This window comes from Granulicella arctica (assembly GCF_025685605.1).
Lineage (GTDB): Bacteria > Acidobacteriota > Terriglobia > Terriglobales > Acidobacteriaceae > Edaphobacter > Edaphobacter arcticus.
On the sequence record NZ_JAGTUT010000001.1, the window covers coordinates 2,190,670 to 2,419,840 of the forward strand.

Annotated in this window: 211 protein-coding genes and 2 tRNA genes (2 of these 213 running past the window's edge); 104 read left to right on the forward strand and 109 right to left on the reverse strand. The window is 58.2% G+C overall.

Annotation, left to right across the window (positions count from 1 at the left end):
- Positions 1-232, forward strand: partial view of a S9 family peptidase gene (locus OHL20_RS09075; protein ID WP_263382871.1) — the 3' portion only. It extends 2,162 nt beyond the left edge of the window; 232 of the gene's 2,394 nt are visible here — the last part of the coding sequence; the start codon falls outside the window, past its left edge; its stop codon occupies positions 230-232.
- Positions 233-298: 66 nt separating this feature from the next.
- Here OHL20_RS09075 and OHL20_RS09080 read toward each other — a convergent pair whose 3' ends face one another.
- The 6 genes from OHL20_RS09080 to OHL20_RS09105 form a co-directional block, all read right to left on the reverse strand.
- Positions 299-961 (reverse strand): hypothetical protein, encoded by a 663-nt coding sequence (locus OHL20_RS09080; protein WP_263382872.1) that lies wholly within the window; start codon positions 959-961, stop codon positions 299-301.
- 86 nt (positions 962-1,047) lie between these two features.
- Complete coding sequence (locus OHL20_RS09085) at positions 1,048-1,659, reverse strand: response regulator transcription factor (protein WP_263382873.1); 612 nt, start codon at positions 1,657-1,659, stop codon at positions 1,048-1,050.
- Positions 1,656-2,792, reverse strand: coding sequence for a sensor histidine kinase (locus tag OHL20_RS09090; RefSeq protein WP_263382874.1), 1,137 nt, complete (start codon positions 2,790-2,792; stop codon positions 1,656-1,658). Before OHL20_RS09090 ends, OHL20_RS09085 begins: the two co-directional genes overlap by 4 nt.
- A gap of 66 nt (positions 2,793-2,858) precedes the next feature.
- The gene (locus OHL20_RS09095; RefSeq protein ID WP_263382875.1) at positions 2,859-3,650 is read right to left on the reverse strand and encodes an ABC transporter permease; all 792 of its coding nucleotides are present in this window, start codon (positions 3,648-3,650) and stop codon (positions 2,859-2,861) included.
- A 26-nt stretch (positions 3,651-3,676) separates the two neighbouring features.
- Positions 3,677-4,624 carry an ABC transporter ATP-binding protein gene (locus OHL20_RS09100; RefSeq protein ID WP_263382876.1) on the reverse strand — a complete coding sequence of 316 codons (948 nt, stop codon included), beginning with the start codon at positions 4,622-4,624 and terminating at the stop codon, positions 3,677-3,679.
- Between the two features lie 101 nt (positions 4,625-4,725).
- A complete protein-coding gene (locus OHL20_RS09105; RefSeq protein WP_263382877.1) occupies positions 4,726-6,045 on the reverse strand; it encodes a Y-family DNA polymerase in 1,320 nt (439 codons plus the stop codon).
- Positions 6,046-6,247: 202 nt separating this feature from the next.
- On the opposite strand from OHL20_RS09105, the gene OHL20_RS09110 reads away from it, so the two are divergent.
- A complete protein-coding gene (locus OHL20_RS09110; protein WP_263382878.1) occupies positions 6,248-7,369 on the forward strand; it encodes an acyltransferase family protein in 1,122 nt (373 codons plus the stop codon).
- Here the strand turns inward: OHL20_RS09110 and OHL20_RS09115 are convergent.
- Together OHL20_RS09115 and OHL20_RS09120 are read right to left on the reverse strand one after the other, a co-directional pair.
- The gene (locus tag OHL20_RS09115; protein ID WP_317890945.1) at positions 7,366-7,935 is read right to left on the reverse strand and encodes a DNA-3-methyladenine glycosylase I; all 570 of its coding nucleotides are present in this window, start codon (positions 7,933-7,935) and stop codon (positions 7,366-7,368) included. The two genes, OHL20_RS09110 and OHL20_RS09115, sit on opposite strands and share 4 nt — an antisense overlap.
- 9 nt (positions 7,936-7,944) lie before the next feature.
- Positions 7,945-8,427: a DinB family protein gene (locus OHL20_RS09120; RefSeq protein ID WP_263382879.1), complete on the reverse strand. Its 483-nt coding sequence runs from the start codon at positions 8,425-8,427 to the stop codon at positions 7,945-7,947.
- Between the two features lie 268 nt (positions 8,428-8,695).
- On the opposite strand from OHL20_RS09120, the gene OHL20_RS09125 reads away from it, so the two are divergent.
- Positions 8,696-9,247, forward strand: coding sequence for a hypothetical protein (locus tag OHL20_RS09125; protein WP_263382880.1), 552 nt, complete (start codon positions 8,696-8,698; stop codon positions 9,245-9,247).
- Positions 9,248-9,318: 71 nt separating this feature from the next.
- Here OHL20_RS09125 and OHL20_RS09130 read toward each other — a convergent pair whose 3' ends face one another.
- The 3 genes from OHL20_RS09130 to OHL20_RS09140 all read right to left on the reverse strand — a co-directional run bounded on the left by OHL20_RS09130 (position 9,319) and on the right by OHL20_RS09140 (position 11,097).
- Positions 9,319-10,302 carry a DUF1259 domain-containing protein gene (locus OHL20_RS09130; RefSeq protein ID WP_263382881.1) on the reverse strand — a complete coding sequence of 328 codons (984 nt, stop codon included), beginning with the start codon at positions 10,300-10,302 and terminating at the stop codon, positions 9,319-9,321.
- A 159-nt stretch (positions 10,303-10,461) separates the two neighbouring features.
- Positions 10,462-10,881, reverse strand: a complete 420-nt coding sequence (locus OHL20_RS09135; protein WP_263382882.1) for a carboxypeptidase-like regulatory domain-containing protein — start codon at positions 10,879-10,881, stop codon at positions 10,462-10,464.
- A 15-nt stretch (positions 10,882-10,896) separates the two neighbouring features.
- Complete coding sequence (locus OHL20_RS09140; protein ID WP_263382883.1) at positions 10,897-11,097, reverse strand: hypothetical protein; 201 nt, start codon at positions 11,095-11,097, stop codon at positions 10,897-10,899.
- Between the two features lie 159 nt (positions 11,098-11,256).
- Between OHL20_RS09140 and OHL20_RS09145 the strand changes: the two genes are divergently transcribed.
- Positions 11,257-12,807: a M20/M25/M40 family metallo-hydrolase gene (locus tag OHL20_RS09145; RefSeq protein WP_396271858.1), complete on the forward strand. Its 1,551-nt coding sequence runs from the start codon at positions 11,257-11,259 to the stop codon at positions 12,805-12,807.
- 192 nt (positions 12,808-12,999) lie between these two features.
- Here the strand turns inward: OHL20_RS09145 and OHL20_RS09150 are convergent, their stop codons facing one another.
- From OHL20_RS09150 to alr, 4 genes are all read right to left on the reverse strand, one after another.
- Complete coding sequence (locus OHL20_RS09150; protein ID WP_263382885.1) at positions 13,000-13,578, reverse strand: HD domain-containing protein; 579 nt, start codon at positions 13,576-13,578, stop codon at positions 13,000-13,002.
- 205 nt (positions 13,579-13,783) lie between these two features.
- Entirely contained in the window at positions 13,784-14,812 is a 1,029-nt protein-coding gene (locus tag OHL20_RS09155) for a Gfo/Idh/MocA family protein (protein WP_263382886.1), read from the reverse strand.
- Positions 14,812-15,027: a hypothetical protein gene (locus tag OHL20_RS09160; RefSeq protein WP_263382888.1), complete on the reverse strand. Its 216-nt coding sequence runs from the start codon at positions 15,025-15,027 to the stop codon at positions 14,812-14,814. The genes OHL20_RS09155 and OHL20_RS09160 overlap by 1 nt, the downstream gene beginning before the upstream one ends.
- A 69-nt stretch (positions 15,028-15,096) precedes the next feature.
- Positions 15,097-16,296 carry an alanine racemase gene (gene alr / locus OHL20_RS09165; protein WP_263382889.1) on the reverse strand — a complete coding sequence of 400 codons (1,200 nt, stop codon included), beginning with the start codon at positions 16,294-16,296 and terminating at the stop codon, positions 15,097-15,099.
- 155 nt (positions 16,297-16,451) lie between these two features.
- On the opposite strand from alr, the gene OHL20_RS09170 reads away from it, so the two are divergent.
- The gene (locus tag OHL20_RS09170) at positions 16,452-17,783 is read left to right on the forward strand and encodes an SGNH/GDSL hydrolase family protein (RefSeq protein WP_263382890.1); all 1,332 of its coding nucleotides are present in this window, start codon (positions 16,452-16,454) and stop codon (positions 17,781-17,783) included.
- A gap of 3 nt (positions 17,784-17,786) precedes the next feature.
- Here the strand turns inward: OHL20_RS09170 and OHL20_RS09175 are convergent, their stop codons facing one another.
- From OHL20_RS09175 to dnaB, 3 genes are all read right to left on the reverse strand, one after another.
- The gene (locus tag OHL20_RS09175; protein WP_263382891.1) at positions 17,787-18,488 is read right to left on the reverse strand and encodes a helix-turn-helix transcriptional regulator; all 702 of its coding nucleotides are present in this window, start codon (positions 18,486-18,488) and stop codon (positions 17,787-17,789) included.
- A 31-nt stretch (positions 18,489-18,519) separates the two neighbouring features.
- Positions 18,520-18,903 carry a VOC family protein gene (locus OHL20_RS09180; protein ID WP_263382892.1) on the reverse strand — a complete coding sequence of 128 codons (384 nt, stop codon included), beginning with the start codon at positions 18,901-18,903 and terminating at the stop codon, positions 18,520-18,522.
- A gap of 99 nt (positions 18,904-19,002) precedes the next feature.
- Positions 19,003-20,379, reverse strand: coding sequence for a replicative DNA helicase (gene dnaB / locus OHL20_RS09185; RefSeq protein ID WP_263382893.1), 1,377 nt, complete (start codon positions 20,377-20,379; stop codon positions 19,003-19,005).
- Between the two features lie 118 nt (positions 20,380-20,497).
- Here dnaB and OHL20_RS09190 point away from each other — a divergent pair, with 118 nt between their 5' ends.
- Positions 20,498-20,797 (forward strand): DUF5076 domain-containing protein, encoded by a 300-nt coding sequence (locus OHL20_RS09190; RefSeq protein WP_263382894.1) that lies wholly within the window; start codon positions 20,498-20,500, stop codon positions 20,795-20,797.
- Here the strand turns inward: OHL20_RS09190 and msrA are convergent, their stop codons facing one another.
- Together msrA and mnmG are read right to left on the reverse strand one after the other, a co-directional pair.
- Positions 20,798-21,373, reverse strand: coding sequence for a peptide-methionine (S)-S-oxide reductase MsrA (gene msrA, locus OHL20_RS09195; RefSeq protein WP_263384982.1), 576 nt, complete (start codon positions 21,371-21,373; stop codon positions 20,798-20,800). It lies immediately after the preceding gene.
- A 186-nt stretch (positions 21,374-21,559) separates the two neighbouring features.
- On the reverse strand, positions 21,560-23,539 hold the full coding sequence (gene mnmG, locus OHL20_RS09200) for a tRNA uridine-5-carboxymethylaminomethyl(34) synthesis enzyme MnmG (RefSeq protein ID WP_263382895.1): 1,980 nt from the start codon (positions 23,537-23,539) through the stop codon (positions 21,560-21,562).
- 82 nt (positions 23,540-23,621) lie between these two features.
- Between mnmG and mnmE the strand changes: the two genes are divergently transcribed.
- The 4 genes from mnmE to OHL20_RS09220 all read left to right on the forward strand — a co-directional run bounded on the left by mnmE (position 23,622) and on the right by OHL20_RS09220 (position 29,114).
- Positions 23,622-25,022, forward strand: a complete 1,401-nt coding sequence (gene mnmE, locus OHL20_RS09205) for a tRNA uridine-5-carboxymethylaminomethyl(34) synthesis GTPase MnmE (protein WP_263382896.1) — start codon at positions 23,622-23,624, stop codon at positions 25,020-25,022.
- A 70-nt stretch (positions 25,023-25,092) separates the two neighbouring features.
- The gene (locus OHL20_RS09210) at positions 25,093-26,115 is read left to right on the forward strand and encodes a LacI family DNA-binding transcriptional regulator (RefSeq protein WP_263382897.1); all 1,023 of its coding nucleotides are present in this window, start codon (positions 25,093-25,095) and stop codon (positions 26,113-26,115) included.
- A 100-nt stretch (positions 26,116-26,215) separates the two neighbouring features.
- Positions 26,216-27,358: a cellulase family glycosylhydrolase gene (locus OHL20_RS09215; RefSeq protein WP_263382898.1), complete on the forward strand. Its 1,143-nt coding sequence runs from the start codon at positions 26,216-26,218 to the stop codon at positions 27,356-27,358.
- 94 nt (positions 27,359-27,452) lie between these two features.
- Positions 27,453-29,114 (forward strand): CRTAC1 family protein, encoded by a 1,662-nt coding sequence (locus OHL20_RS09220; RefSeq protein ID WP_263382899.1) that lies wholly within the window; start codon positions 27,453-27,455, stop codon positions 29,112-29,114.
- A 294-nt stretch (positions 29,115-29,408) separates the two neighbouring features.
- Here the strand turns inward: OHL20_RS09220 and panC are convergent, their stop codons facing one another.
- From panC to coaBC, 3 genes are all read right to left on the reverse strand, one after another.
- The gene (panC, locus tag OHL20_RS09225) at positions 29,409-30,242 is read right to left on the reverse strand and encodes a pantoate--beta-alanine ligase (protein ID WP_263382900.1); all 834 of its coding nucleotides are present in this window, start codon (positions 30,240-30,242) and stop codon (positions 29,409-29,411) included.
- A 168-nt stretch (positions 30,243-30,410) separates the two neighbouring features.
- Positions 30,411-31,301: a 3-methyl-2-oxobutanoate hydroxymethyltransferase gene (panB, locus tag OHL20_RS09230; protein WP_263382901.1), complete on the reverse strand. Its 891-nt coding sequence runs from the start codon at positions 31,299-31,301 to the stop codon at positions 30,411-30,413.
- A 122-nt stretch (positions 31,302-31,423) separates the two neighbouring features.
- Positions 31,424-32,650: a bifunctional phosphopantothenoylcysteine decarboxylase/phosphopantothenate--cysteine ligase CoaBC gene (gene coaBC / locus OHL20_RS09235; RefSeq protein ID WP_263382902.1), complete on the reverse strand. Its 1,227-nt coding sequence runs from the start codon at positions 32,648-32,650 to the stop codon at positions 31,424-31,426.
- A 404-nt stretch (positions 32,651-33,054) separates the two neighbouring features.
- Between coaBC and ruvA the strand changes: the two genes are divergently transcribed.
- Positions 33,055-33,648, forward strand: a complete 594-nt coding sequence (gene ruvA / locus OHL20_RS09240) for a Holliday junction branch migration protein RuvA (RefSeq protein WP_263382903.1) — start codon at positions 33,055-33,057, stop codon at positions 33,646-33,648.
- 14 nt (positions 33,649-33,662) lie between these two features.
- Here the strand turns inward: ruvA and OHL20_RS09245 are convergent, their stop codons facing one another.
- A complete protein-coding gene (locus OHL20_RS09245; protein ID WP_263382904.1) occupies positions 33,663-34,499 on the reverse strand; it encodes a hypothetical protein in 837 nt (278 codons plus the stop codon).
- A gap of 19 nt (positions 34,500-34,518) precedes the next feature.
- Between OHL20_RS09245 and OHL20_RS09250 the strand changes: the two genes are divergently transcribed.
- A complete protein-coding gene (locus tag OHL20_RS09250) occupies positions 34,519-34,836 on the forward strand; it encodes a hypothetical protein (RefSeq protein WP_263382905.1) in 318 nt (105 codons plus the stop codon).
- A 69-nt stretch (positions 34,837-34,905) separates the two neighbouring features.
- Here OHL20_RS09250 and OHL20_RS09255 read toward each other — a convergent pair whose 3' ends face one another.
- On the reverse strand, positions 34,906-35,517 hold the full coding sequence (locus OHL20_RS09255) for an FMN-dependent NADH-azoreductase (protein ID WP_263382906.1): 612 nt from the start codon (positions 35,515-35,517) through the stop codon (positions 34,906-34,908).
- A 330-nt stretch (positions 35,518-35,847) separates the two neighbouring features.
- On the opposite strand from OHL20_RS09255, the gene thrS reads away from it, so the two are divergent.
- The 4 genes from thrS to OHL20_RS09275 are packed head-to-tail and all read left to right on the forward strand — an operon-like array spanning position 35,848 to position 39,725.
- Positions 35,848-37,875 (forward strand): threonine--tRNA ligase, encoded by a 2,028-nt coding sequence (gene thrS / locus OHL20_RS09260; protein WP_263382907.1) that lies wholly within the window; start codon positions 35,848-35,850, stop codon positions 37,873-37,875.
- An 8-nt stretch (positions 37,876-37,883) separates the two neighbouring features.
- Positions 37,884-38,249, forward strand: a complete 366-nt coding sequence (locus tag OHL20_RS09265; protein WP_263382908.1) for an HNH endonuclease — start codon at positions 37,884-37,886, stop codon at positions 38,247-38,249.
- A gap of 54 nt (positions 38,250-38,303) precedes the next feature.
- On the forward strand, positions 38,304-38,771 hold the full coding sequence (locus OHL20_RS09270) for an SRPBCC family protein (protein ID WP_263382909.1): 468 nt from the start codon (positions 38,304-38,306) through the stop codon (positions 38,769-38,771).
- Between the two features lie 45 nt (positions 38,772-38,816).
- Positions 38,817-39,725, forward strand: a complete 909-nt coding sequence (locus tag OHL20_RS09275; RefSeq protein WP_263382910.1) for an NADP-dependent oxidoreductase — start codon at positions 38,817-38,819, stop codon at positions 39,723-39,725.
- Between the two features lie 296 nt (positions 39,726-40,021).
- Here OHL20_RS09275 and OHL20_RS09280 read toward each other — a convergent pair whose 3' ends face one another.
- Positions 40,022-40,564 carry a Jag family protein gene (locus tag OHL20_RS09280; protein ID WP_263382911.1) on the reverse strand — a complete coding sequence of 181 codons (543 nt, stop codon included), beginning with the start codon at positions 40,562-40,564 and terminating at the stop codon, positions 40,022-40,024.
- Between the two features lie 134 nt (positions 40,565-40,698).
- On the opposite strand from OHL20_RS09280, the gene hisS reads away from it, so the two are divergent.
- The 6 genes from hisS (at position 40,699) to OHL20_RS09310 (ending at position 47,886) form a co-directional block, all read left to right on the forward strand.
- Positions 40,699-41,994 carry a histidine--tRNA ligase gene (gene hisS / locus OHL20_RS09285; protein ID WP_263382912.1) on the forward strand — a complete coding sequence of 432 codons (1,296 nt, stop codon included), beginning with the start codon at positions 40,699-40,701 and terminating at the stop codon, positions 41,992-41,994.
- Between the two features lie 43 nt (positions 41,995-42,037).
- Entirely contained in the window at positions 42,038-42,319 is a 282-nt protein-coding gene (locus tag OHL20_RS09290) for a DUF1778 domain-containing protein (protein WP_263382913.1), read from the forward strand.
- Positions 42,312-42,695 (forward strand): PIN domain-containing protein, encoded by a 384-nt coding sequence (locus tag OHL20_RS09295; protein ID WP_263382914.1) that lies wholly within the window; start codon positions 42,312-42,314, stop codon positions 42,693-42,695. The genes OHL20_RS09290 and OHL20_RS09295 overlap by 8 nt, the downstream gene beginning before the upstream one ends.
- Positions 42,696-42,777: 82 nt before the next feature.
- On the forward strand, positions 42,778-44,583 hold the full coding sequence (gene aspS, locus OHL20_RS09300; RefSeq protein WP_396272550.1) for an aspartate--tRNA ligase: 1,806 nt from the start codon (positions 42,778-42,780) through the stop codon (positions 44,581-44,583).
- A gap of 191 nt (positions 44,584-44,774) precedes the next feature.
- Positions 44,775-46,679 (forward strand): hypothetical protein, encoded by a 1,905-nt coding sequence (locus tag OHL20_RS09305; RefSeq protein ID WP_263382915.1) that lies wholly within the window; start codon positions 44,775-44,777, stop codon positions 46,677-46,679.
- Entirely contained in the window at positions 46,657-47,886 is a 1,230-nt protein-coding gene (locus OHL20_RS09310) for a hypothetical protein (RefSeq protein ID WP_263382916.1), read from the forward strand. Before OHL20_RS09305 ends, OHL20_RS09310 begins: the two co-directional genes overlap by 23 nt.
- A gap of 163 nt (positions 47,887-48,049) precedes the next feature.
- Here the strand turns inward: OHL20_RS09310 and OHL20_RS09315 are convergent, their stop codons facing one another.
- From OHL20_RS09315 to mltG, 4 genes are all read right to left on the reverse strand, one after another.
- Positions 48,050-49,000, reverse strand: a complete 951-nt coding sequence (locus OHL20_RS09315) for an aldo/keto reductase (protein ID WP_263382917.1) — start codon at positions 48,998-49,000, stop codon at positions 48,050-48,052.
- A gap of 209 nt (positions 49,001-49,209) precedes the next feature.
- On the reverse strand, positions 49,210-50,037 hold the full coding sequence (locus tag OHL20_RS09320; protein ID WP_263382918.1) for a rhomboid family intramembrane serine protease: 828 nt from the start codon (positions 50,035-50,037) through the stop codon (positions 49,210-49,212).
- Positions 50,038-50,183: 146 nt separating this feature from the next.
- Positions 50,184-51,077 carry an outer membrane lipoprotein-sorting protein gene (locus OHL20_RS09325; RefSeq protein ID WP_263384984.1) on the reverse strand — a complete coding sequence of 298 codons (894 nt, stop codon included), beginning with the start codon at positions 51,075-51,077 and terminating at the stop codon, positions 50,184-50,186.
- Positions 51,078-51,213: 136 nt separating this feature from the next.
- Positions 51,214-52,197 carry an endolytic transglycosylase MltG gene (gene mltG / locus OHL20_RS09330; protein WP_263382919.1) on the reverse strand — a complete coding sequence of 328 codons (984 nt, stop codon included), beginning with the start codon at positions 52,195-52,197 and terminating at the stop codon, positions 51,214-51,216.
- A 175-nt stretch (positions 52,198-52,372) separates the two neighbouring features.
- On the opposite strand from mltG, the gene OHL20_RS09335 reads away from it, so the two are divergent.
- From OHL20_RS09335 to OHL20_RS09360, 6 genes are all read left to right on the forward strand, one after another.
- Positions 52,373-52,852: a GreA/GreB family elongation factor gene (locus tag OHL20_RS09335; protein WP_263382920.1), complete on the forward strand. Its 480-nt coding sequence runs from the start codon at positions 52,373-52,375 to the stop codon at positions 52,850-52,852.
- A gap of 63 nt (positions 52,853-52,915) precedes the next feature.
- Complete coding sequence (locus tag OHL20_RS09340; RefSeq protein WP_263382921.1) at positions 52,916-53,548, forward strand: CDP-alcohol phosphatidyltransferase family protein; 633 nt, start codon at positions 52,916-52,918, stop codon at positions 53,546-53,548.
- A 251-nt stretch (positions 53,549-53,799) separates the two neighbouring features.
- Complete coding sequence (locus OHL20_RS09345; protein ID WP_263382922.1) at positions 53,800-54,921, forward strand: hypothetical protein; 1,122 nt, start codon at positions 53,800-53,802, stop codon at positions 54,919-54,921.
- Positions 54,897-55,427, forward strand: coding sequence for an OB-fold putative lipoprotein (locus OHL20_RS09350; protein ID WP_263382923.1), 531 nt, complete (start codon positions 54,897-54,899; stop codon positions 55,425-55,427). The genes OHL20_RS09345 and OHL20_RS09350 overlap by 25 nt, the downstream gene beginning before the upstream one ends.
- Before the next feature lie 36 nt (positions 55,428-55,463).
- A complete protein-coding gene (locus OHL20_RS09355; protein WP_263382924.1) occupies positions 55,464-56,384 on the forward strand; it encodes an isoaspartyl peptidase/L-asparaginase in 921 nt (306 codons plus the stop codon).
- 2 nt (positions 56,385-56,386) lie between these two features.
- Positions 56,387-57,085, forward strand: a complete 699-nt coding sequence (locus tag OHL20_RS09360) for an endonuclease III domain-containing protein (protein ID WP_263382925.1) — start codon at positions 56,387-56,389, stop codon at positions 57,083-57,085.
- Here the strand turns inward: OHL20_RS09360 and OHL20_RS09365 are convergent.
- Positions 57,075-57,737, reverse strand: a complete 663-nt coding sequence (locus tag OHL20_RS09365) for an HAD family hydrolase (RefSeq protein ID WP_263382926.1) — start codon at positions 57,735-57,737, stop codon at positions 57,075-57,077. The two genes, OHL20_RS09360 and OHL20_RS09365, sit on opposite strands and share 11 nt — an antisense overlap.
- Positions 57,738-57,916: 179 nt before the next feature.
- On the opposite strand from OHL20_RS09365, the gene OHL20_RS09370 reads away from it, so the two are divergent.
- From OHL20_RS09370 to OHL20_RS09385, 4 genes are all read left to right on the forward strand, one after another.
- Positions 57,917-61,609, forward strand: a complete 3,693-nt coding sequence (locus OHL20_RS09370; RefSeq protein ID WP_263382927.1) for a TonB-dependent receptor — start codon at positions 57,917-57,919, stop codon at positions 61,607-61,609.
- 35 nt (positions 61,610-61,644) lie between these two features.
- The gene (locus tag OHL20_RS09375; RefSeq protein WP_263382928.1) at positions 61,645-62,025 is read left to right on the forward strand and encodes a YidH family protein; all 381 of its coding nucleotides are present in this window, start codon (positions 61,645-61,647) and stop codon (positions 62,023-62,025) included.
- Between the two features lie 74 nt (positions 62,026-62,099).
- A complete protein-coding gene (locus OHL20_RS09380; RefSeq protein ID WP_263382929.1) occupies positions 62,100-63,008 on the forward strand; it encodes a D-hexose-6-phosphate mutarotase in 909 nt (302 codons plus the stop codon).
- Complete coding sequence (locus OHL20_RS09385; RefSeq protein WP_263382930.1) at positions 63,009-63,569, forward strand: Maf family protein; 561 nt, start codon at positions 63,009-63,011, stop codon at positions 63,567-63,569. It abuts the gene before it with no gap.
- Position 63,570: 1 nt separating this feature from the next.
- On the opposite strand, the gene OHL20_RS09390 is transcribed toward OHL20_RS09385, so the two are convergent.
- A complete protein-coding gene (locus OHL20_RS09390) occupies positions 63,571-64,704 on the reverse strand; it encodes a M20 family metallopeptidase (protein WP_263382931.1) in 1,134 nt (377 codons plus the stop codon).
- Between the two features lie 148 nt (positions 64,705-64,852).
- On the opposite strand from OHL20_RS09390, the gene lpxC reads away from it, so the two are divergent.
- The 3 genes from lpxC to OHL20_RS09405 all read left to right on the forward strand — a co-directional run bounded on the left by lpxC (position 64,853) and on the right by OHL20_RS09405 (position 67,054).
- Positions 64,853-65,776, forward strand: a complete 924-nt coding sequence (gene lpxC / locus OHL20_RS09395; protein ID WP_263382932.1) for a UDP-3-O-acyl-N-acetylglucosamine deacetylase — start codon at positions 64,853-64,855, stop codon at positions 65,774-65,776.
- Positions 65,777-65,788: 12 nt separating this feature from the next.
- Positions 65,789-66,262, forward strand: coding sequence for a 2-amino-4-hydroxy-6-hydroxymethyldihydropteridine diphosphokinase (gene folK / locus OHL20_RS09400; protein ID WP_263382933.1), 474 nt, complete (start codon positions 65,789-65,791; stop codon positions 66,260-66,262).
- A 96-nt stretch (positions 66,263-66,358) separates the two neighbouring features.
- A complete protein-coding gene (locus OHL20_RS09405; RefSeq protein ID WP_263382934.1) occupies positions 66,359-67,054 on the forward strand; it encodes a CADD family putative folate metabolism protein in 696 nt (231 codons plus the stop codon).
- 57 nt (positions 67,055-67,111) lie between these two features.
- Here the strand turns inward: OHL20_RS09405 and OHL20_RS09410 are convergent, their stop codons facing one another.
- Positions 67,112-68,221 (reverse strand): tetratricopeptide repeat protein, encoded by a 1,110-nt coding sequence (locus OHL20_RS09410; protein WP_263382935.1) that lies wholly within the window; start codon positions 68,219-68,221, stop codon positions 67,112-67,114.
- A 94-nt stretch (positions 68,222-68,315) separates the two neighbouring features.
- Between OHL20_RS09410 and OHL20_RS09415 the strand changes: the two genes are divergently transcribed.
- Positions 68,316-69,209, forward strand: a complete 894-nt coding sequence (locus OHL20_RS09415) for a hypothetical protein (protein WP_263382936.1) — start codon at positions 68,316-68,318, stop codon at positions 69,207-69,209.
- Between the two features lie 3 nt (positions 69,210-69,212).
- Here OHL20_RS09415 and OHL20_RS09420 read toward each other — a convergent pair whose 3' ends face one another.
- The 3 genes from OHL20_RS09420 to OHL20_RS09430 form a co-directional block, all read right to left on the reverse strand.
- Positions 69,213-70,256 carry an alpha/beta hydrolase gene (locus tag OHL20_RS09420; RefSeq protein ID WP_263382937.1) on the reverse strand — a complete coding sequence of 348 codons (1,044 nt, stop codon included), beginning with the start codon at positions 70,254-70,256 and terminating at the stop codon, positions 69,213-69,215.
- Positions 70,257-70,282: 26 nt separating this feature from the next.
- Entirely contained in the window at positions 70,283-70,723 is a 441-nt protein-coding gene (locus tag OHL20_RS09425; RefSeq protein ID WP_263382938.1) for a hypothetical protein, read from the reverse strand.
- Positions 70,724-70,802: 79 nt separating this feature from the next.
- Positions 70,803-71,144, reverse strand: coding sequence for a hypothetical protein (locus tag OHL20_RS09430; RefSeq protein ID WP_263382939.1), 342 nt, complete (start codon positions 71,142-71,144; stop codon positions 70,803-70,805).
- Positions 71,145-71,267: 123 nt separating this feature from the next.
- On the opposite strand from OHL20_RS09430, the gene tgt reads away from it, so the two are divergent.
- The gene (tgt, locus tag OHL20_RS09435) at positions 71,268-72,383 is read left to right on the forward strand and encodes a tRNA guanosine(34) transglycosylase Tgt (protein WP_263382940.1); all 1,116 of its coding nucleotides are present in this window, start codon (positions 71,268-71,270) and stop codon (positions 72,381-72,383) included.
- 39 nt (positions 72,384-72,422) lie between these two features.
- On the opposite strand, the gene OHL20_RS09440 is transcribed toward tgt, so the two are convergent.
- The 5 genes from OHL20_RS09440 to OHL20_RS09460 all read right to left on the reverse strand — a co-directional run bounded on the left by OHL20_RS09440 (position 72,423) and on the right by OHL20_RS09460 (position 76,069).
- Positions 72,423-73,163 carry a secretin N-terminal domain-containing protein gene (locus OHL20_RS09440; RefSeq protein WP_263382941.1) on the reverse strand — a complete coding sequence of 247 codons (741 nt, stop codon included), beginning with the start codon at positions 73,161-73,163 and terminating at the stop codon, positions 72,423-72,425.
- A 35-nt stretch (positions 73,164-73,198) separates the two neighbouring features.
- The gene (locus OHL20_RS09445; RefSeq protein ID WP_263382942.1) at positions 73,199-73,795 is read right to left on the reverse strand and encodes a hypothetical protein; all 597 of its coding nucleotides are present in this window, start codon (positions 73,793-73,795) and stop codon (positions 73,199-73,201) included.
- The gene (locus OHL20_RS09450) at positions 73,792-74,346 is read right to left on the reverse strand and encodes an RNA polymerase sigma factor (protein ID WP_263382943.1); all 555 of its coding nucleotides are present in this window, start codon (positions 74,344-74,346) and stop codon (positions 73,792-73,794) included. Before OHL20_RS09450 ends, OHL20_RS09445 begins: the two co-directional genes overlap by 4 nt.
- 494 nt (positions 74,347-74,840) lie before the next feature.
- On the reverse strand, positions 74,841-75,518 hold the full coding sequence (locus OHL20_RS09455) for a YukJ family protein (protein WP_263382944.1): 678 nt from the start codon (positions 75,516-75,518) through the stop codon (positions 74,841-74,843).
- Between the two features lie 35 nt (positions 75,519-75,553).
- Entirely contained in the window at positions 75,554-76,069 is a 516-nt protein-coding gene (locus OHL20_RS09460) for a heme-degrading domain-containing protein (RefSeq protein ID WP_263382945.1), read from the reverse strand.
- 27 nt (positions 76,070-76,096) lie between these two features.
- On the opposite strand from OHL20_RS09460, the gene OHL20_RS09465 reads away from it, so the two are divergent.
- Positions 76,097-76,564: a GNAT family N-acetyltransferase gene (locus OHL20_RS09465; protein ID WP_263382946.1), complete on the forward strand. Its 468-nt coding sequence runs from the start codon at positions 76,097-76,099 to the stop codon at positions 76,562-76,564.
- Between the two features lie 23 nt (positions 76,565-76,587).
- Positions 76,588-76,773 carry a hypothetical protein gene (locus OHL20_RS09470; protein ID WP_263382947.1) on the forward strand — a complete coding sequence of 62 codons (186 nt, stop codon included), beginning with the start codon at positions 76,588-76,590 and terminating at the stop codon, positions 76,771-76,773.
- Positions 76,774-76,834: 61 nt separating this feature from the next.
- Here OHL20_RS09470 and bglX read toward each other — a convergent pair whose 3' ends face one another.
- A complete protein-coding gene (bglX, locus tag OHL20_RS09475) occupies positions 76,835-79,144 on the reverse strand; it encodes a beta-glucosidase BglX (protein WP_263382948.1) in 2,310 nt (769 codons plus the stop codon).
- Between the two features lie 286 nt (positions 79,145-79,430).
- On the opposite strand from bglX, the gene yajC reads away from it, so the two are divergent.
- The 9 genes from yajC to OHL20_RS09520 all read left to right on the forward strand — a co-directional run bounded on the left by yajC (position 79,431) and on the right by OHL20_RS09520 (position 87,465).
- Positions 79,431-79,715 (forward strand): preprotein translocase subunit YajC, encoded by a 285-nt coding sequence (gene yajC, locus OHL20_RS09480; protein WP_263382949.1) that lies wholly within the window; start codon positions 79,431-79,433, stop codon positions 79,713-79,715.
- Positions 79,716-79,832: 117 nt separating this feature from the next.
- Positions 79,833-81,431: a protein translocase subunit SecD gene (secD, locus tag OHL20_RS09485; RefSeq protein WP_263382950.1), complete on the forward strand. Its 1,599-nt coding sequence runs from the start codon at positions 79,833-79,835 to the stop codon at positions 81,429-81,431.
- Between the two features lie 48 nt (positions 81,432-81,479).
- Positions 81,480-82,442, forward strand: a complete 963-nt coding sequence (gene secF, locus OHL20_RS09490) for a protein translocase subunit SecF (RefSeq protein WP_263382951.1) — start codon at positions 81,480-81,482, stop codon at positions 82,440-82,442.
- Between the two features lie 137 nt (positions 82,443-82,579).
- Positions 82,580-83,314, forward strand: a complete 735-nt coding sequence (locus OHL20_RS09495) for an energy transducer TonB (RefSeq protein ID WP_263382952.1) — start codon at positions 82,580-82,582, stop codon at positions 83,312-83,314.
- A gap of 120 nt (positions 83,315-83,434) precedes the next feature.
- Positions 83,435-84,178 (forward strand): MotA/TolQ/ExbB proton channel family protein, encoded by a 744-nt coding sequence (locus tag OHL20_RS09500; RefSeq protein ID WP_263382953.1) that lies wholly within the window; start codon positions 83,435-83,437, stop codon positions 84,176-84,178.
- 139 nt (positions 84,179-84,317) lie between these two features.
- Positions 84,318-84,740 carry an ExbD/TolR family protein gene (locus OHL20_RS09505; protein ID WP_263382954.1) on the forward strand — a complete coding sequence of 141 codons (423 nt, stop codon included), beginning with the start codon at positions 84,318-84,320 and terminating at the stop codon, positions 84,738-84,740.
- Between the two features lie 59 nt (positions 84,741-84,799).
- Entirely contained in the window at positions 84,800-85,234 is a 435-nt protein-coding gene (locus OHL20_RS09510; protein ID WP_263382955.1) for an ExbD/TolR family protein, read from the forward strand.
- A 395-nt stretch (positions 85,235-85,629) separates the two neighbouring features.
- Positions 85,630-86,448, forward strand: coding sequence for a tetratricopeptide repeat protein (locus OHL20_RS09515; RefSeq protein ID WP_263382956.1), 819 nt, complete (start codon positions 85,630-85,632; stop codon positions 86,446-86,448).
- A 261-nt stretch (positions 86,449-86,709) separates the two neighbouring features.
- Positions 86,710-87,465 carry a YIP1 family protein gene (locus OHL20_RS09520; RefSeq protein WP_263382957.1) on the forward strand — a complete coding sequence of 252 codons (756 nt, stop codon included), beginning with the start codon at positions 86,710-86,712 and terminating at the stop codon, positions 87,463-87,465.
- 68 nt (positions 87,466-87,533) lie between these two features.
- Here OHL20_RS09520 and fabF read toward each other — a convergent pair whose 3' ends face one another.
- From fabF to folP, 5 genes are all read right to left on the reverse strand, one after another.
- Positions 87,534-88,799 (reverse strand): beta-ketoacyl-ACP synthase II, encoded by a 1,266-nt coding sequence (gene fabF, locus OHL20_RS09525; protein WP_263382958.1) that lies wholly within the window; start codon positions 88,797-88,799, stop codon positions 87,534-87,536.
- A gap of 2 nt (positions 88,800-88,801) precedes the next feature.
- Complete coding sequence (locus OHL20_RS09530) at positions 88,802-89,047, reverse strand: acyl carrier protein (RefSeq protein WP_020715918.1); 246 nt, start codon at positions 89,045-89,047, stop codon at positions 88,802-88,804.
- A 170-nt stretch (positions 89,048-89,217) separates the two neighbouring features.
- A complete protein-coding gene (locus OHL20_RS09535) occupies positions 89,218-90,738 on the reverse strand; it encodes a glycoside hydrolase family 32 protein (RefSeq protein ID WP_263382959.1) in 1,521 nt (506 codons plus the stop codon).
- A 59-nt stretch (positions 90,739-90,797) separates the two neighbouring features.
- Positions 90,798-92,291, reverse strand: a complete 1,494-nt coding sequence (rmuC, locus tag OHL20_RS09540; protein ID WP_263382960.1) for a DNA recombination protein RmuC — start codon at positions 92,289-92,291, stop codon at positions 90,798-90,800.
- A 50-nt stretch (positions 92,292-92,341) separates the two neighbouring features.
- A complete protein-coding gene (gene folP / locus OHL20_RS09545; RefSeq protein WP_263382961.1) occupies positions 92,342-93,295 on the reverse strand; it encodes a dihydropteroate synthase in 954 nt (317 codons plus the stop codon).
- A gap of 36 nt (positions 93,296-93,331) precedes the next feature.
- Between folP and dacB the strand changes: the two genes are divergently transcribed.
- The 9 genes from dacB to OHL20_RS09590 all read left to right on the forward strand — a co-directional run bounded on the left by dacB (position 93,332) and on the right by OHL20_RS09590 (position 99,892).
- Entirely contained in the window at positions 93,332-94,900 is a 1,569-nt protein-coding gene (dacB, locus tag OHL20_RS09550; protein ID WP_263382962.1) for a D-alanyl-D-alanine carboxypeptidase/D-alanyl-D-alanine endopeptidase, read from the forward strand.
- A 52-nt stretch (positions 94,901-94,952) separates the two neighbouring features.
- Positions 94,953-95,294, forward strand: a complete 342-nt coding sequence (locus tag OHL20_RS09555) for a c-type cytochrome (protein ID WP_263382963.1) — start codon at positions 94,953-94,955, stop codon at positions 95,292-95,294.
- A 118-nt stretch (positions 95,295-95,412) separates the two neighbouring features.
- The gene (locus OHL20_RS09560) at positions 95,413-95,775 is read left to right on the forward strand and encodes a hypothetical protein (protein ID WP_263382964.1); all 363 of its coding nucleotides are present in this window, start codon (positions 95,413-95,415) and stop codon (positions 95,773-95,775) included.
- Positions 95,772-96,266, forward strand: coding sequence for a DUF4442 domain-containing protein (locus OHL20_RS09565; RefSeq protein ID WP_263382965.1), 495 nt, complete (start codon positions 95,772-95,774; stop codon positions 96,264-96,266). Before OHL20_RS09560 ends, OHL20_RS09565 begins: the two co-directional genes overlap by 4 nt.
- Before the next feature lie 34 nt (positions 96,267-96,300).
- Positions 96,301-97,239, forward strand: a complete 939-nt coding sequence (gene lipA / locus OHL20_RS09570; protein WP_263382966.1) for a lipoyl synthase — start codon at positions 96,301-96,303, stop codon at positions 97,237-97,239.
- A 170-nt stretch (positions 97,240-97,409) separates the two neighbouring features.
- Positions 97,410-97,685: a hypothetical protein gene (locus OHL20_RS09575; protein ID WP_263382967.1), complete on the forward strand. Its 276-nt coding sequence runs from the start codon at positions 97,410-97,412 to the stop codon at positions 97,683-97,685.
- A 69-nt stretch (positions 97,686-97,754) separates the two neighbouring features.
- Complete coding sequence (gene frr, locus OHL20_RS09580; protein WP_263382968.1) at positions 97,755-98,339, forward strand: ribosome recycling factor; 585 nt, start codon at positions 97,755-97,757, stop codon at positions 98,337-98,339.
- Positions 98,340-98,443: 104 nt separating this feature from the next.
- Positions 98,444-99,424 (forward strand): cytochrome D1 domain-containing protein, encoded by a 981-nt coding sequence (locus OHL20_RS09585; RefSeq protein WP_263382969.1) that lies wholly within the window; start codon positions 98,444-98,446, stop codon positions 99,422-99,424.
- A 69-nt stretch (positions 99,425-99,493) separates the two neighbouring features.
- Positions 99,494-99,892, forward strand: a complete 399-nt coding sequence (locus tag OHL20_RS09590) for a PilZ domain-containing protein (RefSeq protein WP_263382970.1) — start codon at positions 99,494-99,496, stop codon at positions 99,890-99,892.
- Between the two features lie 34 nt (positions 99,893-99,926).
- On the opposite strand, the gene OHL20_RS09595 is transcribed toward OHL20_RS09590, so the two are convergent.
- The gene (locus OHL20_RS09595) at positions 99,927-100,403 is read right to left on the reverse strand and encodes a YybH family protein (RefSeq protein WP_263382971.1); all 477 of its coding nucleotides are present in this window, start codon (positions 100,401-100,403) and stop codon (positions 99,927-99,929) included.
- 35 nt (positions 100,404-100,438) lie between these two features.
- Positions 100,439-101,047 carry a TMEM175 family protein gene (locus tag OHL20_RS09600; protein ID WP_263382972.1) on the reverse strand — a complete coding sequence of 203 codons (609 nt, stop codon included), beginning with the start codon at positions 101,045-101,047 and terminating at the stop codon, positions 100,439-100,441.
- A gap of 76 nt (positions 101,048-101,123) precedes the next feature.
- Between OHL20_RS09600 and OHL20_RS09605 the strand changes: the two genes are divergently transcribed.
- The 4 genes from OHL20_RS09605 (at position 101,124) to bamA (ending at position 107,564) form a co-directional block, all read left to right on the forward strand.
- Complete coding sequence (locus OHL20_RS09605) at positions 101,124-103,238, forward strand: molybdopterin-containing oxidoreductase family protein (RefSeq protein WP_263382973.1); 2,115 nt, start codon at positions 101,124-101,126, stop codon at positions 103,236-103,238.
- Entirely contained in the window at positions 103,235-104,218 is a 984-nt protein-coding gene (locus tag OHL20_RS09610; protein WP_263382974.1) for a threonine dehydratase, read from the forward strand. Before OHL20_RS09605 ends, OHL20_RS09610 begins: the two co-directional genes overlap by 4 nt.
- A gap of 6 nt (positions 104,219-104,224) precedes the next feature.
- Positions 104,225-104,410 (forward strand): CPXCG motif-containing cysteine-rich protein, encoded by a 186-nt coding sequence (locus tag OHL20_RS09615; RefSeq protein ID WP_263382975.1) that lies wholly within the window; start codon positions 104,225-104,227, stop codon positions 104,408-104,410.
- Between the two features lie 226 nt (positions 104,411-104,636).
- Positions 104,637-107,564, forward strand: a complete 2,928-nt coding sequence (gene bamA, locus OHL20_RS09620; protein WP_263382976.1) for an outer membrane protein assembly factor BamA — start codon at positions 104,637-104,639, stop codon at positions 107,562-107,564.
- 392 nt (positions 107,565-107,956) lie between these two features.
- Here the strand turns inward: bamA and OHL20_RS09625 are convergent, their stop codons facing one another.
- Entirely contained in the window at positions 107,957-109,270 is a 1,314-nt protein-coding gene (locus tag OHL20_RS09625) for an RDD family protein (protein ID WP_263384985.1), read from the reverse strand.
- Positions 109,271-109,526: 256 nt separating this feature from the next.
- Between OHL20_RS09625 and OHL20_RS09630 the strand changes: the two genes are divergently transcribed.
- Genes OHL20_RS09630 through OHL20_RS09645 form a run of 4 tightly spaced genes read left to right on the forward strand, consistent with a single transcriptional unit; the run spans position 109,527 to position 115,103 of the window.
- Positions 109,527-111,962, forward strand: coding sequence for an LPS-assembly protein LptD (locus OHL20_RS09630; RefSeq protein WP_263382977.1), 2,436 nt, complete (start codon positions 109,527-109,529; stop codon positions 111,960-111,962).
- 46 nt (positions 111,963-112,008) lie between these two features.
- Positions 112,009-112,968 carry a DsbA family protein gene (locus OHL20_RS09635; RefSeq protein WP_263382978.1) on the forward strand — a complete coding sequence of 320 codons (960 nt, stop codon included), beginning with the start codon at positions 112,009-112,011 and terminating at the stop codon, positions 112,966-112,968.
- Between the two features lie 26 nt (positions 112,969-112,994).
- On the forward strand, positions 112,995-114,077 hold the full coding sequence (locus OHL20_RS09640) for a SurA N-terminal domain-containing protein (RefSeq protein WP_263384986.1): 1,083 nt from the start codon (positions 112,995-112,997) through the stop codon (positions 114,075-114,077).
- Positions 114,078-114,107: 30 nt separating this feature from the next.
- On the forward strand, positions 114,108-115,103 hold the full coding sequence (locus OHL20_RS09645) for a Gfo/Idh/MocA family protein (protein ID WP_263382979.1): 996 nt from the start codon (positions 114,108-114,110) through the stop codon (positions 115,101-115,103).
- A 12-nt stretch (positions 115,104-115,115) separates the two neighbouring features.
- Here OHL20_RS09645 and OHL20_RS09650 read toward each other — a convergent pair whose 3' ends face one another.
- Positions 115,116-116,150, reverse strand: coding sequence for a DUF5715 family protein (locus OHL20_RS09650; protein ID WP_263382980.1), 1,035 nt, complete (start codon positions 116,148-116,150; stop codon positions 115,116-115,118).
- 221 nt (positions 116,151-116,371) lie between these two features.
- On the opposite strand from OHL20_RS09650, the gene OHL20_RS09655 reads away from it, so the two are divergent.
- Positions 116,372-116,752 carry a c-type cytochrome domain-containing protein gene (locus OHL20_RS09655; RefSeq protein WP_263382981.1) on the forward strand — a complete coding sequence of 127 codons (381 nt, stop codon included), beginning with the start codon at positions 116,372-116,374 and terminating at the stop codon, positions 116,750-116,752.
- Positions 116,753-116,793: 41 nt separating this feature from the next.
- Here OHL20_RS09655 and OHL20_RS09660 read toward each other — a convergent pair whose 3' ends face one another.
- The 11 genes from OHL20_RS09660 to gyrA all read right to left on the reverse strand — a co-directional run bounded on the left by OHL20_RS09660 (position 116,794) and on the right by gyrA (position 126,506).
- Positions 116,794-117,201, reverse strand: coding sequence for a hypothetical protein (locus OHL20_RS09660; RefSeq protein ID WP_263382982.1), 408 nt, complete (start codon positions 117,199-117,201; stop codon positions 116,794-116,796).
- Positions 117,202-117,244: 43 nt separating this feature from the next.
- A complete protein-coding gene (locus OHL20_RS09665) occupies positions 117,245-117,619 on the reverse strand; it encodes a hypothetical protein (RefSeq protein ID WP_263382983.1) in 375 nt (124 codons plus the stop codon).
- Between the two features lie 66 nt (positions 117,620-117,685).
- Entirely contained in the window at positions 117,686-118,588 is a 903-nt protein-coding gene (locus tag OHL20_RS09670; RefSeq protein ID WP_263382984.1) for a hypothetical protein, read from the reverse strand.
- A 125-nt stretch (positions 118,589-118,713) separates the two neighbouring features.
- Positions 118,714-119,082 (reverse strand): hypothetical protein, encoded by a 369-nt coding sequence (locus OHL20_RS09675; protein WP_263382985.1) that lies wholly within the window; start codon positions 119,080-119,082, stop codon positions 118,714-118,716.
- Positions 119,083-119,188: 106 nt separating this feature from the next.
- Positions 119,189-119,554 (reverse strand): hypothetical protein, encoded by a 366-nt coding sequence (locus OHL20_RS09680; RefSeq protein WP_263382986.1) that lies wholly within the window; start codon positions 119,552-119,554, stop codon positions 119,189-119,191.
- A 17-nt stretch (positions 119,555-119,571) separates the two neighbouring features.
- Positions 119,572-121,008, reverse strand: a complete 1,437-nt coding sequence (locus OHL20_RS09685) for an SIR2 family protein (RefSeq protein ID WP_263382987.1) — start codon at positions 121,006-121,008, stop codon at positions 119,572-119,574.
- Positions 121,009-121,018: 10 nt separating this feature from the next.
- Positions 121,019-121,519, reverse strand: a complete 501-nt coding sequence (locus OHL20_RS09690) for a TIR domain-containing protein (protein ID WP_263382988.1) — start codon at positions 121,517-121,519, stop codon at positions 121,019-121,021.
- Between the two features lie 13 nt (positions 121,520-121,532).
- A complete protein-coding gene (locus OHL20_RS09695; protein ID WP_263382989.1) occupies positions 121,533-122,369 on the reverse strand; it encodes a hypothetical protein in 837 nt (278 codons plus the stop codon).
- A gap of 674 nt (positions 122,370-123,043) precedes the next feature.
- Positions 123,044-123,211, reverse strand: coding sequence for a hypothetical protein (locus OHL20_RS09700; RefSeq protein ID WP_263382990.1), 168 nt, complete (start codon positions 123,209-123,211; stop codon positions 123,044-123,046).
- A 9-nt stretch (positions 123,212-123,220) separates the two neighbouring features.
- A complete protein-coding gene (locus OHL20_RS09705; protein ID WP_263382991.1) occupies positions 123,221-123,463 on the reverse strand; it encodes a hypothetical protein in 243 nt (80 codons plus the stop codon).
- Positions 123,464-123,596: 133 nt separating this feature from the next.
- Positions 123,597-126,506, reverse strand: a complete 2,910-nt coding sequence (gene gyrA, locus OHL20_RS09710; protein WP_263382992.1) for a DNA gyrase subunit A — start codon at positions 126,504-126,506, stop codon at positions 123,597-123,599.
- Positions 126,507-127,046: 540 nt separating this feature from the next.
- Between gyrA and OHL20_RS09715 the strand changes: the two genes are divergently transcribed.
- From OHL20_RS09715 to OHL20_RS09740, 6 genes are all read left to right on the forward strand, one after another.
- Positions 127,047-130,589 carry a TonB-dependent receptor gene (locus OHL20_RS09715; protein ID WP_263382993.1) on the forward strand — a complete coding sequence of 1,181 codons (3,543 nt, stop codon included), beginning with the start codon at positions 127,047-127,049 and terminating at the stop codon, positions 130,587-130,589.
- Positions 130,590-131,016: 427 nt separating this feature from the next.
- Positions 131,017-134,586 (forward strand): TonB-dependent receptor, encoded by a 3,570-nt coding sequence (locus tag OHL20_RS09720; protein ID WP_263382994.1) that lies wholly within the window; start codon positions 131,017-131,019, stop codon positions 134,584-134,586.
- A 386-nt stretch (positions 134,587-134,972) separates the two neighbouring features.
- Complete coding sequence (locus tag OHL20_RS09725; protein ID WP_263382995.1) at positions 134,973-137,588, forward strand: TonB-dependent receptor; 2,616 nt, start codon at positions 134,973-134,975, stop codon at positions 137,586-137,588.
- 89 nt (positions 137,589-137,677) lie between these two features.
- The gene (locus tag OHL20_RS09730) at positions 137,678-138,358 is read left to right on the forward strand and encodes a Fe2+-dependent dioxygenase (protein WP_263382996.1); all 681 of its coding nucleotides are present in this window, start codon (positions 137,678-137,680) and stop codon (positions 138,356-138,358) included.
- Positions 138,359-138,570: 212 nt separating this feature from the next.
- Entirely contained in the window at positions 138,571-138,711 is a 141-nt protein-coding gene (locus OHL20_RS09735; protein ID WP_263382997.1) for a hypothetical protein, read from the forward strand.
- A 147-nt stretch (positions 138,712-138,858) separates the two neighbouring features.
- A complete protein-coding gene (locus tag OHL20_RS09740) occupies positions 138,859-139,209 on the forward strand; it encodes a carboxypeptidase-like regulatory domain-containing protein (RefSeq protein WP_263382998.1) in 351 nt (116 codons plus the stop codon).
- 20 nt (positions 139,210-139,229) lie between these two features.
- On the opposite strand, the gene OHL20_RS09745 is transcribed toward OHL20_RS09740, so the two are convergent.
- Together OHL20_RS09745 and OHL20_RS09750 are read right to left on the reverse strand one after the other, a co-directional pair.
- Positions 139,230-142,208, reverse strand: coding sequence for a PAS domain-containing protein (locus OHL20_RS09745; protein WP_263382999.1), 2,979 nt, complete (start codon positions 142,206-142,208; stop codon positions 139,230-139,232).
- A gap of 21 nt (positions 142,209-142,229) precedes the next feature.
- Positions 142,230-142,916 carry a YceH family protein gene (locus OHL20_RS09750; protein ID WP_263383000.1) on the reverse strand — a complete coding sequence of 229 codons (687 nt, stop codon included), beginning with the start codon at positions 142,914-142,916 and terminating at the stop codon, positions 142,230-142,232.
- A gap of 138 nt (positions 142,917-143,054) precedes the next feature.
- Between OHL20_RS09750 and OHL20_RS09755 the strand changes: the two genes are divergently transcribed.
- On the forward strand, positions 143,055-143,810 hold the full coding sequence (locus tag OHL20_RS09755) for a DUF882 domain-containing protein (protein WP_263383001.1): 756 nt from the start codon (positions 143,055-143,057) through the stop codon (positions 143,808-143,810).
- 111 nt (positions 143,811-143,921) lie between these two features.
- Positions 143,922-146,219, forward strand: a complete 2,298-nt coding sequence (locus tag OHL20_RS09760; protein WP_263383002.1) for a GH92 family glycosyl hydrolase — start codon at positions 143,922-143,924, stop codon at positions 146,217-146,219.
- Between the two features lie 64 nt (positions 146,220-146,283).
- Here the strand turns inward: OHL20_RS09760 and OHL20_RS09765 are convergent, their stop codons facing one another.
- From OHL20_RS09765 to OHL20_RS09775, 3 genes are all read right to left on the reverse strand, one after another.
- Complete coding sequence (locus tag OHL20_RS09765; protein WP_263383003.1) at positions 146,284-148,401, reverse strand: radical SAM protein; 2,118 nt, start codon at positions 148,399-148,401, stop codon at positions 146,284-146,286.
- Between the two features lie 244 nt (positions 148,402-148,645).
- Complete coding sequence (locus OHL20_RS09770) at positions 148,646-149,524, reverse strand: hypothetical protein (protein WP_263383004.1); 879 nt, start codon at positions 149,522-149,524, stop codon at positions 148,646-148,648.
- A gap of 50 nt (positions 149,525-149,574) precedes the next feature.
- Positions 149,575-150,501, reverse strand: a complete 927-nt coding sequence (locus tag OHL20_RS09775; RefSeq protein WP_263383005.1) for a hypothetical protein — start codon at positions 150,499-150,501, stop codon at positions 149,575-149,577.
- Positions 150,502-150,774: 273 nt separating this feature from the next.
- Between OHL20_RS09775 and OHL20_RS09780 the strand changes: the two genes are divergently transcribed.
- Together OHL20_RS09780 and OHL20_RS09785 are read left to right on the forward strand one after the other, a co-directional pair.
- Positions 150,775-151,017, forward strand: a complete 243-nt coding sequence (locus tag OHL20_RS09780) for a hypothetical protein (RefSeq protein WP_263383006.1) — start codon at positions 150,775-150,777, stop codon at positions 151,015-151,017.
- Positions 151,014-151,769, forward strand: a complete 756-nt coding sequence (locus OHL20_RS09785; RefSeq protein WP_263383007.1) for a septal ring lytic transglycosylase RlpA family protein — start codon at positions 151,014-151,016, stop codon at positions 151,767-151,769. Before OHL20_RS09780 ends, OHL20_RS09785 begins: the two co-directional genes overlap by 4 nt.
- A gap of 16 nt (positions 151,770-151,785) precedes the next feature.
- On the opposite strand, the gene OHL20_RS09790 is transcribed toward OHL20_RS09785, so the two are convergent.
- From OHL20_RS09790 to OHL20_RS09805, 4 genes are all read right to left on the reverse strand, one after another.
- Positions 151,786-152,205, reverse strand: a complete 420-nt coding sequence (locus OHL20_RS09790) for a GNAT family N-acetyltransferase (RefSeq protein WP_263383008.1) — start codon at positions 152,203-152,205, stop codon at positions 151,786-151,788.
- Between the two features lie 62 nt (positions 152,206-152,267).
- On the reverse strand, positions 152,268-152,774 hold the full coding sequence (locus tag OHL20_RS09795) for a hypothetical protein (RefSeq protein WP_263383009.1): 507 nt from the start codon (positions 152,772-152,774) through the stop codon (positions 152,268-152,270).
- Positions 152,775-152,777: 3 nt separating this feature from the next.
- Positions 152,778-154,478, reverse strand: a complete 1,701-nt coding sequence (locus OHL20_RS09800; protein WP_263383010.1) for a metallopeptidase TldD-related protein — start codon at positions 154,476-154,478, stop codon at positions 152,778-152,780.
- A complete protein-coding gene (locus OHL20_RS09805) occupies positions 154,475-156,223 on the reverse strand; it encodes a metallopeptidase TldD-related protein (RefSeq protein WP_263383011.1) in 1,749 nt (582 codons plus the stop codon). Before OHL20_RS09805 ends, OHL20_RS09800 begins: the two co-directional genes overlap by 4 nt.
- 152 nt (positions 156,224-156,375) lie before the next feature.
- On the opposite strand from OHL20_RS09805, the gene OHL20_RS09810 reads away from it, so the two are divergent.
- Both OHL20_RS09810 and OHL20_RS09815 read left to right on the forward strand, forming a co-directional pair.
- Positions 156,376-157,686: a M48 family metallopeptidase gene (locus OHL20_RS09810; protein WP_263383012.1), complete on the forward strand. Its 1,311-nt coding sequence runs from the start codon at positions 156,376-156,378 to the stop codon at positions 157,684-157,686.
- An 80-nt stretch (positions 157,687-157,766) separates the two neighbouring features.
- The gene (locus OHL20_RS09815; RefSeq protein WP_263383013.1) at positions 157,767-158,108 is read left to right on the forward strand and encodes a histidine triad nucleotide-binding protein; all 342 of its coding nucleotides are present in this window, start codon (positions 157,767-157,769) and stop codon (positions 158,106-158,108) included.
- Between the two features lie 214 nt (positions 158,109-158,322).
- On the opposite strand, the gene OHL20_RS09820 is transcribed toward OHL20_RS09815, so the two are convergent.
- Entirely contained in the window at positions 158,323-159,474 is a 1,152-nt protein-coding gene (locus OHL20_RS09820; protein ID WP_263383014.1) for a response regulator, read from the reverse strand.
- Positions 159,475-160,525: 1,051 nt separating this feature from the next.
- On the opposite strand from OHL20_RS09820, the gene OHL20_RS09825 reads away from it, so the two are divergent.
- Positions 160,526-161,194: an OmpH family outer membrane protein gene (locus OHL20_RS09825; RefSeq protein ID WP_263383015.1), complete on the forward strand. Its 669-nt coding sequence runs from the start codon at positions 160,526-160,528 to the stop codon at positions 161,192-161,194.
- 319 nt (positions 161,195-161,513) lie between these two features.
- On the opposite strand, the gene lepA is transcribed toward OHL20_RS09825, so the two are convergent.
- On the reverse strand, positions 161,514-163,316 hold the full coding sequence (lepA, locus tag OHL20_RS09830) for a translation elongation factor 4 (RefSeq protein ID WP_263383016.1): 1,803 nt from the start codon (positions 163,314-163,316) through the stop codon (positions 161,514-161,516).
- 148 nt (positions 163,317-163,464) lie between these two features.
- On the opposite strand from lepA, the gene OHL20_RS09835 reads away from it, so the two are divergent.
- The 3 genes from OHL20_RS09835 to OHL20_RS09845 all read left to right on the forward strand — a co-directional run bounded on the left by OHL20_RS09835 (position 163,465) and on the right by OHL20_RS09845 (position 167,081).
- On the forward strand, positions 163,465-163,953 hold the full coding sequence (locus OHL20_RS09835) for a nuclear transport factor 2 family protein (protein WP_263383017.1): 489 nt from the start codon (positions 163,465-163,467) through the stop codon (positions 163,951-163,953).
- 113 nt (positions 163,954-164,066) lie between these two features.
- Positions 164,067-165,914 carry a lytic transglycosylase domain-containing protein gene (locus OHL20_RS09840; RefSeq protein WP_263383018.1) on the forward strand — a complete coding sequence of 616 codons (1,848 nt, stop codon included), beginning with the start codon at positions 164,067-164,069 and terminating at the stop codon, positions 165,912-165,914.
- Positions 165,915-166,070: 156 nt separating this feature from the next.
- Positions 166,071-167,081 (forward strand): hypothetical protein, encoded by a 1,011-nt coding sequence (locus OHL20_RS09845; RefSeq protein WP_263383019.1) that lies wholly within the window; start codon positions 166,071-166,073, stop codon positions 167,079-167,081.
- 88 nt (positions 167,082-167,169) lie between these two features.
- On the opposite strand, the gene OHL20_RS09850 is transcribed toward OHL20_RS09845, so the two are convergent.
- From OHL20_RS09850 to OHL20_RS09885, 8 genes are all read right to left on the reverse strand, one after another.
- Positions 167,170-167,712 carry a peroxiredoxin gene (locus OHL20_RS09850; protein WP_263383020.1) on the reverse strand — a complete coding sequence of 181 codons (543 nt, stop codon included), beginning with the start codon at positions 167,710-167,712 and terminating at the stop codon, positions 167,170-167,172.
- A gap of 102 nt (positions 167,713-167,814) precedes the next feature.
- Positions 167,815-168,681 carry an LpxI family protein gene (locus tag OHL20_RS09855; RefSeq protein WP_263383021.1) on the reverse strand — a complete coding sequence of 289 codons (867 nt, stop codon included), beginning with the start codon at positions 168,679-168,681 and terminating at the stop codon, positions 167,815-167,817.
- Positions 168,682-168,685: 4 nt separating this feature from the next.
- Positions 168,686-169,477, reverse strand: a complete 792-nt coding sequence (gene lpxA, locus OHL20_RS09860; protein ID WP_263383022.1) for an acyl-ACP--UDP-N-acetylglucosamine O-acyltransferase — start codon at positions 169,475-169,477, stop codon at positions 168,686-168,688.
- 3 nt (positions 169,478-169,480) lie between these two features.
- On the reverse strand, positions 169,481-170,044 hold the full coding sequence (fabZ, locus tag OHL20_RS09865) for a 3-hydroxyacyl-ACP dehydratase FabZ (protein WP_396271892.1): 564 nt from the start codon (positions 170,042-170,044) through the stop codon (positions 169,481-169,483).
- Between the two features lie 32 nt (positions 170,045-170,076).
- Complete coding sequence (locus OHL20_RS09870) at positions 170,077-170,913, reverse strand: hypothetical protein (protein WP_263383023.1); 837 nt, start codon at positions 170,911-170,913, stop codon at positions 170,077-170,079.
- Positions 170,914-170,923: 10 nt separating this feature from the next.
- Positions 170,924-171,727 carry an SDR family NAD(P)-dependent oxidoreductase gene (locus tag OHL20_RS09875; protein ID WP_263383024.1) on the reverse strand — a complete coding sequence of 268 codons (804 nt, stop codon included), beginning with the start codon at positions 171,725-171,727 and terminating at the stop codon, positions 170,924-170,926.
- 55 nt (positions 171,728-171,782) lie between these two features.
- Positions 171,783-172,217, reverse strand: coding sequence for an MmcQ/YjbR family DNA-binding protein (locus tag OHL20_RS09880; protein ID WP_263383025.1), 435 nt, complete (start codon positions 172,215-172,217; stop codon positions 171,783-171,785).
- Positions 172,218-172,785: 568 nt separating this feature from the next.
- The gene (locus OHL20_RS09885) at positions 172,786-173,196 is read right to left on the reverse strand and encodes a DUF2256 and DUF3253 domain-containing protein (protein WP_263383026.1); all 411 of its coding nucleotides are present in this window, start codon (positions 173,194-173,196) and stop codon (positions 172,786-172,788) included.
- 41 nt (positions 173,197-173,237) lie between these two features.
- Here OHL20_RS09885 and tyrS point away from each other — a divergent pair, with 41 nt between their 5' ends.
- The 6 genes from tyrS (at position 173,238) to OHL20_RS09915 (ending at position 179,693) form a co-directional block, all read left to right on the forward strand.
- Positions 173,238-174,488, forward strand: a complete 1,251-nt coding sequence (gene tyrS, locus OHL20_RS09890; RefSeq protein WP_263383027.1) for a tyrosine--tRNA ligase — start codon at positions 173,238-173,240, stop codon at positions 174,486-174,488.
- 3 nt (positions 174,489-174,491) lie between these two features.
- Positions 174,492-175,367, forward strand: a complete 876-nt coding sequence (locus OHL20_RS09895) for a hypothetical protein (RefSeq protein WP_263383028.1) — start codon at positions 174,492-174,494, stop codon at positions 175,365-175,367.
- Positions 175,368-175,409: 42 nt separating this feature from the next.
- A complete protein-coding gene (locus OHL20_RS09900; RefSeq protein WP_263383029.1) occupies positions 175,410-178,103 on the forward strand; it encodes a ribonuclease R family protein in 2,694 nt (897 codons plus the stop codon).
- 46 nt (positions 178,104-178,149) lie between these two features.
- Entirely contained in the window at positions 178,150-178,428 is a 279-nt protein-coding gene (locus OHL20_RS09905) for an oxidative damage protection protein (protein WP_263383030.1), read from the forward strand.
- Positions 178,429-178,505: 77 nt separating this feature from the next.
- Positions 178,506-178,582, forward strand: a tRNA-Pro gene (locus OHL20_RS09910).
- Positions 178,583-178,808: 226 nt separating this feature from the next.
- Positions 178,809-179,693, forward strand: a complete 885-nt coding sequence (locus OHL20_RS09915; RefSeq protein WP_396271895.1) for an acyl-CoA desaturase — start codon at positions 178,809-178,811, stop codon at positions 179,691-179,693.
- Positions 179,694-179,872: 179 nt separating this feature from the next.
- On the opposite strand, the gene OHL20_RS09920 is transcribed toward OHL20_RS09915, so the two are convergent.
- Positions 179,873-180,253, reverse strand: coding sequence for an RNA-binding S4 domain-containing protein (locus tag OHL20_RS09920; protein WP_263383031.1), 381 nt, complete (start codon positions 180,251-180,253; stop codon positions 179,873-179,875).
- A 116-nt stretch (positions 180,254-180,369) separates the two neighbouring features.
- Between OHL20_RS09920 and OHL20_RS09925 the strand changes: the two genes are divergently transcribed.
- Together OHL20_RS09925 and glmS are read left to right on the forward strand one after the other, a co-directional pair.
- Positions 180,370-180,588, forward strand: coding sequence for a DNA gyrase inhibitor YacG (locus tag OHL20_RS09925; protein ID WP_263383032.1), 219 nt, complete (start codon positions 180,370-180,372; stop codon positions 180,586-180,588).
- A gap of 39 nt (positions 180,589-180,627) precedes the next feature.
- Entirely contained in the window at positions 180,628-182,568 is a 1,941-nt protein-coding gene (glmS, locus tag OHL20_RS09930; protein ID WP_263383033.1) for a glutamine--fructose-6-phosphate transaminase (isomerizing), read from the forward strand.
- A 1,088-nt stretch (positions 182,569-183,656) separates the two neighbouring features.
- On the opposite strand, the gene OHL20_RS09935 is transcribed toward glmS, so the two are convergent.
- The 4 genes from OHL20_RS09935 to OHL20_RS09950 are packed head-to-tail and all read right to left on the reverse strand — an operon-like array spanning position 183,657 to position 186,069.
- A complete protein-coding gene (locus OHL20_RS09935) occupies positions 183,657-184,457 on the reverse strand; it encodes a LytR/AlgR family response regulator transcription factor (RefSeq protein ID WP_263383034.1) in 801 nt (266 codons plus the stop codon).
- A 36-nt stretch (positions 184,458-184,493) separates the two neighbouring features.
- Entirely contained in the window at positions 184,494-185,033 is a 540-nt protein-coding gene (locus OHL20_RS09940) for a zinc ribbon domain-containing protein (RefSeq protein WP_263383035.1), read from the reverse strand.
- Positions 185,030-185,437 carry a hypothetical protein gene (locus OHL20_RS09945; RefSeq protein ID WP_263383036.1) on the reverse strand — a complete coding sequence of 136 codons (408 nt, stop codon included), beginning with the start codon at positions 185,435-185,437 and terminating at the stop codon, positions 185,030-185,032. The genes OHL20_RS09940 and OHL20_RS09945 overlap by 4 nt, the downstream gene beginning before the upstream one ends.
- Positions 185,434-186,069: an RNA polymerase sigma factor gene (locus OHL20_RS09950; protein ID WP_263384989.1), complete on the reverse strand. Its 636-nt coding sequence runs from the start codon at positions 186,067-186,069 to the stop codon at positions 185,434-185,436. Before OHL20_RS09950 ends, OHL20_RS09945 begins: the two co-directional genes overlap by 4 nt.
- Before the next feature lie 175 nt (positions 186,070-186,244).
- Between OHL20_RS09950 and rlmB the strand changes: the two genes are divergently transcribed.
- Entirely contained in the window at positions 186,245-187,030 is a 786-nt protein-coding gene (gene rlmB / locus OHL20_RS09955) for a 23S rRNA (guanosine(2251)-2'-O)-methyltransferase RlmB (RefSeq protein ID WP_263383037.1), read from the forward strand.
- The gene (locus OHL20_RS09960; RefSeq protein WP_263383038.1) at positions 187,027-188,895 is read left to right on the forward strand and encodes a M1 family aminopeptidase; all 1,869 of its coding nucleotides are present in this window, start codon (positions 187,027-187,029) and stop codon (positions 188,893-188,895) included. Before rlmB ends, OHL20_RS09960 begins: the two co-directional genes overlap by 4 nt.
- A gap of 2 nt (positions 188,896-188,897) precedes the next feature.
- Here the strand turns inward: OHL20_RS09960 and OHL20_RS09965 are convergent, their stop codons facing one another.
- From OHL20_RS09965 to OHL20_RS09995, 7 genes are all read right to left on the reverse strand, one after another.
- Positions 188,898-190,553 carry an AsmA family protein gene (locus OHL20_RS09965; protein WP_263383039.1) on the reverse strand — a complete coding sequence of 552 codons (1,656 nt, stop codon included), beginning with the start codon at positions 190,551-190,553 and terminating at the stop codon, positions 188,898-188,900.
- Between the two features lie 33 nt (positions 190,554-190,586).
- On the reverse strand, positions 190,587-191,384 hold the full coding sequence (lepB, locus tag OHL20_RS09970; RefSeq protein ID WP_263384990.1) for a signal peptidase I: 798 nt from the start codon (positions 191,382-191,384) through the stop codon (positions 190,587-190,589).
- 66 nt (positions 191,385-191,450) lie between these two features.
- Entirely contained in the window at positions 191,451-192,227 is a 777-nt protein-coding gene (gene lepB, locus OHL20_RS09975; protein ID WP_263383040.1) for a signal peptidase I, read from the reverse strand.
- Complete coding sequence (gene rnc / locus OHL20_RS09980) at positions 192,224-193,018, reverse strand: ribonuclease III (RefSeq protein ID WP_263383041.1); 795 nt, start codon at positions 193,016-193,018, stop codon at positions 192,224-192,226. The genes lepB (OHL20_RS09975) and rnc overlap by 4 nt, the downstream gene beginning before the upstream one ends.
- Positions 193,019-193,238: 220 nt before the next feature.
- Positions 193,239-195,116: a tetratricopeptide repeat protein gene (locus tag OHL20_RS09985; RefSeq protein ID WP_263383042.1), complete on the reverse strand. Its 1,878-nt coding sequence runs from the start codon at positions 195,114-195,116 to the stop codon at positions 193,239-193,241.
- Positions 195,117-195,174: 58 nt separating this feature from the next.
- Positions 195,175-195,861: an anti-sigma factor family protein gene (locus OHL20_RS09990; RefSeq protein ID WP_263383043.1), complete on the reverse strand. Its 687-nt coding sequence runs from the start codon at positions 195,859-195,861 to the stop codon at positions 195,175-195,177.
- Positions 195,861-196,562: a sigma-70 family RNA polymerase sigma factor gene (locus OHL20_RS09995; RefSeq protein WP_263383044.1), complete on the reverse strand. Its 702-nt coding sequence runs from the start codon at positions 196,560-196,562 to the stop codon at positions 195,861-195,863. The genes OHL20_RS09990 and OHL20_RS09995 overlap by 1 nt, the downstream gene beginning before the upstream one ends.
- A gap of 187 nt (positions 196,563-196,749) precedes the next feature.
- On the opposite strand from OHL20_RS09995, the gene OHL20_RS10000 reads away from it, so the two are divergent.
- Positions 196,750-196,825 (forward strand) — tRNA-Ala (locus tag OHL20_RS10000).
- A gap of 1 nt (position 196,826) precedes the next feature.
- On the opposite strand, the gene OHL20_RS10005 is transcribed toward OHL20_RS10000, so the two are convergent.
- From OHL20_RS10005 to OHL20_RS10020, 4 genes are all read right to left on the reverse strand, one after another.
- A complete protein-coding gene (locus tag OHL20_RS10005) occupies positions 196,827-198,038 on the reverse strand; it encodes a site-specific integrase (protein WP_263383045.1) in 1,212 nt (403 codons plus the stop codon).
- A gap of 12 nt (positions 198,039-198,050) precedes the next feature.
- On the reverse strand, positions 198,051-198,962 hold the full coding sequence (locus OHL20_RS10010) for a nucleotidyl transferase AbiEii/AbiGii toxin family protein (RefSeq protein ID WP_263383046.1): 912 nt from the start codon (positions 198,960-198,962) through the stop codon (positions 198,051-198,053).
- Positions 198,952-199,821 carry a type IV toxin-antitoxin system AbiEi family antitoxin domain-containing protein gene (locus tag OHL20_RS10015; RefSeq protein ID WP_317890947.1) on the reverse strand — a complete coding sequence of 290 codons (870 nt, stop codon included), beginning with the start codon at positions 199,819-199,821 and terminating at the stop codon, positions 198,952-198,954. The genes OHL20_RS10010 and OHL20_RS10015 overlap by 11 nt, the downstream gene beginning before the upstream one ends.
- A 402-nt stretch (positions 199,822-200,223) precedes the next feature.
- Positions 200,224-200,469 (reverse strand): tyrosine-type recombinase/integrase, encoded by a 246-nt coding sequence (locus tag OHL20_RS10020; protein WP_317890983.1) that lies wholly within the window; start codon positions 200,467-200,469, stop codon positions 200,224-200,226.
- Positions 200,470-200,534: 65 nt separating this feature from the next.
- Here OHL20_RS10020 and OHL20_RS10025 point away from each other — a divergent pair, with 65 nt between their 5' ends.
- The 3 genes from OHL20_RS10025 (at position 200,535) to OHL20_RS10035 (ending at position 204,851) form a co-directional block, all read left to right on the forward strand.
- A complete protein-coding gene (locus OHL20_RS10025) occupies positions 200,535-201,995 on the forward strand; it encodes a hypothetical protein (RefSeq protein ID WP_449555757.1) in 1,461 nt (486 codons plus the stop codon).
- A gap of 239 nt (positions 201,996-202,234) precedes the next feature.
- On the forward strand, positions 202,235-203,977 hold the full coding sequence (locus tag OHL20_RS10030) for a tetratricopeptide repeat protein (RefSeq protein ID WP_263383049.1): 1,743 nt from the start codon (positions 202,235-202,237) through the stop codon (positions 203,975-203,977).
- A 178-nt stretch (positions 203,978-204,155) separates the two neighbouring features.
- Positions 204,156-204,851 carry a hypothetical protein gene (locus OHL20_RS10035; RefSeq protein ID WP_263383050.1) on the forward strand — a complete coding sequence of 232 codons (696 nt, stop codon included), beginning with the start codon at positions 204,156-204,158 and terminating at the stop codon, positions 204,849-204,851.
- Between the two features lie 72 nt (positions 204,852-204,923).
- Here OHL20_RS10035 and OHL20_RS10040 read toward each other — a convergent pair whose 3' ends face one another.
- On the reverse strand, positions 204,924-205,850 hold the full coding sequence (locus OHL20_RS10040) for a LysR family transcriptional regulator (RefSeq protein ID WP_263383051.1): 927 nt from the start codon (positions 205,848-205,850) through the stop codon (positions 204,924-204,926).
- A 129-nt stretch (positions 205,851-205,979) separates the two neighbouring features.
- Here OHL20_RS10040 and OHL20_RS10045 point away from each other — a divergent pair, with 129 nt between their 5' ends.
- The 3 genes from OHL20_RS10045 (at position 205,980) to OHL20_RS10055 (ending at position 208,169) form a co-directional block, all read left to right on the forward strand.
- On the forward strand, positions 205,980-206,723 hold the full coding sequence (locus tag OHL20_RS10045; protein ID WP_263383052.1) for a 3-oxoacyl-ACP reductase family protein: 744 nt from the start codon (positions 205,980-205,982) through the stop codon (positions 206,721-206,723).
- Positions 206,716-207,492 carry an SDR family NAD(P)-dependent oxidoreductase gene (locus OHL20_RS10050; protein WP_263383053.1) on the forward strand — a complete coding sequence of 259 codons (777 nt, stop codon included), beginning with the start codon at positions 206,716-206,718 and terminating at the stop codon, positions 207,490-207,492. The genes OHL20_RS10045 and OHL20_RS10050 overlap by 8 nt, the downstream gene beginning before the upstream one ends.
- 302 nt (positions 207,493-207,794) lie before the next feature.
- Positions 207,795-208,169 (forward strand): hypothetical protein, encoded by a 375-nt coding sequence (locus OHL20_RS10055; RefSeq protein ID WP_263383054.1) that lies wholly within the window; start codon positions 207,795-207,797, stop codon positions 208,167-208,169.
- A 237-nt stretch (positions 208,170-208,406) separates the two neighbouring features.
- On the opposite strand, the gene OHL20_RS10060 is transcribed toward OHL20_RS10055, so the two are convergent.
- From OHL20_RS10060 to OHL20_RS10085, 6 genes are all read right to left on the reverse strand, one after another.
- Positions 208,407-208,859, reverse strand: a complete 453-nt coding sequence (locus OHL20_RS10060; RefSeq protein ID WP_263383055.1) for a DMT family transporter — start codon at positions 208,857-208,859, stop codon at positions 208,407-208,409.
- A gap of 17 nt (positions 208,860-208,876) precedes the next feature.
- Positions 208,877-210,181 carry an arsenic transporter gene (locus tag OHL20_RS10065; RefSeq protein ID WP_263383056.1) on the reverse strand — a complete coding sequence of 435 codons (1,305 nt, stop codon included), beginning with the start codon at positions 210,179-210,181 and terminating at the stop codon, positions 208,877-208,879.
- Positions 210,181-211,323: a metallophosphoesterase family protein gene (locus OHL20_RS10070; RefSeq protein ID WP_263383057.1), complete on the reverse strand. Its 1,143-nt coding sequence runs from the start codon at positions 211,321-211,323 to the stop codon at positions 210,181-210,183. The genes OHL20_RS10065 and OHL20_RS10070 overlap by 1 nt, the downstream gene beginning before the upstream one ends.
- A complete protein-coding gene (locus OHL20_RS10075) occupies positions 211,320-212,603 on the reverse strand; it encodes an MFS transporter (protein WP_263383058.1) in 1,284 nt (427 codons plus the stop codon). Before OHL20_RS10075 ends, OHL20_RS10070 begins: the two co-directional genes overlap by 4 nt.
- Before the next feature lie 20 nt (positions 212,604-212,623).
- Positions 212,624-213,211 carry a hypothetical protein gene (locus tag OHL20_RS10080; protein WP_263383059.1) on the reverse strand — a complete coding sequence of 196 codons (588 nt, stop codon included), beginning with the start codon at positions 213,209-213,211 and terminating at the stop codon, positions 212,624-212,626.
- Between the two features lie 173 nt (positions 213,212-213,384).
- On the reverse strand, positions 213,385-214,047 hold the full coding sequence (locus OHL20_RS10085; RefSeq protein WP_263383060.1) for a hypothetical protein: 663 nt from the start codon (positions 214,045-214,047) through the stop codon (positions 213,385-213,387).
- 298 nt (positions 214,048-214,345) lie between these two features.
- Between OHL20_RS10085 and OHL20_RS10090 the strand changes: the two genes are divergently transcribed.
- Positions 214,346-216,016 carry a sensor histidine kinase gene (locus tag OHL20_RS10090; RefSeq protein WP_263383061.1) on the forward strand — a complete coding sequence of 557 codons (1,671 nt, stop codon included), beginning with the start codon at positions 214,346-214,348 and terminating at the stop codon, positions 216,014-216,016.
- On the forward strand, positions 216,009-217,430 hold the full coding sequence (locus OHL20_RS10095) for a sigma-54-dependent transcriptional regulator (RefSeq protein WP_263383062.1): 1,422 nt from the start codon (positions 216,009-216,011) through the stop codon (positions 217,428-217,430). The genes OHL20_RS10090 and OHL20_RS10095 overlap by 8 nt, the downstream gene beginning before the upstream one ends.
- Positions 217,431-217,727: 297 nt before the next feature.
- On the opposite strand, the gene OHL20_RS10100 is transcribed toward OHL20_RS10095, so the two are convergent.
- The 5 genes from OHL20_RS10100 to OHL20_RS10120 form a co-directional block, all read right to left on the reverse strand.
- Entirely contained in the window at positions 217,728-219,443 is a 1,716-nt protein-coding gene (locus tag OHL20_RS10100) for a M20/M25/M40 family metallo-hydrolase (protein WP_263383063.1), read from the reverse strand.
- Positions 219,444-219,585: 142 nt separating this feature from the next.
- The gene (locus OHL20_RS10105; protein WP_263383064.1) at positions 219,586-220,254 is read right to left on the reverse strand and encodes an SOS response-associated peptidase; all 669 of its coding nucleotides are present in this window, start codon (positions 220,252-220,254) and stop codon (positions 219,586-219,588) included.
- A gap of 64 nt (positions 220,255-220,318) precedes the next feature.
- A complete protein-coding gene (gene ku / locus OHL20_RS10110; RefSeq protein ID WP_263383065.1) occupies positions 220,319-221,074 on the reverse strand; it encodes a non-homologous end joining protein Ku in 756 nt (251 codons plus the stop codon).
- 147 nt (positions 221,075-221,221) lie between these two features.
- Positions 221,222-221,422, reverse strand: coding sequence for a hypothetical protein (locus tag OHL20_RS10115; protein WP_263383066.1), 201 nt, complete (start codon positions 221,420-221,422; stop codon positions 221,222-221,224).
- A gap of 146 nt (positions 221,423-221,568) precedes the next feature.
- Positions 221,569-223,962, reverse strand: a complete 2,394-nt coding sequence (locus tag OHL20_RS10120; protein WP_263383067.1) for a glycoside hydrolase family 95 protein — start codon at positions 223,960-223,962, stop codon at positions 221,569-221,571.
- A gap of 148 nt (positions 223,963-224,110) precedes the next feature.
- Here OHL20_RS10120 and OHL20_RS10125 point away from each other — a divergent pair, with 148 nt between their 5' ends.
- The 3 genes from OHL20_RS10125 to OHL20_RS10135 form a co-directional block, all read left to right on the forward strand.
- Positions 224,111-227,503: a DUF5107 domain-containing protein gene (locus OHL20_RS10125; protein ID WP_263383068.1), complete on the forward strand. Its 3,393-nt coding sequence runs from the start codon at positions 224,111-224,113 to the stop codon at positions 227,501-227,503.
- 4 nt (positions 227,504-227,507) lie between these two features.
- Complete coding sequence (locus OHL20_RS10130; protein ID WP_263383069.1) at positions 227,508-228,947, forward strand: sugar porter family MFS transporter; 1,440 nt, start codon at positions 227,508-227,510, stop codon at positions 228,945-228,947.
- A gap of 159 nt (positions 228,948-229,106) precedes the next feature.
- Positions 229,107-229,171, forward strand: partial view of an alpha-galactosidase D gene (locus tag OHL20_RS10135; RefSeq protein WP_263383070.1) — the beginning only. The gene runs 2,440 nt beyond the window's last position; the window shows 65 of its 2,505 coding nt (coding positions 1-65); it begins with the start codon at positions 229,107-229,109; its stop codon lies off the right edge, out of view.

Genomic DNA, 229,171 nt, shown 5'->3' on the forward strand with positions numbered 1-229,171 from the left:
CAATACCCTCATCGTTGTGGACGCGCTGATCAAGGCCAACAAGGACTTTGACCTGCTGATGATTCCAAACTCTGCGCACGGCTACGGGGAGGCATCGCAGTACATGACTCGCCGCCGCTGGGACTACTTCACCCGCTACCTCGCCGGCAATACGCCGCCGTACGAGTACGAGATGAAGAGCTTCGCCGCGGCCATGGCCGCAGCAACGGGCCCCGAGGATGACTCACAGTAATCACAAACCTCAACAAGCAAGATGGCCGGGAGAATATCTCCCGGCCATCTTTGTTTCCAAAGAGCGTTACTGAACGACCTTGCCGTCTGCCGCCGTTGCAGGCGCCGAGTGGTGGCCGCTATCGGGAGTGCTCGAAACCTGCCATCCGTTCGTCGTGTTCGCGAGCGTAGCCTGCCCCGTCTGCGGACCGGCGAGATCGGTATGAAGCTGCGGAAATGCGTTCTGCGTCTCGGCGGCAGAGGCCCAGCCCGGCGCGTCCGAGAAGGTGAATTGGTAGCTGATCTGCGTCGTCGCACCCGGCTGATCGGTCGTCGGCGTACTGCTGACGATGTTGCTCACCTTGCGATGGCCGTAGCAGAAGTTGCCGAAGCCCGGCTGCGAGGCATCGGCGGTCCAGGCCGAGCGACCCTTGTCTGAAAGATCGTAGTTATTTGCCTGCTGGCTCAGCACGATCAGCTTCTTCTTCTCAACGGTCGTACGGGCGAGTAGCCCCTGATCGACGAGCGCGTCGTAAGGCGCCGTCTTGCTTGCATCCGATGTCGCAACCTGCAGCGGGAACTTGATCTCATCGTTCCACAGGCACGCCGGGTGGGCGTTGTAGTACGTGTTGATAGCACTTGTGAAGTTTGAAGTATTGTCGGCCTTCTTGTTGCAGCCGAGCGCAGTAAGCATGAAAACTCCGCATAGGGCGGAGGCACGAACGATGGATCGATGGGCCAGGATGTGCATGGGGTAAATCTCCTCCTGCAGTGGGATGCAGGATGGACGATCATCGAACAGGAATTTCCTTCGTTTTCATGTAGTGCAGTTAATGCTTAGAGCCACCCCTTGGCCCGGGCGATCCGAGCTGCATCCACACGGTTCGCCGCGCCAAGTTTGGCAATGATCTCCGACAGGTAGTTCCGGATTGTCCCCTCCGAGAGGTGAAGTTCCACGGCGATCTCGGTGCTCGTGCGGCCATCGCCTGCGCGCTGCAGGATCTGACGCTCCCTGTTCGTTAGCGGGTCCGCTTCAACGCTCCATGCTTCGGCAGCCAGCGCCGGATCGACGACACGCAACCCCTGGTGAACGCGCCGCACCGCATCCGCAAGCTCCGCCGAAGGCCGATCCTTCAGGAGGTAACCACGTGCTCCGGCATCCATGGCACGCCGAAGATATCCCGGTCGCGCAAAGGTCGTCAGGATGATTGTCCGCGTCTTCGGATGACTGCGGCAAAGCTCCGCTGCAAGCTCCAGGCCAGTCATCTTCGGCATTTCGATATCTGTGACCAGCACATCTGGCGCGTGGGAGCGCACAAACTCAAGCGCCTCGCGACCGTTCGCTGCACGTGCGACGACCGTGATGTCGGCCTCCAGATCGAGCAGCGCCGCTAACGCTCCAAGCACCATGGCCTGATCCTCCGCGAGGACAACACGAATGGCACTCATGCTTCTTCACCTGCACTCACTGGCACCGCAATGCGCAACTTCGTTCCTCGACTTGTATCGAGCAGAAAGCTTCCGCCGATCCGCTGCACACGCTCCCGCATGCCACGCAGGCCATTCCCTTCGCGCGGCGCAGTATGCGTTCCATCGTCTTCGATGACGAGAGCATGCTGGCCATCGGCCGTGGTAAAGCTGACCCGGCAATGTGTCGCATGAGCATGGCGCACGATGTTCGTCACCGCCTCGCGCAACGTGAGTGAGAGGACCGTTTGCAACTCCTCGCCAAGCGTCGGGGCCGTCTGAGAAGCCTCAATCGCCTCGAGCGTCAGGACCACGCCCGCCGCATCGAGCGTACGCCGCGCTATGCCCATCTCCGCCGCAAGTCCCTGCGTCCGGTAGCCGCCAATCGCTTCGCGGACCTCGGTCAATGCGGTCCGCGCCGTGCGTTCCACGTCGGCAATCTCCGCTGCGGCACGTTGCGGATCGCGCTCCATCAAACGCCCTGCGAGCTCTGCTTTCAGTACGATCACGGACAGCGTATGACCCAGCACATCGTGCAGATCGCGTGCGATTCGTTCCCGTTCGGCGACAGCAGCAAGCTGCACGATCTCACGCTCGGCACGGCGTAATTTGTCATCTGCGCGCTTCTGCTGCGCCACGACAAAGTTGCTGATACCGACGACGAGAACAAAGAACGCACTGATCGCCAGATTGATCGGACGACTTAGATCACTGTGGCTATGGTAGCGATAGATGAGCCACACGCTCTCGCCACAGAGCGCCGCGCAATCGGCAAGCACCAGGCCCACAACCCAGGACAATGAAGTTAGAAAGAAAGGCAGAAATCCAGCGACATAGATAAAGAAGCTTGAGGCTCCTTCATTTCGCGGATAATCAACAACGCCAAGTACGAAGAGGACCGCAACCATGGCGAGTTGCTTGCGAAGCCCGACCGCCTTGTTGATTCCTACGTAGATCGCGAGAAACACACTATAGATACATAGCGTCTCGATCCAGTATCGAAGGTCGCGGCGAAGGACCGGCTCGATGAAGTAGAAGCCGGAGTAGGCGAGCCAGATGTAGTTCCACGTCCGGCTGTTCTCGCTCCGGCTATTCTTGTTCCGATCGTCCGGCATGCAGACATCGCTCGATTTGGTAGCGTCTCGATTCATAGCGTGAGGATGCAAGTGTACCGCGCCCGTTCAGTCATTCTCCATACGATGGAAGACGGCCCAACTTGCCCCCAGCATGACGAAGACAAACCCGGCGAGCCCACTCCAGTGGGTAGCCAGCGACATCTGGTCGCGATAGCCGAAGACGCTCAGCATTAATTGCGACAGATGATACGTCGGAAGAAAGGGCGCAATCTTCTGTACAAAGTGCGGCAGAAATTGCAGCGGGATCCAAAGTCCACTGGCGAACGACATCGGCAAATAGATCAGGTTGACCACGCCGGGTGCGGCATTAGCAGGAACGATCAGTGCGAGCAGAAGTCCCATGCTCGCGAAGACCGTGGAGCCGGCTACGGTTATCCCGAGCATCTTCGCCACCTCGACGGGGGTCAGCGTTACACTCGCGAAGAGCGTTCCGATGGCGATCAGAATCGTAACGATGATCAGCCCAAATGCAATGGCCGTCAGGCACTTTGCAAGAAGATACGCCATGGGCGGCATGGGACTCGCACGCTTCAGTTCAAGCCAGCCCTGAGACCGTTCGAACGCCAGGCCAACGCCCACTCCAAACAGCGCCGCTCCGACCATGCCGAAGCACGCATAGCCGCCGAGCATGAGCTTGGCGATGCTTACGCTTCCTTCATACGCATGCTTGTTTGCCACGCCGAAGAGCACGTAAAACATCACGGGAAATCCAATGACAGACAACGAGAAGGAGCGGGTCCGTAGCAGCTTCAGAAATTCATACTTCGTCTCTTTCCAATAGATCGGAAACGCTGAAGCCGTCCGCTGAGCGGGAACAATCGTAGATGCTGTAGCCATGAAAAGCCTCCTTGGTGCTGGTAGTTTTAGTTCGCCGAACGATCCGAATGGGTAAGCGCCAGGAAGGCATCTTCGAGTGCCGGACTCGTTATCTCAAGGCCGCTCAACGATTCATCCCGCAGCAGCATCTCGCGAACAACGATCTCCGCCTGCATCGCTGTCACCTGCGTTACACCGTTGCGCAAGACCACTGCGGTCACGCTCGGCAGCGTCCGTAGCATCTCCTCAGACAGCGCTGTCGTGCAGCGGATCGTTCGCCCCGCTCCACGACTCTTGATCTCCGCCGGCGTACCCTCCGCCACGATGCGCCCCTTGTCGATGACCACGATTCGGCTTGCCAGCGCGTCCGCCTCTTCGAGGTAGTGTGTCGTCAGCAGGACCGTCTTGCCACGCTCCGCGAGCAGCCGTATCTGGACCCACAAGCCGCGTCGCGCTTCGATATCCATCCCGACAGTAGGCTCGTCGAGAAACACCAGGTCGGGGTCACCACACAGTGCAAGCCCGAACAGCAATCGCTGCCGCTGACCGCCGCTGAGCTGCTCGAACATACGCTCCTCAATCCCCTGAAGCTGTGCGATGCGCACCACCTCCGCATACGCGAGCGGCGCAGGATAGTAGCTGCGGAAGAGGTCGATATGCTCCCGCACCTTCAGCGACTTCGGCACGCTCGCCACCTGCAGCATTGCGCCCACGCGCATGCGGGTCGTCGCCGTCTGCGGGTCGCAGCCAAAGATTCGCACCGTGCCCTCGGTCGGCGCAGTAAGCCCCAGCATCAACCGCACTGCTGTTGACTTGCCCGCGCCATTCGGGCCGAGTAGCGCCACGACCTCGCCAGCCCGAAGACTGAGTTCAAGATGATCGAGCGCAACGCTGGCGTCATATCGTTTGGTGACTCCGGCCAGTACCGCCACCGCTGCGGGCACTGCCTGCGTCTGCGCCATAATTCGTTCCTGCATCAGTACCGTTGTAGCCATCGCATGCTCCTCTGAAGTAGATCTGCTGCTTACATTCAGAAGCATGCGCCGCTCGCGCTACTGGCGGCAGTGCAGCCTGTCATCAATCGAAGTGACGAGTGTCACATATAGTCAACGCCGTACTGCACCGGGATCTGCGTGAACGCGATCCGTGTCGGTGCCGAGTCCCGTGCGGGCAACATCCCCGCAAAGTGCAGCGTCGTGTGACCGTACTTCAGATTGAGCTTGTCCATCGTGGCCGACAACTCGCCGCGATTGCCTTCGTCGCCGAACAGCGACTCCTGAAACTCACTCTCCGGGATCAGGTTCCGCAGCGTGACGCCAACGAAAAATGGCCGCTCAAACTCCGGGCCCTGCGGGCTTTGCTGCCACACGCTCCGCAGCACCGAGAGCAGCGTCAGCGTGTCCTGGCAGTCGCGAAAACGCGCCTCCATGCCCCAGCTCGAATGCTTGATGCCGGAGAAGTGCTTCTTCGACTTCATCCGCGCTGCCTGCTCCCGCGTCAGTTGATAGCGGATCGTCACGCCCATTGACCCCGCGTAGAACTTCTCCATCCGCAGTCGCATTGACGCCTTGTGGAGCAGCTTGTGCGCCACTGCCCACGATCCGCCCTGGCTGCGGTGCTCCGGCCCCAGCACATGCGAGTGGCCCAGCGACTTCTGCACGCCCGAGTCAACCGGCGCGCCATCGTCGCCCGTATCCGCACCACGCAGCCAGTGATAGAGCCGGTCGCCCCAGACGCTGTCCCAAAGCTTGTGCATGCCCGGCCGATCGAGTGCCAGCAGGCTCTCCATCGTCGTGATGCCCTTCGCGTTCAGCCGAACCTCGGTCTTCGCGCCGACGCCCGGCAGGTCACGCAGCTCCAGGTGAGCGACCGCCCTCGGCAACTGCGAGGGCAGCAGGCCAATCAGCCCGTCCGGCTTTTGCATGTCACTGGCAATCTTGGCGAGGTAGCGATTCGGCGCCATGCCGATGGAGCACCGCAGGGTCTGCCCCACGTCGTCCTTGATCGCCTGCTTGATCTCAAGCGCGATCTTGCGAGCCCGTGGAGGTTCCTGCTCGCGCCCAATCAACTGGCACACCATCTCGTCGATCGACGGCGTGTGGGCTACCGGGCAGCAGCGCTCCACCGCCGCCGCAATCTTGTGCGAGAACTCCGCATAGACATTGTGGTTTCCCTGCACCAGGATGATCTCCGGGCACAGCCGCTTCGCCTCACCGACCTGTGTTCCGGTCTTGATCGTCAACGCCTTCGCCTCGTAGCTCGCGGCGATGCAGCACGTCGTATCGCCCAGTGTCGGCACCACCGCCAGCGGACGGTTGCGATACTCCGGGTGCAACTCCTGCTCGACCGACGCGAAGAAACTGTTCAGGTCGATATGCAGGAAGGTGAAGCGGTCGGATTGGTCTAGGGTCTGCACTGAGGCCGCTTCTTTATTGTATTCGCCATCTGTTCGTCCATTCAGTCGTCGGAGTGTCGATTTTAGTTACGAATAGGTGACCAAAGGTGATATATCTTGCTCGATGGGCCGCTGTTTGAGGCGAGAATCCTTCTTCGGCTTATCTCTTCCGGGCTTCATGCAATCCTTCCGACGAAGCAAATTGTCCCAATGGAGCACTTCCATGGCGTCCCTGCCCAAGATCCGCACCCTTCAATCTCTTCGCGCGCTCGCTGCGCTCCTTGTCGTCTTCGACCATGCTGCGCTCGTCTCCGCCCACCACGGCCTCACGGACAAGCTTCCTTCCCTCGGCCTCTTTCTCGGCGTTCAGGGCGTAGCTATATTCTTCATCATCAGCGGTTTCATCATGACCTACACCGCAGACGCGACGGAAGACTCCTCAGCGAGACGTGCACTCGATTTTGCCATCCGCCGCATCGTCCGCGTCGTTCCTCTGTATTGGATTTTCACCATCGTGATCGGCCTCGCGGCCTCACTCATCGGTATGGGCAAGTTGCTTGAGATTACGCCGGGCCATCTCATCAAGTCCTTGTTCTTTGTTCCCTACGTCAACTCGCACACGAACCTGCTGCCCGTTCTGCCCATGGGCTGGACGCTGAACTACGAGATGATCTTCTACGCGCTCTTTACTGCGACTGTGCTGCTTCCACATCGCTTCCGCGTACTGGCCCTGCTGGGCACACTTGGAGCGGCTGTCGGCGTCGGCTCGATCTTCTTCCCGATCCTCTCCGGCAGCAATCCCCGCTCGGTGGGCGAGTTCCTCACGTATCCGGTCATCCTGCTGTTTGGCCTGGGTGCTGTGCTGGGCTCATTGCGTCTCAGGCACCTGGATTTCACGCTGAAGTTTCCCGGACTGCCCTTTGCATTGCCGCTGCTCGCGCTCAGTTCCTTCCTCGCCTTCGTCGCGCACCAGGTCACGCTTCCTCTTATGTGGAACGCCTGCTTCTGGCTCATCGACGGCGTCATTGTCGCGCTCTGCATCTTCGGAAGCCCGCTCAGCATGCCAAGGCTGGAAGCCGTCGGCAACGCCTCGTACAGCCTCTACCTCGTCCACCTGCTACCGCTCTTTGCCTGTTTCATAATTTGGAAGCAGCTTCACTTTGCAGCGCCGAGTGTCTTCATCATCGCAGCCCTGGCAACCTCGGCTGGCACGGCGCTCGCCTCCTACCGCTGGCTGGAAAAACCGCTCACCCGCAAACTCGCCAGCATTCTCGAACGCCCGCGCACCGCAGCAATCGCACCTGTGCCTGCACTCGAACCCGTGCCGCTCCTCCAGCAGGCCTAGCGTTTCGCCTTGTGCCGGAAGCAATCTGCAGCGTGGTCATCGACGATGCCCACCGCCTGCATCCACGCATAGACGATCACCGGCCCGACAAACTTGAAGCCGCGCTTCTTCAGCACAGCCGAGATCTCCTCGGACAGCTCTGTCTTCGCCGGCACAGGCTCCCCAGCCTTACGACGAATGACCTTGCCGCCCGCAAGCTTCCACACGAACTCCGAAAAATCCTCACCCGCAGCCTGCATTTCAAGATAGATCTGTGCGCCTTTGATCGTAGCGTTGATCTTTGCGCGCGCTCGAACGATCCCTGCATCCTGCATCAGGCGCTCAATGTCGTCTTCGCCAAACTTCGCCACAACCTTCGGCTTGAAGCCCCGAAACGCCGCACGGAAGGCCTCGCGCTTGCGCAAGATAGTGATCCACGAGAGCCCCGCCTGGAAGCCTTCGAGCATCAGCATCTCCCAGAGCGCACGGCTGTCGTGCTCCGGCACGCCCCATTCTTCGTCGTGGTATTTGCTGTAGAGCGGATCGTTCTCCGCCCAGTTGCAGCGCTTCAGTTCTTTCTTCGGCATCGGGCGCCCTTAGTTCGTCGCCAGAATGACCTGGCCCAGGTGAAAAGACGTGTGGTTCGTCCGGCTCAGCAGAACGCTGAGGCGATTGCGCAGCGGATCCTTCGCGTAGTCCTCATCCGACATCGACATATGCCGCTTCAGCCAATCCTCGGCCGAAAGCCGGTTGAACTCCACATACAGCCTGGTGTTGATCTCGTCCCAATAACCCTTAAGCACCGCTCCCGAAGGCACCATGTCAACCGTCTTGTCCGAAGCCGTAACGAAGATTGCATCAAGCTCCGGGTGCAGCCGCTCGCCCAACCCGAGTATCGTCAACAGCGCATCGTGTACTGCCGTGATGTGACCCCAGATGTAGATCGGCCGATTCCTTCCGCGAACAATCTCTTTGAAGAGCTGCTCCTCGCTCAACTTCGAGAACGTCCTGTCAGCGCGTCCTGTAACCAGCTTCCAGGAACTAAGTGCAGAATCGATTGCCAGCTGCTCGGTCGTCATCGGGATACCATCTCTTTCTTGCTTTGAGCCATTTCATTTCATTCGATGAGCCACAAAGACGGAAGAACCATAATCCCACGACGCATCGGTAACCACTGTGTGCCCGCACTGCTCCAGGAACCTCCATCCCCAACATGACAGCTCCACGCGCGAGTACCCGCCGCGGGCCTACGGCAACATTCCTCTGCAATTCATCGTCATCTGCCTGCATTGCAGCCTATGATGGCTGTTGGATCGCCCACCTTTTCGGCAAAAGGACTCAGGCACGATGGCCGCAGCAAGCACGGTAGAACTGAATCAATCCCTCCGTTTTGATCAACTATCCTCGGAGGAGCGCGGCAGCTTCACCGTGCGGCCAACTCCTATCCACATTCGTCTGGAAAAAGGCACACAGCTCTATAAGTGGACGCAGTACGGGCTCTTTAACCCACACACCGGCATCGCCTCGTCCTTCTGGTCGCCGTGGGCTGCGATGACCATCGGCGGCATGAATGTTCCCGGCTTCTCCGACCTCCGCAAGCGCTATCGCAACATCAATGGCGGCGTCGGTCGTCCGCAGGAGTTTATGCGCGTTCGCAGCGCCGTAACCGACTACTGGAACACCATGTCCTCGATCACCAAGGCTGAGCTGGTCACGCCCGTCTGGGGCTTCCTTGGCGTCTGCGGCCCGAAGCCCCCAACGAAACACGATGAGCAGCTCCACAACATGAGCGCACAGGATCGAGCGAAGATTCCGCCGACCGCCGACGTCCTCTTCATCGGAGGAGCCTACCAACTCGTGCTCCCCAACATGGACGCTCAGCACATCTTCAAGCTGTAGTCTGCACAAAAGAAAACGCAGACCCGGTCACCCAGGTCTGCGTTGCAAGCCAAAGTCCGCTCACAAACCGTTTACTTCAGGAGATTCAGCGCCTTACCCAGCGCCTTGCCCTGACGCTCGAAGGTGGCGGCATCCCCTGCCATCACAATGGCATGCAGGAAGGTGAGTCGCTTTGAATCATCGACGAAGTAGTCGCTCTGCGCCGAAAGCGTGAAGCCGGCATCAATCAGGATCCTCGACACCTTCGCCACTTCGTTCGCACGCAACGCCAACTCCGCATTCATCACGCTGTAGCCGTTACCCGAGATGAAAATAGACTGCCCGACGCCAAGCGACGGAATCGCAGGGATACCGTTGCCAATCGTGATCGGCACAGCATCCGTACGCGGAAGGTTGAACAGGAAGGTATTCCCGTCGAGCAGCGTAAACTGCCCGTCGCCGATCAGGTCCACAAACTTCGCCGGAATCGAATTAGGGTCGAAGGGAGAGGGAAATGGCAGCACGAGGACATTCGCCTGCGGGCTATGAATCGTCAACAGGACACCCGCAAGATTCGCCGCCAGTACAGCGTCGCTCTCCGTCATCGTTGCTTCCACATGGACCGTCACGACGGGCTGCGAGAGACCTGCCGTCGCATTAACGATCGCAGTGACGGGCAACTTACTGGCCTGCAAAGCCGACTCAAGCAGAGGCAGTTCGGACGCCAGCGCAGGAAACGCTCCAGTAACAAAGTACACACCAGCGGAGCTGCCAACCTGCTGCAGACCGATATAGCCATTCGCCACCGACTCCGGCATCGCCGGGCTCGAGGTTGAACCATCAAGCGAAATGGTCAGCTGCGACAGATCCCGCCGGAACAGAGGAAATGAGATCGCCCCACCATCCGGCGATAGGGTGCCTGCGGCTCCAAGCGTCGCCTGGAAGGCCGCGTAACTGGGTGTCTGTGCCTGGGCAGCTACGGAGCCGAAGCAAAGAGCGGCGCCCGTCGACAAGCTGAACAGAAGCGCAGGAAGTTTCTTGACGGCTGGGAAGAGAGAAAGAACATTGCTGCGCATGAGGATAAAGCTCCACGGGTGGTGCTATTTAAATGCCGGTGGGGCGATTGTTCCATCTACGTGCAAATTCTTTCGTTTCAATCACTTGATCTTTGGTAACGGCTCCCAGAAGGGGAACTGCCATCGACCATCAAACTGCTCGACGGACGTTACCAGCAGTTACTTGCCGGTGTCGATCTTCAAATTCATCTGGAACGAATTCTTGCTGTCGAACGAGCTGATCGTCTTGGTCGGGCTCTTCTTGCCATTCATTTCTGCCCAGAGCTCATAGTCCGTATTTGCCGAGAGCTGGCCAAAGCGATAGCCGCCATCCGATTCCGAGATAAAGCTTTTGACCGACAACGTGTGGTCGTCCTTCAAATAAACTACCGCGCCATTCAGGCCCGCTTCGCCCTTATCGGTCACTTTACCCTGAACCGTTCGCTGGACAGGGCCGCGCTGCGCAGCCGCACTGCTCCCACTGACAGCATCTACGGTGAACACCAGGGAGCAGCCAAGAATGGCCAGGTTTCCAGCAAGTCGGCAGAAAGAAGAGACACGCATCATGAGTACAAGTATAAAGCTTGGCGGACATTGCATGGATGCCGCCTGCTCTTACTCCTCATCCTCGTCGTCGATGCGCGTGTGATCCTCATCGTCATAGCCACCTACATCGACCGGCACCAGTTCCAGCGGATCGACCGATACGATCTCGAGCTCCGTTCCGCACTCATCGCACTGAACCGTCTCGCCCTCTTCCACATCGTCCGTATTCACAACAATCGGGTTATCGCACTCGGGACACACAACAGCCATATTCCCTCCTCAGGAACTTTAGTCTAAACGGCCCCTATGGGATGATAGCCGCAGGTCGCTCGTAGCCTCGAAACTTGTTAGGGAATCTGCCCGTCCATTGAAGATACGACCTACACCCAAGTCTTACGATCCGTAGCTCCATTTGGTTTCACCATAAGGATGAACAACGTGACCTTCAGGACTCATAGTTTTACTTCGTTTGCGGCAGCCCTTTTTCTTGCCGCTCCATTGGCAGCTCAACAGCCTGCTCAACCACCTGCACCACTGCCATCTCACCCCGTCCAGACCGCTCCCGCCGACCCTGCCATCGCCGCTGCTCTCCAGCAGGTCTCGGCCGATCGTATCAAGGCCACCATCACCAAGCTCGTCAGCTTCAACAATCGCAGCACCCTCTCCAGCATGGATAAGGACCTGCCTCCCGGCACCGGCATCAACGCCGCTGCCGACTGGATCTTCTCCGAGTTTCAGAGCTATTCCGATGCCTGCGGCGGCTGCCTCGAGGTCAAGCGCGACGACTTCGCCGAGCCCGGCCGTCCCAACTCCCGCATCGTCAAGGACACCCGCCTCCAGAACATCTACGCCGTCCTCAAGGGCACCGATCCGTCGCAGGCCGCCCGCCGCGTCCTCATCACCGGCCACTACGACTCCCGTAACTCCTCGAACGAGGACACCCACGCCGCCGCGCCCGGAGCCAATGACGATGCCAGCGGCACCGCCGTATCCATCGAGTGCGCCCGCGTCCTCTCGAAGCTCAAATTCCCCAGCACCATCATCTTCGTAGCCGTCGCCGGTGAGGAACAAGGCCTGAACGGCAGCCGCCACCTCGCCAAACTGGCCAAATCTGAAGGCTGGGACCTCGAAGCCGTCCTCAACAACGACATCGTCGGCGGCGACACCACACCCGGCGTCACCGGTGCCGATAAGTCCGCCGTCCGGGTCTTCTCCGAAGGCGTTCCCGGCCCTGCCACCCTGGAGCAGCTTCGCCAGATTCAGACCATCGGCGCAGAAAATGACGCACCCGCCCGCGAGCTCGCCCGCGCCATCGTCGACGTCGACGCCACGTACTTCCTGCCCACCGACCACCACGCCGCCGCCATCCCCGGTCGCGCCCACAGCATGGCCATCCGCCACGACGAGGCCTTCCACCCCGTCATGATCTTCCGCCGCGACCGCTTCGGCCGTGGAGGCGATCACACCAGCTTCTCGACCGAAGGCTTCGCCGCCGTCCGCTTTACCGAGTGGCTCGAGAACTTCAACCACCAGCACCAGAACCTCCGCATGGAAAATGGTATCCAGTACGGCGACCTCATCCAGTACGACGACTTCGACTACATGGCCAACGTCGCTCGCCTCAACGCTGCCGCTCTCGCCACCTTCGCCTCCGCCCCCGGCATCCCCCAGAAGGTTGCTGTCCTCAACCCGCCCTACGACACCAATACCGTCCTCCGCTGGGAGAAGCCAGCCGGTATGCCCGCCAGCGCCACCTTTGAGGTCGTCTATCGCGACACCATCCAGCCCGATTGGACCACCGTCATACCCGTCGGCAACGTCACCAACATCAGCATCCCTATCTCGAAGGACAATGTGATCTTTGGCGTCCGCTCCGTTGACGCCGCAGGCCACCGCAGCATGGCCGTTTATCCCATTCCTCCACCCAGCAACCGCCCTCCCGTTCCGGGAACTGAACCTCCACCTCCACCCAGGCCCTAACGCTATTTGTGATGTTCATCGAGTTATCGTTCTGTAACAAGGGCACTAACGACACGGTCATGAGTGCCCTTTTCGATTCAGGCGAAACCTGAATGATCCTTCGAAGATTGGTCTACGCTGCATCCATCCAGGAAGTGTCATCCCGAGCGGTTTGCGTCAGGAGCAAACTAGCTCTAAAGATCTCAACACACCCTAACTGCCAAACAGACCCAACGGCTTAGCATCCTCAAGCCGAGCTTCGAGATACACCCACAAGGCTGGACAGCCTGCTTTGATGGGTGGCCCGTTGCGCTTCACCACCTGAGCGTGATTGATGTTGTTCTCTCGCCAGCTTTGTCCGTTGTTTGAGAGGTTGAGCAGGATGGGCATGGATCTGTCCAGCGCATGGGCAAATTTCGCCTCGGCAGTCTCCGCGTCTTCGAACTCCTGCCACAGCGCCAGGCACTCCGCTCCCACCCCTGCCGGAAGCAGGCCGAACACCCGCTGAACCCCTGCGAGTTCGCGGGCCTTCCGCTCTTCCCACCCGTCCTGCACATAGACCAGCGTGTCGCCAGCGTCGATCTCCCCGATATCGTGCACCAGCACCATGCGGATCACCCTGTTCACGTCGACAGGTGACTCTGCAAACCGCACCAGCGAGATAGCCATCAAGGCCAGCTGCCAGCTGTGCTCCGCAGAGTTTTCGTACCGCTCCAGGCCGAGTGGACGCACCTTGCGCGTCACGCCCTTCAGCTTGTCCAGCTCCAGAATAAAGTCGATTGTCGCTTGCATAGATACATGCAGGATACGCTGCAGATACGAGCCGAACTATTTGACAATTCTGCTCTTCCCGGCACTGCCTTGGTCGTCACGAGCAACGCACCAGCATACCCGGAGCTAACGAAGTACCCACCTAAAGTATCTCCTTTGAAGACTTTACGCACTCAGGTACGGGGGGGGAGGGGTACTTCCACAAACGCCCGTGATCCGGAAATAGCTACAAGCCGGTTCGTGCCGCATGACTGGCGATCGCCGCATTAATTTCAAGCGCAAGCGCTAAAGCTGCCCGTCCATCTTCACCTGAAACTACTGGCCTTGTTCGGCCACGAACCGCATCGAGAAACGACGTAATCTCCAACCGCAGCGGCTCCCCTTCGACGACAGGCACCTTCCGAAGCGACAGTCCCGCCGAAGGATGCTCACCTGCAGCCTGCGCGAGAGCAGCCAATTGCGCCGGATCCATTCCCGCAGCAGCCGTCACGTCAATCATCAGCAGATCCTGCCGGGCAAAGTCGAGCGATAGATACTGATGCGGCTGGAAGAAGCGCAGCTTGCGGACGCGCTCCGTGCTGACGCGGCTCGCCGTAAAGTTGGCGACGCAGCCGTTCTCGAACTCAACCCGAACGTTCGCAATATCGACCTTGTGCGAAAGCACCGGCAAACCGACAGCGCGCACCTCGCGCACCGGCGAATCAACCAGGCTCAACACAATGTCAAGATCGTGGATCATCAGATCAAGCACCACATCGACATCAAGCGAACGAGGCGTGAAGATGCTGAGCCGATGCGCCTCGAAGAACATCGGTCGGCGCAACTCGTCACGCGCCGCTGTAACCGCAGGATTGAAACGCTCCAGATGGCCAACCTGCACGATGCGGCGATGCTCTCGCGACAGAGCAAGAATCGCATCTGCATCGGCCAGATTCGCCGCCAGCGGCTTCTCAATCAGTAGGTCGATGCCTGCCGCCAGCAACGGAAGAGCAGCCGCCGCGTGAAGCACCGTCGGCACGCAGACCGAAACCGCATCTACAGCGATTCCAGCTTTCAGGAAAGCCTCTACCGACTCAAAACCAGAGATTCCGTAGCTGGCTGCAGCCTGAGCGGCCACAGCAAGGTCATGATCGACGACTGCCACCAGTTCGACTGGATAACCGGACTTTTGCAGCTCGCTGTACACACGAAGATGGTTGCGCCCGAAGGCTCCAGCCCCGACGACAGCGACGCGCAGGGCCGAAGAAGCAGCCACTACTTCTTGGCGCCTGGTGCCTCAACCGCCTCGCGGCAGCGGCCATAAAGCTCGAGGAGATGAGCGACCTGATCGTCCGACTTGGCAGCCGAAGGAACGCCAAAGCCTACGCTGGAACCGGCAGCCTTCGCGCCTACGTTTGCAGTTGCCGCAACAAACTTCAAGAGATCAAGCGCAATATCTTCTGTCCGTCGCGCCGTGGTGTTCGATTCCATGAGTGATGTCCTCTTGTTCTTTCCGCTTCTGATGCTACCGTCCGCTCGGGATCGAAGCAAATAGAGGCTTCACACCAGCACAACGGGAGTTCGCATCCCACAGAGAATCTCATATGAGATTGTGCCGGCAAGCGCCGCATGATCTTCCGCCGTAGAGCCCTCGCCAAGCACCACAACCTCGTCACCGACGGCCAAATCCGGCAGATCTGTGACATCCACGGTGATCAGGTTCATCGAGACGCGACCTACGATCAGCGCACGCTTTCCAGCGATCATCACCCAGCCCCCGACATCGCCGGAGGAGGAGGACAGCTCCCGGCGCAGACCATCTGCATAGCCGACTGGCAGCAGAGCGAGCCGCATTCTGTGCTCGGCCACAAAGGTTCCGCCATAGCCGATTCGCGCGCCTGCTTCAAACTCGCTCAGACTCACGATGCGCGTCTTCCACGTCATCACTGGATTGATGGCAGGCTGCAACCGCGCCGTGCTTTGACCATCGCTCGCGACAAGACCTTGAAGCGGCAGACTATAGCCGTAGAGCCCGAGGCCAGCTCGCGCCATCGGGCGTGCTCCGAAGCTCTCCGCAAGTCGAGCGAGCCACGTCAGCGTGCCTCCATCCGCTCCATTGTCGACGGCTGAGGTATTCCCGACGTGAATCCAGGCTGGCGTAAATCCCTCCGCGGCAACAGTCTGTAGAGCGGCCTCGAACTGCTTCCGCTGTAGCGCCGTCTGCTCCGATCCGGCGACTTCGGCTGAGGCAAAGTGGGTCATCACGCCGTCAAGCCGTAGCTGCGGTGTAGCGGCAAGCAAATTGAGAAGCAGTTGCAACTCCGCAATCTGTACGCCCTGGCGAGACATGCCGGTGTCGATCTCGAGGTGGACCGCGATTGTTTCACGGCTGGCAACGATAGCAAGAGCCTGTATCTGCTCCTGCTGCCAAACCACCGGCGTCAGACCATGCCGAACGATCGCCGCGGCATCCTCGGGGAGGCAGCCGCACATCACAAGTATTCTCGGCTGCAACTCAATGCCTGCTTCTGTGAGGGCTGACCGGACGGCTGTACCTTCAGCGGCATCGGTCACACCCAGCCACGCCGCTCCTGCGCGGGCCAGAACCGGTGCGCAGATCACTGCACCGTGCCCATAGGCATTAGCCTTGATCACCGCAAGCAAGGCCGTATCTTGACTTGACTCCTGTTGCGCCACAGCCAACGTTGTCCGGTAGTTCTCCGTCAGCCGCCGCTCTGATACCTCAATCCAACTCTTCACGCCGATCCATCCCAGCAACCATGGTATCGTCCGCAGCTTATCCACCTTCCACAAGGCATCGCGGCTGTGGTACAACTTCGCGTCGGAAGAATCAGGCTGCCTGCGTGGCGATTCTGCTCTTCCCGATGGAAGGTCTCCGGAGCTTTGCCATGAAAATGAATAGTCGTTCACTCAGACTTCTCAGCCTGTGCCTCCCTGCCGTCGTTGTTGGTTGCTCCGGCGGCGGTAACAGCGGAAACCCTCTGGCTGCCATTCAAGCGGCTCAAGCGAAGAACGCTGGCAACTTTACCAATACGATCTTCCTGGGCGATTCGCTTACTGCTGGATATCAGAGCTCTTCGTTGCTGGACACCCAACAGGTTCATGGATGGGCACCGGTCGTGGCTACGCAGGCCGGCTTCAGCATCGTTCAGCCACTGATCGCCTTTCCCGGCGCTCCCAACGTCCTGCAACTCGTCTCTGTTGGACCGCCTCCTGTCGTCATCACGGCTCCGGGAACAACGACGGGACGCGACAATTTCGCGATTCAACCGACGGACCTTGCGGTGCCCGGAGCCTTTGTCAACGACGTGATGAACACCGTCCCGCTTGCAAACCCGACCGCCGGGCAGCAGCAGATCAATCAGCTTGTTCTCGGCTTTCCGGGGCTGGGTTACGGCGAGGCATACTCGCAGGCGACCTTCGCGGTGAAGGCGCAGCCCACTACGATCTTTCTCTGGATCGGAAATAACGACGCCTTGATTGCTGATCTCACCGGCTCGCCAGCCAGTATGACTTCGGTGGCTAATTTCACTACTCAATACCAGGCGCTGATGACGATGCTCACCACGCAAACCAGCGCCCATCTTGTGATCGGCAACATTCCTGACGTGACGCAGGTGCCGTATCTGACTCCAGCCGCAACCATTCTTGCCCTTTACTCGCAGGCGACCGGAGTTCCTGCGGCGAATCTCAGTGCACTCCTCGGCATCGTTCCCGGCGACTACGTGACACCTGCGGGAACGGCCCAGATCGCCGCTATCCTGACCGGAACTCAGAAGCCGCCACTGAGCGATGCTGGTGTGCTGACCGCTGCTGAGGTTGTCACGGTCAAGGCGCAGGTGACCGCCTTCAACCAGGTGATCTCGCAAGCTGCTACGGCTGCTGGGGCCACGTTAGTCGACATCAACGCGCTCTTTGCGCAGGTGACTGCTTCCGGCCTTCAGGTCAACGGCTATACAGGAACGAGCACCTTTCTTGGTGGCTTCTTTTCTCTCGATGGCATCCACCCGACGAACACCGGTTATGCTGTGGTCGCGAACAAGTTCATTGACAGCATGAACACCGCCTTCAAGACCACAATTCCGGATGTTGCCCTGGGACCGATTGCGGCAGCGGACCCGCTCTGGCCTCCGAACCTCGCTAAGACAACTGGGCATGTAGCCATTCCAGCTACTGCGGGGCTTGCGGTCAATGAAGTGCTCATCGGAGATCGGCAGACACACTGACGCTCAGAGCAGCTTGTTGCGCTCTGCCGGAGTGATGGCCTTTTTCAGGAAGTCTTCGAGCCCCTGGCCGCGTCTTGGAACAAAGGCTTCCTCGAAGACAACGACGTGGTCCATGCGGTCGAGGCGGAAGGACCTGAACTCCGCTCGCAGCTCGCACCACGCGGCCAGGGTCCAGACACCGCTCCAGAAAGCAAGCGCGAGAGGACGGGCCTCACGCTCACTCGCGGCTCCATCCTCGCGTGTGTAGCGGAACCGAATGGCGCGTTTCGCCAGGCACGCTGCGTGGAGCGCATCCAGCCGTTCGCGTAGAGCCTGACGCATCTGGAATTCCGGAGCGTAGAGCAGGATGGCGTCGAGCTCGTCGCGCATCTCTGCCGGAACGACAGCTTCAATGCGCTGCAGCGCCTGGCTGGCTGCAACGACGTTCTCTGCGCCACCCCATGCGCGAACCAGCCGCGCACCGAGGACCAGTGCGGTGAGTTCGCTACGGGTAAACATGAGGGATGGCAGATCGAAGTCGCGCCTGAGCGTGTAGCCGACACCCGCCTCGCCCTCGATCGGCATTCCTGAGAGCTGCAGGTCCTGAATGTCGCGGTAGATCGTCCGCTGTGAGACCTGCAGCTTCGCAGCCAGCTTCTGCGCCGTCAGCAAGCGGCCGAGGCGCAGAAATTGAACAATCCGGAAGAGGCGGTCCGCACGTCGCATGTTCGTAATCCTAACGGCTACATCGTGCAGCCTAGAGCGAATGCAGGCCTACGTGGTTGCCTTCGGAGTCCCGCATGCAGGCAAAGTAACCGAAGCCGCCGACGATCTCCGTCTTTGGCTGCAGGATGAGACCGCCAGCCGCAGGAACGCGCGCTATCGCCTCGTCAAGCTGCCCGTTGCAGTTGAGATAGATCATCGTTCCCATGGGGCCGGGGCGCTGCATCGACCGCTTGACCAGTGTTCCACCGGTGCCGCCGCTGTCGTATGGAAAGATCGCCATTGGATCACCGAAGGTCTCGCGCTTTAACTTGGTACCGAGTAACGTCTCGTAAAAAGTCGTGGCGCGGTCGAGGTCTGCACATTGAATTTCGAACCAGTGGATCGCTGTCCTGGGCGCTGCTGTCGTGTTGCTCATGTCACTCTCCTGGAGTTTGGCTTCAACTACAAGATGGAGCATAGCGATAGCCTGCTGACAGCATTGTGTCAGTAGCCTTTGCGCATTAACAGACCTGGATTACTGACCGTCGCCGCCACTCGAAAGATTCTCGAAGCGCGTGTAGTCCGCCAGATACGCGAGGTGGACGCTACCGGTCGGGCCGTTTCTCTGTTTGGCGATGATGATCTCTGCCTTACCCTTCAGGTCTTCATTCTCGCGATCGTAGTACTCCTCGCGATGGATGAAGCAGACCACGTCAGCATCCTGCTCGATCGAACCCGATTCGCGCAGATCGCTCAAGAGAGGCTTCTTGTCACCGCCGCGTTGTTCGCTTGCACGCGAAAGCTGGGAGAGCGCTACGACGGGCACGCGCATCTCCTTCGCGAGAGACTTCAGCCCGCGCGAGATGGCAGAGACCTCTTGCGTCCGGTTCTCAAAGCCCTTCTGGCTTCCGCCCGCAGAGCCAGTCATAAGCTGCAGATAGTCGATCACGATCAGGTCAAGCTGGCCGTGCTGCTGCTTCAAGCGACGTGCCTTTGCGCGCATCTCCGCCAGCGCGATGCCTGGTGTGTCATCAATGAATAATTTGGACTCCATCAGGCGTTCGAGTGCGGCGACGAGCTTGGAGCGGTCATCGCGCATCAGCATGCCTGTCTGGATCGCCTTTGAGTTTACGAGCGCCTGCGATGCGAGCATTCTGCGCAGCAGGCTCGCCTTGGACATTTCGAGCGAGAAGACGGCGACAACCTTGCCACCGCGTACGGCGGCATTCTCGGCGATGTTGATCGCCCAGGCCGTCTTGCCCATCGACGGTCGTGCCGCAATGATCGTCAGCTCTGATTCCTGCAAGCCGCTGGTCATACGGTCGAACTCAATGTAATGCGTGGCCAGCCCAGTGACCTCGCGGCCCTGTTCGTAGAGTGCGTCGATCGAGCCGAAAGAATCTTTGACGATCGCTGCGATGTCAGAGAAGCCGCCTCGGACTGCATGATCGGAGATTTCCATTAGCCGCATGCTGACGTTGTTGAGGACCTGTAATGCCTCTTCGCTCTGGTCCGCCGCGGACGCCATGCCGACGTCGCATACCGTCATCAACTGCCGCATCAGGCTCTTGTCCAAAACGATACGGACATAGCTTTCGACGCTCAGCTTGCGGGGGAGTCCTTCGCTTAGGGAGGCGAGATACGCAACGCTGCCAACCGAGTCGAGTTCCTTGCGCTTCCGCAACTCTTCGCTGACGGTTACGATGTCGACGGCGTGACCTGCCTCCGAGAGCGCCATCATCGCGGTGTAGATCTTGCGGTGGGAGTCGAGGGCGAAGTCGTCTGCCTTCAACACCATCGACGCATCCGTGATAGCAACTGGCTCGACCATCATCGCGCCTAGGATTGTCATCTCGGCGTGGATGGAAGACGGTCGGCCCTGATCCTGCATGATTTGGGGGTATGTTGCCATGAGCCTCCTACGTTAGGCGAGCAGCCTGTGGACAGGGTTGTGGAAGCCTGTGAAGAACAGGTCACTTCGAGTTTACGCCGCCACCGGTTACGCTAATGCATACATAGGAGAGCAGATCATGGGTGTAGACAAGGCATTGACGATTCCGCCAGCAGCGCAGCGGGATAAGGCGTCATTTGAGGTGATGCGGGTGTGGATCGCTGAGAAGGGCCAGCATGTCAGCATCCAGGCGGGCGCCTGGGACGATCCATTTGCCTGGGGAATCGTTCTCGCTGACCTCGCGCGTCACATTGCCAACGCTGATCAGCTACAGAATAAGAAGGCAGATCCTGACGCCTTCCTGGCGCGGCTGCTGGAAGGCTTTCAGGCCGAGATTGATGACCCCACCGATGAGCCGGACGGTGAGGTCACCCAGTAGCTATTTGTGTTTGTAGTCCTGAAAAAGCTCCGGGAACTGGACCTTCAGGGCTGCGGTCTTCGGTACGTCGCAGATCTGAATATACGGGTTGTTCGGGTTCTTCTCTGCGTAATCCTGGTGATAATCCTCGCCGTTATAGAACGCTTTGAGGGGTACCAACTGGGTCACAATTTTCTTCGGAAATGCGTGTGCACCATCCAGTTGAGCAATGTATGCCTCGGCAACCTTCTGCTGCTCAGGCGTTGTGTAGAAGATCGCAGACCGATACGAGGTGCCTACATCGGGACCTTGCCGATTCAGCTCGGTCGGATCGTGCACGACGGAAAAGAAGACGCGCAGCAGGGTGCCGTAGCTGATCTTTGCCGGATCGAAGACGATCTTCACAGCCTCAGCGTGGCCTGTCCCCTCAGACGATACCTGCTCGTAGGTTGCCGTGTTCGCAGCGCCGCCAGAGTAGCCCGCGGTCGTTGCGGTAACTCCTTTTACACGTTGGAAGACTGTCTGAACGCCCCAGAAGCAGCCGCCGGCGAACACAGCTGTCTCGTGCGCAGCCGTTGCGTGCGGTTCGTCGATCATGGGTGCCGGTAGCGGCTCTTTCCGTGTCTCAGCTCCAAATGCCATCTTCTTCACCCCAATCAGTAACGTTCCTACAAGTACTAAACCAAGAATCGCTAAACTCGTCTTCGTTCCGGTCGCCATTTGCCTTCTCCTGCACTCAACATTTAGACGCCAATATCTGCAGGTTGGATACAGGCTAAGGTCTTAGGCAATCTGCCGCTGGCCTTGCAGCCTTATAAATACATGCAGCAGGCTCACAGCCGCAGGCGTCACTCCGGCAATACGGCTCGCCTGTCCCAGCGTCTGCGGTCGCACCCGCTTCAGCGTCTCCTGCATCTCGCGCGACAAGCCACTGATGACGCCGTAGTCGAACCACTCAGGAATTCTCATGCCCTCGGCCTTTTTAAGCTTCGCCATTGACCGCCGCTGCTGGTCGAGGTATCCGGCATATTTGATCTCCGTCTCGACTGTCTTCATCTCGTTCCGCACCCACGCGGGAAGCCGTTCACCCCCGGCAGCGTCAATCGCAGCAACCCATTCGGAGAAGATCTCGCCGCCTTCCGCGAGCCGCGCCCGCAGGCCGACAGCAAGCTCGTCGACAGGCACCTCAGGCCGCTTCAGCAGATGGGCGAAGGTCTGCCCCGTCACCCCGGCAGCATCTCCATCGAGGCGCGCAACCAGGTCTGCCGGAAGCTCTGCGACCTGCACCCTTGCAGACTCCAGCAGGCTCTCGAAGGACCGCGCTCGCGCCTGTTTAGCCTCGTAGTCGGCCCAGGCAGTGTCGTCGATGAGCCCAAGCCGTCGCCCATAGGGCGTCAGACGAAGGTCCGCGTTATCGATCCGCAGGTGCAGCCGAAACTCTGCGCGCGAGGTAAACATTCGGTACGGCTCGTCTGTCCCCTTGCTGATCAAATCATCGATCAGAATGCCCGTATAGGCCTCGGTGCGATCGAGCGTGAAGCCCGGCTCACCCCTCGCCGCGAGTGCAGCGTTGATGCCAGCCATGATGCCCTGACAGGCAGCCTCTTCGTAGCCGCTTGTCCCATTGATCTGTCCGGCGAGATAGAGTCCGGCGAACCGCTTGACCCGCAGGGTGCGATCAAGCTCGGTCGGATCGATCGCGTCATACTCGATCGCGTATCCGGGGCGGAGCATCTCCGCTTTGTCGAGCCCCGGGATCGACGCGACCATTGCGGCCTGAATCTCCATCGGCAGGCTCGTACTCATGCCGTTGATGTAGACCTCGTGGGTATTCAATCCCTCCGGCTCGAGGAAGAACTGGTGCTGCGTCTTCTCCGGAAAGCGCACGATCTTGTCTTCGATTGAAGGACAGTATCGAGGCCCGATCGCCTCAATCTGGCCTGTGTACATCGGCGACCGATGCACGTTGTCCCGAATCAACTGGAGCGTCTCAGGCGTCGTCCGCGCCACGTGACATATGACCTGTCGCAGCGGTGGCTTCCCGCCGCGCGAGAAGCTTGATCGGAAGCTGAACGGCGTAGGGTCAGCGTCACCCGGCTGCTCTTCAAATCTTGTCCAATCAATCGTTCGGCCATCCAGCCTGGGCGGAGTTCCTGTCTTCAATCGGCACTCGCGCAGGCCAAGCCGCTTCAGGGACTCGCCAAGCAGCACGCTCGCCGGCTCACCGCTGCGCCCGGCGGTATATTGCTGCTCGCCACAGTGGATGAGGCCATTCAGGAACGTTCCTGTCGTCACCACGGTCGACGCAGCCAGAATCGTTCGTCCATCTCGCAACTTCAGGCCTCGCACGATCTGAGCGCCGTCGACATCGTCAAGAACAAGGTCGACCACTTCAGCCTGCTTGATGAAAAGGTTGGCTTGACCTTCCAACATCTCACGCATCTTTACCCGATAGAGCGCCTTATCGCACTGTGCACGGGGCGACCAGACCGCAGGACCTCGCGAGGTGTTCAACAGGCGAAACTGAATGCCGGTCGCATCCGCCACCTCACCCATCACCCCGCCGAGCGCATCGACCTCGCGAACCAGGTGGCCCTTGGCGATGCCGCCAATCGCTGGATTGCAGCTCATCTGCGCGATGAGATCAAGATTGAGCGTGAAGATGGCCGTTCGCAGTCCCATGCGTGCCGAAGCCATGGCGGCCTCGCAGCCGGCATGTCCCGCACCGACGACCACGACATCGTACTGTTCCGTGTAGGCCATGCTTATATTCTAATTTCTCTGAGCAAGCCTCGTTATTTAGGGTTGTCGGCGGTCCCTGCCTGCTGGCGACTAGGATTGCAGAATGGATTTTGAGCAGGACACGATTGTCGCGGTGGCAACGCCCCCGGGGCGAGGCGGTATTGGGATTGTACGGCTATCCGGTCCAGCGGCATCGACGATTGTGGCTCCCCTGCTACGCCTTCGCCGTCCCCTGGCAGCCGGTCGTGCCCGGTTTGCAGAGATCCTGGAGGTGGCAACGGGAGAGCCGCTCGATGAGGCCGTAGTGACCTTCTTCGCCGCGCCGCGATCGTATACGGGTGAAGACGTAGTCGAGATTGCGGCGCATGGATCGCCGGTGTTGATGGACTATCTCCTGCGGCAATGCGCGGCGACGGGAGCGCGGCTAGCCGAGGCGGGCGAATTTACGCAGCGGGCCTTTCTAGCCGGGAGACTCGACCTGACCCAGGCAGAAGCGGTTGCTGACCTGATCGATAGCAGCACCCTGGAGCAGGCCAGAGTGGCGGCGCGGCAGTTGGGCGGAGGACTTGCTCGGCAGATCCAGCCAGCCAAGGAAGCGCTCGTACTGCTGATTGCCGGGCTTGAAGCCGGGATCGATTTTGCAGAGGATGACATCGAGTTGATGGCAGCAAGTGTTGTCGTCGAGCAGATCTCTGCGATCATGCCATCGCTTGCGGCTCTGGAGCGAAGCTTCGCCTATGGACGCATCCTCCGCGAAGGCTTTCGCATGGCCCTCGTCGGGCGGCCAAATGCGGGTAAGTCAAGTCTGTTCAACCGGCTTCTGGAACAGGATCGTTCCATCGTTACAGCCATGCCCGGAACGACCCGTGATGTAGTCGCAGAGCGCATGTCGTTAGGCGGGATTCCGGTTGAACTAATGGATACCGCAGGCTTGCGGACGGCTCATCAATCAGGCTATGAGACGGCTCAGATCGACGAAGCGGAGGGACTGGGAATCACCCGCTCACGACAGGCGATGGCGGAAGCCGAAGTTCTGCTGCTTGTGATCGATGCGACCCTTCCGCTTGATTCGGAGGATGAGGCAGTACTTCGACAGGCCGAAGCGAGGACACTGCTGGTCGTGCTGAACAAGATTGACCTTTCGTCTCGACCCACTGAGAACCAACTGCCTTTAGAGATAGAGCCGAGCCTGCGAGTGGTGCACACCTCGGCGCTGACTGGCGATGGCATAGACACGCTCCGACAGGCAATCTCGGATGTACTTCATGCGACTGCGCCGTCGGAAAACTCCAACCTGCTGACGAACCTGCGTCAGCACCAGGCGATCTCCCAGACACTTGCATCGCTGGAACGCGCAAAGGAAGCTGCCCGAGGCGGTCTTCCCCACGAGATGTTGCTTCTCGATCTCTACGAGGCCCTGCACTCACTCGACGGGCTGACAGGCGCCACGACAAGCGACGACATCCTTCACCTGATCTTCGGAAGGTTCTGCATCGGCAAATAATGCGAGACGTTACGAATGCGGTGATTCGCAATCCTGCTGGATTTCCGTACACTCGGGGTGACCGAATTCTATGAATATAAAAGCGGTAGCGCGAAGAGCCGGGGTTTCAACTGCAACAGTATCCCGAACGATCAACGGCTCTGACAAGGTAAGTCCGAAGACGGCAGAGAAGGTTCAGAAGGCGATCGCTGCACTCAACTTCTACCCGAACACAAACGCCCGCGCCCTCGGTTCGGGGCGAAGCAGTCTGTACGGCCTGATCATCTCGGACATCACCAATCCGTTCTTCCCCGAACTAGTGAAGGCGTTTGAAGATATTGCGGTAGAGCATGGTCAGGAGGTGCTCGTCGCAAATACCAACTACGATCCGCAACGCATGGAGATGTGTGTGACGCGGATGCTGCAGCGCAAGGTGGATGGCCTGGCGATCATGACGTCGGAGATGGACGACCGCCTGCTCGACGTGGTGAGTCAACGAGAGATTCCCCTTGTTTCGCTCGATACCATAACGCCGGCGCTCGGCTGGAGCAGCGTTCGGATGGACTACGCTGCGGGAATCCGAATGGGCCTGGAACACCTGACCGCGCTTGGACACACGCGCGTTGGGTTTCTGAGCGGACCGATGCGACTCAGTTCAGCACGGGAACGTGTCGAAGCGTATCGAAACTTCATGGACGAACATGGATTTGCCGTGCCGCCGGAGATGGTTCAGGAGGGAAATCACCGCATTGATGGAGGACGAGCGGCCATGCAGCGGGTCCTCGACGCAGCGGCCCTCTCAGGAGTTCTTCCGACGGCGATGATGGCCTCGAATGACCTGACGGCGATTGGCGCTCTGGGCGCCATTCACGATGCGGGGTTGCGCGTTCCGCAGGATATCTCGCTAATCGGCTATGACGACATTCAATTGAGCGCATATATCCAGCCGCCGCTGACAACGCTGCGGCTCTCGCGGGTGGAGATTGCGACGGCCGCATTTCGCGCGCTGTTCAATGCGCGAAGAAGAAGCGCGGGCGAACGGGCGGATAGTGAGGATCATATCGTGCAGCCAATCATGATCCTGCGAAGATCGACAGGACCTGCAAAAGACTAAGCTTCAGCAATCAAACGGCTTGGCCGCTCAAAATGTAAGCGATTGCAAAGTGGTGTATCTTGGACTTCGATCCATGTTCCCGCGGGTCCACCGGAGATTGATGATGCGATTACGCACAGTTTTGATGACGTTACCCTTATGTATGGCACAGGTGATGTTCGCGGCTGCACTAGGCACAAACGGCAGGTGGACCCCGGAGCAGGCAAAGACCTGGTATGCGCAGCAGCCGTGGCTGGTCGGTGCCAACTATGTGCCCTCGGATGCGATCAACCAGTTCGAGATGTTTCAAGCCGAGACCTTCAATCCCGCGCTGAACGATAAGGAACTCGGGATGGCCGAAGCCATCGGCATGAACACGATGCGGGTCTTCCTGCAGGATCAACTCTGGGAGCAGGATCCGGAGGGTTTCAAGAAGCGGCTTGACGCCTTCCTCACCATCGCCGCGAAGCATCACATCAAGCCGCTGCTAGTGCTCTTCGATTCCTGCTGGGACCCGCTGCCAAAGCTGGGACCGCAGCACCCGCCAATTCCCGGAATCCATAACTCGGGGTGGGTGCAAAGCCCGGGCGCAGTGGAGCTTGCCGATCCGGCCTATGAGCCGAAGCTGAAGGCTTATGTCGAAGGCGTTGTAGGGGCGTTTGCCAAGGATGACCGTATCCTCGGCTGGGACATCTGGAACGAGCCGGACAATGGCGATGCTTCCCGATTCCCCGCCGAGGCCGTGCACAAGACGAAGCTGATCGAAGTGATGCTACCGAAGGCCTTCGCGTGGGCACGCGCCGCGCATCCGACGCAGCCGCTGACGAGTGGTGTGTGGAACGGAAACTGGAGCGATCCAGCGAAGGAGAGCCCGATGACGAAGATCCAGCTTGCGGAATCGGACGTGATCACCTTTCATAACTACGATTGGCCGGAGGGCTTCGAGGCGCGCATCAAGGAGCTGATGCCGCTTGGGCGTCCGATCATCTGCACGGAGTACATGGCGCGCGGTGCTGGAAGTACCTTCGACAACAGCCTCCCGATCGCCAAGAAGTACAACGTGGGGGCGATCAACTGGGGCCTCGTCGCTGGAAAGACGCAGACTTACTTCCCCTGGGACTCGTGGCAGAAGCCGTATGTGCTTTCCCAGCCGACGGTTTGGTTTCACGAGGTGTTTCGCCAGGACGACAAGCCATATCGGCAGCATGAAGTGGATTTGATCCGGCAGCTGACAGGTCGCGGAACAGCGATGGCTGGAAACTAGCGGTCCGGTTCACGGGTTAGACTTTTACATGCATTTGCTGGTGGGTATCGGTCGTCGAAGTTGCTGCAAGACAGTTCGTAACGAGTTGCGTTTGTTGTCGCTGCTTGCGACCCTTCTGTTCTGCTGCTCGCAGGCACATTCGCAAGCTGCGGAGGCCGTGCCGGGCAACTTCATCGACACAGCGGCGGCGAGCGGGATCAAATTCAAGGATGTCGCGTCGCATACCTCGAAGAAGTACCTGCTCGAGACGATGGGCTCGGGCGTGGCGACCTTCGACTACGACAATGATGGTCTGCTCGATATCTTCTTTGTGAACGGTGCGCCGCTTATTGATCCTTCGCCGAAGGGTACGATTCCGCAGAAGAAGAGCGAGGCGGATTGGAACCGGCTCTTTCATCAGAAGAAAGACGGGACGTTTGAAGATGTGACCGTGAAAGCCGGGCTGCAGGGCGTCGGCTACGGCATGGGCGTTGCCGTTGGGGACTTTGACAACGACGGTTTTGAGGATCTGTACGTTACGGCGTTTGGCGGAAACAAGCTTTACCGAAACAATGGCAACGGTACATTTACGGACGTGACGGAGAGCTCGGGCACGGCCGGCAGCGGGTGGTCGACGAGTGCGGCGTGGGTCGATCTCGATAACGACGGGCTGCTTGATCTGGTCGTGCTGCGCTACGTGCAGTGGGACTGGGAAGACGTCTTTTGCGGCGAGCATCGCGAGGGATTCCGCGCCTACTGCCATCCGGATATCTTTCCGGCCGTTCCGGCGCTGGTGTATCACAACGATGGCAAGGGCCACTTTACCGAAGTCGCCCAGAAGATCGGTATGGCGCTGCCAGGTAAAGGCTTAGGCATTGCAATTGCTGACTTCGATCGGGACGGCAAGGTCGACGTTGCGGTGGCGAACGACTCGATGCTGGAGTTTCTGTACCACAATAAAGGTAATGGAACGTTCGAAGAAACCGGGCTGACGGCGGAGATGGCCGTCGATGGCGATGGCCGAACCTATGCCGGCATGGGTATCGACTTTCAGGACTATAACAACGATGGTCTTCCTGACCTGGTGATTACAAATCTTGCGAACCAGAAGTACGCGCTGTATCGAAATAACGGTGATGGCAGCTTTACGTACGACACGTATGTCTCTGGAATGGCGCGGATGACGCTGCTGCACTCCGGGTGGGGCATCCGTTTTCTGGACTATGACAACGACGGGCTGAAGGACATCCTGATCGCTCAGGGACATGACCTTGATACGGTGGAACTGAGTTCGCCGCAGATTCATTACCGGGAGCCGATGCTGCTGGCGCGCAACACGGGCAAAGGCTTTGTCGATGTATCGGGCGTTTCCGGCGCGGTGTTTCAGCAGCCGTGGGTGAGCCGCGGTCTGGCCGTTGGCGATCTCGACAACGACGGGCGGATTGACGCGGTGGTGAACACGAACGATGGTGAAGCGCATGTTCTGCACAACGAGACGGTGACCAAGAACCACTGGCTGATCCTGAATCTTGTCGGGCACAAAAGCAACCGCGATGGAATCGGGGCGGAGATCAAAGTCACGACTTCCAAGGGAACGCAGCTCGTGATGGTGACGACGGCTGGAAGCTATCTCTCTTCCAACGACAAGCGCGCTCACTTTGGGCTTGGACTGGATGCGGCGGCGAAATCAGTCGAGATCAAGTGGCCCAGCGGCATCGTTCAAAAGCTGATTGATGTGAAAGGCGATCGCATCCTTGTTGTGGACGAGACTCGATAGATTTTTTTGAAAAGCCATACCCGCTAAAGCCTCTCGAATGAAGCAGTTGCGTGGTTAGGTCGAGGCAAAGTATTCATTCGAAATGACTTGAACGCAACATACACATTCGAAGAGACTTAGCTTCACGATTGGGTCAAGCGAAGATACTTTAATTTTGCTCTATATCTCAAGTATACAAGAGTCGGTGTAACTCGCCCGCCACTTTGTCAAAATGTAAGTCTCTTCGATTGTTATACATGCAAGGTATTTTCGTCCGAAAGCCTTGACAACTTCCGAGTGATCGCTGGGAATCGTCTATGGGGCCAGCAGGTTGTCGATCAGCCGTGTGGTTCCAACACTTGCAGCAATGGCGATGAGGGTCCCGGGTGTGGCGCTGGCTACGGGGACCAGCGTGTCGGGATCGACGATGGCGAGGTAATCGAGGGTGACTGTGGGATCGGCTTTGAGGAGTTCGTGAGCTTCGGCGAAGAGGACTCCGGAGCTGCGGACGCCTTCGTCGAGGCGGGCTTCGATGTGGCGCAGGGTGCGCGACAGGAGGAGGGCGTGGCTGCGCTCTTCGAGTGTGAGATAGCGGTTGCGGGAGCTTAGGGCGAGACCATCGGGATCGCGAATGGTGGGACAGGCGATCAGCTCAAGGTTGAAGTTGAGGTCGCGGACCATCTGGCGGAGGACGGCCAGCTGGGCGGCGTCCTTCTGGCCGAAGAAGGCGTGGGTAGGGGCAATGAGGTTGAAGAGCTTGGCGACGACCGTGGCTACTCCGGCGAAGTGGCCGGGACGGGAAGCTCCGTCGAGGCGATCTTCGACCTCCCTCACGTGAAGTATGGTGGTGTTTCCCGCCGGGTACATCTCGGCTGGGGTGGGGGCGAAGAGGAGGTCGACTCCTTCGGCTTCGAGCATGTAGCAGTCCGCTTCGAAGGTGCGGGGGTAGCGGGCGAGATCTTCGGTCGGGGCGAATTGGAGAGGGTTGACAAAGATGGTCGCGGCTACAGCGGCGCACTCTTTACGGGCGCGGTGGAGTAGGGAGCGATGGCCTTCGTGGAGGGCTCCCATGGTGGGAACGAGGGCTAGTTCCGGGCCGAGGGTGGGGCGGATGTGGCGGAGTTCGGCGATGGTGTGAATGATTTGCATGGGTTTATTGGAGGTCTATAGCGGTTGCTTATGGCAACGGAAGCACAGGTTCCCTTCGGGAATGACAACCAGAAAAGCAACGGCAACCGCAGGTCCTTCGACTGCGCTCAGGATGACGGGGTTTTGGGTGAGTGTAGCGGCGGGAAACGGACAGCTAGAAGGCGGGTCTCAATCGGTTGGGCGTAGGGATTCAAGGACCTGGCGGGCGTCTTCCGGGAGGTGGTAGCTTTCGGCTTCGGAGGGGAAGGTGCGAGCTTCGACGTCGCGTTTGTAGTCGGTGAGGGCGGTGCGCATGGCGGCGCCGAGGTCAGCGTAGCGGCGGACAAACTTTGCCGGTGGCGCGAAGGTGAGGGTAAGCATGTCGTGGAGGACGAGGATCTGGCCGTCGCAGTCAGGCCCTGCACCGATGCCGATGGTGGGGATGGTGAGTTCGTCGGTAATGAGGCGAGCGGCCTCGCGAGGGATACCTTCGAGGACGAGAGCAAAGCAGCCAGCAGCAGCGAGGGCGAGGGCGTCTTCACGGAGGGCGTCAATCGCGGCCATGGTCTTGCCCTGGACCTTGAAGCCGCCCATGCGGTGGATAGATTGCGGGGTGAGACCAAGGTGTCCCATGACGGGAATTTCAGCGTCAACGAGGCGGGCTACAAGTTCGGCGCGGGCTCCTTCGATCTTGACAGCCTCGGCGCCTGCCTCCTTGACGAAGCGAATGGCGTTGGAGACGGCTTCGTCCTGGCTGGCGTGGTAGCTGCCAAAGGGCATATCTGCGACGAGGAGGGCGCGGCGGACGGCGCGGCGCACACCGCGGGTGTAGAGGAGCATCTCGTCCACGGTGATCGCCAAGGTATTTTCCTGCCCCTGCATGACCATGGCGAGGGAGTCGCCGACGAGGATGAAGTCGAGGCCTGCCTCATCGACGAGGCGCGCGCTGGCGTAGTCGTATGCCGTGACGGCCGTGATGGGGATTCCGGTGTGCTTCTTCTGCTGGAGGGAGACGGTGGTAACTTTGGCGGGCTCGTGCGTGGAAAGACGTTCCGCCGGACGGAAGGTGGTGAGGCTCATTGCAGTAGACTCCAGTGCAGTTCTGCCTTTTCGCCCCGGTAGATTGGTGCGTTTGGCTGGATACCGCCTCTATCTGGTGTCAGGGTACGCTTTTCGGCGCGTGGCGTGCAAGGTGCGAAGAGCTAACGAGGCGTAAGAGGGCTGGTGGCGCGAAGGAGGGTGATCTGCTTGAGGATTTCGTTGGCCATGGTGAGTTTGGTCATGGGGGCGAGGTCGACCTGGTGGGCGGGGGTCAGGAGGGTGGCGGCGTTGTGGTCGGCGTCGAAGCCGAGGCCGGGCCGGGAGACGTCGTTGATGACGATGGCATTGGCACCTTTGCGGAGCAGCTTGGCGCGGCCGTTTTCGAGGGCGGCAGCGGAGTCTGTTTCCGCGGCGAAGGCAATGATGAGGGTGTCGGGCGCGCGATGGATGGCGGCTTCGGCGAGGATGTCGGGGGTGGGTTCGAGGGTGAGGGTGAGCGGGCCGGTGCGGCGGAGCTTTTCGGCGGAGACGGTTGCGGGGCGGAAGTCGGCTACGGCGGCTGCCCCGATGACGACAGTGGCGCGAGTAAGATTTTTGAGGACTGCGGTGTGCATTTCGGCGGCGGTGGTTACGGGTAGGAACTCGCAGTTGGGCGGCGGGTTGAGGGACGTCGAAGCGGAGACGAGGAGGACGCGGGCCCCCCGGGCCAAGGCTGCGGTGGCGAGGGCGTATCCCATCTTGCCGCTGGAGCGGTTGCCGAGGAAGCGGACGGGATCAAGGGGTTCGCGGGTGCCGCCGGCGGTGATGAGGATGGTTTCGGCAGCGAGATCCTGTGTGGGCGTTAAGGCCTGGAGGACGGCTTCCACGATGATTGGGGTGTCGGCGAGGCGGCCGCTACCGACCATGCCGCAGGCGAGATAGCCGTTGTCGGGCTCGATGATATGGACGCCGCGCGTGCGCAGGACTTCGAGGTTGGCCTGGGTGGCGGGATGGGTCCACATGTTGACGTTCATGGCGGGGGCGACGAGGACGGGGGCTTTTGTGGCGAGATAGAGGGTGCTGAGGAAGTCTTCGGCGAGGCCGTGGGCGAATTTCGCGAGGATGTCGGCGGTCGCGGGAGCGACGATGAGGGCGTGGGTGGTCTGGGCCTCGTCGATGTGGTCGATGGCGGAGTTGAGGTTGGACTCGCTATCGTCATTCGCCCAGAGGGTGGTGATGACGCGGTGGCCGGTGATGGCGGCGAAGGTGAGCGGCGTGACGAACTGCTGGGCGGCGCGGGTCATGACGACGTGGGGGTCGAGGCCGGCGGTCTGGAGGGCGCGGACGAGTTCGACGGCTTTGTAGGCGGCGATGCCTCCGGTGACGCCTACGGTGATCTTGACGGACATTGCGTGCTCCTTGGTGCTGGCTCAAGGATATGCCGAAGTGAAGTTGCTGACTTCCGTGTGTCCTCACGAAGACGAAAGGGGTATAGTGTCGGCTATGTTCAGCAGGGGCACTGGTTTGTCGACTATTGCTAGGTACGCTGGCTTTGCGGCCTTTCTGGTCACAGTGCTGCTCTTTGCTCAGCTCAGTCTGAAGCTCATTGAGACGACAGGGCATCATTTCTCCTTGTACAGTTTTTTGGCTCTTGCACTCATGAGTATTTGCCTCAGTTTTGCGTTGGGCTTTATGGCCATGTGCGCGATAATTTTTGCGGTCCGTGGAGGAAAGCTGCCGCCGCGGGGTCAGCGGATCATCATCAACTTCCGTCGTCTGACATGGGCGCTCTGGTAGCCGCTACAATCAGCGGATGATTGCGCATCTTCGAGGGCGACTGTTTACCAAGTCGCCGAACCAGACGATAGTGGAGTGCGGCGGCGTGGGGTATGACGTTGCGATCAGTGTGACGACCTTCTCGGCGCTGCCGAGTGAGGGCGCGGAGGTGTCGCTGCACGTGTTTACGCATGTGCGGGAGGACCAGATCGCGCTGTTCGGCTTTGCGGAGTTGCAGGAGAAGCGGCTGTTCGAACGGCTGCTGACCATCACGGGAATTGGGCCGAAGCTGGCGATTACCGTCCTGAGCGGGATTGCGGCGGAACGGCTTGTAACGGCGATCCGAGGGCAGGATCACGCGACGCTGACGAGGATTCCGGGCATCGGGAAGAAGACAGCGGAGCGGGTAGTGCTGGAGCTGAAGGACAAGCTGGACGATCTGGCGGTGGCTCCGGCCTCGGCGGGACGGCCGATTGGGGCGGCGGGGGATGATGCGCTTTCGGCGCTCGTCAACCTGGGGTATGGGCGGCCTGCTGCGCAGAAGGCGATTGAGTCGGCCATTGAGAAGCACCCCGAGGTTGCGGGGGATTTCGAGATGCTGTTCCGAGCGGCTATGGCGGCGATTCGGTAGTGGAGTGGCTGTGCTTAGGCGCGGCGGCGGTAACGGATGGCGAACTCGTAGCCGGGGTTTGGGGGGAAGAGGCGGGCGGCGAGGCGGAGACGCTCGGCGAGGGGCTGGGGGGCGAGGAGGGGGTACTCGCGCTCGCGGAGTTCGGAGTAGTTGAAGTCGACGGAGAGGGAGAGCTGGTAGATCGCTACGGCATCGGCGAAGGCGGCTTCGAGGTACTCAGACTTGGCCTTCTCGTCGACGCTGGGTCGGGTGGTGGTGTTGTCGCCGGTGAGCGGACCCATGTGGGGCTTCACGAGGGATTGGCTGCGACTCTCCCAGGCGTCCTGGCTGGTTTCACCGCGGACGTCTTTGAGGGCCTGATCCCAGACGAGTTTGTTGAAGGCCTCGGGGACGCCTGCGGTCTCGACAAAGGCGTGGCCTACGTTGATGAAGAACTCGAACGCGAGGGCGAAGCGGTCATTGAGGAGGCGCGTGGAGATGAAGACGCCGTCGTCGGAGCCGATCGGCACGTTGCGGTGGCAGATGGCCTGATCGCCGAGTTCGGGGGTGTAGGCGGTGGCGATCATCGTCTCTTCGGTGCCGCCGCGGTGCTCACGGCCCTCTGCGCTGCCGCTCAGGGCGAGTGGGACGAAGTAGTAGACCTTGCTGTTGAGGGCGGCGGCGACGGTGGCGGGAACGGCCTGGACGATGCGCTCCAGTTCTCCGGCGGCGAGATTGTTCTGGCCGTAATTCGCATAACGGATACCGTTGGGTGCCTGGGCTGCCGGGGTAAGCTGCGCCACCTGTGCGGCGGGTACTATGCCGCTGCTGCCATCAACAACCTGCGGACCGTCCTGAACTCCATCTGCCATAAGGCGTTATTCTATCTCTATGACGCTCCCGGCCACTACTTCGCCCCACGCCTCGCCACGCACGATCGGTGGTGGCTACCTGTTTGGCGTGCCGCTGGGTGACCTTGGCTGGTTCACGACATTGCTCATGAGCGTTGCGTCCGGCTTTCTTGCGTTCTTCGCGGCGACGTTTCTTGGGATCATCAGCATCCTGTTTGCCGATACGGTGATGCACAAGGGTCTGGACTACGCGAACAGCTATCGGTTGGTCGGCCTGCCGGTTGGCCTGCTCGTGCTGGTTGTGGCACTGATCTATCTTGGCTCGCTCTGGATTAAGCGGATACTTCGGAAGGCCTAGGAACTGCGATTTCCATGTAAAAGCCTACATTCCTGATCCGGAATGTAGGCTTTGCTGCTTGCAATGAAACTACTTTGCGGCTTCGGCGACTGACTCGCTGAACGACGCAATGAAGTCTTCGCTTGAGATCTTGCCTTGGTTGACGTCATTCGTCCCGCCTGCAAGAACGAAGGTGATGTCCGTCAGTCCGATGAATCCAAGAATCTGCCTGAGGTAGCTGGACTCAACGTTGTAGGACTCCAAGTGGGAGCCGGGCGTGTAGACGCCGCCACTTGCGATGATGATGGTGACCTTCTTACCCTTCACCAGGCCTTCGTAGCTCGGGCTGTAGGTTCTGCCGACGCGGACGATGTGGTCGATGTAGGCCTTGAGGATTGCCGGGATGCTGAAGTTGTACATGGGCGTCCCGATGACGATGTGGTCTACGGCGAAGAGCTCATCAATGAGATCGTTCGAGACCTTCATTGCGCCCTTCTGCTCGGGGGTGTGTTGATCTGGAGTCGAGTAGGCTCCGGCGATCCAAGGCAGATCGACGAAGGGCAGGTTGGTCTTGACAAGGTCGCGGTCGACAATGGTGCCGTTATGAGCCTTCTGCCAGTCGCTCGCGAACTGCTTTGTGAGTTGGCGCGAGACGGAGTAGTCGCCACGAGGGCTGACATCGATTTTAAGAAGGGTGGGCATGAAATCTCCTGAGAGCATTACCTGCTCTGACGAGTAGACGTGGGCTCTGGAGGGAGGGACGCAGTTTTTGTGCGATGTTCATGCAGCCGCAACATCGTGGAAAGGAACGAGCAGAGGGGAGGGCCCTGCTCGTGCGGATGCGTGATGGTGCTGAGTCATTCCGTGTACAAGGGTACGCTTAGGGAGACGTTGATCTACGCTAAATAGATCTACGGCGCCAGCAGAAGAGTCGTTCTGAAAGTGGTGTGTCGCCCGCAAAGGCAATATGCTGGTCATTACAGATTTAACCGGGTAGTGGTTCAAATCTGGTGAGACATGGATAAGGGTTCAATGACGATTCGAGTACAGCTTCCAGATGGTTCGGTGCGTGAGGTTCCGCAGGGTACGACAGCGTATGACGTGGCGATGAGCATCTCGCCGCGACTGGCGGCGGTAGTGGTTGTAGCGCGGATTCGGCCGCTCGCGGCCACGTCTGACGCGATCTCTGCGGAAGCGGATGATGCGACCTCTGAGGACGCGATGTATGGCGGCAGCGAGATGGGGGAGCGGATTGTCGACCTGTCGGCTCCTCTGACCGAGGATGTCGCGCTTGAATTATTGAAGGAGAATGACGAGGCGTCGCTGAAGGTGGTTCGTCACTCGGCTGCGCATGTGATGGCGACGGCGATCCTGGAGCTGTTTCCGGAGACGAAGCTCGGGCATGGACCGGCGACGGATGCTGGTTTCTTCTACGACGTGTATCGCGAGACGCCGTTCTCGGAGGCCGACCTGGCAGCGATCGAGGCGCGGATGGCGGAGGTCGTCGCGCGGGACGAACCGTTCGTTCGGGAAGAAAAGTCGCGCGACAGGGGTCTGACGGACTACGCGGCGCAGGGCGAATTCATGAAGGTCCACTTCATCGAGAAGTTTACGAAGATTGGCGATGAGATTTCGCTGTACAAGAACGGTGGGTTTACGGACTTTTGTCGCGGACCGCATGTGCCGTCAACCGGGCGCGTGAAGGCGTTCAAGGTGACGAGTGTCGCTGGCGCGTACTGGCTGGGAGATGAGAAGAACCAGCAGTTGCAACGGATCTATGGAACGGCTTTTTTCAACGCGAAGGATCTTGACGCGCACTTCAAGCGGCTGGAGGAGATCAAGGCGCGCGATCATCGGGTGCTGGGCAAGCAGCTTGACCTTTTCTCGATCCAGGAGGTGGCGGGTGCGGGGCTGATCTTCTGGCACCCGAAGGGCGGCCTGATCCGCCGGACGATGGAAGAGTGGATGCGCGAGGAGTGCGTGCGCCGCGGCTACGACATCGTCTATACGCCGCATATCATGCGGCGGGAGCTTTGGAAGATCAGCGGGCACGAGGGCTTCTACGGCGAGAACATGTATCCGCCGATGGAGCTGGACGATGCGGAGTACCGGCTGAAGCCGATGAACTGCCCGGGCCACATCCTGATCTACAAGAGCAGTCCTCGGAGCTATCGCGACCTGCCGGTGCGCTACGCAGAGCTTGGGAACGTGTACCGGTATGAGCGCTCGGGGACGATGCATGGACTGTTGCGGGTGCGTGGCTTTACACAGGATGATGCGCACATCTTCTGCACGCCAGCCCAGATTGAGGATGAGGTCGTGGCATGTATCGACTTCGCCCAGAACGTGCTGAATACCTTTGGCTTCTCGGAGTTCAAGGTGGAGCTTTCGACGTGGGACCCGAAGAACCGAGAGAAGTATGCGGGCTCCGATGAGAACTGGGAGCTGGCAATCAGTTCGCTGCGAAATGCGCTGGACCGCAAAGGGATTCCGTTCAAGACGATACCCGGGGAGGCGGCGTTCTACGGACCAAAGATCGACGTGAAGCTGGTCGATATTCTTGGACGGCTGTGGCAGCTTTCGACGGTGCAGTTCGACTTCAACCTGCCAGCTCGTTTTGACCTTGAGTACACGGGTGAGGATGGCGAGAAGCATCAGCCGGTGATGGTCCATCGTGCATTGTTTGGTTCGGTGGAACGCTTCTTCGGCGTGCTGATTGAGCACTATGCCGGGGCGTTTCCGCTGTGGCTGGCTCCGACCCAGGTCGGGATTGTGCCGATCAGTGAAAAGCACCTGGAGTATGCGCAGAAGGTGAAGGCTCAGTTGGAAGCTGCGGGTCTGCGGGTCGAACTGGATGCGCGCAACGAGAAGATGAATGCGAAGATCCGGGAGTTTACGCTGCAGAAGGTACCGTTCGTGCTGATCATGGGCGATAAGGAAGCTGCAAGTGATGCGGTGAGTGTGCGGACGCGGGGCAAGGGCGACGAAGGTAGCGTTGCGCTCGACGCATTTGTGGCGAGGACACGGGAGCTGCTCGCGAGCAAGTCCGCGGTGCTGTAGGAGACGATATGCCGGAGCTTTCGCCAGAGGATCGCGCCAGGGCTCTGGCTATTCTCGCGCAGGTGCGGGCGGAGATCCTCGCTGTGGCTGGGGAGGATCGCGAGTTGAGCTTCCAGATGAAGCGGTACATCGCAAAGAGGCTGGAGTTCGACGAACGCGGCACGCCAACGCAGCGCAAGAAGTTGAAGGAGCAGATGCTGAAGAAGCAGGGTGGCCTCTGCGCGCTTTGCCGGGAGAAGCTGCCGCAGCGGGGTGCGGAGCTTGATCGGTTCAAAGCGATCGATGGCTATACGGTCGAGAATACCCAGCTTGTTTGTCCGGCATGCCACCGGAAGGCTCAGCGGACCAGGGACGTGGCTTCGCAGCCGATTTGAGACCGCGCATCTTATTGCAAGGCGTGGAACTGGCTCGCCAGTTTGAAAGGATCTATGTACATCGTCAAGGATAGTGTTCACATCAATGCGCCGATTGAACGGGTTTTTCTGCTCTCCACGAATATTGAGTTGGTGCGGCAGACGTTGGGGATGCGGCCTGTGGCGGGGCGGACGACTGGACTGGTGGTCGCGGGCGATACGGTGAAGTGGCGCGGTTGGAAGTTTGGGCTGCCACAGATGCATACGAGCGTGATCAGCGGGTATGAGGCACCGACGTTCTTTCAGGACACGCAGCTTCGCGGGCGGTTTGCGCGCTTCCAGCACGATCATCATCTGGAGTGGGTGGATGGCTACACGCTGGCGTACGACAAGGTGAAGTTCTCGCTGCCGTTTGGCGCGCTGGGCAAGCTGGTCGCCAGGAAGATTATGGTGCCGCATATTGCAGGTCTGCTCGCGAACCGATTCGCGCTGTTGAAGCACCTTGCCGAGGGTGAGGGGTGGCGGGAGTACCTGCCCGAGTAGACGGGCCCGCCGGTCGACGCATCTGAACTGCAACGAGGTGATTCGATGAAGGCTGTGGTGCTGCATGAGTATGGTGGTCCGGACAAGCTGAAGTGGGAGGACGTGGACGACCCGAAGATTGGCGAGAACGACCTGCTGGTGCGCCTTTCGGCGTCGAGCGTCAATCCAGTCGACTACAAGATGCGGAGCGGTGCGGCGAAGGAGCGGTTTCCGGTGGAGTTCCCGGGGATTATTGGGCGCGATGTGTCAGGGATCGTGCGCGAGGTGGGGTCGAAGGTGACCGGGTTCGAGCCGGGAGACAAGGTGATGGCGCTGGCGAACCATACCTACGCGGAGTTGGTGGTAGTTCCGGCTGCTGAGGCTGCGCACGTGCCGGAAGGGCTTGACGTCGTTGAGGCGGCTGCGTTGCCGCTGGTTACGCTGACGGGTGAGCGGTTGATCACGCTGGGGACGAAGATTCAGGCTGGGCAGACGGTTCTGGTCGCGGGAGCGACTGGCGGCGTGGGGCGATCTGCGGTGTGGACGGCGAAGAAGGCGGGAGCCACGGTGATCGCCGGGGTCCGCAAGAAGCAGTTGAAGGAGGCGGCGGAGATTGGGGCCGATGAGGTGCTGGCGCTGGACGATGACGAGGCGATGGAGAAGCTTGGTTTCATCGACGCCGTGGCTGACGCTGTTGGGGGTGAGACGGCCGAGATGTTGATCGGGAAGGTGAAGCAGGGCGGGATCTTCGCCTCGGTCGTTGGGCTTCCGAGCAATGCCAAGATGCACCCGACCGTTCACGTCGAACTGGTGCGGGCCAAGCCGGATGTGGCGGCACTCGAGACGCTTGCGGCAGATGTGCTGGCTGGCAAGTTCAAGATTCCGATCGACCGGATGATTCCTCTGGAGGACGCTGGGGAGGGTCAGGCGGCGGCGGAAAAAGGTGGAATTGGGAAGGTTCTACTGGTCGGCTAATCTGTTTGCGTAAGGGCGGAACTCTTGAAAGAGTTTCGCCCTTTGTGTTTTGGGAAGAAACTGCTGAGTGGACTTTAACTTTTTTTCCAAAGTCCTAAAGTCTACAAAACAGATGGTTTAAGTCTGGACTAGTCCAAGGTCAATCTCGTCCTGGAGCGTGGTTTGCCGCTTGAGAGGCGTCTCTGAGGGCCACATCTGTCAAGTTTCTGCACTTAGAAATGACGCCGGGCATACAGCAGCTACAGATGCACATTCCCCTCGGGAATGACAAATAATGGAGCGAACGGAGCGGACGGTTAGCGGCGGCGAAAGCTGTTACGGATTTGGTGGGTGCGGTCCGGGGTTACGGCTGGCGCTTGCGGAGCGGGCTCGTGGCCTTCCGGATAAAGGACGACGAAGCGCCGGGGACCCTCACCGCTCGAAGCCGTGGGAAGACCTGACTCCTTGAGGACGAGGTGAAGCATGCGGCGCTCGCGGGAGGTCATGGCATTGAAGGCGAAGGGTTCGCCGGTCTGACGCACGCGTACGATGGCGGCCTCGGCGGAGAGGCGCAACTGATCGTCGCGGTCGGCTTTGAAGCGGTCGGCGTCGAAGGAGAGGCGGTCATGCTCCTCGGGCTCGAGCCGCAGGATCTTGGCGGCAATGTGCTCGATGGCGTGGAGGAGTTCGCCGTTGCGATCGGTGAGGAGGGCGGTGTCGGGCCCACTGAGTTCGACGGTCATCTCGGGTGTGGAACCTGGATGCGAGGCGATTTCAAAGCGAAGGTCCAAACTGCCGCTGACCGTGATGAGGCGCAGGAGGTCTTCCAAGGGTTCGACGGCCAGGGCCTGGGGAGTCACGATAGTGCCTTTAGTCGAGATGAGTGAGTTTAGCTTAATTCGAAGGGCGCGAGTGCGTTTGTTCGGCGTGGTGCCGCGAAGAGCTTTGGAGCGAGGTACTGCTCCCCGCTCATGGCACAGTAAACTGAATGCTTATGTCAGGGACTTTGAAGGCTGTCCGGGGTACGCGCGATCTGCTGCCGCCGGAGACGGAACTATGGAACCGGGTTGAGGCAGTCGCCCGTGGTGTCTTTGCGCGTTATGGCTTTGGCGAGATTCGGACGCCGATCTTCGAGACGACGGAGCTGTTTGTGCGTGGCGTCGGTGAAGAGACGGATGTGGTCTCGAAGGAGATGTACACATGGGAGGACCGGGCGCGCGCGGCATCCGAGAAAGCTCAACAACTGACCCTGCGGCCTGAGAATACGGCCGGGGTCGTGCGGGCCTATATCGAGCACAAGCTTGGCGATACTGGAAATCTACAGAAGCTCTTCTATATTGGACCGCAGTTCCGGCGGGAGCGGCCGCAGCGGGGTAGGTATCGCCAGTTCTGGCAGATCGGCGCCGAGGTGCTTGGGCCGGTGTCGTCGGGCGCAGAGAGCGCGATACGCGACGCCGAGGTGCTGGAGATGCTGGCCTCGCTACTCGACGAACTCGGCGTGACGGGCTGGCGGCTCGAGGTGAATTCTGTTGGATCGTCGACCGATCGGCCTCGCTATGTCGCTGCTCTTCGCGAGGCGCTTGGCCCGGTCAAGCACCTGATGTGTGAGGACAACCAACGGCGTGCCGAGACGAATCCGCTGCGCGTGCTGGACTCAAAGGACCTGAACGATCAGGAGATCATTAACAAGCTTCCGAAGATCGCCGACTTCCTCGATGCGGAGTCAACCGATCACTTCAAGCAGGTACTTGCCGCGCTCGATGCATGTGGCGTGGCCTACCATGTCAATCCGCGACTGGTGCGCGGGCTGGACTACTACACACGTACGACGTTCGAGTTCACGGTGCCCGATGGCAGCGGACTCGGGACCCAGAATGCGCTGCTGGGTGGTGGCCGGTACGACGGACTGAGTGAGATGCTCGGCGGCCCGAAGGCTCCGGGGATAGGGTTTGCGATCGGCGAAGATCGCCTCATTTTGACTTTGCAGGCACAGGCAGCGGAGACGGTGGCGAAGAAGCTGGATGCCTTTATCGCGCCGATGGGTGTGGGGCAGAATGCGGCGGCGCTGAAGCTGGCTCGCGAGTTGCGGCGTGCGGGACTGAGTGTCGAAGTAGGCGATGGGAGCTTCCGGCTGAAGAAGAGCTTTGACGCAGCGGATAGGGTGGCTCGACGGATCGTGATTCTCGGTGAGGATGAGGTTAACTCTGGCACTTTGACAGTAAAGAGCTTCGGTTCCGGGGAACAGGTGAAGGTGGCACGACACGATCTTGTTGATGCGCTTCGATCTTGACTTGTAAACACAATGTAGACACACTGTTGTCATGAGCCTTTCAATGCCAACTCGCAAGCCGCTCGGCGTTCGTGCCACGCCGGAGCAGCACCGCCTGCTTTCGGAGGCCGCCGCTCGGGAACACCGTTCCTTGAGCGGCTTTGTTCTACGGGCTGCGCTGCAGGTTGCGGAAAGTCAGCGGTCGGCCAAGCCAAGACGCAGCCGCGAAGAGATCATGGCTATCGTCAAAGCAGCCCAGGACGAGGTGCGTAAGGCTAATCCAGACGACCGAGACATTCTTGAAGAGTTGATCCAGGAACGTCGCAGGGAAGCTGCGAGTGAGTGAAGCGGTACTTGACTCCTCCGTCCTTATCGCAATGATCAATGGAGAGCGGATTGATCCTCTCGTTTTTAGTCTTGTTGAGGACGGAGTTATGAGCGCTGTGAACTTCGGCGAGGTGCTCTCAACGTTGTTTGATCTTCGCGAAGCTGACTATCCGAAATCTAACGCACTTCTCGCTCTGCTCAACCGTATCGAACCATTTACTGAAAATCAGGCGCGGATGTGCGGTGTGCTCAGGGCATCCACGAAACACCTCGGTTTGTCGATGGGAGATCGTGCGTGTTTTGCACTTGCTTTGGAGCTTGGTGCGGAGGTCTATACAGCGGATCGGGCCTGGGCGCAGGTGGCAGTTGGATGCAAGGTCCATTTGGTTCGCTGATCATGCGCTGGTTTGCCGTTCAAGTTCGTACAATAGGAAGATTGTGACTTTAGACTTTTTAGGTAGCTTGCAGCGTACGCAGATGTGTGGCGAACTTCGCCCCGAAGACTCAGGCGCAGATGTCGTCCTGATGGGATGGGTCAACCGGCGCCGGGATCACGGCAATTTGATCTTCCTCGACGTGCGCGACCGCTCGGGGATCACGCAGGTGGTGCTCGATAAAGAGGTCAGCGGCGAGGCGCACGCGAAGGCGGAGGCAGCACGTTCGGAGTACGTGGTCGCGGTAAAGGGCAAGGTTCGGCTGCGCGGTGCGGGGCTCGATAACCCCAATATGGCGACGGGCCTGATCGAGGTTGTTGCCGCAGAGTTGCTGCTGTTGAATGAGTCGAAGACGCCGCCGTTCTCGCCTGCGGAAGACGCGATTGCGAACGAAGAGGTGCGGCTGAAGTATCGGTATCTCGACCTGCGCCGGGTGGACATGCAGAAGAACTTCAAGCTGCGGCACGATGTTGCGCGGGCGATCCGGAACTACCTTTCGGACGCGGGATTTCTTGAGATCGAGACGCCGTTCATGACGCGCTCGACCCCTGAAGGTGCGCGCGATTATCTTGTGCCGAGCCGTGTGCACGGTGGCAGCTTCTATGCGCTGCCGCAGTCACCCCAGATCTTCAAGCAGATCCTGATGATCTCGGGCTTCGATAAATACTTCCAGATTGCGCGGTGCTTCCGCGACGAGGATCTGCGGGCCGATCGGCAGCCGGAGTTTACCCAGATCGACCTTGAGATGACTTTTCCGCAGCAGGGATTGATCTTCAAGACGGTGGAAGGCTTTCTGGCGGCGGCTTTTGCTACGGCAGGGATTACGCTGCCGACTGAGTTTGTGCAGATGACCTATGACGAGGCGATCCGTAGCTACGGGATCGACAAGCCGGATATGCGGTTGCCCGCGATGGTTGATCTGAGCGGCGAACTGACTGCTGAGCTGCGCGAGACGTTGAAGATTGAACAGGGTCTGCCGGTGCTGGGGTTTGTGATTCCGGGTGTCGGGGTGTTGAGCGGAACTGCTCGGAAGGCGTTGCTCAGCGAGGTTCGCAGCGGCTTCGGCGAATCTGGTCTGGACCTGCTTGATGTGGCACGGCTTGGGACGAACCCGGACTTTGCACCGCTCGCGTCAGCTATCGATGCGAAGCTGGTGAGTGGTGCGGATGCTCCGCCCGCGTCGCCGGACAACCTGGTTATTGTGGTGACGCCGAAGCTTGGCACGCCTGCGATGTGGAACTACGATCCGCAGTGGATCTACAAGCGGGTTGGCGCGTTGCGGCTGCAGCTTGGGACGAAGTACGCCGCGCAGCACGGACGCTTTACGAAGACCGGCACTGCGGGGGACTACAAGTTTCTCTGGGTCACGGACTTTCCGATGTACGAGTGGGACGAGGAGGCGAAGGTCTGGAATGCGGCGCATCATCCGTTCACCTCGCCGCATGAAGAGGACATCAAGGCTGGGCGGCTGACGAGCGACAAGGGTGCGGTTCGCGCGCTGGCGTACGACATTGTGCTGAACGGGACTGAGCTTGGGTCGGGGTCGATCCGTATCCATCGGCAGGACGTGCAGGCTGAGATCTTCCGGTCGCTCGGCATGTCGGATGCAGAGGCGCATGAGCGATTCGGCTTTTTCCTCGACGCACTTGAATATGGCACGCCGCCGCACGGAGGCATCGCACTTGGACTGGATCGGATCGTCATGATCCTTGCCGGGGCGACGAGCCTGCGCGAGGTGATTGCCTTCCCGAAGACTGCTAAGGCGATTGATCTGATGGTGGATGCGCCGACGCCGGTGAGTGAGCAGCAGCTTAAAGAATTGAGCCTGCGGACGGTGATTCGCAGCTAAGTTTCAGACCTTTACCAGGGATAATGCGGATGACACAGATCGAGAGCTTTTCTTGATCGGTGTCCTCCGCTTTTTGCTGTGTTAGGCCTTTTGCGGTGCAAATTCATGATGGATCTTTGGCGAATTGGTGTATCTATAGGTACGACTCGGGCCAACCTGCATTGTTATTCACTCTTTTTGGGAGTATGCCCATGCACCTCTTTCGACTTGCCTTGGTTTCTCTCCTCTCCACTGCCGCCCTTGGGCAGGCCTCGACGATGCAGCCCGTACTGACGCGCTCGGGTGATAACCAGCGCTCCGGATCGTTTCTGGATTCGGTACTGACGGTCGCCAAGGTGCAGGCACAAGGTATCCGTCGCGTCACTACGATCCCGGTCTCGGGTGACGCGCGGGGCATGGAGGCGCAGCCGCTTGTGCTGCCAGGCGTGAAGGTTGCGGATGGTTCGACGCATGATGTGATGGTGCTGCCTTCGATGGCGAACATCGTTCGCGGTGTCGATGCGACTACGGGAGCGGGGATCTGGAGCACGACTCTGGGAACGCCGATCCAGGGTGGGGCGGCGATCGATGCGCACCTGATCAATGACAAGTGGGGCGTGCTGTCGACGGGCGTGATCGATCCTGACGCAAAGCTTGCGTACATGGTTGCGTGGATTTCGCCGGACGGGACGCCGCAGCGTGGGGTTCACTCGATCTTCTCGCTGAATGTGGCGACTGGTGCGATCGTTGGCGCGCCGGTCTCGCTTGCGGGCCTGCGAAATGGGACGCAGGGTTACAACGACACGATGCGCAAACAGCGGTCGTCGCTGGTGATGACGACTGTTGGCGGGCGCAAGATGGTGTTCTTCGCCTATGGAACGGTGAGCGAGACAGGTAAGGCTGCGGCGGGGGCGGTCGTTGCGTACGACGTGGCGATGAAGAAGGTGACTGCGTTCCTGCCCTTATCGCAGGGGCTGGGCGGGGGCATCTGGATGGGGGGACAAGGGCTTGCTGCTGATAGCGCGGGGGCGCTTTACGGTGTTACGGGAAACGGCAGCTTCAATGGGGTGAACGATTTCGGCGAGTCGATCTTCAAGGTGGTGTATACGCCGGGCGCGACTGCCAGCCTGAAGGTGGTTACGTGGTTTTCGCCGTACAGCGATGCCGGGCGCGTCGGTCTCGATCCGGCGGCGTCCGGGCCGGCTGCTCCGATGACGGATAAGCTTGCCGGCGTCAGTGCGCCGAGCGAAGAGGTGGCGATGCCGGTGGGCGGCGGGATGAAGCCTTCGCTGGTGGGGACGCGGACGGTGATCTCGCGTGATGTGAATACGGGCCGCGTGGTGCCGCTGGTCTATCCGGCGAACGCTACCGATCCGGCGTGGTCGGATGAGGATCTTGGGTCGGGTGGCTGCACGCTCATCCAGAGCTACGGCAAGCTGCTCTGCGGTGGGAAGGATGGGCTTGGCTACGTCGTGAATACCGCGTCGATGGGCAATACGATGCCTGCTGATTTCCGCAATGCGAAGGCAAACTGCCTGAAGCTGGCGACACCGCCGGTGTGGATGACGGCGTCGCCGGGTCCGGTCGATCCTTGCCCGCAGGATACGACGACGCTCAACTTTATGCCCTACGGCAAGACGCGCCATCTGCACATGACGCCGGTGCAGTACATGAGCCCGACGCGGGGGATGACGATCTTTGTGGGCGGGGAGAACAGCACGATTCATGCGTGGTCGATGGCTCCGAGTGGAGCGATGACGTACCTTGCGGAGAGCCGCGAGGTTGCATCGATTGCGAACACGCAGAGTCCGGGCGGGATGCCGGGGAGCTTCTGCGCGCTTTCGAGTAATCATGGTGCGGCGGGGACGGCAATCCTGTGGTGCAGTCTGCCGTACGGGAATGCGAATGCACAGCTTACGACCGGGCGGCTGATTGCTTACGACGCGGAGAACTTTACGACCGACTCCGACGGCAAACACCTGCTGAAGTTATGGGACAGTCAGGATTGGAACCTTCAGTACAGCTTCAACAAATTCATGCCGCCGACGATCTCCGGCGGGCAGATCTACCTGCCGAACTATAACGGTGGTGTCGATGTTTACGGGCTGGCGCCGTAGATTGCTTGATTCAGGCTATGCTTTCGGCATGGTGCGATGGCTTGGTTTGGCGTGTCTGCTTCTCGTATCGGCCGCTGGTGTTGCAGAGCAGGGTTGTGATGCCGGCGTCGCTGCGTTGCGAATGCGGCAGGGTGAGTTGCAGCGGGTGAAGGTGGAGGAGATGACCTCCGAGGTTTCTCCGGCGTTGCGCCCGTTGATCTCCGGGATGAAAGAGGCTTTGGCAGGAGCGGTGGATGCCGGAGTTCGGTGCGCTCCTGCGGGTGAACATGCGGCGGCGATGCAGGCGCGGCTGGTAAAGCTTCTGGACGCGAACCAGCCGGGGAAGCCGTTTACTCCCTCGTCCGGACCGGCTGCAACGGCGAGCGACGGGGTGTACGGCACGGATCTTCATGTGGCGGTTTCGGCACCTGCGAATGCACCGCAGATGCGGGCGGTTGTGGTGAGCTTTGGGATTGAGTGCGGCGACGACTCGATGCTGCTGCTCTACGAGCCGACTGCGGCTGGTTGGCGGCTGGCGCTGCGATGGCAGAGTCCGGAGTACGCGGAGATTTCGGGAGCGTTTGGTGGGTTCTTCCAGTTCGTGGTGATTCCGGGTTCGCCTTGGAAGATTGCCGTGGCGCATGGGACGGATTGGTGTACGTCGCGGTGGAGTGGGTTTGAGATTGATGTTTTGACGGCTGGGATGAAGGCGGCGAGTCCGCGTGTGGTCTGGCATCAGCGGCATGGCTTTGTGATCGAGTCTGATCCGCGAATGATGGCGCGGCCGGATGGGTTTGAGTTGCGACTGGATGTGGGGACGATCGAGGGAGATCAGTTGGTGCGGAAGGGTGTCTTTCGCTATCGAGTCTCTGGAGACACGGTGGAACGGGTTCAGCCAATTGCGGTGGATGGTCGAGGCTTTGTGGACGAATGGCTTCAGGCTCCGTGGAGCGAGTCGCGGCGGTGGAGTGTCGCTGAAGGCGCTGCGACGCTTCAGAAGGTTCATGAGGCGTTTGCAAACGGCCGGAAGGATGCTTCCGTTACGTACACCTACGGGCCGGTGCGGGCTTGTTCGGTGAAGGGGCAGTACGAGGTGGAGATGGACCGGGAGCCGGGTGGGCCAGAATTTTTCGCGATCAAAGAGGAGCCGTCAGGCTATCTTCTGGCCAACGTTGGAACGACAGCGGATGAGCGGTGTAGTGGACGTGATCTGATGCCCGTGAAGTGAAAAAACGAGTTTCGACTCGTAACCCGTTTGCTTTGTGGCAGATAGCGAAAACGATTGTCCGTAACTATCGCATACTAAAGGGCTTACGGGCAAATATAAAATTCTAAATGCTTTATATGGACCAGGCGGGCCGCCTGCCGTTCAGGTAGCCCGCCCGGGCGGATTAGTACGCGCTGGCGCGGGTAAGTTTGTCGAGGGCTGCGGGGTCGAGTTTCAGGTCAACTGCTTCGAAGAGTGCGTCCAGTTGGCTGAGTGATGTCGCCGAGGCGATGGGCGCGAGAATGGTGGGCTGGGCGAGGAGCCAGGCGAGCGAGATGGCGGCTGGTTTGGCGCCGGTCTCCTTTGAGACTTCGTCGAGCGCTTTGAGGATCTTCTCGCCGCGTTCGTCGAAGTAGCGGGCGACGCGGGACTCGCGGTTGGCTCCCCTGGTGTCGTCGATCGACTTGTACTTGCCGGTGAGGAAGCCACTGGCTAGCGAGAAGTAGGGGACGACATCGAGGCCAAACTTTTTGGCTACCAGTTGCAGGTTCGTTTCGAAGTCTTCGCGGGTGTGGAGGTTGTACTCAGGCTGGAGGGTCTGGTAGGCGGGGAGGCCTTTCTTCTCGCTTAGCTCCATCGCCTCGGTGAGGCGGGGTCCGGTGTAGTTGGATGCGCCGATGAGGGTGACCTTTCCCTGTTGGATGAGCTGCTGATAGGCCTCAAGGGTGTCGTCGATGGGGGTGGATTCGTCGTCCTTGTGGGACTGGTAGAGGTCGATGTGGTCGGTCTGGAGACGTTTGAGGGAGGCTTCGACCTCGTCGAGGATGTACTGCCTGCCGAGACCCTCTTTGCCGTCGCCCATTTTCATGCCGACCTTGGTGGCGAGGATCACCTTGTCGCGCTTGCCGGATTGCTTGAACCATTGGCCGAGGATGGTCTCGGACTCGCCGCCCTGGTGGCCGGGGACCCAGACGGAGTAGACGTTGGCGGTGTCGATGAAGTTGAAGCCGCGGTCGACGAAGGCGTCGAGGATGGCGAAGGAGGTGGGGGCGTCGATGGTCCAGCCGAAGACGTTGCCGCCGAGCATCAGGGGCACGATGTGGAGGCTGGAGGTGCCGAGGGTTCTGGTTTGCATTAGTTCTCCTGGGGATTGGATGGGGAGATGCGGAAGGGGATGCTCGGGAGTTTTGATGGGGAGGAAGTGCAAGGACGAGATGCTATGGGTACTCGCTGTGCTCAGACCACTACGCAGGACGAGCAACCGCAGGTCCTTCGACTACGCTCAGGATCACAGAGTTTTGAGGTGATGCAGGAGGGTGACAGTTTCTTTGCGGGACGGGGATGCTAGTTCATCCAGGATTTATCTTTAGGGTTCTTTTTGAGCTGGTCGGGGTCGATGTAGCGGCCGTCTTTGTCGAAGTGGACTTCGCGGCCTTGCTTGCCCATGTAGACCTCGAACTTGCGGGCGGCGCGGCGTCGCTTCCAGCGGTAGTAGTCGTTGCGGAGGCCGTAGTAGCGTTCGCTTGAGCCGAGAAGGAAGCCCTTGCGGGGGGCGAACTGGACGTAGAGGAAGCCGCAGAAGGCTCCGGAGAGCTGGAGGAGGGCTCCGAAGGCGTTGCCGCCTTTGAGGAGGATGGCGATGGCGATCAGGATGTAGATCGCGACCATGTATTTGGCCTTGATGCGGATGAAGAACCAGAGGAGGAACTCCTGGTCGCCGAAGCGCATAGCGATGGCCATGAGGAGACCGAAGACGCCGGCCCAGGCTCCGAGGGCGGGTACGTCGGGGCGGAGGCCGAAGACGTGGGTGAAGGAGATGGCTGAGGCGACGATGGCGCCGCCGATGACGGAGCTGAAGTAAAGCTCGCCGACCCATTGGCTGCCGAAGACGCTCTCGAGGAGCGAGCCGGTGAACCAGAGGGTGAGCATCCCGAAGAGCATGTCGAGGATGCCGCCGTTGAGAAAGGCGTAGGTGACGAGCTGCCAGAGTTCGCCGCGGACTACGTCGAGAGGCTCGAGAAAAAGATGGAAGAGCAGGAAGGCAGAGAGGCCGGGAGAGACCCAGCGAAGGATCAGGAGGCCGAAGAAGACGGCGACGTTCGCGAGGACGAGCTTCCGCACGATGCCGGTGAAGGGCGGGAAGGTCATCGTGATCGGGCTGGAACGGGCCATGGCTGGTTCTATTTCACCACAGGAGCGGTGCTGGATGTGTGAGCGGAGACACCGAGTGTGGGCGGTGTAGCGAATTGGGAAGAAGCTTGTGTCCGGCGCGTTGGAGAGATGTGAGGATACGGGTCATTCGGCGAAAGCTCTGTGGGTTATTCCATCTTCTGTACGGGGACACCCTCCGGGGTGGGCATGTCGAACTGATCGTCCTCAAGCTTCTGATTGAACTGCAGCTTGGTGATGTTCAGGTTGAGGCCGTAGTGGTCCAATGGCCGCTCGATCTGGATGCGGGTGGGGTACTGGATGTCGCCAAACATCTGGAAGTTGCTGTAGAGCGAGCGGGTGACGATCTGACCGCTGTCGTCGTAGATCTCCTGTTTGTAGGGCAGAAGGTTGGCGCGATCGATGTGGATGACGCGGAGGGTGTGGACCTCTGTGCCCTTGGGCTTGGCGAGGATGGAGAGCTGGTATTCCGGCTCTTCGATGAGATCGCCCTTCTTGACGGCGCTGTTATCGACGACGTGGGTGTCGAGGGTCATGGAGACGAGTTCATCGTCGCCCACACCGTGGATCAGCAGTGAATCGAAGAAGACGTCGGGCCTGAGATTCTCCAGACCATTTTTGGAGGGGGTGGTGACCTGGTTGGTGCCGACGACGAACTTGTGTTTCGAGGGGATGTAGAGCTTGAAGTTCTTGCCATCGCTCGTCATATCCATGGCGAGTGAGCTGACGAAGGGAACTTTGAGGTAGATGCGGATGTCTTCGGGTTTGCGGATGAAGAGGTAACCGCCGAAGGAGACCGACTCCTTGACCTCTCCCTGGAGGGCGCCGCCGGAGATGCCGGAGATCTCGATGAGGGCGTTCATGGTCTGAATGGCGTTGTAGCGGGTGTCGATCTGCTTGACGAGCTGATCGAGGCTTGCACCCATGACGACCGAGGCGACGCGGGTCTTAGGGACTACACGGGTATGGCCGAGACAGCCGCCCAGCATGGGGGTCAACGCTAAAAGTAGCGTAGAAAACGCCTGTCCTAAGTTTCTCTGCACAATCTGCAAGTATATCTACCTTCACACGCGCGTTCGACGAGCAGAACGTCATGGACCATTATTCAGAAGCTTGGCGTAGGGATTGGATGTATCGAGATGCAGGTACGCTTCGCGGAGTTTTGATGCCGGGTGAGGTTCAGCGTTGGCCGCCTGCGTGGATCGCTTCCCGGTAGGCGGCCACCTGTTGTTCATGCTCCTTCAAGTCGACGGAGAAGCGGGTGTGACCGGCGGCGTCGCTGACGAAGTAGATGAAGTCGGTCTGGGTGGGATGAAGCGCCGCCTGAAATGCCGCTATTCCAGGGTTGCAGATCGGCCCGGGGGGCAACCCGGGATGCTTATAGGTGTTGTATGGCGAGGGGGAGCGGAGGTCGGAGAGATAGATGGTGCCGCGGTAGCGGTCTTCGAGAAGAGCGGCGTAGACGACGGCGGGGTCAGTTTCGAGGGCCATATTCTTGACAAGCCGGTTTTGGAAGACTCCCGCTACGATCGGCCGCTCTGTGTCCTGGCTTACCTCCTTTTCGATCAAGGAGGCCATGATGACGGTGCGGGCGACGTTATCCTGCAGGCCGAGTTTTGCGGCTGCCTGACGAAAGCGATGGACCATGGCGGTCAACATCTGGACCGGGGCGGCATGGGGCGAGAAGCTGTACGTGGCAGGAAAGAGGTAGCCTTCGAGCGATGTGGCATGAGGAGCGAGATCGGCGATCAGCTCGGTATGCTGGCGCTCGGCCGCAAGAAAGTCCGCGCGGGAGCCAAGGCCGGCCTTCTCCACAGCCTGGGCGATGTCGAAGATGTTGTATCCCTCGGGGATGACGAGGGCGCGGGTATAGATGTCGCCGCGCGCGATGCGGGCGTAGACCTGCGCCAGTGGGGCTTTGTGGTCGAAACGGTATTCGCCGGGGTGGAGGGTGCCGCCCTTGATCAGCCGGAGGAGTTCGAAGGCATAGCGACTGCGGATCATGCCGGTCTGTTTGAGCTGGGCAGCGATGCGTGGGGTGCCCGAGTGTGCGGGGATATCGACGAAGGTCTCGGTGGATGGGCCGTAGGGAGCCAGGAAGATATAGACGAGGAGTCCGCCTGCGATGAGGAGCACAAGAAGCAGGCCAGTCAGAAACTTCACGTTGGGGATCTCCTCTCAGGCGCGCTGCGGGTATTTTACGGTGTTTGCGATGCAAATCGGGGAGAGCCACGGGCGGTGTAGGCTGATGCTTCATGAGTTTCGTATAATCATGGTTTCATGCTCACACACAGCTGCATGAGGTATGCGGTTTGTGTTTATAGCGTCTGGATGGTCCATGCCCGAAAAAGTTAAGAAGAAGCTCGAAGAAGAAATCAAATTGTTGGAACATGAGCTCACGACGGAGTTGCCGGCGGAGATCAAGAAGGCTGTGGCGCTTGGCGACCTGAGCGAAAACGCTGAATACCACATGGCGAAGCAGCGACAGGTCTTCGTAAATGCCCGGCTCGGCCAACTCAAGAAGCGCATGGGTGAGCTTGCGATGGTCAACCTGACGAATATCCCGCACGACCGGGTCGGGTTCGGCGCGACGATCGTGGTCTTCGACTCCAGCAAGAATGAAGAGATCAAGTACAAGCTCGTCACCAGCGAAGAGTCAGATGTGTCGCAAGGGTTGATCTCGACGACATCACCGATTGGGCGCGCCCTGCTGGGTAAGCGGGTCGGTGAGGTAACGATCGTCGACACTCCGAATGGCAAGCGCGAGCTGGAGGTCCTGAAGCTTACGACCATCCACGATACGGCGGAAGAACAATAAGTGCCTGAACGGCCGGGACCTCGAAGGGTCCGGCCGTTGCGGCACGTGTGAGGGCATCACGGTTTGACCTGGACAAGCGCATTCGGCAAAGGCAGCGGCTGGTTGCTGCAAAAGATCGTTGACGGTCTTGCCCTGACACGCATTTCGCCCAATGCCCTGACCTTCATCGGACTACTGATCAATATTGTGGCCGCAATCTTCTTTGGCTTTGCCCGAGGCGATCATGCGGTGCGCTACTTTCTTTATGCCGGACTCGTAATCATCGGGGCGGGCATCTTTGACATGGTGGATGGGCGGGTCGCTCGCCAGACGAAACAAGTGTCTGTGTTCGGCGCGTTCTTCGACTCGGTGATGGATCGCTACTCGGATGTGGCTTTATTCTTCGGCCTGCTGGTGTACTACGCGCGCGGCAACCGCTTCTTTTATGTGGTGCTGGTCGCTTTCTGTATGACGGCGGCTTTGATGGTGAGCTACACGCGTGCCCGCGCGGAGGCACTCATTGGCAGCTGCAAGGTAGGTTTTATGGAGCGCCCTGAACGCATTGTTCTCGTGATTCTTGGCGCGCTATGCAATCGGTGGGGCGTGATGGCGCCTGCGCTCTGGGTTTTAGCGACCTTATCAACAATTACGGTGATTCATCGTATTCGGTACACCTACCTTGAGACAGAGCGGCGCAAGCTACTTCCGGCACGATAAAACGTAAGTATCGTAAGACCAAACTAGTTAGTTTACTTTTAGTTACCAAAGTGTTGCCTAAGTAACTGAGTTATTTGGATATAACGGATTATGCGCTCATCTGCACAGTCACATCGTCGATGAAGCAGTCAGCTTAGTATAAAAATTCCGTATTGGACAATCCCGAAAGGGTTCTCCAGCGTATTGTGAGCACCCCTATGTCGTCGTCCTTAGTTGCTAGTTCTTCTATGCTATCTGTTGATACCTTAAAGATGACGAAGGCTCCAACGATCTCAATGGGAACGCAACTGGTCACCGGTCGCGAAAAAATTCTCGCGCAGAAAAGCTTCTTAGTCGAGTTGAGCAATCGCTATGGCCAAAAGGGGGCGATGGATCATCTTGAGTATTTTTTGAGTTCAGAAGACTCTCTCAAGAAGAATCCGCACCTTCTATTGATTGGCAACAAGGAGCAGGGTCAGCGACATATTATTGCTCAGGATGCGATTGGTGCCTTGCTGATCTATGAGTACCGATTTCTCGGGATCGGGACCGGGATCTTCAGCACGGACGATACAACCGGTCGCAGAACGCTGATTGCACCGCCTGAATCGAGAATTCTGATTGCCCGCCTGGCGGCAGAGGCGCTGATGAAGCGAGGCGCCCGGGTGGTGATGAAGACACTGCTGGAGCTTGCGTCAGAGGACCAGGTTGAGGTTCCGAATGCCTCGACGGTGCGAAAGGACTGGATCTACGCTACGCGTCATCGGCCCATTCCAAGCTATCTTCAGCTTGAGACGTCGATGGATGCGACCCTCGCAAAGATCGGACAGCGGACCCGGAGCAATATGCGCTATTATCGGCGCCGCGCCGAGGCCCAGCTTGGATGCTTCTTTGTCGCGAAGGCTGAGATCAGCCATGATGACTTCAAGGCGTTCAACCTTGAGTGTGCCTACGCTGTTCCCGATGAACGTGCTGCATGGCGCTACGAAGTCGTGGCACAGGTTCCGGGAATGTTTCTCTGTGGCATCAAGGGTTCTGATGGCCGCTGGTTGAGCATCATCGGAGGTCGGCGGTATCACGATATGGTGGAGATCGACTGGCAGATGAATCGTGCCGATCTGCCTGCGTACTCTCTCAGTACAGTCATGCGCTCGTATTTTATTGAGCACGAGATCTCGCTTGGAACCAAGAAGATGTATATCGAAGGCGGCACACCGCACGCGATGCAATTTTCGTTTGCGATGGAGGACGTTCGCGATATCGTTGTCGTCAGAGGTTCATGGTTATTGCCCATATTGCGCGTACTCAGCAAGCGCCTTCTGCCGGAGACCAATTTCCTCTCGCAGATCCTTGCCGAGCCCGAGATGAGTTGGCAGCCCTGGCGTTCCGTTTAGGGCAGCCGCAGAATCAACTCAGCGCCTTGGAACGATGCCGGTTTCGACTGGGGCTTATTCTTCTTGTGTGTTTGATGACAGGCGCGCTCTTCGGCTGTAATGATTCTCCGCGTGAGCGAGTTGTCTCAATTCCTGCAAGGAGTGCCAGCCTGCAGGAGCCGACTCCGTCAGCGCTTGATACTGCGGTAGCGAAGCATGTAACTGCGGATGAGCTCTACACGATCTACAGTCAGGACCTGACCATCGGGGCCACTCCTGATCAACGATTCGATACCCAGTTGCTGATCGTAACGGGCATTGTGAATGGCGTGAACAGACGCCTTGAGCCAGCGGTGTACCTTGAACTGCGGACGCACGACAAGGACTCGTTTGTCTACGCCGAGTTCAACCCGGACCTGAGCTACGTTCCTCAAACACTCCTGCCGGGGGCTGAGGTTCACCTTCTTTGCCGGGGGGATAGCATGATCGGCGGTAATCCGATCGTTCGCGCCTGCCGCCCCATCTGAACGACGCTCCGCATCTACTTCGATAGACTGAAGGCTATGCTTTCTGTTCCTACGCTTCTGATCCACGGTGGTGCGTGGGCTATGCCGGATGACGGTATCGCCGCACATGAAAACGGCATTGCGAATGCGCTTGCTGCCGGTTATGCGCTGCTTGAGCGGGGTGCAACGGCTGTCGATGCGGTGCAGGCGGCGGTCGCCGTGATGGAAGATGATGAGACGTTTGACGCTGGTCGCGGATCGTTCCTGACGCGCGACGGCAAGGTGCAACTTGACGCCCTGCTGATGGATGGCGCTACCCTGCGGACGGGCGGCGTGGCGTGTGTCGAACGACTGCGGAACCCGATCCATGCGGCGCGGCTAGTGCTCGATGAGTCGCCGCATGTGTACTTTGTGGGAGCCGGGGCGGAACGCTTCGCACGGCAACATGGCATGGCGCTGTGCGACAACATGGACCTGGTGATTCCGCGCGAGCAGGAGCGGCTTTACAAAGCGCAGGAGGCGGAGCTGGCTGGTCTGGGCGATACGACCTTCTCCGGTCCGGTGGACTCGCACGATACGGTTGGGGCGGTGGCGCGGGATGTTCACGGCAACCTTGCTGCCGCGACAAGCACGGGTGGAACCTTGAACAAGGCTCCCGGGCGAGTAGGGGATTCTTCCCTGATCGGTTGCGGATGCTATGCGGATAATCTCTCGGCGGCTGTGTCGCTGACGGGATGGGGTGAGCCGATCATGAAGCTGGTGCTGGGCAAGTGGGCGGTCGATCGCGTTGCTGCGGGAGCTTCGCCGGAAGATGCTGCGGCTGAGGCGATCAAGTATCTCTTCGACCGGCTCGGCGGGCACGGCGGCATCATCCTGCTTGGACCGGATGGCCGGATCGGGATCGCTCACAACACGCCGCGCATGGCCTGGGGATTGCAAACGCCGGAGGGTCGACAACTGGGTATAACGCGAAACTAGGGATGAGCGGACTCTTTCAGGATCATCGGTTAGAAGAGGTGCATGAGCGGCTGCTGGCGTTCTATGGGCCTCAGCCTCGCCTTGAGGTATGGGACCCGCTCACACAATTCATCTACTCGGTGCTGTCGTCGCAGACGTATACCGAGGTCTCGCACGAGGTGCTTCGGAATCTCCGCGCGACCTTTGGGACGTGGGAGCGGCTGCGGGATGCGCCCGTGGCCGAGATTGAAGATGCGATTCGCGCGGCTAACCATCCCGAGCCAAAGGCCGTGTGGCTGAAGGCGGATCTTGAGGAGATTACGGCACGGTGCGGATCGTTGACGCTTGACTGGATGGCGACGTACCAGACGGACAAGATCCGCCGATGGCTAGAGAAGCTGGGCGGCTGCGGCGTGAAGACGAGTGCCGCCGTGGTGAACTTCAGCACGCTGCGGCGGCGGGCGATGTGTGTGGACAGCCATCATCTGCGGGTGGCGCGACGACTCGGCTTCGTTGCGGCGAACGCTGACCCGGCCGCCACAGAGAAACGGCTGATGGAGATGGCCCCGGCCAGTTGGCCTGCTGAGACGCTGGACGAACACCATAGCCTGATCAAGCTGCATGGTCAGAAGACTTGTCTGAGCAAGACCGCACCTGCATGCTGGCGGTGTCCTTTGCGCGAGATGTGCCCGACTGGCGCTGCCGCGCCACCTAGCGCATGAGCGCTGAGGTGTCGAAGCGTTCCAGCAGATCGGTTACATCGCGGTAGACCTCGATACATCCGGCCTTCTTCAACTCCTCCGCAGACCAGCCGCCGCAGGTGACACCGATCGTGCGAAGGCCACATTTGCCGGCAGCCTCCGCGTCGTAGGGCGTGTCGCCGAGCGCCATGGCTTGATCTGCCGGGATGCCCAGCTTCTTGAGTGTGGCGGAGAAGATATCCGGGTGCGGCTTGCTACGTTTTGCATCGTCTGCGGAGGAGCTTTGCTCGATCAGGTCGTCCATGTTGGCGATCTTCTTGTAGGTCTTCAGATCCTCCGTGCTTGCTGAGGAGGCCAGCGACAGGCGGATGCCTGCTTCTTTGAGGCGGAGCAGGAGGTCGCGGACGTTCGGAAACGGTTTGACCTGCGCAAGATAGTCGGTCTGGAAGATGAACTTGCGGTAGGCCTCGAGCGGTTCCTGGACGGCCTCCACCTTGTATTTCGGCACGAACACGGGGATGAGTTGATCGCCGCCCTTGCCGATCTGCGCGAGCGCGTCTTCAAAGCTGACGTCCAGATTCATCCCGGCGAAGGCGTCCTGCCAGGCTTTGGCATGGAGATGATTGCTGTCGACTAGCGTACCGTCGATGTCGCACAGAATTGCTTTTACCACGATGGGTGCCTCATTCCTGACTCATTGTCCTGAGGCTTGGATGCGAACGCATGGTCGCTGTCGCCGGGATATTCACTTGCACAATGAATACCCATTCATGTAGAACTTCGCGGCACATCGATTGCCGCTCACGACAGTTCTGAATACGTGGTCCGTGGTCGTACACAAGGAGCTTCACCATGGCTGTTCGCACGCCCTTCAGCATCGTCCGTCGGGCCCTGTTTTCTTTCCTTAGCGGCGCTCTTCTTCTCACACCTGCCCTGCGCGGGCAGAACATCTCGACTGCACAACTGAATGGCACCGTGCGTGACGGGTCGGGAGCGGTGATTCCCGGCGCTGCGGTCTCGATCACGGACGCTTCGAAGGGCTTTGATCGTGAGGTGATGACCGATGCACAGGGCGCGTACCAGGCGCTTTTGTTGCCGCCGGGGGTGTACACCATCACGGCCACGGCGAATGGATTTGCGAAGCTGATTGACCAGAATGTGGTGCTGACAACGGGTCAGCAGGCAGATCTCTCGTTGACGCTTTCGGTGGGGAGCACGGCTACGGTGAACGTGACCTCAGGGGCAGAGATCATCGAAACGCAGCGCAGTTCGCAGTCCACAACGGTCGATCAATTGCGCATCACCAACCTGCCGACCAATGGGCGCAACTACATCAACTTCACGCTCACAAATTCGCAGATCGCCCGGGATGCGGCTCCGTCGGTGGGAGCGATTCCGACGTCGGGGCTGAACTTCGGCGGTGTGCGTGCGCGCTCGAACTCCATCAACGTGGATGGCGCGGATGCGGGCGATTATGTGTCAGGCGGCACACGTGCCACTGTCTCGCAGGATGCGGTGCAGGAGTTCCAGATCATCACGAACGGCTTCGCGGCGGAGTATGGGAGAGCGTCCGGCGGTGTCGTCAACATCATCACGAAATCCGGCACCAACAAGACGCACGGCAGCGCGTTCGGCTTTCTGCGCAACCGTTATATCCAGGCGACGAATCCGTTTTCGACGGTCTATCAACCGGCTTACACCCGCGTGCAGGCGGGCTTTACCGTGGGCGGTGCGATCGTTCCGGATAAGACCTTTTACTTCTTTTCCACGGAGATCACACGTCGGCAGGAGACGGGCTTCTCAGACATTGGCGCGGGCGGCTTTGGCCTGACGGGTGTCGATGTCAGCAAGTTTTATGGGCTTCCAAGTGGGTCGCTTTCGATCCAGGGAACTGCCCAGCAGGCGGCGTTTCTGGCCGCCGCACCGGCCGCTACACCGGGCATCCAGCAGTATGTCGCGCTGGTTGGTTCGAGTTCGGCGCTGGCGTTGACCGGCAAGAATCCGGCGTTCCTGCAGTCGTCGATCGGGGCAAGCAACTTCGTTACCTCGGGTCAGGCGACGCCGCAGAGCTTTACACCGCTGAACTCACTGATCGGCAACTTTCCCATCTCAGAGAAGACGGAGATCTATAGCCTGCGACTCGACCACAAACTGACCGGCAATCAGCAACTGCTGCTGCGCGGCAATGTGAGTCCGAGTTTTGTGAGCGGCATCCAGGAGAATGCGGCCAATCAGAACTTTGGGGAGAATGCGTTCTCGCGGACGGCGACGCAGTCGTTTCACGACTACTCGATTGTTGGGCAGCACACGATGCTGCTAGGCAATAACAAGGTCAACGAACTACGCATTCAGTTCAGCCGTCACCCTGTGCTTTTCTCGAATTCGAACTCTGCAGGGGGCAATGGGGTCGCGGTAAATATTCCGGGCTTCGCCTACTTCGGCAAGACGCCGTTTTCGGTCGTCGATCGGGTGGAGGACCAGACGCAGTTGCAGGATAATTTCACCTACACGCGGGGCCGCCATACGGCGAAGGCGGGCATCGACCTGCGGTACATTCCGATCAATCTGAAGCAGGGACAGCTCTATGGTGGCGGCGACTATACCTTTGCCGCGCTCAACGCAACCGACGTCTCGCCGCTGCTGGCGGGACTGCCGGGCTTCTCACCGATCCAGGCCTATGGGCTTGGGATTCCGCAGTCCTTCGCGCAGGGGATCGGCGTGACGCAGTACAAGTACGACCTCAAGACGTTGGGAGCGTTTCTGCAGGATAGCTGGCGCATTACGAACCGTATGACGCTGAACTACGGCGTGCGGTATGACGTCGAAGCGTTCCCGACACAGGGTGCGCTGAATGGCATGACGCAGTCGGCCGAGAGGATCTACGGCATTCGCCAGGGCATCCGTTTGCAGGCGGCGAATGTAGCGCCGCGGGTTGGTGTGGCCTACGACCTTACCGGCCAGGGCAGGACTGTCGTTCGTGCGAACTATGGCCTCTTCTACGATCGCGCACCCGGTAATCTGGAGTCTCAATCGAACAGCTACAACTCTACGAAGGTGCCGCTGGTCATCCTTGCAGGTGGTTCGCCCTGCAACGCGGCCAGTACGGTAAGCCCGCTCAACCTGAATGCCACCAATACGTTTCAGGGTTCGCTGAGCAATGCGAATTGTCTTCCGCTGGCCAGCCTGAACTATCAGCCGACGCAGCAGCGTTTCGATCCGAATAACTCCGCGTCGCTATTCGTGAATCAGAACTATCTGACCTCCGGATTTCCACTGGCGATCCTGCCCTCGGGGCTTCCTGCGGACCTGAACTACAAGACACCGTATGTGCAGCAGATCTCGTTCGGTGTTGAGCAGGATCTGGGTCGCGGGCTGTCTCTGAATGTAGCCTTCAACTCAACAGGCGGTCGGCACCTCAACCGTCCGATCAATGTGAACCCTGTCAATCCTGCGCTGCTGGTAGCTAACTGGCGCAACGCTGTTGCCGCGGTGAAGGCGGGTACCGCAACGGTCTTCCCGGGAACGCCCCAGTCGCAGGTTGCCGGACCAACTTCGAATCCGCTTACGGTCGCGACGGCGAGTGGGACGGTCCCGTGCGGCGTCGGCCCGACTGGTCCGTATGTTGCACCACCGCTGCTGAACTTCTTCCGTCGCTCCGGCCTGAATACCTCGCTCGCGAACTTCCTTGTCGCGCAGGGAGCAGGCCAGTGTGTGGCGTTGGCCAGCGAGGTTGCGTCGGTCGATGGGTTGGGCGTCGGGCAGCCAGTTCCCTTCGGCGATATGACGCCCAATCTGACGACCGGAACTTCGAGCTATAACGCGCTCAGCGTGAACTTGAAGAAGAGCTTTTCGACGACGTACGAGTTCCTTGTGAGCTACACCTGGTCACATGCGATTGATGATTCCACCGACGTCGTCTCGACTTCGGACGCACCGCAGAATAACTTCAACCCAAATGCTGAGCGGGCAATCTCCAGCTTCGATCAGCGGCATCGCCTTGTGCTTAGCGGCGTCTATAACAGCGGAAAGAGGAAGGGCTCAGGATTTCTGCCGGGAGTTTTTTCGGGCTTTACCGTTGCTCCAATCATCGAGATCTCCTCCGGTCGACCGTTCAATGTACTTACGGGAACGGATACCAACTTCGACTTTGACCCGCTCACGGACCGTCCTAACGCGGTTGCGATCGGGTCTGGCCCGACGAGCTGCGGCACCTCGCCGGTTCTCTCGAAGTATTCGCCGACTGGAGCGTTCAACCTTCCCTGCTATAGCGATGCACCGGTTGGAGCGGGCCCCAATGACAGCGCGTTCAACGGTTCACTCAGCCGCAATACTGGCATCAAGCCGTACGTGGTCTTTACTGACCTGCGCCTTGCCCGGGCCTTTACGCTTCCGCATGAGATTGCTCTGCAGGTGACGGCGGATGGCTTCAACCTGATCAACAAGAACAACGTCTTTGACGTGAATCTTTTGTACACGGCGGCGGGAGTACCCACTGCATCGTCGGACCCGCGGCAGTTCCAGTTTGGTGCGCGGCTATCGTTCTGAGTGCGGGAGTCCTTCGGCTCGCTACAATCTGGGACATGGACGGATCAGCAGAGAAAGACCCACGCGTGTACTTCGCTGCCGAGCGCACCTTTCTGGCTTGGATCAGGACGGGCCTCGGTCTGATGGGCATTGGCTTCGCGGTCAGCCGCTTCGGTCTCTTTCTACGCGAACTTCGGGCGAGTGAGACTCACCTTTCGCCGCATGCTACGGGATTGTCGCTCTGGTCGGGCGTTGCGCTGGTTTGCCTAGGTGTCCTCGTCAACGTCAGCGCGGTAGTGGAACACATGCGGCTCGTTCGCTCCTTGCGCGAGGGAACGTGGATTCCCGGCCAGGTCTCGAGGGGCGCCATCCTGCTTGCCCTCGTACTGGCTGCGGTGGGAATCGGCATGGCGTTCTACCTTGTTCTCGTTCGCTAACTCTCGTGAAGAGCCGCCGCTACCATACACGGCGCAACCTGCATACACTGGTGCTTGCGGTACGGAGATGCAGCGTGACCCTTAAGGAACTTCAAGAACAATTCGGAATGCCTGGTGTGCTCAGCTTTCATGAGACGCCTACTGGCATGATCTATGTCGAGGTTAAGACACCCGCAGCGACGGCCACCGTCTATCTACAGGGTGCGCACCTGACGCACTGGCAGCCTGCCCGACAGGAGTCGGTTCTATTCATGAGCCGTAAGTCCGACTTCGCCCCGGGCAAACCGATCCGTGGTGGCGTGCCGATTGCCTTCCCATGGTTCGCAACGGATTCGAAGGCCGATCGCGTCGATGGCAAGCCTGGACCATCGCATGGCTTCGCTCGCATTCAGGATTGGACGCTGGCCTTCGCCGCGTTATCGGGCGAGGAGATGCACCTGACATTTACTCTTGCGCCAAACGCGCTCAGCAAGTCGATGGGGTTCGATCAGTTTCGCGTCGCGTATGTCCTGACGATTGGACACGCGTTGACGATGAAGTTGACCGTTGCCAATGACGCGGACAAGCCGCTGGTCTTCGAAGAGGCGCTGCATACCTACTTTGCCGTCGGCGATGTGCATGAGACGACGCTGACCGGCCTCGAGCCAACGCCGTACCTCGACAAGATTGAGAGTTTCGCTGCGAAGCCTGCTGCCAAAGCTCCGTTGGCCTTCGCGGCTGCCACAGACCGCATCTACAACCACACCGCGGCTACCTGCGTGTTGCACGATGGCTTGAACAAGCGCCGCATCGTGGTCGCGAAGACGAACTCCGATACGACGGTCGTCTTCAATCCTTGGAAAGCGATGGCCGATCTTGGGGAAGACGAGTGGCATGAATTTCTCTGCGTCGAAACGGTGAACGCGTCTGAAAGTCCTGTGACATTGCAGCGCGGTGAAAGCCACACCATGCAGGCGCATATCTCTTTGGAGGCGGGTGCGTAGATGTTTGTACTGGCCTCCGCCTCTCCCCGTCGCCGCGAGTTGCTGACCCAGATCGGGCTGACCTTCGACGTGGAGACGGCTGACATCGATGAGACTCCACAGCTCGGCGAGGACGCGATCGTCTATGTAAAACGGCTTGCTGAGCACAAGGCTGCTGCCGTCTTCGCTCGCCATAGCAACCAGTCGCGATTGATTGTGCTGGGCGCGGATACGACTGTGCTTTGCGAGGGCAGGATTTTAGGAAAACCGTTCGATGACGCGGATGCCGTGCGGATGCTGCGGCTGCTCTCCGGCAAGAAGCACCAGGTGATCACCGGGGTTGCGCTCGTTTCCGCGACGTCACGGCAGGTCGCTGCCGAGGTGACGGACGTGGAGGTGATCGCCTTGAGCGAGAGGCAGATTGCCGACTACGTCGCCTCTGGTGAACCGATGGGCAAGGCGGGAGCGTATGCGATCCAGGGACGGGCGGCGCGCTTCATTCCGCGGATTGAAGGCTGCTACTTCAACGTGGTCGGGCTGCCGCTAGCGCGCGTCTCGGCGATGCTGGAGACGGTTCGCTAGGCTAATTTGCCGCCAACATCGCTGCAAGCAGCGCGGTGCGCGGGACCAGGTGTTCGATCACTACTGACTCGTGGGCGGCGTGCGCTCCTTCACCCACGGCTCCCATGCCATCGAGGGTAGGCACGCCAAGAGCGGCCGTAAAGTTGCCGTCCGAGGCACCGCCGGTAGCGGCCTCGTCGAGCAAGAAGCCAAGCTCCCGGGCGATCGTTCGTGCCTGCTTGAACAGCGCGATCGTTCCCGCCTTCCGCTCCATCGGTGGCCGGTTGATTCCGCCCGAGATGGTCAGCTTGCAATGCTGATTGGTGGGCTTGAGCCTGTGGAACAGGCGTTCGACCATGGCAGCATCGCTGGCTTTGGCAATGCGCACATCGACCTCGACGGTCGCGAAGGCGGCGATTACGTTCGAGCGCGTTCCCCCGGAGATGACGCCGCAGTTTACGGTTCGCCCTGTGCTTAGGTCCGTGAAGCTCGAAACCGTCTGAATGATCCTGGCGAGTTCCAGAATGGCCGAGTGGCCGCGCTCGAAGTCGACGCCACTATGGGCTGCCACGCCCTCGACCTGCAGCGTGTATAGGCCTACCCCTTTTCGGGCCGTCTTATAGGCGAGCCCCTGCGCTGGTTCGAGCACGAAAACGGCGGAGGACTTGAGCGCCAGCTTCTCGGTGATGGCTCGCGAGACGGGACTGCCGACCTCCTCCTCGCTATTGAGCAGGAGCGTGATGGGCCGCTTGACGCCAAGTTCCCGCAACACGCCGACTGCAGCCAAGGCCATCACGACGCCTGCCTTCATGTCGAGGACGCCGGGTCCCCAGTACCGCCCCTCGGCCACGCGCCACGGCATCGTAGTCAACGTGCCGAGCGGCCATACCGTATCCAGATGTCCCAGAAGGAGAATTGGTTTGACGTTTGAGCGAGGAGAGCCAAAGCGGATTTCGGCAATATTACCGAACTGCTTTTGTTTGTGGAGTCTGGTTCGTCCGCCGAGTGGTTTGGCGACCTCCGCTACGAAGTTGACTGCCCCATTGACCGCCGCCGGATTTCCTGTGGGCGATTCAATCGACACCAATTGGCGCAATGTCTCGTCTATCCATCGAGACCTGTCCGCGGCGAGTTTTGCGAATTTCTGCACGTCCATGTGCGCATCTTATAGCAGCAACGTTCGTTAGACCGGCTCAGGGATGAATCTGGAGAGTCAATAGCGGGTGCTAAGTGTGTCCAATTTGACACAATCCATTTGATGTATACCCTTGTAATCTGCACTCTGTAGTCGAAGGCACGATAACGTGGCAATAGGCGCTCACTTTGAGCAGACAATTCGGTCGGAAGTGGAGTTTAGCGGGGTTGGCCTGCACAGCGGGGCATTTGTCTCCATGCGGCTTATACCGGCGCCTGCTGGCTCAGGAATCGTCTTCCGCCGCACCGATCTCGACAACTTTGAAATTCCGGCTAACGGGCGCAATGTCGCCAAGGTGAGCTATGCCACCAGCCTGATGCGGCAGAGCGTGCTAATCTCGACTACCGAGCACCTGCTTTCAGCCCTTATCGGCTACGGCGTCGATAACGTGATTGTTGAAGTGGATAACCTTGAGGTGCCGATCCTCGATGGTAGCGCCCTGCCCTATGTGCAGGCTTTCGAGACCGTCGGGCTGAAGGTGCAGCGCCGCCGCCGCGAGTACCTCCGCATCTTGAAGGAGGTCGAAGTTCGGGATGGGAGCAAATTTATCGGCGTCTATCCGGGCTCTGGCTACAGCATTCAATACACGATCGACTTCCCTGCACCCATCGGCTTCGGAACCTTCAAGGGCGATCTGGCGGTGGGGGATTATGTACGGCAGATTGCCCCGGCACGGACCTTCGGCTTCAAGCGTGACGAGGCCATGCTGCGTAACATGGGGCTCATCCGTGGGGTTTCGGACGACTGCGCCATCCTTGTCGGTGAAAAGGGTGTTGAGAACGGGCCGCTTCGTTTTTCAGACGAGTTTGTTCGGCATAAGGTACTGGACTTGATCGGTGACCTTGCGCTTGCGGGGAAACGCATCGAGGGCCATGTGGTCGCTGAACGGGCCGGCCATGCGATGCATACGGCACTTGTCCAGCGGCTGTTGCGTGACCGTTCGGCATGGGAGCTGGTCCATGGATACGATCATCTGCCCGCACATGTCGCTGAGCGCAAGCCTGCTCCCCGGCTACAAACCGCGCTCGCGTAGGCATCGCAAACCATGAAGCAGCTTGCGGCGATCGCACTCGGTTCGAACCTACAATCGCAATGGGGCGACCGGGCTGAGACCCTCCACGAAGCGATTGTGCGCGTCCGTGAGCTAGGCGACGTGGAGCGCATCTCCAGCTTTTACGAGACTGACCCCGTCGGCTATCTTGAGCAGCCGGAGTTCCTGAATGCTGCGCTTCTGCTCGAGACGGAGCTTGATCCCGTGGAACTGCTGCGCGCCCTGTTGGGCATTGAGAAGAGTATGGGGCGTGATCGTTCGCACTCTGTCGCCAAGGGGCCGCGGGTGATTGATCTCGACCTGATCCTGTTCGGCGACGTAATGATGCAGACGGCGGAGTTGACTCTGCCGCATCCGGCGCTGGCGGAGCGGCGATTTGTTCTTGAACCGCTGGCCGAAATTGCGCCTTCCCTTCGTCACCCCGTGCTCGATCAGACGATTGCGGAGCTCCTTCTGCAGCTTCCGTGACTATCGTTCATCCTCAACTGTCGGTAGACTTTCAGCATCACCGCGAGCCCACATCAGGGCAGTGGAGAAATCTGCAAGAGAGTTTGAGAAGACCAAATGAACGCTGAGTTCTGGATTCGTTTCGAAGAGCGTGTTGCCCCCTTCAACCTGCTGCAGCACCCGTTTTACCAGGCATGGTCCAGGGGCGAGCTGACTCGTACCGACCTGCGTGAGTATGCCGCGGAGTACTGGCACCACGTCTCGGCCTTTCCGACTTACCTCAGTGCGCTGCACTCGCGTCTGCCGGATGGCGAGCTTCGGCGTGAGGTACTGCGTAACCTGATCGAAGAAGAAGGCGTTGAGGCGGCGACAGCACGTCCGCACAGCGACCTGTGGATGGACTTCGCGGCGGGAATGGATGCGACACGAGCTGATGTCGAAGCTCGTGCGGTCCAGCCAGAGATGGCTGCCCTGCAGGCGACCTATCGTGAGCTCATGCTGAACGGCTCTCCCGTCGCGGCTCTCGCTGCTCTCTATGCGTACGAGTCCAAGGTGCCGGCGATTGCGGCAACCAAGGCTGCCGGGCTAGCGGAGCACTACGGTACCGAAGGAGCGGCTGCCCGGTACTTTACGCTCCACCGCACGGCGGATGTTCATCATGCGGCGGTCTGGCGTGGCCTTATCGATGCACAGCTTGCGATAGATCCTGCCGCAGCCGAGGCTGCGCTCGATGCAGCGGAACAGGCCGCGAAGGCGCTCTGGATGGCTCTTGATGGGGTAGAGCGCGAACGGATGAAGGCGAACGCCAACTAGCATTGCGGATATGGTGAAAGCCTCATGCGTTGAAGAGCGCTTGGGGCTTTTTCTTTGCTAGCTGAGGCGCTTCAGGTCCTTCTTCGCGTCTTCGAGAGAGCCATCTTCGTGGACCGCGTCACGCAGTTCCTGCACCGCGTCGTTCTTGCGCCCTTGCTTCTCGAGGATCAGGCCCAGCCGCCAATGGGCCGCGGCATGGCTCGGCTCCTCACCCTCCGCTGGCTGCGCGAGATACGCCCGAAGATACTGCTCGGCATGTCCAAGCTGCGCGGCTGCGTTGTTCGTCAGGATGATCCGCGCAGCGTGGTAGTCGGGACTCAGGTTGTCCGGAACGGCAGTATGGGCCTGCTTCAAGAGCTTCTCGAGATCATCCCACCGGCCTGCCGTGGCGTAGATCACGGCGAGCTGACGATAGGGCGCAATGCGAGTCGGCTTAAGCGCGATGGCACGGCGATCTGCGGCCTCCGCCTGCGGCAGCTTGCCCTCCTCGAACAAGGCGGCACCGAGGCCGGCATGGGCGTCCGCGCTGTCGGGCTGCGCGGCTACGGCTGTTCTCCAGATGGATTCTGTGGCGGCGTCGCGCTTTGCTTTGTCCTTCTCGTCTGCCGCAAATCCAGCCTTCAAGGCTGCGCCGCGGGTGGGGTCAAGATGCGTGAGCCGGTCGGCAAGCTGCTGCGCCTTCGATCGATCGCCTCCGACGACACTCGGTGCATTCCAGTAGAAGCGGGCCGAATCTTCGATCGCGTCGAAGCTCTTCGGGTCGAGCTCAAGGCTAAGGTCGGCCTCCTTGCGGAAGCGACGAGCGAGGCTCATCTTCTCGAAGGTTCCAGCCGAGCTGCTCACCAGCTTCGCCCCGAGAGCATTGGTCAGCTGGGTGTGTGCGTCGGCACTCCTATCGGCGAGCGCCACTGCCTTTTCGGCCTTTGTGATCGCTTCGTCGAAGTGGAAGAAGGCCCACGAGAGAATTGAACTCTGGATGATCGCGTGGACGTCATCGGGGCTCTTCTGCAGTGTCGCCTGCGTGAGGGGACGAGCCCGGAGATAGTGCGCGTCCGCGATCAGGGCATCGGCCGCGGTGGTCTGCTGGGCCGTCACCGTCACCGTCACCGGCGTAGCGGCGCACAGGAGGGTGAGCACTACAGGAATGAACGTGCGGCCAAGAGGCATGGGTTCTTCTCCTCGAATCGAATCGATCAGGATTCAACCCCGTTCTCATTATCGATGAGAGGATCAGATGTGACGTTAAGGATTGGTCTCTCGAATGACGATTGACCTTCATCGGAACAAAACGCCTGACTCTCGTAATTACATCTTCAGCGAATCTTCATTCCACATGCATCAGACTGTAGGGCGGGAGTTCTTTGTGAAGATTTGGGGTTTGCTGTTACTGCTATCGATCTGCGTATCTCTTGAAGGTCAGAGTTCGGCGAAGGAACTGGTAGCGAAGATGGTGGCCAATGAGAGCGCCGCTGAGCAGCATCGCGGCCATTACCTCTATGTGTCAAAGGAGCGATCCGATCGTACTGGCGGGCACCTCTGGACGGAACGTGTTGCAGAGACCAACGCGGGCAAGGTACGGATGCTGATTGCAGAGGACGAGAAGCCGCTGTCCACGGATCGCGCCTCTGCCGAACGCGCCCGTCTTGCTGACATCGCTGCGCATCCCGACGTGTTTCAGAAGCACGAGCAGGCGCTTAGAAATGATGAGCACCACGCGAAGCAGATGCTCGATCTACTGCCGCAAGCATTTCTCTTCGATCCTCCAACGATGGAGGGGAACTTCGCGCATATCCACTTCAGGCCTGACCCGGCATACAGCCCCAAGTCGATGGAGGAGCGGGTGCTGCATGCGATGTCAGGATCGGTGCAGATCGATCCGGCAATCCGGCTGCACGCGATCGAAGGACGCATGCCGGAGGACGTGAACATCGGCTTTGGACTGGTCGCCACGATCAAGGCAGGGAGCAACTTCGCGACCACTCGCGACCGCGTCGCAGGCGATGAATGGAAGACAGCGATTCTCGATACCGACATCGATGGACGCGCCATCTTCTTCAAAGCGATCGGTAAAAAGGAGCACGCCGAACACAGCGCCTTCAAGCTGCTCCCAATCGATATGACTGTTCCACAGGCAGTAGCCCTGCTGGAGCAGTAGCCGCTACTTCGCCTCGCGATTCGCAATCGACACGCGGAACGGCGGTTTGCTCGCCTCGGCAGGATCCTGCGTGTAGGTCTGCTCCGTCTTTGCAGGGTCGTAGTCGCGCCAGAGCCAGGTCATCTCCTCGGGGAACTCGGCGGCACCTTCGACTGCGCTGTGCGGCCCTTGCCCGAAGCTGAAACGGAAATCATATCCCTTCAGCTTCAACGCGTTTGCCATGCGGATATTGGCGAGCGGCCAACTTCCATACTTCGGGTTCTCCTGGTCGTTCGAGCCATCCTGGATCCACACACGCAGGTTGCGCTGCGGCTCGTGCAAAATCTTTTCAGGGTAATCCTGCCCACCGGCATGAACCTCAGGATCTTCGTGCCACTGGATACTGGTGAAGCTGCCAATCCATGTAATTACACGGCTGAACTGTTCCGGCTGCTGCCACGCTGCGTTGAAGGAGCAGGTCCCGCCTGACGAGAGCCCGGTGATGGCGCGGCTATAGGCATCCTTGCGCAGGTTGTACTTCTTCGCAACCTCTGCGATGAGTTCATCGCGGAGGAAGCGTGGATAGCGGTCCGAGACCGTGTCGTACTCCGTTGAGCGCATGGAGTCCTTCAGGGTACGCGACCACTTCTTGCCATACGCATCGACGAACTTATACGTCGGTGTATTCGGCGATGCTGCGATGTCGCCGGGATCGGTAAAGATGGCGATCATCACCGGAATCTTGTGTTGCGCGATCAGGTTATCGACCACATTCAATGCAGGATGATCGCCGTCGCGCTTTGCATAGCCGGAGCCATCCTGAAAGACCATCAACGCCGCTGGAACCTTCGGATCGTACTGCGCCGGAACATAGATCCAGTAGTTCGAAACCATGCCGTCGTAGATCTTGCTGATGTGTGTCAGCTTCTCCGAGAGCTTGCCCGTTGGCACGCCTGGCTGCTGCATCGAGTCCGCTGTGAGCGGCGGACCTTTCGGTGCAGGACCGGAGTTGTTCTGAGCGGCGGCGGGAAGCGCAAGGATCAAGGCGAGCGAAAGTGCTTTCATCATGGCGAGTCCACTATAACGCCCACGCGTTAGAGATGACCCAGGGCTGCCATGCGCATACTGTCTGTAGGCTCATCGATCTGTGTCACGACCTGTGGGCAGCGTTGGCACGCACTGCGGCCAGCCTGCTGAAACCACCTGCAGTCGATGCGGATCAGGCACGGTGGGAGCGCCTCGGTAACTGCCGGTAAGATCTGTACGATGCGCGTCACAAGACCGCAATCTTTACCGTCGAAGTGCGAGCAGAGCTTCTCCTGGCAGGGAGCCGCAAAGCGCATCACCTGCGTTGGTTTGGCTGGCTGCGTCATCTCCAGCAACTCATCCGTAACCGGCAGAAACTGATTAAGATACGCAAGAGCGGGAGCTTCAAGCGTACCGCCAACCACCCCGAGAACGCGACTGTTCATCATCTCAGGCTGAGCGCTGGGACACATCAAATGTTGTTCTTCAACGTGACGATCCGAGGTCATCGCATACTCCTGCTTTTGAAGCGCGAAGGCAGGGACGTGCCTTCGCGCCATCGATGTAGTGATGCCGCTGAGAGGAGAGCTAAAGTTCGAAGCTTATGAACGTGTTCGGCTCCGGCTTGTATCCCATGATGATGTGGTTTGGTCGGAATGCATCCGCTCCATGCGCTGCGGCAGTTGCCTGCTGAACGACGGGTGCCACAGGAGTTCCGATATGGGTGGAGACCTGTTTGGCGATGGTAGCGGCTATTTGTTCTGCCTGGCGCAACTCTGCGAGCTCTTCAGCAATAAGGATTCCACAGATGATGCCGGGGTTGATGATGACGTACGGACCTGTGTTGGAAGGTAATTTGAGGTGGGCGACTGCCGATCGAACTGCGCCGGAGAGGTCGCCAAGGGTGAGGGTTTTTGGAGCGGTTGCCATTGAATCCTCCTGATAACGGCATGTTTCGGAGGCCCGGGTGCTTCGAGCGGAAACTCTACGCGCGGCGCTTTGGACCGTCAAGCAAAAATGTCGAGTGATCCGCAAGCTTCTACAATCAGAGGAATGTCCCTGGAATTTGAAGTAAGCAACACGGCTGAGAGTGGAGGCCGGCGCGGTGAGTTGACCCTGCCCCACGGAGTCGTTCAGACCCCGGTCTTTATGCCCGTCGGTACAGCAGCCACCGTCAAGGCCGTCCCGCAGAGCCTGCTTGAGGAGATTGGCGCAGGCGGTAAGGGCGCACAGATCATCCTCGCAAACACTTACCATCTGTATCTCCGACCGGGCCATGAGCTGGTGCGGCGCATGGGTGGCGTTCACCGCTTTATGAGCTGGGATCGCCCGATGCTGACCGACTCAGGCGGCTTCCAGGTCTTCAGCCTGAGTTCGCTTCGCAAGGTTACGACAGAGGGCGTCGAGTTTCGCTCACACCTCGACGGCAGCAAACATTTCTTCTCGCCCGAGCACTCGATGGATGTGCAGATAGCGCTAGGTGCTGACATCGCGATGGTCTTCGATGAGTGCGTGGAGACGCCCGCGACGTGGGAGCGGACTCGCGAGTCCATGGGCCTTACCCACGCCTGGGCGCAGCGCTCCAAGGATCACTTCGACGCGCATCAACATCTGCGCCCCTGGGGGCCGGAGTTCGACGGCAAGACGCAGGCCCAGTTCGGCATCGTGCAGGGCGGTATGTACGCTGATCTGCGGCAGGAGTCCGCAGAGCGGCTGGTCGCGATGGACTTTCCCGGCTACGCGATCGGTGGTCTTGCCGTGGGCGAGCCGCGCGACGTGACGCGAGAGATGATCGCGCGCACTCTGGAGCATCTCCCCAAAGACAAGCCGCGTTACGTGATGGGCGTCGGCTACCCGGACGAGATTGAAGAGTACGCCCGCATGGGCGTCGACATGATGGACTGCGTGCTGCCCACGCGTGCCGGGCGTCATGGTCTGCTCTTCACGTCTGAGGGCCGGCTGAACATCAAGAAGAAGGATTACGCCGAGGACCAAGGGCCGATTGATGCAACCTGCTCCTGCATGGTCTGCGGACGCTATACGCGGGCCTACCTGCGGCATCTTTTCGCGTCAGGAGAGCCTTTGAGCGCGGTGCTCAACTCCATTCATAACCTTGCTTTTTATCTGGACACGATGGAGCGGGTTCGCAACACGCTTGCTCTTACCTAGTCCGGGCCTCAGCGGATATTCTGGCTGAGGCCCTCCTGGCTATCGTGCAACGTCTACGACCACCTCAACATCGTGGTGCCGCGTGCTTCCCGGAACGTCGACCGATCCAAGCACCAGCGGTTTACCTGGTGCCAGAATGGACGTGCCTTCGAGCACGGTCTGCCGGACAATCGGGTCGTTCGCCAGGGCTAAGTTTGGAGATTTCTCCTCTGCAATTCCTGACTGCTCTACCTTGGTTCGCAGACGTACTCCGTTTGCGGATTCATCAAGCGTTGCGTCGAAGTTCATGCCGACATCCAGATACGTGAATTGGCTCTGTGATGAGGAGGTTCCGGGATTGTACGTTCCGGTCACGACAGGCACCTTGCTGCCTTCCTTCAAGGTCGTTCTCTGGCCTGAGACAACGACCATCGTGAAGTGCTGGACGCCGATCCGCTTGCCGTTATCCATCTCGGTGATCGTATAGGTCAGGCGATAAGTCTTTCGCGGTCGGTCAAGGGCTTCGATGACCTTGCGCGTACTCGCAAGCATTTCGGGGGTTCCGCTCACGAGAATCGCGTTCTGGTTCGGGACCAGGTACACCCGTGCGTTGGGCGGAATCAGATTGCGCACGGCGGTGACGATCTCCATAGCGTCATCCTTCTGGCTGATGTTGACCAGGTAGAAGGTCTCCATGACATCCGTCGACTTCGGGAGAGAGGGGTCGGCCTGTGCGACCGCGGCTGGTGTGCCAAGTGCCATGGCGAGTGTAAGTCCTAAGATGCCTGCTGCGAGTTTCATCGAGTGTGTCTCCCTGCGCTGCGTTGGTGGAGTGGTTAGTTTTTCTTCGTCGTGGAGGTATCGAAGAATTTCTGAAAATTGTCCCTATCCTCAGCCTCTCGGCGGGAACGTAAGTCTGGATTGAGCAGGGCAATCTCGACTGGGTCGTTCTTGTGGATGATCTGAAGCAGCAACTTTTCCTGTTCGGTCAGCGGCATCGGCGGTGCAGGATAGCTGACAAGCTGAGGCTGACGACTCGTCACCCGGGCTCGATCGCGGACAGGCTGCACGCTGCGCACGAGCCTCGGTCGTGCATCGTTGACAGGCACTGGTGAGGAGACTGGAGACACGGTCACAGGTAGCTTTGGACTTAGTCTCGCCTGCGACGATGGGGGCGCGATGGGACGGCTATTCATCGCGAACAAGGCAATGACAACGATCGTTGCGACTGCCGCACTTGCGAGTAGACCAGTTGCGAGTGAGCGAGAAGGCCAGGCAAAGCCCAATCGATACCAGGGCGAACTTGACTGGACTGAGGCGCGCTCTCGCGCAGCGGTGAGGATGCGGCGGTTCATTCCAGGTGATGGATCGACGTCGCGTAATCCCGCGAGGACCTTGTCAATTGCTTCGTCGTGTTCGTTGCGCTCTCTCATCTCGTTCCTCCTCTTGCGAGCCGTTCTCGAAGCCTTGCTCGTGCGCGGAACAGCAGCGCACGGACGGCAGACTCGCTTCTGCCCAGCACTGCGGCGATCTCCGGTGTTCCCAGCTCTTCTACCGCCGAGAGCAGCAGCGCGTGACGTTCGCCCTTGGGCAATCGCTCCATCTCGAGCAGGACGATCTTCATCCGCTGCCTTTCGTCCATCGACTGATCCGCTGGGATCGTGCTCGCGACCAATCCGTCGGCAAAGCTTTCATCGAACTGCTGCGGCTTGATGCGCCGTCTTCGATCGATGGCGAGATTCCAGGCGATGCGCACCAGCCAGACTCGCATTTCGCGGACGACCGGTAGAGTTCCACGATGCTGGAGTACGCGCACGAAGACATCCTGCACAACGTCTTCGGCCTCTGGCTTGCTCCGCAGGATCGAGTGGGCGACTCGAAAGAGGAGTGCGGCATACGTCTCTACGAGGGCGACGAGGTCGGTATCGGCTCGCTCGCTCTCAAGGGACAACATGGCCAGGGTGCATTCCTCAATCGAAGTCATAAGTCCCTTCTATTGAGACTGACGGGTGGAGGGGAGTTTCGCTCGACTTTCTTTTTGGGGGACTCTTGTTTTTTCTTTCCAAGTCAAAGGTCTAACAAAACAATGGACTTAGGGGTCGACTTGCACGTAGGTCCAAAAGGCTATGCCGCCCAAGAGCGGCAATGGACCCTGGTGGGGCCCCTCGTTTGTCAAGCAGGGCACTTTAATTGCGGATGAGCAGCTCTTAGCCCTGGGCGATTTGAAAGTTTCAGGAGCCTCGGTGAGGGGCCAGACGGAAGCGTACCTCAGCGGCTCAAGCCGCATCGCGGAAGTTGAGTTGATGGCACGGCTGAAGCCGTGCCCTTAACGGTGCGGGCGTATGCGTAACGGTCCGGGCGTATGGTAACGGTGCAGGCGTATGCGTAACGAGGCGGGCATATGCGTAACGGGGCGGGTATGCAGGCTTGTCCGAGGGCACCTGCAGTGTGGCGGCTACACCCGACCCGTTTGGGGCTTTAGCCCTCAAGATGGTGGTGCTTGCCGCCAGCCTCGTGAGCTGCCAGAGGATTTCCGGAGCTGTCTGTGGTCCAGGATTCTGTCTGGAAGGCGATGAAGACTGCGGTCCAGGTCTTTGGCGTGGGTAGGTAGAGGAAGAGCGCTCCATCCTGCCAGACGCCGTTGTCTTTTCCGAAGCTCGCCAGCGGATTGCCCTGGTTCATGTGGATGTCATGGATTCCGTCGACTTTGCCGCTGTCGGAGTATGCGCTGCCAAAGGCAAAGATGGTTCCCTTGTCCGCAATCGTCTGATCGAGCAGTTTGTCGACGGCGTTCTTGAGTGGCGTTGCGTGGTCGCCTGCAACGAGCGCCTTGGGGAGAAGCGTCATCTCCGCAAGCGTGACCATCGGCTTACCGGCAATCTGCTCCCGCACAAAGTCGAGGGCCAGACCACCGGCTTTGCTTGGGAGGCTGTGCATTCCCGTCGCCAGTGCAAGCAGCGCCGCAGGCTCCGGTGGGGTGAACTTGTTGAGGATGGCGTAAAGAACGAGCGAGCCATCGGATGATTCCGTATTCACCGCAACGGTGAACGGACCGCCGGTGGCCTGCATCGTGATCTGGTAATGGGTGCTGGAACCGGTGACGACTTTGCCAGCAGTTGGCTGGCCGCGGAGAACACTGTAGCTGGTGATGGGCATGAAGACTCCTCTTGCTGCATTCCTATCAGACCGATCTAAACTTCAGATGAAAGTCGATAGCTGCTGTACTCGCGACCGGTGTGGAGGCAAAGCGCTTCCACTGCAAGCTCATGATCGGCGCGCTGTACAAGGCCGGAGATCGTGAGGCTGCCGATGACGCCAGCTCCGATGACGTGGAGCGGAAAGCTTCCACCGTGCGTCGCATAGTCTGCATCCGGTAGTGAATATTTCTCTGCAAACGTTACGCCGCTCCGTTGCAGGTGCAAGCCGACCTGGTAGGAGCTGCGGTGGAAGCGCGCGACGACGTTCGATTTGCGCTGGACCCAGCGAGCGTTATCCGGGGTTGTGCCGGGCAGAGCGGTGTAGAACAGCTGCTGATGCGGCTGGCCGAAGCGACGAATGTCGATCACGATGCCGTAGTTGCGCTCGACCGCGATGTCGTGGAGCAGGGCGCCGAGCTTCCAGGCGTCGTTGAGGTTGAAGGTTGCGAGCGTCAACTCGGCTTCCTGGCGAACGATCGCCGTAAGGTCTTCCTGAAGATTGAGAGGCATTAACGCTCCTTGTCCGTATAGTGAAGCATGTTTATTACACGCATGGCAGGACCGGACGATGCAGGGATTATCTCAAGCCATCGACACCGGATGTTTGTGGATTCCGGTCAGGCGGACGACGATCGCATGGCCACCGTCATTCGCGAGTTTGAGCCCTGGGTGCATGCGCGTCTCACCAGTGGTGTTTACGTTGGATGGCTGACCGCTCCTGAGGCTGAACCGGAGAAGGTCGTCGCTGGCGCAGGTCTGCTGCTGATGGACTTTCCGCCCCACTTTCTGGATGCCGGGTCGATCCGCGCCTATCTGCTGAACTTCTACGTCGACCCGGAGTGGCGCGGACACGGACTGGCGTATCGGCTGCTCCGCACGGCGGTCGAGGAGACGCAAAAGCGTGGCATTGGCGTGGTCAGCCTGCATGCCTCGGTCTTCGGCAAGCCGCTGTATGAGCGGAACGGCTTCAAGGAGTCGAACGAGATGTTGCTGCGAAACCGGTAGCGTAGCTCTTGTAGACTGGAGCAATGGTAGATATCGATCTTCTCGTTGCAGCTCTCCGCGCTAAGAACTACGTTGTTGAGAACGTCACCTCCGTACCCGAGAACGCAGGTGGCTACGAGATGACGGTGGATGGTGTCGTGATCGACCTCGAAGAGGCTCGTGCCTTGCTAGAAGCAGACGAAGCGGACGAAGTCGATACAACCGAATAGCATCCGTCTTCGCGATGATCCACGCGCCCGCGCCTCTTCGGAGAACGCGGGTTTTTCGCTGCTATCTGGTGCGCGTGAAGGTAGTGTGGAGTTCGGCTGCTGAGCTGTTTCCTGACCACAGGTCGAATGTGCTGGCGTCTTCTGTCCAGGTCCTACTGGCTGGGCTCCAATAGCTGAGATCGGCTGGCGTTACGGTGAAGTCTACCGTGGTCTTCGCATGGGGCGCGAGGTTGACGCGGCGGAAGCCTTTCAGTTCGCGGACCGGGCGCGAGGCGTTTCCGTATTGCTGGTGGACGTAAAGCTGGGCTACTTCGTCGGCGGCGACTGAGCCTGTGTTTTCGACATCGATGGTGACGTGGATTGGCTGACCCACTTTATTCTGAGGCTCGGCGACCTTCAGGTTCGAAAAGGCGAAGGTGCTGTAGCTGAGGCCGTAGCCGAAGGGGTAGAGCGGCGTGCTCGGCTCGTTCCAGTAGCGTTTCGCCTGTGCGGTGTAATCCTGCGTGAGGTTGTGAGAGTAGTTGATGGGGATCTGACCGACGTCGCGTGGCCAGCTCAACGGGAGCTTTCCGCCGGGGACGACATCGCCGAAGAGCAGGTTGGCAACGGCATTGCCGCCTTGTGTGCCCGGGTACCAGGCTTCGAGGATCGCTGGAACGTGTTCCGAGGCCCAGGTGATGTTGAGCGGACGACCGTTAAGCAGGACGAGCACGGTTGGCTTGCCGAGCGCCGTCACCGCTTCGAGAAGCTTCTGCTGCTCGCCGGGGAGGTCGAGCGAGGAGCGTGAGGCTGCTTCGCCGGACATATCCTGCTTTTCGCCCAGCGTGAGAACCACCAGGTCTGCGCTGCGGGCGAGCGACAGAGCCTTGTCGTACTCAGACTTAGCCTGATCGGCGGTCCAGTCGGCCTCCTTCGGCTCCTTGAAGATGGCGTCGAAGAAGGAGGGGTAGAGGCGTTTGACCTGCACGCCTTGTGCGTAGTCGACCTTTGCCGACTGGCCTACCTTGGTCCGGAGGCCTTCGAGCAGGGTTACGGCTTCGTTGGCGTCTTCCTGAAAGGCCCAGGAACCGATGGTGTCGTGCTTGTTATCGGCCACAGGACCGATGACGGCGATATGTTTGTAGGCTGTCTTCGAGAGCGGCAGGAGTGCATTTTCGTTGCGAAGGAGGACGGCGGAGCGTTCGGCGGCATGCAGGGCTTCCGTCCGATGAGCCGGATCGTTGAGGACCTGTTGCGAATGCGGCACATCGTTGTAGGGGTGCTCGAAGAGGCCAAGCTGGATCTTCGCTTCGAGGATTGGCTTCACGGCGGCGTCAATCTGGGCGAGGGTGATCTGCTTGGCCTGAAAGGCGGCGGGCAAGGTGCTGTAGGCGGTCTGGTCGATCGCCATCTCCATGTTTACGCCTGCGTTGAAGGCTCGGAGCGCAGCATCGGCTGGATCTTTCGCAAAGCCATGCTTCTCGAGACTTTTGACGGCATCGGCGTCTGAGACCACGAAGCCCTGAAAGTGCCAATCGTCGCGAAGGACCTCGGTCTGGAGCATGTGGTTGCCGGTTGCGGGTACGTCGTTGAGGTCCATGTACGCGGACATGACGGAGCCGACACCGGCCTCGACGGCAGCGTGGAAGGGCTGCAGGTAGACGTTGTGCAACTGGGCGTCAGAGATATAGGAGGCGTCGTAGTCGCGGCCACCCTCGGCTGCTCCATAACCGGCGAAGTGCTTCATGCAGGCGAGGACGTGGTCTGGGGTGCCGATGGCCGGTCCCTGGAAGCCACGAACCTGGGCGCGGGCGATAGCTGAACCTAGATAAGGATCTTCTCCGGCGCCCTCCATGATGCGGCCCCAGCGTGGGTCGCGGGCGATATCCAGCATCGGTGCGAAGGCCCAGTCGATACCGACGGAGCGGGCTTCGGCGGCGGCTACTGTCTGGGCGCGGGTGACGGTTTCGGGGTCCCAGGAGGAGGCCATGGCGAGCGGGACGGGGAAGATCGTGCGAAAGCCGTGGATGACGTCGAAGCCGAAGATGAGGGGGATGTGGAGGCGTGAGTTCTCCACGGCCAGGTGCTGAAGGCGGTTGATCTCGGTGGGATCGGTGACGAAGAGGAGTGAGCCGACCTGACCCTTGGTGACGGCTGCATCAATCTTCGGGTCGGCAGCGAAGAGGAAGAGCTGGTTGAGCTGCGCGAGCTTTTCTTCGGGGGTCATCTGCTTGATGAGGGCGTCGGCTCGTTTGATGGTGGCGGGGGAGAAGATCTCCGGTCGTGGCCCGTCGAGCGGGGTGTTGCGCGAGTTCATCTGGGCTGCGAGCGGAAGGCAGGTGGTGATGAGGATGAGGTTCAGAAAGAGCGGGCGAAGGGGGGTCGATTTCATGGTGATCCTCGAAGAAAGCGGTGCAGGCTCGGTGGCGACGGAAGGGCGAGCGCACGAGAGGCTGCAATTCTACGCGAAGTGTCGGACAGCTGACATTTGGTTTGTTAAGTGAAATCGACGGCCCCGCATATGCGCGGTTCCTTGACACTGGCGGGCGCTTACGCGATGCTTAGGGGCTAGGCACACTTTCTGTGTAGATAGCGGTGGTGCGCCTCTTGCGCCAGTCGGACTCAGCTTAATCGATACGCAGGTTGTTCTGGAACGGAGTTTTACAGTGCAGGGTTTGATGGGCAGTTTTGGAAGCGTAGGTCAACTGGCGTTGCCAGTTCTCTTCTTCGTAGTGCTTTACTTTTTGATGATCGCACCCAACCAGAAGAAGCAGAAGAAGTGGCAGGAGATGTTGACGCAGTTGAAGTCCGGCGACAAGGTCACCACAAACGGTGGGATTCGCGGAACGGTTCTCTCTGTGAAAGAAGAGATCGTGGTGCTTCGCATCCAGCCGGATGGCGTCAAGCTCGAGTTTGTGAAGAGCGCTATCGCAAGTGTTACGACGCCGGATGAAGCAGCATAGTTACGAATCAACGCAGTACAAGATCTGAGATGGCACCGTCATGGACGGGCGAGGACATTATAGGAAGAGCGGCGGGGCCTGGAAGCAGGTGATGCGGCTGGACCTTCGATAACGATCATGGGTAAGAATCTGGCCGGCAAGACGGCATTCATCATTGCGATTTTAGTTGTGTTCTGCTTCGGCTTCGTGGGCATTCCTCACGGCAGTTTGAAGGAGTCCATTGGGAAGCAGATTCACCTCGGCCTCGACCTCAAGGGCGGAACTCACCTCGTGCTGCAGGTGAAGGTCGCGGAGGCAGTGTCGGCGCAATCCGACAACGACGTCGCGCGACTTGAGGAAGATCTGCAGAAGGCCGGAATCACTGGAGCTTCTGTCGGTAAGCTCGATCCGGCCCACATGGATACGATTACGATCTCCGGAACGCCGATTGCCAAATCGAGCGATGTGCGCGGCGTGTTGACCGGCGGTACCTACCCGAACTATGACGTGGGAAGCAATCCGGATGGAAGCTGGAAGCTGACCATGAAGCCTGCCGCCGTCAAGGAACTCGACGCGCGTACGCTTTCGACGTCCATTGAGACGATCCGTGAGCGTATCGATAAGCTCGGCGTTACGGAGCCGGTTATCCAGCAGTATGGTCTGGGCGAGAACGAGATCCTGATCGAACTGCCGGGTGAGACCGATCCGGCGCGCGTTCAGAATATTATCCAGTCGACCGCTCGGCTTGAGATTCATCAGGTGGTTGGCGGTCCGTTCAACAGCGATCAGGATGCATTGCAGGCAAATGGTGGGGTCATTCCTCCGGATTCCGTGCTGATCAAGGGTAGCGGCACGAACGGTGGAGGCGACCAGATCTGGCTGCTGAAGCGTGTGAGCGAGGTTGCCGGAAACGACTTCCGTGATGCGCAGCCTTCGACCGATGAAAATGGCCGACCGGATATCACCTTCAATCTGACGACCGACGCTGGTGAGCGCTTCTATAAATACACGGACGCCCACAAGGGTACCGGCTCGATGGCAATCGTCCTCGATAATCGCGTTAAGGAAGTAGCAGGGATTCAGTCGGCAATTCGCGACTCCGGGCGTATCTCAGGTGGCGGCTTTACGAAGGAGTCCGCGGCGGATCTTTCACTGATGCTCCGCACCGGCGCTCTGCCGGCCTCGCTTGAATTCCTCGAGACGCGCACCGTTGGACCCAGCCTTGGAGCAGCCTCGATCAAGCAGGGTGTCGTTGCAGCGGTCGCCGGCATGCTCGCCGTGATGGCGTTTATGCTGATCTACTATCGCGGCGCGGGCATCAACGCGGATCTGGCGCTGGTCCTGAACCTGGTGCTCCTATTGGGTTTCATGGGGTATTCGGGGTCGGTACTGACGCTGCCGGGAATTGCGGGTGTGATCCTGACGATCGGTATGGGCGTCGACTCGAACGTGCTGATCTTCGAGCGCATTCGCGAGGAACTGCGATCCGGCAAGACGTCGGCCGCAGCCGTGCAGCAAGGCTTCGCGCATGCCTGGATCACCATCATCGATACACATGTAACGACGATTGTTTCGGCGTTGATCCTGTTCCTCTTTGGAACCGGGCCAGTGCGTGGCTTCGCGGTGACGCTGGCTGTCGGTCTGTGCGCCAACCTGTTTACCGCAGTCTTCGTATCGCGGGTGATCTTCGATGCAGGGCTGGCGAAGAAGGAACGCGGCGCGGCTCTGTCGATTTAGAAATTCAGATATTGCGAGTTGCCCAAGAGGCCTCGCCGAGGATGGAACGTGGAACTGTTTCGTAGTACGAATATCGATTGGCTTGGGAAGAAGTGGTACTTCCTTGGATTCTCACTGATCTTCTCAGTTGCCGGCGTGTTGAGCATGCTGTTCTGGCATGGCGTGCCCCGCGGCGTGGACTTCAAGGGCGGCACGCTGATCTACGTCAAGTTTGATACGACGCCGAACGAAGACCATCTGCGGCAGGCGCTCGATGCCGGTGGCATCCGCGAGCCGACGATTCAACGGATCAGCGGTTCGCTCGGGCAGACTGCCAATGAAGAGATGATCTCCTTGCCGCAGTCTTCTGCTACCGATGCGGCTCATGATGCTGGTCGTGCCAGCGTGGTAAGTGCCCTGACGGCTAACTATCACGACTCGGCCTTCGAGGTGCAGCAGGTCGAGATTGTAGGACCGACGGCTGGCAAACAGTTGCAGAAGCAGGCGTGGCTGGCGACGCTTTACTCGCTCATCGGAATGCTGATCTACCTATGGTTCCGCTTCGAATTGATCTATGGCGTGGCGGCGGTCGTCGCAGTGTTTCACGACACCCTGATTACGGTTGGCGCATTCAGCTTGACGAACCAGGAGATTACTCTTACCGTAATCGCAGCGATCCTGACGCTTATCGGCTATTCGATGAACGATACGATCGTGGTCTTTGACCGAATTCGGGAGAATCTTGCACTGTCGCGGCGAGAGTCACTTGCAGACGTGGTCAACCGCAGCATCAATCAGACTCTGACACGAACGGTTATCTCTTCGGGCCTTACGTTCCTGACGGTGTTGTCGCTGTACCTGTTCGGCGGCGAGGTGCTGCATGGCTTCTCGTTTGCGCTGGTTGTAGGTATTTTGATCGGAACGTACTCTTCCATCGCTGTAGCGGCACCGATGTTGGTGGCCTATCAGGATTGGCGCGCGTCCCACGGCAAAGCAGCCACGCTGCCAGCCGGTAAGCGCTCGAAGGTCTAACCCGGAATTGGCTCATCATCATTATTTTTCAGACGTGGCAAGTTAAAGTTTGCGTAACGTACCAGATCGGGAACAAAACAAACCGGTCTGGTGTCTAAGCACAATAGCTCTTCTCTTCAGATGGAACGAGGCTGCCTATGTTTGAAACTTCACTGATGGAATCCGGCGGACAGCTCAAGACCAAGTCAAAGTATTGGATGATTGGAACCTTCGTGTTCAACATCTCAGTCCTGACCATTTTGATCCTGATCCCGCTGCTTTATCCAGAGGCCCTGCCGAAGACCGCTATGACGGCGATGCTTACGGCTCCACCTCCGCCTCCACCCCCACCTCCGCCCCCTCCGCCTGCACAGGTAGTCAAGCCAATCAAGATGGTGTCCGAGATTGATGCAGGCCTTCATGCGCCGACGAAAATCCCGAAGGACATCAAGATGTTGAAGGAAGATGCTGCTCCGCCACCGCAGGTAGCGGGTGTGGCAGGCATGTCCGGAATGGGTAGCGCCGGTGGTGTACCCGGTGGCGTCATGGGCGGAATCGGTAGTGCGCCCGCGCCAGTCGTCAAGGTTGCTCCTCCCAAGGGACCTGCCCGCGTTTCGGGTGGCGTCATGGCCGGTAGCGTGCTTTCGAAGACCAATCCTGTTTACCCGCCGATTGCCAAGGCAGCTCACGTTTCCGGTGCAGTTGTACTCCATGCGGTCATCTCAAAGACTGGTTCGATCGAGCATCTTGAGGTGGTAAGTGGTCCTGAGATGTTGCGTTCGAGTGCTCTCGACGCCGTCAAGACCTGGAAGTACAAGCCATATCTTCTCAATGGTGATCCAACCGAGGTCGATACAACAGTAACCGTCAACTTCAGCTTCGGTGGCGGCTAGTCAATAGTTTTGTGTGACCGATGTGGCCTTCGCGCCCGTCTCGGCCGTTGCTGAGGCGGGATAGGCCGAAGAGTTCCAAGGTAGTACAACGACAAAGTTCTATCAGGAGGAAAGATTCCAGTGATTCTCGCTCATCTCACCAACTTCGCTCACGTTCCCGCCGCCCTCGCCCTGTACTTCCAGGAAGCTGCCGGCCCAAGCTTCAGCATCGCCGGCCTCCTCCAGAACATGGGCTGGCCCGCACGCATAATCGCCCTGATCCTTTTCGTTATGTCGATCTGGTCGCTGGCCGTCATGATTGATCGTTACCTCTACTTCGCGGCAGCCCGTAAGCAGTCGCGCGAGTTCGCTCCCAAGGTTGCCGGCGCTCTCAAGGACGGCCGTCTGGACGAGGCGATCAAGATTGCCGATCGCAGCAAGAAGTCGCACCTCGCCGAGGTTGTTACCGCTGGCCTGCAAGAGTTTCGCAGCTTCGGTTCCGGTGGCAGCATCACCGAGGCCCAGGTTGAAAGCTCCAAGCGCGCTCTCGAGCGCTCTGAGGCAATCGTTCATGCCAAGCTGAAGCGTGGTCTTGGTGGTCTCGCGACCATCGGCTCAACGGCTCCCTTTATCGGCCTGCTCGGAACCGTCATCGGAATTCTGAACGCTTTCCAGGCAATTGCAACCCAGAAGACCTCCGGTATCGGCGCAGTAGCCGGTGGTATCTCGGAAGCTCTGGTTACGACTGCATTCGGTCTCTTCGTCGCAATCCCGGCCGTTATGACCTTCAACTTCTTCACGAACAAGGTCGAAGCGTTCGACGTCGAGATGGACAACAGCTCGAGCGAACTGGTTGACTACTTCATCAAGCAGAGCCACCGCTAGAACTCTGTCCCGGTTTGCGCCGGACAGGTATGCGATCTGCGAGTCATTGGAACACTCCGAACAGCGCCAGCGAACGCTGTTCGGAGAATCCTCCTCAGCAGCCTTATGAAGCAGTTGAACATTGGATGGAGTGTGCATTATGGCTATTAACAAGCGGGACGAAGGCAAGAAGGTAAACTCCAATATCAACGTCACGCCGATGGTTGACGTGATGCTGGTACTGCTGATCATCTTCATGGTCATCACGCCCATGCTCAACAACAAGGTCAACGTGGATCTGCCGAAGGCGGACGCCGCGGTCGTCATGGAAGACGCCAACAAAGAAGATGCTGTCACGGTGGCTGTAACTCGCGATGGCAGGACCTTCCTCGGCGGCGACCAGGTCACCGTAGATGATCTCGGCCCGAAAATTTCAGCAAAGCTCGAGAACAAGACAAGTAAGGAAGTATTCATGCGCGCGGATGCTCGCGCGAACTACGGCAAGGTCATGGATGCCGTCGACGGGATTCGATCCGCTGGCGTCAGCCAACTTGGACTGCTCACCGAGCGTAACGAGAAGTAAGGAATTCAGGTACACACCAAGTCTTCATGACTGAAGATGGTTAGAACGAGGAGATTGCTATGGGAATGGGTGGTGGAGGTACAGGCGGCGCGGTTTCGGAGATCAACGTAACCCCGCTCATCGACGTTCTGCTGGTGCTGCTGATCATCTTCATGGTCATCGTTCCGGTCGTTCCCCACGGGCTTGACGCGCTGGTTCCTCAGCCGCCGAAGAGCAAATCGCCACCGCCTGACAACGACCGGACGATTGTCGTCCAGGTGCTGTCGAATGGCGCGGGAGAACCGGCTTACAAGATCAACGACAACTCTTTTAACAAGTCGGCGATTGAAGGTAAGCTTGCTGAGATCTTTGCGACTCGTCAAGAGAAGGTCATGTTCGTCAAGGGCGATCCTGATCTTGACTTCAGCAAGGTCGCAGACGTTATCGATTTCGGTCACCAGGCTGGTGTCGACAACATTGGCCTCATTACCCCACGAGTGGCTGCAGGTCAGTAGCTGGGTTGAGCTCTTGAAGCGGTGCGGCCTTATAGCCCACCGCTTTTTACTTTTCGGGCCCTTTCTGAAGTCGCTAGGAAGACGTTTACCTGTGCGTCAAAGTTTCCGAATCAAAGGGACTTGCCAGAATCTTCTTACCATGTAAACTCACTCCTATTGTTGAGGTTCCGAGTTGAGAAATCTGACACTAACCCGGAACAAGTCTATGAAGACGCACGACCGCTTGAAATGTCACGTTCCGAGCAGTAACTATAAGTAATTGCAGCTATGATGACGGTAGGTGCTCTAGTCACGCTGAGGCATCTACCATTACAATCAAGCGGCAAGCAGAAAACCAGATGCACCGATTTACCGTCCGACATTTCACGCCCTTGTTGAAGGAGATACCCCGCCCCATGAAACTCTCTGCACGGATTCCGGTTACGGCCGCTCTGCTGGCGCTGATGCTTGGTACTGTCACCGGATGTAACAAGCTGAAGTCGCGCGACCAGCTTAATAAGGGCGTGCAGGCGTTCAAGAATGCTCGCTATGAAGAAGCGGTTGATCACTTCCAGACGGCGATCAGTCTCGATCCTGAGTCCGAGGATGCGAAGCTTTATCTGGCTACGGCGTATTCTTACCAGGTTGTTCCGAACCTTGACACTCCTGAGAACCTGAAGCTTGCGCAAAAGGCGCTTGATGGCTTCAACACCGTTCTCGCAAAAGATCCGAACGATCTCACGGCTCTCAAGCAGATTGCTTCGATTGACCGGAATATCAAGAAGTTTGACCAGGCGAAGGAATACGAGAAGAAGGTTATCTCCATCGCGCCCAACGATCCCGAAGCCTACTACACGGTTGGTTTCGTGAACTGGGTTCTTGCCTACAAGAATGCAACGACGATTCTCGCTGCTGACGGTCTGACCGATGCCGGCGATGGTAACCCGAAGAAGAGCAAGGGTGCTTGCCAGAAGCTTCAGGCCGCTAACACGCAGCTTGTGAACGAGGGTATTCAGTACCTCACCAAGGCTGTGGAGCTGAACCCAACCTATGATGACGCCATGTCGTATCTCCAGCTGACCTATCGCCGCAAGGCTGATCTTGAATGCGGAGACGAGGCAGCACGCAAGGCGGACATGGCTCTGGTGGATCAGTGGATCCAAAAGGGTATGGGCGCTCGGAAGGCCAACGAAGAGAAGAAGGAAAAGAAGAATGCCGGCGGCGTACAGATGTAGTCCGGTTTTCGCTTCGAATGATGAAGGCCTCTCCTCAAAGGAGAGGCCTTTGTCATGCTTGCGACACTGAAAATTGAACTCCTATATGGGCTATCGGCGTTGTGGGAATCGTCTGAATGCGGAACGCTTCGCGATGGTGAGCGACCCGGTACCGTGGAGGAGGCAAAGGATCTTCGGCGCGAAGAATTCTGTAGGGCGGACTACGGCGGCAGGCTACAATCCGGGAACAGTTTTTATTGCAATTTTGCACTCGGGAGAGAGATGATGTCTGGCGACACGACAATCGATAGTGTGACGGGAACAACAACTGGATTAAGCCAGTTAGAGCGCGTCGTCGATGCGTTCATCGCGCCATCGAAGACCTTTACTGATATTTTGAGGAGCACTGCGTGGTGGCTTCCCTTCCTGCTCTCAGTGCTGATGACGGTGCTTGGCGCCTTCGTGATCGACAAGCAGGTAGGCTACGACACGGTGGTCCAAAACTCGCTGCATGACAGCCCCAAGCAGGAGCAGGCACTGGCTGAGACAGAGCCAAAGCAGCGAGCGGTACAACTGCGCCTTATGACGATGAGCTATCGCTACACCGCGTATGCATCACCGATCTTCATCATCCTGATCGCCGCAGTCAGCGCGCTGGCCCTTTGGGGAAGCTTCAATTTCGGGTTCGGTGCGCAGACGACCTACGGGCAGATGCTTGCCGTGTGGATGTATGCCTCGCTGCCGCGGCTTCTCAGTAGCATCCTGATGATTGCAACGCTCTATGGCGGAAACGCAGAGGCGTTCAACCTGAAGAATCCGGTCGGCACTAACCTCGGCTTCTATCTACCGGATGCGGCACCATGGGTGAAGGTTCTACTGAGCTTTGTGGATGTGATCGGTCTATGGTCTCTGGCCTTGCTGGTGATCGGTACGGCAATCGTGGCCAAGGTGAGCCGTGGCAAGGCAGCGGTGGTCGTAGTGGGTTGGTGGGTACTTATCCTGATCGTAAGTGTTGGCGTTGCGGTAGCTACCAGCTAAGTTCGGCTGTTCAACGTAAAACGGCGGGATCTGGGTGACAGATCCCGCCGTCTTTGTGTACGCGTGCTTTATTCCGTCCAGCGCTTGAAGACGAGCGAGCCGTTCGTTCCGCCAAAGCCGAAAGAGTTCGACAGCGCATAGTCGATCCTGGCCTTCTGCGGGGTGTTGGGAACGTAGTTGAGGCGGCACTGTGGATCAAGCTCAACGATGTTGGTTGTCGGGGGCGCCGTCTGCTCGAGCATTGCCATGATGGTGATACCGGCTTCCAGGCCGCCTGCGCCGCCGAGAAGATGGCCTGTCATGGATTTGGTGGAGCTGACCAGCAGCGTGTGATTGAGGGCGCGTTCGCCGAAGACATTCTCGATCGCCTTGGACTCAAGCGCATCGCCCAGTGGGGTCGACGTGGCGTGGGCGTTGACGTAGTCGATCTGATCGGGTGAGATCCCCGCTACCTTGAGCGCTGCGGACATAGCCCGGAAGCAGCCTTCGCCCTCGGGAGCCATGCCGGTCATGTGGAAGGCGTCGGCAGACATGCCGTAGCCAATCACTTCGGCGAGAATCGTTGCGCCGCGAGCCTTCGCGAACTCCAACTCCTCAAGAATGAGGATGCCTGCGCCTTCACCGCAGACAAATCCATCGCGATCCTTGTCAAAGGGGCGGCAGGCATGTTCGGGATCATCGTTGCGGGTGGAGAGAGCTTTCATCGCCGCGAAACCGCCAACTCCCATAGGAGTGATGGCAGCTTCCGTGCCGCCAGCGATCATGGCGTCGGCATCACCGCGCTGAATAATGCGGAAGGCATCGCCGATAGAGTGCGCGCTCGAGGTGCAGGCGGTCGCCGTGGCCTCGTTCGGTCCGCGGGCGTTGTACTTGATGGATACGTGCCCGGCAGCGAGGTTGACGATGGAGCCCGGGATGAAGAAGGGCGAGATCTTGCGCGGTCCACCCGCCAGCATGGCCGAGTGTTCCCGCTCGATCACATCGAATCCGCCGATGCCTGAGCCAATGTGGACGCCGAAGCGGTCGCGATTGCTGGCATCGATCACCAGGCCGGAGTGCGCCATCGCCTCCGCCGATGCTGCGAGGGCGAAGTGGATGAAGCGTCCCATCTTACGGGACTCCTTCTTCTCGATGAAGAGAAGCGGATCAAAATCCTTTACCTCGGCAGCGAACCGGACGGGGTGCCCGGTGAGATCGAAGGCCTTGATCTCAGCCATGCCGCTCCGGCCTGCGAGGAGACCCTCCCAGACCTCCGGCACGGTCTTGCCGACTCCACAGATAAGACCGATGCCGGTTACAACGACACGACGCTGCTCCACAAGCTGCTGGGCCATTGTTACTTGGCCGCCTTCTGATTCTTCTCGATGTAATCGACAGCATCCTTGACGGTCTTGATCTTCTCGGCATCTTCGTCGGGGATCTGGATGTCAAATGCTTCTTCGAATTGCATGACGAGCTCGACTACGTCGAGGGAGTCCGCGCCGAGATCTTCCTGGAAGCTGGCGCCGGGGGTCACTTCAGCTTCATCCACCTGAAGCTGCTCTACGATAATCTGCTTAACTTTTTCGTCTACTGCCGCCATGTGTTTCTCCTAGTTTCTGCCTGAAGCAAAGATAAATTCGTTCGTTACCGATTTCGTACAAGTAACAAGATCCGTTGGCATTCCAGCCGGGCTACGCCAAGCTCAAGGATACTGAGTGCCTTGTCGAGTGTAAAGCAAAGTAGGACATGGAGTGTGAAGGCCGCTACCCGCTATGTGGGCCAGATGGGGTGGAGCCCGTGGGTCTGGGAGCTCGCAACGCTATAGCTCCCGGCTACGGTGATGGTAGCGAGAGGCTCCCCTGCCTGCTGGCTGTAGAAGCGATGAGTGAGGCAGAAGCGACCGTCGATGAAGATTTCGAGGACGGAGTTGTCGATGAAAGCATGCAGGCTTGCCCGTTTGCCGAGTGGCGATGGGAGCGGGATCATGATGGGAGGGATGCCGTTGCTGAAGCTGAGGTGGAGCGTATTGGGGTCCTGGGTGGGGTCGGAGCGCAGGCTGAGCAGGCCGCCGAGCACGTTCGCGGTGGAATGTGCCGCTGGCTTAGTGTCGGCGGTCTCGATGGTGGCGATTATCTCGTTGATCCGTGTTGGCTTCGAGGCTGGTTCGCGCAGCCGAACTGTTTGAGAGGCGGGCTGAATGTGGAGTTCGCCGTGCTGGAGGGTGAGCAGGCGCGGCAGGCTCATCAGGCCTGACCAGCCGGCGCGCACGCACTCCGCATCAGGCCGGGTTTCGCCGATCCAGCCCCAGAGGATGCGATTCCCTTTCGCGTCGAGCTGCGTCTTGGGAGCGTAGAAGGTGACGCGATTGGTGCCGACGCGGCCATAGTCGAGCTGGCCGGTCTTCTCCGCAGTGAACCGCATCGTGTCGCGGTCGAGGGTGCCGGAGTTCCACAGCACCTTGCCTTCAGTGGAGTAGATGAGGATGTGTTTCTCGACTTTGGTCGCCGTGTCGACGAGCGGGAAGAACTCGGGACACTCCCACATCTCTCCGGAATCGACCGAGTCAGAGGTAATCTTGCCTGTCCATGTGCCCTCGTAGAGCGGGTGCAGGTACTCCCACGTGCGCAGGTCGGTGGAGCGATAAAGCAGCACCATGCCGCCCTTCTTCGCGATGCCCGAACCAACGATCGTGTACCAGCTGTCGCCGTCTTTCCAGGGCGAAGGGTCGCGAAAGCCCGTGACCTTCATCCCGGCTGGTGGTACCGGGATGACCGCTGCGGGCACCTTCTTCCAGGTCTCGAGCGTGTCGTCGGTCGCGACGGCAAGGCACTGCGATTCGCGAAGCGGATTCTTCGGGTCGGCCAGCGTGGCCTCGGCGAGTGGTGACGTCTGGACCCCGGTATAGAGGAAGGTGGGTCGGCCATCGTGGACGACGGCGGTGCCGGTGAAGCAGCCCTGTGCGTCGGGGCCGTCGGGAGTCGGGGCAAGGGCGACCGGTAGGCGCTTCCAATGAATCATGTCGGGCGAGACGGCGTGGGCCCAGTGCATGTCTCCCCAGAGCGGGCCATGCGGATTGTATTGGTGGAAGAGGTGGTACTGACCGTGAAAGTAGATGGGGCCGCAGGGATCATTCATCCAGTTGCGGGCTGGCTGGTAGTGAAAGGACGGCCGGAGCGGGTCGGTGATTGGAACATCGACGTCCGCCTGCGCTCCAGCGGCCCGGAGATTGACGAGGCTTGCGGCTGAAGCGAGGGCGATCGATTTAAGGGCGCTGCGTCGGCTGGTCTTCATGAAGCTCCGATCCTGGTACTCTGCGACGCCAAGTATAAGTTGTCGGGATGCTCGTTGATTTAGTCGTCCTCGCCAGCGGCGGCAAGCAGAGGTGCGACCCCGGCTATCTCATCGAAGCCGATGAGGTTCGAGACGGGCGCGCCTGTGTCGATGCTGGAGACGTTCTTGAGAGCTTTATTGATGGCGCGGGTGCGTACGCCAAGCTTCTGGATGGTGTTCTGCACCGTGCCGACCTGATCTTCGACCTTCTGCATCAGGCCGCCGTAGGTCTCGAACTCCTTCTTGGCGCTTGAGAGGACATGCCAGACTTCGTCGCCTTTCTTTTGGATGGCGAGCGTGTGGAAGCCCATCTGGAAGCTGGTAAGGATGGCCATGAAGGTGGATGGGCCGGCGATCGTGACCCGGCAGGCCGACTGGATCTCCGACTGCAGGCCGGGGCGGCGGACGACTTCGGCATAAAGGTTTTCAGTCGGTAGGAACATGATGGCGTGCGGCATCGTCGTCGGCGGATCGATGTACTTCTCACAGATTCGCTTGCCCTCGGCGCGGATGCCGCGTTCGAACGCCTTACCGGCAGTGGCGATCTCTTCTACGGTGCCGTGATCGTAGGCGTGTTCGAGGCGCTCCCAATCTTCCTTGGGGAACTTGGCGTCGATGGCAAGGAGGGTGTGGCTGTCGCCATCGCCGTTCGGGAATTTGAGCGCGTACTCGACCGACTCGAGGGTGTTCGGCTTGATGCGGGCGTTCTTTATGTATTGGTCGGGCGAGAACATCTGCTCGAGCTGCATGCCAAGCTGGAACTCGCCGACGACGCCGCGCGACTTGACATTCGAGAGCACCTTCTTGAGGTCGCCGACGCCGGTGGCTAGCTCCTTCATCTCGCCGAGGCCCTTCTGGACTGCGCCGAGATGGGTCGTGACCTGGCCGAAGGATTCCGTAAGGCGGGATTGCAGGGTGGCGTGAAGCTTCTCGTCGACGGTGACGCGCATCTCTTCGAGCTTGGCCGCGTTGGTGGTGTTGAGCTTGTCGAGGCGCTCTTCGACCGTGCCACGGAGTTTGTCCTGCTGCTGGGCGTTGCTGTCGGCGAGTCCGGTCAGGCGCGTGTGGAGAGCGTCGCGGGCTTCGAGCTGATTGCGGGCGGCTTCCGCAGTAAAGGCGGCGAGGCGCTGGCCGATCGCGTCCATCTGCTGTTGGACGGCTTGTCGGAGCTTATCGGCGGAGATGGCGTTGTCGCTTCGGAATTCGCCAAGACCGGTTTGAAGTGTTGCTCCTAAAGTCGTGATGCTGGCGGTGATCTCGGTGCGGAGAGCGCCGAAGTCGGTGCTACTGGCGTCGCGGGTGCGGCGGGCTTCGGCGGCGATATCCTCGCGCATCTGGGCGAAGGCGGCCCGGGCGTTCGCCTCGGAGGCTTCGCTCCGAACATCGAGGCGGGCAATCTGGTCAGGAAGCTGCGCGGTGCGCGGGTCAGTTGTGGCCACAACCTGCTTGCGAAGCAGAAGCGCGATCAGTGTTACGAAAATGAGGAACTGGAGGACGAGCAGCGCGATGAGCATTCGTGTTTCCTTCGCCTCCAGAGTACACCCGGAGTTGTGGAGAGCTGTGATTATTGTGGTGTCGCCGGGGTGTTGCGGGTGAAGGTGGCGATTGCGCCTCCGACCAAGGTTCCTGCGGCGAGGATAGCGTCGGCGATGGCTGCGGCTTCGGCGGCGGGGCGAACATCGTGGACGCGGAGGATGTGAGCGCCGGCGAGGATTGCGGCTACGGTCGAGGCGCTGGTGGCGCGGAGGCTTGCCTCGGAGTTGGCGGCAGGCGGTGATCCGGCGTGGAACGGCGCGATGGTCGTTCGGAGGAAGCCCTTGCGCGAGGTTCCTGAGAGAATCGGCAGGCCGAACTGGTGGAGCTGCGGCAGGAGCGCGTGGATGATGTAGTTCTCAGCGCCTCGTTTGCCGAAGCCGAAGCCCGGATCGAGGACGATGCGGTCGCTGGGAACGCCAGCGGTGCGGGCGGCGAGGATCGAATCGCGCAGGCCGGTGAGGATGATGGGCATCACGCCGATGGGTGGGATGGGTGATTGCGTGGCCCATTCATTGGGTTTTCCGCGCGTATGCATCAGGACGACTCCGCAGTTCAGGCTGGCGCAGGTTGCGGGCATGGCGGCGTCCCACGTGAAGCCGCTGACGTCGTTGACGATCTCCGCTCCAGCTTCGACGGCGAGGCGAGCGGTCGCGGCGTGGAAGGTGTCGATGCTGAGGATCGCCTCGGGTCGGGCTTTCAGGATCGCGGCGATGACCGGTAGGACGCGGGTCTGTTCTTCTTCGGGCGCGAGCGGCGTGGCGCCGGGGCGGGTGGACTCGCCGCCGACGTCGAGGATGTCGGCTCCTTCGTCGAGAAGTCGAAGGGCTTGATCGCGAGCGGCTTCGGTTGAGGCGAAGTCGCCGCCGTCGGAGAAGGAGTCGGGCGTGACGTTGAGGATGCCCATCAGGAGCGTGCGCGGGCCGAGCGTCAGGGTTCGGGTGCGAAGTCGCCAATCGAACGCGGTGCGTGGAGCGAAAGACATAGGTGCGATTCTAGCGGGCGGTGCTAGACTGCGCGGATGCGACCGTTCTCCTTAGGTGTGGCTTTTCTGGCCTTCAGTGCGACCGCTGTGGCTCAGAGCTCACTTGCGGCTCAGATTGGGGCGATGGTCGCGGAGCCTGCGGTGATCCGGGCACATTGGGGCGTGATGGTGACGGCACTTGATGGGACTTCGATCTTTGCGCTGAACGAGGGGCAGTTGTTTCAGCCGGCGAGTAACGCGAAGCTGTTTACGACGACTGCCGCGGTTCACCTGTTGGGTGAGAATCGTCGGTTCACTACGTCGGTTGAAGGGGCAGCCGGTGCGACGATGCAGGGCGACCTGACGCTGCGGGGCGGTGGCGATGCCAATTTCTCCGGTTCCGACGTGCCGTATGTTGAACCTGCCGATAGACCTAAGGGCGCGGCGAAGGCTGACCCGCTTCGCGATCTGGCGGAGATGGCAGATCGGGTTGCAGCGACAGGTTTGAAGCATGTGACGGGCGACGTGGTCGGCGACGACACCTTCTTTCCCTGGGAGCCGTATGCGCCGGACTGGGCGGCTGACGATCTCGTCTGGGGTTACGGAGCGCCGGTCTCTGCGCTGACGGTGATGGATAGTCAGCTTCAGCTCAAGGTGGTTGCGGGTGCGAGGGCTGGAGCGGCGGCTGCAGTGATGCTTGATCCGGCGGTCGGCTTCTATACGCTGCAGACCTCTGTTGCTACCGTTCCGGCGAAGACGGCAGACGCGGTGCAGGTCGATCGAGCGCTCGGCTCGAAGGTGCTGACCGTCTCCGGGACGATTGCGGCGGACTCGAAGGTCTTTGTCGAGGAGGTGGCGATCGACGATCCGGCGGCCTACTCGGCGGCTGCCTTCAAGTCGCTGCTTGAGGCTCGCGGCGTGACTGTCGATGGTGTGGCGCGGGCGGCGCATCGAACGCCGCTTGAGACGGCTGGTTTTCTAAAGCAGACGCGTGAGCCTCTGCCGAATCTGCCAACGGCTGCGCTCGGACCGGTCAGCAAGTTCATTACCGGGCAGAGTGTCTGCATGGATGCCTGCCCGCTGCGGGTGGAGCATGTTTCGCCTACGTTGATCGAGGACGTTGTGGCGACGAATAAGGAGAGCCAGAATCTTCATGCGGAGCTGTTGCTGCGGCAGCTTGGCAAGGCTTATGGGAGCGACGGCTCGATCGCGCAGGGGGCGCGGGTGGTGCGGCAGTTTCTGCTGAATGCCGGTTTGGATAAGGACGACTTCGTCTTCTACGACGGGTCGGGCTTGAGCGGGCATGATCTTGTGACCCCGCGAGCAGTGGCGCGGCTATTGCAGTTTGCGACGACGCAGCCCTGGTTCGCTGACTGGCGGAGGAGTCTGCCGGTTGGCGGGGTCGATGGGTCGCTGACAGGGCGGTTTCCTAAGGAGCCTTTGAAGGGGCATGTCTTTGCGAAGACGGGCACGCTGGGTGAGGCGCGGGCGCTGTCGGGCTATGTCGATTGCGCGAGTGGGCGAACGGTAATCTTCTCGATCCTGGTGGGCAATCATGTTCCGGGAACGAGCGCGGACCGCGACGTGATGGACCGAATAGTGGCGGCGATTGCAGCCGCCAACTAGGCCGATCCTGCATCGCTCGCTGCATGAGGCTCTATCATTGAGGAAGATGAGAATGATTCTGGTTGGGGTGAGTTTGAGTGTACTGGTGCTGGCCGGGTGCAAGCCGATCCCGCCACCGACGCCGTTAGCTCAACTGAATGAGCAGCAGGCGCATGGGCATGACGTCTTTCAATCGCACTGCGGGTCATGCCACAATGATCGCCGCAACGGCGCTCTGAATGGACCTTCGCTGCGAGGGACGTTCAAGAAGGAGTACCTGCCGAGCGGTGCTCCGGCGAACGATGAGCGGGTGGTGTCGACGATTCGGTTTGGGCGCGGCATGATGCCACCGATGGCGGGGACGATGGATTCCGGGGACCTGGATGATTTGATGGCGTATCTGCATACGCTTTGATAGAACCTCTCGCGGATCAACGCGGAGGGACGCGGATGAAAGCCAGTGATTAGTCTTGTCTCTTATCCGTGCTGGTTCCGCGTTGATCCGCGGTAGGGTTTTTTTGGTGAGTGAGGCTATGGACGAGCGGCAGGAAAATAAGGTGGGACAGATGCTGCCGGGAATCGCGGGCATCTGCATGTTCATGATCTTCATCACGATGTTGAACGTGTATGCGGGTTTGCAGGGAATGTTTGGCGGCGGCGTGACGAAGTACGGCATCCTCACGCTGTGTACGCTGCTGGCGATTGGGATCTTCGGGCTGCTGCGGCTGCGGAAGTGGGGCTGGTCGCTGGTAATTGCAGGGTGCTTGCTGCTGGCGGCGGGAGACTTCTATTTCTTTACAAAGGCGCACCAGGCGTTCTTTTTAGTGCGCGGCTTGTTTGTGATGGTCTTCTTCCTGTACCTGGCGCGGCAGGAGACGCGGTCACGGCTGCGATGACGGTGCAGACAAGTGGCTGGCGGCTTCGGGTGATGCGTCGCCTGCACTGGTGGCCGCCGCTGCTGGGAGCGGGCATCCGGGTTAAGCGAATGGACGCGGACCTTCGGGCGATTGACGTGGAGATGCGGCTGACGTGGCGGAACCGGAATGTGATGGGTGTCCACTTTGGCGGCAGCCTGTATGCCATGACGGACCCGTTCTACATGCTGATGCTGATGGAGAATCTGGGCCGCGAATACGTGGTGTGGGACAAGGCGGCGACGATCCGGTACAAGCGGCCGGGCCGCGGGACGGTTCGGGTGGAGTTTCGGCTGACGGAGGATCAGTTGGCGGACATCCGCGCGACGCTTGAGACGCAGGATAAGGTAGAGCCGGTGTTTCTGATCGAGGTCAAGGACGATGCGGGAGCGGTGGTCGCCGAGGTAGATAAAACGATCTATTGCGCGAAGAAAAGTGTCCATGCGGCACGTATGGCGGAACGGGCTCAGTAGGATCGAACCTAGTGGCGATTTACAATAAAAGACGATGACGCCGCCGGTTGCTGAAGTACTGAATTCGGAGCTTGTGCAGATCGACCTCTCAGCGCGCAAACCGGTGAAGAAGCCGGAGTGGCTGAAGGCAAAGGCTCCGATGGGCGAGACCTTCCATAATCTGAAGAAGATGGCGCGCGATCTAAACCTGCATACGGTGTGCGAGAGCGCGCAGTGCCCGAATATCGGGGAATGCTGGAACCAGAAGTCCGCGACCTTCATGATGCTGGGAAATCTGTGCACGCGGCGATGCGGCTTTTGCGCCGTGCCGAAGGGCAAGCCGGAGCCGATTGATTTTGATGAGCCGCGACGAGTGGCGTATGCCGTGGGGCAGCTCGGGCTGAAGCACGCGGTGATTACAAGTGTGAACCGCGATGACGACAATATGGGCGCGGCGCGGGCGTTTGTGAGTGTGATTGAAGAGATCCGTCTGCAGGCTCCGGGATGCCGGGTTGAGGTGCTGACGCCGGACTTTCAAGGAGTTGAAGCGGCGTTGCGGCTGGTGGTGGCGGCGCGGCCGGAGATTCTAAACCACAATATTGAGACGGTGCCGCGGCTCTACCGGGTGGCGAAGAGCGGTGGCAAATATCCTCGGTCGCTGGAGTTTCTGGCAAAGGCGAAGGCGGTTGCGGCAGAGACCGGCGAGACGATTGTGACCAAGACAGGGATCATCGTTGGGATGGGCGAGGAGATGCACGAGCTGTTGGGCGTGTTTCGAGACCTTGCGGATCGCAAGGTGGATATTCTGACGATCGGGCAATACCTGCGGCCCAGCCGCGATCACCTGACGATGTCGCGGTATTACACGCCGGATGAGTTCGCGTTTCTGAAGCATGAGGCGCTGGGGATGGGCTTCCGGCACGTGGAAAGCGGACCACTGGTGCGCAGCAGCTACCATGCGCAGGAGCAGGCTGAAAGTACTGGGCTGGCTTAACCCTCTAAACACGGATCGAATGGGATTGAACGGATTTCAGTTCAGTGCTCGATCCGCCTTTATCCGTCTCATCACTCTAATCCGTGTTGAGCCTTTTGTTTAGAAGTCACGGAAGTCCAGCCAAAGCTATGGATACGCGATACTAAGGTGTCGAGTGGATTTGAGGGTGTATGCCGCAGGTATCTGAGGTGGCGCGGGTGGAAGCCGCGATCAAGAATAAGGGTGTGAAGGAGCTGGAGTGGTCGCTCTGGTATTGCCGGATGCGGCAGTCGGTGGCGAGTGCGCGCCCGGCGGATGTGCGCTATTGGCGGGCGGTGGAGGAGCAGGTACAGTCGATTCTTGTGCCTCCGGTCGAGACGACGGTGTATCCGACGCGGAAGAAGAAGGCGAATCGGGGGCTGGGGTCGGGTCGTGTTCTGGGTGAGGACGTTCCGGAGCAGGGTTAGAAATTGTGGCTGGTGTCGCGTGGGAGCGGCTGTCTCTGTAAACTAGCGACTGCGGTAGAGGAGAGATTCATGGCATCGGCAATGGCAAACATCGAGGCGTTGAAGGGCATTCATGGCGAGTTGAAGTCGCGGATGGAGAAGTCGGTGGACGACTTCCGGGCGCACCTGCTTTCGACGCGGACAGGACGGGCGAATGTGCACATGCTCGACCAGATCAAGGTGGACTACTACGGCACGGATACGCCGGTGGCCCAGATGGGGCAGATCAGTACGCCCGAGCCGACGCTGATTCTGGTATCGCCGTACGACATGGCGATGGTATCGGCGATTGAGAAGGCGATTCGGACGTCGAGCGCGGGACTGAACCCCATGACGGATGGCAAAGTGATCCGCGTGCCGGTGCCTCCCATGACGGAGGAGCGGCGCAAGGATGTCGTGAAGCAGTTGAACAAGACGCTTGAGGATCACAAGACAGCGCTGCGGAATATCCGGCGCGATGGGAACGAGCAGATCAAGAAGGCGGCGAAGGACAAGCTGATCTCCGCCGACGATGAGAAGCGGGCCAGCGACGAGGTGCAGCAGTTGACGGACGCTGAGGTTCGCCGGGTTGAGGATCTCTTCAAGGCAAAAGAGAAAGAGATCCTGACCGTCTGAGTGCTGCGCGCACGGCGGAAAGCGCCTTTGGCGCCGAGACAACTACGGGGTGGTGGCGAGGGTTCGCTGCCACCTGGTTTCGTTTTGGGTATACTTTGGGGCCTATGGGAAAGTCTCTCTGGTTGTGTGGCCTGATGTTGTCGGCGAGTATGGGTGGGCAGACGCTGTTGGTGGTGAACCAGGGCGATAGCGATGTCGGGCTGGTCGATCCGGCGACGGGCACGCAGGTGACGACTGTCGCAGAGGGCATCGCCGGGGTGCATGGGCATGAGATCGCGGTGTCTCCGGATGGACACACGGCGTACCTGCCAATCTATGGCAGCTCTGGCGTGGGCAAGCCGGGCATCAGTGGGCATGAGATGCAGGTGATTGATCTGCCCTCGCGGAAGATCATTGGCGATCTTGATTTCGGGCATGAGGTGCGGCCGCACATGCCGGTGCTGGATCGGCGGCGCGGGCTGCTGTATGTGACGACGGAGTTGGACAAGTCCGTGTCGATCATTGACCCGAAGACGTTGAAGATAGTGGGAGCGATTCCGACGGGGCAGGAGCAGTCGCATATGTTTGTGCTGTCCCATGACGGAAAGCGCGGGTATACGGCGAACGTCGGTCCGGGAACGGTTTCGGTGCTGGACATCGCGGGGCGGAAGCTGATCGGGGTGATTCCGGTATCCGGAAATGTGCAGCGAATTTCGATCTCGCAGGATGACAAGCTGGTGTTTACATCAGACCAGACGAAGCCGCAGCTCGCAGTGATCGACACGGCGACGGGCAAGGTGAAGACGTGGGTGCCGCTGCCGGGTATGGGGTACGGAACCGCAGCTACGGCGGACGGACGTTGGTTGCTGGTGGCTGTTCCTTCGACAAAGCAGGTGGCGGTGGTGGACCTGCAGAAGATGTCGGTGGCGAAGCTGATTGAGGTGCCGAGTGCGCCACAGGAGGTGCTGATCCGGCCGGATGGCAAGGCCGCCTATGTGTCTTGCAATGCCAGCGGGAAGGTCGCCGCGATCGACCTCACTGCCTGGAATGTAACGAAGATCATTACGGCTGGGAAGCTTGCGGACGGATTGGCGTGGGCTAATTAGCGGGGTGCTGCAGCGGCGTTAAGGGTTTGCGATATCTGCCGATGAGCTAGAGCAGCGGGCCCACGTCTTATGAGTCTTGACATAGTAGAAGCAGATGCAGCGGAGGTGGCGGATCACTCCAGCGAGGCATTGCAATCGCAGGCGGAGCGGGATCGTCGAGAGAATCAGCGCTTTCCGGTCGAAGGCTGGGCGGAGGTGATGACCATGGATGGGACGATGATGCTTCGCGGCCAGATCACGGATATCAGCGCAACGGGCTGCTTTATTGAGAGCCACGGCTCGTTCGACCTGCCGATGAATTCGGCGGTGGAGATGACGTTTCGGATCCAGGGGAAGGAGTTCCGGCCGGAGGGGGTGACGCGGGTGGTGAAGTCGGGAGAGGGCGCGGGGTTTTCGTTCCTGAAGATGAACTCGAAGTTGGAGTTGCAGATCGAGGCTTTGATCAAGGTGCTCAATGCGCGGGCTTAGCGGGCGCTCAGACTAACGACAGAACAAGGGCCTGCTACGTGGTGTGGTCGACGACGATCTTCCAGCCTTCCGCAGTTTTCTCGAAGACGAGGGAGAAGAGGCCTTCGGCGTTGCCGCCGTCTTTCTTGCCCCGCTCCAAGTGATACTTGCCGATGCAGACGGCAAAGTTGTCGTCGAGGCGGTGAACTTCGAGTTCGGAGAAGGAGAGCGTGCCCATCGAGGCGCGGGTGGGATAGTTCTGGTGGTACTCGGCGATCATGCCGGTGTAGCCGCGGGAGAGCGTGCGCGAGATAAAAAGAGTATCGGGCGAATCCTTGTAGGCTTCGGTGAACTTATTGATGTCGCCTTTATTCCAGGCATTTTCCTGCTTGATGAGGACCTTGACGACATCGAGTTCCTGCTGGGTCGCAGTGTGGAGCGGCGCCTGTGGCGGTAGCTGGGCTTGGAGGCTTGCGGGGACAGTATGCAGGAAAACGCTGAGAGCCAGGGCGGGAACGATGCGACGCAGCATAGGAGACCTCGTGGACAAGCAGTTTGCGGCGAACTTCAGGTGTTTCGTGGATAGGTGTCCGCGTGTGGCTTGACGCCTGCAGTGGGCGTGATCCAGATGACGGTGACGAGAGCGATCATGCCGAGCGTGAAGTGAGGATAGTGGAACGCCGTAGGGATGGCCACCACGTAGATAAACATCGAGAGCCAGTGCTTGATGGCGACGGCGGTGTCTTCGTACTCCAGCTTTCCGGCTTGCTTGAGACGGCGGCCGATAGCGAGTCGGAGGCCCATGAAGGTGATGGCGTTGGCGATCATGGAGCCTGCGTAGATGGCTACGGAGAGCGAGTCCATCTTCTTGTCGAGGACGTAGGAGGTAAAGAAAGGTAGTAAGGACAAAGAGAAAAGAAAAGCGAGGTTGGCGTAGAGGATGAGGGTGTCGGCCTCGTCGGTGCGGTGGACGAGGTGGTGATGATTGATCCAGTAGATGGAGGTGAAGGTGAAGGAGAGCAGATAGATGGCAAGGGTGGGCAGCACGGAGTAGAGGCCGGCGAGGCCGTCCTGATGGGGAACCTTGAGCTCGAGCACCATGATGGTGATGATGACGGCGATGACGCCATCCGAAAAGGCTTCGAGGCGAGCTGGGGATGCGACATGTCGGGACATTGTGGGTGTGAGTTCTTGACGAGCAGGATACACGGTGCTGTTCTGAGTCGGCTTCAGGAAGGAATAGAATTTCAATATGGCACAGCTTCTGGCGGAATCGCGGGTGGTTCATGCGGTGTGCTCGCATGACTGCCCTGACTCGTGCGGCGTGCTCGTAACGGTGAACCCCAGCGGCCGCGCGGTGAAGGTGCAGGGCGACCCGGCGCATCCGGTCACGCGGGGCTTTCTATGCGGCAAGGTGGCGAAGTATCTGGACCGGGTGTACTCGCCCGATCGTCTGCTCTACCCCATGCGGCGGAAGGCCGGCATTGCGAAGGGGCCGCTGGCGAAGGGTCGCGAGGCTGAGGCATTTGAGCGAATCACCTGGGACGAGGCGCTGGATGAGATTGCGGCGCGGCTGACAGGGATTGCAGCGGAGTTCGGGCCGGAGAGCGTGCTGCCGTACAGCTATGCGGGCACGATTGGTCAGCTCGGGTATGGCTCGATGGACCGGCGATTCTTTCATCGGCTTGGCGCTTCGCAGCTTGACCGAACAATCTGTGCATCGGCTGGTGGCGCCGCGTTGATGAGCGTCTATGGGGTGAAGCTTGGAACGCCGCCGGAGGACTTTGCACGTGCTCGGCTGATCATCGCGTGGGGCGCGAACATCCATGGCAACAATATCCACCTGTGGCCATTTATCGAAGAGGCTCGGCGAGCCGGTGCGCGGCTGGTGGTGATCGATCCGTATAGGACACGCACAGCGGCCTTGGCGGATGAGCATCTGGCGATTCGTCCCGGAACGGACGGGCTGCTGGCTTTGGGGCTGATGCACGTGATCCTGCGCGAAGGGCTCGAAGATCGAGCGTACGTCGAAGCAGCTACGCATGGATTTGCGGAACTGCGGGAGTTTGCGCTGCGGGCAGAGCATGCGCCGGATGCTGTTGCTGCAGTCACAGGCATCGCTGCAGATACGATCGTCCGCCTTGCACGGGAGTACGCCCAGACCAGCCCCGCAGTCATCCGGCTCAACTACGGCATTCAGCGGAGTGAGAATGGCGGGACCTCGGCCAGAGCAGTCTGCATGTTGCCGCTGCTGACGGGTGCGTGGACGAAGCGCGGGGGCGGATTGCAGCTTTCTACCTCGGGTTCGTTTCCGTTCAACGGCAATGCCTTGCAGATGCCGGAGCTGATGAAGGCGAGTCCGCTGGGGCGCGCCGCGCGGGTGGTGAATATGAGCCAGCTCGGCCTGGCGTTGACGACCTTAAATGATCCACCAGTGAAGGCACTGTTTGTCTATAACTCGAATGCAGCTGCCGTGGCTCCGAATCAGAATGACGTGTTGCATGGCTTGAGGCGGGATGACCTGTTTACCGTGGTGCATGAGCAGTTCTTTACGGACACGGTGGACTACGCAGACATCGTGCTTCCCGCGCCTACATTTCTTGAGGTCAAGGATGTGCAGGGCGCGTATGGGCACCTGTTCGCGCAAGTGTCGGAGCGGGCGATCGCGCCGCTTGGCGAGGCGCGGAGCAACGTGGCACTGTTCGGCGAGTTGGGTAGGCGGATGGGGTTTGAAGAGGCCTGCTTCGACGATACGGACGACGACCTGATTGACCAGGCGCTGACGACGAACGATCCGTGGTTTGCGGGGATCGATCGTGCGCGGCTGGAGCAGGAGGGTCATGTGCCGCTGCAGCTTCCAACGAATGCAGATGGGTTATCCCTGCCGTTCAGCACAGCGGAGTGGTTTCGGACACCGAGTGGGCGGGGCGAGTTGACGCCTGTGCCGGTGTTCGTTGCGCCGCAGGAGTCTCGCAGCCATGCGGCGGAGTATCCGCTGGAGTTTCTGCCGCGCAAGGCGGACAACTACATGAACTCGACGTTTGCGAACCTGCCGGGACATCGGAAGATGGAGGCGCGGACGGCGGGCGTGCTGGAGATGCATGCGGCGGATGCGGCGACGCGTGGAATCGCGACGGGCAATGTGGTTGAGGTCTACAACGGGCGCGGACGGATTACGCTGGTCGCGATGGTAGGGGCGCAGGTGCCTGCAGGTGTCGTGGCGGCGCGGCTGGACTGGAACAAGCTCTCGGTCGATGGCGCGAATGTGAACGCGCTGACGTCGGAGACGCTCACGGATATTGGCGGTGGAGCAACGTTCTACTCGACGCTGGTCGAGGTGCGTAAGGCAAAGGTGAGGGATCGATGAGCGTGATGGCTGCGGGTGAGGATGTACTTCCGGGATTGATGGAGATTGAGGCTGCGGCGACGCTCGTGTACGCACACATGCCCCCGACTCCGCAATATAGCTGGCCACTGATCAACGAGCGCGCGGGCACAGAGGTGTGGGTGAAGCATGAGAACCACACGCCGGTCGGCGCCTTCAAGATTCGCGGCGGCATCGTCTACATGGACTGGCTACGAAGCGAGCGCCCTGAAGTGACGACGGTGGTCTCGGCGACGCGTGGAAATCATGGGCAGTCGATTGCGTATGCCGGAGCACGAATGGGCATCCGCGTGGTGATCGTCGTGCCGCACGGCAACAGCTTTGAGAAGAATCGGGCGATGCGGATGCTTGGAGCGGAGCTGATTGAGCATGGCGGCGACTTCCAGGAGGCGAGCGAGCATGCTGGCGCGCTGGCGGCTGAGCATGGCTGGCACCGTGTTCCTAGTTACGATCGGGAGCTTGTAACGGGTGTGGCTACGTATGCGCTGGAGATGTTTCGCGGCTGCCCTGCGCTCGATACGGTCTATGTCCCCATTGGGATGGGCTCGGGTGTAAGCGGGATGATTGCGGCCCGGAATGCCCTTGGGCTTGCGACGAAGGTCGTTGGCGTGGTGTCGAGTAAGGCGCCTGCGTTCGCGATGTCGTTTGCGGCAGGCGAGATTGTGGAGCACGAGGTCGCAACACGGATCGCTGATGGCGTGGCGTGCCGACGGCCTGATCCGCAGGCGTTTGCGGTGGGGCTGGCCGGGATTGATCGCATCATCGCTGTGGACGACGACGCGGTGGAAGAGGCGATGCGGATCTACTTCGCCGATACGCATAATGTCGCCGAGGGTGCCGGAGCAATTGGGTTGGCGGCGCTGTTAAAGGATAGGAAGTCCGGCGGCGCTCGCGTGGGCACGGTCCTGTGTGGCGGCAATGTGGATAGCGATGTCTTTGCTCGGGTTCTGGGAAGAGGTTAGAGGCGAATGTTTGCAGCGGGTTTTCAGTGTGCCGGATGTGGGGAATGGATTGAGACGACGGTGGATGAGTCGGGCGGATCGAAGCAGCAATATGTCGAAGATTGCCAGGTTTGCTGCCAGCCCAACGTGCTGACGGTGCGCTGGGATGCCAGTGATAAGGAGTTTACGATCACGGCGGAGCTTGAAAGTTGAGCCCCCAAACTCAGCACGAAACGCATCGGGAATGGTGCAATGCGTTGGCGAGAACGGGCGCGCAAGGCGGGAACCTTGGATGCGACTCGCGTAGAGCAGGGCCGCTCACCTATAATCGAGCTTTCCGAGGAACCCGTCTCGGTGTGATTTTGAGAGCAGTGAGGGTGTGCGTATCTTTACCGTAAACCGAGAGAGCGGAAGCTCCCTGATAAGTTCGACCAAGTCTATGCGCACGCGCCTTAGCCGCTTCCGTATTGTGAGTGCTCCATCCGCGTTTGCTGTGATCGCGTTTGCTCTCGTTGCAGTGATTCCGATGCTGTCGGCCCAGACGTCGCCGACGCTTCCTGCGACTGACCAGACCGGAGCCGGCGCGCAGACGCTTTGCCAGCCCCAGGTCATCGGCAATCGCCGTATTCCGAAGGAGTCCGTGCTGGCACGGCTGTTCTCGCACCAGGGTGACCTGTACGACCCAGCCGTCGTGGAGCGGGACTTCAACTCGCTCTGGAACACGAGCTACTTCGAAAACATCCGTATCGAGCGCGTCGACTCGCCCAAGTGCATTCAACTGGTGATCTATGTCCAGGAGAAGCCAACGATTCGCGAGATCAACTACAAGGGCTTGAACGCCGTCACCCAGTCCGACGTGCTGGAGCGCTTCAAGAAAGCGAAGGTTGGTCTCACCGTCGAGAGTCAGTATGACCCGACCAAGATCAAGCGCGCCGAAGTGGTGTTGAAGGACCTCCTCGCTGAGCATGGTCACCAGTTTGCAACGATCAAGACCGAAGTGAAGACGATTCCGCCGGCGGCTGTGTCGCTGACCTTCACGATCAAGGAGGGCGCGACGGTCAAGGTCGGTAAGATCGTCTTCGAGGGCAACAACAGCATCAACGACCGCACGCTGCGCGCTGCGATGAAGAACCTCCGGCCGGTCGGTATTCCGCACTCTTATATAGCGGAGAACATCTTCGCCCGTACCTTCGACGCTAGCAAGCTCGACGAAGACTCGGAACGGGTACGCGCGGCGTATCAGGATAAGGGCTACTTCAAGGCGCAGACTGCTGAACCGCAGACCAAGGTTCGCGATGCAGGCGGGATCAATCCGTTCACACTGCGGCCTTCAACGGGTAAGCGCATCGACATCCTGATGCCGGTGGAAGAGGGTGGGCGCTACCGTCTCGGCGGCATTACCTTCAAGGGCAACAAGGCTGTCACCAATCTGAAGGTGCTGCGCGCGCAGTTCGCCGTCAAGGATGGCGACTACTTCAACCGGACGCTCTTCAGCAAGGGTAACGACCAGTTGCGCAAGGCCTATGGCGAGCTTGGCTACATCAACTTCGTCGGAACGCCGGTACCGCGTATCGACGAGGCGAAGAAGCTGATCTACCTCGATATCGACATCGATGAGGGTAAGCCCTTCTACGTTTCGCGCATCGAGTTCCAGGGCAATTCCATCACGCGTGACAAGGTCATCCGTCGCGAACTGCTACTGGAAGAAGGTCAGGTCTACAACAGCCGCCTCTGGGATCTCTCGATTCTTCGCCTGAATCAGCTCAACTACTTCGAAGCCTTGAAGGCTGACCAGGACTCTGAGAGCCGTCAAAATGCAGACGATGGCACGGTTGACCTCCTCTTGAAGCTGAAGGAGAAGGGCAAGAACTCGATCGGCCTCAATGGCGGTCTCAGCGGCCTTTCAGGATCGTTCATCGGTCTCAACTACGAAACGAACAACTTTCTTGGACTCGGCGAGACCCTTTCGGTCGAAGCAAACATTGGCGACCTTTCGCGTAAGCTGAGCTTCGGATTTACCGAGCCTTATCTCCGGAACAAGCCCATCTCGGTCGGTGTCCAGGTGTTCACGCAGAAGTACGACTACAACCCTGCGAAGAGCTATGCCGCTACGGGCGCAACGCCGGGAAATCTGACCAATGCACAGCAGTCACTGCTGACGAACTACAACCAGTCGACGACGGGCTTTACGCTCTCGGCGAGCGAACCGCTGCGGCATCTCTTCTCGCGGACGGGCGTAACACGTGTCGGTATCTCCTACCAGCTTTCACGCGCAGGCATTACGACGTTCAACGACAATACGCGAAACGTCTTCCAGTCGCTCGCATTCCGTTCGGGCGTTGCTGGACAGAATCAGTTGAGCGGCATTATTACCTCGCTGATTTCGCCGAGCTTTACGTTCTCCAGTCTTGACCGTGCAGTTGGTCCACACGGTGGACGCGACTTCAATCTCGCGGTGCAGATTGCAGGCGCCGGCGGCAATGTGAAGTACATCTCGCCGGTCGCCAGCTTCCGGCAGTTCTATCCGATGAAGGGTCTTCGCATCAATCGCGAGGGACATAACGTTCTCGGCATGCGTGTTCAGCTTGCCCACGTCACTGGATTTGGCGGAGAGGTTGCGCCGCCGACGAATCGCCTCTATGGCGGTGGTGAGAACGATGTGCGTGGCTTTGATATTCGCGCCTCGTCGCCGTATACGTTCATTCCGAACAAGATCCTGTTCAATCTCACGAACCCCGACGGCTCAACGGTGCCGCGTGATCCGACGCAGCCGAACCTTGGCAACGTGCAGATTCCGCTTCCGATCTATCGATTGGTCACGATCGGCGGCGACACGCAGTTCACGTCGAATATTGAATACCGTATTCCGATCGTGAACCAGGTGACGTTTGCGTTCTTTACCGACTTTGGCCTGACGGGCGATCTGCAAAAGGGTCAGCTCCGGCAGAGTGTTGCTGGCCAGTCGACCACTTCAAGTCCTTCGTATGGCTGCCCGACCTTCGTAAACGGCGCCTGCTTCGGCGGACAGACGGTAGCCTTCCCGCTGATCCTGAAGACAGTCCCGGGTACGAACTTCGTGCCGCGTATGTCGAACGGTGCGGAACTCCAGGTGATCCTGCCGATCGTCAATGCACCCTTCCGGATCTACTACGCCTACAACCCGCTTCGCCTGTACAAGGATCTTCCGCAACAGTTGGCTGTACCGAACAACTGCGCGCCAGGGTCGACGCTTTGCTTCCGCAACTTCTTCCCGAACTCCGGTGCAGGACAATACAGCTATCAACAGGCCGTCCAGTTTTATGGATCCGACTACGTCCTGCGCGAACCGCGTAAGACCTTCCGGTTGACGGTCAGCACAACCTTCTAGCGAGAACTCAACACGAGACAAAGGCCGGCTAACTCGCCGGCCTTTGTCTCGTAGCGTAGTCGAAGGCCCTGCGGTTTGCGTCAGGAGCAGGCCTCTTACGCAGACTCGCGGAAGCATTTCGTGTCCGAGACACAATCACCCTGAAACTCTGCACGCGTGCCGACTCAGTCGTCCTGCACAATGCTGATCTAAGTAGCATCGAATGAATACTTTACCTATAAGCTGCCTAGAATGAACACTATGCATGGTCTTGCGCTCGTGAGCCAAATAGAATGAGTCACTTAGGACCTTGGACTAAACTGCATTTTCCAAGGTAGCTTTAGGTCTACGACTTGCTCTTGCTGAAGACACCGCAGACGCGCACACCCAGACCGTTGGACTTAGAAAAAATCCTAATAGCTGCGCTGATACATACGGGAGATACGGTCGTGCCAACCAAGACGATCGTCATCGAGCCAGGCCCAGACGAATCCGAGACCTGCGGGACAGGCGGCCAGTAGGATCGCGACGATGCGCCGACGCATGGCAGAGCGGGTCGGATTGTCATCCGAGAAGGTGCAAAGCCCGATGCGGGCGTAGCGCATGCCGGGAGTGGCGTCTGAGAAGGTAAAGAAGAGGAGTTGGTAGGCGAGCGCGAACACGGCGAGTATTCCTACGGCACCAAGCACTGCAGCTTGGCCCGTTGGGACGCTTCCCGCGGTGTAGACCGCCATTGCAGTGAATGCAAGGAACGAGGCGGAAATGAGGCAGCCGTCCACAATGGCGGACATGACGCGAAGGCCGAGAGGAGCCGTGAGGAACGTGGGCGCGAAGCTGACCAGGTCGGTCTGCAGGTCGGCCGCCTCAGAGGGCAGGCAAGCGCTGAGACGGATCGAGGACCACTCGGGCAGGGCGGATTCGGGCTGGGTCAGGAATTGCGTTGAAATCTGGTCGGGCTCGACCTCGAAGATGCGAAGCTGTGCGTTCTCGGGAGCGATCTCCGCATCGTCACGGAGCGGACCTTCAGCGAGGCGCGGTCGAGCGCGGCGAGGGGCGACGAGCTGACGGGGAAACTCGATCAGGTTCGCAGGAAGCGGTACGGCTGGCTCAAGAAACTCCTGAAAGCTCGGAGACTGGCGGAAGGCGATCTCCTCGTCGAGGGCAAGGCGGTCGTCCTCGTAGAGATGCTCATGGGGAACGGCGTTCGCTGTCCCAGCCTCGACGCTGCGGCCAACGTCTTCGTAGAGCTTTACGGTCAGTCCAGCCGTGGAGCGGACGACCGCTGCCGGTGCTGATTCCTCAATCTCATACGCTGGAGGCTTAATGGGCGTTGGCTCCACCGCTGGCGTTGGCGCCCAGAGTTCCAGTTCGCTGAGCAGTTGCTGCTGCGTGGCGACAACAGCCTTGGCAGTGCGCACGGCGACTTCGGCTGCTGCTTCGGCCTGGTGAATGGCCTTCTCGGCTTCGGCTGCGAGAAAGGCATGGTAAGTCTGCGACTGGGCGTAGCGCTCGGCTACCGCGGCGGCAATGCGGGAGGCACGGCTTTCGGAGGGCGCGGAGGCAAGTTCGATCCCAGGTAGTTGCGGCGTGGCGTTTCGATGGCGACGGGCGCGATGGGCCGCCAGCCGTTCGGCTGCCTGGAGCTTGAGTGCGGAGGCTGGTGCAGGAGCATCACCGTCTTCGTGAAGTGCCTCCCGCGGGTCCAACTCATACTGCGCGGCGCTCATTGTGCTCAAATCGAAGCTCGCTTCCTGTGAAATCGTTTAGCCTGAAGGTGTGGTGGTGCGTCTGACAAGTATGGGGCCGTGTAATCCGAGCAATGCAGTAGGGAACGAAGCTACTGCGGGTTCCACAAACAGCCGAGTGCGTCTCCCTCGTGCCTGGAAAACTGTTTACCTACTCATAACTATCATGGTGTCCGGGGCAAGTCATCCGCATCTCGCTGGACAGGAGTTAACGCCGAAGGCACCTCCCGTAAAGATTGTGTCTCTTCCTTTGGCAGCCATAACGGGAGATCTGCCGGAGGAGCCCGGAGAGCACCACTATCCGACTGCGGTGCCTCTCCCCGCGAAGGATGACGGAACGAGAACAGAGATCGTCTCCGATACGCAAAGCGAGAAGAATGGACATTACATTCTGGACGGTCAGGTCGTCATTACCTACGGCGACCGAGTCCTCCAGGCCGACCACATTGAATACGATGAGCCAAGTGGTGATGTCACCGCGACCGGTCATCTTGTAGCGACGGGCGGAGCGAACAGCGAACGGATCGTCGCCAGCCACGGTACGGCAAATCTGAAGCAGCAGACAGGCCGCTTCTACGATGTGAGCGGTTCGGTGGGCATGAAGACGACGGGCAAGGGTCTTGTCTATGTGAGCGGCAATCCGTTCCTCTTCACGGGCCGCCTCGTGGTGCGGAGCGGGCCAAGCGAGTACCAGATCTTCGACGGCACGGTGACCTCGTGCCAGCTGCCTCACCCGGACTGGCTACTGTACGCAGGGGAGTTCGAGATCGACAGCAAGAAGGCGAAGGCGCGCAACAGCGTGTTCAAGCTGTTGAATGTGCCATTGCTCTTCCTGCCGTATGTGACGCATCCTGTGGACTCGGAGGATCGGCAGAGCGGCATCCTGATTCCCGATATCTCTCGTTCGTCGAGCAAGGGATACATCCTGGGTGAGGAGTTTTACCTGGCCATCAACCGGAGCATGGACCTGACCGTGGCGCTGGTCTATTACTCGCTGCGCGGCTGGGAGCAGACGGCCACCTTCCGGTACAAAGGAAAGGGCTATGACTTCGCAACGGGCCACTATAGCGGTTTGCAGGATCGTGGATACATCCCGCCGGGCGGCGTGTATACGAATCAGGGTGGCGAGGACGTAACCTTCAAGGCGCGTCACGATCTTGGATCGCAGGCACGGGTTGGGGCGGATCTGGAGTACCTGAGTTCCTATCCGTATCGGGAGGCGTTCTCGAACAGCTTCAACCAGGCAGTGTCGAGTGACATTCTCTCGATCGCTTACGGGGTGCGGGAGGTGGATGGCTTCGAGGCCTCGGCGCGCTCGGATCGCTACCAGGGTTTGAAGCGTGCCGCGACCATTGCGGAACCGGCAACGGCAACAACGGCAGCCATCGTCGCAACTCCAGAGCAGCAAATTCGCATCTTCCATGCGCCATCCCTCGACCTGAATGCGACGGACCATCGGCTCGGCGCAACACACCTGTTATGGAACCTTGAGAGTTCGGCTTCGGGTTTGAAGCGGGTGCAGCCCAACTTTGTGAGCGGCGGTATCACGGAGAGGCTCGACCTGCATCCACAGATTGCGCTTCCGCTCTCCGGCGGTGGATGGAACCTGTTTTCGTCCGTGGGGGTGCGGGATACGTACTACTCGCGCAGTCGCGAGACCCCTACCGCGACAGTGCCCGGCAATTTGGAGCGCACGGCCGACCTGAATCGCGCAGATGCCGAGTTTCAGGTGGAGCTGCGACCGCCTGTGCTTGAGAGGACGTTCAGCGGCGGATGGGTGAACAGGCTCTTCGGCGACATGGATGTCCGGCACACGATTGAGCCAGTGGCAACGTATCGCTATGTGACGGGCGTCGGAAACTTTCTCAACGTGCTGCGCTTCGACGACAAGGATGTCGTCAGCAATACGAACGAAGTGGAGTACGGCGTCATGCAGCGGTTCTTCGTGAAGCGGCTTGCTGGTAAGGAATGCAGTGAGCGTGATGTGGCAGTGTTGTCGCAGGCATCCACGAACGATGAGGATACGGCGAAGCTGGCGACCTGCTCGACGAGCCAGCGCATCCAGTGGCGCGTGACTCAGAAGTATTTTCTCAATCCAACGTTCGGGGGAGCCATACAGGCTGGCCGGCGCAATATCTTCGACACAACGCTATCGCTCTCAGGCGTGGCGTTCCTGACGGAAGCGCGTGAGATCTCACCGCTGATCTCGCGGTTGCGAGTGCAGACCTCAGCCAAGACGGACGTCGAATGGGACTTCGACTATGACACCGGCGCGAAGAAGTTTACGTCGGACAACATCTTTGTCGACTACCACGAGGGTAAGAGCTTCGCCGGGTTGAGCTATGCGCGGCTGAATGCGCCGGGTCGCTTCTACACGGAGGGAACGAGTTCGCTGGTGTCGAACTTTAGCCAGCTTCGAGTGCTGCTGGGGTATGGCTCGCCAACCAAGCCAGGATTTGGAGTTGCGGCAAATGGTGGATTCGACCTCAACCTCGTATCGCTGCAGTATGCGGCACTGCAGACCTCGTATAACTGGAACTGCTGCGGGTTGAGCGTTGAGTACCGGAAGTTCGAGCTGGGTTCCGTTCGAAATGAGAGCGCGTATCGGTTCAACTTTACGCTTGCGAATATCGGAACGGCGGGCAATCTGCGACGCGCAGAACAGCTCTTCTAGGCTGGCTTATACCGTTCTGTGTGCCTCTGCGTGAGATAATGGCCGAGTGTCGATTGCTGTCAAGCCACTCCGTTCGCTCATCTTTGCCCTTGGCTTTCTAGCTCTGGGCTGCCACGCTCAGACTCCAGCAACCTCGGGAAACCTGTCACCAGATCTGGCGCGCCGGGTCGAGATCCTGATCCGATCAAAGTCCAACGTTCCCCCGGACTACCAGGTGAAGATCGGCGCTCGGACCAAGAGCGAGGTTCCGGGGTATGACGCGATCAGCGTTGTGTTCACGGCAGATACGAAGGCGAGCAAGCCGATCACGTTCCTGCTCTCACAGGATGGCAAGACGCTGGCGCAGTTCAACCAGTACGACATCAGCAAAGATCCCAAGGAACTTGTCTCCACGATGGAGCGCCCGGCCCGCGGTGGCCCCGCGAATGCGCCCGTGGTGATCGTCGAGTTTGACGACCTCGAATGCCCTTTCTGCGCCAAGATGCATCAGCAGATCTTCCCGGCAATCACGGATCGCTATAAGAACCAGGTCCATATTGTGTATCGGGATTTCCCGCTCGACCAGCATCCCTGGGCGATGCGCGCGGCAATTGATACAAGCTGCGTCGGCGCGCAGAGCTCGAAGGGATATTGGAATCTCGTGGACTACATCCATGGGCATGCGGCCGATATGGGTGGTGCAGAGAAGAGCATTGCCAAGGCCAACGAGACGCTGGATACGCTCTCCTTCGATGAGGGCAAGCGTCAGAATGTCAAGGCCGCCGAACTGAAAGCATGTATCGCGAAGCAGGACGATACGGTTGTAAAGGCTACGATTAAAGAGGCTGAGGCGTTGGGCGTCGATTCGACTCCGGCACTCTTTATCAATGGCGAAAAGATTGAAGGCGCGGTGCCACTCGAGTACGTCTACAGGATGATCGATGGTGCCCTTGTGGCTGCCGGTCAGACTCCCCCTCCGGCACCTCCAACGGCCACGCCCGCACCAGCGGCAAAGCCCGGCAACTAGCAGATCGTGCAGGAGATTTCGACGTGATGATGAAGACAGTGATGAATTGGAAGCAAGACGACTCTGGCGGCGTGCACGTTCTCCGCGCAGCGATGCTTCCCGTAGCGCTTCTGGCGATGGCAGGATGCCATCGGGGCCACAACGCAGGTGTTGTTGCGACGGTCAACGGTCATGCGATAACGCGGACCGACATGGACAAAGCGTACAAGGACCAGCTTGGTGACACTCAACAGGAGCCTTCTCAGGAGCAGGCGGATTCACTTCGCTTGAACCTGCTGCGCGGGCTGATCGATGAAGAGATGGTTGAGCAGCGTGCCGCCAAGATGAACCTGACCGCAACGAACGAAGAGGTCGATGCGAAGCTCGCTGAGATGAAAGCTCCTTACACCGAGGAGGAGTTCAATGCGCGGCTGAAGTCCAGTAACCACACGCTCGAGGATGTGAAGCACGATCTGCGCCGCTCCTTGACGGATAATAAGCTGCTGAACAAGGAGATCAACTCCAAGATCACCGTCTCCGATACCGATGTCAGTTCGTACTACAACGCGCACAAGTCTGAGTTCAATCTGCGCGAGATGCAGTACCACCTGGCGGGGATTCGCGTGACGAGCGTGGCCTCCGCGCAGCCGGGAAATCTGCAGAACAGCAAGGCAACAAACGACGACGAGGCACGGAAGAAGATCCAGACCCTGAAGAACAGGCTCGACAGTGGTGAGGATTTCGGCTCGATCGCGTCGAACTTTTCTGAGTGGCCCGAGACGGCTCCGAATGGTGGCGACATGGGCTTCGTGCCTGAGTCGCAACTGCAGGCGACAGGGCAGATTTACAGTGCCGTGACGAAGCTGAAGGCTGGCGATTCTACGGATATCATTCCGCTGCTGGATGCCACGAGCAAGAAACCTGTGGGCTACTCGATCTACAAGCTGCTCTCGCGTGATCCTGCCGGTCAGCGCGAACTGAATGATCCGCGCGTGCAGCAGGCGATTCGCCAGCAGCTTCGTGACGGACGATCACAGCTCCTTAAGAACGCCTTCTACGAGATGATGCGCGATCAGACGAAGATCGAGAACTTCTTCGCCGAAGAGATCTTCAAAAACGACGCACACTAACAGGCAGCGATGGTGGCTGGTGGGGAATCTATGACGCGTCCTGTACGGTTTGCGATCCTTGGCTTTGGTCTTCACGCTGTTCGGCGTCTGCTTCCTGCATTCGCGAAGAGCGAGCAGGTGGTGCTGACGGGTATGTGGCGTCGCGATCAGGCTGCCGCGGCGAAGAACTGCGCGGATCTCGGTATTGCCAATTGCTTTCCAACAACAGAGGCATTGTGTTCCTCGGATGAGGTTGATGTTGTCTTCATCACATCCCCCGATGCCATGCACCTGGAGGACACGCTCCTCGCGCTAAAACATGGGAAGGCGGTGTTGTGCGAGAAGCCGCTCTCCATGCATGCAAGCGAAGCTGAGACGATGCTTGCTGCTGCTGATGCTGCGGGCCTTCTTCTTGGGGTGGCTCAGAACTTCCGCTACAACCATAGCCTGGACACGATGCGGGAGCAGATTCTTGCAGGCCGTATCGGCGAGCCACAATCGGCTTTTGCACAGTTCAACTACCCGGCGGATCGTGCGCCTCGCAAGTGGATCGCAGACCCGGCGCTGGCCTGCGGTGGTCCCATTGCCGATGTGGGCGTGCATTGCATCGACTCCCTCCGCTATGTGCTGGGCCAGGATGTTCTCAGTCTGTCCACGCTGGCAGAGGCGATCGCTGGAAGCCCTGTTGAGGCACACGCCACACTCCAGATCGCTATGAGCGGCGGCGTTTTCGCAACGGTCGCTGTGAGTGCGCGATCGCCGTATCGGACGTTGATCGAGGTGACGGGGAGCGAAGGCGTGATCCGTGCGGAGAGCGCCCTTAGTGTCGACAGGCCTGTCGATGTGGTGCTGCGCCGATCAGGCGAGCCAGATCAGACGCATACGGTCGACAACGGTGATGGATACACCCGCATGCTGGATAACTTCGCTGAAGCGTACCGGGGGACTGGAACATTCCTCGCGACGGCGCCTGATGGGCTGCACAACATGCGTGCTCTTGATGCTGCCTACAAGAGCTGGAAGACAGGCAATCGCGAGGCTATCTAGCCGTCGCCATTCTTAGGGAATGGCGATCGCAAGGGCTGCAGGGCTGTCGCGGTGCGTTGTTGCGATGGTGCGGCGCGGACTCGACGTATACGGCAGATACTTTTTATAAACGCTGACATGGAAGCAGGACTGCTGAAACTCCTCCTCCACGTCGATCTTGCCTTCCTGCACGAGGGGAAGAAGGTAGCCGCGCATCCAGGCGATCTCGCTGAGGGACAAGCCCCGCTTGGCCAGATCGACTGCCTGCCCGGTGAGATGTGGCGAGGCTGTTTCGCCTTCGGCCGGGGCAGCGTTGCCGTTCGTGCGGATGAGCTTCTGCTGAAAGGCCACCGTGCGAACGGCTGAGTTGACCTGCAACGGTGTGTGGAAGCGAGCATAGTGGGCGCGGGCCAGCGTCGTTAGAAACTGCGCCGTCCATGGGCGGCAATAGCGACGGTTGAGCGGGAGGCGCTCGTCGACCTGCATGCCGGCATTAATCGGTACGGCTACGAGCATCATGCGACGTCGCATGGATTCGAGATCATCGTCATCCTGAACGCGTTCGAGGCCGTCCCGGTCGGCGACCTCGTTCTGATGGAGCAGTATCTCGCGGGAGCCTTTGAGCGCGGGAGGCATGACGAGGCGTCCTCGCTTGTTGTAGAGCGAGGGAAGAATCTCAGGGTTGGCGGCTGCTTCCTCAATCGAGGGAAGTTGCGGCTTCTCGGCTGTCGGGCGAATGATGCTGACGACGGGGGCCGGGTTCGACGGGGACGATGAGATAGGTGCCGTGGCGGCGTCGCTGAAGTCAGGTGGGTGGGATACCCCTGTCTCCCGGGTCTCCGGAGCAGGTCTTGCGGCGATCATCAGCGGTGCCGGAATGAGCTTGACCAGCTTTGGCTCGGCGATCAATCGATCTCTCACAACAGCGTGACGGGCATGCCCCTTGGTGCGCCGGAGAGGCTTGGGGTCTGACTCGTGCTTGCGAAAACGGTGCTCGGTGGGACGATCCGCGTTGCGTGAAGGATGGCGGTCGCGAGGACGCGGCGCAGTGTGAACTCTCGTGAGCACTGGTCGCTTCGCTGCGACGCCGCGGCTTTTTGAACGAGCGAAGGCACAGGAGGGCAGCAGGCAGATAAAGGCTAGCGCAAGGAGAACGATACTTAGGGAGGGTCGACGCGTGATCATCAGAAAGCGCGGAGACGCCAGAGCAATTTCGACTTTAGTGACTGAATCGTGTTCATGTAAGTGCCCATGTTGATTCCGTATACTGAGAAGTAACGGGGGAAAGCATGGGAAAGGTGTTTTGGACGGCGATCTTGTTCAGTGGGCTAGGCGTCGTCTCGGCAGTCGCACAAGATGACCCGAAGAGCGCGGACTTCTTCACCCATAAGGTTCAGCCGATCTTCCAGAAGAACTGCTACCGATGTCATGGTGGGATGAACCATCGGGGCGCATTGAATATTCAGACGCGGGCAGGCATGTTGAAGGGTGGGCACGATGGAACGGTACTTGTACCCGGCGATGCCTCCAAATCTTTGCTGGTAAGGCTGATTCGGCACGAAGGACCGGCGAACGATCCGATGCCGATGCCATCGAAGGGTGCAAAGCTCTCCGATGAAGATATCGCGGTAGTGACGAAGTGGGTCAACGCTGGCGCGCTGATGCCCTGACGGAAGTGACTCTCAGTAGCCACTTCCGCTGCAAACCGCACTTACTTTGTGGCTGGAGCCTTGGTGCCGGTCATGCGGACAGATTTATCGACAATGGCATAAAGAAGCTGATCATGGTCAGCCCTTGCCTGCTTTTTGATGTAGGCACCGGCTTTCTGGCCCGCTTCCGGGCTGTCGGGAAGAGTAAGGTCGCGGTTCTTTGCCGAGATCTCGGCGAGTTCTTTAATGATCTCGAAGAAGTTTGCCTCGTTCTTATCGCTCAGAAGCCATGCCTGATGGACGGTCGCGGTGATGATCTGGTCTGTTGTCCAATTGTGCGTCGTGGCTGCGTCGGTGGTGGCGCGAGTCATCGAACCAGGTGTGGCTTGATCAGGTGTGGTTTGAGCGGCGGCTCCAAGGGTCAAGGAGGCAGCGGCTACCAGGGTAAGGGCGGCGGTGCGAATATTCATGGTCGATCCTTTCGTGCAAAAGCTCATAGATTGATCTAACTGGCTAGTAGTAGTCGCGGCGCTGGCTGTTCTGATGAGCCTTTCCGGCGATGGCACCCACGCCGGCTCCTACGCCGCCGCCGATTACTGCTCCTTTGAGGCCGCCGCCGAAGAGTGCTCCGAGCACTGCTCCGCCACCCGCCCCGATGAGGGCTCCCTTGCCAGGACCAATTCCGCCGCGGCTTCTGTCGTTGTACCGATCGTCGTAATGATTATCATGTTGATGACGGCGATCATCGTTGTAGTTCCCGCCGCGGCCGCCATTCTGCACGCCGTTGTAGTAGTTCTGATTGCCGCGCTGTGCAAAGACGGGAGTCACGGCAGTTCCGAGCAGCAATGGTGCAACGATAAGACTTTTAATGAGTGCTTTTCTAAGCATGGCGTCTCCTTGCGACTTCCATTAGATGCCGTGGAGAGAGAGTCGAGCCATAAAAGGACCGCTTACTTAGGTGATCATATAGAGTGGGGCGAACTGCGGGATGCCAGCCGTCTGGCCCGCTATCCAGCGCAGAACGTAGACTTCGGTCGGGTCGGTAAGGCTGTGCGTCAAGGCGTTGGGGATCACTTCGTAGATGGCATGGGCGCCGAGGTCTTTGTAGTAGTCGATATCCGGCTCAACCATCACGCAATTGACGCCGTCGATGACGAGCTTATCGTTCTCATGGAAGGTGAGCTGGACGTTGGCCTCGCCGAACTGAATCTGCTTCCATGAAGATGTGGAGCCGGGATGGAAGAGGCCGGGGTTGTTCTCGACGGCGAACTTTCCCGCGGCTGCAGCAATCTTGACCTGATCGATGAGCGCAACGTCGCACCAGCCGAAGAAGCGGTCCTGCGCGGGCGCATAAGGAGCGTCCCAGCGAACCTGCTTGATGTAGTCGAGCGGCGTGCCCTGGGAGAGATTGATCTGGCTCATCGCCTCGCCGAGGTTGAGGAGCGAGGCGAGTGGTTTCTCCTGCTCGACGAGAGCGTCGTAACGCGCTTCGCCAGTCGCATTATCGGCTCCAGCGGCGATGTAGGGATACGCTGCGCTGGCGGCGGAAAATCGGGCGTTGACGAAGCTGAAGCCAGGATTGTTCGAGATCAGCATAATGTCGAGGGTGGTGAGATAGCTGTTCGAGAGCTTCACCGGCGTGTAACCGGCTTGTTTATACCCGTCCGCGTAGACGACGACGGTGTAGTTATCGCCGAAGTTGTCGTAGAAGGGGAGATCGAAGGTTGTGTCGTTGTTGGGGAAGAAGTCGCGGACCTGCTGGGTGAAGTTGCCGTCGGTGATGGTGACGAGGAACTTGGCGGGCGCGGCGAAGGGCTGACGAGTTCCGTCGTAGATGCGAAGGCGAAGCTTGCTCATGGGTATACCAATCCTCTGATTTCTGGGTCGGCTAAGGCTAACAGCGAAGCATGTGGAGTCAAGTAAATTGTGGATCGCGGGCTGCCCGCGTTTGTGCGAACAACCCGGGGCTTCATTGTGAGGGATTATTTCTGGGCAAGGGTTTGGACGCAGGCGTTTGCGCCCTCGGTGAAGCGGGCTTTGTCCTCATCGTTGACGGCGACGGAGGTTCCTTTGTCGCGGGCGATCAGCTCTGCGTCAGTGTACTTTGACATCGCCTTGGTGATCGCACAGGAGCAGTAGTTATCGATCGTGGAGTCGGACAGCTTAGAGCCGTTCGGATCGTCGTGGAGCCTCTTGGCGCAGGAGGATGCCGCGCCCTTCGTGATGAGCTGGCGAATGTGGGCAGGGTTTGACGCCGGTTTGTGCAGGGTGACGACCACGCCGAGGGCGATCGTTCCGAGGAAGAGGACGGCGACGCAGAAGAGGATGTTGCGAAGGTTGAAGAGTTGCATGACAGATCTCCGGGAGATTTTAGGATGGGCTGTAAGCCCGCTTCCTAATGGTGTCGACCGGTGAATTTCGTTTCATGCTGGAATGTTTTTTGGTGCGACCGCTCGGCTACTTGTGCGGAAGGTATTGGGCGCTGCACTGGCTGGCGGCGGCGGTAAAGCGTGCCTTGTCCGTAGGGGACATACCTCCACCCTGCTTGGTGGCCGCGACGATCTCGTCGTCGGAATACTGCGCCAGCCCCTTGGTAGAGACGCAGGAGCAGTAGTCGCCAAGCTGCTGGTCGGAGAGGCCGACAGCCCGGGGATTGCTCCGCGCGCTCTTGGTGCAGGCCGTGATGGAGCTTGCCATGGCGTTCTTGCGGATCTGCGCCGGGTCACTCGACCGGCGTCGCGCCAGATAGAAGGCATACGCAAAGGTAAGCACGAGCAGGATGGCAATAACGGGAAGGCTGAAGCGGGCAGGGAGTTTTTGCATTTGCAGTTGAGCCACCGCTAAACTGGACGCACTTTGCCAATGATCTTGAAGATAGCTTCTATATAGCCGTCGACACCTGAGGCAGAGTCATTCAATACGTCAAGTTCCCGAGCGACATCAGCGTCGCCGTAGTATCGCTTCAAATCAGCCCTCACCGTATCCCAAAGTTTAGATGCTGCCGATCCAGATGCTCCAACTGGTATCGGAGGGCGACCTATTTTGGTGAGCAGCGCGAACTCCTCCATCACTCCAGGAGATTGCTCCAGATTGCCATTGACAAGCCGATTGCCACAAACAAAGATTCCCCAACCTGCGGCTCGAACGAGATGCTCACGATGTTCCTTGTAGTACAAAACTTGATCAATGCCTAGTGGTAAATCCTGAGCAAATGGCATAAGTCTTATTTGATCAAGCGACTTCAGGGTTGCGCGAGCCTCGTGCAGTGCGCCATAGGCAACGGAACTTCCAATTCCGAGACCGTAGCCGGAGACGAGCCGGAAACCTCTCCTAATTATTTCGGCACCTAACTTGCGAAGAAGTTCCTCAATCATGGTCTGACCAAGTGGAGAATAGTCTACAGCACTGCCGGATACGAGGATATCTTGCCGGTGTGACAGTCGATTCAAAGACTCTAATATGTCAGTAATTTCGGCATAACTATCTACAATAACTGCTTGTATGCCGTAGCGTTTGAGATCGTCGATTCTTAGTTCAAGTCTTCGTTTGTCGTAGTGAAATTGAGCAAGTTCTTTTGGCCCTGCTCCGCGAGGGATTTCAAGACTCTTCATTATGCAAAAGTGGTCTCGTTGTTCACCTCCGAGGAGTTCCCTTACCCGCGCCAAAATGTAGTCGATATTGGGATCAGTGAAGCTAAAGCCAATGAAAACAAACGTCCGCTCGATTAACTCTGCCTTTAATATTGTCGAGAAAGCAGACCTTTTCTCGTTATAGGTTTCGTAGTCTCCTTTGGTCAGAACGGCATCCTGAGGTTGAGACTTGTCGCCATGCATTTTATACAAGACTGCATCTCGGCCCCGGAGAGTTTGAGAAAGGTTGGAAACCGTTGTTTTTACGTCGAGCATTTTTCTAGCTTTGATATAAGCTGCTTCGATCAAACTATCGTAGTTAGTTGTCCAAAGAGAGTGAAGTCCAAGTGAAGCAATGAGAGCGTGATTAATTGTTTCTTCAGCATGTTTGTTAAATTCTTCGATTAGAACCTCGTTTATTCGGGCACGGCTCCCTCTACTGTTCTGATGGAATTGAGCCACTGCTAACAAGTCCGACTCTCTAGTGATATCTAAGTCGATTTCGGTGGCTATTTCCGTCAGCAGGCCACGCCAGTCGACAAAGCCTGCCTTCCGCGACATCCCTGCTCCGACGAACATGGAAGCACTGCCTTCAACTAGCGCTTTGCTATAGCGCTCTAGAAATTCAGCTTTATCAATTGTTGGCAAAGATCACCTGTTAGTGCTGTGCGCGAATCTGGATGGCTTGTTCAACCCAGTCTGCAATGTTTGATTTTATAGTTGAGTAAGTCTCGGTGCTACCCCAAAGCGACGTAGGATCTTTCAGTTCTACAATCGTTGATAAGAGAGCCTTTGACTGGCCTAGCTCTATATAATCGAACGGGTTTGCACCGGCAGAAGAGACATAGCCTTTACTGTCCTTCAGCCCGTGGACTCTGATACCAACTACTCCCTTACGATCATCCCAAGCTTTGATAATTTCGTGATTGATCCACTTACGGTTTGCTGTTCCAGCACCGACAAGAACAACTGCGCAACTTCGTCCTAACATTTGGCCAGCGATCCATTTTGTTATTGCGTTGTCGCCGCCCCTTTTTATCTGCTCCCATTCATTGTCCGAAACTGGAGGATTGTCCTCTAGGGCATGCATGTTTCGTACCTGTGCAGCACGCCAATTGTCTGCATCGAAATGAAAGCTGAAAAATGCTTTGCGTAACATACATTGCTCCTGACTACTGGATATTCTTTGTACCTCTCCCTACGACTGCCTCGATACGACTTTGCAGTCTTTTCCTTAGGTCAACAGCATTGGAGTAGTCAATGAAATTATATTGCCTGGCATCAAAGTGAATGTTTGCAAGGTCTTTCTGATCACAAATCCACAATACGGGCCTGCCAAGTCCTAGCATGAATCCTGACTCAAAGTAGACGCCATTGTTCTGCTCTGTGAAGTCGGCAATGAGGAATTTCGCACGTCGGAGTTGCGCGATTATCTCGTCATCAATTCGGTTTGCATGCTCCACTAGGTCCATGTATACAGGCTCATAGCCTGCCGCCCGAACCGCTGAGGTAATCGGTTCTTTTATGAATCTCCTGGCTTCAGCGAATGACATCGCAATGAAAGTCGCATTTGAGTTTGATCCAGCCTCTTTCCGCCTTGAAAGCTCGGCCCAGCCGGCAGCTGTAAGACAGCAGGGTACTGCAGAAGCTTCAAATGTTTGTTCACTAGTCAAAAAACCATACTTCTCTAGTGCTTCTATTAAGAAAAAGGCTTCGTCCATGTCCCGCGCACAAATCAAGGTGAAGTCATCTTCCAGGTAAAATGTTGTTGACTTGCCAGGTCCTTTCGAGGTCTTGCCAATCCATTGGAGCAATATTCCTAACTTCTCTTCGACTGCGGGCTCCGGACTATTGAGCATCGGAAGTATTTCACTTCGTTGGTGCATTGGAAGCTCGCGTAAGTCTTGAAATCCTTCTGATGCAGTCCTGAAAGCCCAGCTTACCTTATGAAGTTCCTCGAAAAGAGGGTTGCCCTCAGTAGGAATTTCCCATTTGAACTCAGTACTCACGCTGTAAGCGCCACACCGCCGACATATATAGTCTTGTCCCGATCCCAAAACTGTAGATAGGGTCGCGGCAGGTGCATTACAGATCAGACAAAGCCCATTAACATTCTCTTCGTGAAAACGGCTATACATAGCGACCTATTGCAGTAGCGTTCCTTCTTCGGCTGGGTCTTGACTTATTCAGTGGATGACCAAGGCGGCGGCTATCTTCCTGATCTTCGAGGTCGAATAGCTTGACGCCCATTTGCTGCGATTGTTGGCGTAGATGCGTTGGTTCCAGTCCAACGCATCTTGCCACGCTAACTAGTTCTACCAGAAATTAGCAGTAAAGCCCTGCGCGGTGAACTGTTCCAGCGCTCCGGCTAGATAATGGGCAGCACAAACTTGACAAACAAGCCCTCCACAGAGGGAGTAGCTACGTTAGGGCGCCAAGGTACGTTGGACCAAGTCCAAGCCTAAGTCCATTGTTTTGTTAGACCTTGGACTTCAGAGAAAAAATAAAAGGTACAAGACTCCTCTACGTAGGCAGAGGAGTCTGTTGAACGTTACTGCAGCAGCGTCCTCTCTTCGGGCTGAGTTTTGGCCTCTTCGGGGGATGACTACGGCGGCGGCTACCTTGTCCTGATCTTCGAGGTCGAGTAGCTTGACCCCCATGGTGATGCTGCAGGTCCGGGAAGCTAGGCGTAGAGGAGGTGGAGCTTCGCCTGATAGTCGGCTTCCACTTCGCGCTCTTCGACGGTGTGGCCTTCGGGGAGAACGGGGGTGACGGTGGATCCGTCGGGCGCCGTGGATTCGTAGGTGGCGATAGCTTTTCCACTTCCATTCTTGATGACGTTGATCTTCATAAAACTCTCCTAAACTGCGTTGCTGATGAACTGGAAGGCGATTGCCTGGGAACCTACCGTGGTGACGGTGCAGTTGTAGCGGGTGGGGTTGATGTAAGCGGTCACGTTCGAGATGAGTACGCCGGTCAGGTTGTTGGGGAAGGTGCTGTTGAGCTGGCAGACAACGGCTTCGTGGTTGGTCATGCCACCGCCGGAAAAGGCATAGGTGATGGTCGCGTTGCCGTTCTGGGTGATTACAGATGATGTTGCCATGTGTCCTCCGTGCATAGGTGGCGATGCACTCGTCGAGATGGTGCGATGGGAGGGTAATCCGTTTCGCAAGGGCAACGAGAAAAGGCGCGAGGTGATGCCCTCGCGCCCTTCATATACGAATTGAACTACATATCTACTGCAGCAGCGTCCCCTCTTCAGGCTGGGTCTTGGCCTCTTCAGGGGGGATGACTACGGCGGCGGCTACCTTGTCCTGATCTTCGAGGTCGAGTAGCTTGACCCCCATGGTGCTGCGGCCGGCGGCGCGGATGGACTTGGTGTCGATCCGGATGATCTTGCCGAACTGGCTGATGACCATGAGTTCGCTGGTCTCGTCCACGAGGTTGATGCCGGTGACCTTGCCGTTCTTCGCCGTGGTCTTGACGTTGATGACGCCCTTGCCGCCGCGGGTCTGGAGGCGGTACATGTCCACGTCGGTGCGTTTGCCGAAGCCGTTGTCGGTGACGGAGAGGATGAGGCAGGGGGTGAGGCCGAGCTGCTTGTCGAGCTTTTCGAGCTTGGCGGCGGTCTCATTGGAGGTCGCGGGTGCGGCCAGTTCTCCGGGCTCGGCGAGTTCGAGGGGCTGGGCGGCAGTGGTCGAGGTGGCCTCGTCGATGACGGCGGCAACCTGGTCGGTGAGGCCCTTTTCGGCGGCGCGCTCGAGGCGAACCTTGTTGCGGGCCTCGGCAGAGGGGGTAACGGCGGCTCCAATGACGTAGTCGCCCTTCTTCAGCGTGATGCCGCGGTTGCCAGTCGCAGGCCGACCCATGGGGCGGAGGTCCTGCTCGTTGAAGCGGATGGCCATGCCGTCGTGGGTCGCGAGGAAGATGACCTGCTGGCCGTCGGTGATGCGGGCGGTGATCAACTCGTCGTCCTTGTCGATGCCGATGGCGATGATGCCGCGGGACATGACGTTCGAGAAGTCCTTGAGGGGGGTCTTCTTGACAGTGCCGTTGCGGGTGGCGAAGAGGATGTTCATGCCGGCTTCGGAGAGGTCGCGGACGGGGAGGATGGTGACGACCTTCTCGCCGGGCTGGAGGTCGATGAGCGAGGCCATCGCCTTGCCCTTGCCGACGGTACCGGAGTCAGGAATCTCGTAGACCTTGAGCCAGTAGACGCGGCCGGTGTTGGTGAAGCAGAGCAGGAAGGCGTGGGTGGAGTTGACGATAAGCTGGGCGACGAAGTCCTCGTCGCGGGTCTTCATGCCGATGCGCCCGGTGCCGCCGCGACGCTGCTGGCGGTAGGTGGAGATAGGCGTTCGCTTGAGATAACCGGTGTTCGAGACGGTGACGGCGACCTGCTCATCCATGATGAGATCTTCGAGACCGAGCTCGGCGGTCTCATCGAGGATGATGGTGCGGCGGGCGTCGCCGTACTTGTCGCGAATCTCGGTAAGCTCCTTGACGATGACGGCGCGGAGCTTCTCGGGCGAGGCCAGGATGGACTCGAACTCGGCAATGTTGTCGCGGACGGCGCGAAGCTCGTTGAGGAGCTCGTCGATGGAGAGCTGCGTAAGGCGATAGAGCTGCAACTCGAGGATGGCATCAATCTGCCGGTAGCTGAGGATCAGGGTGCCGGTGGTCGAGAAGGTAAGGTCGACGTTGTAGCGAGCGGGGTCGAGCGTAACTCCGGCGAGCTCGGTGCCGCGGAGATTGATGGTCTTGCCGGAGAAGTAGGAGTAGAGGCGCTCGCGAGCTTCGGGGCGGGAACCAGACTGGCGGATGATCTTGATGACGTTATCGAGATGATCGAGCGCGATCTGGTAGCCGAGCAGGATATGCTCGCGGTCGCGGGCCTTCGCGAGGAGGAAAGCAGTGCGGCGGCGGACGACTTCGACGCGGTGGTCGAGGAAGGCGCGGATGGCCTTGTCGAGCGGAAGTTCCTTCGGCTGGCCGTTGTGGACAGCCAGGAAGATCATCGAGAAAGACTCCTGCATCTGGGTGTGCTTGTGGAGCTGGTTGAGGACGATCTGGTGCTCGGCTCCGCGCTTGAGGCCGATGACGATACGCATGCCGTCGCGGTCGGATTCGTCGCGAAACTCGTCGCGGGCAATGTCAGTGATAATGCCCTCGTTGACAAGCTCGGCGATGCGCTCGATCAGCTTGGACTTGTTGACCTGGTACGGAATCTCGGTGACGATGATCGCCTGGCGGCCGCCGGATATGTTCTCAATCGCACACTTGGCGCGCATCATAAAGCGGCCACGGCCAGTCGCGTAGGCGGTGGGAATATTGGTGCGTCCGAAGAGGAAGCCGCCAGTGGGGAAGTCGGGGCCGAGGACATGCTCGAGGACGAGGGCGAGGTCCGAGCGGTGGTCCTGCGGGGACTTCGAGATGAGCGAGATCGCGGCGTTGATGACCTCGGTGAGGTTATGCGGCGGGATGTTGGTCGCCATGCCGACGGCAATGCCTGAAGACCCGTTGACGATGAGGTTCGGGATGCGCGCGGGCAGGACGGTGGGCTCGAGGGTCGACTCGTCGTAGTTGGGGGTGAAGTCTACGGTGTCGGAGTCAATATCCGAGAGCATCTCGCCGGCGATGCGGGTGAGGCGGGACTCGGTGTAGCGCATGGCGGCAGGTGGGTCACCGTCGACTGAGCCGAAGTTTCCCTGGCCGTCGACCATGGGGTAGCGCAGGCTGAAGGGCTGGGCGAGGCGGACCATGGTGTCGTAGATCGCGGAGTCGCCGTGGGGATGGTAGTTGCCCATGACGTGGCCGACCACCTTGGCCGACTTCGTGTACTTCTTGTTGAACTGGAGGCCCATCTCCTGCATGCCGTAGAGAATGCGGCGATGAACAGGCTTAAGACCGTCGCGTACGTCGGGAAGTGCACGCCCGATGATGACGGACATGGAGTAGTCGAGGTACGACCGGCGCATCTCGTCCTCTATATTAATAGAGAGCATGATGGCGGCGCCGCGGCCTTGGACGGTGTTTGGTCCATCAGGCGGCGAGCCGGCGGGCGGCGGTGTGTTGGAGTTTGCGTCCTGCGGAGAAGGTACGTCGGGCGGGCCTAGCGGGAGTTCTGGATTCTGATCGTCAGCCATGGTTTATCTCTCTATTATAGAGGGTTTTGCAGGGCAGAGACAGGGTTGATGCCCCTTCGTGCGGAGTATCTCGGGACATCCCTAGGGTGTTCCGGGTGTCAGCCTAAAGGATCATTCGCTTGCACAAAAAGCTTACTTGCCTTCATAGAAAAATCAATGCTATCTATGAAAATTCATTAGCAGGTAACATTTGCAGCCGCGGGTAAGTGCAGGCTGTCAGAACCGGTCTCCAGCCCTCAATCCTGACTATTTGATCGTTTATTGTGATGCGCAAATAATTTTACGCAACTTCACAATATTTGACGGGTTTTAGGCAACCTTTCAGAGAGTGGGGCAAATCGCGGCCGAAGACCGTCTCATAAGTTGTTACTTTAGTTTAATTCTTCGCTGTGATTAATCCCCTGTAAACCTTTTATTATCTTGTTCTTAGACGATATATCCTGAGCAGGCGTCATTGGGTGATCAGATTGCAGTGACATCTGCATGACTAGGACATTTTGGCATTCCACGCTTCTTACGCTCGGACTTTTATCGAGTTTGATGTCCTCCTCATCAAATTTGTCCCCAACTCTCCAGGCGCAAGAGACGACCGGAGCGATTGTCGGAGCAATCAAGGATGCCAGCGGCGCTGTAATCCCTCATGCGCATGTGCATGTTGATACGGCCTCTTTGCCGGGCGGGAAAACCACAGACACAGACGCGAAAGGCAACTATCATTTTGCCAATCTGCCGCCGGGATCTTATGTGATCACGGTAAGTTCAAAAGGCTTCTCGGAGTTGAGGCGCGAGGGTTTGATGCTTGAGGTGGGTCACTCGCCGAGCGTCGACCTGACGCTGACGGTCGGATCTGAGAGCACCGTTGTTGAGGTGAGCGCCGAGTCGCCGGCGATCGATGTGACGACTGTGACGACGCTGACCAACGTGACGCAGGATGTGATCAACTATGTGCCGCGCGGCCGGTCGTATCAATCCGTGATCCAGTTTGCGCCTTCGGCCCGTAATGAGCCGCTGATGGGCAATACGACTACGAACGGAAGCGGCAGTGTATCGCCGGGCAACGGGAGCAATGGCAATTCCTACGGCTACTCGGTTGCGGGCGGATCGGATTCGGAGAACTCATACCTCGTCGAGGGCCAGGAAACGGCTAACCTGATTGGCGGCTACTCGCACACCAATGTGCCGTTTGACTTCATCCAGGAGGTTCAGGTTAAGAGCTCCGGCATCGAGGCGGAGCATGGCGGAGCACTCGGCGGCGTGGTGAATGTGATTATGCAGAAGGGTAGTCCGAAGTTTCACGGATCGGCCTTCATCCAATTTGAGAACCAGTCGCTCGACGCTGGCCCAAGTCCGTTCTCGCACTACGATGCGACCAGCGCCCCGACGGCGACAAACTGGCAGGGTGCAGCCGGTTACAGTGGACTCGCGGACGCAGCCTATCAGAGCTATCAGCCGATTAAGCCCAATCACAGCGATGTCTTTCCGGGCTTCACGCTGGGTGGTCCACTGGCGATGTTGCTTGCAAGGGCCCTGCCGCTTTCACCCAAATGGAACGATAAACTTTTCTTCTTCGTTGGCTTCAACCCGGAGCTGGCACGCTACTCCGAGCGCCTGAACTTTGGCTCTGCCAATGGCGGCGTTATCCCATTCAGCCAGAATACGAACACGTACTACACAACAGCGCGCATCGATGCGAGGGTGACAGAGCGGGTTCGTGTCTTTGCATCCTGGCTCTACCAGTTGCAGCGTGCAAATGGCGAGAACCTGCCACAGGCTGACTCCAAAAATGGTGCGTTGAATCCTGTGACCGGCTGCTTCGGTGCTGCAGCCACGCCATGCACGGGTTCATTCACCGATCCGTCTGTCTACGCTCACACCCTCGGCTACGACGCTCCGAATACGACGTTCAACACCGGCGCTGATATTACGGTGACTCACAATATCGTAGCGACGACACGATTTGGCTACTATTTCGAGAACTATCACGACTTTGGCTATCCTCAGGGAGGGGTGCTGTACCAGTTCCAGAACAACGGCGTTGGTGCAACTGATGCCAGCGGAACGAATCCACTGCCAGCATCACTTTCCCAGGGTCCGGGCTCCGTAAACGCAGCTCTCGACGCCAACTTCACGGGGTATAACTCCAACAAGGCGATCCAGTTTGATCAGGATGCTGCCTGGTACAAAAGCACGAAATTTGGAACACACAACTTCAAATTCGGATATCAGCTGGTTCGCAATTCGAACTATATCTTCCAGGGTTACAACGAGCCATATGTCCAGGTGAACGTTGGCCAGAGCGCGTCATATGTGCCCGGAAGTCCAACAGGTAAGGCGAACTGCGCTGCTCTGCAAGCGACAACGCAGGCCGCCAACCCGGGTACACCGCCGGCAAACATCGGCTGCGAAGGACAGTATGGCTATGTGACCGTCTACGACTTCGGCACAGGCGGGAAAGCGACCAGCTACGATCATGGTCTCTTTGCGCAGGACTCCTGGACGGTTGGGCATGGAGTGACGCTGGATGTGGGCGTTCGTCTGGATAAGGAGTTTCTACCGGGAGAAGGTCAGGGTGCTGGAGCACCGCCGAAGCCAATCGACTTCAGCTGGGGTGACAAAGTTGCTCCTCGTCTTGGCGCTGCGTGGGATGTTTTCCGGGATGGACGGATGAAGGTGTTTGGTAGCTATGGTGTGTTCTACGACACCATGAAGCTGAACCTGGCGATCAGCTCATTTGGCGGGCAGTACTGGCAAAATTGTGTGTACGGCTTGAACACGTCGAGCCTCACTTCGATCGTTCCTGCCTATGACAGCAATCATCGCTATTGCAGTGGACCAGATGCAACGAACCAGGCAAACTTTACGGGTGGAACGACGCCGGCCGGTTTGACCTTTATCGAAAACCTCAACAATCGCGCCTTTCCGACGACCTGCGCTACGTGCAGTTCGAGCCAGGAAGGTGTTGCTCCCGGGCTCAAGCCGTATCGCCAGCATGAGGCTGTGGCCGGTGTGGACTATCAGCTTGCCCGGAATGTGGCGTTCGAGGCTCGATACGATCGGCGGAGGCTGGATCATGTGATTGAGGACTCGGCGATCGTCAACCCAGAAGTGGGAGAAACCTTTGTCGTGGTCAATCCGGGGCAGGGCGTCAATGCTACTTTTTCAGGATTTTGTAACTTCATCTATGGAACAGGGAGTGCTGGTTGCGTTTCCTCAAACGGCCAGACACCTCCGGATACGACTATTCCTGCGGCCCGCAGCTATGACGGCCTCGAGTTCCGTCTGAACAAGGCGCTGAGCAGCCACTGGTCTGGCCTGTTCTCCTACACGTATAGCCACTTTCGGGGTAACTATACGGGTTTGACCAGTTCAGATATTGCGGATGGAGGCTCGGGCGGACGCAACGCTCCGAACAACAGCCGCGCATTCGACGAGCCATACTTCTCCTATAACGCGCTCGGTGGCTCATCGAGCGGGCTGCTGCCGACGGATCGTCCGAATACGCTGAAGGGCTATGCGTACTATCAGCTTGGCTATTTGAAGCGGTTCACGACGGATCTTGGTGTATTCCAGACCGCCTATCAGGGTTCGCCAAACACGTCGTACGCGAATGTGGGACAGAGTTTCAATGCATTTCCAGTGGACATCTTCAACCGCGGTGTCTGGGCTGATTTCTCGCAGAATCCAACGACAGGTGCGATTACGGTCGGAACTCCGCATACGTATCGCAATCCCTGGTATGTTCAGTCCGACCTGAACGTGACCGAATCGTACAAGCTAACCGAAGATAGGGCGGTGAGCTTCACGGCCACGTTCTCGAACGTCCTCAATCAGCATGTCGTCACCTCGGTCAATGAGCAGGTTGATTCCAGTTATTTTGGCAATCAGTTTATTACCCCGGGCGGATTTACCTACTCGGCTGGACCTGCGTTCTACGCCGCGGCAGAACGAGCCTACAACGTGAGTACTGGACTGAACAGCAACAATGATCTGGGTGGGCCTGAGACGATCAACAGTCAGTATGGCAAGCCTCTCTCATACCAACTGCCACGAACGATTCGGCTCCAGGCGAGATTTAACTTCTAGACTGAATAGACTGAATTTGGCGCTCGTATGTAGGCGGAGAGCTTAGCTCTCCGCCTATGCTTTTTGGGATGTGACGGATCAACCCGGTAAGGCACCTGGAAACACTTTTTGCGTGAAGGATATGCTGCCTTTTATAGGAAAAACACTCACATTATGAAGCAACATGAGTGCAATGAGCTACTTAGCCTATATATGATTTTGCGGAAATCAATTCCTAAATCTATATGGACAAGCCAGACTTCTACGCGAAGGTTGTATTGACTAAATTGCAAATGGTTGTATCTGAAGCACTAACGTGACCATGAACCCGTACGTTCACAATGGCCCGTGAGATGCACTACTCTCCCGCAGTCAACCTCAATGTCTGTCTGTTTATTGAAGCAAAGCATGCGTGGGGATTGATGACCATTTTAGGGAGAACAGCCGGATGAAGAAGTTACTAGGACTTGGCTTGCTTGCAGTTGCATCTGCGGCGGTCAGCTATGGGCAGGCGATATCTGTAAACGGCGGATCGATCGCCGGTACGATCACCGATTCGAGCGGAGCAGTGCTTCCTAACGCGAACATCACTGTCACGGGCACAGATACAGGTTTCAAGAAGGACCTGACCAGCGACTCGGCAGGCTTCTACAGTGTAGGACCCCTAAATCCGGGCAACTACACGGTAACGATTGTTGGAGCAGGCTTTCAGACACTGTCCACAAAGACAGTCGTTCGGACCGGTACAGTCACGAGCGGTAACTTCAAGCTGACCGTAGGTCAGTCCTCCGAGACGATCGAAGTGAACGCGGGCCAGGTTTCGGTAAACACTGAGCAGGCTGGTGTCAGTGACGTCATCACCAATCAGCAAATTCAGTCCTTACCAATCAACGGGCGCAACTTTCTAGATGTGGCTCAGATTGAGCCGGGCGTCATTCTGCAGTCTGGTCAGAGCTTCGATCCAACCAAGGCAGGATATTCAGCGATTTCGGTCTCGGGTGTCTCGGGCCGTACGACCCGCATTCTTCTCGATGGTCAGGACATTACTGATGAGACGGTCGGGACGACTATTTTCAACGTGTCGCAGGGCTCGATCAATGAGTTTCAGTTGAATCGCTCCACTCAGGACGTATCGGGCGATGTAACGTCGACAGGCCAGGTGCTTGTATCGACGACTTCGGGTACGAACAAATTTCACGGTCAGGGTTTTTATAATTTTCAGGATAACCGTGCCGGCTTCGCGACTGTAGAAGGCGTGGATGCGCCATTTCAGCGCAACCAGTTCGGCGGAAGCGTTGGCGGCCCGATCCTGCGAGACAAGCTGTTCTTCTTCGGCAACATCGAGCGAATTAAGCAGGACCAATCTGCTTCTGCGCCAATCGGCTCCATCTTCCCCCAGTATCAGGGGCTGACGGTACCTTCACCCTATCGCGAGACCTATTCGGTCGTCCGGTTGGACTACAACGGTCCGCTGGGTGGCCACTATTTCGTGCGCGGCAACTATAACGTCAACTCGGTCTCCGGTAACTTTGGCGATGGCTTTGAGACCTATGCAAATCGCGATAACACGCCGGGCATCTCAGGTGGCGGCGATTTCTCGACGGGTAAGTTCACTCACTCCTTCCGCGTCAGCTACGAAAAGTTCCACAACCTCATTGCCGACACGTCCGGCAGTGCAGTCACGACCATCAATCCTCTACCGGGAATTACGTTCCAAAACGTTGCAGCTAATCTCTTCACTGGTCCGAACGATAATGCGCCGCAGGGCACGTTTCAATCGGACAAGCAGGTCCGCTATGACGGCACCTGGACCAAGGGTGCGCACAACGTTCGCTATGGTTACAGTTTGAATCGTATTCAGGGCGGCGGTTTCGCTGCATTCTTCGGGCTCGGCGCACGTGTTCGCGAGACAGCTTCGACCATTCTTCCTGGTCACAGCGGAAGCGATCCGCTGAACGATTATTTCGCAAGCTCGATCGTCCTCGGCAACGGGCTCGGCTTCTTTACTGAGCGTCCTGGCTTCGGTCTGCAGGGCGGCGGCGTCGCAGACTGGCGCGAAGGCGCCTACGTCTCTGATTCCTGGCGGATCAAGCCAAGCTTTACCTTCACGGCCGGCCTCCGGTGGAGTGTCGATACGGATCGCGCCAACCAGGATCTTGCAACTCCTCTCTGCTCCGATGTCGATCCAAGTCTTGGGTTCACCGGCTGCTCTGGCGCAACGCCTCTCTTCTCGCAGTTCAGGTCAGATCTAGGCGCAAAGGTCCACCAGCCTTACGCAAATTTTGCTCCGCAAATCGGATTTGCATATGCTCCGGGTAACGCCAAGACGGTGCTTCGTGGTGCTGCGGGTATCTTCTTCGAAGGCGACGTCTTCAACAACACGACGAACGCTCGCGGCAGCCTGTTGAAGTCCGGACCATTTTTCAATGACGTCTCGGTCTGCGGAAGTGGTGTTCTGGATCAACCAGATGGAACGATTGTCTCCAGCGTCACGGTTGGTGGAGTTTCCCAGACCATCGCACAGATCTGCTCTTCGTCGATCGCTTCAGCCGCTCCTTACATCAAGGCTTTGAACACTCTCTACCAAACCAACTCGGCGGCAAACTCCAATGCGGTCAACGGTGGTTATGTCGGGCAAAACCTGACTGTCAACGGCGTTTATGGTGCTCCCTACAAGACGCCGTACTCTGAGCAGTTCAATTTCGGTATTGAGCGCGAGATCTTCAGGGGTGCAACGCTCAAAGCTGACTATGTTCATAACGCTACGCTGAAGATTGGGCAGACACAGGATGTGAACCATGTTGGAGCGGCGCGCTTCCTGAACACGACTGCCGCTCAGGCAGCTATTACGAAGACGCTCGCTGCCTGCGGCGCAACCTCGATTACCGGAGCTCTTGCCGCTTGCCAGACGCACCCCGGCGGCGCGGGTGCCGCAAACGGACCAGTTACCATCGAAGACTTCGCTGCCAACGGTCTTGACTCGGGCGTAACGTACCTTGGAGGCTTTCCTTCCTCGTTTGGCCTGGGTGTAGGTCCGAATCAGGGTGCTGCTTTCGCGGGTCAGAATGCCAACCTCGGAACCGGGGCCTTCATTCTCCCGATCGGACGCTCCGGCTATGATGCTCTGCAGATGGTGTATCACCAGGTGAAGGAGCATCCGCTTCCTGGCATTGTGAGCAGCAACCTGCAGGTTTCATATAGCCTTTCGCGCATCGTTACGACGAATGGCCTTGGAACCTCGGATGGACTGTTCAACAATGCTTCGTACGATAACGACAACCCAACTGGAACCATCGGTCGCGCGTCGCTCGATCACAAACACGAGGTGTCCTTCGGTGGTTCTGCGAAGCTGAAGTATGGCCCGCAGGTCGGTATGATCGGTCACTTCTACTCGGCCAGCCCGACCTCGCTGACTCTGGACGCTGGATTGATTCATGGCAATATCTTCCAGTCGGATCTGACAGGTGATGGAACCACGGGCGATCTCGCTCCCGGCACAGTGCAGGGTGACTACATGCACCGCGTCAAGCCCGGCACCCTTAATAGCTACATCAGCAACTTCAACAACACCAAGGCTGGATCGTTGACTCCTGCCGGTCAGGCCCTTGTGACTGCCGGTCTGTTTACGCAACAGCAGCTAGTACTAGCCGGTGGTGCTGTGCAGCCAATCGCCAGTGTTCCTTCCGCTCGTGCTCTCTCGAATCCGATGACGCGCCTGTTGGACGTCAACGTCTCCTACCCAATTCAGCTTGCACGGTATCGGGAAGGTCTCTCGCTTGAGCCAGCGGTTGCAGTTTACAACGTTGGCAACTTCTCGAATTTCGGTGGAACAAGCCTTGCATCAGGTGTCCTGCTGAACCAGTCAGATGCTGGTGGTCCGGTGAATACCTCGACCGGCTACCTCAACGGACCGAACACCTATGATGCGCAAAACCAGTTCCGTACGATTCGCGGAACGGGTACGTTCAATCAAGGTGCACCGCGCACGATCGAGTACCAACTCAAGCTGAACTTCTAACCCTCTGGCAACAGAGTCTTGAGCGGCGGAGAGCTTCGGCTCTCCGCCGTTTTGCGTTGGTGTGACAGCCTGGCGGACTTGGATGCAGTACGAGGGATCGTGTAGCCCGCATGTGAGGATCAATCAGCCATAGGTATAGCGGACCGTTGTCCCCGATGTTCATGGGTTGTAGGACGGACGCAGTCGACGCACTGCGGAGAGCGTCTGGAATGCTCCCTGGCAACCGCGTTGGAAAGATGTTTATTGATTAACATTTCAAGGCTGGTAAATCTCGGACCGATGTGGTCTTATATCTTTATAAGACTGACTTGGTCCGAGATCAATTTTCGCTTCCTGTGAGCTCCGGGAAGCTCTCGGCAAAAGAGCGGCTTCAGGAGATTTCAACAGTGAAGAAGACAAAGTTGCGCACAATTGCGGAGGGTAACAAGAAGGCTGTTGCTGGCGGGAGCCGTGGTGGCTTTACTGGATCGCGTGGCTGGCTGGCCGCTGGAACACTGGTTGCGGCTGCAATTGGAAGCAGCACCCCGGCAATGGCTTTTGTGACCAAGGATGGTGGCAAGACCGGGCAGGCGTTAAGCCCAGAGGCGAACCTGCCGGTGAAGCGGTTCAGCATTGCCGCTGGAACTCTCGAGGACGGACTGCATGCCTTCCAGGTGGCATCAGGTCTGACGATCAAGCAGTCATTGCCAGCAGGGACGATGGCAGGCTTCCAGACGCAGGGTGTGACTGGCCTGATGCCGTCGGGCGAGGCGTTAACGAAGCTGTTGGAGGGGACAGGGCTTTCGTTCCGGCTGGACGGTACGAGCACCCTAGTGGTTGGGCTACGCGCGTCGGCGGATGTGTCCGTGACGGCGCAGACCACTATGCCGCTATCGCAGTTCACGGAAGCGCTGACGGATACGCCGCAATCAATCACGGTAGTTCCCCAGTACATCATGAAGGAGCAGGGTATCTCCACGCTGCGGGACACGCTGCGCAACGTTCCCGGCATAAGTCTGGCGGCCGGTGAGGGTGGAGCGCAGGGCGATAGTCTGACGATCCGCGGCTTTACGGCGCGCAACGACATCTTCATGGACGGTATCCGCGACTTCGGTAGCTACTACCGCGATTCCTTCAACTATGAGCAGGTTGAGGTGCTCGAAGGACCGGCCGGCATCGAGTTCGGACGTGGATCGACAGGCGGCGTCATCAACCAGGAGAGCAAGCGACCGACGGACAGCAAGTTTGTAACGGGAACGCTGCAGCTTGGAACGGATCTGACGCGGCGTATCACGGTCGACGTAAACCGTCCGCTGGGCCATCTGCCGAATGGTGGCGGCGTCGCCTTCCGCATGAACGTGATGGGTGACGAGGCGAATATCGCCGGGCGCGACGTGGTCGAGAATAAGCGCTTCGGCGTCGCGCCATCGCTAGCCTTTGGCCTGGGCACGACGACGCGGGCGACCGTGTCGTGGGTTCACCTTGGCGAGAACGATATTCCGGACTACGGTATTCCGTGGTTGCTGAATAAGCCTGCGGCGTCGAAGCGATCGGCCTACTACGGCTTCCGTCACTCCAACTTCCTCAACACCCATGACGACATTCTGACTGCGAAGATTGAGCACGATCTGGATGAGCATGTGAGTCTGCGTAGCGTGACGCGCTTTGCAAACTATCCGCGCAATACACAGATCACGGAGCCGCAGGTCTGCTCGAACGGCGCTATCTCAACGGCACCAGCCACATACGGGCAGATCCTGGCGCCAACAAACATTTTCAATTCGGCACTCCTCTGCTCATACAACAATGCGGCGAACCCAACGGCAACGGATCCGGCGACGATCATGGTCAATCGCAACCAGATTACGGTGAAGAGCGTCGAGAGCGATCTATGGCAGCAGGACTCCGCGATCCTGCACTTCAACATTGGACACGTCGCACAGTCGATGGTGCTGGGGATTGAGGGCGGCCGTGAGATGTCTAACCCGACACGCTTTACCTTCACTGGGGTTCCGCCTGCTACGCTGCTGAATCCGAATGAGGACCTGGTCTTCTCAGGCACGAAGGCACTGAATACCATCACGCATGTGGCTGCTGACTCGGGTGGCGTCTACTTCGTCGACACGATGCACCTGGGACGGTACATCGATGTGACAGGCGGAATTCGATACGACTACTTCTACACGCAGCAGCGGCAGTATACGGCGAGCACGACGCAGAATGTCTTTGCGTCACGCACGGATAAGAAGCCATCATATCGAGCAGCGTTCGTGGTGAAGCCGACCCAGCATGGCAGCGTGTACTTCGACTATGGAACGAGCTTCAATCCCTCGGCTGAGTCGCTGTCGTTATCAGCTTCAACGTCAGTGCTGCCACCTGAAGAGAACGAGACGTACGAGGTCGGAACGAAGTGGGACTTCCTGCAGGAGCACTTGACTGTGGCAGGCGCGGCATTTCGAACGGTGAAGGACAATGCGCGTGAGACCTCGCCGTCGAATGCGCTGGTGACGGTACTGGCGGGCAACCAGGAGGTGAAGGGCATGCAGGTCTCGGTGACGGGACGGATGCCGCATGACTTCAACATCCTTTCCGGGTACGCCTATCTTGACAGTAAGGTGATTGCATCCCAGTTCTTCCCGAATGCAATCGGCGCACCGCTGGCGAACGTGCCGAAGCAGACGTTCAACGCATGGTTAACGCGCGGGCTGCTTTATCGGTTCGTAGGCGGTCTGGGTGGGAACTATGTGGCATCCCGGACGGCTAGCTCGACGATCCCGTATGTAGCTACCGCGTGGACAGGAACGACTCCGGCAAATGCGGTGGTGACGGCGATCGGACTGAAGCAGGTTCCGGGATACTGGGCGTTCAACGCCGAGGTGCACCGGCCAATCAATGAGCGGTTCGAGCTGCAGGCGAATGTGTACAACCTGCTCAATCGAGCTTTCATCGATGAGCCACACCCGAGCCATCTGGTTCCGGGAGCGGGACGTAGTGCACTGTTTGGTGTGAACTATAAGTTTTAGTTCCGGTGGGCTTATCCGGAAGGGCAAGCCCGCTCTCTTTTCGTGGCACGGCTGAGGCCGTGCCTCTGTAGGGATGTGAGGATGTAGTTATGTTGATTTCGATTCCGAATGTGTTGACGGCGGAGCAGGTTGCAAAGGCACGTCAGGCGCTCGATGCAGCAGAGTGGATCGACGGACGCGTGACGGCAGGACACCAGTCAGCGCGAACGAAGGATAACGTGCAGTTGCCGGAGGGTCATCCGGTGTCGCGCGAGCTGGGTGAGGTGATCCTGACGGCCTTGGCCCAGAGCACGCTATTCGTCTCGGCTGCACTGCCGCTCAAGGTGTTTCCCCCACTGTTTAATCGATACGCCGGTGGGCAGTCGTTTGGGACGCATGTGGACAATGCGATCAGGCAGGACCCTCGCACAGGCGGTCGGATCAGGACAGATCTGTCGGCGACGCTGTTTCTTTCAAGCCCGGAAGAGTACGACGGCGGTGAGTTGCTGGTGGAGGATACCTACGGGGCGCACTCGGTAAAGCTGCCGGCAGGCAGCATGGTTCTGTATCCGTCGACGAGCCTGCATCGCGTGACGCCGGTGACGCGAGGAGCCCGGGTCAGCAGCTTTTTCTGGCTGCAGAGCATGATCCGCAGCGATGGCGATCGGACATTGCTCTTCGATATGGACCAGGCGATTCAGAAGGTCGAGCGCGAGTCGCCGGGGAGTAGTGCAGCCGTGTCGCTGACCGGGGTTTATCACAATCTGCTGAGGCGCTGGGCAGAGATGTAGGACTGGATCGGTCGCCTCCTGAAAGGCCTATGCGACTCCTATGGTCGCCATTTACAAGGGTTTTATGCACTTGTAGATTGAGAGGCAGGACAACCGCAGGCGGGTTTGCGGAGTCGTATTAGGAGTACAAGGGGGATGCACCGATGCAAGCTATTCATGATGGGCAATGTGGAATCTGTGGACATTTCGGCGAGCACAATGCGAAAAGTGACGTGCTTGTAACGATTCTCTCAAGCAAGAAGGCCGATGAGTCGTTCCTCGATGAGTGCGGTCATCCTAAGCATGCTGCGCTTCACCTGAAGGTGACGGCGATAAGCGGTTGCGACGGTTTTGTGCCTGCAGCCGAAGCGTAAGTTACTTACTAAAATCTTGACTTGGCCTATCGCACATAGTTGCGGCAGGCCATTTCTGTTTCTCGCCAGAGGAACTTCCGCGTGGCGGATCACGTACTATCACTCAAACACCTATGCATCCCTGTTATGTGGTTTTGAGGAGAGTTCATGTCGTCTACATTCCGTCCCATCGTTCTGAAGGCTGCTTTAGTTCTAATTCTTTCTTTGATCTCTGTGCCGACCATGATGCTCGCGCAGGAAGGCACAGGCGCCATCACCGGTGCTGCTGATGCTGGTGCGCAGATCGTTCTAACAAATCTCGACACTCACCAGGTAATCGGCGTCATGGCAAAGTGCGATGGAACGTATCGCGCGACCCAGTTAAAGCCGGGGCGGTATCAGATCATCGAGGGCGGAAAGAACCACGTCGCGCGCTCACTCTCCGTTACTGCCGGGCAAGACTCTCACGTGGATCTGGCGCCGGCATCATCTCTACACAAGGATTGCACCGCATCCTAGCGGCGCCGTCGCTTCCTGGTTTACGCTTCTCGTTGCCCCGATGTCGGCAGAAAGAGACTGAAGACCGTGCCGTGATGGGTCGAATCCTGACTACTGCGGACGGTAAGACGTCCCTCGTGATGGGTGACGATGCCGGATGAGATCCAGAGGCCGAGGCCGGTGCCGTTAAGATCTTTGGTCGTGTAGAAGGGCTCAAAGATACGTGCCCGTACACCTTCTGGCATGCCATGGCCGGTATCGGCGATGGTGATACGTACGCCGCTTCTTGGCGCTGAAGTGCCATCCCCGTAGGAGATGGCATCATGAGCGCGAACAACCAGGCGACCTCCGTTACGCATGGCATCGATTGCGTTCGCGATGAGGTTATTGAGAACCTGACGGATGTCGTTTTCAAAGCACCGGATGCGCGTGCTGCTCACATACTTAGCCTCGACACGGATACCAGAGTTAGTGAGCCTGCCCTGGTAAAGATTGAGGACGGCGTTGACAAGCTCGGCTCCAGTGACCTCAGTCGGTCGGACGGCCTGTCGATGGAAGCGCAAAGTCTGGGTAACGATCTGTGAGACCCGACCGAGTTCGCTCTGGGCCATGTGAACGTATGGCTTGATTGCCTCAGGGAGACTCTCGTCCATAGCGACGAGGTACAGCAGGTTGGTAATCGCCTCTAGGGGGTTGTTGATCTCGTGCGAGATGGAGCTGGCGAGGCGGCCGACGGCGGCAAGCTTCTCGCTCTGGATCAGGGCCTGTTCGGACTTCTTTTGATGGGTGATGTCGAGCGTAGCCGTGGCAATGGCTTGGATTGAGCCATCCAAGGCGAAGACGGGCGCGTAGTTGACATTGAAATAGTGAAGGTCGCCCGGAGAATTGGGGAACTCGCCTTCGATCAGACGATGTTGCGTCTGCCTTTCAGCGACAACCTGTTCGAGAATCTGGCGGGCCGCTGGTGGCGCGATCTCCGAGATGGTGCGTCCGAGAATCTGATTGATCGGTAAGCCGATCATTTCAGCCAGCCGGTCGTTGACGCGAAGATAGCGGAAGTCGACGGGGTCGAAAAGAGCGAGGCCGATCGGCGCTGTGCGGTAGACCGTCTCGAGTTCGGCACGCTGTCGCTCAGTCTCCATATGTTTTTCAAGGAGAGTATCCGCCGTCGTTCTGAGATCGTGGATGTCATAGGCGACACCAAGCCACTGCTGAATGGCGCCCGCCTCGTTGCGGACGGGAAGTGCGCGCAGGCTCCACCAGCGAGGTTTTTGATCAACGGCGCGGGTCAGGTGAGCATCGATGCGGTACTCCTCGCCCGTGGCAACGGAATACATCCAGGCTGCCAGGACGCTGGGACGATCCGCTTCGTCAAAGGCATCATGCCACCCCTGGTTGCCAATGGTCTCGAGTGTCTTGCCGATGTAGTCAAGGAAACCTTGATTGGCGTAGACGATTCGGCCCTCGGGCGAGCCTATCCAAAGGGCCTGCGGGTTGAGGTCGGCAAGAACGCGGTAGCGGGCCTCGCTGTCCAGGAGCTCCGCTTCGTTCTGCTTGCGGGCAGTGATGTCGGTCGTCATCCCGCGAAGGTGCTTTGCCTCACCATTCGCGTCGTAGAGAACAGTGCCGCGGCTTTCAACCCAGATCGTACCGCCGTCCGCAGCAATGACGGGATAATCGGAACTTGTCACCACGTGGGTGTCGATTGCCTCGCGAATGCAGGTATCGATTGCCTCAACGTATGGCGGATCGACCACATCCTTAACAGCTCCGAGGTTCTTGAGGGTTGAGAGGGGGTGTCCAAAGACTTCGAAGGAGCCGTCGCTGAAGGTCATCGCCTCTGTGGTCAGGTCGATGTCCCACGTCGCCACACGCGCGGTCTGCTGAACGAAGGAGAGCGCAGCCTGCTGGTCAAGGAGAATCTGTTTGGCGGCGCGCTCCGCCGTGACATCGCGAAAGAAAACGACGATGCCGTCATTAGAGGGGCGGCACTGGATAGCGAACCAGACGTTCAATGGCTCGGGATAGAACGCCTCGAACTCGCAGGGCGTTCGTCGCTCCATGGTCTCGTGAGAGCGGTCGTAGAACTCCGTGTCGACGGCAAGCGGGAATTCATCCCAGAGACATTTGCCCGTGAGATCCTCACGTCCAAGCACGGTGGCAGCCTGCTGGTTGAGGAAGGTAATCGTCCAATCCCAGTGCAGGCTGACGACGCCGTCCGTAGTGGCTTCGAAGACTTGCTGGAGGCGACGAGCCGTGGCATCGCGGGCCGCTTCGGTATGTTTGCGATCCGTAATGTCCGTCGCGAAGATGATGATGCCATCTTCAATCGGGCGTGCACTGACCTTGAACCAGAGGTTGAGAGGTTCCGGATAGTGAGCTTCAAACTCTGTGGGTATCCGCTGCTCCATGGTGGTCCGATAGGAGGAGGCGTATGGCTCCTCAAAGTTGACGGGAAAACGGGTCCAGAGGTTCGAGCCGATTAGATCGTCTGCCTTGAAGAGAGCTTTGGCGATGTCGTTTGCGAGAGTAAACGTCCAGCTTCGGTCGAGGCAGACAATAGCGTCTGGAACGCCTTGAAAGACCTGGGCGAGCTGACGGCTGGAGATATTGTGCTTTGATTCAGGTCGTTTACCGCTCGAGATATCGCGATAGTAAAGGGCGATGCCCCCGTCAATGGGAGTGATGTGGATGTCGAGCCAGAGATCGAAGGGCGCGTAGTGGAACTCTGTATCGCGCGCGACTCGATTGGCCATAACATCGCGGTAGACCGTCTCCAGTTCAGTACCGACAGTCTCTGGGTATAACTCCCAATGCGTCCTGTGGTGCAGGTCGACAGAGTTGATGCGACTGACTCGCCGTGCCTCTGCATTAGCGAAGGTGATTCGCCAATTGTGGTCAAGCGTGACGAGAGCGTCGGGCAATTCCTCAACGATGCTGGCAAGGTTGGCCGCGCTCACGAAGGCGCGGCCTTGCTGCGGTGACGTCGGGTTGAGGATTGTCGATCGTGTCTCTGCCATCTTCGGCCGTATCTAGTAGTCTCAGTTTTTGAGCGAGTCGTTGCCTAACTTCTCACCATTTGATTCCAATTTGGCGACGCGCGTCTCCAGCGAGGCAATTTGGGTGCGAAGTTCGCCGAGACTGGCTTCAAGTTCGGCTAAACGGCTCGGCTGAGCCGTAGGCGTACTGATCGCAAGAACCTCGGCGCTCGGTGGGCCGCCGAGAAGGTGCATGTAACGCGATTCGCGTGCACCGGGCTGACGCGGGAGGAGGAAGGAGAGCGGCCCCGTAACATTGTCGACGGCGTCGGCGCCTGAAAGTTCGCGGCGGCCGAGGCGATCGAGCGTGGACTGGACGGCAGCGAGGTCGTCGAAGGTAAAGAGGCGATCGGCGCGGCTGCGTAGCTCGCCCGGTGTCTGTGGGCCACGCAGCAGGAGCAGGCAGAGAACGGCAGTCTCGTCACGGCGAAGATTGAATACGGTACGGGCGCGATGCTCGTACTTGGGAACGCGGGCATCACGAGCAGCGGTCGCAAGCTCGAGATCTTCAAGGGTGTGCAGAGCCTGACGGACCTGCTCTTCGTCGAGATCGAGAACGGGATCACGGCTCGAGCGCTGATTGCAGGCGTTGATAAGGGCATTCAGCGATAGTGGGTAAGACTCCGGCGTGGTGATCTCTTTTTCGATCAGAGCACCGAGGACGCGGAGTGGAACAAGGCCGAGGATCATAGATATAAGGGTGCCACAGCAGAGATTCTGCAGGGTGCACCGTAGATGGTGCAGAGTGCCGAATATGACAACTTGAGGACGAAAAGGTTACAAACTGACCTTGTTCAGGCAACGCAGGGGAGTAAACTATATCTGTGAATGGCCGATGAGACTTCTCATACGGGTACGGTCATTCCGGGTGAGAATCTTTCGGGCTCAGGAGCGTGGATGCGGATTTTACAAGGTCGAATCATCGCGGCAGTGGCAGCAGCAGCGCTTGCGTTCGCTACAAGCGGAGTAGCAAAGGCGGCTGAGCTCGACGAGACGTCCTTCATGACGTCATCGTTGCTTAGCTCGGCGCACGTCTATCACCTCAAGCTGCATCATCTGCACACCGGCGAGAGCATCGACGTCGTCTACCGGGTCGGGAATATGTACATCCCCACCGCAATGGACACGCTGAACCACTTTTTGCGCGATCACCGCACGGACACCGTCAGCGAGTATGATCCCCGCGAGTTCGACCTGTTGAACAATCTGATGGCCAAGCTGGGGCGCCCCAATGGCGTGATTGACATCGTTTGCGGCTACCGGACACCCTGGAGCAATGCCTTCCTGCGACGGGCAGGTGCAGAGAGCGGTGTGGCCGAGCACAGTCAACACATGGCTGCGAAGGCAATTGATATTCGTGTCCCCGGTGTGACTACGGCTAAGTTGCGGGACACCGCACTTTCGCTTGATGCGGGCGGCGTCGGCTACTATCCGAAGTCCCAGTTTGTGCACGTGGATGTTGGCCCGGTGCGGACCTGGTCCTTTGGCGAGTCGCATCGGCGAGGCCGTGCATCCCTACGGACGGCGAAGTACAGCCGTCATCGGCACGGCCGACGCGGTGTTATCCGGCAGGTTGGCAACTAGCTTTCCGTTTCGTAACTCTTAGAAGGCCCCCAGGTGGGGCCTTTCTCTTGCCCTCTACCCGATGTGTTTTCGGCAATGTATTGTCCTCTGATGGGTATTTATGAAGCGGGAATGTCTCTGAAGTTGCGCGCAGGTCGTCTGTCCGCTCTGGTTTGCTGCACATTGTTTGCTGCATCGGGTCTGATGGCCCAGGTCGAACCGATTGCCGCTGTTGATCCGATGATCGGCACCTCGAATGGCGGCAATACCTATCCCGGTGCGACGGTTCCCTTCGGCATGATCCAGTGGAGCCCCGACACAAGCCAGAACTTCTACACCTACGAGGACAAGAGCATCCGCGGCTTCAGCGTCACCCACCTCAGCGGCGTAGGCTGCCCGGTGTTTGGCGACATGCCGATGCTGCCGATGAGTGTCCGTCCGGGAGCCCAACGCGATCTAAAACACCCTGAGACGGTGCCGCTTGATCACACCCACGAGACGGCGCAGCCCGGCTACTATGCGATTACGCTGACCGACGGTACGCGTGTCGAACTGACCACGTCTGACCGCAGCGGTATGGCGCGACTGACGTTTCCTAAGGGGCAGCATGCAGGCGTGCTCATCAACGGAGCAGGCAGCGCATCGACGGATGTGCACATGGCCTTTCTTCCTCCGGTTGGCAGGGAGCATGACGGAGAGAGCCTGTCGTTCGGTGAAGATGGCACTCTGACCGGAACCGGGACCGCAGGTGGGTTCTGCGGATCGCCGACCAAATACACGCTCCACGTGGCTTTCGCCTTCCAGAAGACGCCTGTTGTCCATGCGTTGTGGCGCGATGGAGCGTTGCAGGATGCAGCCGGAACGGTCTCCGGCAAGCAGGCTGCGGCATGGGTCGACTTGGGCAATGAGCAAACACAGGTGATTAAGGTTGGCCTCTCCTATGTCAGCGAGGAGAAAGCGCGCGCAAACCTGCAGGCAGAGCTGCCGGGATGGGACTTCGATAAGACCCGTCAGCAGGCACAGGCCCGATGGGTCAAAGCGCTAGCCACGATCCAGATCGACGGAGCAAACGCTACGGATCGTCGGATCTTCTACACGGGGCTGTATCACGAGCTGATCGGGCAGACGCTCTTCAGCGATGTCGACGGCGAGTACATGGGCTTCGATGAAAAAGTTCATCACCTGCATGCCGGACAGAAAGGCCAGTACACCAACATCTCGGACTGGGATATCTACCGGAACACGGTGCAGATGCAGGCTTTGCTGTTCCCGCAGGAGGCGAGCGATCTGGCTCAATCGTTAACAAACGACGCGGAACAGCTTGGGTCGTACCCTCGGTGGGCCACCGCGAACGATGGATCGTACGTCATGGGAGGTGACTCACCGCCAATCATCTTGGCCTCGGTTTACGCGTTTGGAGCAAAGAATTTTGACGCCAAAACAGCGCTCTCTTATGCAGTAAAGGCGGCGACTGCTCCGGGACTCGGGCAACATGGCAAGACGGAGCGGGACAATCTTGCGGACTATCTGAGGTTTGGCTACATTCCCGCCAGCAACTTAATCTCGGTCTCCGAGACCCTTGAATTGACTAACGCCGATTTTGCGACGGCGCAACTGGCGAAGGCGCTTGGGGACAAACCCTCAGAGAAGCTCCTCCTGAAGCACGCGGAAAACTGGCGCAACCTGCTCGACCCGTCGACGCGGTGGATGCGGCCTCGGCTTGCAGATGGAAGCTGGCTCCCGGGTTTCGATGCGGAGAAGTCCCTGCCACATCGGCCAGATGCCTCTGTATCGACTGATCAACTCGGATTCGAAGAAGGCAACACCTACCAGTACACGTTCATGCTGCCCTTTGACTACGCCGGGCTGTTCACGGCAATCGGCGACAAAGCAGTTGTCGAGAAGCGGCTTGATCGCTTCTTCGAGAAGCTCGTCTGCTGGGGCGAGCCCTGCTTCAACATGGCCAACGAGCCTGACTTTGTGACGCCCTACGTGTACACGTTCCTCGGCAAGCCATGGAAGACAGCAGAGGTGATTACGCGCATCGAGAACGAGACCTTCAACACGACGCCAGGCGGTATCCCCGGCAACGACGATCTGGGAGCGACGTCAGGCGTCTATCTCTGGAACACGCTCGGGATGTATCCCGCGATCCCAGGTCTCGGTGGGGTCGTGCTCGGGACTCCAAGATTTATCTCTGCGATGGTCCATACAGGCGCAGGCGGAACGCTGACGATCACCCGGCACGGTGATGGAAAATACGTGCAATCAGTAATGCTGAATGGAGTTAATCATCCGGGTTCTTGGGTCCCGGTTGAAGACCTGCTGCACCATGAGGCGCACCTCGACTTTCAGATGGGCGAGACGCCAGGCAGCCCGTGGGCTACTGGAGTCAGTGATCTACCACCATCACAATCGACGGCGAAATAGCATCACGCTAAAGCAGAAAGGCCGCCATCGCTGGCGGCCTTTCTAGTCTGCTGCATGTAATTGCTTAGTCGCCTGAAACGGTCTCTTCGATGTTTTGGACCACTTCGACGCGCGGAGCCGGTGCACTGGCTGGCTTGATATCTCCAAGGGAGATGAAGCCAGGCTGCTCCTGCTCGCCGAGCACTTCCTTGCGGTAGAGCTTGGCCATCTTGGCGTTCTCTGCATCCTGCTTGATCTTCGCATCGCGTGCGCGGATCTTTTCTTCGCGGGAGTTCTTGGCGATACCGGACTTGTCGAAGGTATCGTTGGCAGCAGCGTTGACGTGTGCCTCGTTGAGAACGAGATCGTAGGTCGCTTCCTTCTCGAGTCCAACCTTTTTACCACCGGCGAAGATCTCGTGACGACCATGCTCCTCGTACCACTTGGTAAGGGTGGAGGTCATGTGCATCTTCTCGATGATGTTGCGCCAGCCAACGCCCGTGTTATAGGCGCAGAAGCTGATCTCCCCCTCTTGTGTGGCATAGGGGATGATGCACTGCTCGGTGCGGCGGAAGTCGTAGTTGAAGAGATCCTGGAACCACATGCCGGCGATGAAGAGGAAGTTCCAGCGATCGGCGCGGCGCATGTTGATGTCCGCCATCGTGCGATCGGCGGTGACCTTGCCGTAGCTGCGTCCGGTCGCGCCGAAGCACTTGTCGAACTTCGCGAGCAGATCCTTGATTTTGAAGTGGGTAGGCGCATTGACCGGCTCGTAGTTGCGGAGCAGGGCGAGCGAAACGCCGATGATCGAGAGCCACTTGCCGCGAGCCGCATCATTGATGCGAGCAACGTCCTTGGCCAGACGATCAGCGTTCAGGAAGGCAGTTACGGGAACGGCTTCCTTCGTTTCCTTGTCGATCATCAGCGCCATGCCGATACCGCAATTCGGGTGGCAACCGCAGGAGAGTTGACCCCACTCGTGATCCGGTCCGTGTACAAGGTCGGCCCAGTCAGAGAAGGTAGACATAAAGGAGATCGGGAACCAGTCGCGGATGGGCTCGCCGAGGCCGGTCTGATTCTTGACGTCATGCGCGAGATGCGACAGGGTATAGCGCTGCGCCATACGACGCTCGTCCGAGACGGCTTCATCGCGGCCAGTAAAGCTGACGGGCTGGAAGGAGAGGAAGTTGATCTTCTTCGGGTTGTCGAGCGCGAACTCGATGATGTGGCCAACCTGCTCGTTGTTAATACCGTTGATGATGCAGGTGACGGGAACGATGTCGACGCCGGCCTCATGCAGGTTGTGAATGGCCTGGAGCTTCACATCAAATGCGTTGCCAACCTTGCGATGCGAGTTGGCGGCATTGCCGACGCCATCGAACTGCAGGTAAGCGTAGCGAAGACCGGCTTCAGCGGCAGCCTTCGAGAACTCCTTCGACTTGGCAAACTCGATGCCGTTGGTCGCAGCCTGTACGGAGGTGTAACCAACCTTGCGCGCATAAGCGACCGCATCAAGGAAGTAGGGGCTGAGCGTGGGCTCGCCACCTGAGAACTGAACCGACATCTGGCGCTTGGGCTTGATCGTGACCGCATTGTCCAGCATGGTCTTGATCTCGTCCCACGTCAGTTCGTGCACGAAGCCAACCTGGTTCGCGTCCATGAAGCAGGGATCGCACATCATGTTGCAGCGGTTCGTCAGATCGATCGTGAGGACCGAGCCACGGCCGTGAGTCACAGTCGAGGTGCCGTGATTGTGGAGCTTCTCGTCGTTGTGCGCCTTGATGTCGCGACCAGGGAACACCTCTTCAAGGTGCTTGAAGAAGGCGGTGTCAATCGACATAACGTCTTCAAAGTGACCGTGGATCGGGCAATCCTTGACCATCAGGATCTGACCGTCACGCTCGATGATCTGAGCCTTGATCTCGCCGACCTTCTCGTTGAGCAGGATCTCATGGGGAAGCTTGCCGTCTACGATCTGCTGGCGGATCTCGGGGATACAACGCGGGCAGAGAGAATCGGTCGTGCGGGGCCAGCCAAGGGGCGGCTTTTCCTTCTGGTAGCTCTTGAGAAGCGGCTTGTCGCTCCACTTGGGGGTAAAGCTTGCGTTCGGGCTGAAGGAGTTCAGCTTGTTGAAGACCGCCCAGCCTGCCTTTGCCGCGATAACGATCGCCTTCTCTGCTATCTTTGCCGGTTTCTTAGCCATGTGTGTCTCTGTCTCCTGGAGTAGGTACGGATGCCGCTCGGTCATGTCGATGGTCTGACGTCAATCACTTACTAGAAGTTACTTGATCCACGAAGGGGTGCTAAGTGCACAACCGGATTCGCGTAGATGACCATTGGATGAAAGGTTACCGCTCCAAGGTCCATTTCTGAAGCCACTTAGGTCGAACGGCAGAATCCTGCATTGAACGGTCTATTTTGAGGTCAAACGGCGGGCGTTATTCGGCTTAGGATCCAGGCCGCTGCGATACGTTGTTCAAAATCTGCTGAACGAAGACGATGCGGATGTGGACACGCTTGGCGAAGTCGGGGAGAAATTCGGTAATCAGATTGTCAATTGGATCGGAGGCGAGGCCTGTGGCAATACGCGCGACCGTTGAGGGGCCGTTGCCGTGGACGCCCGGGACATACAGGTTGGCGATCTCAGCGCTGATCGGGTAGGTAAGCAGGGTGCTGTAGTTGGGCATGGGGGTTCCGTCGTCGTGCTGCGAGATCACCGTATGCCGGACGGCATGGAGAAAGCGCCGCGGAACGGAGGCTTGCGGCGAGCGATGGTAGTGCGGGTCCTCATGGAAGAGTGAGTCGAGCACAAAGGTGGAGACGAATTCGCCGGTGGCATCCTGGACAAGCGAATAGCCAATATCGCGACCAAAGCCTTTCAAGCCCGGTCCGTAAGCAGTATGAGAATCGATACCAACCGTGAAGCCGGCGTTCGCCGTAATTGTGAAGAGATTACCCGGATCGGTTAGGTCACGAATCGCGAGCAGACCCTTCTGCCTCGGGGTCAGCGCTAAAGCTCCGGGATAGTTCAGGAAGCGCTGGTAGGGATTACGGTCCAGTGGCGGCGTGCAGGGCGGCACAACTGCAGTTGGATCGGTATTGGTGGTGACAATGTTCGGGGTGCGCGGATCATTCACCTTGCACGGCTGAGATCCGGGCGTACTTACGGAGGCGCTTTGGTGATACGTCCTTGCAGCCCCGGGCGAATCGGGGAGTTGCACCGTCTGGGGAGAGGTTTCGACACGCGGTGTCGGCGAGGGGGTCTGATCCTGAGCGCAGAGGACCGCTGCCGCTTGTAAGAGGGCGAGTAAAAATAGCCAACGCATCGCCGAATCTCCCTGGCCCAAGTCTAGAACGCGAGCGCCCCCGCTGTACGCTACTCTTTCCCTTGCTTTAAGTGGACGGCTTCAAGGGCACCACTCAGGAACTCTGCGGCCACGAAGCTGAAAGCCGATCCGTACATCGCACTCCCAAAGGTTCGTGCCGTCTGACCAAAGCCGCGGTTTACATCGGGGTAATACGCATTGGTAAGAGCAGCACCGACAAGATTGCCGCTGACGAGAGAGTAGTTCGGAGCGAGGCGGCCATCGTCATTGCGAGTCACCAGGATGCGGGAGACGGAGTAGCCTGCCCGGACGAAGGCATTATGCGCAGGCCCCATCTTGTAGTACCGCGGATCCTGGTGAAAGGCGTTTGCCATCACAGAGTCTTTAAGGAGTTCTGTGGAGTAACCGCGTAAGGCAGCGGCGCCGAGGCGCTCTCCATAGGCTCCCTTGTCGGTGCCATAGTTTGGATCGCCGTTGATGATGTGCGAGTACCCGGAGGAGACAAACCAGCCCAGCACGCCATACGCGGAGACACCATGGATGAAGCCAAGTTCAATCTTGTCGCCGGTATCGAGCTTCGGCGCAAGTTGACCCGGAAGAATATATTTGTCAGTCCGCGAAGCCATGTGGCTCGCTCGCAGCGCATCGCCACTCCCCAGCCCGAAGATCCGCTGTTCAATGGTCGGTGATTTGACGGACTTGGAAGGCTGGCCCGGTTGGGTCGGAGCCGTGGGCTGGGACTGCTGATCTTGCGAGCCCGCGCTCGACGAATAGAGAACAGCGCCTGGAGCATCCGGAAGATTCACGAAAGCCGTGGAATCAGAGGATTCAATCGAGGTGGAAGCTGGAACTGCAACCGATGCAGTTGGTACTTCCTGCGCACGAGCAAGGGGAGCAACGACTGAGAACATCAGGAGTGCTATGGCTGAATGGAACTTGGGAGAGAGAAGAACCTGGGTGCTGCGTGCCGTGCTCAAAGAGAATACCTCGTACCGTCTGGCTGTGGTCACCACTTCATCTGGAAGTGAGTGCAACTTGGTTGACGTATATAGAATGCGACCACTGTGCTATCAACAAGCGCTCGGAATTTTGTACCTATATACAACGGATGAGTCAGGGAGCAGGTAAGTTGTATCGCTCGGTCCACTGCGAACCCGGTTACCACTCCAATACGCAACCGTAAATACATTCTGCACTTATTTGACCCTAGTTTTTCATTGGACGTCTAATGAAGGATAACGAGGTGCGGCATGGCAGAGACAACATCGAAGCGTCCGTGGGAGCAAAAGCTGCATGAGGCAGCGCTGACGGTCGAGGAGGAGTTGCGCCGGGTCGTAACCTACATTAACGACGAGGTCGTGCCTGAGGTTCGGCAGAATAGCTCGATCGCATTGCGGGCCGCGGCTGTTGAGCTTGAGAAACTTGCCCGCAAGATGGACGAGCGGGCCGGACCGCGGACCCCTCCACCCGCCGGAGAGCCGACGCGCTCGTGAGCAGGCTGCGCACGCTGTCTGCGGTTGCCCTTTCTGGGCTCGCGTGGGGAGTGGTCGGCTGCCACAAGCAGAGTAGGCAGGTGTATGCACCGCCTCCTCCATCGCTTACTCCAGCAGAACGACCTCCGGTTACGCGCACTCCACCAAAGAGCACGACTGCGGATGTACCGGCGGCGCGACCTCCTGAGATGAAAGGCAGGCCGGACGAGGTAGAGGTCGGGTTGGCGAGCTGGTACGGGCCGCCGTATCACAACCGCAAAGGCGCCGATGGGACTGTATACGACCAGAACGCCATGACGGCGGCACACAAGACGCTGCCCATGGGTTCGATGGTGCGGGTGACGAATCTGAGCAACGACCAATCAGTAGTGGTGAGGATCACCGACCGCGGACCTTTCGTGGGCGGGCGAATTATCGATCTATCGCTTGCTGCGGCAAAGGCTGCTGGCGTCTACCAGGCGGGTGTCGCGAAGGTGCGAGTCGAGGCGTACGTTCCTGCGCTACGCCCGGGCGCAGATCCGGGTGGCCGGTGGTGCGTGCAGATCGGCGCATTCCTGACAGCGGACGACGCTGTGTCTCTCAAGAATGACCTGCTGCGGCGTTATACGACGGCGAAGGTGATTGAGTTTTCTGGACCCACAGGATTCTGGGTCCGCATCAACCCGAAGTTCCCCGACAAAGGAACCGCGGACAAGATCGCAGCGGGCATTCACGTGCCTGATGCCGAGCCATATCTGATCCGCACGGACTAGCGTCGTGCGTAAATTGCTACTCGACTACGAACGCCATGCCGACGGATGCGGGCGCCGTCGGCACGAAGCCGAACTTTTCATAGAGATGCTTAGCGTCGCCGTCGGCCAGCAGGCTAACATGCGCCCCGGTCGAAGCGGATTTGCGCACATAGTCGACCAGGCTGCGAACGATCGTCTTGCCCAGCCCGCGCCGTTGATGCTCAGGCTCCACGGCAATATCGACCAACTGGAACGATAAACCGCCATCGCCGACAACGCGACCCATGCCGACGAGACGGCCACGACAGTGAATCACGACGCCAAAGATCGTGTTGGGAAGACCTGCTTCTGCGGCATCTGCACTTCGGGGGCTGAGACCCGCAGCGACGCGGAGTTGCCGGTACTCCTTCGCGGAGGGTGTGCCAATAACGAGGTCGTACTCTTTGTCGAGCATCATTCCAGTCTGAAACGTACGTGCAGCGTTGAACAACAATCGATCAGATTCCCCGTCGCTAGATCCTAAACAATGGCGCGCTTGCCAGTGCGACGTTCCATCTCGGCACGGAACTCAACAGCACCCGCATGGTTCGTCGAATGGCGAATGCGAACACGGTTGTCGCCGAGCACAAGAATCGTCCGTCCAGCCTGCATCGCCTGGAGACCCATCACCTCACCATAGAGAATCGTCTTCGAGGGCTGCAGCCAGAAGGTCTGCGTCACCGCCATCGGCGTGAGCGTGATGGTGCCCGGAAGCTGGATCAACCCGATGACCACAGCGATCAGGCAGAGAAAGATGATGGGCCACGGCATGACGTGGTTCTGGTGCCACGCGACCCAGAGAAAGAAGCCCATATAAGCCGGAAGCAGCACAATGCGTGACCAGTTATAGATCGGCTTGAGGCGGAAGACGAGGCCCTCGGACGTCTCGACAGGCTTGCCAGGAGAGATGCGGCTGCCGTAGATCATCACTACGAGCATCACTGCAATCAGCGGGCCAACAAGGTGTTGGGGATTGAAGCCGTTCATCGGTTAGCGTCCTTCTTTCGGATTGAGCGCGGGTGGCTCATAGTACGGAAGCTTCTGCTGCTCGTCGGTCGCGCGCTTGACCTCGATATCGCCGAACAGGATGCTGGGCGCAATCGTAGTCTGCGGGATAGCTCCAAGGATATTCGAGACATAAGCATCGCTGCCGACGGCGACGATGCCGGACCGCAGGCTGCGGGCATCCAGTTCGTCAAAGGTAGCACCGCGCACCAGCTCGCGCTTGCCATCCGCGTGCACGACATAGAGCAAGCGCGGTACGAGTTCCCCGCCGAGAGTCTCCACCGCATACACATCGCGACCCTGCTTCTTGGCCAGGTCGACAAGCTGCTGGTTCAGTTGCGCAGCGGAGACCGGCTGCGTCGACTTGAAGATAGTCACGGCAGCGCGCGAGTGTGCAGGTTGCCCCGGCCCGGCGCGCCCATGACCGTTCGAATCCGGGAAGTCCTTAACCGGCTCCCGCCCAATAACGAAGTTCATCAGCTTGCCTGCCTGCACGATGTCGATCGACTGCGCGGGCACGCCCTCATCGTCAACATCATACGAACCTAGAAGCTTCTGCCCCGCAAAGGTGGTCAAGAGCGGATCATCCTTCACATCCAGCAGCGCCGAGAGCACAGGGGTTCGCAAGCTGGAGCTATAGGCTCCCTGCGTGCGTGCCGTAGTGCCAACATCAGGCCGATCAGCCTCGATGTTTGGAATGAAAAGGCGGCTGAGTGTATCTGCCGCCGCATCGCCGCTAAAGAGGACTGGCCCGTGATAGTCTTCCGCGCCAACCACCGGCGCATTCCGCAACTCCTCAAAGCTCTTCAAGTCATCAAGAGTGCGCTGGTGGAACGCCGCGCCTGACTCAAGATCCTTCGCAAGCGCTGCAGTAGTACCGTTAGCACGCGCAAGCTGCATACCATCGGGAGCCTGCCCGCCAACGCTGATCGTCGCGTTGTAGCCGGTATATCCGTGGCGAACAACCGTGCCCTCGGTATTCAGCAGGTAACGATTGACCGCGATGCCGCGAAGGTTCGCTGTAGAGAACTGGACATGGCTCGCCGAGGGTTCCTTGGCGTAAAGTCCACTGGCCTCGACAAGGCGGCGCTTCCACTCATTGCGATCGAGGTCGAGGGTGACGAGAGGCTCGATCGTCGTAACAGGCTTCGCAGGAGCAAAGTCATCCGCTGTAGGCGCGGACTGGAAGCGCTTGAGCGCAGCCTGCTTGGTCGAATAGGCACGCAGAGCGTTCTTGTACGCCTCGTCGGTAGCAGTCCAAAGGGCATAGCGAAGCGCCGCTGGATCGTTATCCTCCGGCGCAAGCTGCACCGAGCCGTCACCGCGGCTGCTGCTGCTATCCGCCTGGTAGCTGCCAATCCGAACGGTCACACGCACAACGCGCTGATGGCTCGTCTCCTCACGGGTAAGCGCGCCGTAGTTGGCGACGGCCTCGTAGCTCGTCTGCTCGTCGAGCCGGTACTCCATAAAGTAGGGCCGCTGCATGCCCGGCAGAATCAGAAGCGACTTCTCGCGATCCAGCTCAGCCTGCATGGCCGTGAGCATAGGGTCTTGCTTCTGCTGAGCTACAGCACTATTTGTAAGACCGAACGTCACAAACATCGCTGCGAGAGCCAGGCATGAGGAAAGCCGTTCACAGCTCCAACCATCGCGGTGGGCTGTCTTTTTCGATTTCGTAAGCTTCATTTGGCCTCCGTGAGAGAGGCCGTTACATCAGGTGGCGGAATGATCGGCGGCCGCGTCGTCCCTTGCGCCTGCCGCTGCGTCTCGATGCTGGTGACAAGCATGGCAGGAGCCACAGCACTCACCGGAATGGACCCCGATTCCGCTCCGCAGATACCGTTGAAGATGTCCTGCTTGTTGCCCGTCGCAATGATGCTGTTGAGCGCCGCCTGTGGAGTGCCAACGATGCTCACTCCCCGGACCAACTCGTCCGGACGCCCATCCACAAAGACGCGATACACCACCAGCGGAATCACCTGAAAGGCCTGTGGCGATCGCCGATTCGTCACAGCAAAACCTGAAGAGATGTCCTCGAAGTAAAGCCCGTACGGCTTGCCCTGCTTCTTTGCCTCGGCGATCAGTAGCTGGCGAAGTTCGGCATCACTAACAGTCTTGGACGAGGTCACAATCAAATTTCCCTGGCGGCCCGTTGGCATGCGACCTGTCTGGGCGCGACCATGGCCGTTGCTCGTGGAGAAGCTGGCCACTGGCAGCCGCGACATCAGAAAGGTCTGCAGCACGCCGTCGCGGACGAGATCAACCCGCCGCGCCTGCTGGCCTTCGTCGTCAAAGCTGTAGTGGCCGCTTAGCGGTGTGCCTTCAAAGTTGCTGAGCGTCGGGTCATCGGAAACCGACAGGAAGCTCGGCAGAATCGGCTTGCCAAGAAGCTTGGTGAAGGTCTGCCCTTCCTCATCGCCGCGCTGCCGCTGCCCTTCAAGCCGATGTCCCAGCACCTCGTGGAAGAAAACCGCGGCGGCACGACCGCTGAGGATCGCCGGCCCGTTGAATGGCTCGGTGATCGGTGCCACGCGCAGGGCTTCGAGGTTCTTGGCCATCGCTTCAGTCTTCGCGGTCAGGGTCTTCTGGTCAGGCAGATTGCCGAGCTTATCGGCCTCAAAGGTCTCCACACGGAAGAGGTCCATGCCATCGGCCGCGCGTGTGCGAGCCACCACAACGAGCCGAGCCACGTGGTTGGGAGTCGACACGTGCGCGCCCTCCGAGGAGACGAAGTAGTCCGTCTCATTCTCCGCATCAAGCGCGACCGTGTTGTAGAAGATATCCGGATACTGCTTAAAGAGGCCGGAGAGATCGCGCAGACGGGTCTCCCAGGCAGCCTTGTCGATCACCAGTTCGGGTGCGGGCGGCAGCACCTCGGCTTTTGCGGTCTCACTGGAAAAGTCGGCAGAGACGTCCTCTTCCTTGGCCCGGACCTGCTGCTCCGTCTTGACCTTCAGGAAGCTGTCGAGCGCCTTACCATAGCCCCGGTTGGTCGCAAACCAGAGAGTGCGCGCAAGGGCGGCACGATCGTTCGTCAGAGGCAGTGGAATCGTTGTGAGCGCGCTGTTGCGATGGTCGCCATGCGTGTTGTCGAGCGCCGGCGTACCGAGCCGAATCTGTACATCCGCCGTGCGACGATGGCTCTGGTTTGAGTTAGTGATAGCGCCGTACTGGGCGGAGATGCTGACGGTTTCGTCGTCGGCCACTGCGTAGCTTAGAAAGTAGGGCTTAGGCTGGGCACTCTCCGCATTCGCTGCCGGGGCCGTGCCGAGTGAGGCAAGGGCGCGATGCAGTTCGGCCTCCATCGCCTGCATCAGGATCGGGTCCTGAGAGGTCGCGGCGAAGACCTGCTGCTTCGGAGTCATCAGGGCTACGGTTAACGCGCCAGCTATGCCGACTCCACCTGCTACCAACAAACACTGCTTTTTCAAAAGATCGATCCCCGCTTCGCTGACGCACTCGCTCAAGCCGAGTGTATCGAATTCGACTCATACGATGTGCGAAGGTCGTCATTGGGCGTTGGCAATGCAGCCAGTTTGCGCGGGGTCGTGCAGTCGTGCACACTGCACGAGAGGCCTTGAGCATGCGCCGTTGCATCCTGCTGCTACTCCTGCTGGCGTTCGCTCCACTCAGCCAGTCCACTCTGAACGCCCAGACCGCGACACCGGTCGTCGTAGATCGGCAGGCGGACCCGGGTCATGCCGCATATACACTCCCACCGGAGAAGATGAAGCTGGCTGTCGGCCTGTTTCGAACGCGGACGCTGCTGCACTTTGCCGGTGCGGGCTGGGGAATTCTGCAGCTTGTGCTGCTGCTGGCGTTTGCAGTTCCCGCGCGTCTTCGAGATCTTGCGTTGAGGGCGACGCAAAGCAGGTGGGGACAAGGCTTCCTGTTTACGCTTCTGCTATTGCTCCTGCTGACGGTGCTCGACCTGCCGCTCGGAATCTACGGGCATCACCTCGGGTTGGCATATGGCTTATCGGTCCAGGGTTGGGCGAGTTGGTTTGCCGATCTCGCGAAGGGCTTTGGCATTGAATGGGGCAGTACGGGTCTCGCGGTTATGCTGCTGTTCTGGGTCATTCGCAAATCGCCACGACATTGGTGGTTCTGGTTCTGGATTCCAGCCATGCTAGCGGTGATCTTCGGTGTCTTTATCTCGCCTGTATTGATTGATCCTCTCTTTGATCACTTCGAGTTGCTGTCTGCGCACGATCCGACGCTGGTGGCGCGGTTGGAGCAGGTGGTGGCACGCGGACCCCTCCATATTCCGCCGGATCGCATGTTCCTCATGCGGGCGAGCGCGAAGTACACCGGTCTGAACGCCTACGTCACCGGCATCGGACCATCGAAGCGCGTTGTGGTCTGGGACACAAGCATTGCGAAGGGCACACCCGAGGAGATTCAATTCATCTTCGGACACGAGATGGGGCATTACGTCCTGAACCATATCTATCTCGGCCTGCTCTTTGCCGGGGCGCTGGTGCTGGCGGGTTTCTGGGTTGGCTTTCACATCGTGCAATGGCTGCTGCGGACGTACGGAGCCCGATGGCAGCTCGAATCGCAGAACGATTGGGCAGCTCTCGTGGTCTTCATGCTGGTTCTGTCCGCGCTCACCTTTGTGACCGAGCCGATTGCGAATGGCTTCAGCCGTTGGGAGGAGCACGCCGCCGACGTGTACGGGCAGGAGGCAATGCACGGTATCCTCGCGGATCCGCAGGCAGTCGGCGTAAGAAGCTTTCAGGTCTTAGGCGAGAACAGCCTGGAGGACCCGCGAAGACATCCTTTCGTCGAGTGGTGGAGTTACAGCCATCCGGCTATCTGGGAGCGGTCTGCCTTTGCAGCCTCCTATAATCCGTGGGCGCCCGGGCAGAAGCCGAAATACTTTACGCACTAGAGCGTCTTACGCGAAGCGTCCAATACACCACGAAGTGGCGCCCGACCGGCGCTAGGGCGCTCTGGCACTAGAATGCGGCTATGAGCGATTGCCTTTTTTGCAGGATCGTCGCCGGCGAGATTCCGGCGAAGCGTTTGTATGAGGATGAGCGATGCCTCGCCTTTGCGGACATCAACCCGCAGGCACCCGTGCATCTGCTGGTTATTCCAAAACAGCATCTCGCCTCAACGGCACACACCACAGCCGAGCATGCAGGATTGCTCGGCGACCTGCTCGCCGCAGCGGCGAAGATCGCGGTCGAACAGAAGCTCGCTAACGGCTATCGCATCGTCATCAATACGGGACCCGACGGCGGTCAGACCGTGGATCATCTCCACCTCCACCTACTGGGCGGACGACACATGGGCTGGCCGCCGGGCTGATTTCCGTCAGCGGAAACTTGACAATCATTCGCCGCGCAGACCCACTTAGCGGCTGAAGCGAGACTAGCCCGCGTACTCGACGCACAAGTACCCCATATCTATCTCCTTTGTTTTGAATACTTTCATACTTCAGGTACGGGGGGAGGGGTACCTGTCCTAGAGCAGAAAATGGCCCCTGAGAGACTCAGGAGCCATTTCGTAAAAGGACTAAATCCTACTGATTGAAGTTCTGCTCTTCTTCGTCAACAATGCCGTAACGACGCAGAAGATTCGGCAGGTTCTGGCTGAACGCTGCGCGAGGCATCACGGTATCGCAACCTGCTTCGACCGCTTTAGCCTTCAGGTCGCCCTGAAGATGCGAGAGGAAGCCGACAATCGAGGTGCTCTTCTTCAGCTTGGCCTTGAGCTTGGGAATCAGCGTCATCGGCTTTGCAGAGGTGTTGTTGAGATCGAAAACGATTAGCCCAGGAAGATCGGCCTCTTCGCCGCCAACGAGCGCTGCAATCGACTCCTTATCGTTCTTGATGAAGGCGACCTTCACGCCGAGCTTGCGCGCAGTCTCCTGGATCTTGGCGATGAAGAAGAGATCCTCGATGAAGAAGTAGATCTTCGTCGGAGCGTCTTCGGCGATCGGAATGGTTCGTCCCTGCGAGTAATCAACTGGCTGCGAGTCGCTCTGATAGCCACCGCGACCTCCGCCACCGTGACTGCGACCCTGATAGTTGCCATTGCCATGCGTTTCGATGGTCGAAGGCGGAGTGTCGGCGAAGTTGCCGTTGGTCACGCGATAGCTGTGATCCATCGGTCCAACGAAGCTGCGAGGACCGCGCTGCTGTCGTCCGCCACCGTTGCTGCCGCTGCTAGTCTTACGCTTGAAGCCGTTGTTGCCCGGTTGGTGACTATTGCTGTCGCGGAATCCATTGCTGCCGCCATTGTTCTGGAAGCCGCCGGAGTTCTGCTGGCTGCCAGCGCCTGCAGCGATGTTGCCCGGGTTTTCGGGGCGTTGGCGATCACGGTCGCGGAACTTCTTCTTCCAGCGCTTTCCTGTGGCCGCTGCCTGCGAGCCGTTCTGGAATCCGTTCTGCTGGGGAGCTTGTGACTGAGCTGCGCCCTGGAGGGAAGGGACCGCTTGAGCGGGCGCGGCGGCATCGCCAGCTACAGAGCCTTGCTGGGCCATGTCGCCAGGACTTTCAGGTCCTTTGTTCTTGCGCTTACGTCGCCGCCGGCGGCTGCTTTTGGACTGGCCCATACCCGGCGAGATGGATTGACCATCTTGTGAGGACTGCTCGCTTTGACCTTGATTGTCGGACAACGGTAGCTGTGCCTGGTGCGACTGCACATCGGACACGGTAAGTTCTGAAGTCATGCTTCCACTTCCTATTGCATTTGTACGCAATTAGCGTCTTGTCCCCACGCCCGAGGCGTCTCGACCCTTGCCTGATGAGGCAGGGAGCGCAGAAGACCGGAAATGCAGCGTCGGTAAAAACGATCTCAAGTTGTACTCAAACGGACGTTATCGATTGCTATCGGTTGTGAGCCTGCGATTCGGTAGACCGTCGCTGCGCAACCGGGATTCGCTTTTTACAGCAGATCCTTCACCCTAAGTACATGTATGTAAATGATCCGACAGGACGATTCAATCTACTTCATGGCCACTATACATAGAAGTAGCCTTTGCGGAAAGAGATAACCCACAGTCGGTTCATACAACAGGCTTGATTGTACGTCCGAAATTGCTTTCTCGCAAGGAATCATCGTCCGTCGTGTGAAGCCGGTGCAGACAGGCAACACCTGAACTGCACCATAATTGGGTTTGAAACGAATGGCCAGTCACGGCCTCCTGAAGCGGCCTTCTCGGTGGAAGGCCTTTGTCTCTGCGGCAAGCAGCACCATACGTGGGTGCAAGCTCTACCAGGTCAGAGAATCCTGCGATCGCATCTCGGTCTGACGGAGGCACGTGCACACTTGATGGAGCAATTTCACGACCAAAGCAGAATAGGCCATTTGCAAGGGATTATGACGGGCTCCCTATGGCAATCTCTCTAAAACCATAGGTGGCGTTCGTGACTCTTCGGCTTTTAGAAGGGGCATCAGTGTTCAGCCGTATTTCGGGGAATGATGTTCTCGACGATCTAATCGAAAGAGAAGTAGATTTACAGAAAGGTGGCTTTGTTTGACCCCGTATGCGCAGGGTCCTATAATCAGAGGCGTTCTGGCAGCTCTCCAGCTCCTGTCTGCTTTCCGGTCTGCTTTACGGGCGAGACTCAAGAAATGGATCGGCTACAACGTGTTCACGCAGCCTGCTCTGCGTGTTCCCGGGGTGGAGTGGACTGCGGAGCATGGCCCGGGGCGCAAGCGATTGTGTTCCGATGGCCGAAACGATGGATGAAAGAATTCCAAGGAGCTTTACACACTACATGAATCGCACTCTTACTCTCCTCTCCGCGCTTGGCGCAGGCCTGATGACTGCTGCCGGGACTGCCCAGACCGCCACGCCTCCTGCCGCACCTGCGGCTCAGCAAGCACCTGTCGCTCCACAGGCAGTGCCGGCCAAGATTGCGTTGATCTCCTTTGAACAAGCTGTCTTCGCCACGAACGAGGGCCAGCGCGCCGTCGAAGATGTGAAGAAGAAGTACGAGCCGAAGAAGGCGCAGATCGACGCATTGGCACAAGAGGTCGACACGCTGAAGAAGCAGAATGCTGCTGCACCAGCAACCACAACGGATGAGCAGCGCGCCGCGCAGCTCCGAGCCATTGACTCCAAGGAGAAGGTCCTGAACCGCGACGCAGAGGACGCTTCGCAGGCATATCAGGCTGATCTACAGGAGGCCTATGGCAAGGTCGCTCAGAAGGTGAACGTCACGATGCGCACGTATGTCGCACAGGGTGGCTTTACGCTGCTTCTCGACGTAAGCGGCCAGCAGAGCCCGGTAATGTGGGCTACACCGAACACGGACGTAACGCAGGCCGTCATCGATGCGTACAACACGAGTTCTGGTGTTGCAGCTCCGCCACCAGCCGCGCCTTCCGCTGCACGTCCCCGTGCAACAACGCCGCGTCCTCCGACGACCACCCCGAGGCAGTAACTTGCCGTAAGAATGGTGAGGAGAAGATCGGATGGGATCTTCTCCTCATCACTTCGCTTGACTAGCAATTGTGGATAATTGTGTGGATTTCCTAAGGTGGCTCGTAGGTCCCTTCCATCAAGTTATGGCTCTGAGCACCTCGAGTTCGGGAGTGCGTTGACTAAGTCCAGGCTGGTGAACGATTTACATCCGAACGCGGCTCCGCAGAACCATCTTCAGCGAAGTAACTGGCAAAGATAGTACTTTCGGTTGTTTCCACAGGTAAAGGTTACTGATCTGTTACGGATGAGAGTTCGCTGCGTTCCCTGGGCAGGACTCTTTAGTCTTCGCCGACCTTCAAGACAGCTAAGAAGGCCTCTTGCGGGATATCAACCTTGCCGATGCGCTTCATGCGCTTCTTGCCTTCTTTTTGCTTATCGAGCAATTTCTTTTTGCGACTGATATCGCCGCCGTAGCACTTCGCGATTACGTTCTTGCGGATAGCAGTGACAGTTTCGCGAGCAATTACCTTGGAACCAATTGCAGCCTGAATGGCTACCTCGAACATCTGCCGGGGAATCAGTTCACGCATCTTCGAGACAAGTGCCTTACCGCGTTGCTGTGCGAAGTCTTTATGGACGATGATGGAGAGCGCATCAACCGGGTCACCGCCGATCAAAATGTCCATCTTCACCATCGGCGAGATCCACATGCCTGCGAGGACGTAGTCCAGCGAGGCGTATCCGCGAGATACTGTTTTCAGGCGATCATAGAAGTCAAGAACGATCTCGTTGAGTGGTAGCTCGTAGGTGATCATAACGCGGGTGTCGGAGACATACTCCATATTTTGCTGACGGCCGCGCTTCTCTTCGACCAGCTTAAGAATGCCACCAACATACTCTTCGTTGGTCAGGATCTTTGCGATGATGACCGGCTCTTCGATCTGTTCGATGTTAGAGGGGTCTGGCCAGCGCGACGGATTGTCAACCTCAATGGTGGTGCCATCCGTGAGAGCGATCTTGTAGCGAACGCCAGGCGCTGTCGTAATAAGGTCGAGGTCGAACTCGCGCTCAAGGCGTTCCTGAATAATTTCAAGGTGCAGCAACCCTAGGAAGCCGCAGCGAAAGCCGAAGCCAAGAGCGACTGAGGATTCGGGCTCGAACGAAAAGCTGGCATCGTTGAGGCGAAGCTTCTCGAGAGCGTCGCGGAGCATGGCGTGCTCGTGCGAGTCGACGGTGTAAAGACCGGCGAAGACCATGCTCTTGATATCTTCAAAGCCGGGAAGAGCTTCAGCGCAGGGTCGTGCGACCTCGGTGATGGTGTCGCCTACCTTGGTGTCGGCTACGTTCTTGATAGTGGCGACGAAGAATCCTACCTCGCCGGCGCTGAGTTCGGCGAGTTCGACAGGCTTGGGGGTCATGACACCCATGCTCTCGACGTCAAACATCTTGCCGTTCGACATGACCTTGATCTTCATGCCTTTGCTCAGCTTGCCGTTGACGATTCGAGCGAGCACGATGACACCCTTATAGGGATCGAACCAGCTATCGAAGATGAGGGCTTGTAGCGGCGCTTCAGGATCGCCGAGCGGTGGCGGAAGCAGGGTGACGACGGCTTCGAGGATGCTCGCCACGTTGAGGCCAGTCTTTGCTGAGACGGCAATGGCATCGTCGGCTGGAAGGCCAACGGACTTCTCAATCATCTCCTTCGTACGCTCGATGTCGGCACTGGGAAGATCGATCTTGTTGATGATCGGGATGATCTCGAGACCATTTGAGATGGCGAGATATGCGTTGGCAAGCGTCTGTGCTTCGACGCCTTGTGAGGCATCCACGACGAGCAGAGCGCCTTCGCAGGAAGCAAGTGAGCGCGAAACCTCATAGGAGAAGTCGACGTGGCCGGGGGTGTCAATCAAGTTGAGCTGATACATCTCGCCGTCGTGCGCCTTATAGGCCATGCGGACGGTGTGGGCTTTGATGGTGATGCCGCGTTCGCGCTCGAGGTCCATTGCGTCCAGCACTTGGGCCTGCATCTCGCGAGAGGTCAGCGAGCCGGTGAGCTCAAGCAGACGGTCGGAGAGGGTGGACTTGCCATGATCGATGTGCGCGATGATCGCGAAGTTGCGGATGTGACTTGGATCCATTGGGGGTGCGAAGTGCCTCAACTCTTATGTTAACACCCGTTACTGCATGACCTTGGGGAGGAGTTCATCGTGTTCATGGAACATTCGGGCCATGAGGCCGTACAGCAACTCAGTGAAGCTAGAGCTTGTTATCTTTTACGAGGTTCTTATGAAACTGGTTCTAATGTTGCGCGGGGTAGTGCCTGTTCTTTTTCTCGTCGCGATCCTGGCTAGTTGCCAGGGACAGTCCATGCCGAGTGCCGTGCCGCTCCAGGAGGCAATTGCCGCACAGGATAAGGCGCTCTTCGACGCGTACAACACGTGCGATCTGGTGAAGCTTGGAACGATGGTGACTGACGATCTGGAGTTTTACCACGACAAGACTGGCTTGGCAGTGGGCAAGCAGGTCTTTCTCGACAGCATCAAGCAGAATATTTGCGGCAAGGTAACGCGCGAACTCGTACCCGGAACGCTTGAGGTGCATGAACTCGCTCACTATGGCGCGGTAGAGATCGGGGTACACCGCTTCCATCATCCCGGGCAGAAGGATCATGACGTCCTGGGTGAGGGAAAGTTTGTCATGCTGTGGCAGAACAAAGACGGCATGTGGAAGCTAACGCGCGTGATCAGCTACGACCATGCGACTCTGCCAAAATGACCGGCTCTGATCTTCCGAAGGGATGAGCGCCATTTGCTGTCCGTGCGTCTTACAATGAACGGGGACGAATGGCGCGGATGACTTTGATGAAATGGATGAGGCGGAGTGCACTTGTGCTGACATGCGCACCGCTCCTGATGCTTGCCGGTTGTCCGGACGATGAGACGGCAACACCTGGCAAGGTGTCTGCCCAGGCAACTGCTCCTACTCTCGCTCCAGTTGCAAAGCCGGCGGCTGCAACACTACCTGCGGCAGTTCCGATGCAGTCGGTTGACGCTTCTGCAAATGTTCTCAAAGCTCAGGGCCTCATCAACAAGGCTGAGGCTAGCTATCGCAGCGGTGTGGACAACTACAACGGAAATCGCCTGGACGCGGCACGAGTCGATTTCGATACGGCGATCGACACGATGCTGACCAGTGGAATGGATCTGAAGAATGATCCGCAGCTCGCGGATGAGTTTGATCACCTGTTGAATGCGGTCAACTCGCTTGAGATGGTGGCGCTAAAACAAGGGAATGGATTTTCGCCGAAGCTTGAAGAGACTCCTCTCGAGAGCGCGGAGGGTCTGACGTTTGCCCCAAACCCGGAGCTGACCGCGAAGCTGAAGTCTGAGCTACAGATCAAATCGGATCTGCCGTTGGTCATCAATGATGAGGTCGCCGGATATATTGGGATTTTCGCGAATTCGACTTCGTTTCGAGCACACATGCTGCACAGTATGGAACGAGGCGGGAAGTACAAGGCAATCATCCAGAAGGCGTTGGCGGATCAAGGAATGCCGCAGGATCTGTTCTACCTGGCGGTAGCGGAATCTGGTTTCCAGCCTCAGGCATTGAACGCGAAGAGTGGCGCAGGCGGGATGTGGCAGTTCATGCCGACTGGAGCGTATGGTCTGGTGCGCAACGGCTACTTCGACGAACGCTTCGACCCTGAGAAGTCCTCGATCGCTTATGCGAAGTACATGAAGACGATCTACAACCAGCTCGGCGACTGGTATCTCTCGATGGCTGGGTACGACTGGGGTCCGGGCAACATCCAGAGAGCGGTGATGCGCACAGGGTACGCGGACTTCTGGGAGCTCTACCGGCGCAACATGCTGCCCAAGGAGACGAAGGAGTATGTGCCCAAGATCCTGGCAGCTATCATCATGGCGAAGAATCCTGCGAAGTATGGGCTCGATAAAGTAGTGCCAGACCCGGCGGTGGTGTGGGATTCCGTGAACGTAGACTACGCAATCGATATGCGACTGGTGGCTGATCTAACGGGTGCTTCCTTAGCGGAGATCGTTTCGCTGAACCCAAGTCTCCTACGAATGAGTACGCCCAACGATCTCTCCTTTGACCTCCACATTCCGGTTGGCACCAAAGAGGTCTTCACAGGGCGTCTCAAGTCGATCCCTATGGAGAAGCGCAATAGCTGGCGATTCCATGTAGTGCGCCCCGGAGAGTCGCTCGATGCAATCGCGACAACTCTTCATGCGCATGCGAGCGACGTTGCGGATGCAAATGGCCTGAAGGCTGGAGAGGCAGTGGCCGAGGGCGATGAACTCGTGGTGCCGGTTACGCTAGTGACCGCCAGCAAACACCAACAACGCTATGTAGCGCGGCGTGGCGATACGCTGATCACCATTGCGGATCGCTTCAATGTTTCCGTCGAAGATCTTCGGGCGTGGAACCATATTTCATCGGGTGCGTTGAGAACAGGTGCTTCATTGAATGTTGCTGAGCCCGTGCGATTCGGCCCGTCGATGCGAAGCCGTCGTGTCGCAACACGCGGCGGAAGATCAGGTCGCGGTGGTGGTGCGAAGACATCTCGGCGAGGTGCGGTTGAGAGTGTGGCGCGAGGCTCGACGCACACAAATACGCATGCTTCTACACGAGGAATACCGAAGAGCGCACTTGTCTCTTCCGCCGCTTCGCGTGGAGCAGTATCGAAAACGAAACATAAAGCTGCACGATAAGCTTCCTCACAAAAAAGATTGCTTGCTATCGCTAGCGCATGGATGCAATCTATTGCTAGAATCCGTGATCGATACGAGTTACGTTAGCTCGCATCGTGCTTCGTGAATGACTCGCATCCAACATGTGAGGAACAGTACAGCAGGTAGGGGAAAACGATGACGATGTTCGATGGATTCGATGAAGTGTTCAAGCAGCACGCAGCGGCTGACCAGGACGAGCATGATGCGGATAACGATACAGAGGATGATCGTCATGGCTCCAGCTTCGATGAGGATGACGAAGAGGAAGAGGTCACGTTGACGTCAGATGATGATGATGACGACAGCGACGAAGATGATGATGAGCTTGAGGGAGATCTTCCGGAGAAGGGTTCTCCGGATGCATCCGCTAATGAGGATGTTCGTCACCCCCACGCGGAAGATGCCACTCTGTATGCCCCATCGCCAACACCAGGTGATGTGTATACGCCAGCGACGAAGTTATCGAAACAGCCTGAACGGAACGAGGCTGCCAGCGTTCCTCCGGTGAGTGGTGTCAGCAAGCGACCGGTGGCGAAGACGGCTTCTAAGCCTGTCGCAGTGAAGGCTGCTTCGGCAGTAAAGGCAGCTGCCAAAAAGGTACCTGCGAAGAAGACCCCGGCGAAGAAAACTGTACCCGCAAAGAAAACCGCACCAGCAAAGAAGACCTTGGCCAAAAAGGCGGTAGCGAAGAAAGCGCCTGCGAAGAAGGCGGCAGCGAAGAAGGCTGTACCGGCCAAGAAAGCACCAGCCAAGAAGGTGTCCGCAAAGAAGCTTATTGCGAAGAAGGCGCTTCCACTCAAGACAACGGCTAAGAAGAGTGCCGGAAAGTTTATACAAGTATCTGCCGCGAAGAAGTCCAGTGCTCAACGCGGCGGTAAGCCTGCTCTTAAAAAAGCGGCTGGCAACAAGAGCACTGGGAGCAGCAAAAAAACCATCACGAGAGGTACTACCTTGGCAACGAAGAAAGCAGCAAAGAAGGTCGTAGCAAAGAAGGCGGCGACTAAGGCTCCTGCAAAGAAAGCCGTAGCGAAGAAGGCTGTACCAGCGAAGAAGGTACCAGCAAAGAAGACCGTAGCAAAGAAGGCACCAGCAAAGAAGACCGCTGCAAAGAAGACGGTAGCAAAGAAGGCAACGGCAAAGAAGTAAGCTTCTGATGTGAGCAGCAAACTGTCCTAAGGCAAGCAAAAAGGCCCGGACTCCTCATCATGAGGGCCGGGCCTTTTTGCGTCTGTTGCTATTTCTTGTCTGCGGAAATTTCAGCGAGGACATCTTCGCTATGGGTGTTTGGGTTGACCTTCTTCCAGGCTTTGACAACCTTGCCATTCGGGTCGATCAGAAAGGAATCGCGCTCGGCGAACTTCATAGGACCTGCGCCCATGATGTTGACGCCATAGGCATCGACGACCTTATGTTCAGGATCGGCGAGAAGCTTGAAGGTCAAGCTCTCTTGCGTGCAGAAGCTTTTGTGGCTGTCTGCTGTGTCGAGGCTTACGCCAAGGACGACGGCGTTGAGCGCCTTGTACTTGTCGAGATCGCGCTGAAAGTTGTGGGCCTCGATCGTGCAGCCCTGGGTCTTATCCTTCGGGTAAAAGTAGAGGACTACCCACTTGCCCTTGTAATCCGTAAGGCTGATGGGGGTGTTGTCCTGCGAGGGCAGGGTGAAGTTTGGGGCTGCGGTTCCTGGCTGGAGAATGTCGGCTGCGTGGGCGTTCACGCCAACGGCCGTTGCCGTCACGATGCCCGCGATCACTGCGATAAGTAGTCCCTTGCGCTTCATGTAGTTCTCCTGTGTTCAGCAAGGCTGCAGCGATCTGACGTAAGGCGCGCAGCTCTGAGGATAATAGTACGCGGGGAACGACTTTCAGATGTCATGAGAATGTCAGACGCGGGGCAAGGCAATCATGGCGATGCCAGCGGCATCGCTAGCTGCGACAATCGCTTCGGGATCGAAGAGCAGGGTTCGGCCAGCCTCTACGCAAAGGCACGTAGCGCCTGCCTGTTGCATCGCCGCAATCGTTGCGACGCCGATTACAGGGACATCGAAGCGCATATCCTGGTTGGGTTTGGCTACCTTGACCACAGTCAGCGACGGCTCTAGAAGCCTGCTTTCACCTTGATCGATGCTGCGCATCAGTTCGCCAGCACGAGCAATCGTAGCGTCTGTACCCTCCATGGCTTCAATGGCGACGCAGGCTCGTGCCGCGATGACCACGGTTTGACCGAGGTCGAAGGCAGCGATCGCGGTTGCGATCGTACGGCCGTACAGAACATCCTTGTGCTCTTCTTCGGTCGGAGATCGCCGGGTCAGCACGCCCGTTTTGGCTAGAAGCGGTTCAAGGTAGGCGGTCGAAGAGATGAGTTCGATGCCTTCATCGCCTAGAACTTTGGCAATGGCTCCGAGCAGCATGTCGGTAGAGCGGGTGCGGAGGCTGAGGAGAAGCTTGGCTAGCCGCCAGTCCGGACGGATGCTCGAGAAGATTTGCTTGTGACGAACCTGTCCGGCCATGACCGCTCGCGTGACGCCCTCCGCCTGGAAGGTTTCGATGAGGCGGGAGAGTTCGCCGAGCGAGAGCCAGTGAACCCGGATGCCGATGTCCGTTGCGGCACGCGTGTCCATCTCGGGATCAGTCTCCTCCTTGATGGCGGCGACGACCACCTCGAGACCATGGGCGCGTGCTGCGTCGACGAGGAGAAAGGGAAAGCGCCCGTTGCCGGCGATGAGACCAAGTTTTCCGGTTGTCGTCATCAGCCTACTTGATAAGACCACGATGACTGTTGGCGACGAAGTCAGCAAGGTAGGCCACGTGTTCAGCGGGACCCTCTGTGTCGGCTGCGAGCATCTCGCGTATGGCGGTGAGCGCGTCGGAGGTGTTGCGTTTCGAGTTCAGGAGCAGGCGATAAGCTTGTCGAAGCTGCTTGATCTGTTCGGGAGTAAAGCCGCGCCGTTCGAGGCCGACCTTGTTGAGGCCGTAGGCGTGATTATTCCGTTCGATGGAGGTAAGCGAGTAGGGGAGCACGTCCTGCGTAATAGTGGTGCCCCCGCCGATGTAGGCATAGCGCCCGATGCGACAGAACTGATGCACGGGGCAAAGGGCCCCGACTACAGCGTAGTCCTCCACGATGACGTGACCGGCGAGCGTGGCGGAGTTGGCGAGGATGCATCCGTTGCCGATGGTGGAGTCATGACCGATGTGGGTATACGCCATGATGAGGCAATCGTCACCGACCTGTGTTAGCCCGCCGCCACCTGCAGTCCCCCTGGAGATGGTGACGTACTCGCGTATGGTGTTGCCATTGCCGATTGTGACTCGGGTGGGTTCGCCCGCGTATTTCAGATCCTGCGGAGCTATGCCGATGCAGGCGAAGGAAAAAATGCGATTGGCAGTGCCGAAGGTGGTGTGGCCATCGAGGATGACGTGCGAGACGAGCTCGCAATCTTCTCCGAGGATGACGTCTGCACCGACGGTGCAGTAGGGACCGATGGTGCACGAAGCAGGAATTACTGCACCGGGAGCAATGATGGCGGTTGGATGAGTGGGCACGGTCTACTCAGCGTTCGGAGTGACGCCTGGCTTTGCCGCGGGCGTCACGCTGCGGCTGGTGAGAGCACACATGACTGTGGCTTCGCAGGCGATCTTGCCATCCACTGTGGCTACGCCGCGCATCTTGACTGCAGAACTGCGCCAGTTGAGAACAGTCACTTCGATGCGAAGCTGGTCACCCGGCACAACGGGGCGGCGGAATTTGGCACTATCGATGCTCGTGAACACCATGAGCTTCTCGGCCCTGTTCGTATATTCGCTTAGCAGAAGTGCGCCACCGGCTTGAGCGATCGCCTCAACCATTAACACGCCGGGCATGATCGGGTAGTCAGGAAAGTGACCTTGAAAGTGAGGTTCATTGATGGATACGTTCTTAATGGCAACGACTCGCTTCCTGCTCTCCATTTCGATGATGCGATCAATCAAAAGGAGAGGGTAGCGATGCGGCAGGATGGACATGATCTCGACAATGTCCATCGTTCGCGTCACTGGCGGAGTCTCGGGGGCAACGGATGTGGGTTCTGCAAGGGTGATCTGTTCCGGTTCGGTGATTGTAGAGTTGCTCATAGCACACCCGAGTATAAACTGCGGCGCCGTGCCTAGCTGAGATTATGAACCTTCTTTACAGGGCGATCAGGGTCAAAAAGCTCTGGGGAGAGCGGATTCCCATACTCGATCTTCTTGAGGAAGAGCTGTGAGGCCATATCACCATTGCGGTACCGGGTAATTGCAAAGGCAGTCGGAAAGCCTTGGACAGTGTGATAGTCGTCGTACTCCTCGGCGTCTTCGTCATGGTCTTTGAAGGTGTCATTGCGCCACTCGAAGGTACGGCGGAGAGGGAGGTGCGTGGTGACGTCAAGTTCGATCGTGACCGCATCATTGTTGGCGCCGAGAACAGTGACCTTATCGACCATGCGGCGCTCGACCATGGCGGTTCCTTCGGCCAGAATAATGACTCCGGGCTGCTTGAGCCAGGTGTGGACGACCTCTTCGATCGAATGGGCGTGCCGCCGAATTTCATCGTCGACCTGGAGTTTTGGCAGGGTGGTCTTCCCCTTGTAGGTGATTTCGTAGCCAGTGTCCTTTGTCCAGATGTGGACGACCTCGCGTTTTTTGGTGTACTCAATGCGCTCAACATCGGGCTGGCCTGCGTAAGGAAGCTGACGGAAGGACCAGAAGTCGGTGACGCTGCCGGTGGGTGCTCCGCGGAAGAATGCAGCGGTGTGACCCTCCTGCTCGATGGTGCGGCGATCGAGCCAGAGTTGACCGCCCAGGGCGGTGACCATCTGGTCGAGAAGGAGTCGTCCGCGCTCTTCCTGTGTCTTGCCTGCGACCTGCGTCGGCGCAGCACTGGGAATGTCTCGGGCCTGGGCAAGGAGGTTAGAGCACAAGAGGCTTGCTGCGAGTGCCGTGGTCAGGACCGACTTTTTTCTCAAGGGAGCCTCATCAACCTACGAGCACTGCGCCACCGTTTACGTTGAAGATCTCGCCGGAGATGAAGCCGGCCAGCGGGGTACATAGAAAGAGGATTGGCCCGGCGATCTCGTCGACGTGGGCGACGCGGCCGAGTGGGATCGTGTTCATCACCTTCTTGGACGTTTCCGGATGGTTGAGGGCAGCGGCGGACATCTCTGTGGCTACCCAGCCCGGAGCGACACAGTTGCAGTAGATGCCCTGACCGGCCAATTCGCTGGACAGGCTCTTTGTCAGGCTGACGAGGGCACCCTTGCTGGCGGCATAGTCGGCGTGGAAGGCCTCGCCGCGCTGGGCGGCGGTGGAACTGACCAGGACGACGTGTCCGCGGGTCGTGCCAGTTTGAGGCTGAGCCTTCATCTGGGCTACGGCGGCTTGCACGAGACCAAAGGAGCTGTCCAGATTGATGCCCATGGTCTCTCGCCACTGGGTCGTGGTCATCTCGGCTATGGGGGCGTCGTGGGAGGGCCAGATGCCGTGATTGACGATCAGGCAGTCGAGGCGGCCGTAGATCTCCCTGGCGGCATGGACGAGCGCCTGGCCATCGTCAGCGCTTGCGAGTTCCTGCTTGATCGCGTGACAGTGCTCGGGGCCACCGCACTCTTGAACGAGGGCTTCAGCTTGAGTTGCTGCCGAGCGATAGCTGAAGATGACCTTTGCCCCTGCCTTGCGAAAGAGACGGACGGTCGCTGCGCCTATGCCGCGAGAGCCGCCTGTGATGAGGGCTACACGGCCGTCGAGGGATAGTGTGACGGCGGAGGTTTGGGGACTTAGCATCCTCCCCACGCTATCGGAGCACTGTGGCTTTGTGCAACATGGGGGCCGCGCGACGTCAGGCCCTGGGTTGTTTGCTGTCGAGGAGGGCTCTGCGCGCTGCGATCAGCTTCTGCTGTTCTTCCGGGGGAAGAGCCAGAATCTTTCGTGTCTTTGGAGGCAGCTTGCCGAGGGTGATGTCGTAGGCGCCGCGAAGTTCGTGCTCCCATTCCTTTGGACGAAATACGTCCCAGCGATGAGCGGCAATCCAGTGGATTCGCGCAAGGTAGGGTGCGGGAAAGAGTCCTTCGATTTCGACCAGTTCCGCAAAGCGCGTCGGACCTGCGGAGTAGGAGATGACTCCCTTGCTGTCTGCCTCGAGATTGGCGAGGACGAACATCTTGCCGCCGATCGCCTTGTCGCCTACCCAGAAGACGAGATTATCTCCCCACTGAAGGGTCTCGACGACGTGGGGCAGCTTCAATAGGAAGGCGCGAACTCTCTCTGCATCCATGTGCCAAAGTATAAGGACTCAAACGCAGCTTTTCTTCAGAATGATGGACCTGAGGCGCTTTAAAGTTTTTCCGTTTAGGTCCTAAAGTCTTGTAAACAAAGACCCTAAGTCTGGACCAGTCTAACGGGTCAGCAGGGCCGTGGAGCAAATCCTGGGGTGTGGAGGACGCACATTTGTCAAATATCTCCGCTCGGGAAGAAAGGCGTGAAGGTAGTCAAAGCCGAGGCTTCTATTCTGACGCTGCCTGGTGCTACTTGCCACGTTTCTCGAGCTTGCTCGCTGCCGCTGCCTTCTGATCGGCCTTCTTGGTTGCCGCGCTCTTCTTCCCCGCTTTCGGCTTGCAGCTCCCCTTGGCTCCCGGTGTTGAACCTGGCGTAGGTTCAAAGCCTGGCCAGCAGCGGCTTGTCTGACTGCTCTTCTTCGCAGGCTTCTTGGAGGAGGTCTTTTTTCCTGGAGTTTTTTTTGCTGAGGTCTTTGCCGACGTCTTGCTTGCTGACTTCTTCGCTGTGGTCATGTCGATTTGAGACGCAATTCTCTGTCGTCAGGTCGTGTCATCGGGTGGTGATATTTAGCGCAGTCGTAAACGGATCGGTCCTTTTGCAGTAGAAGGGTCGACGATCTGGCTGTGCTGAGTGATGACGATCCTGCCTGCGGCCACAAGACGGCGAGCCGCGGACCGGGCTGGTTCCATCAGGCTCTCCCAATCGCCTCGATCTTCCTGGCCGCCGACGATCTTTGCTGCCTCCGAGGGGCAGATGGTCTTGTCCCGTCCGCGCTCGGCAAGAAGGCTGAGGATGGCGGCTTCGAGAGCGTGATCTGTGTTGTCCGGTTTGTGGCCCTTGCAGGCGTCGCTACAGTAGTTGATTACGTCCCAGTCGCGCTCCCATTTCTTGCGCCATGAGAAAGCGCGGCCGCAGGCCTTGCAGACCTTGTCGCGGTGCGGTGTGGTTCGATCTGGTTTGGGCTTTCTATCCGGCATGACTTTGTTCTGCTCCCGACTCTTTATACTTGGATGCGACTATGTCTAATTTTCCGAGCCTTGAAGACCAACTGGACCTTATAACGAAGGGCACTGCGGAGATCATCCCGCTCGAAGCCTTGAAGGAACGTATTACGAAGTCGATTGCTTCGGGCAAGCCGATGCGGATCAAGGCTGGTTTCGATCCGACCGCTCCCGACCTGCATCTAGGGCATACGGTGCTGATCCGCAAGCTGCGGCATTTCCAGCAGCTAGGCCATACGGTGATTTTCCTGATTGGCGATAGTACGGCGCTGATCGGCGACCCAACGGGGCGCAACGTGACCCGTAAACCGCTGACACCGGAGCAGATTGCGGCGAATGCGGAGACGTACAAGGAGCAGGTCTTCAAGATTCTGGACCGTGAGAAGACCGAGGTTCGCAACAACTCCGAGTGGCTGGACAAGCTGAGCTACTACGACATGGTGAAGCTGATGGCGCAATTTACCGTGTCGCAGATGCTGGAGCGTGAGGACTTTCATAAACGGTTTCAGGCAGAGCAGCCGATTGCCCTGCACGAACTGATATACCCGATTGCGCAGGGATACGATTCCGTCGCCCTGGAGTGCGATGTGGAGCTTGGTGGAACCGACCAGAAGTTCAACCTGATGCGGGGACGGGATCTGCAGAAGCATTTTGGGCAGCCGCAGCAAAGCATCCTGATGGTGCCGATCCTCGAGGGCCTCGATGGCGTGCAGAAGATGTCCAAGTCACTGAACAATGCGATTGGGGTGCATGACGCGCCGAGCGATATGTACGGGAAGCTGATGTCGATTTCTGACGAATTGATGTGGAAATACTGGACGCTGCTGACGGATCTGCGTCAATCGGAGATCGTGCAGATGCAGGCGGATGTGATGAGCGGGACGCTGCATCCGATGCAGGCTAAGAAGAATCTGGCACACGCGATCACGAGTGATTTTCATTCGCGTGAAGAGGCGGATGGAGCGGCGATAAACTGGGCCAAGCAGTTCCAGCAAGGTGAGACGGCAAGTGATCTTGAGCAGGTTGAGATTGCTTACGACAGCATTGCCGGGCAGGCAGAGGGAACAGGAAACAGTCTTCGACTTGGTAAATTGCTGGTGCAGGCTAGGCTCGTCGCTTCGGGAAGCGAGGCTACCCGGAAGATTGCGGAGGGTGCCGTTCGCATCGACAATGAAGTTCGAAAAGATGCGAGCTTTTCCGTGGAGACTCTGCCAGCAACGCTTACATTGCGCCTTGGTAAGAAGGCGAAGGTTGTAGTCATTTCATAGGTGATGGACATCCTCATCCAGCGGCATCGTGTCTCAACTCGGGTGAAGAGCGGTTGTGTACGGTCGGTGGGCTTCCTTGGGTGCGCAGTCCTCATTGCGGGACCCCTGTTTGGGCAGACTCCAAAGGAGATCGTGCAGCAGGCCGTTCAGACGGAGATTGCGGCCAGTCGCAACGATCATTCGCTTTGGCGTTATCGGCAGGAAGAGAAGGTTCCGGCTTACACCGTTTCGATTGTGGTTGAGACGTCTCATGGGTCGATTAAGCAGAAGGTTGAGCAGGATGGTCATCCGCTTGCGCCAGAGCAGACGGTGGCGGAGATGAAGCGCATCCAGAGCTTTATCCACGACGCTGGCCAGCAGCAGAAGCAGAAACGTGACGGCGAGCATGATGATGAGAGTGCCGCCAAACTGCTCCAGATTCTCCCAGAAGCTTTCACGTGGCGGGTGGCCAGCCAGACTCCCGAGGTAATTATCCTGAAATTCGAGCCCGATCCGGGGTTTCACCCTCCAGATATGGAGAGTCACGTGATGAGCACGATGGGCGGTCAACTCATTGTCGATCGTGTGCAGCATCGGATCAGGTCAATTCGCGGAACACTCTCTCAAGACGTAAACATCGGCTATGGGCTGCTGGGCAAGCTCCGGCAAGGGGGTACCTTCGATGTGGAGCGGCGCGAGCTTACTCCCGGACTGTGGCAGATTGTCGAGACCCATGTGCATATCGATGGCCGCGCGTTGTTGTTCAAGACGATTGGGCAGCAGCAGGATGAGGTAAACAGCGGCTTCACCCGGGTTCCCGACTCGACGACGCTCGAACAGGCAGTTGCCTTATTGTCGGATCATAAGGACAGGGCCTGTAGCTCCTGCATGATCCATTAGGTGCCGACGGTGGAGAGGCTGACGCGGTATTCTCTTCCATAGATGGCGCACACCCCTTACCCGCAGTCGGACCGCGAGCTGATTCGATTGATCGAGCGCTCAAGTGGTCATCGTGCCGGATATAAGCAGCTGATCCGTGAGCTTGGGCTGGGTGGCGGCCGTGAGCGGCGGCTGTTGCTCGAGCAGTTGGCGCGGATTACGCTCCGCGGCGATCTGGTCAAGACTGAGTTTGAGCAATGGGCGTTGCCGCACGCGACGCTGGCGAAGACGGCCCGTCCGCCGCGAGGGAGTGGGCAGGCGGGAGCGCTTCCGGTGGAGCATCGTGCAACCAGAGATCACCTGATTGCGGGAAAGCTCGATCTGCATCGCGATGGCTACGGCTTTGTGCGGCCGAACCAGAGTACGAGCCGAGAAGATGATCTCTTTATTCCGCCGAATGAGTTGAATGGTGCGATGCAGGGCGACGAGGTGCTTGTGGATGAGGCACCTCCGGGACGCGATGGACGGCGATCCGGGCGCGTGGCCCGGGTGCTTACACGGCGTAATCCTACGGTGGTTGGCATCTTCCATTATGCTCGGCCGCAGGGACGCTCGACGTGGGACCACGCTCCGCTTATTCATGGGAACTACGTGACCCCGCTGGATGAGCGGATGACGCAGCCGATCCTGATTCCGGATGGCTTCGAAGTTCCAGCGACACCGAAGGACACGCCGCATCGTGTGCTGGGCGAAGAGGCGCAGGTGCAGCAGAGCTGGGCTGATCCGGAGCGGGAGGGAAGCCACAATCCGCTTGAGGGATTGGCGGTCGATGTTGAGATCACGGACTTCCCGACAACCGGCAGGCCGGCAAAAGGTAGGGTGCTTGAGATGCTTGGACCGCCGGATGCGTTCGGCGTGGATGTTGAGATCATCATCCGGAAGCACCACCTGCCGCATACCTTTCCGACGAACGTGCTGGCGGAGGCGAGTGCGTCCGCAGGACAGACGGTAGACACGCTTCCGGCGGAGGAACTTGGGCGACGTCGGGACTTTCGCGGATTGCCGATCGTGACGATTGACGGGGAGACGGCGCGGGACTTTGACGATGCGGTGCTGGTGACGCCGCTGCCGAATGGCAACTGGGAACTCCAGGTGCATATTGCGGATGTGAGCTACTACGTTCGTCCGGGGACGGCGCTCGATCTGGAGGCTCGGCTTCGGGGGACCTCGGTTTACTTCCCGGATCGTGCGATTCCGATGCTGCCTCCACAGCTCTCAAGCGGGATGTGTTCGCTGCGGCCGGATGAGGATCGCCTGGTTCTGAGCTGCCTGATGGAGGTGGATGGTCGAGGCGAGATCCTCGGGTATGAGGTGTGTGAGGGGATCATCCGCAGCGCGAGGCGGATGACTTATACGCAGATTCAGGCAGTGCTTGATGGTGAGGAGGAGGTTCGCGCGGAGTTCGCCTCGTTGGTTCCTGCATTCGAACAGATGTATGAGCTAGCTCTGAAGCTGAACACGAAACGGCATCGACGTGGGTCCATTGATTTTGATCTTCCAGAGCCGGTGATCCTTTTCAATCCAGACGGCAATATGCGGTCGATTGTGCGATCGCAGCGAGGCTGGTCGCATCGGCTTATCGAGGAGTTCATGCTCTCGGCGAATGAGTGCGTGGCGACATGGATCGAGCACCAGGCCGTTCCGAGTGTCTATCGAATACACGAGATGCCTGATCCGAAACGGATCATGGATTTTGAGGAGACGGCAGGTGCGTTTGGCTATTCGCTCGGCTTCTCCAGCCTGCCGGTGAAGCGGCTACAGACGAAAGGCGACCGCCGGGATGTGCGGGGGACGGATCGTAAGGCGAAGGTGCACGAAGTTGCGGAGTCGATTCCGGTAACGCCGCAGATGTATCAACGGCTTACGGCCAAGATTGCGGGAAAGCCGGAAGAGCGGATTCTTGCCTACCTGATGCTGCGCTCGCTGAAGCAGGCTCGGTACAGCGAGAAAAATGTCGGACACTTCGCATTGGCCAGCCCGAGTTATACGCATTTCACTTCGCCGATTCGGCGCTATCCGGATCTGATTGTGCATCGACTTCTGCGGGATCTGCTGGAGGCTGGTGCTGATCCGGATGGCGCGGCAATTTTGAGCACTGATCCGCAGCCATGGTCGAGCAAAGGGGATGCGCTGTCGCGTCGACCGGAGTTCGATGAGGCGAAGGCTCCCCTTCCAGAGACCGAGCTGGCGGCTATCGCGAGTGAGTCGAGCCAGTCCGAACGACGCGCCGACGATGCCGAACGGGAGTTGATGGAGTGGAAGAAGATCAAGTTCATGCAGGATCGGGTCGGCGAGGACTTTCACGCGATTATCCTGTCGGTGACGAAATACGGCTTCTTTGTCGAACTCGATGATCTATTTATAGAGGGGCTGGTTCCGCTGGCGAGTCTGGGGAACTTCGGTGGCGAAGATCGATTCTTCTTCCGCGATACCGACCGGCAGATCGTTGGATCGCACTCAGGTAAGGTGTTCCGGATGGGAATGCGCGTGCACGTGCTGCTGGACCGGATTGACCGGCAGCAGCGACGATTGCAGTTTGCGCTCCTGCCTGATCCGGCAGACACGACAGGGGTGAGGCCGAAACGTTCGAAGACGGCGGCGACTGCTGGCGGGGAGCGGCCGCATTCAAGCCCCAAGCGGACGGGCAAGAAGAAGGTCAGGGCTAAAGTGAAAAAGTCCAAGGGCAAGCGTAAGTGAAGGCTGCACCGCTACAATGGAGTTACGACATAGGAGAACAGAATCAATGCCGCACATGGTTTACTGCGTAAAGTACAAGGCTGAGCTTGAAGGACTGGATGAGCCGCCGTTCGACTCTGACTTCGGTCAGAAGATCTACAAAAGCGTTTCGAAGAAGGCCTGGGGCGAGTGGGTTGAGCGTCAAAAGATGCTGCTGAACGAGTACAGATTGCAGCCGTGGACGCGCGAGGCGCAGGATTTCCTCGTAGAGCAGATGAATGGTTTCTTCTTCAGTGAGGGCGATGGCGGAGCGCTGCCGAAGGAATTCGTGGCGCCGACGCACTAAACAGGTGTAGTGCCTCGTGTACACTTGAACCTGCAGGATACCCCGCCGCGACTCTCCTGAGTCGACGTGCATATAGTCGGGACGTGGCTCAGCCTGGTAGAGCGCACCCTTGGGGTGGGTGAGGTCGCTAGTTCGAATCTAGTCGTCCCGACCATTTACTTCTAGTTCAATTGAATTCCTCGACAATGGGTTCAACGAGTTCCGATTAGAGTCCAGTTGCGCTTTGAACTGGCAGTCGACAATTACATTACACAATTGTGACAGGGGCCAGCAGCCTACGCCATGAGAATGGAAGTATGTCTTCCCTTCTGGAACAAAACGGCGCTTCTCGAATTGCTGATGTTTTGGATCATCGCAGTTCTAAAGATTCAGCTCTAAATATGCAAACTGAACCTTCGGTAGAAGCGCTCACGCTTACCCGGGGTGGACAAAAACTCGCGCTGAACTGGCTTGTCCTCAGTTTCATGATTCTGTTCCATGTGGCGGCTCTTGCGGCTTTGTTCTTCTTCAGTTGGACTGCGCTTGCTGTCGCCGTCTTCCTGCACGTGATTGCTATCAACGTCGGCATCGGTATGGGCTACCACCGCCTGCTGACACACCGTGGTTATAAGGTGCCTCGCTGGCTTGAGCATGTGCTCGCTGTCTGTGCAACCCTGAGTCTTGAGGGAGGGCCGCTCGTTTGGGTCGCTACGCATCGACTACATCATCAGCACACTGACAAGGCCGGCGACCCTCACTCGCCATTCGAAGGTGGTTGGTGGTCTCACGCCGGATGGGTCATTTATGGTGCTGGCGCAAGTGGAGAGCCCGCTTTGCTGGCGCGGTATACGCCCGACCTCGTCAAAGATCCATTCTATGTATGGCTCAATCGATATCATTGGGTCCCCCTCACACTCGTTGCACTTGGCTTACTCGCGGCAGGTGGGTGGTCGTGGGTACTCTGGGGGATTTTTCTACGGGTGACCTTTGGACTGCATGCTACGTGGCTCGTCAATTCAGCCACCCACATGTGGGGCTCACGACGCTTCGCGACTCGGGATGAGTCTCGCAACAACTGGTGGGTCGCTTTGCTTACGGGTGGGGAAGGTTGGCATAACAATCATCACGCCCATCCCGTCTCGGCGCGTCATGGCTTGGCATGGTACGAATTTGATCTGAACTACTACGGTATCTGGCTGCTGGGTAAGTTAGGCGTTGCCAGAAATATCAATGCGCCATCGTTAGGGCAAGCGCTGAAGACATCTCATCCTGATCTCACCCAATAAGTTGTGTCACCAACTGATCGATGGGCGTCACTGGATCGGGGGTTTGAGGCCTGGCAATAGTTTTACGCGATTCAGTAGATGCTGTTGGGGTCCCGACTTTACGAAACCGATAGTGCTGTTGCCACCGAAGTCGAAAGGCGGGTTTGCGCGATGGCAACCTCGGCATACAGCAATATAGATCAGCCTCTGCCGTTGAAGCTGTGAATGAGACGACGGTCACGTTTTGTTGGGCGCGCGCTATGCGTGTATGCGTCGGGACCTAAAAGCTTGCGCTCCTCTGCAACTTTACGTCTTTGCTCCATGCTTGCCGCAGTCTCTCGGTAGTAGGTCTGAGCGATAGCTGCCGCAGCGCGTTGCTCGCTAAGCGTTAGAACCTCTACTTCGAAGTCGCCAGCCTCGTTTTTGATTTCCAGCATGTCACCCAGTCGAACTTCGCGGGAAGGCTTAGCGCGTTGCTTATTGGAAGAGATGCGGCTCATTTCGCAGGCTTTTGAGGCCTGCTCGCGAGTTTTGAAGAACCGTGCGGCCCAGAGCCACTTGTCGATGCGGATGCCAGTCATCGTTCTATTTTCTTACTAAAGGCCTTTGCGTGAACAGCCCGCTGCGAGGTCGCGCTCTATGACCCAGAAATTTGTTGCAACCTCGGGCAAGGTTTAGTCTGTCTATGGATAGCATCATGACCGCACCCAAAGCTCTTTTTTGCCCTACATGTCGCAAAGTAGTTCCCGTGGCGAGCGAAGACTTTCCATTCTGCTCAGACCGCTGCCGTATTCTGGACCTTGGTAAATGGGCTAGTGGCGACTATAAAATCTCGTCGCCGATCCAGGATCCCGATCTCCTAGAAGAGTTGGCTCGCTCAAATGCGAACCGACATCCGCACGAGACCGAAGACTAGCCCAACCACAATCGCTTCTGCACCATCTACACTGTCATCATGTGCGGAATCGTCGGTTATATCGGTCCTAATGCTCCTGTTCCCATCATTATTGAGGGTCTGCGCCGCCTCGAGTACCGCGGCTACGACTCCGCCGGAATTGCCGTTGCCGGTGGGCCGGAAGGTCTTTCGCTGCGCCGCGCACCCGGCAAACTTCGGAATCTTGAGGCGGTTATCGCAGCTTCCCCCATTGAAGGAAGCTTTGGAATCGGGCACACACGCTGGGCGACCCACGGACGTCCGACTGAAGAGAACGCGCACCCCCATCGCGACGGGACGGGAACTCTGGTCGTTGTCCACAATGGCATTGTCGAAAACTATCTTGCACTCAAGCAAGAGCTGATTGCCAAGGGTCACACCTTCTTCTCGCAAACCGATACCGAAATAATCGCTCACATTATCCAGGACGAGCTTGAACTTGCCGGGTCACCTGAGCCGCAGGGGAAGCGCACCGCTGATATCAACACGTCGGAAGCAGTAATCAACTCGCAGATTCCGACGATCCCTCTTGAGGAGGCTGTTCGCCGGGCTGTAAAGCGCCTCTCTGGAGCGTTTGCGATCGGTGTCCTTTCGGCCCATGAGCCGAACAAGCTTGTCGCTGCACGGATGGGACCGCCAGCTGTTATCGGCATCGGTGAAGGAGAGTATTTTCTCGCTTCCGATGTGCCGGGCATCCTTCACCATACCCGTAACATTCATTTTCTTGCTGATGGTGAAGTGGCTATTCTCACTCGCGAGGGTGTGACCCTTACCGACTTCACTGGTGCTCCTATCCCCCTGAAGGTGCAGCGGATTCTCTGGGATCCGATTATGGCCGAGAAAGCCGGCTATAAGCACTTCATGCTCAAGGAGATCAACGAGCAGCCACGTTCGATCCGCGACACGACGCTCGGGCGTGTTTCGCTCGATACCGGCAGGGTGTTTCTGCAGGAAATGCAGGTGACCGCGGACGATTTTCGCAATGCGAGCCAAATCACCATTGCCGCCTGTGGAACGAGTTGGCACGCAGGGCTGGCGGGCAAATTTATGATCGAGCGCCTTGCGCGGTTGCCCGTTGAGGTTGATTACGCCAGCGAATATCGCTATCGGGATCCCATCGCCGATCCGCGCGCAATTGGTCTGCTCATCACGCAATCTGGCGAGACGGCGGATACGATTGCCGCCCAACGTGAGTTGATCGCCAAAGGCTCAAAGACACTGGCGATCTGTAACGTCATTGGTGCGGCCGTTACCCGTGAGGCACAGGGAACCATCACAACCAATGCTGGCCCGGAGATTGGCGTAGCCAGCACAAAAGCGTTCACTGCTCAACTGACTGCTCTTTTCGTGTTCGCTCTGCATCTCGCGCAAGTTAGAGGCACTATTACGCAGGAAGAGTCGATCCACCTGGTGACGGAATTAAGCAAAATTCCGGGCAAAGTTGAGGAGATCCTTCGATCTGTTGACGATCAGTGCTGCCAACTTGCAAAGATTTTTTCAACCTCCCAGGATTTCCTCTTTCTGGGTCGAGGCATTCACTATCCGATCGCTCTTGAGGGCGCGCTGAAGCTGAAAGAGATCAGCTACATCCACGCTGAAGGCTATCCCGCTGGCGAGATGAAGCATGGACCGAATGCACTGATCGACGAGACGCTTCCAGTCGTCTGCATCGCTACAAAAGACCCAAACGATCCGAGCAGCGTGCTGAAGTACGAGAAGACCCTCAGTAATATTCAGGAAGTGACGGCGCGTAGTGGCCGCGTCATCGCCATTGCCATTGAAGGTGATGAAGAGATTGCGCAGCTTGTGGAACACACGATCCACATACCGCAGGCGCCGGAGTTGCTGCTACCCGTGCTTGAGGTAGTTCCACTACAACTGCTTGCTTATCACATCGCCGTTCGTCGCGGTTGTGATGTGGACCAACCAAGAAATCTTGCGAAGTCCGTTACGGTCGAGTAAAGCCCATGCTGGACTGAATGTTTGTCGGTCACGCAGGAACCTCCACGTGCGTTTGACGCGAGCCGAATGCAGTAGCACTTCTGTGAACACGATCCGGTGGCACTATCCCGCTGTCTGTTTGGCTAAGTACGCATGCTGCCACGGCGAGGTCATGACACTCCTTTGGAGGAGTGCGGGCCCCGGCAGCGGGATCCCTTCATTTAGGGGTCTGTCCGTTTTATTTGCACTCCAATGACAAGCGAAGCCCTCTATAGAGCGTGATGCCGACGTTCCGCCCCTACATGCAGATTGCTTATACGAGATTCTATAAATTGACTATCACCTTAGAAACCAAAGTGAACTTTTGTTTCATATTAATAAATGCTTAAGTAACATATTTTTATTGCATGAAGGGTACCTTCGGATGTATGTTCGCTATGTCAGTCAATGTCTTTGGACGTCTTCAAGGAGAAAGGTGGACCCTCAAATGATCACGATCTCTATCGCAGTCGCAACTCTTCTCTCTGCTCTTCTGGGCCTCATCACCATCAAATAGCTTTCCTGGAGGGCCGGCTTTCTTGTTTTCATTGGGAAGCAGAACCTCCAGAAATCTTGGTGGATCTCAATAAGGCTTGCCACTGATATGGTTTGTCTTCGGTGCGGCTTCTACACTTTGTGTGAGGCCGCACACCATGAACTTTCAACTGATCTTCTTCTGAATGAGCGGTTTACCTGCATAAGCTCCTTGCCTAAGAGATCATCCTGCTTTGTCAGGAGAAGGGCCACACATGATCGTTCTCAGCGTTTCCATCCTTGGCTTGCTTGCGTTCCTGAACAGCATTCTTCCCACCGTCTCCCTTGGTATCAAGTAGTTTTGAGAGCGACCGCCGAAACTGATAATCAGCGAAGCGGTCGCCTCTTACCCTTTTGGGTGCCGTGGGGGAAGGTGGTAGATGCTTTTCCCGACCAAGCTGCGAGATCAATTACAAGCCGTTTGTACTACGATATTATTATGTTACTTAAGTACATAATCGCGAAGGCGATTTCTCCCGCTACGAAATAGCGTTTGCTAATAACCTTTCAGTTCGCCTGACCTGGCCAATAAAAATCTAGAGATTAAATAGTTCGCGTAGCCGCTTGGTTTGGGAGCGGCTCACAGGAATCTCCGTTTGTTTGCGGTCGTCCATCCTAAGCTGATAGCTCGAGTTGAACCACGGCACAACTTCCCGAATGTGCTTCAAATTGACGATAAATGAGCGGTGGGCTCGCCAGAATGTCTCGGGATTGAGTTGTTCGGTCAACTCTTCCAGGGTGCGGCAGTTTGACTGCCCTTCGATCGCGGATGTCATGACATGGATTGCCCCTTCTTCGATCGAGGCGAAGCATATTTCGCTCTGATCGACGAGAAGAAGCCGGCTCTGTGCGCGTACCACCACCTTGCCAAAGATTTTCGTGACAGCAGGCTTTGGACCCTGCACCTGCTCTTCCACAAGCCGCAACAGAGCGTCAAGCTTCGCATTGCTGGAGGAGTCTGCCGGTACGGCCTTTCGCGCCAACGCCTTCTCTACCGTCTGTTTCACTCGCTTGCGATCAAAAGGCTTGAGAAGGTAGTCCGCCGCGTTTACCTCAAATGCACGAACAGCGTAACGATCAAACGCAGTTGCAAACACGATCTGCGGTAGGGCAATCTTCTTCTCCAACAGCTTCTTCAGAACAGCAAAGCCATCAAGACCTGGCATTTGGACATCCAGAAAAACCACATCGGGATGATGAAGGCGAATCAGGTCAACCGCTTCGATGCCGTTGGTACCTTGCGCGAGCAGGTCGATGCCACCGATCGCCTCAAGCAGATACTGCAACTCCTGGCGAGCCAGTGGTTCGTCATCGATGATTAGAGCGGTGAGTGCCATCGATAACCATGTTAGTCGCAGTAAGGAGGTTCGGTGCTAGTCACTGTAGGCGCGTAGCCGTGCGGGTGCGTGATCCTCGGCGAGATCGTGTCCGCATTGGGTGCAATACACATCTGTGATCTGCACACCGCGGAAACATTGCCCGCACACAGGGGCCATCTGGAACTGACATTGCGGACAGAAGTGGTAGGTAGAGGTGATCTCTGTGCTGCAATGCGGACAACGCGACAGGATCGGCTGCCGCAGCAGGAAATATACAACTCCTCCGATTCCACCGGGCATCAGGATGACGATGAGCAGCCAAAGACCGGCGGACATGTTTCTACGTTTGACGTCGCGGCTGACGTAGCCCACCAGCAGAACATAGCTTGCGAAGGCTGTTCCCGACGAATAGCCCATGAGCAGTCGCCACGGTAGCAATTCTGCCTTGTGGTGGGGAAGTATGCCGTGAAAGAGATATTGTGTCGCGGCGAAGACGATGATCGCCAAAATAATTGACCATTTTGGAATCATGGCAAGTTCAGCGTCACCTGCCTTCGGTGAACCATCCGTCTCTTTGTTCCAGAAGCCAGTCATCGGATCGCCTCAGCGTCCGTCTGATTGCGTCCGCGACGAAACCAGACCATGGCGAGCAAAGCGCCGGAGACGGGCACAAACCATAAGAGAAGGAGGAAAAGATGATGGCTCTGCGCCGGCGTGTCCGAGGAGAGCAATTCGTACTGCTCGAGAACCATCCAGAAGGCCGAGAAGAGCAGGATCATGAAGATCGAGCAGACGAGCAGCGGGAGCAGCAGGCTCCGAATCCTGCTTCGATTCGCCTGCATCGACCGAGCGCGCTCCCGAACCACGCGGTGAGTTCGATTGACCATGCTGGCTTTTGCGGCAGAGTTCAGACCTGTTATGGACGAGCGGCTCAGGACATTCGGCACTGGCAGCTCTGTTTCCAGCAGTCTGGGATGTACAGCGTTCATCGACTTCATCGGAGAGTCTCCGCCTGAGGCCTCGAACTGCGTAGGCGCTGCATTTCTGGCTTCAAAGCAGCCAGCCCGCGATAGAGGCGGGATTTCACCGTGGAAAGAGGAGCCTTGGTTACCCCTGCGATTTCCTCGAGCGAGAGTTCCTCGTGGAAACGAAGGACGAGTACCTCTCGATAATTGGGCTCGAGGGTCAGCAAAACTTCTGCAACTTCGGCGCTATTTTCACGAGTCTGAAATTGCTCGAGCGGGGAAGGCTCGTCAATTGCGATCTGGAATGGACGCTCATCGTCACCCGCCTCGTGCATCTCGTCGAGACTTGCCATGGTGCGCTTGCGGGAGAGATCGATGACCAGGTTGCGAGCGATGGTGAAGAGCCAGGTGTCGAAACGTGCCTTGCCGTTGTACTGCGCGCCACGCAGGAGGACGCGCATCCAGGTCTCTTGAAACAGATCTTCCGCTACTTCACGCTTGCCCGTAAGAAAAAGCAGGTAGCGTAGCAGGCGATGCTGGTAGAGCTCGATCAGATGATCGAGAACGTCTGGGTCTTGACGCTTCAGGCCACGCGCAATGACAGAGTTCTCTCGTTCTGTCTCAGCCGCGAGAGCGACGGAAGCCGCAAGTGACCGTGTCTGCACACCTGTAGAGACGGAGGAGCTGATTGAAAAGACGCCATGGGCAACGGATTCCTCGCGCTTCACTGTGGGCACCCTCAAAGCTTCATTTGAAATACTTATTTGTGGATATTTCTATGTAATTGTAAACGCAGTTCGCGCTTAAACCCCGTATAACTTTGAGCGGTAAACTGCAGATATGGAAGTTTTGTACGGTATTCATCCTGTTGAGGAGGCAATTCGTTCGGGCGCACGGCAGCTCGACCATGTCAGCGTTGCTCGAGAGCGGCGCGACGAAAAACTGGATCGCCTGCTCGAACTCTGCCGCTCTGCTGGAATCCGCGTCACCCACGAATCAAAAGACACGCTGACGAAGCTTGCGCGGTCGGAGATGCATCAGGGTGTTCTGGCCGTGGTCCGCGAACGCAAGTTCCTGGCGATCGAAGATTTGATGGCTGGCGAGAAGGAGGGGTATCGGTTCTTCCTCGCACTCGATGGCGTAGAGGATCCCCATAACCTGGGCGCGCTTCTTAGAACTGCTGAGGGCGCAGGCGTGGACGGCGTCATCATTCCGGAACGGCGCTCAGCTCCAATCACTGCTACCGTGGCGAAGACCTCAGCCGGAGCGTCCGAGCACGTAAAGGTCGCCCGCGTTACGAATCTTGTTCGTTCGCTGGAGCAGTTGAAGCAGAAGAATGTCTGGGTGCTGGGCCTCGATGAGCGTGGCTCGCCGGATTACATGGATTTCAATTTTAATACGGATTGCGTTCTGGTCTTAGGTCGCGAGGGAGCAGGCCTGCACGACCTTGTTAAGAAGACCTGTGATCACCTCTTACGCATACCGATGGCTGGCCAAGTCTCTTCGCTCAACGTGTCTGTCGCGGGAGCAGTAGTCATGTATGAGGCAATGCGGCAGCGTCGGCAGCCGGTTGCGCCACCTGCCGCTCCGGTGGTGCTTAAGAAGCGTAAGGGGCTCGGATCTTGAGGAAATTTGCAACGGCTCTATTTGGCCTGGCATTGTTGCCCGCAGGGTTCGCCCAGGAGATACCACAAAGCCAGAGTGGAACTGTTCTTTTCTCCACCGAGAAGAAAGAGCCATCCCAAGCCGTCCATCCGAGCGTAACCGATGCGCTTCCCGAGATGACCGCGGCTGGCCGTGATGCTCCTACCTTTATCAACTACGACCTTGACGTGCATCTTGCCCCTGCAAAGTCACAGATTACAGTGCGATCCAGTCTGGATGTGCGCAATGACGGCACCGAGCCGCTGCGGTACCTTGCGCTCCAGATCTCGTCGACGTTGATGTGGGAGAGCTTTGCCATCAGCGGTGCCGAGAAGAACACGCCAGTGATCTTCGGTCAGCACGAGATCGACACCGATGCGGACCACACGGGTAAGGCCAATGAGGCAATTATCACGCTGCCACAGCCTCTCGCGCCGGGCGCGGTGGTCTCCCTGACAGCGTTTTACTCCGGCGAGATTCGCCCCAGCGCCGAGCGACTTGAGCGGATTGGAGCACCTGTCGATCAAGCTGCTTCTGCGGATTGGGACCAGATCTCTGCTGAGTCGACCGCAATTCGCGGCTTTGGCGATGTGCTCTGGTATCCGGTTGCTGCTGAGCCGGTCTTTCTCGGTGATGGGGCAAAGCTCTTTCAGGCTGTTGGAAAAAACCGATTGCGGCAGGCACAAACGAAGATCCACCTGCGCCTCACGGTCCAGTACGTTGGGGACCCTCCCGATGCGGCTTTCTTTTGTGGGCGCCGCGAGCAGTTCGTGGCTACCAGCGAGAATCAGGATGTTCCCGTCGTTGAGTCGCCCGGTATCGCTACGGCTGATTTTGAAGCTGAAAAGCTAGGCTTCCGATCGCCAAGCCTCTTTCTGACAGATCGAGCGGCAACTGTCACGAGTGACACGCTGATTGCCGCTGTCACGGACCATTACGATGCACTACCTCAGTATGGTGCGGGCGCGGCACTCGTGAAGCCACTGCTTACGGAATGGTTAGGGACGGTGCCCCTTAGCCAGTTGATGATTCTTGATCACTCCGGGCAGCCGTTTGAAGATGGAGCCTTTCTGGTGCTCCCGATGCGCGCCAGCAGTGCGGCGACGCTCGCTCCTTCGCTTGTTCATACACTTGCTCATGCCTGGTTCCGCTCGACGCATCCCTGGCTCGATGAGGGCGTCTCGCAATTTATGTCCTTGCTTTGGACGGAACAGAACCAGGGCAGAGCGGCGGCAGTGGAGATGCTGCAGCAGCAGGCGAATGCGCTTGCCCTGGTTGAGCCCGAGATTGTTCCTGGAAATGACAACGTAGGGCAGAGCCTTATTCACGCAAGTGATGATGTCTACTACCGTACGAAGGCATCTGCCGTTCTGTGGATGTTGCGTTCAGCGGCGGGCGATGATGCTCTCAAGCAGACTCTGATCGCTTATCGCAAGGATCGCAAGCAGGACAGTGATCCGGTCGGGTTTGAGCTTGCTCTAGAGAAGAATTCTCACAAGGACTTGCGCTGGTTCTTCGATGACTGGGTGTACCGGGATCGAGGGCTACCTGACCTTACCATCGTGAATGTCACCCCAAGGGCGCTGCCTCCGCAAGGTGGTAAACCGGCAGGCTGGCTGGTATCCGCTGAAGTGAGAAACGATGGAGATGCGGTTGCTGATGTGCCGGTGACGGTGCGCTCTGGAACACTATCGGCGACGGAACGACTGCGAATACCGGGGCATTCCAGCACCTCGACGCGCATTCTTTTTGAAGGGACGCCAGATGAGGTCCAGGTAAACGATGGGACTGTCCCGGAGATGCGCAACTCGGTGCATACCATTCAGGTCAGGGTACGAACGCAGTAGCTTTAACGATGCATGAAGTGTCGCGGCACTGCCGCAGCGGCTCTACTGCCCTGCCAGAACTGCGCACCACCCCAGTTTCGGGTTGAGGTGAGATCGAAGCGAAATGGTGTGGATGTGGCGACCGTTGGCAGGACGCTGGAAAGTCCGTCACCAAGCTGCGGCACGGCCGCTCCAAGGGCGAGAAGCTTCGAGGGAAGCGCTGTTCCAGTCAGGTGAAGCGTGTATCCAAACTGGTCGAGGCGACCTTCGACGGTGGCAAAGTCGCGGCCTCCGAGCATCAGCGGAACTGGCGCAAGAACGAATACTGGACGCTGCCTTTGATTGCCTGGTAGCGAGATGACGCGACCGCTCACAGTGCCCGAAATAATAGGAAGATCCGCGACTGACGGCACAATGAGTGAGGCGTCTGCGAGTGTAAACTGACCTCCCCATTGCGCGGAAGGCGTTGCTTCCGGCCTTAGAAAGACGCTGCCTGCAAGGGTTCCCGTTGCCGAGATATCCGGGCTGAGTCGGGAACTTGCAACATGCATCCAGTCCAGCAGGGCTGCAGCGGGAATTCCAGGGGTTCCAAAGTCCGCAGATGATTTGGACATGGCGTGAGTGTCTGGGATCGACGCCGTGAGCGCGAAGGTCTTTGGGGCGGCCGTCAAGGCTTGTGGCCAACTACAGCTGATATCCGTGACTGACCGGAAGGCCGAGGTCTGAATAGCCTGACACTCGGCATCGATCGACACGGTATGCAAGGGGACAAAGTCTGCTCGGCGCATGTCCGTGAAGTGGAGCGCGGCCTGCACGGAACTTCTGCCAACAGTGCCTTGGGCAGAGGCGGAGAGAAGCATGGAGCCGCGGACTCCGGCGTCGTGCCCGAGTACGACGCGGCTTGCTTCGCCAAGGGGCGCGTTGCGCCACTCTGCGTGGAGATCAATCGGTACATCGTTCAAGGCGGCAGCGCGTCCGAGGGTACCTTCGAGGCGGATCGTTCCCGTGTCGGAGGCGCTTGTATCGGTGCGAACCGGCTTACCGCTCAGGCGAAGTTGCCACTGCTGCGGGGTGTTGAGCCAGAGAGCGACCTCTGCCTCGGTGAGCGAGATCGGTGTCTTCTCCTGATCGAGCTTCAGGTTGAGGCGAGCGCCTGTCGCCTCGATGTATGGGAAGCGTGGCGCTGCGCTGGAGCGTGTCTGCGCTGTGGGCGCGGCGTTGATCCGGGCTGCCTGAAGGAGAATACCTTCGAGGTTCCACTTGCCTGCGCTGGTTCTTACAAGATTGATGCTGGGATCGGTGAAGCTGATGCGCGTGAACTCGATGCGACGACGCCAGAGAGAGCTGATGCGGAGTGTGGCGCGGACTTCGCTGGCGCGGACGAAAGGCTCCGCGCCGAACGCAGGATCATCGGCTATGACGAAGTTCTCGATGGTCAGACCGGGAAGCGGGAAGACGGTAAGCGAGATACGATCCAGGTGAATCGGTCGCCCAAGGCTCTCGCTCAAGCTGGTGACGATTCGTCGCTGGAACCGGTTGACGTTGAGTAGCGGAAGAGCGAAGCCGATCAAGATCAGCAGGAGCAACAGACCGAAGATGGGCAGGAGTCTGCGAGACAGCGGACGCTTTCGCTGCCTCGCACTGTGGCTTCGCTCGTAGGTGGAGTCAATTTCCTGCATCTGCATTATCCATGGTCTTCTGGCTGCTCTGGTTTAAAGGATACGATGCAGCGTTCGATTCCAGCGGGTCTGATCGAACATGTGAAAGAGAACATGGCCGATGAAGCTGATCCGATCGCCTGCGCTCTGTTTGTCGATCTGGTCTGCTGGCGTCTGGAATGACCAGTAGACGAAGAGCGGTCGACCTACGATGTTCTCGCGCGGGACGAAGCCCCAATAACGACCGTCGAGACTTTCGGTCCGGTTATCTCCCAGGGCGAAGATCTTGCCGGGCGGAACAAGCAGATCGCCATCCTGAACGTTGCGGGGAAGCTCAGCGGCCCATTGTTCGGTGACCTCTTCGTATGGCCCTGGCTTGGTGGAAGGGAAGTTGTCGCGATAGGCGTTGAAGGCGTGCTGTGGGTTGTCATCGTCAGCAGGCTTTCCGGCCTGCGACTCATTCTGCGCAACGCCGTTCAGGTAAACGATGCCTTTGTGGAGGTGGATTCGGTCTCCCGGAATCGCGATGGCGCGCTTTACGAGGTAGAGATCCGGTTCGCCTGGCTTGAGGAAGACGATTACGTCGCCGCGATGAACATCGCGATAGCCCATGAAGAAGGCCCAGGGAGTTGGCGGCGCGAGCGTGACACGATCGACGACAACGTGATCGCCGATGAGAAGCGTTCCAACCATCGAGGCTGAAGGGATCTCAAAGTTCTGGAAGACAAAGGTCATCACGAAGAGACCGATGATCAGGACGCCGCAGATGGAGGCGAGCGATTCGAGGAGTGTCTCCGACTCGCTTGATGGCGTAGCAGGAGCTTCGTCAATGGACGCTGGTTCGTCGCTGATGGTCACGATTGTGGTCTCTGCAGGCACAGGTGACAGTGTATCGCCGATGACGGTTCGTGCAGCCTGTTAGTAGATGACGCGGAGGGTTCTGTCCCATCGCGCGAGATCGACCAGATGACCGAGGAAGCTCTGCCTGATGCGGGAAGAACGCAACGGTGCTTTGAGTTGCGGCGCGGCGGAAGGGTCATTACGCTCTATTCGCCGGAGGGAGAAGTAGATGAGGAAGGGCTTTCCCACGATTGCCGACCTCGGGACAAAACCCCAGTAACGGCTGTCCTCGCTGTTGTTGCGGTTGTCGCCGAGAACGAAGTACTTATTGGGTGGAACGACCAGGTTATCGTGGTCGATGCGATGACGCATCTCGATCCACCAATTGGCGTCAATGCCTGGTTCCGCAGTCTCCATGCGGGGGAAGTTATCCCGGAAGCTATCTGGTCCAGCGGCTCGATAGACCGCGTAAGGTTCGTCGAGCCGCTGATCATTGATATAGACATGACCTTCGCGGAGTCGTACGCGATCGCCCGGAAGACCGATCACGCGCTTGACGAGGTGAAGCGATGGTTCGACGGGGTAGTGGAAGACGACGATATCGCCGCGATGAATACTGGTTGGCGGAAGAGGATCGTGGGCTTCTGTGGGGACAAGTTGCTTATTAACGAGCAGGAAGTCTCCGACCAGAAGAGTTGGCTCCATCGAGCCTGAGGGGATCTGAAATGGCTGGGCTGAGAAGGCGATGATGAAGATGGCAATGACGATCAGGTAAAGGACCGACTGAACCGCTGCGAGCGGACCGCTGGGATGATGATGGTGCGCGATGTGCTGCGCGGAAGGCGGGGAATTCATCCCGCGGCTTCCGCTGCTGCGGGTTGAGGCAAGAGACTTGCTTCGGTGCGCAGACGTGTCAGCGCGAGACGTGCAGCTTCCTGCTGAGCCAGTTTCTTGGTCGTTCCGACGGATTCGGCAAGCGAGATACCGCTTTCGATGCGGACTTCAACGCGGAAGGACTTCTGGTGATCGGGTCCTGTTTGATCGGTGAGGACATATTGCGGCTGACCTGCACCTGCGGCCTGCAGAAACTCCTGGAGGGCGGATTTGTGGTCGCCGATAGCTCCGCTGAAGGTGCTTCCTCCGCTGAGGGCGAGGTTTAGATCGGGAAGCGTTGGCTCGATCACGTGCTGCTCGATGAATTGCTGGGCCGCCGCGAGACCGCCGTCGAGGTAAAGCGCTGCGATTACGGCTTCCATGGCGTTTGCGAGGAGAGCTGGTTTTCTGCGACCTCCGCTTTGCTCTTCGCCTTTGCCGAGGCGCAGAGAACGACCCAGGTCGATGCGAGCAGCTACATCGGCGAGGTGTTTTCGGCTCACGAGGGAGGCGCGAAGACGGGTCAATTCTCCCTCGCGTGAGCCGGGAAAACGACGGTAGAGCGATTCAGCTACGACGAGGCCGAGAACGGCATCACCTACAAATTCAAGCTGCTCATTGTCGCCTTCGGGATCCTGCAGCGCTTCTGGATTTGTCTCGTAGGAGAGGGAGCGATGGGTTAGAGCGCGCGTCAGGAGATCGGGCCTGCGGAAGGTGTGGCCGAAGTTCGACTCCGGCTGGATTTTAATTGTCTTCCGAGGACGTGTGCTCATACTGCTCCTGCACTCTACTGTATCGAATGCTCTTTTGGGTGGTCTGGAACGCTTCTGCGAGGGGTACCCCCCTCCCCCCTACCTAAGTACGAAAGTCTTCAAAACAAGGGAGTTAGAGGGGTACCTCAACGTAGTTCAGTGCAGGGTGCGTCGCAATTGCGGGAACAAGGAGGGCTTGCGGAGGTCGAAGTTGTCAAGTTTGTGAGGAGCGGTTTGGAGGCTAGGGGTGCGGTGTGACCGGCGGCACCGGTGGCTTGTAGGCTTCTTTTTCGGCCTTGCCTGAGGGGTCGAACGGCGCGTCGTCCTTATCATCCTTATCGGCAGGTTTGCCGGTGGTGCCGTTGCGCATCGCCTCGCGCTGGGGGAGAGCGAAGGGCTGTTTGAGGCCGACTTCGGCTGCGGTCTTGGTGTCTGGAAGGCTGTCGCGGGTGGACAGGGCGGCCTTGTACTCGTCGAGTGCCTTGGGACGGTTCGACTGGATATCGTAGAGGCGGCCAAGATAGATGTGAGACCAGGCCAGCGTGCGAGGGTCCTTCGAGGTCTTGAGAGCCTCCGAGAAGTGGGAGATGGCCTCGTCGGGCTGACGGTCCATGAGGTCGAGACGGGCGAGGAGATAGTGGGCGCGAGGGTGATCGCCTGTCGGGTCGGCCAGAGCTTTTTCAGCAAGTTCGTGGGCGGTGGCGGTATCGCCCTGCATCATCTTCAACTCGGCGAGACGGAGACCAACGGGCTGCTGAGGGACGCGGCGAACGACATCGTGACCATCGAGGAGATCGCGGCTACCGGGTGGGAAGAAGGTGATCTGCTCCTCGTGATGGCGCTGCCGGTCCACGTCCATGCCGTAGACCATTTCACCGATGTACTCCTTGAGGCTGACGTTGTCCTTCTCCATGATGCCGAGCCTGTCGTAGAAGTAGTCGACGAGGACCCATCCCTGGCGGACATTGCGCTCGACGAGTTTGCGTCGGGTGCCCTCGGCCTGCCGATCGTAGACGACCATCTCGGCGTCGTAGTGTTCCATGTCAGTCCGCGTTTTGACGGCGTTGGGTTTCACTGGCTTCGGAATACCGACGTCCATGGTTCGCGCTTCGACTGCCTTGATGAGGCACTCGGTGAGGAGGGCAACGATGTCAGAGCGGTGGGCGAAGTCGAGCGGGGAATCCTCAATCTGGACGGGCTTGAGGAGGGGAAGGAGCCTGTCCATAGAGGCGGCGCGGGCGTAGACGAGCGGCTCTACCTCGTAGTGCAGATAGGTATGGCGGATCTGGTCCATGCGCACGGTGGCTTTTCCGTTTGCGGCTGAGCTTGCGATCGGTGATGTGACGACGATGGAGTCGTTCGAGTAGATGCGAGCGTTGGTCGCGGACGGGGCCAGCATCGGCTCAAGCAGGACGAGGAAGCGGCGACCGTCGTAGCTGCTGACGGGAAGACCGAGATAGATGTTGGTATCCAGAATCATGCGCGTCAGGGGATCGTGGATCTGGGTGACAAGCGCCTCGTACTGAGGTCGATGCTCGATCCAGAGGGCGTGCAGGTGGACGGTCTCACTGAAGGTTCTGAGGAGCGGAAGAATGTTGACGACCTGGGTGGAATCGGGCGGCAGGTCTGTCTCGGGTACGGAGGGGGTCAGTTCCGGGTTCGGCGTGACGTAGAGGGCGAGCGAGACGTACTGGGCAAGATTAAGACCGGCATCGTTCAGGGTGTGTTGGCGAATGTAGGCGCAGAGGGCGTCCCGACTATCGCGGGCGGGGGCCGAACCGGTGAGGGCGTCGTTCACTTCCTGCCGAATCTCGAGCCGCACGGGATTGGAGGCGGCCAGATCGGTGTCATAGCCGCAGGCGTTGAGGCCGACGGCGATGTCGAAGAGGGGCTCGCTGGTCTCGAGGGTGATCGCGGAGCCGCCAGCCTCGGGTTGCGCGATGCGGGCTACACGCGAGGTTGAGGTGCTCTGCGTCGGAGCGGGCTGCTCGCTGGAGCTGCTACTGCCGGAACTCTGCGTCTGTGAGGGGGTCTGGCCGGCGGCGGCAAGGGTGAGGAGAGTGCCGAGGCTGGTGACGAGGAGTCTGCGGGAGAGAACGGTAGTAGGGGATAGGACCACGATAGATTCGACGCTCGCTTCTAGCTTATGGGAGCCGCAGAGCAACTAGCAAGGGAGCTTAGCCGTGGACGGAGACACCGTCGTAGGTGAGAAGCATGTGGCTGCGCACGGGGGTGCCGAAGACGCTGGCTGGCTGAAAGACACTGAGGAGAAGTTGATCCTCGATCTGGGCGCGGACGGCGGGAGATTGAGGGTCGGAGATGATGGTGTAATCGTAGACCCGACCCTGGGAATTGATCCGCGCTTCGACGACGATGGTGGTGTCGTGGGCGGTCAGAATAGGACGGGGTTCATCTGTCGAGTAGAGATAATGAGGTGCAGTCATGGCGCCGAGGGGCTCATCGTCGGCTCGAACTGCGGATGGAACCGCGACCGAGCCGCAGAGGAAGACGATGGCACCGAGCAGCACGACGGCCATGGCAAAGCCTGCGGAGACCTGGACGAGCATGGGGCGGGCAGTGTTGTCCCAATACAAGCTGATGGTGTCGAAGACGCTGGACATGCGCTTTGACTTCTCGCGGGAGATGGCGAGGCGGAGCTTGAGGCCGAGGTCCTGGGGCGCTTTGGCCGTGCGGAGCATGGAAAGGGTGTCCTGCATGGAGCGCCAGGCGGTGAATTCACGGGCGCAGTCAGAGCAGGAGTCGAGATGAGAGGCGATCTGCTGCATGTCGGCTCCGTTGACGGCACCATCAAGGTAAGCAGAGAACGAGGCCTGGGTAAATTCGCAGGTCGAAGGTGGAGTCATCAAACGCTCCCTGTGGAGGACAGCGCGACGGCGTGCGCGGTGGCGGCGCGGCGGCCGTTTGCTTCTGCGGCCTCTGCGTCGATCAGGACGGTGCGGAGTGCGGCACGGCCACGGGTGAGGCGAGACTTGACGGTGCCGAGATTGACGTCGAGGATTTCGGCGATCTCCTCGTAAGCGAATCCTTCGATCTCGCGCAGGATGACCACGGTGCGGTAGGCCTCAGGAAGCTGCTGCAGGGCGGCTTCGACACGCTGGCGGACCTGGGTCTGGACGGCGTGATCGTAGGGGGATTCGCGCCGGTCGGCGAGTGTGGCGGAGAGGAGGGGAATGTCCCCATCGTCGTCGGGCTCGGTGGCGGAGGAGTCGATGGTGAGCTCCTGACGCTTGTGGCGGGACCACCAGCGGCGCTGGTTTGAGGCTTCGTGGAGGGCAATGCGGTAGAGCCAGGTGCGGAGGCTGGATTCGCCGTGGAAGCCGCGGATGTTGCGGAAGACCTTGATGAAGACTTCCTGCGTGATGTCGGCAGCGTCTGCGGGATCCTGAATACTGCGGGCGATAAGGGAGTAAAGGGGCTGATGGTACTGGGCGATGAGCAGGGCGAACGCATTCTCGGATCCGGCCTTGAGGTCGGCAACGAGGGTCGCGTCTTCCGATCGGAGTTCGATCGTGCCAGCCAGATTCATGATGATGCCCGCCTGCATATCGGGTGCCCTCTACATTACGATTTCGTGACTGTGTGTGCAACTGTGCTGCAAGAAAGTGCGCCGCCGGCGGCCGAGTGCTCGCTCACTCTACCTACTTAGACACCGATGATGGGGCGATTAGTTCCCATAAGTTTGACGAATATCGTTGTGTCGGCCAAAATAGAATCAGTCCTTCCGCACGAGTGGGCCTGTGGCGCAGCTGGGAGCGCGCTTCCATGGCATGGAAGAGGTCATCGGTTCGATCCCGATCAGGTCCACCAATTACTTCAACAACTTAGCGGAACCCCTCCCAAACGTTTGGCAGCAAATGGCAGCAAATTTCAAATTGCCGTGCAGCCAAGCCATGTCAGTCGTTTCCATCTCCTCTCTGAAGCGCCACGCTTCGGCTGACTTTCTCTCAAAATTTCTATCCATCAATGCACCACCGCCACAGATTCGGGAATGGCTGGCGGTCGCATCTTGCCCTTCGCCCCCAGCTTCTTCATCGTGCCCTGCAGCTCCCGGTGAATGGAGTCCACAATGGCGCGAACGCCCTCCGGCATCTCCTGCATAGACGTCGGTCGTCGTCGCCACATGCGAGTGCCGCATCATCCCCTGCACGTCCTTCACTGTGCCCTTCTTCTGGGCCAGCGTTGCGATCGTGCGTCGGATGACCTGGAACGTGAGCTTCGGTAGACCGAGCTCGGTTGCCAGTTTGTGCAGGACCCGCTTGCGGTAGTTGCTCGGGTCCATGAAGGAGCCGTCCCGATTCGGAAACAGAAACGCTTCCTCATCCGATGGCGGCGGGCCATGTTTCTTCTTTTTCTTGTCGTACTGCTCTTGGCTGACTTCCCGCCAGGCGACGAGATCGTCGGAGAGGTCCTTCGCAATCGGTACTTCGGTGAGACTACCTTTCGTCTTTCCGTAGGACCGAATCTTCCCCTTGTAGACCGTCTCCACAATGGTAAGCGAAACCGCTTCAACGCGATGACACTTCCACCGGAACGCAAACAACTCGCTCGGCCGAAGTGCATTCGTCATATCGAGCTTGAGCAGAATCCGGTCGCGCAGGCCGAGCCTGGCCAAGGCCGCTGCGAGTTGTTCCCAACTCAGCACCGTCTTGTCCGTCTCCCGCAGGTTCGCGGGAGTCTTCAGCGTGCGCGCAGGGTCTTTCGGGAGAAAGTCCTGGTCAACCGCTTCAGCGAAGATCGCCTTGATGTATGCCCGAATCTGCAAGACCCTGTCTCTCGACCGCGTCTTGGCTAGCTTGTTGAGGTGAGTCTGAAGCGTGAACTTGTCGAAGTTCTCCAGCCGCACATCCCCGAACTCGTCAACGAGATCAGCCTGGATGAGGTGCTTCTTTACTTTGGCAGTTTCATCGCGCCAGTCCGCCTCTTTCAGCGGCAAGTAGCGGTGGAGTACGAACCATCCGAAGGTGACAGCTCCATTGACCATGGACTTGTCACCGTTGAGTGGCTGTTTTCCCAGCTTCACGACGGAGTCAGTTCAAGACAATACTGCGTCAAGCTCACGAAGCAGGGTTTGATACTTCCCCGGATTCTCAGTTTGTAACCGTTCCAAATTCATAAGCTTCCATCGAATCGCCGGAAGATTACGAATGGCCGGTGACCCGATGAGGTTCCAGTCCGGCCTGAATGTATGAAAGGACTTAAGAAAGAGCTTAGATGTTTCATCCAGGCGGGAGCTAATCTCCGCAACCAATTGCTCTCGGGTTGCGAGGAGCATCTCCAAGGAGGTATCGCTAACCGTCATTCCGACAAATTCTCTCTCGAAGGCTTGCCTTATGTCCTTCAATCGGGGTTGCAGGAGTTCGTGCACTGGACGATTGTGGCTCAGAATGTATGCGAGAAATGTCTGGTAGAGAGTTTTGTCGATCCCTTCATTGGCAAGCAGATGTCGAACATCGAATAGATCCCGAGGATGCTGGCGGTCGAGTGCAGCTACCAGTTTCCCTGCATAGAGATCGGCAAACGAAACGACTTGGATTTCAGCGAAGCCGAATTGCTCCTCTACGATGGGCCGGACTGTTTTCAACTCCGTGGGATGAACAGTGCCCCGAAGTACGGGAGTGACTTCAATCTTGATTTGGGCGTTTCTTTGACGAACAAGGACGAGGGTGCCGTCCGCGTTAGCGCTGTCGGTGACGACGCCATCTGGGATCGCTTTACGAATCTTCTGGGCAATACGGCCCAGGGCAGATCGTATCCCGATAAGCGATGTCTCTCGGTCCTCAATCGACAGATAAACCAGGTCGATGTCCACCGAAAGGCGAGGCATGTCGCGAACGAAAAGATTGATTGCTGTTCCGCCCTTGAGAGCAAAGCAAGTCTCGGTCGCCACATAGGGCAATACACGGACGAGTAAGGCTACTTGTGCCTTGAAAACCTCACTGGCCATCGTTGCTGCCTCCAGGGTGAAATAGTTCCATTGGAAGCGTGATCTGATAGCGCGAGTCGAAGTGGCCTTGGGGAACCAGTTGACGCTTTCCTTTCCCGAGATCGACGGCAGACAGATCCAGATGTTTGAACCAGGCATGTCCATGTCTGTCTGCGTACCAGAGGAAGAGCCGCTTTACCTTTACACTCTTGCATTCCCGCAGGAGCTTCCCCAGCAGTTGAGGACGGAGATTGGCCAGACCTTCCATGACGACATCGACTTGATGAAAGCTCTCGTGATGCGGGAGTTCATCGATCGTCTCCAGGATTGCTCGTTCGGGAGCTGACATGGTCAGCGACCATTCCCAGGGGCTCGTGGATTCCGCATCCTTTAGCGATCCTGATGCTTCGCCGGAACGCAGATCGTAACGCTTCGCTTCAACGCCGCTATTGGAGTTTGCAAACAGTCCAAAAGAGCGGGTTTCAAACTGAGCGGATATCGGGAGCTTGGCAAGCCAGGATGGAAGCCCCGACCCGTACAAGTAAACTCGCGAAGTGTCGCCAGCTTCGATGTAATGAGCATAGCCAGACAGTTCGACTGCCGTTCGTCCGCCGACGTGAAGTGGCTTGTGCATGACCTGCTGGAGGGAGAGCACAACAACATCCCATCGCAGCGAGGCCTTGGTAAGTTGGCTTGGCCGCCGGTAAACGCGGGGACCTATTCTTTCGAGCCAACCCCGGTCCACATAGTCTCGTATCGATGAGCGGGATATCCCCTGGGTTTGGAGCCAGGCGCTATCCGCCAAAAAGCCCTCCGGCAGACTCAGGAGTAGGTGGTTTAGTCGAGATGATCTTTGTGCGTCCATGACGCACATATTCATACATGCATAAACCCCATGTCAAGTTCACAAGATCCCATGATTGTGCGCCATGAACGCACACAAGGGGCCATACAGCAAACCCAACCTCCCAAAGCCATCTAGCTGGAATGGGCGATCTACAGTCCTAAGCCAACTACCTCGGCAAGACTGTTGACACAATCAATCGGGCTGTCCGCCCACGGATCAGCCCGATTACCCGATGATGAATTTGGCAGCATTTTGGCAGCAAATGCTGCCAAAATGCTGGTTTTACCGGTTTAACCAACTCATAACCACTGTATCGTCAATAGCTTAGGTTCCGACCCACATCATGGCATGGAAGAGGTCATCGGTTTGATCCCGATCAGGTCCACCAAACAACCCCATCAAAATGAACAACTTCCAAACTCAGACCTCTTCTTTTTAGAGGGGCAAAGGTGCAAAAGGGTGTTGAGACTTTAACACCCTTCCCGGAAGCAGTAGTTCAACCAGCTTCGTGTTGGCGTCTCGCTTCGTCTGCGAGACGGCGTGAGTGTATGTCTCACGCGTGGTGCGACTATTCGCATGCCGCAGCAACTCCTGGGCCACTTTTATATCCGTCCCGAGAACTCGTACCAGGGATCCGAGCGTATGCCGCAGTTTGTGCCAGCCGATGATCTTGCCTGTGATCCCAGCACGTTCGAGCGTTCGATGTTTACGCTGGAGACGACTACAAGGTCAGCAACCGTCTCACGCTGAACTATGGCGTGCGTTGGAGCTACCCTGGCACTGTAAACGATGATCGCAACTCGATCTACAACTTCACGCCACAGCGCGGCTACTTCAAGGCTCCGCTGTATGACAAGAACCTGGGCAATGTCGCACCACGCGTCGGCTTTGCCTTTACGCCGTTCAATAACTCCACGGCAACTGTCATTCGCGGCGCCTACGGCTGGTTCTACGATCAGCCTACGGTAGGCCAGTTTGTTTACAACAGCGTCGGTAATGGTGCCAGCGCCGGCATCTTCGGCAGCCCAGGTGATGCGAATGCTGCCATCAACGTCTCCAGCAGCACCTATACCCTCGGCACCTCGACCTTCCCGGCCGGCGTGAGCTTTGGAGCGAATGGTCAGCCCACCACGTCGCTGGGCATTCTTGCCATCAACCCCAACTACCGTGCTGCGTACATGCAGAACTACAACGTGAACGTCGAGCAGCAGCTAGCGCCGAACACTCTCCTGACCGTTGCGTATGTGGGCAGTGGTGGTCGCCGTCTGGCGTACGTCGCCGATCTGAACCAGATCCCGGTTACAACGAACGCAGCAGCCCGAGTTCGACCGTACGCCGCACAGTATCCCTACCTGACGGCCATCAACCAAGTGAACAGCGGAGCTACCTCGAACTACAACTCGCTGCAGTTCTCGCTGAAGCAGGCACAGTGGCATGGTCTTTCGGCTACGGTGTATTACACGTGGTCCAAGTCGATGGATGATTCGTCAAGCGCCACCACGCCTATGAACAGCCTAAACCTTCGCCAGGACTGGGGCCTGTCGACCTTCGACGTGCGCAACAATGTGTCTGGCTTCGCCAGCTACGCTGTTCCGCACTTCACAAGCCGCGCTCCTCGCCTGACGCAGGGCTACCAGGTAAACGCGCTCTACTCGTTCGCAGGTGGTACACCGGTCAATATCCTTGCCGGGACCAACACCAGTGGATCGGGCGAGGCCAGCCGTGATCGTCCGAACCGCACCGGAGGCGTGCTCCCTTATGTGACTCGCGTCACCACGTCGACTGCTACCTCGCGTTCGTACTCTTACCTGAATAAGGCGGCATGGACCGCTGCTCCAGCCGGTACCTTCGGCAACGAGCGTCGCGACAGCATCGAGGGTCCCGGCTTCGGCGATGTCGACATGTCGTTCTTCAAGCGCACACCGATCACGGAGCGTATCAGCACGGAACTTCGTGCCGAGATCTTCAACGTCGCCAACCAGTCGAACTTTGCCAACCCCAGCGGTACGCTCACGTCATCGGCCTTCGGTGTTCTGTCTGCAACGCGTAACTCCTCCTCGGCCCCTGGCCTGGGAGCGGGCGAGCCACGCAACATGCAGTTCGCCTTCAAGGTCAATCGCATGTCAGCTAAGACCTGCAGATTGCAGGAAACGGCTGTCACTCAGCACGGCCAGCCTCGTTCATACCTTTCGCGAGAACCTCGATGAGTGCATCGGCCTGTCTTCGTCATTTGAGAACGTCAGGGGAGTTTTGCTTTCCAGAAGCTGACTTAATCGAAGGGCGGAGGCGGGCCGGCGGTTGATGAGACTGCACGTTGTGCGGTTACTGAAAAATCGGGTTAGCTAATTCGTGTGCGGCGGTTGAGCTCACTCAACTGATGATGGCGCTGCGGGATGACATGGAATGCACAGGCCTGGAAGATTAGCTGGCGGAGGAAGTCCACGGGATGTTGCTGTTGTGCGTCGAGACGAATAAGCTTCCCCACATGCGCTCAAATTATCTGCTCCTGCTCGCCGTTGCTCTCTTTCCCCTTGCTTGTTTTGCTCAGGATATGCCGGGCATGAGCGGAATGGAACATCATCACCACCACGACGCCGCGGAGCTGGGCAAGCTGGGAGAGGTGCACTTCCCGATTTCGTGTCTGAAGACGACGCAAGCTCCGTTCGAGCGTGGCATCGCGCTGTTGCATTCCTTTGGTTATACCGAAGCGGAACAGCAGTTCACCGAACTCACCCTGAGTGATCCGAAATGCTCCATGGCTTACTGGGGCGTCGCGATGACGCACTACCAGGAGATTTGGGGACGTCCCGATGAGAAGGCATTGAAGCAGGGTACCGAAGCGATGACCAAGGCGGGATCTCTTGCAGTTACGGAAAAAGTGACACCCCGCGAAAGGGCCTACATCGACGCACTCAACGGCTTTTTCGTGGCAGTACCCAACGGCTTCCAGACGGCGGCCGACGGTTACGCCGCGAGTATGAAGGCTCTTCACGCGACCTACCCCGACGACATTGAAGCAGCCGCCTTCTATGCGCTCGCCGTGCTTGCCAGCGAAGCCCCCGACGACACCTCGCTCGACAAGGAGCGCACCGCACTCGCCGTCCTGCTGCCCCTTTTCCAGACTCATCCTGAGCACCCTGGACTTGCCCACTACATCATTCATACCTGCGATACGCCGAAGCTCGCAGCGCAAGGTCTTGATGCAGCAAAGGTCTACGCCAAAATCGCACCTTCCAGTGCCCATGCCCTGCACATGCCCGGGCACATCTTCGCCCGTCTCGGCATGTGGCCCGAGGACATCGATTCCAACGAGAAATCGGTGGCCGCTTCCAATAAGGCGATTGCAGAAGGGCAGCCCGGCGGCGCGCATCAGATGCACGCGGAAGAGTTCCTTATCTATGCCTACCTTCAGGTAGGAGAAGACGAGAAAGCCCGCTTACTCACATCGAACATGCAAGGTGTCGGCGAACGCATGGCGGCCATGCCAGGCATGGATGACATGAAGACCGGCGGCCGCCACTTCACCAACGAGATGAACGGTATCTTCGCGCTTGAACTGCACGACTGGAAAGGCGCGGGAAAGCTGGAGCCGCAATCCGGGTCCAACGGGATGGAGTCGGCCACGACGTGGTGGGCCAACTGCATTGGTGCAGCTCGTTCCGGCGATAAAGAAGCGGCACGCAAAGCTTTGGAGAAGATCGACACGCTGCTGGAAGAGATGAAGAAAAGCCCACGAGCCTACATGGTCGAAGGTGCATTCGTTCCGCGAAACGAAATGGCAGCGTGGTCTGCCTACGCGGATGGCAGCAGGGAAGAAGCGATTACGCTCATGCGGAAAGCCGCTGATCGCCAGGACCTGACAGGTCAGAATGAAGTCGACATCCCCGCGCGGGAGATGCTGGGTGACCTGCTGATGCTCGAGAACGAACCGCATCAGGCCATTGTGGAGTATAAGACTGCACTGATGCTGAGCCCGAATCGACTGAACGGTTTGCTGAGTGCAGGCGAGGCGGAAGAAAGTGTCGGCAATAAGCCGGAAGCGGAGAGATATTACGCAGTGGCTGCAATAAACACTCACGCGGGGGTGGACAGCAAACGGCAAGACTTGCAGCATGCGGTCAGCTTTGCGCCAAAGGCCTCGCATCTGGGGATAGGAGACCACGCAGCCCAACCTGCCGGCGCAGATTAGGATCAGTCCCGGTGGTACGCGCTTCTCGTCAGTGTGATCTCAGTGAGTGCTAATCGCCAATGCACTCATCGAGCCGCTTGTTCTGGATGAGTGACTCGGCCTGATCTCGCCAGTTGAAAATGTCTGGGTTGGATGTTTCTGAAAAGCCGATTTCTAAGTGCCCATCCGTGTAGGGCGTATGATCGGCGCTGTGAAAAGGCTCAAACTTTATCACTTCTTTTTGGTCAGCCTTGTCCTCTTGGCACTAGCTGTGCTTTTCACGCGCGAGCGGCTTGAACGGGCGTTTATCGCGGCCTCGATCTATCACGCCCACATCATAACGCCACCGAGTGCCCTGGCCGGTTCTTCCCGAGCGCACCGCTTGAAAGAGAGCGCTCAACTTTACTGGGACTTCGCCGAGATCCCGATGGCTCGTGCAAAACGGCTACAACTGCTGGATCCGACGCTGAAGCCTCTTGTCCGCGAGATGAGCAGACGGGAAGCCGCGGGAGAAGATATGCAGATCCCCCTGCATACGTACCGCGAAATCCGGTGGCGAGAGAACTTTACGCCTGATCTCACAGCGACCCGGACAAAAATCGACGCACTTCAGCGCAGCCTTGCCACTACGGAACCTCAAAGGCTTACCGTAAGCGACCAACAGGACGCGGATGGCAGTTGGGCGCAAGGTATTGATGTTTGGTATCTCAAGCTCTACTACTCGGTAAATAAATTAGAGGCTTGTCGAGAGGCGCCACCGCACCCGCTACTCTACATGAACCGGATCAGCTCTCCGAGCGGACTGTGTCGATTAGTAACGATGAACGCGCCTTTCGTTAGAAACATTCCCAGGACTGGCGCTAAATTGGCAATGCGCTTTAGTGAGCGAGCTTAGGGGGTGAAAATGTGCATCGGCCTGTTCTCGCCAATTGGGACCAATACGTTGACACTGATCATTTTGGCTGTCCTAGTCGACTGCCTGTATCGGGCTTTCCGAAGTGAGTGCATCCACTCGCGACAAGAACAGCTTCAAGATAGACGAGCTGTTTCCCTTGCGATAACCAACGGAAAGATCGATTGTCGGTCCCGCACATTCAAGTGGACGCGTTGTCACAGCAGCGGGAAGAAAAGTCTTTGCATAGTGCGGTAAGAGCGCCACACCACCCGTCGAAGCAATGAGGGACATGACGCCGCCCAGGTTGTCCACTTCGTAGCTTGGTTTGATCTCGATCCCGTTGTCATGCAGAAATCTGTCAATCGTGCGGCGCAACGCGGGTTGTTTTCCTGAGATGCTGAGAGCAGTTCCGGAAACACTGATGAATCTTTCGCAGGCGATCTCCTGAAGGGTGATCGTCTCTTTGGCGGCAAGTGGATGTTGCGATGGCAGGAAGACCTTAAAATGCTCCTCGATCAAGGTCCGGAAGACTATGTCATCGGTTCCATCTTCTCTACGGAGAAAGGCGATGTCTATGCCTCCGTGTAGTAAAGCGACGGCGAGTTGGGGGGAGTTTTGCGTAGAAATGACGACGTGAATATTTGGCAACTCATCGCGGATGAGCTTAAGGGCTGCCGGGAGCCAGGTCGTATCATGGCCGATCATGAAGCCCATAGAGAGTGAGGGGATCGTGGGATAGGCGATCTGCCGAGCCGACTGTACCGCCGCTTCGGCTTGCGACAGCATGACCCGTGCGTGGTCGAGAAATACCCGACCTGCAGGTGTCAGCTCAACACCCTTCGCGCCCCGGATGAAAAGCGGGGTGCCTACCTCGTCCTCGAGATCACGAATCTGGCGGCTCAGGGAGGGCTGCGTTGTATTTAGCTTTTCTTCTGCCGCGAGCTTCAAGCTTCGCGCTTCGGCGACCGCAACGAAGTAACGGAGATGTCTGAGTTCCACGTGTCACCTCTGCCTGAAAAGCATACCCCCTGAGCTTACAAAGCAATGTTATCGGATTCGATTGGCGAGTATGTTTTGAGCAAGTTCTTCTCTTTTCGGGGAACAATTCGCCAAAAGGAAACGAAACACATGGCTCAGTCACTCAAGGGAAAGGTTGCGCTCGTCACGGGAGGTTCGCGTGGAATCGGTGCAGCCATTGCAAAGCGTCTAGCAGCCGATGGAGCCAGAGTGGCGATTACTTATGCTAAGGACGCCAACTCGGCAACGGATGTGGTTAAGGCAATCGAAGCGGCGGGAGGAAAAGCACTCGCAATCCAGGCAGACGCCGCAGAGCCTGAAGCTGTGCAAGCCGCTGTCGAGAAAGCTGTCGCCGCGCTGGGCAAACTTGATGTGCTTGTAAATAACGCGGGCACGGCCATTCCAAAGCCGTTCGTGGACACAACGCTAGAAGAGATGGATCACGTCATCAACCTGAACATACGCGGCATGTTCGTCACCACCAAGGTAGCGCTGCAACACATGAACGATAACGGCCGGATCATCATGATCGGTTCGTGCGTTGGCGAACGAAATTTGACGCCTGGGCTGGCCGCGTATGCTGCGACCAAGGGCGCTGTGAAGATGTTTGCGCAAAGCTTGTCCAGAGAAGTAGGCAGCCGCGGCATTACGGTGAACAATGTGCAGCCAGGCCCGATCGATACGGATCTCAATCCTGCTTCCGGTGACTGGGCGACTCCTCAGAAAGCGGTAACAGCACTGAACCGGTATGGTCATGTCGATGAGGTCGCTGCTCTGGTGGCTTTTGTCGCCAGCCCTGAAGCGGCATACATCACCGGCGCAAATCTCACAGTTGATGGCGGGACAAATGCCTGAGCCGATGCCACTTCAAGGGAAGATTGCTCTCGTCACTGGTGCTTCGAGAGGGATCGGCCGCGCGACGGCGGTCGCGCTTTCAGAGGCTGGGGCACACGTTCTGATCCACTATGGCCGGTCGGCCCGAGAAGCAGAGTCGCTTGTTGCCGAAATCAAGGCTAAAGGAGGGCGGGCAGATGCCGTGTCCGCCGATCTGGCGACCCCTGACGGACCGGCTTCGCTCGCACAACAGGTGCGGTCCCTCGCCAGTGACCGGTTGGATGTGCTGGTGCTTAACGCAGGAGTCAGTAAGGCGGCCCGCATTCCGGACTATACAGCCGAAGACCTCGATCTACTCTTTGCGACCAACGTGCGAGGCCCGTTCCTGCTGGTACAACAACTCCTGCCCATCCTGGGTGATGGCTCAAACGTTACCGTGATCACTTCGATCGGTGCCCGTTCTGTTGTTGGCCAACCCGGAGTCGATAACCCCTCAATACTTGCCTACGCGTCTACCAAAGGTGCGCTTGAAACCCTGGTGAGGAACTGGGCTGCGATCCTCGGGCCGGGAGGTATCCGCGTTAACGCAGTTGCGCCTGGTGTCATCGACACCGACATGTCGAACTTTACAAAGACCGAGGCAGGACGTGAAATCGCGCTTGGAATGCAAGCGCTCAAACGGATCGGCAAGCCTGAAGATGTCGCCGATGTTGTCGCGTTTCTTGCGTCTGATGGAGCACGCTGGATTACAGGAGCGAGTATTCCAGTTGATGGCGGCACGAAGCTATAGCCGTTCAAGCGAGACGCGAGTATTTTCCCAGATGACGACACATCGCCAATGCGCATTTCGAGGCTGCTTGGCTCTGGAAACGCACACCGCCCTGTAGACTTCGAATGGCAACGCGCGGTCACGCGGCCCATTCATCGAATTGGCGAATGACTTGTATGAGCTTGCATCCCAACAGGATGAGAGAGCCCCACAATATGAAGGGGACCCCATAGAGTAGAAGGCGCTTGCGTGAATGGTCTGCCTCAAACACTCGTACCTTCACGACGGCGTATACATATGCAATCACGTATGGAGCTCCCAGAATGACCGCATTTCAAGCGGAGGCGGATATACACAAAGCCGTGACTGCCTTTTGCGAGGCTACGGTCAACATCGCTTCAGAGAAGGCTAACGGCGGTTGCATGATGGCCGCCGCTGCGCTTGGACAGTCGGAACGAGTAACGGAGATCCGTTCTTACACAGCGAAGGGCCTGACCACAACCGCTGATCTCTTCGCGAAACGTTTCGAAAAGGAGATGAAGGCGGGACACCTGACTCGCACTCCATCTGCCAGGGTGCGAGGCCGTTTGCTCGTTGACTTGCTGCAAGGTTTGCAGCTTCGCGCCAAGATTGATATCGCGCGCGAACAATTGCTGGAAGATATCCGAAGCTATGTGCCGCTGATTCTTGGCGGATAAAGCTACGCACTTCTTGCGGGAATAGTTCTGAACGAGTGCTAAATCGCTAGTCACTCTCCGACGTGTGCTGGCCTCAAAACGTGCGATGGCCTGTTCTCGCCATGCCACCTCGTTCTTTGAGTTGTTAGGTACTGCTCTACCTCATCGTTTGTCAGGAGGCATACGGAACGTGACCCATTCGATATCAAGGGAGGGAAGCCGCGGTTATGCGGAATGCTCCTCGTCTTAAGCGCCTTGTCAAAATTTTGCGATGAGACTGATACCGCCCACCAACAGGATTCCGCCTATGATGCGACCCGAGTTCAGTGGGTGAGGTTGCATCCTGAACCAGCCGAAATGGTCGATGAGCAGCGAGGTGATTAGCGCAGCAGTGACGGTGAAGCCTACGAACGGCCCAGCGCCCACTCTGTTGACCAGCGTAAGGCCGGCGTAGACCTGCACGGCTCCCACTAGGCCTCCAACGACTGCCCACCAGGGCAGTTCAGCCAGGTCTTTCTGGGTGGGTAGCGGGTGCGGATGGATCAACGAAGCGCCCGCGAAGAAGAAGGTAATCAGAGCGAATGAGATGGCGGACGCAAGCCACGGGTTCACGACATGCTTGTTGAGTTGGCCGTTCATGGCCGCCCCGCAACTCTGGAGCGCACCTCCGATGATGATGAATGGGATGATCCATCCGGCGTTCGCATTCATGAGACTCTCCTCTATGTTTAGTGTTTTGCAACCAGCACGTTCATTAGGATGGCTCCACCGAGAGCGGCAAAGAGTGCCACAGGCATCGCGACCGCACCCACTTTCAAAAACTTCCAGAAGCTCACCTCGAGCTTTTCTCCGCCTGCTTCTTCGCCCGAGTCCTTGCGAAGCGCGAGCAGCCACAGAATGGTAGCGAGAGACCCAGTGACCGAAAGATTGGGGCCAAGGTCCACGCCGATTAGAACGGCATTGGCGATCAGCCCCTTCGTATGAGCCGCTTGAATCGTGCCGCCTGCGATAAGACCTAGAGGGAGATTGTTCACGATGTTGTTCGCAGCCCCTACGACGAAGCCGACGACGAGCGCGCCCAGGTTCTGACCCGAGTGCGATGCCCAAGCGAGCCACTGTTGTGTGAGGTTCAAAGCCCCCTGACTCTCGACAGCATCGACCATGACAAAAAGGCCAGCGACTAACAGAAGTGTTGACCAGCTAATCTCGCGAGCAAGCTTGGTGGGATTACTTTTTGCCTTGATGGAGACGACAGCGGTAATCACAAAAGCAGCAAGGCACGTAGGCAGTCCCAAGTCCTTCTTGAGTGCAGAAGCCGTCAGAAGCACGGCAATCATCAGGGCAAGACCGGCTAGGACCAGCTTGCCGTTTACGCTGAGTTCCACACTGTCAACTTTGCACTCGATACTCTTCGAGAGATCATCGCGGAAAAGAAAGCGCATGATGAAAAAGGTTGCGATGATTGACAGCAGGGACGGAACTCCGAAGTCTGCCAGCCACGTACCAAGCGGGGGCATCCTTGCATGGAAAACCACGAGATTCGCCGGATTTGAGATCGGGAGCACGAAGCTCGCGGCGTTCGCAATCAAGGCGCAGACGAACAGGTACGGAAGCGGTGAGACCTTTGCCTTGCGTACCGCTGTCAAAATGGCGGGCGTCAACACAACCGCGGTCGCGTCATTCGACATAAAGATGGTCACGAGCGTTCCCACCCCATAGACCAGCAGGAACAGACGCGAGCAACTCCCTTTGGCTCCGCGCACCGCCACAGACGCCAACCAATCGAAGACACCGTGCTCCCGCGCCAACTCGCTGAGCAGCATCATGCCAATCAGAAACAAATAAACATCACTGCCTTTGGCAACGGCTTGCCCCGCCAACTTCAGCGGGACGAGCCGCAGTACGATGAGAAGAAGTGCTCCGCCAGAGATCCACCAGACCTCGGGGATTCCACGCGGGCGCGTCAGCATAAGGGCAATGCTGACGGCGACGATCAGAGGCAGAAGTACGTGTGCCATGTCCGTCGGAATCATCACCACTTCTGCCCGTTCTTATTGGGTCCGAGTTGAGTTCCGAGAAGACCATGCTCAGGCCACGCCTCAAGTGCATTGTCCTGATCGCACTCCTGGGACTTCCGTTCCGTGCGCTGACCGACGGCGAGCCGAATCTCGTCGCTCGCCACTTTTCCGTGCGCATCCTTGAACGACACCTTCAAAGGATGAGTTCCTTCACTCGGAGTCGGCAAGTCCGCCTCCCAAACATGGCTGTCGCCTACGCGCGTCATTGCCTGCGTCTGGCCGCCCAGATCGGCGGTCGCCTCCAGTGCCTCCGCTTCGCTCCAGAACTTCGCTCGAACTTTCATGATTTGTTGCGGGACCTCACTGGACTCTGTCAGAAGCCGTTCGTCACTCGGCGAGGTGATGATGGTGATGGGCAGTTTGCCCAACTCTACGAATCGCCAGCTTACGATGTTGCCGTCAAGATTGGTGACTGAAAAGCCGACTGGCCCCTCTTCAATTTGTCCCGTAGAGCGCGTGGCAGAGTAGAGTGTCCGGCCATCGTTGGCTATCTCGTTGTAGTGGGTGTGGCCCATATCGACCAAGCGAACATCATAGTCGCGGACGAGACGGCTTACCTCGCGTCCACCGATTTTAAGATCACTCGGGTAGCAGTGCAACAGGAGGACCTTAGCCTGCTCCTTCTTCGTCGCCAGTACCAACTCATCTTCCACCCAATTCAGTTGTTCCTTCGACACAGTGAACGAGGGAGGCTCAGGCACGTCGAAGGCGTTCATTGCCAGAAATCGTGTGTCTCCCACCGTGAAGGCATAGTGAGTTTCTTCCGACATCGCTTCCTTGAAGTTTGCGAAGCTCTTTTGATGAACATCATGATCGCCGATGATGGCGCACCAGGGTACTGCGAGACGGTCCAGTTCGCCACGGACGACTGCGTAGGCGGTGCGGCTACCGTCGTCGGCTACGTCTCCGGGCAAGAAGACGAAGCTCACAGAATCAGCGAAGTCTCGATTGACCTCATTCACGATCTCCGCCAGGTCGAGGTGGTTCTGCTCGCCGGCCTTGGTCATGTGAAGATCGCCAAGGTGAATCCAGCTAACTACACCGGCAGCGTCGGGCGAGTTTGGTTGGAATGGACGTTTCGATGCGAGAGTGCTCATGCTGGAATCTCCTGGGTATCGAGTGGGGGGGATGCGTTCTTGTCTGGTTCGTTCTCGTCCGTCAGAGTCTCGGGAATCGCCGTCCACAGCAATGCAAACGCCAGGACGGCGATGGCTCCCAAAGACAAGAAAGAGACTCGGTAGCTGAAGTGCTGGATCAGCTTCCCGCCAAACGTCGTGCTGAGAGCTGCGCCGAGCCCGACTGCTGTTGCGAGACTGCCTTGAACGAGATTGAAGCGTCCCGTGGCACGAGTTCTGTCCGCCACTACGAGGATAGAGACAACACCAAAGACTGCGTTTGCGACGCCGTCGAGCAGTTGGATTGCGATTAGGCTCTCCGTTTTGTGAGTGAGGGTATAGAGAAGTGCGCGGATCGGAAGCACTCCGAAGCCGACCAACAGCAATGGCTTCCGGCCATGCAGGTTAGCGAATCGTCCAATGGCTGGGGCGAAGCACATGATGACTGCCTGAGTCACGATGATGCAGGCTGACATAAACGGAGCTGCAGAAGCCCGCGAAGTATGCGAAAGCATTTCGCCTAATTGCGGCAACATCGCCGCATTTGCAAAGTGGAAGAGGAAAGCACAGGCAAGAAAGACCAGCAAAGCCCGGTCTCTAAGCAGCGTATTCATCACGGAGACTCTCGCAGCGACTTCCTTCCCTTCTACCTGAATAGCTCCTCCACGGGCGAGGTCATAGTCAATGTCCTTGCTCCTGATCGCCCAGATGGCGAGCACCGTTGGAATAGTCAGCACAGCAGCCGTGATGAAGATAGCTCGGTTTCCGAAGAAGAGACTCATGCCAGCAACCAGAAGCGCGCACGCCACGTTACCAGCCGAGTTGAAGGATTGATTTTTCCCAAACTGACGATCGAAGAAGGACACGCCGACAATTCCCATGGTGACGGCAGCAAGTGTCGGTCCCAGAAATGGCCCAGCACCTCCGATGAGCACTTGAGAGGTATACACCGCCCAAGGCGCAGCGGTGATGCTCAGCAGGATAGCTCCTACGGCGAGAACGGCTGAGGCCAATATGAGAATCAGTCTCTTCGATCTGAGTTGATCGACAATCGCGCCAGCCGGAGCCTGTAGAACAACAGTGATGATACCGCCGATGGTCAACGCCATGCCGACTCGTCCCGGCTCCCAACCGGCTCCCGCAAGGTAGGCAGCGAGAAACGGCCCGAGGCCGGTCTGCACGTCGGCGAGAAAGAAGTTCGTCGCCTCAAAGGCGTGGATGCTTCGTTTCTTGCTGGGATCGATTTCCGTAGCGTTGACCATCGGTGACAACTTTCCAGAAATTAAGCACTTTTGAGTTGCAGGTTCTTGTGGCCACTCTCAAGCTTGAGGGAACCATGTTGCTTCACATGAGCGAGAGCTTCCGCAGCTCGTGCAAATTCAAGGGCCTGATGATAAGCGCGAGTTTTGAACGTCTTGGTGGCGCTATTGCGTGCGCTTTGATAGATCCCGGTCAAAATGCTGGAGTGCTCCTCTTCTTCTCCCCAGTGCTCATTCGCCCTTCGTGTCAGTTCGTCGAACTGCTCAGTGATCGACTCTTTGAGTTCGGCAGAGACGCGTACGATGCCAGAGACCTCGCCAGCCAAGACCGCGAAGCTGAGATGCTCCGATGCTCGGAGAAGATCGGCAGCGTCTTTGGTGTGTCCGTCTTTGATCGCTCGCTGAGCTAACGCGGTAAGTTCGGGAACTGCATCCGTCGCAGACGACTTTGAGCTGTGGCGGAGCACTGCTATGCGCCCCATGTGTTCATAGGCACGGCGCAGATCTTTCGCTTGGTGATGCTTTTCGTGGTGATGGCTGGCGGCCTTCTTAGCGGCCTTCTTGGCGGCCTTCTTTGCAGCCTTCTCGGCTGACTTCTTCGGAGGTGGCATAAAGTAGTTCCTTCTTTCTCTTGATAAAGGGTTCGATGCCGTTGCAATTCGGCCCATTGAACAGGCGGCCTGATTGCCACAAGCTGGTCTGTCATAGCTCCGTTCGGATGCGTGGCCATAAAGGTCGCGCGCATCCGGTCAGGATTGGGATACAGCGGGAATCGGAGGCAGTCTCAGTTTTGAGGTGGCGGTGGAGGGGCCATTCCGTCCGGCGGCGGGGGTGGTGCTGCTCCGCTCGGAGGCGGAGAAGGAGGCCCAGCTTCGAACCCGGGCGGCGGCGGTGGAAGTCCGTCTGGGCCTGTCGGTGGAGGGGGCGCATCAAGAGTCGCTCCACACGGCGCGGGTGCGGCGCCTCTGTTTCTGCGTCGTTGCGCGGGTGCGGGAGGTGCCTGTGGCGCGCCCGGTGGCGGTGGTGTCGCCCCTTCAGCCAGAGGCCCCGGAGCGGACGCATTTGCTGCAAAGGTTTGATCGTTAAGCCGGACGGTTGCCGCTTCGACTAAAGACTGTCCCTTGATCTCTGACTTCGTGCCGGTCACTGTTATCTTTTGGCCCTTGCGAACGGCGGGGCCAAGTTGCCCACCGAGTCCGGGCTCCAGATCAACGACGCTGCCATTCTGGAGGTACAAGCTGCGTACCTCTCCGCCCGGACCGGCATTGAATGCACGGACGCGAGAGGATTGAGTGACGGTGGGGAGTTGCTGCAAAGTAAGCGCTGTCGCGGCATTTGGCGGAACAGCGGGAGGCGCTGGTGGCGTGGAAGCTGGACTCTGTGCAAATGCCACAGAGCTTAGTGCAAGCCCGATTGCGGTGATTTTAAGGGAAGATGGAATGTTCATCGGCAATACCTCTACCTGTCATAGGGCAAGCGGCGTGCCAATTCTCCTAACCGCCGAAGTCCTGCAATAACTGCACATTTGGGGGTGCCGAGACTTCGGAAGCCCCCAGTGTATGACCACAATTCGCTCACCTGCTGTGCGGATTACGTACAGATCGTTCTCAATCGCAGAGGCTCTGAGCATCTGATCTTCGTAACAGCCACCGAAAACAGGCACGATACCGATGGTGGCCAAGTTGCATACCATAACAACAGGTGCTCGATAGAGGTTCCAAAAAGCAGGACAAGAGAGGAGCAGAATGCCGAAGACATTTTGGAGAAGCCTTCGTTCACGCATCTTGTTGCTCGTCGTTCTGACGTTTCTCTTCCTCGCAGCCGCCGCCATTAGTTTGTTTACGTTTCTCCGCAATCGCCATGCAGAAACGCTCTCCCTGACCGAGCATCATCTTGTCAGCGTGGCGGCCAGTCTCGCACGCAACTACGCCGACCATCGGACGGCAGATAATTCACTGCTATTGATTGAACCGGGGCCCCCTCCTCCGCCTCCACCACCCATGGGCGCACCTCCGCCTCCCGGTCCCCCTCAACGTAAAGGACGCCCCTTTCCCAAGCCCGATCCTCTCAAGGAGATCTCGACAGAAACCTTGGAGCGCGAGGACGGCGTCGAAGGAGGGTTTTACGCCGCCAGAGCAGATGCTCTTATTGGCTATGCCTTCCCAACACACGAGGGACCAGGTGCGGAGAAGGGTATGCCGGAGAGAGAACGGCCCACCATTGAGAATCTCGCGCGTGAAGCGGTAGCGGCAAACGCTATCAAGACCTTTCGCTTTGAGGGGCCGCACGACGCCATCCTATTCGTAGCGGCTCCGATCCATGAGCCGTCACAGACGGGTCAACCCGCCGAGACTACCGATGAAGTTACTGGCGCTGCCTGGCTTATGGAGCGTCTGCCCGGGATCGAGGGGGGCAAGAACCGAGAACTCTTATTTGGAAGTGTCGGCTTCGGCATCGCCGCGCTGATGACCGCGCTGCTCGCGGTATTCGTTACAACTGAGATTCGCAGCGGAGTGAACATTGTCCTTCAACGATTGGGTTCAATGGAGGGCGGCTTGCCGGCAGCTCGTGAGCAGTTGCAGGGCCGTCCGCCGCTCGAAGAATTCGACCGCGTTCTCCACGGTATCGACTCGCTGGCTTTCGCCCTGCAAGAGAAGATCGAGAACGAGCGGACGTTGGAATCTCAGGTGCGTCACAACGAACGGCTCTCCGCGTTGGGGCAGTTTGCCGCTGGTATCGCGCATGAGCTTCGCAATCCACTGGGAACGATCAGAATGCGGACGCAGATGTGGCAGAGATCTACTGACGCGGAAGCAGCCAAGCGGAGCAGCGCGGTGATCCTCGAAGAGATTGACCGCCTAGATACAATCATCAGCCGTCTCCTTTATTTCGCCAGACCGATCCAACTCCAACTCCAGACTGTCTCGCTCGATGACCTATGCGCGGTCACTGCCTCGACATGGGCGGACAAAGAAGCGGCTAAAGGTGTCCAGATTATCTGTAAGCCAACAGACCAAGTTGTCGTCACGGCAGACCGAGGGCGGCTATTGCAGGTATTCGACAACCTCATGGAGAACGCCGTTTATTCGGCATTGCATTCCGCCGAGGAGGGCGGAACCGTAACGATCAGCACAACCCTTGATGCTGAATTTGCCCGGATCGACTTTGCGGACGACGGGCGGGGGTTCACGCCAGCAGTTCTAAGTCATGCGATGGACCCGTTCTACACCACTAAAGACACAGGAACCGGACTTGGTCTTTCCATCTCCTTTGAGATTGTGCAGGCTCACGGAGGCGAGTTACTTCTTGCCAACCGCGATGGTGGAGGAGCCGTAGCCTCAGTCCGGCTTCCTCTGAATAAAGATGATCGCGATACGCTAAGACAGGCGGATGAAGAGGCAGGACAAGATGTCTGAAGTGCTCATCGTCGACGACGATCACAACTTTCGTGAAACGCTGCGGGAACTGCTGTCGGATGCCGGATATCAGACACGCATCGCAACGAATGCTGAAGAAGGGATCGCCTTGCTTCAGACGACGACCCCCGACCTTACGCTCTGCGATTGGAAGATGCCCGGTGGAGGAGGAGAGCAGTTTCTCAAGAGTCTCCAGTCCGAAGGGCTGCTGACCACGATGCCTGTCATCATTCTCACCGCCCATGGCACCGGGCCGAACGCGATGCAGGCGATGCAGCTTGGCGCCTATGACTTCATTACAAAGCCTCTCGACATCGACTTGGCCCTCGCCACCGTCGCACGCGCAGTCCGTCACATGGAATTGCAGCGCGAGGTTGAAGTCTTAAGACAGCAACGGTTCAGAGACAGCTCTCTCGAAGACCTTATTGAATCTGACGAAGGGTCGAAGCCTCAGCTCATCGGCAACTCGCCGGCATGGATTGAAGTCTTCAAGAATATCGGCAGAGTCGCCGCCACCGACGTTGGAGTCCTGCTGCTGGGAGAATCTGGCACAGGAAAGGAAGTCGTTGCACGCGCGATTCACCAAAACAGCGCTAGAAGCCGTCGTTCGTTCATCATCCTCAACTGTGCAGCCTTGCCTCCCGAGTTGCTGGAGTCCGAACTCTTCGGACATGAACGCGGTGCCTTCACCGGCGCAGTCGCGCAGAAGCGCGGAAAGTTTGAAGCCGCAGATGGCGGAACGATCTTCCTGGATGAGATCGGAGAATTGCCGCTGTCGCTTCAGCCCAAGCTCTTGCGCGTGCTGCAGGAGCACACCTTCGAGCGGGTCGGCGGAACGGCTTCCATACATGCAGCTGTCAGGGTCATTGCCGCAACGAATCGTCCGCTGGAGGATGATGTCGAGCAGAAGAGCTTCCGTGCTGATCTGTTCTATCGCCTGAACGCCTTTACGGTTCGGCTCCCGCCACTGCGAGAACGCCAATCCGACATCCTTCCATTAGCAGAGTATTTTCTTGCGCGCTACGCTCAACGAAATCAACTCGCCGCGACTGGCCTAGCTGCCGATACGGTTGTGGCCTTGCAAAACTACTCTTTCCCCGGGAATGTGCGGGAACTAGAGCATTTGATCGAACGAGCTGCCGTCAAGGCCGGGGGCCGGGCAATCACAGCCGAGCTCATACAGGAAGAACTAGCGAGAGAGAAGAGTGCCGCGCCGGGCATTTTCGACGCTCAGGCTGCCGAAGCACTGCCTTTCCACGAGGCGGTCGCCAGGTGGGAACGCCATCTTCTTGAACAAGCATTGAAGGCATCCCACGGTAACAAGTCGGATGCCGCGCGCAGGTTGGGAATCCACCGGCGGTTGCTCTATGAAAAGCTCACTCAACTGGGAATGCTTTCGTCTTCGGCATTTTGAGGTCAAAAGGTCGTCTGAAATAAAGTGCCTTGAGATTGATAAATAGTAAAAAGCTGTCTAGTAGCCTCCGAATCGTGCGATTAGGCTCCCCTTATTAAGGAGTGATAATGGCCGATGCACTAAGTGAGCGAGCTTAGGGGCTGGAAACGTGCAACTTCCTATTCTCGCCAGTTGAGATCGGCATTGTTAAACTCAAGCCGACTTGTTAGGATTGCTCCGGCCACATCTTAGGTCTACTGGGTCGGCCTGCGCCGAAGACGACCGCGCAGAGCCCTTCTGGGCTGCAGCGATTTTGAGCTACTTTGCCGCATCCGGATAGAGGCCTTCGAGTGGCTTATCGGGGACGATACCGACGGGGAGGCTTGGGCGGGGAAGCATGTCGTCGCGCATGGCGGTGTTGTAGAGAAAGATGGCTTCGACCACTGCGGCCTGCTTAAGGTCCGGCTCGCTGAGATGCTCGTACGTATCGAGATTCGAGTGATGGGTGCGGCTCTGGTAGTCGCGTTGCACTTGCACAAAGCCGAAGCCGGGAAGGCCCGCCATCTGGAAGGACGCATCATCAGAGCCCGCGCCTGACTGCATGGAGATGGAGGTGACGCCGAGGTCGGCGAGAGGTTTCATCCACTCCGCAAAGATCGTGGCGGCTCCCTGGTTTCCTTGTGTACCTACGCCGGTAATTCGTCCGGAGCCAGAGTCCAGGTTGAAGTACGCATCAAGGCCGGCTGCCTCGGGCTTGAGGGTGGGCGGAGCGCTCGTGGGGCGCATGGCTTGCGGTAGGTTGGCATCTCCCTTGCTGTCGGAGGTATGCAGGGTCGCGAAGTGGCGTTGGACGTAGCCCAGCGAGCCAAGGATTCCCTGTTCCTCGCCGCTCCAGAGCGCGATGCGAATGCTGCGGCGTGGCTGTATGTGCAGCGTGCTGAGAATGCGCATGGCTTCCATGGCGACGATGGCGCCAGCGCCGTTGTCAGTGGCGCCGGTGCCGGCGATCCAGCTATCGAGGTGGCCGCCGACCATGACAACCTGGTCTCTAAAACCAGGGTCGATGCCAGAGATCTCCGCGATGGTGTTGTAGCCTTTGGTGTGTTCGTCGCCGAAGCGCGTGTTTACGTCGATCGTCACACTTGTCGGTACATGCTGGTCGAGGAGCCGTCCCATGCGGTCGTAGGCTTCGTCGGAGATGACCTCTTCGGGGATGGGCTGTTTGTGGTCGGGTAGGTACACAAACCATCCCATGGAGTAGTTGGAATCGTCGTGGAGAGTGCCGCCGGACCCGCCTGGCTCTAGAAGAGCGACAGCGCCTTCTGCAGCAAAGAAGTGAGCGGCTTTTTCGAGGAAGGTTTTGTGGGTGAAGATCGGTTCAATTGGTCCATACGAGGAGTTGGCGAGACGATCCGGCTTTAGGAGGGAATACGGAAGAACAGGAGGACTGCCGGGTTTATAGAGCTCCATCGCCGGGACGTTGTCTGGGTCGACAGAAGGATTCTCGGGTGCTTCTCCATAGAGGATGACTTTGCCCTTGAGCTTGCCTTTCCACTGCGCGAAATCGGCTTCGCTGTTCAAGCCGGAAACCATAATTACGTCTGCAGTGACAGGGCCAGGAGTGGCGGGCGACCAAGGGGTGGCCTGAGCTAGAAGAATGGATGCGGAGGGCTTCACCAGCGTGAGCGAGGCGTTCTGTTGGGTCCAAGCCATACCGAACTCGCCCCAGCTTTCGAGGTGGGCGTCGCTCAAGCCCATGGCTGCGAGTTGACTCCGGGTCCACTCGTTGGCGCGTGCCATGGCGGGCGAACCGGTGAGGCGGGGGCCTATGTCATCGAACAGGGCGCCGGCATACTCCATGACATGAGAGTGATTGAAGCCTTCGTCGCGGATGCGGGAATACATGTCGAGGTCGAGGTGCTCGGGTTCAGCCGGGGCGATGACTGCGGCTGATTTCCCTCTATGCTGGCCTCGCGCTGCGATAGGTGCAGCCAGTATCAAGGCAAAGGTGAGCACAAACCGGCGAGAGCACATGCATAAAATTGTAAGTCTTGTAGCAGAGCAGAGGGCCGAAGATCGTCGCGAGATCGTCCGCGCCAGCAGTCGACACACTTAGCTTCCCGTGCGCACATTGCCGAGACTTTAGTTTGTCCGAGTCGCCAGTCCTTAAGAGTTGTCAGAGGCTGTCGAAGAGAGTGGCTTCATTAGCTGCGACTGCGGTCCCTGGATCAACACAGGTTGCCGTCATGGCTTCAGGGTTGAATGGCCTTAGGAGGTCGATCGGCACTCGATCTTCAGTGAGCCATCGTGCGTACTCGCTGGATTTGAGAATCACCGGCATTCGATTGTGATATTGCTCCAGTAAGGAATTCGGATCGGTCGTGATGATGGTGAAGCTGTGCAGCTCGGTCTTATCGATGGGGTTCGTCCAGCCGCTCCAGAGACCGGCAAAGGCGAACGGCGTACTTCCTCCTACTAAGAACTCGTACTTGGGATTACCCTTCTTCGCGATGTGCTTCCACTCGAAAAACGAGTCGGCCGGTACCAGGCATCGTTTCGCCTCAAGAGAATGCCGCCACATGGGAGCCTTCTCGACGCCTTCGGCTCGCGCGTTGAACGTGATCGGCGGAAACTTGTCGCCCTTGTGAAAGAAGGGAATGAAGCCCCACCGGGCGAGCTCCATCGATGAAGCGCCTTCTTCGTCTGCTCGGATGATCGGTTGAAAGGTCGTCGGTCGAATGTCATCGTTGGGCTCAAGGATGAGCGAGTCTAAGCCCGGACCGTTGACGTGAAAGGCTTCCGCAATCTTCTGTTTGTCCGACTTACGTCGATAGCGACCGCACATCGCGTACTCTCCCATGCCGTAGAGAGTTGCTGGACCGAATGTGTAAATTGTACGATTGATCGTTTCAGGCGGACTTCTTTCTGGGTGCGGCTTTTGCGGGAGTCTTGACGAGATCCATGCCCTTCTTAGCCTCGGACTTTACGCTTGCGACTGGCTTCTTCTTTGCGCCTTCGTCCTCGCCGATGCTCTTCTTGAGTGCATCCATCAGGTTGATGACCTTACCACGTGTTGGCTGCTGAACTTCGTCGGTCGGAACTGGCAGGTGATGGATCTTGGTCTCGACCAGTTCCTCGACGGCGACCTCGTATCCATCTTGGAACTTATTCATGTCAAGCTTGCTTGATCGCTTAGCAATGAGAGCTTCAGCGAGTTCGAGCGAATCTTCGTCGATCTCCACGTCCTTGATGTCGCGGAAGTAGTCGCTCTGGCTGCGCAGCTCGCTTGAATACCGCAAGGTGTAGGCCATGAGCCCGCCGCGATCTCCCTCGTCCGCTGCAGCAATCGCCAGCACGTGCTCGCGCCCGGAGGAGGCGATTTTGCCGATGGCCACACGCCCAGTCTTTTGGAGCGCTTTGCGGACGACGGCAAAAGACTCGGCCTGGCTGGCATCCTGCGGCGTCCCGAAGTAGGGTTTCTCCACCCACTCGGGGATGAGGTCGCTCAGTCCTACGAACTGCGTGACCTCGATGACGTGCTTGGAGGGAACGCGTAGATTGGCGAGCTCCGACGGCTCGATCAGGATGTACTGACCTTTCTCGTACTCGTAGCCCTTGAAACAAAAGAACTCTCGTCGCGGCTCCAGTTCGTGTTGTGATGCCATGTCATCTCAAATCGATCGCACATCGGATTGCTACGAACGGAATGGTCCTTCGAAGCAACGGAGCTCCCTGCTGCTGATGCTTGCTGCGTCGCTTCTAGCCTGGACCGCCTGGCGAGCGCGAGCGCTTCTCAAAGTAGCTGTGGTTTGCTATTGCGAAGGAGATGCATGATGCTGATGGATGAGACGCAGATCGCCAACCGAGGCAAAGGTTGCAAACAGGTAGACATTTGCACTATCGATCAACTCTCGCTGGACTTCGGGATAGTAGTTTCTGGTGATGGAGTCACCTACCAAAAGCACATTTGGGAGGGTCTTATCTACGTGTGCGGGCGAACCTCCCAAGTCCATTCAATCTCTTCAGGGCGGGAGCGCTACTCGTAGCCTCTGACTGCGCCCGCATAAAAGGTATTAGCAGGATGCAAGCCAACGCGATACGATAAGACACTCTATATGTTTGTGATCTCAACTGAGTACCCCATACTATTTTGACGGCGTTAGTGTGTGCGGAACTGATCGGGGTACAGATCCATGCTGTAACCTCGGGGAAGCTTTATGGAAGCAGTGCCGCTTCCATAACGAACCAAGCAGTTCTGGTTCCGTGTGCTTGTGAGGGACGCAGTGATCATCTTGCCTTTCGCCCATACGATAGCCACCTCTATCCCTCCTCGTGCACGCAATCCTCGAATGCTTCCGCTGGGCCACGTGGCAGGAAGGGCTGGGAGAAGATGAATCTCCCCAGCGTGCGATTGAAGGAGCATCTCCGCAATTCCTGCTGCGCCCGCGGTATTTCCATCAAGAGAGAAGATGTTACTCGTTGCGCCGGCAACACCACCTCGGGAATAGGTCAGCAACGAGTCCTCTGTGGCATGCGCGATCAAGCCGAGAAGCTGTTGGTGCGCTGCATTTCCATTCAATAGCCGGGCGTAGTAGTTGATGAGATTCGCTCGACTCCATTCCGAATCCTCCCAGTCCGGCTGAGTGATCCTCCTCTCGATCGTGACACGTGCTGCCTTAGCAAGGGCCGGCGTAGCAGAAATCGATATCTGGTGTTCAGGATAGAGGGCGATGAGATGGCTGGTATGACGATGGCCGGGCTGCGCCTCGTCGAAGTCTTCCAGCCATTCCTGCAATTGACCATGTTTCCCAATCTGCAATGGCGGAAGACTGTCTCGCACTGTTTTCACCTTTGCTTGAAACTCGTGGTCAATATCAAGAACTATTGACGCCTCAAGGTAGTTCGTCAGCAGCGAAAAAACCAGCACACGATCGCAGGTAGGTCCCATCGATTCAGAGCAGTGTTCGCCGTCAGGAGCAATGAAGGAGTTTTCTGGAGAGACGGACGGTCCAGTCACTAACCATCCGTGCCGGGGATGCACAACCATGTACGCCAGAAAGAATTCAGCAGCTTCCTTGAGGATGGGATACAGGCGCTGTCGCAAGAAGTCCTTGTCGAGACTAAAGCGATAGTGCTCCCATAGCTGCAGTGAAATCCATAGGCCAGCCGTGACAAAGAGACCCCAACCAAGTCCCCACCCGGGGGCGGTGAATCCCCAAGGATTGGTGACGACATGGCACACCCAGCCTGGCATGCCGTATAACTCGCGTGCGGTGGTTCGCCCGGCAACGCGGAGATTGTCGACAAAGTCGAACAGTGGCGTCTGGCACTCGGAGAGATTGCCCACCTCGGCAAGCCAGTAGTTCTGCTGTGTGTTGATATCGAGGTGAAAGTCGTCGGTCCATCCCATGCTCGAGGCCAGTCCGTCGTTCCAGATACCTTGCAAAGCAAGCGGCAGGGGAGAAGTGTGACGAGAACCGGCGATGGTTAGATATCGCCCATACTGAAAGAAAAGCGCCGAAAGTCCCGGATCAACTTCGCCGGCTTGAACGGCTTTTCGTCTTTGGTCTGTCGGCTTCATCTCCGCTCTTGGGTTAGTACCTAGATCGATAGTGACTCGATTGAAGAGGGCCCGGTGGTCGGCGATATGAGCTGCCCGAAGGCGCTTAAAGGTCATCCCGCGACAATCGTCTAAAGTCTTCTCGCAGCGAGTCGAAACATCAGCCCGGCGGTAGTTCGTCGCAATGGCGATCAGAAGCGTAATCGAATCGGCGTTCTTAAAATGAAGGACGCTGCCGTCCGTGGCAATCTGGCCTCCATCGGCAAGAAGGCGGACGCGAGTTTCAAAGGAAACGCCTTGTTGCCCGTTGCTATGCAAATGTTCCAATGCACGTCCTTTGAGGACAAGCGTGTTGCTAACAGGTGAACTTACGGCGCCGGGCAGGATGAGCGGCGCGAACGATATGACGCCGCTCATCGACTTCGGTCGGTCACACGTGAGATGAGCGACTAGAACATCTGCAGGATTGGAGGAGAAAAACTCTCGTCGAAACATACGACGATCCTGCACATACTGGACATCGGCAATCGCATCTGAAAGGTTCAGAGACCTACGGTAGTTCTCAACCGCTGCTTGCCCTTCGAGGGCGACTTGGAGCGTAGCCATCGGAAGGTGGGTCCCAAATGACTCGGCGCGTCCCAGGAGATGTTCTTGACATAGCCGGGCGGCCTCACCGTAGCGGCCCGCGAACTCGAGAGCGCGTATGGCAGCGAGGTTCTCAAGCCCGCTAGGGCTAACGTTCGCGTTGCTTGGAGCGCCGGACCATACAGTCGACTCGGTAAGATCAATCCGCTCTGCATCGAGTTCGCCGTAGATCATGGCACCGATCCGGCCATTACCGAGTGGAAGAGCTTCCATCCAGCGGGTAGCGGGCTTGGAATACCAGAATTCCGACGGAACACTCTTAGCCGCTATAGCCGCTTTGCCGAATCGTGGGGGGCACGCGGCGATAGCAGCAGAACCCAATACGAAGTTGCGTCTTGAGGTTGTCAACGTGCTCTCCTCGTTGTGCTCTTGACAAGATCACTTACCCTTTCTACAGTTTATACACGGTAACGTACACGTTCTATTTCGAAGGGCAGGCTTCCGTCAAAGGTGATGCCTGTCCTGTCGACTTGAAGCGGCAGAAAAAGAGGGTTGGGTGAAAAAACATCGGGTTGAACCAAGTTCAACGCTGAAATTGCCGCCCGCCCCGATCTCCGAGGCGGGCGCGGTCAAGGTATGGAGTGAGCCTGTGACGATGCTTACGTACAGCCCGGCTACGGCAGATATAAACCCGCTATTTCTCGAACAGCGCGTTTATCAGGGAAGCAGCGGCCGAGTGTACCCGCTGCCGGTCGTCGATGCGATTGAGACTGAGCCTCGCTTGAAGCGTTGGGAGGCCGTGCACCTGGAGAATGAATCCTTGCGTTTGATGGTAATGCCGGAGATTGGAGGTCGCATCCATGTGGGGTTGGACAAGCGGACGGGCTATGACTTCTTCTATCGCCAGAACGTGATCAAGCCGGCGCTGGTGGGACTTGCCGGCCCATGGATTTCAGGCGGTGTGGAGTTCAATTGGCCGCAGCATCATCGCCCGGCGACCTACATGCCGGTAGAGATCGCAATTGAACGTGAGCCGGATGGTGCGGTGACAGTGTGGTGCAGTGACCATGATCCGATGACGCGCATGAAGGGAATGCACGGAATTCGACTGCGACCCGGCTCGGCAACGCTGGAGGTGCGGGTGCGTCTCTATAACCGTACAGAAGACACACAGACGTTTTTGTGGTGGGCGAATGTGGCTACACGCGTCCATGAGCAGTACCAGTCGTTCTTTCCTCATGATGTGCACTTTGCTGCAGACCACGCGAAGCGGGCGGTGACCGAGTATCCGCTCAGTAAGGAGACCTACTACGGCATCGATTACAGCGAGAGGGCGCGTGTAGGAGTAGCTGCGGACGAGATGCCTGCAGAGTTTGTGCCGGACGGATCGTACGCGGCGAACGATCTTGGCTGGTATGCGAATATTCCGGTTCCTACGAGTTACATGATCGTCGGTTCGCAAGGTGATTTTTTTGGTGGCTACGATCACAAGGCTGACGCGGGAACGGTGGCCGTGGCCAGTCATCATATCTCACCTGGGAAGAAACAATGGACTTGGGGCAATCATGAGTTTGGCTACGCGTGGGATCGTAGTTTGACGGATGGCGATGGACCGTACGTTGAATTGATGTCAGGTGTATATACGGATAATCAGCCTGATTTTTCGTTTCTTGCGCCGGGAGAGACCAAGACGTTCAGCCAATTCTGGTATCCCATCTTCGAGATTGGTGTACCGGACGTTGCGAATCTATATGGCGCGGTGCGGGTGGAAAGAGTCGCTGCGGGAGTTCGAGTTCATGTGCAGACTACGGCTGACTACGACTTGTGTACCTTGCGATTGCTGGCAGGTGATACTCAGTTTGCTTCAGCGACTGTTGACATGCAGAGTGGGGTTCCACAGCATCTTGACTTTTCTTTGCCGGAGACTTCTAACGTTGCCCTGGAGAGCGTTGAAATTCTGCTGATGGCCGCTGATGCGGTGCTCTTGCATTACACGCCAACTGCCATTGAGCCAACTGAACTGCCTGAGTTGGCGACCGAACCTCCACTGCCTGAGGACGTTGGAAGCAATGACGAACTCTACCTGATTGGGTTGCATCTTGAGCAGTATCGGCATCCGACTCGCGTTCCGGAGCTGTATTGGCTAGAAGCGGTTCGGCGCGATTCGGAGGATAGTCGATCGAACCATGTGCTGGGTCGGTGGCACCTTCGACGAGGAGAGTTTGCGAAGGCTGAAATGTACTTGCGTACCGCCATTGAACGGCTTACGCGGCGCAATCCAAATCCTTACGATGGCGAACCGCACTACAACCTTGGGCTGACGCTGCGTTATCTCGAGCGCCCGGAGGAGGCCTATGATGCGTTTTACAAGAGCACATGGAATGCAGCCTGGCGTGGGCCTGCTTATCAGCGGCTTGCGGAGATGGATTGCGGCCTGAAGGACTGGAACGCCGCGCTCGATCATATCGATCGCTCGCTCAGGGCCGAAGCGGATAACCTGAATGCACGAAATTTGAAGGTGACCGTCTTACGTGCTTTGAAGCGGAGTGATGAGGCTGAGGAGTTGCTGCAAGAGACGCGCGGGCTTGATCCACTCGACATCGGGAGTCGTTGGCTGGCTGACGGCGAGGTGCCGGAGGATGGGCAGCGCCGACTGGACCTGGGCCTTGACCTCCGACGTGCGGGCTTGTTTGATGAGGCGTTAGCGGTGCTGAATGCAGACATGCCTCCGGTAAACGATGGCAGTGACGCGATGCTGCAGTATGCTGCAGCCGATGTGCTGTCGCGATGTGGCAAGGATGAAGAGAGCGCTGGTAGGTATCGGGCGGCAGCGGCGGCAAGTGCGGACTATGTATTTCCGGTGCGGCTTGATGAGTTAGTTTTGCTGAAAGGCGCGATGGCCAAGCAGTCGGCGGACGCGCGCGCGCCCTACTATCTTGGGAATCTGCTCTACGACCGCCGGCGCCATGACGAGGCAATCGAAGCGTGGGAGCGTGCCGTAGAACTGGATCCAAAGTTCCCAACGGCGTGGCGGAATCTTGGTTTTGCTTACTTCAATGTTCGCGGGGATGAGAGGCGTGCGCTTGCAGCGTTTGCGAAGGCTCGGGAACTCTCGCCGCATGATGCGCGCATTCTGTACGAACAGGATCAGTTGCTGAAGAGGACGGGAGCGTCTTCTGACGAGCGGCTGTGCATGCTCGAGGATGAGGGGGAGCTTGTCCCATGTCGCGATGATCTTTCGTATGAGCTGATCCTCTTGCTGAATAGCAAGGGGAGGCCGGCGGCGGCATTGAAGGTGCTGGAATCGCGGCAGTTTGGACCGTGGGAGGGCGGGGAAGGACTGGTGCTCGGACAGTATGTTCGGGCAAACATTTTGCTCGCACGCGAGGCGTTGACTTCGGGAGAACCGCACGCCGCGGTGGCACGCCTGCAGGCCTCACTCCATCCTCCGAAGAACCTTGGAGAGGCGCTTCACCTGCTCGTCAACAGAAGCCATGTGGACTTCTGGTTAGGTGTCGCGTATGCCGATGAAGGAGACACTGCGCGAGCTTTTGCACACTGGGAGCGTGCGGCGCGGCAGCGTGGCGACTTCCAGCAGATGCAGGTACAGACGATCTCCGACATGGCATATTGGAGCGCGATGGCGTTGCGCAAGCTGGGACGCGAGGATGAGGCAGTTCTTTTGTTTGAGCAGATTGGCAGCTATGGTCGTGCGCTGGAACAACAGACTCCCAAGCTGGATTATTTTGCTACTTCATTGCCTGCGATGCTTCTGTTTCGAGAGGACATGAAGCAGCGACAAACCGTGCTGGCTCGCTTTCTGCAGGCCCAGTCACTCCTTGGCCTTGGGGCGACGAGCGAAGGGCTTCAAATGCTTGGCGAGGTGCTGGAGCTCGATGGGAACTATGCTGCTGCCGTTGACCTTGCAACGATGTTGAACGGCCGATGACCTGATGCAGACACCGATACTCTTCGACGAAGGTGGGATACAGACAGAGGCAGAGCGTACAGGGTATGTGTGGGGCATCGCGTTTATCGCGGCGCTCGGCGGGTTGCTCTTCGGATATGACTGGGTGGTGATTGGAGGTGCGCGGCAATTCTACGAAGTGTACTTTCACCTGACCTCCGTCGCTATTGTGGGCTGGGCTAACAGTTGCGCGCTGGTTGGTTGTCTTATTGGGTCGCTTACGGCGGGATACTTTGCAGAGCGATTTGGACGACGCCGCGTGCTGCTTGTTGCGGCGATTCTTTTTGCCGTGTCGTCGGCACTGACGGGCTGGGCTTACAGCTTCAACAGTTTTATTCTTTGGCGGATCGTGGGTGGAGTCGCGATCGGGTTCAGCTCGAATGTGTCGCCGCTTTATATCGCTGAGATTAGCCCGGCGGCGATTCGCGGGCGGCTGGTAAGTCTTAACCAGTTTGCGATCGTTGTCGGGATCCTGGCGGCGCAGATTGTGAATTGGCGGGTTGCTCGTCCTGTGGTTGCGGACTTAGGTGGAGAGGCCCTGTTGCAGAGCTGGAACGTGCAACTAGGCTGGCGTTGGATGTTTACCGCTGTGGTGGTGCCGGCCCTGATCTTTGTGGTCGCTTCGCTGTTTATTCCTGAAAGCCCGCGCTGGCTGCTGAGCCGTGGACGTCAACGTGAAGCGGGCGCGATACTAACGCGGATCGGCGGTCAGGGATATGCGGATGTCGAATTGACGAATATCGAGCGGGCTGTACGGGCAGAGGTGGCGACTGAGCCTGCAAGCTGGCGCGAGTTATGGCGACCGGGAGTGCGGCGGATCGTGCTGGTCGGCATAGCGCTGGCGGTGCTTCAGCAATGGACGGGGATCAACACGCTCTTCAACTACGCTGCTGAAGTGTATCGACAGGCTGGCTACGGGGCTAACGATGTGTTTCTCAACATCGTGATTACAGGAGCTATCAACCTGGTGTTTACCGTGGGAGCGATGCTGCTGGTGGATCGGGTTGGAAGACGTCCGTTAATGATCTTTGGCTGCATCGGCATCGGGGTCTCGCATCTGCTGTGTGCCTGGGCTTACCATGCCAAACTGCGAGGGGCCCCGGTGTTGATCCTGACGCTGAGTGCGATTGCCTGCTATGCACTTACGCTTGCACCTATCGTGTGGGTGCTGATTGCGGAGATCTTTCCAAATCGTGTGCGGTCTCAGGGAGTTGCGGCTGCGGTGAGCGCGTTGTGGATTGCTTCCTTCCTGCTGACGTATACGTTCCCGATCCTGAACGCCTGGCTGGGGACTGCCGGGATATTTACCGGGTACGGCGTTGTCTGCCTGCTGGGCTGCCTGCTGGTGCTTGTGTGGGTGCCTGAGACGAAGGGTAAAACGCTGGAGCAGATTGAATTGAGTAGTGCGAATGCGGCTTCGCTGTAGAAAGCAGATTCTGAACGTCGAGCTTACTTTGCGAAAAGAGCAATACCGTCCTAGTCCGGTTTGACAAACGTGTTCGTACACGGTTGAATACTCTGCGCCGCGCGAATCGCCTCAAGATGGCGGTGATCCATGTGAACTTCGATCCTTCAGGAGCCTGTTATGCCGATTGCGAATTGCCGCTTTAACCTGCGACTTAACCTTGTTCGCTGCTGTGTGTTGTCCGC

Excerpts from the sequence above, each read along its gene's own strand:
- OHL20_RS09080 (WP_263382872.1), bottom strand. The coding sequence starts at position 961 with ATGCACATCCTGGCCCATCGATCCATCGTTCGTGCCTCCGCCCTATGC.
- OHL20_RS09085 (WP_263382873.1), bottom strand. The coding sequence starts at position 1,659 with ATGAGTGCCATTCGTGTTGTCCTCGCGGAGGATCAGGCCATGGTGCTT.
- OHL20_RS09090 (WP_263382874.1), bottom strand. The coding sequence starts at position 2,792 with ATGCCGGACGATCGGAACAAGAATAGCCGGAGCGAGAACAGCCGGACG.
- OHL20_RS09095 (WP_263382875.1), bottom strand. The coding sequence starts at position 3,650 with ATGGCTACAGCATCTACGATTGTTCCCGCTCAGCGGACGGCTTCAGCG.
- OHL20_RS09100 (WP_263382876.1), bottom strand. The coding sequence starts at position 4,624 with ATGGCTACAACGGTACTGATGCAGGAACGAATTATGGCGCAGACGCAG.
- OHL20_RS09110 (WP_263382878.1), top strand. The coding sequence starts at position 6,248 with ATGGCGTCCCTGCCCAAGATCCGCACCCTTCAATCTCTTCGCGCGCTC.
- OHL20_RS09115 (WP_317890945.1), bottom strand. The coding sequence starts at position 7,935 with ATGCCGAAGAAAGAACTGAAGCGCTGCAACTGGGCGGAGAACGATCCG.
- OHL20_RS09120 (WP_263382879.1), bottom strand. The coding sequence starts at position 8,427 with ATGACGACCGAGCAGCTGGCAATCGATTCTGCACTTAGTTCCTGGAAG.
- OHL20_RS09125 (WP_263382880.1), top strand. The coding sequence starts at position 8,696 with ATGGCCGCAGCAAGCACGGTAGAACTGAATCAATCCCTCCGTTTTGAT.
- OHL20_RS09130 (WP_263382881.1), bottom strand. The coding sequence starts at position 10,302 with ATGCGCAGCAATGTTCTTTCTCTCTTCCCAGCCGTCAAGAAACTTCCT.
- OHL20_RS09135 (WP_263382882.1), bottom strand. The coding sequence starts at position 10,881 with ATGCAATGTCCGCCAAGCTTTATACTTGTACTCATGATGCGTGTCTCT.
- OHL20_RS09140 (WP_263382883.1), bottom strand. The coding sequence starts at position 11,097 with ATGGCTGTTGTGTGTCCCGAGTGCGATAACCCGATTGTTGTGAATACG.
- OHL20_RS09145 (WP_396271858.1), top strand. The coding sequence starts at position 11,257 with ATGAACAACGTGACCTTCAGGACTCATAGTTTTACTTCGTTTGCGGCA.
- OHL20_RS09150 (WP_263382885.1), bottom strand. The coding sequence starts at position 13,578 with ATGCAAGCGACAATCGACTTTATTCTGGAGCTGGACAAGCTGAAGGGC.
- OHL20_RS09160 (WP_263382888.1), bottom strand. The coding sequence starts at position 15,027 with ATGGAATCGAACACCACGGCGCGACGGACAGAAGATATTGCGCTTGAT.
- OHL20_RS09170 (WP_263382890.1), top strand. The coding sequence starts at position 16,452 with ATGAATAGTCGTTCACTCAGACTTCTCAGCCTGTGCCTCCCTGCCGTC.
- OHL20_RS09175 (WP_263382891.1), bottom strand. The coding sequence starts at position 18,488 with ATGCGACGTGCGGACCGCCTCTTCCGGATTGTTCAATTTCTGCGCCTC.
- OHL20_RS09180 (WP_263382892.1), bottom strand. The coding sequence starts at position 18,903 with ATGAGCAACACGACAGCAGCGCCCAGGACAGCGATCCACTGGTTCGAA.
- dnaB (WP_263382893.1), bottom strand. The coding sequence starts at position 20,379 with ATGGCAACATACCCCCAAATCATGCAGGATCAGGGCCGACCGTCTTCC.
- OHL20_RS09190 (WP_263382894.1), top strand. The coding sequence starts at position 20,498 with ATGGGTGTAGACAAGGCATTGACGATTCCGCCAGCAGCGCAGCGGGAT.
- msrA (WP_263384982.1), bottom strand. The coding sequence starts at position 21,373 with ATGATCGACGAACCGCACGCAACGGCTGCGCACGAGACAGCTGTGTTC.
- mnmG (WP_263382895.1), bottom strand. The coding sequence starts at position 23,539 with ATGGCCTACACGGAACAGTACGATGTCGTGGTCGTCGGTGCGGGACAT.
- mnmE (WP_263382896.1), top strand. The coding sequence starts at position 23,622 with ATGGATTTTGAGCAGGACACGATTGTCGCGGTGGCAACGCCCCCGGGG.
- OHL20_RS09210 (WP_263382897.1), top strand. The coding sequence starts at position 25,093 with ATGAATATAAAAGCGGTAGCGCGAAGAGCCGGGGTTTCAACTGCAACA.
- OHL20_RS09215 (WP_263382898.1), top strand. The coding sequence starts at position 26,216 with ATGATGCGATTACGCACAGTTTTGATGACGTTACCCTTATGTATGGCA.
- panC (WP_263382900.1), bottom strand. The coding sequence starts at position 30,242 with ATGCAAATCATTCACACCATCGCCGAACTCCGCCACATCCGCCCCACC.
- panB (WP_263382901.1), bottom strand. The coding sequence starts at position 31,301 with ATGAGCCTCACCACCTTCCGTCCGGCGGAACGTCTTTCCACGCACGAG.
- coaBC (WP_263382902.1), bottom strand. The coding sequence starts at position 32,650 with ATGTCCGTCAAGATCACCGTAGGCGTCACCGGAGGCATCGCCGCCTAC.
- ruvA (WP_263382903.1), top strand. The coding sequence starts at position 33,055 with ATGATTGCGCATCTTCGAGGGCGACTGTTTACCAAGTCGCCGAACCAG.
- OHL20_RS09245 (WP_263382904.1), bottom strand. The coding sequence starts at position 34,499 with ATGGCAGATGGAGTTCAGGACGGTCCGCAGGTTGTTGATGGCAGCAGC.
- OHL20_RS09250 (WP_263382905.1), top strand. The coding sequence starts at position 34,519 with ATGACGCTCCCGGCCACTACTTCGCCCCACGCCTCGCCACGCACGATC.
- OHL20_RS09255 (WP_263382906.1), bottom strand. The coding sequence starts at position 35,517 with ATGCCCACCCTTCTTAAAATCGATGTCAGCCCTCGTGGCGACTACTCC.
- thrS (WP_263382907.1), top strand. The coding sequence starts at position 35,848 with ATGACGATTCGAGTACAGCTTCCAGATGGTTCGGTGCGTGAGGTTCCG.
- OHL20_RS09265 (WP_263382908.1), top strand. The coding sequence starts at position 37,884 with ATGCCGGAGCTTTCGCCAGAGGATCGCGCCAGGGCTCTGGCTATTCTC.
- OHL20_RS09270 (WP_263382909.1), top strand. The coding sequence starts at position 38,304 with ATGTACATCGTCAAGGATAGTGTTCACATCAATGCGCCGATTGAACGG.
- OHL20_RS09275 (WP_263382910.1), top strand. The coding sequence starts at position 38,817 with ATGAAGGCTGTGGTGCTGCATGAGTATGGTGGTCCGGACAAGCTGAAG.
- hisS (WP_263382912.1), top strand. The coding sequence starts at position 40,699 with ATGTCAGGGACTTTGAAGGCTGTCCGGGGTACGCGCGATCTGCTGCCG.
- OHL20_RS09290 (WP_263382913.1), top strand. The coding sequence starts at position 42,038 with ATGCCAACTCGCAAGCCGCTCGGCGTTCGTGCCACGCCGGAGCAGCAC.
- aspS (WP_396272550.1), top strand. The coding sequence starts at position 42,778 with ATGTGTGGCGAACTTCGCCCCGAAGACTCAGGCGCAGATGTCGTCCTG.
- OHL20_RS09305 (WP_263382915.1), top strand. The coding sequence starts at position 44,775 with ATGCACCTCTTTCGACTTGCCTTGGTTTCTCTCCTCTCCACTGCCGCC.
- OHL20_RS09310 (WP_263382916.1), top strand. The coding sequence starts at position 46,657 with ATGTTTACGGGCTGGCGCCGTAGATTGCTTGATTCAGGCTATGCTTTC.
- OHL20_RS09315 (WP_263382917.1), bottom strand. The coding sequence starts at position 49,000 with ATGCAAACCAGAACCCTCGGCACCTCCAGCCTCCACATCGTGCCCCTG.
- OHL20_RS09320 (WP_263382918.1), bottom strand. The coding sequence starts at position 50,037 with ATGGCCCGTTCCAGCCCGATCACGATGACCTTCCCGCCCTTCACCGGC.
- OHL20_RS09335 (WP_263382920.1), top strand. The coding sequence starts at position 52,373 with ATGCCCGAAAAAGTTAAGAAGAAGCTCGAAGAAGAAATCAAATTGTTG.
- OHL20_RS09345 (WP_263382922.1), top strand. The coding sequence starts at position 53,800 with ATGACGAAGGCTCCAACGATCTCAATGGGAACGCAACTGGTCACCGGT.
- OHL20_RS09355 (WP_263382924.1), top strand. The coding sequence starts at position 55,464 with ATGCTTTCTGTTCCTACGCTTCTGATCCACGGTGGTGCGTGGGCTATG.
- OHL20_RS09360 (WP_263382925.1), top strand. The coding sequence starts at position 56,387 with ATGAGCGGACTCTTTCAGGATCATCGGTTAGAAGAGGTGCATGAGCGG.
- OHL20_RS09370 (WP_263382927.1), top strand. The coding sequence starts at position 57,917 with ATGGCTGTTCGCACGCCCTTCAGCATCGTCCGTCGGGCCCTGTTTTCT.
- OHL20_RS09375 (WP_263382928.1), top strand. The coding sequence starts at position 61,645 with ATGGACGGATCAGCAGAGAAAGACCCACGCGTGTACTTCGCTGCCGAG.
- OHL20_RS09385 (WP_263382930.1), top strand. The coding sequence starts at position 63,009 with ATGTTTGTACTGGCCTCCGCCTCTCCCCGTCGCCGCGAGTTGCTGACC.
- OHL20_RS09390 (WP_263382931.1), bottom strand. The coding sequence starts at position 64,704 with ATGGACGTGCAGAAATTCGCAAAACTCGCCGCGGACAGGTCTCGATGG.
- folK (WP_263382933.1), top strand. The coding sequence starts at position 65,789 with ATGAAGCAGCTTGCGGCGATCGCACTCGGTTCGAACCTACAATCGCAA.
- OHL20_RS09405 (WP_263382934.1), top strand. The coding sequence starts at position 66,359 with ATGAACGCTGAGTTCTGGATTCGTTTCGAAGAGCGTGTTGCCCCCTTC.
- OHL20_RS09410 (WP_263382935.1), bottom strand. The coding sequence starts at position 68,221 with ATGCCTCTTGGCCGCACGTTCATTCCTGTAGTGCTCACCCTCCTGTGC.
- OHL20_RS09415 (WP_263382936.1), top strand. The coding sequence starts at position 68,316 with ATGACGATTGACCTTCATCGGAACAAAACGCCTGACTCTCGTAATTAC.
- OHL20_RS09420 (WP_263382937.1), bottom strand. The coding sequence starts at position 70,256 with ATGATGAAAGCACTTTCGCTCGCCTTGATCCTTGCGCTTCCCGCCGCC.
- OHL20_RS09425 (WP_263382938.1), bottom strand. The coding sequence starts at position 70,723 with ATGACCTCGGATCGTCACGTTGAAGAACAACATTTGATGTGTCCCAGC.
- OHL20_RS09430 (WP_263382939.1), bottom strand. The coding sequence starts at position 71,144 with ATGGCAACCGCTCCAAAAACCCTCACCCTTGGCGACCTCTCCGGCGCA.
- tgt (WP_263382940.1), top strand. The coding sequence starts at position 71,268 with ATGTCCCTGGAATTTGAAGTAAGCAACACGGCTGAGAGTGGAGGCCGG.
- OHL20_RS09440 (WP_263382941.1), bottom strand. The coding sequence starts at position 73,163 with ATGAAACTCGCAGCAGGCATCTTAGGACTTACACTCGCCATGGCACTT.
- OHL20_RS09445 (WP_263382942.1), bottom strand. The coding sequence starts at position 73,795 with ATGAGAGAGCGCAACGAACACGACGAAGCAATTGACAAGGTCCTCGCG.
- OHL20_RS09450 (WP_263382943.1), bottom strand. The coding sequence starts at position 74,346 with ATGACTTCGATTGAGGAATGCACCCTGGCCATGTTGTCCCTTGAGAGC.
- OHL20_RS09455 (WP_263382944.1), bottom strand. The coding sequence starts at position 75,518 with ATGCCCATCACCAGCTACAGTGTTCTCCGCGGCCAGCCAACTGCTGGC.
- OHL20_RS09460 (WP_263382945.1), bottom strand. The coding sequence starts at position 76,069 with ATGCCTCTCAATCTTCAGGAAGACCTTACGGCGATCGTTCGCCAGGAA.
- OHL20_RS09465 (WP_263382946.1), top strand. The coding sequence starts at position 76,097 with ATGTTTATTACACGCATGGCAGGACCGGACGATGCAGGGATTATCTCA.
- OHL20_RS09470 (WP_263382947.1), top strand. The coding sequence starts at position 76,588 with ATGGTAGATATCGATCTTCTCGTTGCAGCTCTCCGCGCTAAGAACTAC.
- bglX (WP_263382948.1), bottom strand. The coding sequence starts at position 79,144 with ATGAAATCGACCCCCCTTCGCCCGCTCTTTCTGAACCTCATCCTCATC.
- yajC (WP_263382949.1), top strand. The coding sequence starts at position 79,431 with ATGGGCAGTTTTGGAAGCGTAGGTCAACTGGCGTTGCCAGTTCTCTTC.
- secD (WP_263382950.1), top strand. The coding sequence starts at position 79,833 with ATGGGTAAGAATCTGGCCGGCAAGACGGCATTCATCATTGCGATTTTA.
- OHL20_RS09495 (WP_263382952.1), top strand. The coding sequence starts at position 82,580 with ATGTTTGAAACTTCACTGATGGAATCCGGCGGACAGCTCAAGACCAAG.
- OHL20_RS09505 (WP_263382954.1), top strand. The coding sequence starts at position 84,318 with ATGGCTATTAACAAGCGGGACGAAGGCAAGAAGGTAAACTCCAATATC.
- OHL20_RS09510 (WP_263382955.1), top strand. The coding sequence starts at position 84,800 with ATGGGAATGGGTGGTGGAGGTACAGGCGGCGCGGTTTCGGAGATCAAC.
- OHL20_RS09515 (WP_263382956.1), top strand. The coding sequence starts at position 85,630 with ATGAAACTCTCTGCACGGATTCCGGTTACGGCCGCTCTGCTGGCGCTG.
- OHL20_RS09520 (WP_263382957.1), top strand. The coding sequence starts at position 86,710 with ATGATGTCTGGCGACACGACAATCGATAGTGTGACGGGAACAACAACT.
- fabF (WP_263382958.1), bottom strand. The coding sequence starts at position 88,799 with ATGGCCCAGCAGCTTGTGGAGCAGCGTCGTGTCGTTGTAACCGGCATC.
- OHL20_RS09530 (WP_020715918.1), bottom strand. The coding sequence starts at position 89,047 with ATGGCGGCAGTAGACGAAAAAGTTAAGCAGATTATCGTAGAGCAGCTT.
- OHL20_RS09535 (WP_263382959.1), bottom strand. The coding sequence starts at position 90,738 with ATGAAGACCAGCCGACGCAGCGCCCTTAAATCGATCGCCCTCGCTTCA.
- rmuC (WP_263382960.1), bottom strand. The coding sequence starts at position 92,291 with ATGCTCATCGCGCTGCTCGTCCTCCAGTTCCTCATTTTCGTAACACTG.
- folP (WP_263382961.1), bottom strand. The coding sequence starts at position 93,295 with ATGTCTTTCGCTCCACGCACCGCGTTCGATTGGCGACTTCGCACCCGA.
- dacB (WP_263382962.1), top strand. The coding sequence starts at position 93,332 with ATGCGACCGTTCTCCTTAGGTGTGGCTTTTCTGGCCTTCAGTGCGACC.
- OHL20_RS09555 (WP_263382963.1), top strand. The coding sequence starts at position 94,953 with ATGATTCTGGTTGGGGTGAGTTTGAGTGTACTGGTGCTGGCCGGGTGC.
- OHL20_RS09560 (WP_263382964.1), top strand. The coding sequence starts at position 95,413 with ATGGACGAGCGGCAGGAAAATAAGGTGGGACAGATGCTGCCGGGAATC.
- OHL20_RS09565 (WP_263382965.1), top strand. The coding sequence starts at position 95,772 with ATGACGGTGCAGACAAGTGGCTGGCGGCTTCGGGTGATGCGTCGCCTG.
- lipA (WP_263382966.1), top strand. The coding sequence starts at position 96,301 with ATGACGCCGCCGGTTGCTGAAGTACTGAATTCGGAGCTTGTGCAGATC.
- OHL20_RS09575 (WP_263382967.1), top strand. The coding sequence starts at position 97,410 with ATGCCGCAGGTATCTGAGGTGGCGCGGGTGGAAGCCGCGATCAAGAAT.
- frr (WP_263382968.1), top strand. The coding sequence starts at position 97,755 with ATGGCATCGGCAATGGCAAACATCGAGGCGTTGAAGGGCATTCATGGC.
- OHL20_RS09585 (WP_263382969.1), top strand. The coding sequence starts at position 98,444 with ATGGGAAAGTCTCTCTGGTTGTGTGGCCTGATGTTGTCGGCGAGTATG.
- OHL20_RS09590 (WP_263382970.1), top strand. The coding sequence starts at position 99,494 with ATGAGTCTTGACATAGTAGAAGCAGATGCAGCGGAGGTGGCGGATCAC.
- OHL20_RS09595 (WP_263382971.1), bottom strand. The coding sequence starts at position 100,403 with ATGCTGCGTCGCATCGTTCCCGCCCTGGCTCTCAGCGTTTTCCTGCAT.
- OHL20_RS09600 (WP_263382972.1), bottom strand. The coding sequence starts at position 101,047 with ATGTCCCGACATGTCGCATCCCCAGCTCGCCTCGAAGCCTTTTCGGAT.
- OHL20_RS09605 (WP_263382973.1), top strand. The coding sequence starts at position 101,124 with ATGGCACAGCTTCTGGCGGAATCGCGGGTGGTTCATGCGGTGTGCTCG.
- OHL20_RS09610 (WP_263382974.1), top strand. The coding sequence starts at position 103,235 with ATGAGCGTGATGGCTGCGGGTGAGGATGTACTTCCGGGATTGATGGAG.
- OHL20_RS09615 (WP_263382975.1), top strand. The coding sequence starts at position 104,225 with ATGTTTGCAGCGGGTTTTCAGTGTGCCGGATGTGGGGAATGGATTGAG.
- bamA (WP_263382976.1), top strand. The coding sequence starts at position 104,637 with ATGCGCACGCGCCTTAGCCGCTTCCGTATTGTGAGTGCTCCATCCGCG.
- OHL20_RS09625 (WP_263384985.1), bottom strand. The coding sequence starts at position 109,270 with ATGAGCGCCGCGCAGTATGAGTTGGACCCGCGGGAGGCACTTCACGAA.
- OHL20_RS09640 (WP_263384986.1), top strand. The coding sequence starts at position 112,995 with ATGATGAAGACAGTGATGAATTGGAAGCAAGACGACTCTGGCGGCGTG.
- OHL20_RS09645 (WP_263382979.1), top strand. The coding sequence starts at position 114,108 with ATGACGCGTCCTGTACGGTTTGCGATCCTTGGCTTTGGTCTTCACGCT.
- OHL20_RS09655 (WP_263382981.1), top strand. The coding sequence starts at position 116,372 with ATGGGAAAGGTGTTTTGGACGGCGATCTTGTTCAGTGGGCTAGGCGTC.
- OHL20_RS09660 (WP_263382982.1), bottom strand. The coding sequence starts at position 117,201 with ATGAATATTCGCACCGCCGCCCTTACCCTGGTAGCCGCTGCCTCCTTG.
- OHL20_RS09665 (WP_263382983.1), bottom strand. The coding sequence starts at position 117,619 with ATGCTTAGAAAAGCACTCATTAAAAGTCTTATCGTTGCACCATTGCTG.
- OHL20_RS09670 (WP_263382984.1), bottom strand. The coding sequence starts at position 118,588 with ATGAGCAAGCTTCGCCTTCGCATCTACGACGGAACTCGTCAGCCCTTC.
- OHL20_RS09675 (WP_263382985.1), bottom strand. The coding sequence starts at position 119,082 with ATGCAACTCTTCAACCTTCGCAACATCCTCTTCTGCGTCGCCGTCCTC.
- OHL20_RS09680 (WP_263382986.1), bottom strand. The coding sequence starts at position 119,554 with ATGCAAAAACTCCCTGCCCGCTTCAGCCTTCCCGTTATTGCCATCCTG.
- OHL20_RS09690 (WP_263382988.1), bottom strand. The coding sequence starts at position 121,519 with ATGTTACGCAAAGCATTTTTCAGCTTTCATTTCGATGCAGACAATTGG.
- OHL20_RS09700 (WP_263382990.1), bottom strand. The coding sequence starts at position 123,211 with ATGAAGATCAACGTCATCAAGAATGGAAGTGGAAAAGCTATCGCCACC.
- OHL20_RS09705 (WP_263382991.1), bottom strand. The coding sequence starts at position 123,463 with ATGGCAACATCATCTGTAATCACCCAGAACGGCAACGCGACCATCACC.
- gyrA (WP_263382992.1), bottom strand. The coding sequence starts at position 126,506 with ATGGCTGACGATCAGAATCCAGAACTCCCGCTAGGCCCGCCCGACGTA.
- OHL20_RS09715 (WP_263382993.1), top strand. The coding sequence starts at position 127,047 with ATGTCCTCCTCATCAAATTTGTCCCCAACTCTCCAGGCGCAAGAGACG.
- OHL20_RS09720 (WP_263382994.1), top strand. The coding sequence starts at position 131,017 with ATGAAGAAGTTACTAGGACTTGGCTTGCTTGCAGTTGCATCTGCGGCG.
- OHL20_RS09730 (WP_263382996.1), top strand. The coding sequence starts at position 137,678 with ATGTTGATTTCGATTCCGAATGTGTTGACGGCGGAGCAGGTTGCAAAG.
- OHL20_RS09740 (WP_263382998.1), top strand. The coding sequence starts at position 138,859 with ATGTCGTCTACATTCCGTCCCATCGTTCTGAAGGCTGCTTTAGTTCTA.
- OHL20_RS09745 (WP_263382999.1), bottom strand. The coding sequence starts at position 142,208 with ATGGCAGAGACACGATCGACAATCCTCAACCCGACGTCACCGCAGCAA.
- OHL20_RS09750 (WP_263383000.1), bottom strand. The coding sequence starts at position 142,916 with ATGATCCTCGGCCTTGTTCCACTCCGCGTCCTCGGTGCTCTGATCGAA.
- OHL20_RS09755 (WP_263383001.1), top strand. The coding sequence starts at position 143,055 with ATGGCCGATGAGACTTCTCATACGGGTACGGTCATTCCGGGTGAGAAT.
- OHL20_RS09760 (WP_263383002.1), top strand. The coding sequence starts at position 143,922 with ATGTCTCTGAAGTTGCGCGCAGGTCGTCTGTCCGCTCTGGTTTGCTGC.
- OHL20_RS09765 (WP_263383003.1), bottom strand. The coding sequence starts at position 148,401 with ATGGCTAAGAAACCGGCAAAGATAGCAGAGAAGGCGATCGTTATCGCG.
- OHL20_RS09770 (WP_263383004.1), bottom strand. The coding sequence starts at position 149,524 with ATGCGTTGGCTATTTTTACTCGCCCTCTTACAAGCGGCAGCGGTCCTC.
- OHL20_RS09780 (WP_263383006.1), top strand. The coding sequence starts at position 150,775 with ATGGCAGAGACAACATCGAAGCGTCCGTGGGAGCAAAAGCTGCATGAG.
- OHL20_RS09790 (WP_263383008.1), bottom strand. The coding sequence starts at position 152,205 with ATGATGCTCGACAAAGAGTACGACCTCGTTATTGGCACACCCTCCGCG.
- OHL20_RS09795 (WP_263383009.1), bottom strand. The coding sequence starts at position 152,774 with ATGAACGGCTTCAATCCCCAACACCTTGTTGGCCCGCTGATTGCAGTG.
- OHL20_RS09800 (WP_263383010.1), bottom strand. The coding sequence starts at position 154,478 with ATGAAGCTTACGAAATCGAAAAAGACAGCCCACCGCGATGGTTGGAGC.
- OHL20_RS09810 (WP_263383012.1), top strand. The coding sequence starts at position 156,376 with ATGCGCCGTTGCATCCTGCTGCTACTCCTGCTGGCGTTCGCTCCACTC.
- OHL20_RS09815 (WP_263383013.1), top strand. The coding sequence starts at position 157,767 with ATGAGCGATTGCCTTTTTTGCAGGATCGTCGCCGGCGAGATTCCGGCG.
- OHL20_RS09820 (WP_263383014.1), bottom strand. The coding sequence starts at position 159,474 with ATGACTTCAGAACTTACCGTGTCCGATGTGCAGTCGCACCAGGCACAG.
- OHL20_RS09825 (WP_263383015.1), top strand. The coding sequence starts at position 160,526 with ATGAATCGCACTCTTACTCTCCTCTCCGCGCTTGGCGCAGGCCTGATG.
- lepA (WP_263383016.1), bottom strand. The coding sequence starts at position 163,316 with ATGGATCCAAGTCACATCCGCAACTTCGCGATCATCGCGCACATCGAT.
- OHL20_RS09835 (WP_263383017.1), top strand. The coding sequence starts at position 163,465 with ATGAAACTGGTTCTAATGTTGCGCGGGGTAGTGCCTGTTCTTTTTCTC.
- OHL20_RS09845 (WP_263383019.1), top strand. The coding sequence starts at position 166,071 with ATGACGATGTTCGATGGATTCGATGAAGTGTTCAAGCAGCACGCAGCG.
- OHL20_RS09850 (WP_263383020.1), bottom strand. The coding sequence starts at position 167,712 with ATGAAGCGCAAGGGACTACTTATCGCAGTGATCGCGGGCATCGTGACG.
- OHL20_RS09855 (WP_263383021.1), bottom strand. The coding sequence starts at position 168,681 with ATGACGACAACCGGAAAACTTGGTCTCATCGCCGGCAACGGGCGCTTT.
- fabZ (WP_396271892.1), bottom strand. The coding sequence starts at position 170,044 with ATGAGCAACTCTACAATCACCGAACCGGAACAGATCACCCTTGCAGAA.
- OHL20_RS09875 (WP_263383024.1), bottom strand. The coding sequence starts at position 171,727 with ATGCTAAGTCCCCAAACCTCCGCCGTCACACTATCCCTCGACGGCCGT.
- OHL20_RS09880 (WP_263383025.1), bottom strand. The coding sequence starts at position 172,217 with ATGGATGCAGAGAGAGTTCGCGCCTTCCTATTGAAGCTGCCCCACGTC.
- OHL20_RS09885 (WP_263383026.1), bottom strand. The coding sequence starts at position 173,196 with ATGCCGGATAGAAAGCCCAAACCAGATCGAACCACACCGCACCGCGAC.
- tyrS (WP_263383027.1), top strand. The coding sequence starts at position 173,238 with ATGTCTAATTTTCCGAGCCTTGAAGACCAACTGGACCTTATAACGAAG.
- OHL20_RS09895 (WP_263383028.1), top strand. The coding sequence starts at position 174,492 with ATGGACATCCTCATCCAGCGGCATCGTGTCTCAACTCGGGTGAAGAGC.
- OHL20_RS09900 (WP_263383029.1), top strand. The coding sequence starts at position 175,410 with ATGGCGCACACCCCTTACCCGCAGTCGGACCGCGAGCTGATTCGATTG.
- OHL20_RS09905 (WP_263383030.1), top strand. The coding sequence starts at position 178,150 with ATGCCGCACATGGTTTACTGCGTAAAGTACAAGGCTGAGCTTGAAGGA.
- OHL20_RS09915 (WP_396271895.1), top strand. The coding sequence starts at position 178,809 with ATGCAAACTGAACCTTCGGTAGAAGCGCTCACGCTTACCCGGGGTGGA.
- OHL20_RS09920 (WP_263383031.1), bottom strand. The coding sequence starts at position 180,253 with ATGACTGGCATCCGCATCGACAAGTGGCTCTGGGCCGCACGGTTCTTC.
- OHL20_RS09925 (WP_263383032.1), top strand. The coding sequence starts at position 180,370 with ATGACCGCACCCAAAGCTCTTTTTTGCCCTACATGTCGCAAAGTAGTT.
- glmS (WP_263383033.1), top strand. The coding sequence starts at position 180,628 with ATGTGCGGAATCGTCGGTTATATCGGTCCTAATGCTCCTGTTCCCATC.
- OHL20_RS09935 (WP_263383034.1), bottom strand. The coding sequence starts at position 184,457 with ATGGCACTCACCGCTCTAATCATCGATGACGAACCACTGGCTCGCCAG.
- OHL20_RS09940 (WP_263383035.1), bottom strand. The coding sequence starts at position 185,033 with ATGACTGGCTTCTGGAACAAAGAGACGGATGGTTCACCGAAGGCAGGT.
- OHL20_RS09945 (WP_263383036.1), bottom strand. The coding sequence starts at position 185,437 with ATGAAGTCGATGAACGCTGTACATCCCAGACTGCTGGAAACAGAGCTG.
- rlmB (WP_263383037.1), top strand. The coding sequence starts at position 186,245 with ATGGAAGTTTTGTACGGTATTCATCCTGTTGAGGAGGCAATTCGTTCG.
- OHL20_RS09965 (WP_263383039.1), bottom strand. The coding sequence starts at position 190,553 with ATGCAGGAAATTGACTCCACCTACGAGCGAAGCCACAGTGCGAGGCAG.
- lepB (WP_263383040.1), bottom strand. The coding sequence starts at position 192,227 with ATGAATTCCCCGCCTTCCGCGCAGCACATCGCGCACCATCATCATCCC.
- rnc (WP_263383041.1), bottom strand. The coding sequence starts at position 193,018 with ATGAGCACACGTCCTCGGAAGACAATTAAAATCCAGCCGGAGTCGAAC.
- OHL20_RS09990 (WP_263383043.1), bottom strand. The coding sequence starts at position 195,861 with ATGACTCCACCTTCGACCTGCGAATTTACCCAGGCCTCGTTCTCTGCT.
- OHL20_RS09995 (WP_263383044.1), bottom strand. The coding sequence starts at position 196,562 with ATGCAGGCGGGCATCATCATGAATCTGGCTGGCACGATCGAACTCCGA.
- OHL20_RS10010 (WP_263383046.1), bottom strand. The coding sequence starts at position 198,962 with ATGGCCAGTGAGGTTTTCAAGGCACAAGTAGCCTTACTCGTCCGTGTA.
- OHL20_RS10015 (WP_317890947.1), bottom strand. The coding sequence starts at position 199,821 with ATGAATATGTGCGTCATGGACGCACAAAGATCATCTCGACTAAACCAC.
- OHL20_RS10030 (WP_263383049.1), top strand. The coding sequence starts at position 202,235 with ATGTTGCTGTTGTGCGTCGAGACGAATAAGCTTCCCCACATGCGCTCA.
- OHL20_RS10035 (WP_263383050.1), top strand. The coding sequence starts at position 204,156 with ATGATCGGCGCTGTGAAAAGGCTCAAACTTTATCACTTCTTTTTGGTC.
- OHL20_RS10045 (WP_263383052.1), top strand. The coding sequence starts at position 205,980 with ATGGCTCAGTCACTCAAGGGAAAGGTTGCGCTCGTCACGGGAGGTTCG.
- OHL20_RS10050 (WP_263383053.1), top strand. The coding sequence starts at position 206,716 with ATGCCTGAGCCGATGCCACTTCAAGGGAAGATTGCTCTCGTCACTGGT.
- OHL20_RS10055 (WP_263383054.1), top strand. The coding sequence starts at position 207,795 with ATGACCGCATTTCAAGCGGAGGCGGATATACACAAAGCCGTGACTGCC.
- OHL20_RS10060 (WP_263383055.1), bottom strand. The coding sequence starts at position 208,859 with ATGAATGCGAACGCCGGATGGATCATCCCATTCATCATCATCGGAGGT.
- OHL20_RS10065 (WP_263383056.1), bottom strand. The coding sequence starts at position 210,181 with ATGATTCCGACGGACATGGCACACGTACTTCTGCCTCTGATCGTCGCC.
- OHL20_RS10070 (WP_263383057.1), bottom strand. The coding sequence starts at position 211,323 with ATGAGCACTCTCGCATCGAAACGTCCATTCCAACCAAACTCGCCCGAC.
- OHL20_RS10075 (WP_263383058.1), bottom strand. The coding sequence starts at position 212,603 with ATGGTCAACGCTACGGAAATCGATCCCAGCAAGAAACGAAGCATCCAC.
- OHL20_RS10080 (WP_263383059.1), bottom strand. The coding sequence starts at position 213,211 with ATGCCACCTCCGAAGAAGTCAGCCGAGAAGGCTGCAAAGAAGGCCGCC.
- OHL20_RS10085 (WP_263383060.1), bottom strand. The coding sequence starts at position 214,047 with ATGAACATTCCATCTTCCCTTAAAATCACCGCAATCGGGCTTGCACTA.
- OHL20_RS10090 (WP_263383061.1), top strand. The coding sequence starts at position 214,346 with ATGCCGAAGACATTTTGGAGAAGCCTTCGTTCACGCATCTTGTTGCTC.
- OHL20_RS10095 (WP_263383062.1), top strand. The coding sequence starts at position 216,009 with ATGTCTGAAGTGCTCATCGTCGACGACGATCACAACTTTCGTGAAACG.
- OHL20_RS10100 (WP_263383063.1), bottom strand. The coding sequence starts at position 219,443 with ATGTGCTCTCGCCGGTTTGTGCTCACCTTTGCCTTGATACTGGCTGCA.
- OHL20_RS10105 (WP_263383064.1), bottom strand. The coding sequence starts at position 220,254 with ATGTGCGGTCGCTATCGACGTAAGTCGGACAAACAGAAGATTGCGGAA.
- ku (WP_263383065.1), bottom strand. The coding sequence starts at position 221,074 with ATGGCATCACAACACGAACTGGAGCCGCGACGAGAGTTCTTTTGTTTC.
- OHL20_RS10115 (WP_263383066.1), bottom strand. The coding sequence starts at position 221,422 with ATGGACTTGGGAGGTTCGCCCGCACACGTAGATAAGACCCTCCCAAAT.
- OHL20_RS10130 (WP_263383069.1), top strand. The coding sequence starts at position 227,508 with ATGCAGACACCGATACTCTTCGACGAAGGTGGGATACAGACAGAGGCA.